The organism is Pseudohongiella nitratireducens (assembly GCF_001642735.1).
GTDB classification, from domain to species: domain Bacteria; phylum Pseudomonadota; class Gammaproteobacteria; order Pseudomonadales; family Pseudohongiellaceae; genus Pseudohongiella; species Pseudohongiella nitratireducens.
On the sequence record NZ_LWHM01000032.1, the window covers coordinates 1 to 175,060 of the forward strand.

General features: G+C 51.4%; 163 protein-coding genes and 1 pseudogene. 90 read left to right on the forward strand and 74 right to left on the reverse strand.

The window, feature by feature from the left end; translation table 11 throughout:
* From PSCS_RS11685 to PSCS_RS11695, 3 genes and pseudogenes are all read right to left on the reverse strand, one after another.
* Positions 1–452, reverse strand: a 452-nt coding sequence (locus tag PSCS_RS11685) for a transposase family protein (RefSeq protein ID WP_198544290.1), incomplete at its 3' end; no start/stop codon positions are given.
* A gap of 21 nt (positions 453–473) precedes the next feature.
* Positions 474–990 (reverse strand): annotated as a pseudogene (lspA, locus tag PSCS_RS11690) (signal peptidase II).
* A 3-nt stretch (positions 991–993) separates the two neighbouring features.
* Positions 994–1,890 (reverse strand): cation transporter, encoded by an 897-nt coding sequence (locus PSCS_RS11695; protein WP_068810633.1) that lies wholly within the window; start codon positions 1,888–1,890, stop codon positions 994–996.
* Positions 1,891–1,985: 95 nt separating this feature from the next.
* Between PSCS_RS11695 and cadR the strand changes: the two genes are divergently transcribed.
* Both cadR and PSCS_RS11705 read left to right on the forward strand, forming a co-directional pair.
* Positions 1,986–2,393, forward strand: a complete 408-nt coding sequence (gene cadR, locus PSCS_RS11700) for a Cd(II)/Pb(II)-responsive transcriptional regulator (protein ID WP_068812297.1) — start codon at positions 1,986–1,988, stop codon at positions 2,391–2,393.
* 202 nt (positions 2,394–2,595) lie between these two features.
* Positions 2,596–2,973 carry a helix-turn-helix domain-containing protein gene (locus PSCS_RS11705; RefSeq protein WP_229694632.1) on the forward strand — a complete coding sequence of 126 codons (378 nt, stop codon included), beginning with the start codon at positions 2,596–2,598 and terminating at the stop codon, positions 2,971–2,973.
* Here PSCS_RS11705 and PSCS_RS11710 read toward each other — a convergent pair.
* From PSCS_RS11710 to rpmH, 6 genes are all read right to left on the reverse strand, one after another.
* Positions 2,963–4,183 (reverse strand): site-specific integrase, encoded by a 1,221-nt coding sequence (locus PSCS_RS11710; protein WP_068812299.1) that lies wholly within the window; start codon positions 4,181–4,183, stop codon positions 2,963–2,965. The genes PSCS_RS11705 and PSCS_RS11710 overlap by 11 nt on opposite strands.
* A gap of 203 nt (positions 4,184–4,386) precedes the next feature.
* The gene (gene mnmE / locus PSCS_RS11715) at positions 4,387–5,778 is read right to left on the reverse strand and encodes a tRNA uridine-5-carboxymethylaminomethyl(34) synthesis GTPase MnmE (RefSeq protein ID WP_106387116.1); all 1,392 of its coding nucleotides are present in this window, start codon (positions 5,776–5,778) and stop codon (positions 4,387–4,389) included.
* A gap of 7 nt (positions 5,779–5,785) precedes the next feature.
* The gene (gene yidC, locus PSCS_RS11720; RefSeq protein ID WP_068812300.1) at positions 5,786–7,510 is read right to left on the reverse strand and encodes a membrane protein insertase YidC; all 1,725 of its coding nucleotides are present in this window, start codon (positions 7,508–7,510) and stop codon (positions 5,786–5,788) included.
* A gap of 9 nt (positions 7,511–7,519) precedes the next feature.
* The gene (yidD, locus tag PSCS_RS11725) at positions 7,520–7,768 is read right to left on the reverse strand and encodes a membrane protein insertion efficiency factor YidD (RefSeq protein WP_068812301.1); all 249 of its coding nucleotides are present in this window, start codon (positions 7,766–7,768) and stop codon (positions 7,520–7,522) included.
* Positions 7,769–7,784: 16 nt separating this feature from the next.
* Positions 7,785–8,156: a ribonuclease P protein component gene (gene rnpA, locus PSCS_RS11730; protein WP_068812302.1), complete on the reverse strand. Its 372-nt coding sequence runs from the start codon at positions 8,154–8,156 to the stop codon at positions 7,785–7,787.
* 26 nt (positions 8,157–8,182) lie between these two features.
* Positions 8,183–8,317: a 50S ribosomal protein L34 gene (gene rpmH, locus PSCS_RS11735; RefSeq protein WP_068812303.1), complete on the reverse strand. Its 135-nt coding sequence runs from the start codon at positions 8,315–8,317 to the stop codon at positions 8,183–8,185.
* Between the two features lie 373 nt (positions 8,318–8,690).
* Between rpmH and dnaA the strand changes: the two genes are divergently transcribed.
* The 4 genes from dnaA to gyrB are packed head-to-tail and all read left to right on the forward strand — an operon-like array spanning position 8,691 to position 14,967.
* Positions 8,691–10,253: a chromosomal replication initiator protein DnaA gene (gene dnaA / locus PSCS_RS11740; protein ID WP_068812304.1), complete on the forward strand. Its 1,563-nt coding sequence runs from the start codon at positions 8,691–8,693 to the stop codon at positions 10,251–10,253.
* Between the two features lie 39 nt (positions 10,254–10,292).
* Positions 10,293–11,399 (forward strand): DNA polymerase III subunit beta, encoded by a 1,107-nt coding sequence (dnaN, locus tag PSCS_RS11745; RefSeq protein ID WP_068812305.1) that lies wholly within the window; start codon positions 10,293–10,295, stop codon positions 11,397–11,399.
* 9 nt (positions 11,400–11,408) lie between these two features.
* Positions 11,409–12,521 (forward strand): DNA replication/repair protein RecF, encoded by a 1,113-nt coding sequence (gene recF / locus PSCS_RS11750; RefSeq protein ID WP_082866651.1) that lies wholly within the window; start codon positions 11,409–11,411, stop codon positions 12,519–12,521.
* A 19-nt stretch (positions 12,522–12,540) separates the two neighbouring features.
* On the forward strand, positions 12,541–14,967 hold the full coding sequence (gene gyrB, locus PSCS_RS11755) for a DNA topoisomerase (ATP-hydrolyzing) subunit B (protein WP_068812307.1): 2,427 nt from the start codon (positions 12,541–12,543) through the stop codon (positions 14,965–14,967).
* A 151-nt stretch (positions 14,968–15,118) separates the two neighbouring features.
* Here the strand turns inward: gyrB and PSCS_RS11760 are convergent, their stop codons facing one another.
* The 4 genes from PSCS_RS11760 to glyQ are packed head-to-tail and all read right to left on the reverse strand — an operon-like array spanning position 15,119 to position 19,479.
* A complete protein-coding gene (locus PSCS_RS11760) occupies positions 15,119–15,829 on the reverse strand; it encodes a lysophospholipid acyltransferase family protein (protein ID WP_068812308.1) in 711 nt (236 codons plus the stop codon).
* Positions 15,829–16,389, reverse strand: a complete 561-nt coding sequence (gmhB, locus tag PSCS_RS11765) for a D-glycero-beta-D-manno-heptose 1,7-bisphosphate 7-phosphatase (protein ID WP_068812309.1) — start codon at positions 16,387–16,389, stop codon at positions 15,829–15,831. The genes PSCS_RS11760 and gmhB overlap by 1 nt, the downstream gene beginning before the upstream one ends.
* Before the next feature lie 36 nt (positions 16,390–16,425).
* Entirely contained in the window at positions 16,426–18,513 is a 2,088-nt protein-coding gene (gene glyS / locus PSCS_RS11770; protein WP_068812310.1) for a glycine--tRNA ligase subunit beta, read from the reverse strand.
* Between the two features lie 21 nt (positions 18,514–18,534).
* Positions 18,535–19,479: a glycine--tRNA ligase subunit alpha gene (gene glyQ / locus PSCS_RS11775; protein ID WP_068812438.1), complete on the reverse strand. Its 945-nt coding sequence runs from the start codon at positions 19,477–19,479 to the stop codon at positions 18,535–18,537.
* 112 nt (positions 19,480–19,591) lie between these two features.
* On the opposite strand from glyQ, the gene PSCS_RS11780 reads away from it, so the two are divergent.
* Complete coding sequence (locus PSCS_RS11780; RefSeq protein WP_267890022.1) at positions 19,592–20,500, forward strand: lysophospholipid acyltransferase family protein; 909 nt, start codon at positions 19,592–19,594, stop codon at positions 20,498–20,500.
* A gap of 81 nt (positions 20,501–20,581) precedes the next feature.
* On the opposite strand, the gene PSCS_RS11785 is transcribed toward PSCS_RS11780, so the two are convergent.
* Genes PSCS_RS11785 through def form a run of 5 tightly spaced genes read right to left on the reverse strand, consistent with a single transcriptional unit; the run spans position 20,582 to position 26,284 of the window.
* Positions 20,582–22,033 carry a TrkH family potassium uptake protein gene (locus tag PSCS_RS11785; RefSeq protein WP_068812312.1) on the reverse strand — a complete coding sequence of 484 codons (1,452 nt, stop codon included), beginning with the start codon at positions 22,031–22,033 and terminating at the stop codon, positions 20,582–20,584.
* A 24-nt stretch (positions 22,034–22,057) separates the two neighbouring features.
* Complete coding sequence (gene trkA / locus PSCS_RS11790) at positions 22,058–23,431, reverse strand: Trk system potassium transporter TrkA (RefSeq protein ID WP_068812313.1); 1,374 nt, start codon at positions 23,429–23,431, stop codon at positions 22,058–22,060.
* A gap of 34 nt (positions 23,432–23,465) precedes the next feature.
* Positions 23,466–24,797, reverse strand: coding sequence for a 16S rRNA (cytosine(967)-C(5))-methyltransferase RsmB (gene rsmB, locus PSCS_RS11795; protein ID WP_068812314.1), 1,332 nt, complete (start codon positions 24,795–24,797; stop codon positions 23,466–23,468).
* Positions 24,794–25,771: a methionyl-tRNA formyltransferase gene (fmt, locus tag PSCS_RS11800; RefSeq protein ID WP_068812315.1), complete on the reverse strand. Its 978-nt coding sequence runs from the start codon at positions 25,769–25,771 to the stop codon at positions 24,794–24,796. The genes rsmB and fmt overlap by 4 nt, the downstream gene beginning before the upstream one ends.
* Positions 25,772–26,284 (reverse strand): peptide deformylase, encoded by a 513-nt coding sequence (gene def, locus PSCS_RS11805; RefSeq protein ID WP_068812316.1) that lies wholly within the window; start codon positions 26,282–26,284, stop codon positions 25,772–25,774.
* A 207-nt stretch (positions 26,285–26,491) separates the two neighbouring features.
* On the opposite strand from def, the gene dprA reads away from it, so the two are divergent.
* Genes dprA through aroE form a run of 4 tightly spaced genes read left to right on the forward strand, consistent with a single transcriptional unit; the run spans position 26,492 to position 30,095 of the window.
* Entirely contained in the window at positions 26,492–27,679 is a 1,188-nt protein-coding gene (gene dprA, locus PSCS_RS11810) for a DNA-processing protein DprA (protein ID WP_158662877.1), read from the forward strand.
* Positions 27,680–27,735: 56 nt separating this feature from the next.
* Entirely contained in the window at positions 27,736–28,305 is a 570-nt protein-coding gene (locus PSCS_RS11815; RefSeq protein ID WP_068812317.1) for an L-threonylcarbamoyladenylate synthase, read from the forward strand.
* A gap of 4 nt (positions 28,306–28,309) precedes the next feature.
* The gene (hemF, locus tag PSCS_RS11820; RefSeq protein WP_068812318.1) at positions 28,310–29,221 is read left to right on the forward strand and encodes an oxygen-dependent coproporphyrinogen oxidase; all 912 of its coding nucleotides are present in this window, start codon (positions 28,310–28,312) and stop codon (positions 29,219–29,221) included.
* 22 nt (positions 29,222–29,243) lie between these two features.
* Entirely contained in the window at positions 29,244–30,095 is an 852-nt protein-coding gene (gene aroE, locus PSCS_RS11825) for a shikimate dehydrogenase (protein WP_068812319.1), read from the forward strand.
* Here aroE and PSCS_RS11830 read toward each other — a convergent pair.
* Positions 30,077–30,610, reverse strand: a complete 534-nt coding sequence (locus tag PSCS_RS11830; protein ID WP_068812320.1) for a gamma carbonic anhydrase family protein — start codon at positions 30,608–30,610, stop codon at positions 30,077–30,079. The two genes, aroE and PSCS_RS11830, sit on opposite strands and share 19 nt — an antisense overlap.
* A gap of 121 nt (positions 30,611–30,731) precedes the next feature.
* Between PSCS_RS11830 and PSCS_RS11835 the strand changes: the two genes are divergently transcribed.
* The 5 genes from PSCS_RS11835 (at position 30,732) to PSCS_RS11855 (ending at position 37,502) form a co-directional block, all read left to right on the forward strand.
* Positions 30,732–32,801 carry a M3 family metallopeptidase gene (locus tag PSCS_RS11835; RefSeq protein ID WP_068812321.1) on the forward strand — a complete coding sequence of 690 codons (2,070 nt, stop codon included), beginning with the start codon at positions 30,732–30,734 and terminating at the stop codon, positions 32,799–32,801.
* Between the two features lie 354 nt (positions 32,802–33,155).
* Positions 33,156–34,304, forward strand: a complete 1,149-nt coding sequence (gene coxB / locus PSCS_RS11840; protein WP_068812322.1) for a cytochrome c oxidase subunit II — start codon at positions 33,156–33,158, stop codon at positions 34,302–34,304.
* A gap of 5 nt (positions 34,305–34,309) precedes the next feature.
* On the forward strand, positions 34,310–35,917 hold the full coding sequence (gene ctaD, locus PSCS_RS11845; protein WP_068812323.1) for a cytochrome c oxidase subunit I: 1,608 nt from the start codon (positions 34,310–34,312) through the stop codon (positions 35,915–35,917).
* A gap of 54 nt (positions 35,918–35,971) precedes the next feature.
* Complete coding sequence (locus tag PSCS_RS11850; protein WP_068812324.1) at positions 35,972–36,541, forward strand: cytochrome c oxidase assembly protein; 570 nt, start codon at positions 35,972–35,974, stop codon at positions 36,539–36,541.
* Positions 36,542–36,575: 34 nt separating this feature from the next.
* A complete protein-coding gene (locus PSCS_RS11855) occupies positions 36,576–37,502 on the forward strand; it encodes a cytochrome c oxidase subunit 3 (protein ID WP_068812325.1) in 927 nt (308 codons plus the stop codon).
* A 112-nt stretch (positions 37,503–37,614) separates the two neighbouring features.
* Here PSCS_RS11855 and PSCS_RS11860 read toward each other — a convergent pair whose 3' ends face one another.
* Positions 37,615–37,824, reverse strand: coding sequence for a DUF2909 domain-containing protein (locus PSCS_RS11860; protein ID WP_068812326.1), 210 nt, complete (start codon positions 37,822–37,824; stop codon positions 37,615–37,617).
* A 76-nt stretch (positions 37,825–37,900) separates the two neighbouring features.
* Here PSCS_RS11860 and PSCS_RS11865 point away from each other — a divergent pair, with 76 nt between their 5' ends.
* Positions 37,901–38,611, forward strand: a complete 711-nt coding sequence (locus tag PSCS_RS11865; RefSeq protein WP_158662878.1) for an SURF1 family protein — start codon at positions 37,901–37,903, stop codon at positions 38,609–38,611.
* The gene (locus PSCS_RS11870) at positions 38,604–39,257 is read left to right on the forward strand and encodes a hypothetical protein (RefSeq protein WP_068812328.1); all 654 of its coding nucleotides are present in this window, start codon (positions 38,604–38,606) and stop codon (positions 39,255–39,257) included. Before PSCS_RS11865 ends, PSCS_RS11870 begins: the two co-directional genes overlap by 8 nt.
* A gap of 81 nt (positions 39,258–39,338) precedes the next feature.
* Here the strand turns inward: PSCS_RS11870 and PSCS_RS11875 are convergent, their stop codons facing one another.
* The 6 genes from PSCS_RS11875 to PSCS_RS11900 form a co-directional block, all read right to left on the reverse strand.
* Positions 39,339–39,692 (reverse strand): cytochrome C oxidase subunit IV family protein, encoded by a 354-nt coding sequence (locus tag PSCS_RS11875; RefSeq protein ID WP_068812329.1) that lies wholly within the window; start codon positions 39,690–39,692, stop codon positions 39,339–39,341.
* Positions 39,693–39,740: 48 nt separating this feature from the next.
* The gene (locus PSCS_RS11880) at positions 39,741–40,427 is read right to left on the reverse strand and encodes a heme-copper oxidase subunit III family protein (RefSeq protein ID WP_068812330.1); all 687 of its coding nucleotides are present in this window, start codon (positions 40,425–40,427) and stop codon (positions 39,741–39,743) included.
* A gap of 60 nt (positions 40,428–40,487) precedes the next feature.
* Positions 40,488–41,114: a cytochrome c oxidase subunit 3 gene (locus PSCS_RS11885; protein WP_068812331.1), complete on the reverse strand. Its 627-nt coding sequence runs from the start codon at positions 41,112–41,114 to the stop codon at positions 40,488–40,490.
* Positions 41,111–42,877 (reverse strand): cytochrome c oxidase subunit I, encoded by a 1,767-nt coding sequence (locus PSCS_RS11890; protein ID WP_068812332.1) that lies wholly within the window; start codon positions 42,875–42,877, stop codon positions 41,111–41,113. Before PSCS_RS11890 ends, PSCS_RS11885 begins: the two co-directional genes overlap by 4 nt.
* A 52-nt stretch (positions 42,878–42,929) precedes the next feature.
* The gene (locus PSCS_RS11895; RefSeq protein ID WP_068812333.1) at positions 42,930–44,297 is read right to left on the reverse strand and encodes a c-type cytochrome; all 1,368 of its coding nucleotides are present in this window, start codon (positions 44,295–44,297) and stop codon (positions 42,930–42,932) included.
* A 347-nt stretch (positions 44,298–44,644) separates the two neighbouring features.
* Positions 44,645–45,184: a hypothetical protein gene (locus tag PSCS_RS11900; RefSeq protein ID WP_068812334.1), complete on the reverse strand. Its 540-nt coding sequence runs from the start codon at positions 45,182–45,184 to the stop codon at positions 44,645–44,647.
* A gap of 349 nt (positions 45,185–45,533) precedes the next feature.
* On the opposite strand from PSCS_RS11900, the gene cyoE reads away from it, so the two are divergent.
* Together cyoE and PSCS_RS11910 are read left to right on the forward strand one after the other, a co-directional pair.
* Entirely contained in the window at positions 45,534–46,421 is an 888-nt protein-coding gene (gene cyoE, locus PSCS_RS11905; RefSeq protein WP_082866654.1) for a heme o synthase, read from the forward strand.
* A gap of 55 nt (positions 46,422–46,476) precedes the next feature.
* Complete coding sequence (locus PSCS_RS11910; RefSeq protein WP_068812335.1) at positions 46,477–47,142, forward strand: SCO family protein; 666 nt, start codon at positions 46,477–46,479, stop codon at positions 47,140–47,142.
* Positions 47,143–47,226: 84 nt separating this feature from the next.
* Here the strand turns inward: PSCS_RS11910 and PSCS_RS11915 are convergent, their stop codons facing one another.
* A complete protein-coding gene (locus PSCS_RS11915) occupies positions 47,227–48,018 on the reverse strand; it encodes a metal ABC transporter permease (protein ID WP_068812336.1) in 792 nt (263 codons plus the stop codon).
* A 2-nt stretch (positions 48,019–48,020) separates the two neighbouring features.
* On the reverse strand, positions 48,021–48,788 hold the full coding sequence (znuC, locus tag PSCS_RS11920) for a zinc ABC transporter ATP-binding protein ZnuC (protein ID WP_068812337.1): 768 nt from the start codon (positions 48,786–48,788) through the stop codon (positions 48,021–48,023).
* A gap of 80 nt (positions 48,789–48,868) precedes the next feature.
* Between znuC and PSCS_RS11925 the strand changes: the two genes are divergently transcribed.
* Both PSCS_RS11925 and polA read left to right on the forward strand, forming a co-directional pair.
* The gene (locus PSCS_RS11925) at positions 48,869–49,816 is read left to right on the forward strand and encodes a zinc ABC transporter substrate-binding protein (protein WP_157885709.1); all 948 of its coding nucleotides are present in this window, start codon (positions 48,869–48,871) and stop codon (positions 49,814–49,816) included.
* Positions 49,817–49,881: 65 nt separating this feature from the next.
* Positions 49,882–52,659 carry a DNA polymerase I gene (gene polA, locus PSCS_RS11930; protein WP_068812339.1) on the forward strand — a complete coding sequence of 926 codons (2,778 nt, stop codon included), beginning with the start codon at positions 49,882–49,884 and terminating at the stop codon, positions 52,657–52,659.
* Here the strand turns inward: polA and yihA are convergent.
* Complete coding sequence (gene yihA / locus PSCS_RS11935; RefSeq protein WP_068812340.1) at positions 52,653–53,264, reverse strand: ribosome biogenesis GTP-binding protein YihA/YsxC; 612 nt, start codon at positions 53,262–53,264, stop codon at positions 52,653–52,655. The genes polA and yihA overlap by 7 nt on opposite strands.
* Before the next feature lie 184 nt (positions 53,265–53,448).
* Between yihA and PSCS_RS11940 the strand changes: the two genes are divergently transcribed.
* The 13 genes from PSCS_RS11940 to PSCS_RS12000 all read left to right on the forward strand — a co-directional run bounded on the left by PSCS_RS11940 (position 53,449) and on the right by PSCS_RS12000 (position 67,018).
* Positions 53,449–54,060 carry a c-type cytochrome gene (locus PSCS_RS11940; RefSeq protein WP_068812341.1) on the forward strand — a complete coding sequence of 204 codons (612 nt, stop codon included), beginning with the start codon at positions 53,449–53,451 and terminating at the stop codon, positions 54,058–54,060.
* A gap of 255 nt (positions 54,061–54,315) precedes the next feature.
* The gene (locus tag PSCS_RS11945) at positions 54,316–54,960 is read left to right on the forward strand and encodes a thiol:disulfide interchange protein DsbA/DsbL (protein WP_068812342.1); all 645 of its coding nucleotides are present in this window, start codon (positions 54,316–54,318) and stop codon (positions 54,958–54,960) included.
* Positions 54,961–55,144: 184 nt separating this feature from the next.
* Positions 55,145–56,995 carry a GGDEF domain-containing protein gene (locus PSCS_RS11950; RefSeq protein ID WP_068812343.1) on the forward strand — a complete coding sequence of 617 codons (1,851 nt, stop codon included), beginning with the start codon at positions 55,145–55,147 and terminating at the stop codon, positions 56,993–56,995.
* Positions 56,996–57,127: 132 nt separating this feature from the next.
* The gene (locus tag PSCS_RS11955; protein ID WP_068812344.1) at positions 57,128–58,462 is read left to right on the forward strand and encodes a hypothetical protein; all 1,335 of its coding nucleotides are present in this window, start codon (positions 57,128–57,130) and stop codon (positions 58,460–58,462) included.
* Position 58,463: 1 nt separating this feature from the next.
* Positions 58,464–59,036, forward strand: a complete 573-nt coding sequence (locus PSCS_RS11960; protein WP_068812345.1) for a GspMb/PilO family protein — start codon at positions 58,464–58,466, stop codon at positions 59,034–59,036.
* The gene (locus PSCS_RS11965; RefSeq protein WP_068812346.1) at positions 59,036–60,505 is read left to right on the forward strand and encodes a GspE/PulE family protein; all 1,470 of its coding nucleotides are present in this window, start codon (positions 59,036–59,038) and stop codon (positions 60,503–60,505) included. The genes PSCS_RS11960 and PSCS_RS11965 overlap by 1 nt, the downstream gene beginning before the upstream one ends.
* Positions 60,502–61,713, forward strand: coding sequence for a type II secretion system F family protein (locus tag PSCS_RS11970; RefSeq protein ID WP_068812347.1), 1,212 nt, complete (start codon positions 60,502–60,504; stop codon positions 61,711–61,713). The genes PSCS_RS11965 and PSCS_RS11970 overlap by 4 nt, the downstream gene beginning before the upstream one ends.
* A 46-nt stretch (positions 61,714–61,759) precedes the next feature.
* Positions 61,760–63,913: a type II secretion system secretin GspD gene (gene gspD, locus PSCS_RS11975; protein ID WP_068812348.1), complete on the forward strand. Its 2,154-nt coding sequence runs from the start codon at positions 61,760–61,762 to the stop codon at positions 63,911–63,913.
* Between the two features lie 20 nt (positions 63,914–63,933).
* Positions 63,934–64,347, forward strand: coding sequence for a type II secretion system major pseudopilin GspG (gspG, locus tag PSCS_RS11980; RefSeq protein WP_068812349.1), 414 nt, complete (start codon positions 63,934–63,936; stop codon positions 64,345–64,347).
* Entirely contained in the window at positions 64,310–64,879 is a 570-nt protein-coding gene (locus tag PSCS_RS11985) for a GspH/FimT family protein (RefSeq protein ID WP_158662879.1), read from the forward strand. The genes gspG and PSCS_RS11985 overlap by 38 nt, the downstream gene beginning before the upstream one ends.
* Positions 64,876–65,307, forward strand: a complete 432-nt coding sequence (locus PSCS_RS11990) for a PilW family protein (RefSeq protein ID WP_068812351.1) — start codon at positions 64,876–64,878, stop codon at positions 65,305–65,307. The genes PSCS_RS11985 and PSCS_RS11990 overlap by 4 nt, the downstream gene beginning before the upstream one ends.
* Complete coding sequence (locus PSCS_RS11995) at positions 65,304–65,948, forward strand: PulJ/GspJ family protein (RefSeq protein WP_068812352.1); 645 nt, start codon at positions 65,304–65,306, stop codon at positions 65,946–65,948. Before PSCS_RS11990 ends, PSCS_RS11995 begins: the two co-directional genes overlap by 4 nt.
* Positions 65,945–67,018 (forward strand): type II secretion system minor pseudopilin, encoded by a 1,074-nt coding sequence (locus PSCS_RS12000; RefSeq protein ID WP_068812353.1) that lies wholly within the window; start codon positions 65,945–65,947, stop codon positions 67,016–67,018. Before PSCS_RS11995 ends, PSCS_RS12000 begins: the two co-directional genes overlap by 4 nt.
* On the opposite strand, the gene PSCS_RS12005 is transcribed toward PSCS_RS12000, so the two are convergent.
* Together PSCS_RS12005 and PSCS_RS12010 are read right to left on the reverse strand one after the other, a co-directional pair.
* Complete coding sequence (locus tag PSCS_RS12005; RefSeq protein ID WP_068812354.1) at positions 67,000–68,262, reverse strand: ABC transporter ATP-binding protein; 1,263 nt, start codon at positions 68,260–68,262, stop codon at positions 67,000–67,002. The two genes, PSCS_RS12000 and PSCS_RS12005, sit on opposite strands and share 19 nt — an antisense overlap.
* On the reverse strand, positions 68,262–69,065 hold the full coding sequence (locus tag PSCS_RS12010) for an ABC transporter permease (protein ID WP_068812355.1): 804 nt from the start codon (positions 69,063–69,065) through the stop codon (positions 68,262–68,264). Before PSCS_RS12010 ends, PSCS_RS12005 begins: the two co-directional genes overlap by 1 nt.
* 45 nt (positions 69,066–69,110) lie before the next feature.
* Here PSCS_RS12010 and PSCS_RS12015 point away from each other — a divergent pair, with 45 nt between their 5' ends.
* From PSCS_RS12015 to PSCS_RS12055, 9 genes are all read left to right on the forward strand, one after another.
* Positions 69,111–69,875 carry a PIG-L deacetylase family protein gene (locus PSCS_RS12015; protein WP_068812356.1) on the forward strand — a complete coding sequence of 255 codons (765 nt, stop codon included), beginning with the start codon at positions 69,111–69,113 and terminating at the stop codon, positions 69,873–69,875.
* 46 nt (positions 69,876–69,921) lie between these two features.
* A complete protein-coding gene (locus tag PSCS_RS12020; protein WP_068812357.1) occupies positions 69,922–70,731 on the forward strand; it encodes a hypothetical protein in 810 nt (269 codons plus the stop codon).
* Positions 70,718–71,623 (forward strand): glycosyltransferase family protein, encoded by a 906-nt coding sequence (locus tag PSCS_RS12025; protein WP_157885710.1) that lies wholly within the window; start codon positions 70,718–70,720, stop codon positions 71,621–71,623. The genes PSCS_RS12020 and PSCS_RS12025 overlap by 14 nt, the downstream gene beginning before the upstream one ends.
* The gene (locus tag PSCS_RS12030; protein WP_068812358.1) at positions 71,620–72,618 is read left to right on the forward strand and encodes an NAD-dependent epimerase/dehydratase family protein; all 999 of its coding nucleotides are present in this window, start codon (positions 71,620–71,622) and stop codon (positions 72,616–72,618) included. The genes PSCS_RS12025 and PSCS_RS12030 overlap by 4 nt, the downstream gene beginning before the upstream one ends.
* A 6-nt stretch (positions 72,619–72,624) precedes the next feature.
* The gene (gene rfbA / locus PSCS_RS12035) at positions 72,625–73,536 is read left to right on the forward strand and encodes a glucose-1-phosphate thymidylyltransferase RfbA (RefSeq protein WP_068812359.1); all 912 of its coding nucleotides are present in this window, start codon (positions 72,625–72,627) and stop codon (positions 73,534–73,536) included.
* A gap of 7 nt (positions 73,537–73,543) precedes the next feature.
* Positions 73,544–74,110 (forward strand): dTDP-4-dehydrorhamnose 3,5-epimerase, encoded by a 567-nt coding sequence (rfbC, locus tag PSCS_RS12040; RefSeq protein WP_068812360.1) that lies wholly within the window; start codon positions 73,544–73,546, stop codon positions 74,108–74,110.
* Positions 74,107–75,045, forward strand: coding sequence for a dTDP-4-dehydrorhamnose reductase (gene rfbD, locus PSCS_RS12045; RefSeq protein WP_082866657.1), 939 nt, complete (start codon positions 74,107–74,109; stop codon positions 75,043–75,045). The genes rfbC and rfbD overlap by 4 nt, the downstream gene beginning before the upstream one ends.
* 67 nt (positions 75,046–75,112) lie before the next feature.
* Complete coding sequence (locus tag PSCS_RS12050; RefSeq protein ID WP_068812361.1) at positions 75,113–75,778, forward strand: hypothetical protein; 666 nt, start codon at positions 75,113–75,115, stop codon at positions 75,776–75,778.
* On the forward strand, positions 75,778–77,313 hold the full coding sequence (locus PSCS_RS12055; protein ID WP_068812362.1) for a matrixin family metalloprotease: 1,536 nt from the start codon (positions 75,778–75,780) through the stop codon (positions 77,311–77,313). Before PSCS_RS12050 ends, PSCS_RS12055 begins: the two co-directional genes overlap by 1 nt.
* Here PSCS_RS12055 and PSCS_RS12060 read toward each other — a convergent pair.
* The 4 genes from PSCS_RS12060 to PSCS_RS12075 form a co-directional block, all read right to left on the reverse strand.
* A complete protein-coding gene (locus PSCS_RS12060; RefSeq protein ID WP_068812363.1) occupies positions 77,294–78,715 on the reverse strand; it encodes a TolC family protein in 1,422 nt (473 codons plus the stop codon). The genes PSCS_RS12055 and PSCS_RS12060 overlap by 20 nt on opposite strands.
* A 6-nt stretch (positions 78,716–78,721) precedes the next feature.
* Positions 78,722–80,098 carry an HlyD family type I secretion periplasmic adaptor subunit gene (locus PSCS_RS12065; protein WP_082866658.1) on the reverse strand — a complete coding sequence of 459 codons (1,377 nt, stop codon included), beginning with the start codon at positions 80,096–80,098 and terminating at the stop codon, positions 78,722–78,724.
* A gap of 13 nt (positions 80,099–80,111) precedes the next feature.
* The gene (locus tag PSCS_RS12070; protein ID WP_068812364.1) at positions 80,112–81,824 is read right to left on the reverse strand and encodes a type I secretion system permease/ATPase; all 1,713 of its coding nucleotides are present in this window, start codon (positions 81,822–81,824) and stop codon (positions 80,112–80,114) included.
* Positions 81,825–82,015: 191 nt separating this feature from the next.
* Positions 82,016–82,732 (reverse strand): Crp/Fnr family transcriptional regulator, encoded by a 717-nt coding sequence (locus tag PSCS_RS12075; protein ID WP_068812365.1) that lies wholly within the window; start codon positions 82,730–82,732, stop codon positions 82,016–82,018.
* A gap of 168 nt (positions 82,733–82,900) precedes the next feature.
* On the opposite strand from PSCS_RS12075, the gene PSCS_RS12080 reads away from it, so the two are divergent.
* The 4 genes from PSCS_RS12080 to PSCS_RS12095 all read left to right on the forward strand — a co-directional run bounded on the left by PSCS_RS12080 (position 82,901) and on the right by PSCS_RS12095 (position 91,052).
* On the forward strand, positions 82,901–84,304 hold the full coding sequence (locus PSCS_RS12080; RefSeq protein WP_068812366.1) for a FecR family protein: 1,404 nt from the start codon (positions 82,901–82,903) through the stop codon (positions 84,302–84,304).
* A gap of 5 nt (positions 84,305–84,309) precedes the next feature.
* On the forward strand, positions 84,310–86,367 hold the full coding sequence (locus PSCS_RS12085; RefSeq protein WP_068812367.1) for a CHASE2 domain-containing protein: 2,058 nt from the start codon (positions 84,310–84,312) through the stop codon (positions 86,365–86,367).
* A gap of 69 nt (positions 86,368–86,436) precedes the next feature.
* On the forward strand, positions 86,437–87,993 hold the full coding sequence (locus tag PSCS_RS12090) for a tetratricopeptide repeat protein (RefSeq protein WP_068812368.1): 1,557 nt from the start codon (positions 86,437–86,439) through the stop codon (positions 87,991–87,993).
* A gap of 362 nt (positions 87,994–88,355) precedes the next feature.
* The gene (locus PSCS_RS12095) at positions 88,356–91,052 is read left to right on the forward strand and encodes a beta strand repeat-containing protein (protein ID WP_068812369.1); all 2,697 of its coding nucleotides are present in this window, start codon (positions 88,356–88,358) and stop codon (positions 91,050–91,052) included.
* A gap of 112 nt (positions 91,053–91,164) precedes the next feature.
* Here the strand turns inward: PSCS_RS12095 and PSCS_RS12100 are convergent, their stop codons facing one another.
* Positions 91,165–91,974: a SapC family protein gene (locus tag PSCS_RS12100; protein WP_068812370.1), complete on the reverse strand. Its 810-nt coding sequence runs from the start codon at positions 91,972–91,974 to the stop codon at positions 91,165–91,167.
* A 237-nt stretch (positions 91,975–92,211) separates the two neighbouring features.
* Between PSCS_RS12100 and PSCS_RS12105 the strand changes: the two genes are divergently transcribed.
* From PSCS_RS12105 to PSCS_RS12125, 5 genes are all read left to right on the forward strand, one after another.
* Positions 92,212–93,747 (forward strand): class I SAM-dependent methyltransferase, encoded by a 1,536-nt coding sequence (locus tag PSCS_RS12105; RefSeq protein ID WP_068812371.1) that lies wholly within the window; start codon positions 92,212–92,214, stop codon positions 93,745–93,747.
* A gap of 9 nt (positions 93,748–93,756) precedes the next feature.
* Positions 93,757–94,578, forward strand: coding sequence for a SapC family protein (locus tag PSCS_RS12110; protein ID WP_082866660.1), 822 nt, complete (start codon positions 93,757–93,759; stop codon positions 94,576–94,578).
* Between the two features lie 41 nt (positions 94,579–94,619).
* Complete coding sequence (locus PSCS_RS12115; RefSeq protein WP_068812373.1) at positions 94,620–95,252, forward strand: hypothetical protein; 633 nt, start codon at positions 94,620–94,622, stop codon at positions 95,250–95,252.
* A gap of 127 nt (positions 95,253–95,379) precedes the next feature.
* Complete coding sequence (locus PSCS_RS12120) at positions 95,380–95,829, forward strand: c-type cytochrome (RefSeq protein ID WP_068812374.1); 450 nt, start codon at positions 95,380–95,382, stop codon at positions 95,827–95,829.
* A gap of 172 nt (positions 95,830–96,001) precedes the next feature.
* Entirely contained in the window at positions 96,002–96,373 is a 372-nt protein-coding gene (locus PSCS_RS12125) for a c-type cytochrome (protein ID WP_068812375.1), read from the forward strand.
* Between the two features lie 297 nt (positions 96,374–96,670).
* Here PSCS_RS12125 and rep read toward each other — a convergent pair whose 3' ends face one another.
* Complete coding sequence (gene rep / locus PSCS_RS12130; protein ID WP_082866661.1) at positions 96,671–98,710, reverse strand: DNA helicase Rep; 2,040 nt, start codon at positions 98,708–98,710, stop codon at positions 96,671–96,673.
* A gap of 239 nt (positions 98,711–98,949) precedes the next feature.
* On the opposite strand from rep, the gene PSCS_RS12135 reads away from it, so the two are divergent.
* The gene (locus PSCS_RS12135; protein WP_157885711.1) at positions 98,950–100,668 is read left to right on the forward strand and encodes a putative bifunctional diguanylate cyclase/phosphodiesterase; all 1,719 of its coding nucleotides are present in this window, start codon (positions 98,950–98,952) and stop codon (positions 100,666–100,668) included.
* 77 nt (positions 100,669–100,745) lie between these two features.
* Positions 100,746–102,305, forward strand: coding sequence for a YifB family Mg chelatase-like AAA ATPase (locus tag PSCS_RS12140; protein WP_068812378.1), 1,560 nt, complete (start codon positions 100,746–100,748; stop codon positions 102,303–102,305).
* Here PSCS_RS12140 and PSCS_RS12145 read toward each other — a convergent pair.
* Positions 102,271–102,516, reverse strand: a complete 246-nt coding sequence (locus tag PSCS_RS12145) for an accessory factor UbiK family protein (protein ID WP_068812379.1) — start codon at positions 102,514–102,516, stop codon at positions 102,271–102,273. The genes PSCS_RS12140 and PSCS_RS12145 overlap by 35 nt on opposite strands.
* 293 nt (positions 102,517–102,809) lie before the next feature.
* Between PSCS_RS12145 and glnK the strand changes: the two genes are divergently transcribed.
* From glnK to PSCS_RS16280, 3 genes are all read left to right on the forward strand, one after another.
* Positions 102,810–103,148 (forward strand): P-II family nitrogen regulator, encoded by a 339-nt coding sequence (gene glnK / locus PSCS_RS12150; protein ID WP_068812380.1) that lies wholly within the window; start codon positions 102,810–102,812, stop codon positions 103,146–103,148.
* A gap of 68 nt (positions 103,149–103,216) precedes the next feature.
* Positions 103,217–104,446, forward strand: coding sequence for an ammonium transporter (locus PSCS_RS12155; protein WP_068812444.1), 1,230 nt, complete (start codon positions 103,217–103,219; stop codon positions 104,444–104,446).
* A 670-nt stretch (positions 104,447–105,116) separates the two neighbouring features.
* Positions 105,117–105,248, forward strand: coding sequence for a hypothetical protein (locus PSCS_RS16280; protein WP_267890021.1), 132 nt, complete (start codon positions 105,117–105,119; stop codon positions 105,246–105,248).
* Between the two features lie 196 nt (positions 105,249–105,444).
* On the opposite strand, the gene PSCS_RS12165 is transcribed toward PSCS_RS16280, so the two are convergent.
* Together PSCS_RS12165 and PSCS_RS12170 are read right to left on the reverse strand one after the other, a co-directional pair.
* A complete protein-coding gene (locus tag PSCS_RS12165) occupies positions 105,445–105,825 on the reverse strand; it encodes a helix-turn-helix domain-containing protein (RefSeq protein WP_068812382.1) in 381 nt (126 codons plus the stop codon).
* A complete protein-coding gene (locus PSCS_RS12170) occupies positions 105,822–107,156 on the reverse strand; it encodes a type II toxin-antitoxin system HipA family toxin (protein ID WP_068812383.1) in 1,335 nt (444 codons plus the stop codon). Before PSCS_RS12170 ends, PSCS_RS12165 begins: the two co-directional genes overlap by 4 nt.
* Before the next feature lie 479 nt (positions 107,157–107,635).
* On the opposite strand from PSCS_RS12170, the gene PSCS_RS12175 reads away from it, so the two are divergent.
* Positions 107,636–107,878 (forward strand): hypothetical protein, encoded by a 243-nt coding sequence (locus PSCS_RS12175; protein ID WP_317621808.1) that lies wholly within the window; start codon positions 107,636–107,638, stop codon positions 107,876–107,878.
* Positions 107,879–107,945: 67 nt separating this feature from the next.
* Entirely contained in the window at positions 107,946–108,266 is a 321-nt protein-coding gene (locus tag PSCS_RS12180; protein WP_068812384.1) for a helix-turn-helix domain-containing protein, read from the forward strand.
* A gap of 103 nt (positions 108,267–108,369) precedes the next feature.
* Here the strand turns inward: PSCS_RS12180 and PSCS_RS12185 are convergent, their stop codons facing one another.
* From PSCS_RS12185 to PSCS_RS12205, 5 genes are all read right to left on the reverse strand, one after another.
* Entirely contained in the window at positions 108,370–109,092 is a 723-nt protein-coding gene (locus PSCS_RS12185; protein WP_068812385.1) for a 16S rRNA (uracil(1498)-N(3))-methyltransferase, read from the reverse strand.
* Between the two features lie 80 nt (positions 109,093–109,172).
* The gene (gene metF, locus PSCS_RS12190) at positions 109,173–110,054 is read right to left on the reverse strand and encodes a methylenetetrahydrofolate reductase [NAD(P)H] (protein WP_068812386.1); all 882 of its coding nucleotides are present in this window, start codon (positions 110,052–110,054) and stop codon (positions 109,173–109,175) included.
* Between the two features lie 56 nt (positions 110,055–110,110).
* Complete coding sequence (locus tag PSCS_RS12195) at positions 110,111–111,490, reverse strand: adenosylhomocysteinase (RefSeq protein WP_068812387.1); 1,380 nt, start codon at positions 111,488–111,490, stop codon at positions 110,111–110,113.
* A 43-nt stretch (positions 111,491–111,533) separates the two neighbouring features.
* On the reverse strand, positions 111,534–112,691 hold the full coding sequence (metK, locus tag PSCS_RS12200) for a methionine adenosyltransferase (protein ID WP_068812388.1): 1,158 nt from the start codon (positions 112,689–112,691) through the stop codon (positions 111,534–111,536).
* Positions 112,692–112,767: 76 nt separating this feature from the next.
* Complete coding sequence (locus PSCS_RS12205; RefSeq protein WP_082866663.1) at positions 112,768–113,808, reverse strand: ArsR/SmtB family transcription factor; 1,041 nt, start codon at positions 113,806–113,808, stop codon at positions 112,768–112,770.
* 205 nt (positions 113,809–114,013) lie between these two features.
* Between PSCS_RS12205 and tkt the strand changes: the two genes are divergently transcribed.
* From tkt to PSCS_RS12230, 6 genes are all read left to right on the forward strand, one after another.
* The gene (gene tkt, locus PSCS_RS12210) at positions 114,014–116,026 is read left to right on the forward strand and encodes a transketolase (protein WP_068812389.1); all 2,013 of its coding nucleotides are present in this window, start codon (positions 114,014–114,016) and stop codon (positions 116,024–116,026) included.
* A complete protein-coding gene (locus tag PSCS_RS12215; protein WP_068812390.1) occupies positions 116,019–117,071 on the forward strand; it encodes a type I glyceraldehyde-3-phosphate dehydrogenase in 1,053 nt (350 codons plus the stop codon). Before tkt ends, PSCS_RS12215 begins: the two co-directional genes overlap by 8 nt.
* Before the next feature lie 94 nt (positions 117,072–117,165).
* Positions 117,166–118,347 (forward strand): phosphoglycerate kinase, encoded by a 1,182-nt coding sequence (locus tag PSCS_RS12220; RefSeq protein ID WP_068812391.1) that lies wholly within the window; start codon positions 117,166–117,168, stop codon positions 118,345–118,347.
* 25 nt (positions 118,348–118,372) lie between these two features.
* The gene (fba, locus tag PSCS_RS12225) at positions 118,373–119,416 is read left to right on the forward strand and encodes a class II fructose-bisphosphate aldolase (protein WP_068812392.1); all 1,044 of its coding nucleotides are present in this window, start codon (positions 118,373–118,375) and stop codon (positions 119,414–119,416) included.
* A gap of 686 nt (positions 119,417–120,102) precedes the next feature.
* Positions 120,103–120,381 (forward strand): type II toxin-antitoxin system RelE/ParE family toxin, encoded by a 279-nt coding sequence (locus PSCS_RS15655; protein ID WP_082866664.1) that lies wholly within the window; start codon positions 120,103–120,105, stop codon positions 120,379–120,381.
* Between the two features lie 12 nt (positions 120,382–120,393).
* Positions 120,394–120,678 (forward strand): HigA family addiction module antitoxin, encoded by a 285-nt coding sequence (locus tag PSCS_RS12230; RefSeq protein ID WP_068812393.1) that lies wholly within the window; start codon positions 120,394–120,396, stop codon positions 120,676–120,678.
* A gap of 773 nt (positions 120,679–121,451) precedes the next feature.
* Here PSCS_RS12230 and PSCS_RS12235 read toward each other — a convergent pair.
* A complete protein-coding gene (locus PSCS_RS12235; RefSeq protein WP_068812394.1) occupies positions 121,452–122,699 on the reverse strand; it encodes a serine hydrolase domain-containing protein in 1,248 nt (415 codons plus the stop codon).
* A 401-nt stretch (positions 122,700–123,100) separates the two neighbouring features.
* Positions 123,101–124,330, reverse strand: coding sequence for a phosphoglycerate dehydrogenase (serA, locus tag PSCS_RS12240; protein WP_068812395.1), 1,230 nt, complete (start codon positions 124,328–124,330; stop codon positions 123,101–123,103).
* A gap of 115 nt (positions 124,331–124,445) precedes the next feature.
* On the opposite strand from serA, the gene PSCS_RS12245 reads away from it, so the two are divergent.
* Positions 124,446–125,858, forward strand: a complete 1,413-nt coding sequence (locus PSCS_RS12245) for an FAD-binding oxidoreductase (protein WP_068812396.1) — start codon at positions 124,446–124,448, stop codon at positions 125,856–125,858.
* Between the two features lie 220 nt (positions 125,859–126,078).
* Positions 126,079–126,288, forward strand: a complete 210-nt coding sequence (locus tag PSCS_RS12250; protein WP_068812397.1) for a cold-shock protein — start codon at positions 126,079–126,081, stop codon at positions 126,286–126,288.
* 140 nt (positions 126,289–126,428) lie between these two features.
* On the opposite strand, the gene rpiA is transcribed toward PSCS_RS12250, so the two are convergent.
* Positions 126,429–127,103: a ribose-5-phosphate isomerase RpiA gene (gene rpiA, locus PSCS_RS12255; protein WP_068812398.1), complete on the reverse strand. Its 675-nt coding sequence runs from the start codon at positions 127,101–127,103 to the stop codon at positions 126,429–126,431.
* 142 nt (positions 127,104–127,245) lie between these two features.
* On the opposite strand from rpiA, the gene ilvA reads away from it, so the two are divergent.
* Entirely contained in the window at positions 127,246–128,766 is a 1,521-nt protein-coding gene (gene ilvA, locus PSCS_RS12260; RefSeq protein WP_068812399.1) for a threonine ammonia-lyase, biosynthetic, read from the forward strand.
* A gap of 25 nt (positions 128,767–128,791) precedes the next feature.
* Here ilvA and ppnP read toward each other — a convergent pair whose 3' ends face one another.
* Positions 128,792–129,106, reverse strand: coding sequence for a pyrimidine/purine nucleoside phosphorylase (gene ppnP / locus PSCS_RS12265; RefSeq protein ID WP_068812400.1), 315 nt, complete (start codon positions 129,104–129,106; stop codon positions 128,792–128,794).
* A gap of 59 nt (positions 129,107–129,165) precedes the next feature.
* Complete coding sequence (asd, locus tag PSCS_RS12270; RefSeq protein WP_068812446.1) at positions 129,166–130,017, reverse strand: archaetidylserine decarboxylase; 852 nt, start codon at positions 130,015–130,017, stop codon at positions 129,166–129,168.
* Positions 130,018–130,188: 171 nt separating this feature from the next.
* Between asd and motA the strand changes: the two genes are divergently transcribed.
* Together motA and motB are read left to right on the forward strand one after the other, a co-directional pair.
* On the forward strand, positions 130,189–131,040 hold the full coding sequence (motA, locus tag PSCS_RS12275) for a flagellar motor stator protein MotA (protein ID WP_068812401.1): 852 nt from the start codon (positions 130,189–130,191) through the stop codon (positions 131,038–131,040).
* Positions 131,041–131,072: 32 nt separating this feature from the next.
* Positions 131,073–132,020, forward strand: a complete 948-nt coding sequence (gene motB / locus PSCS_RS12280) for a flagellar motor protein MotB (protein ID WP_068812402.1) — start codon at positions 131,073–131,075, stop codon at positions 132,018–132,020.
* 40 nt (positions 132,021–132,060) lie between these two features.
* Here motB and rsgA read toward each other — a convergent pair whose 3' ends face one another.
* Complete coding sequence (rsgA, locus tag PSCS_RS12285; RefSeq protein WP_068812403.1) at positions 132,061–133,113, reverse strand: small ribosomal subunit biogenesis GTPase RsgA; 1,053 nt, start codon at positions 133,111–133,113, stop codon at positions 132,061–132,063.
* A 101-nt stretch (positions 133,114–133,214) separates the two neighbouring features.
* Between rsgA and orn the strand changes: the two genes are divergently transcribed.
* Entirely contained in the window at positions 133,215–133,769 is a 555-nt protein-coding gene (orn, locus tag PSCS_RS12290) for an oligoribonuclease (RefSeq protein WP_317621810.1), read from the forward strand.
* Positions 133,770–133,794: 25 nt separating this feature from the next.
* Here orn and queG read toward each other — a convergent pair whose 3' ends face one another.
* Complete coding sequence (gene queG, locus PSCS_RS12295; RefSeq protein ID WP_068812404.1) at positions 133,795–134,871, reverse strand: tRNA epoxyqueuosine(34) reductase QueG; 1,077 nt, start codon at positions 134,869–134,871, stop codon at positions 133,795–133,797.
* Between the two features lie 64 nt (positions 134,872–134,935).
* The gene (locus PSCS_RS12300) at positions 134,936–136,081 is read right to left on the reverse strand and encodes a methionine aminotransferase (protein ID WP_068812448.1); all 1,146 of its coding nucleotides are present in this window, start codon (positions 136,079–136,081) and stop codon (positions 134,936–134,938) included.
* A gap of 129 nt (positions 136,082–136,210) precedes the next feature.
* Between PSCS_RS12300 and ovoA the strand changes: the two genes are divergently transcribed.
* Positions 136,211–138,643: a 5-histidylcysteine sulfoxide synthase gene (ovoA, locus tag PSCS_RS12305; protein ID WP_068812405.1), complete on the forward strand. Its 2,433-nt coding sequence runs from the start codon at positions 136,211–136,213 to the stop codon at positions 138,641–138,643.
* Here ovoA and PSCS_RS12310 read toward each other — a convergent pair.
* Positions 138,609–139,607, reverse strand: coding sequence for an LLM class flavin-dependent oxidoreductase (locus tag PSCS_RS12310; protein WP_082866666.1), 999 nt, complete (start codon positions 139,605–139,607; stop codon positions 138,609–138,611). The genes ovoA and PSCS_RS12310 overlap by 35 nt on opposite strands.
* Positions 139,608–139,763: 156 nt before the next feature.
* Here PSCS_RS12310 and PSCS_RS12315 point away from each other — a divergent pair, with 156 nt between their 5' ends.
* Together PSCS_RS12315 and PSCS_RS12320 are read left to right on the forward strand one after the other, a co-directional pair.
* Entirely contained in the window at positions 139,764–140,795 is a 1,032-nt protein-coding gene (locus PSCS_RS12315) for a hypothetical protein (protein WP_068812406.1), read from the forward strand.
* A gap of 30 nt (positions 140,796–140,825) precedes the next feature.
* Positions 140,826–141,695: a hypothetical protein gene (locus PSCS_RS12320; protein ID WP_229694635.1), complete on the forward strand. Its 870-nt coding sequence runs from the start codon at positions 140,826–140,828 to the stop codon at positions 141,693–141,695.
* Positions 141,696–141,784: 89 nt separating this feature from the next.
* On the opposite strand, the gene PSCS_RS12325 is transcribed toward PSCS_RS12320, so the two are convergent.
* On the reverse strand, positions 141,785–142,471 hold the full coding sequence (locus PSCS_RS12325; protein WP_229694636.1) for an esterase/lipase family protein: 687 nt from the start codon (positions 142,469–142,471) through the stop codon (positions 141,785–141,787).
* 54 nt (positions 142,472–142,525) lie between these two features.
* Here PSCS_RS12325 and PSCS_RS12330 point away from each other — a divergent pair, with 54 nt between their 5' ends.
* Both PSCS_RS12330 and PSCS_RS12335 read left to right on the forward strand, forming a co-directional pair.
* The gene (locus tag PSCS_RS12330) at positions 142,526–143,635 is read left to right on the forward strand and encodes a helix-turn-helix transcriptional regulator (protein ID WP_068812407.1); all 1,110 of its coding nucleotides are present in this window, start codon (positions 142,526–142,528) and stop codon (positions 143,633–143,635) included.
* A 75-nt stretch (positions 143,636–143,710) separates the two neighbouring features.
* Positions 143,711–144,946 (forward strand): serine hydrolase domain-containing protein, encoded by a 1,236-nt coding sequence (locus PSCS_RS12335; RefSeq protein ID WP_068812408.1) that lies wholly within the window; start codon positions 143,711–143,713, stop codon positions 144,944–144,946.
* Positions 144,947–144,966: 20 nt separating this feature from the next.
* Here PSCS_RS12335 and PSCS_RS12340 read toward each other — a convergent pair whose 3' ends face one another.
* Positions 144,967–145,527, reverse strand: coding sequence for a TetR/AcrR family transcriptional regulator (locus PSCS_RS12340; protein ID WP_068893801.1), 561 nt, complete (start codon positions 145,525–145,527; stop codon positions 144,967–144,969).
* Between the two features lie 114 nt (positions 145,528–145,641).
* Between PSCS_RS12340 and PSCS_RS12345 the strand changes: the two genes are divergently transcribed.
* Positions 145,642–146,118, forward strand: a complete 477-nt coding sequence (locus PSCS_RS12345; RefSeq protein ID WP_068812410.1) for a (2Fe-2S)-binding protein — start codon at positions 145,642–145,644, stop codon at positions 146,116–146,118.
* The gene (locus PSCS_RS12350; RefSeq protein ID WP_068812411.1) at positions 146,118–148,286 is read left to right on the forward strand and encodes a xanthine dehydrogenase family protein molybdopterin-binding subunit; all 2,169 of its coding nucleotides are present in this window, start codon (positions 146,118–146,120) and stop codon (positions 148,284–148,286) included. The genes PSCS_RS12345 and PSCS_RS12350 overlap by 1 nt, the downstream gene beginning before the upstream one ends.
* Before the next feature lie 399 nt (positions 148,287–148,685).
* Here the strand turns inward: PSCS_RS12350 and PSCS_RS12355 are convergent, their stop codons facing one another.
* The 8 genes from PSCS_RS12355 to PSCS_RS12390 form a co-directional block, all read right to left on the reverse strand.
* Entirely contained in the window at positions 148,686–149,885 is a 1,200-nt protein-coding gene (locus PSCS_RS12355) for an MFS transporter (RefSeq protein WP_068812412.1), read from the reverse strand.
* Positions 149,886–149,983: 98 nt separating this feature from the next.
* Positions 149,984–150,583: a DJ-1/PfpI family protein gene (locus tag PSCS_RS12360; protein WP_397387424.1), complete on the reverse strand. Its 600-nt coding sequence runs from the start codon at positions 150,581–150,583 to the stop codon at positions 149,984–149,986.
* Positions 150,584–150,589: 6 nt separating this feature from the next.
* On the reverse strand, positions 150,590–150,967 hold the full coding sequence (locus tag PSCS_RS12365) for a DUF2306 domain-containing protein (RefSeq protein ID WP_308426218.1): 378 nt from the start codon (positions 150,965–150,967) through the stop codon (positions 150,590–150,592).
* A 90-nt stretch (positions 150,968–151,057) separates the two neighbouring features.
* On the reverse strand, positions 151,058–151,471 hold the full coding sequence (arfB, locus tag PSCS_RS12370) for an alternative ribosome rescue aminoacyl-tRNA hydrolase ArfB (protein WP_068812415.1): 414 nt from the start codon (positions 151,469–151,471) through the stop codon (positions 151,058–151,060).
* A gap of 5 nt (positions 151,472–151,476) precedes the next feature.
* The gene (locus PSCS_RS12375) at positions 151,477–151,842 is read right to left on the reverse strand and encodes an MmcQ/YjbR family DNA-binding protein (protein ID WP_068812416.1); all 366 of its coding nucleotides are present in this window, start codon (positions 151,840–151,842) and stop codon (positions 151,477–151,479) included.
* Positions 151,843–151,896: 54 nt separating this feature from the next.
* Positions 151,897–152,112 (reverse strand): TIGR02450 family Trp-rich protein, encoded by a 216-nt coding sequence (locus PSCS_RS12380; RefSeq protein ID WP_068812417.1) that lies wholly within the window; start codon positions 152,110–152,112, stop codon positions 151,897–151,899.
* Between the two features lie 102 nt (positions 152,113–152,214).
* The gene (locus tag PSCS_RS12385) at positions 152,215–152,496 is read right to left on the reverse strand and encodes a putative quinol monooxygenase (RefSeq protein WP_068812418.1); all 282 of its coding nucleotides are present in this window, start codon (positions 152,494–152,496) and stop codon (positions 152,215–152,217) included.
* Between the two features lie 52 nt (positions 152,497–152,548).
* The gene (locus PSCS_RS12390; protein ID WP_068812419.1) at positions 152,549–153,232 is read right to left on the reverse strand and encodes a glutathione S-transferase; all 684 of its coding nucleotides are present in this window, start codon (positions 153,230–153,232) and stop codon (positions 152,549–152,551) included.
* Between the two features lie 268 nt (positions 153,233–153,500).
* Here PSCS_RS12390 and PSCS_RS12395 point away from each other — a divergent pair, with 268 nt between their 5' ends.
* From PSCS_RS12395 to PSCS_RS12415, 5 genes are all read left to right on the forward strand, one after another.
* Entirely contained in the window at positions 153,501–153,863 is a 363-nt protein-coding gene (locus tag PSCS_RS12395) for a hypothetical protein (RefSeq protein ID WP_068812420.1), read from the forward strand.
* A complete protein-coding gene (locus PSCS_RS12400; RefSeq protein ID WP_068812421.1) occupies positions 153,844–155,127 on the forward strand; it encodes a methyl-accepting chemotaxis protein in 1,284 nt (427 codons plus the stop codon). Before PSCS_RS12395 ends, PSCS_RS12400 begins: the two co-directional genes overlap by 20 nt.
* 128 nt (positions 155,128–155,255) lie before the next feature.
* Positions 155,256–156,479 carry a BaiN/RdsA family NAD(P)/FAD-dependent oxidoreductase gene (locus PSCS_RS12405; RefSeq protein ID WP_068812422.1) on the forward strand — a complete coding sequence of 408 codons (1,224 nt, stop codon included), beginning with the start codon at positions 155,256–155,258 and terminating at the stop codon, positions 156,477–156,479.
* Positions 156,476–157,039, forward strand: a complete 564-nt coding sequence (locus PSCS_RS12410; protein WP_068812423.1) for a DUF1415 domain-containing protein — start codon at positions 156,476–156,478, stop codon at positions 157,037–157,039. Before PSCS_RS12405 ends, PSCS_RS12410 begins: the two co-directional genes overlap by 4 nt.
* A 64-nt stretch (positions 157,040–157,103) precedes the next feature.
* The gene (locus tag PSCS_RS12415; RefSeq protein WP_068812424.1) at positions 157,104–158,969 is read left to right on the forward strand and encodes a M61 family metallopeptidase; all 1,866 of its coding nucleotides are present in this window, start codon (positions 157,104–157,106) and stop codon (positions 158,967–158,969) included.
* 43 nt (positions 158,970–159,012) lie between these two features.
* Here the strand turns inward: PSCS_RS12415 and PSCS_RS12420 are convergent, their stop codons facing one another.
* Both PSCS_RS12420 and PSCS_RS12425 read right to left on the reverse strand, forming a co-directional pair.
* Positions 159,013–160,338: a type II toxin-antitoxin system HipA family toxin gene (locus PSCS_RS12420; RefSeq protein ID WP_068812425.1), complete on the reverse strand. Its 1,326-nt coding sequence runs from the start codon at positions 160,336–160,338 to the stop codon at positions 159,013–159,015.
* Positions 160,335–160,655: a helix-turn-helix domain-containing protein gene (locus PSCS_RS12425; RefSeq protein WP_068812426.1), complete on the reverse strand. Its 321-nt coding sequence runs from the start codon at positions 160,653–160,655 to the stop codon at positions 160,335–160,337. The genes PSCS_RS12420 and PSCS_RS12425 overlap by 4 nt, the downstream gene beginning before the upstream one ends.
* A 401-nt stretch (positions 160,656–161,056) precedes the next feature.
* Here PSCS_RS12425 and PSCS_RS12430 point away from each other — a divergent pair, with 401 nt between their 5' ends.
* The 4 genes from PSCS_RS12430 (at position 161,057) to PSCS_RS12445 (ending at position 166,001) form a co-directional block, all read left to right on the forward strand.
* A complete protein-coding gene (locus tag PSCS_RS12430) occupies positions 161,057–163,333 on the forward strand; it encodes a TonB-dependent receptor (protein WP_068812427.1) in 2,277 nt (758 codons plus the stop codon).
* A gap of 120 nt (positions 163,334–163,453) precedes the next feature.
* Positions 163,454–164,056 (forward strand): hypothetical protein, encoded by a 603-nt coding sequence (locus tag PSCS_RS12435; RefSeq protein WP_082866668.1) that lies wholly within the window; start codon positions 163,454–163,456, stop codon positions 164,054–164,056.
* Complete coding sequence (locus PSCS_RS12440) at positions 164,046–164,429, forward strand: winged helix-turn-helix domain-containing protein (protein WP_082866669.1); 384 nt, start codon at positions 164,046–164,048, stop codon at positions 164,427–164,429. The genes PSCS_RS12435 and PSCS_RS12440 overlap by 11 nt, the downstream gene beginning before the upstream one ends.
* A gap of 57 nt (positions 164,430–164,486) precedes the next feature.
* Entirely contained in the window at positions 164,487–166,001 is a 1,515-nt protein-coding gene (locus PSCS_RS12445; RefSeq protein WP_068812428.1) for a DUF4153 domain-containing protein, read from the forward strand.
* A gap of 227 nt (positions 166,002–166,228) precedes the next feature.
* Here PSCS_RS12445 and PSCS_RS12450 read toward each other — a convergent pair whose 3' ends face one another.
* The 8 genes from PSCS_RS12450 to PSCS_RS12485 all read right to left on the reverse strand — a co-directional run bounded on the left by PSCS_RS12450 (position 166,229) and on the right by PSCS_RS12485 (position 174,396).
* Positions 166,229–167,032, reverse strand: a complete 804-nt coding sequence (locus tag PSCS_RS12450) for a hypothetical protein (protein ID WP_068812429.1) — start codon at positions 167,030–167,032, stop codon at positions 166,229–166,231.
* A 77-nt stretch (positions 167,033–167,109) separates the two neighbouring features.
* The gene (locus PSCS_RS12455; RefSeq protein WP_068812430.1) at positions 167,110–168,612 is read right to left on the reverse strand and encodes a hypothetical protein; all 1,503 of its coding nucleotides are present in this window, start codon (positions 168,610–168,612) and stop codon (positions 167,110–167,112) included.
* A 217-nt stretch (positions 168,613–168,829) separates the two neighbouring features.
* A complete protein-coding gene (locus tag PSCS_RS12460) occupies positions 168,830–170,104 on the reverse strand; it encodes a tetratricopeptide repeat protein (RefSeq protein WP_068812431.1) in 1,275 nt (424 codons plus the stop codon).
* Between the two features lie 412 nt (positions 170,105–170,516).
* Positions 170,517–170,945 carry an RpiB/LacA/LacB family sugar-phosphate isomerase gene (locus PSCS_RS12465; protein WP_068812432.1) on the reverse strand — a complete coding sequence of 143 codons (429 nt, stop codon included), beginning with the start codon at positions 170,943–170,945 and terminating at the stop codon, positions 170,517–170,519.
* 48 nt (positions 170,946–170,993) lie between these two features.
* Positions 170,994–171,605 (reverse strand): LysE family translocator, encoded by a 612-nt coding sequence (locus PSCS_RS15660; RefSeq protein WP_082866671.1) that lies wholly within the window; start codon positions 171,603–171,605, stop codon positions 170,994–170,996.
* Between the two features lie 106 nt (positions 171,606–171,711).
* Positions 171,712–172,407, reverse strand: coding sequence for a hypothetical protein (locus PSCS_RS12475; protein WP_068812434.1), 696 nt, complete (start codon positions 172,405–172,407; stop codon positions 171,712–171,714).
* A gap of 181 nt (positions 172,408–172,588) precedes the next feature.
* Positions 172,589–173,737, reverse strand: a complete 1,149-nt coding sequence (locus tag PSCS_RS12480) for an SEC-C metal-binding domain-containing protein (RefSeq protein ID WP_068812435.1) — start codon at positions 173,735–173,737, stop codon at positions 172,589–172,591.
* A gap of 110 nt (positions 173,738–173,847) precedes the next feature.
* On the reverse strand, positions 173,848–174,396 hold the full coding sequence (locus tag PSCS_RS12485; protein WP_068812436.1) for a superinfection exclusion B family protein: 549 nt from the start codon (positions 174,394–174,396) through the stop codon (positions 173,848–173,850).
* 103 nt (positions 174,397–174,499) lie between these two features.
* On the opposite strand from PSCS_RS12485, the gene PSCS_RS12490 reads away from it, so the two are divergent.
* A complete protein-coding gene (locus PSCS_RS12490; RefSeq protein ID WP_082866404.1) occupies positions 174,500–174,796 on the forward strand; it encodes an addiction module protein in 297 nt (98 codons plus the stop codon).
* A 2-nt stretch (positions 174,797–174,798) separates the two neighbouring features.
* Positions 174,799–175,060, forward strand: a 262-nt coding sequence (locus tag PSCS_RS12495; protein ID WP_068810602.1) for a hypothetical protein, incomplete at its 3' end; no start/stop codon positions are given.

Consider the following 175,060-nt stretch of genomic DNA (forward strand, 5'->3'; position numbering starts at 1 on the left):
ATGCGGGGCGTCTCGAAGCGGTGCCAGCGCCCCAGGAACTCGGCGCGGGCGTTGAAGATGTCGCGCACCGTCTTCTCGTCCAGGCCGGTCTGTGCCGCCACAAAGGTGTAGGGGTGGTTGAAGGATTCCTTCTCCACGTACTCATGCAGCCGCAGTGTCATACGGAATCCGTCCACCATCTCCGGTAGCTGGGGCCTGAATGTTGTCTTGCAGGCCCGGCAGGTGTATCGGCGGCGGACCACCCAGAGAGTGACCCGCTTGCCGTGGATGGGCAGATCACGATAGGGAACGTCACGCTTGCCGAACCGTACGAACTCACCCTGCACGCCGCATTCCTCGCAGGCGATGGGATCGGGCACGTCCACCTGGAAGTGCATTTCGTCGCCGGCTGATTTGCAGCCCTGTACTTGGTATTGCGGCAGGTGCAGGATGTTGTCGGGAAGTTCGGTCATGGTCTTATATAAGCATAGGTGTCAGTCAGATCCATCCGGCTCGGCATTGGTGTTTGTTTTTTTACCCAACAAGCTGCCGGAACTAAAAGTAAGACACCGAGGACAATTGCAATATCAGCCAGGTTGAAGACCGGCCAATGCCGTTCTCGCAAATAGAAATCAAAGGAATCCACAACATAATCACGAAAGACTCGGTCAATCAGGTTGCCCATGGCGCCACCGAGGATAGGACTGTAAGCGATAGCTTCTCCTTTATGATGATTTTCAAGGATCACCTTGATCAGAAAAATCGAGACCATCACCGCGATTCCGATAAAAAGTTGCGTTGCCAGCCTCCACCATTCGCAAAAAGACTGAATGCGCCACCGGTGTTACATAGGTGCACCAAGTTAAAGAGCGGGGTCACCGAAATATAAATATACTCGCCATAGGCCCTTGATTGCTGCATCAGCCACTTTTCAGCCTGATCAGACGCTGCCCGCAGGCCCGATATGGACAATAAGGCATACGGCGAGAGCTTTCTGCCAATAATGAGCATTATTTAATCTTTCAACGCCAGAATGCGTCTGGCGCCGTTAAGTACAATGACTCCCGCGATGGTGCCGATAATCAGATCCGGATAATTGGAGCCGGTCCACGCGACCAGGGCGCCGGCGGTGATGACCCCCAGGTTGATCACCACGTCGTTGGCCGAGAATATCCAGCTTGCCTTCATGTGCGCCCCGCCTTCCCGATGTTTGGATATGAGCAGCAGACAACTGGTATTGGCAATCAATGCGACGAATGCGATAGCCATCATCACCAGCGATTCAGGCTCACTACCGAATACAAAGCGTCTCACCACCTCTACGAGCACGCCCACAGCCAAGATCAGTTGCAGTACACCAGCAAGATGCGCGGCACGTACCTGCATTTTCACGCTATGTCCAACCGCATAAAGGGCAAGCCCGTACACCGCCGCATCGGCAAAATTGTCCAGGGATTCTCCAATCAGGCCGGTGGACTGGGCGATCAGACCGGCAGTCATTTCCACCACGAACAGAAGTGCATTGATGCCGAGCAACCAGCGCAGGGTCCCGGATTCTTGCTTAGCAGAAGCTGCCGAAAACTCGGCGGCCTTGATGGTCTCCGGATTTGCAGCGACGGTTTCCTGAAGCGAGGCGCCTAGCCCCAAGGTCTTCAGTTTCGAGGTGACGGGCTCGACCTCGCCGTCATGCACGACCTTCAGCCGGCGGTTCGACAAGTCGAAGGACAGCGCCCGAATCTCCTCAAAGCCGTTCAGGGCTAGGCGAATCATTCGTTCTTCTGATGGACAGTCCATCTTCGGCACGGCATAAACACTGACCCATCTCCCTGGCGCCTCGGAGGAGGCCTGTATATCGGTATCCGCTGCGGACGTTGCATCACCGCCACAGGCGCCACCACAGGATTTGCTCATGATACGACTCCACTTGAACAATGTTGTGGTACCATTTAAAACTATAAAGCTACTATAAGGTCAATAGAGTAAAGAATCCGTTGGGGAGGAGGCTGATGCGCATTGGTCAGTTGGCGCAGTTGGTAGGGGTCGAAACACAGACGATCCGCTTCTATGAACAGCAGGGCTTGTTGCCGCCGCCTGATCGGCAGGACAACGGTTACCGTGTCTATACCGAGAAGCATGGTGAGGGGCTGGCCTTCATCCGTCGCTGCAGAATCCTGGGCCTGTCACTGGCTGAGATTCAGGAACTACAGAGCTATCAGGACGACCCTCATCAGCCTTGTACCGCCGTCAACGCCTTGCTCGATGATCACATCTCTCATGTGCGGTCGCAGATAACCGCTCTGCAAGCGCTTGAGAAACAACTCGTTTCACTGAGAGCGAGTTGCAACGATGACCGGGAAGTTGAGGCGTGTGGGGTTCTTGCTGGAATTAGCGAAGGAAACATGCACCAGCAGTAGGTGAAGCATCAACCAGATAATCCGATGAGATGCCGGTCTGTCTCACTCTCATGCAAAGGTAAGATCAACCATTTAATCCGCTTACCCAAAATTTTCTCAATTCCGCTCAAACCGCCCAAAATGGGCAAAAGCAGACCCGTCGTTTCGCACCTCTCTCCTTCATCATAAACCCATCAAAGCGAATCAAAGTCAATGTGGGTGAATGATGTCTGAAACAGAACAGTTATCGTGCGTGATGAATGAATTGGCAGAAATCAAAAAAATCTTGGCTGATTTCGTTTCGGGAACAGCGTCGAACGACACCAGTAACGTGAACCTCCCTCCTTCTGGAAAGGAGTATCTTACTGTCGATGAGGCGGCAGCTTTGATCGGTTCAAAGCGGAGCTATATCTACAAGCTGACTCATGAGAAGCGAATCAGCTTTACAAAGCCGGGGGGGAATCGTGTATTGATTAAACGCTCGGACCTTTTGGATTGGGTTGAGGCCAACCGCATCAAATCTCAGAAGGATGTGCAGAACGACGTTGAGGAGTTTATGAAGAACTCTCGCCGTCCTGGACGTAAAGCGCCTAAGCGATAGCCATGGGGACTGCCTGCCCGCAATGGGAGCATCTGTTATTCTCACTTTCACGCTCTTTGAATATGTCTGGAAAGCTTCTCATGGCCGTTACTCGACGGCTTTCGAGAATATCAGCATAGTCTTCAGTTGTTCTCAGCTCTGAGTGTCCAAGGAGCCGAGAAAGAGAATAAATATCAACACCACGGTTAAGTTGGGCTACGGCGAATGTATGTCTCCCGACGTGAAACGTGACATGCTTTGTTATTCCAGCTCTCATTGCCCACTTCTCTAAAGCCACATTAAAGTAGCTGTTGTATTTTAGGCCGACGAACACTCTGTCTTCTGGTTCGCCCTTTCGATCTATATCCAACAGCTTTACAGCCGAATCTGGAAGGTCCAGATATACAAGGGATTTTCCACCGTTCTTAAGCTTTTTCTGGTCAAAAATGATTCGATAGTGGCCAGGCTCAAACTCTTCGATTTCACTCCATGTGAGTTTATTGATGTCACTCCACCGGAGACCGGTAGTGCAACTGAACAAAAAAGCCCGCTTCAGGACATCGTAGCGACATTCCGCTTTTGTCAACGCTCGAACCTCATCCAGTGAGAGGTAGGTTCGCTTAGTGTTCTCTGGCTTGACACTTTTCACTCGTTGAACCGGATTATCCCTGATGATGCCCTCTCGATATGCTTCATTCAGAGCAGCTCGGATCTTATTGAAGTAGCTCGATGCAGTATTTTTGGCAAGCTTGGTTTTCGATTTGGTGAGCTTCTCCTCCAGTAGGTACTTCCGTAAGCCTTCAAGAAACTGCTTATCAATCTCCTCAAAGGTGAGTTCAGCTCTGCCGTGGTAGTTTCTGAGGTGCTTACCTGCCGAGATCCAGATTGAATAATTAGATGCGCTTCCGGATTCTTTGGTCGAGGTTAATTGGTCGTAGTAGTCGAAGAAGCTTGAGGCCAGTTTCACGCGGTCTTCAAGCTGGAATTTATTGGCATGTGCTTCAACGAGACGTGCAGACCTCGCAGCTTCTGCCTGACGCATCATCTCCTTGTTGTGCTGCCGCTCAGCCTGGGTCTTGGGGTTGTGATACACGTACAGCTCAAGAGGCTCGTAATCCCGCTTAGGCCGCTTTTTTCCGTCCTCCCCTTCGACCACACCGTAGTAGTACACCAGGCGAAGCTGCTGTAGCCCCTTCGAGTTGGGGTTCCTCTTGTTAACAGATACCTTCATGTTTGCTCCAATTTTGATCCCATTGCTCCCGAATTCTAACCTTGGAGCAAATCGGGATCAATTTATAGTGAAACGGAGCAAATTAGAAGAAAACGCGGGAAAAAGGTTTTTGAGGTAAAAGCGAATATTGTCCTTAGAAAACAATAAGTTATTTTGATATGTTTTGATAGGTTTCACGGGGCTTTACCACTTCAGAATGAGGTTCACTTCCCGATACAAAAACTTGAAAATATCCTGCCTAGCAGGTCATCGGCAGTGAATTCACCGGTGATTTCACCCAGGTGTCTGTGAGTTAATCTCAGGTCTTCAGCAACCAGTTCTGCGGCATTGTGTTCTGCCAGTTGGTGTATGGCCAGAGCCAGGCTCTGCTGTGCTCTCTGGAGGGCATCAATGTGTCGTCGCCGGGCGATAAAACCGCTTTCACCATCAGGACGATAGCCCATCAACGCTTTGAGATGGTCTTTCAATAAATTCATCCCCGGGCCGGTTTTGGCGGAGAGCCTAATTGCGGTTACGGGAGGTGTTTCGGAGATGACTTCAATACCGGGTGACTGATCTGACAGGTCGATTTTGTTATAAACGAGCGTCAGACCGGACCGTTTAATCACGTCTCGAATCTGTGAGAAATATGGTGTATCCAGAAATGCATCCAGATTGTCTGGATCGGGAGCATCATTCTGACTGTCGATCATCAGTAATACCTGGTCGGCCTGCCCAATTGCCTGTTGCGCTCGCTTGATCCCCTCTTGCTCAACGATATCATCGCTGTCGCGTAACCCGGCCGTGTCCGTAATATGCAACGGCATGCCATCCAGATTAATCTGTTCGCTCAGAATGTCCCTGGTCGTGCCTTCGATATCGGTAACAATAGCTTTGTCACTGCCTGAGAGCGCATTTAGCAGACTGGATTTGCCCGCGTTAGGCCGGCCAGCAATGACGACTTGCATGCCGTCACGAAGCAGTGCGCCCTGGTGGGCCTGAGCGATAATTGTTTCCAACTCGCCGGCTATTGTTGAAAGCTTTTCAGCAATACGTCCTTCACTGAGGAAATCAATTTCTTCATCGGTAAAATCAATAGCCGCCTCGACATATACCCGAAGCGAAACAATCGACTCTGACAAACCCTCGATCAACCTCGAGAAATCCCCCTGAAGCGTCCGCACAGCGCTTCTGGCAGCTTCTGCCGAGCTGGCGTTGATAAGGTCAGCAATGGCTTCTGCCTGCGCCAGGTCGAGCTTGTCGTTCAGGAAGGCGCGTTCGGAGAATTCGCCGGGCCGTGCCAGTCGACAACCTTGAGCCAGCAGTGTTTGCAGGAGCGTATCGAGAATGAAGGTACCGCCGTGTCCCTGAAGTTCAAAGACATCTTCACCGGTAAATGAGTTCGGGCCCGGAAAGAAAAGCGCAATCCCCTGATCAATAACCTGTTGTTGCTCATCAAGGAAGGGGCAGTAGTGGGCATGGCGTGCTTTGGGCTTGAATCCCAAAACTTTTTCGGCGATCAGACGGCTTTTAGCGCCTGATACCCTGACGATACCTACGCCACTGCGACCACTGGGGGTCGCGATGGCGCAGATTGTGTCCTGATCGCCAGCGATCACGGCATCAGCTCTTCGCGGCTTCCCGAGCGGCGAATTCAGATTCAATCTTGCGGGTCACATAGTATTGCTGGGCAATACCCAACACACTGTTTGCAAGCCAGTACAGTACCAGACCAGCCGGGAACCACAGGAAGAAGATGGTCATACCAATTGGCATGAACTTCATCACTTTGGCCTGCATAGGATCCTGAGGTGTGGGGTTCAGCATGAACTGAACGTACATGGATGCACCCATCAACAAGGGCAGTACAAAGTATGGATCCATGACCGACAAGTCATTGATCCACAGAATCCATGGTGCGTGACGAAGCTCTACGCCTTCCATCAATACCCAGTACAGCGCAATGAAAACAGGCATCTGTACCAGCATGGGCAGACAGCCGCCAAATGGGTTGATTTTCTCTTTTCGGTAAAGCTCCATGGTCTCTTTTTGCAGCTTCATCTTGTCATCGCCATAGCGCTCTTTTAGCTGAGTCATTTTTGGCATGACCCGGCGCATATTCGCCATAGAGCGATAGCTGGTGGCCGACAGTTTGAAAAAGATGGCTTTAACGATCAGGGTAAGGATCAGGATGGACCAGCCGAAGTTACCGACAAAGCTGTTGATAAGTGTCAGCAGCGTATGGATCGGAGAAGCAATAAACCACAGGAAACCGTAGTTGATTGTTCTGTCGAGCCAGGGGGCAATTTCTTTCAGGCGGTCCTGGTCTTTCGGGCCGGCATAGAACTGCATTTGCTGGCTGGATTGTTGCCCGGACTCAACACTGAAAGCAGAGCTGGTAAAACCACCTATGAACTGACCCTGATTGTTCTGACGAAACGTAAAGTTATTCTGGCTATCTGAAGGGGGGACAAAAGCAGACATAAAGTAATGCTGGCTCAGTGCCACCCAGCCACCAGCAATGCTGTGACTTGGGCTGCTTTCTTCAATGTCATCGAATTCAACTTTGCGATAGTTATCATCAGGTGTTGTCGTCGCAAAGCCCAGGTAGCTGGATTTGCCAAATGATGTGCCTGATGTTGGATCCGCATAATTATTGCGTTTGATCTGAGCAAACAGGTTACCCTGCCAGGAGGAACCGCTCTGGTTATCCACATCAAAACCGATATCAATCAGGTAGTCGCCACGACGGAAGGTGAACGTCTTGTTGATGGTTACACCGTTGGCTTGTTCATAGGACAGGACAACGTTTAATGAGTTTTGGTTAGGACCTAGCGTATAGCTGCTTCGCTGGCTGCTGTATAGAGGACGCTGCTCTCCCCCATCAATACCATCACGGCCAATGACGCCGTTTTGTGCAACATAGGTTCGGCCGTTGGTATTTTCTAACAAGACGAAAGGAACTTCAGGTGTTTCCAGCGACGTGGCGTATTCTGGCAGGGAAGTGAAGACGATATCTCCACCCAGTGGATCAATCTGTAAATTGAGTACGTCAGTCGATACCGTAATCAAGCGTTCGCTTGCATCGGTATTACTTTCCTCATCGGTCATTGCTGTTGCTGAACCAACACTGGGAATATCGCTGCTGGTCGCTGCATTGTTTGCCGGTGCGGTAGGCAGATCACTACCACTGGATTCTATGGGTAAATCTGAGGGTAAGGCCGCCGTATTTTCCATCTGGGTTTCAGTTTGACTGGATACAGGTGGATAATCCTCTTGCCAGGCGAGCAATAACAGGTAACTGACTGCTGCCAGGCCGGCAATTAGTACGTACTTGATATAATCCATGGGCGATGACTACTTTTTACAGGTTGTGATTTCAGTATCGTGAGTGCACTTGGGTGCAGGGTCATAACCACCAGCACTCCAGGGGTGACAACGCAGGATTCGCTTGGCACCTAGCAGGCTGCCTTTGAGAATACCGTGTGCGGCAATAGCGTCTTGGGTGTAGTGAGAACAAGAGGGATAAAAACGGCACTGGTTTCCGATGAGCAGGCTCAGCGTACACTGATACAGTGTGATCAGTTTAATCGCGATCTTTGCCATCATGATGCCTTACCCGTCATTGTCTGGCGTTATGATTTCGTCGTTTGCAGAGATCTTGCCAGAGCTGCTCCAGCATATTTGTGACAGCATCATTATCAAGCTTGTCCAATCCCCCGCGAGCCAGCATAACGATATCAAGGCCGTTGAGCAATTGTTGATGGTGTCTGAAAGACTCTCGAGTCAGGCGCTTAAGCCGATTCCTCTGTACAGCCAGACGAACGTGCTTTTTGGCGATGACCAAGCCAATGCGAGTCTTACCGCTGGGGTTTTCATTGGCCAGGATCAGAATCTGGCGCCGTGATACGCGAAAGCTGGCGCCATTAAACACTGATTGATAATCAGTGGCTGTCAGGAGCCGCCGCTCTTTGCCAAAACCCAGTTCTGTCATTGGCGGCTCAGTTACTTGCGATAGAATTAAGCTGACAGCTTAGCACGGCCTCGTGCGCGACGACGCTTGATTACCTGGCGACCACCGCGGGTTGCCATGCGAGCACGAAAACCGTGTGAACGGGCGCGTTTCAATACGCTGGGCTGAAATGTTCTTTTCATAATGGCATATCCGAATAAATGCGTTTCTGAATCAATAGCTAGCATGCTGCTATTGAAAATGAAGAGCGCGGATTTTAGATTGATAACAGCCTAATTGCAAGTATTTTAAGGGTTTTCCTTTATACCCATTTAAGCACAATTTATCCACAGGTTGTTCTATATGGTCATCAGGATTTGCTCATGCTCAAAGAGCATTGTTTTTACTGGTAATTTCTTTTATTGAATATATAAGATACTGATATAAAAAGGAAATGCTTAATACGGCTTTCAAGAAAAATTTGCTATTATTTGTGGATAAGTCTGGTTTGTCTGGGTAGAATCCTAGGCCTTCGCAGAGTTATCAACAATAAAAGACTACAGGGTAGTGAAAGTCGTGCTATTGGCAAATTGGGAACAGTGTGTGGATCACCTGAGGGATGAATTACCATCCCAGCAATTTAATACCTGGATTCGTCCGCTAAAAGCCGAGTCCAGTTCTGAAGGACTTACATTATTAGCACCTAACCGTTTTGTTCAGGATTGGGTCAGGGAAAAATTTCATAACCGTATTTCCGAGCTGATAAACCGTGAGGTTGAATCAGGTCCTGTTGATGTATTCGTTGAAGTGGGTGCCCGTCAGACAATGGCAAAAGGATCTCCACGATCTACCACCCTTGATGTGAACAGAGCATCCGGACATCAGGCATCTAATGATTCGGTTTTATCAGCTTCACCATCTTCTACACAGGCGTTGTCCTCATCAGGTGCAGACCACTTTGAAACCAGATCATCTGGCTCTTCCCGCTCATTTCAGGCGTCACAAAGAAGCGTCGTGGATGCTGAAGCTGTCTTGTCAGACAGCTTGGATATGCCATCTGCGAGTCAGTCGCGCTCTACCCGGAAGATGGAGTCAATCATTGAAGGGAAGCTCCGTCATAAAGGGTCTCTGAATTTTGAGAACACCTTTGATAATTTTATTGAAGGTAAATCCAACCAGTTAGCCAGAGCGGCTGCAATGCAGGTTGCAGACAACCCGGGTGGGGCTTATAACCCGCTTTTTATTTATGGCGGCGTTGGTTTGGGTAAAACTCACTTGATGCATGCTATTGGCAATTACATGCTTGCCAGAAAGCCAAATGCAAAAGTTGTTTATTTGCATTCAGAAACATTCGTCGCAACGATGGTGACAGCGTTACAATTAAATGCGATTAATGAGTTCAAACGCTATTATCGATCTGTAGACGCGCTGTTAATTGACGATATCCAGTTTTTTGCAGGTAAAGAGCGCTCTCAGGAAGAGTTCTTCCACACGTTTAATGCGCTCTTGGAAGGTGGTCAGCAGATTATTCTAACCAGTGATAAATATCATAAAGAAATCAATGGGTTAGAAGAGAGGTTGAAATCCAGATTTGGCTGGGGACTGAGTGTCGCTGTAGAACCACCGGAACTCGAAACCCGCGCTGCCATCCTTATTAATAAGGCAGCACAGAGCCAGGTTGAGTTGCCAGGTGATGCAGCAATGTTTATTGCTCAGCGGCTACGTTCGCATGTCCGTGAGCTTGAAGGCGCGCTGAAGAAGGTTATCATTCATGCAAACTTCGTTGGCCGTAAAATCGATCTCGAGCTTGTAAAAGAAGCATTGCGAGACTTGTTTGCATTACACGATAAACTGGTTTCAATTGATAATATCCAGCGTTCAGTTGCTGAGTATTATAAAATCAAAATGTCAGATATGTTATCCAAGCGCCGCAATCGATCTGTTGCCCGACCTCGACAAGTCGCTATGAGTCTGGCCAAAGAGCTGACCAATCACAGCCTGCCAGAAATTGGCGAAGCTTTTGGTGGTCGTGATCACACCACTGTATTGCATGCTTGTAAACAAGTTAAGAAGTTACGAGACAGTTCACAGGATCTGGCCGAGGACTATAACAACCTGCTCCGGGCACTAACCACATAAGGTTAAGAATTCCAGCTAACTGAAAATAGAGACGGAAATATGCATTTTACAATAACCAGGGAAGCTTTACTTAAACCACTTCAATTGGCAGCGGGCGTTGTCGAACGCCGGCAAACGCTGCCAGTACTTGCTAATGTATTGCTGACACTGAAAGACAATGTATTAGAAATCACTGGTACAGACCTTGAAGTTGAGTTAATAGGCCGGGTTGCTGTCAGTGGTGAGTCTCAGCCAGGTGAAATTACTGTACCGGGTCGAAAGTTATTGGATATCTGTAAAGCCTTACAAGATGATGCTTCACTAGAGTTTAAGGTTAATGATAATAAGTGCCTTGTTAAAGCCGGCAAGAGCCGTTTTAGCCTAACCACCCTGCCCGCTTCTGATTTTCCGGCCACTGTTGATGAGCCAGGCTCTTTCGAGTTTGCAATTAGTCCTGATGAGTTAAAATCACAAATTCATGCCTGCGCATTTGCCATGGCTCAGCAGGATGTCCGATATTATCTAAATGGTATGCTGTTTGAAGTCGGTGAGTCCTGGTTTCGGGTTGTCGCAACTGATGGCCATCGATTGGCAATGCAGACGGTTGGTGTAGCCAGTGATGTGACTGAAACACAACAAATAATTGTACCAAGAAAAGGTGTTCTTGAGCTGTCTCGCCTACTTTCAGAACCCAGCGACGAAAAAATTGCCTTGTTATTTGGTAGTAGCCATATACGGGTCAGGCTGAAAGATTTCACCTTTACTTCCAAGTTAGTTGACGGAAAATTCCCAGATTATATGCGTGTCCTGCCAAAAGGCGGCGACAAGGTTGTTATTGGGGATAAACAAGAACTTAGGCAAGCCTTCAACAGAGCTGCCATTCTTTCTAATGAAAAGTATAGAGGTGTGCATTTGCAGCTGTCACCCTCAGAGATGAAAGTAGTGGCAAATAACCCTGAGCAGGAAGAAGCAGAAGATCAGGTTTCAGTTAACTACGATGGTGATGCTTTAGAAATCGGATTTAATGTTAGCTATCTACTAGATGTATTGAATGTCATAGACAGTGAAGATGTTAAATTTACATTAGCTGACTCCAATAGCAGTGCTTTGGTTGAATCGACTTCACCTGTAGATGCGCTATATGTGGTTATGCCTATGCGGCTGTAACTCTTATATATGTCAGTATTATCTCGAGTTAAAGTCGACCGATTCAGGAACCTGGAGGCGGTCGACATAACTCCATCCCCTTCTTTCAATTTTTTTTATGGCGCTAATGGCAGTGGAAAAACCAGTCTTTTAGAGGCTTTGCACTGTGTTTCTGTTGGCCGTTCTTTCCGAACTCAAAAGATTCGACCTCTTGTTTCTGAGGGTTTCCCCAGTTTTACTGTTTTTTTAGGCATTGATAATCAAATGGCGGCAGGTATTGGGTTGTCTAAATCCAGAGCTGGAAAGACGGAGTTGAACCTGCTGTCAGTGCCACAAGATAATTGGAAAGATGTAGCTGAGCGACTACCTGTGCAGCTTATTAATTCTGAGAGTTTTTTGATTCTTGATGGTGGAGCAAAACCACGTCGTCGTCTTTTAGACTGGGCAATGTTCCACGTGGAACATAGTTCTTTGAACTTGCTGCGTAGATTTAATAGAGCTTTGAAACAGAGAAATTCATTGTTAAAGACACTCCATACCGGAAGTAGGAAAAAAGCATTAGAAGCCCTTTTGCCTTGGGATCGTGAATTCTCTGAATCCGGCACAGCTTTAAATATCAAGAGACAAGAAATAGCAACCAAGCTTGATGATATCCTCCAGGACTATCTAAATAGATTATTACCTTACTTCAGCTTTGAACTGATATATAAGCCAGGCTGGGATGTTTCTACATCACTACTTTCTCAGTTAGAGAGTTCAATTGACAGAGACCTGGCGTCGGGTACGACAAACTTTGGACCTCACCGAGGAGACATAGTGATTTACGCGGGTAAATCTATAGCAAAAGAGACATTAAGTAGAGGGCAAAGCAAGATGTTTGTGTGCTCTCTAAAGCTTGCACTAGGTAAAATGGTTAGTGATCGATATGCTGATTACGGCACTCAATATAGTCCAGTATTCCTATTGGATGACCTTCCTTCTGAATTAGATAATAGGAATCAGGAGCTTGTGTTACATGAGTTGGCCAACCTTAATGTACAATGTTTTATTACCTCAGTAGATAAACCTAAATTTACAAAAGAAAAATTAAAACGAGATGCCCGCATGTTCCACGTGGAACATGGTAAAATAGCGGAAGCATGAAATCTTTTTGGAGATCAGAATGACCGACCAGGAATCAAACTACGATTCATCCAGTATCAAGGTATTGAAAGGCCTGGATGCTGTTAGAAAGCGCCCTGGTATGTATATTGGCGACACAGAAGACGGCACCGGTTTGCATCATATGGTGTTTGAGCTAGTTGATAACTCAATCGATGAGGCACTTGCTGGGCACTGTGATGAAATATGCGTGACAGTACATGTTGGTGAAGCAATATCCGTTACCGATAATGGGCGAGGGATTCCAACAGAAATGCATTCCGAAGGGGTTTCCGCAGCAGAAGTTATCATGACAGTCCTCCATGCTGGTGGTAAATTTGATGACAACAGCTATAAGGTTTCAGGCGGGTTGCACGGCGTTGGTGTATCTGTGGTTAATGCCTTATCTGAAGAATTAAAGCTGACGATTAGACGGGGCGGCGAAGTGCATGAACAGTATTACCAGCACGGTGTACCACAAGCGCCACTTAAAGTTGTTGGTGAGACTGATATTACTGGCACTGAAACATTCTTTAAGCCCTCCCCTGCAACATTTAAAAACATTGAATTTCATTACGACATTCTGGCTAAGAAATTACGAGAGTTGGCCTTCTTGAATGCTGGCGTGGCAATTCGACTGAAAGATGAGCGATCTGGTAAAGAAGATCTCTACAAGTATGATGGTGGTTTGAAAGCCTTTGTTGAGTATCTGAACAAGAACAAATCATGTATCAATAAAATATTCCACTTCCAGTCTGATCGGCCAGAAGACGGTATTTCAGTTGAAATTGCTTTGCAGTGGAATGACACCTATCAAGAAAGCATCTTTCCCTATACCAACAATATCCCGCAAAGGGATGGCGGAACCCATATGGCAGGTTTCCGTAGTGCTTTAACGAGAGTACTTAAAACGTACATCGATAAAGAAGTTGGTAATAAAAAAGGGAAAGAAGTAAATACCAGCGGCGATGATGCTCGGGAAGGCCTGACGGCTATTGTGTCTGTTAAGGTTCCAGATCCAAAATTCTCATCGCAAACAAAAGATAAGCTGGTTTCTTCTGAAGTCAAAAGTGCAGTCGAGCAGGAAATGTTTTCACATTTGACTGACTACTTACTTGAAAACCCGAATGACGCCAAACAAATTGTCAGCAAGATGATTGACGCTGCAAGAGCCAGAGAAGCAGCTCGTAAAGCTCGTGAGATGACACGAAGAAAAGGTGCGTTAGATATGGCCGGCTTGCCAGGTAAGCTGGCTGACTGTCAGGAAAAAGACCCTGCCCTGTCTGAAATCTATATTGTAGAGGGTGACTCAGCGGGTGGTTCTGCCAAGCAAGGTCGTAACAGAAAAAATCAAGCTATTCTCCCTTTGAAAGGTAAAATCCTGAACGTTGAGAAAGCGCGTTTCGACAAAATGCTCAGTTCCGCTGAAATAGGAACGTTGATCAAAGCTCTCGGTTGCGGTATTGGTAAAGAAGAGTTTAATCCGGCCAATCTTCGCTATCACCGCATTATTATCATGACAGACGCCGACGTAGATGGTTCTCACATTCGAACATTATTGTTGACGTTTTTCTTCCGGCAAATGCGTGAGCTGATTGAAAATGGGTATGTCTATATCGCGCAACCACCATTGTATAAAGTCAGGAAAGGCAAACAGGAGCAATACCTGAAAGACGATGATGAGCTGGCAAGATATCAGACGCAAATTGCCCTTGATGGTGCAGCACTTCATGTAAATAAGAGTGCGCCACCGATTTCAGGCGATGCCCTGGAAGTGATGGTAGACCAATACAATAGCACGTATGCCATGATTGCCCGACTGGATCGGAAATACCCCAATGAAATATTGGAGTCTATGGTCTACACAGAAGCCCTGGATCAGTCTCAAACGTTGACTGATGAGGTGTTACAGGACTGGTTAGATAAGTTGATGGCTCAGCTCCAGACATTGCACCCGAAAACCTCTAAGAACTACGTTTTTGAAATATTCAAAGATCCGGAAAAAGACGTACCAGAGCCACGAATCGTTTATACATTGCATGGGCTTCGCCGAGAGTATGTATTCAGTAAAGACTTTTTCGGTTCTTCAGAATACAAGGCGCTGGTCAAACTTGGTCAGATGATAAACAACCTGATTGAAGATGGTGCTTATGTAGTCAGAGGGGAAAAAACACAGGAAATCACTACGTTCAAAGAAGCGCTTCAATGGCTAACAGCTGATGCAATGAAAGGACATTACCTGCAACGCTATAAAGGGTTGGGTGAAATGAACCCCGGACAATTGTGGGAAACTACCATGGACCCGGATGCACGACGTATGTTGAAAGTGACGATTGATGATGCTATTGGTGCGGATCAGTTGTTTACAACATTGATGGGGGATCAGGTGGATCCTCGGAGAGAATTTATTGAAGCCAATGCGCTGGCTGTTCAAAACCTCGATGTGTAGTACGTTGCATTTAAAAATCTAAAACCAGGGGGTGAAACATTTATCCCCTGGTCTTGGCTTTCTAATAGATGTAACTGATTAGAGAGCCTGGCACTTTACTTCTCTAATCCACAGCCTTAAGAAAATGGCTGCACATCCTGGCTAATAGTATTTACTCAATACCCACAGCTGACTTGTTCTCTTCTATCCAGTTCTGAAATTCTGCAGCCAACTCTTTTGAGTGTTTACCAGCCGTAGGCATTGGTTTCCCGATGATAACGGTAATCTTACCCGGTGTTTTGTGCCCTTGCCTGGCAGGCCAGCAATTACCCGCATTGTGTAATATAGGCAGAATATCTGTTTCAGTTGCTGCAGCTAATTGTGCGCCGCCACGAGAAAACTTACCTAGTTTACCAGCTGAGGCTCTGGTGCCTTCTGGGAAAACCAGAATAGAAATCCCTTTGGAAAGTCGGTCAGCACCTTGTAATAGTAAGGACTTACCAGCCTCGCGAGGCTTGCTACGATCAATTGCAATGGGTTTTTGCAAACGAAGTGCCCACCCCCAGAACGGTATGGAAAGAAGTTCTTTTTTCAGAATTGGGCAAACAGGAGTGAGCAATTGATAGAGAAAAATAGTTTCCCAGGTACTTTGGTGGTTACTTAAGGCAATAACAGGCTTGTCAGGAATGTTTTCCAGCCCGATGATTTCGTAGCTGACGCCACAAGTGATTCTCAACCACCAAACAACCAGGCGGCACCATAGCGCGTATAAATAAAAGCGTCTTTTTGCCGGTAGCATCCAGAACAGGAGGATTACCAAGCTTGAAATGATAAAGGTAAGAAAAGCATACCCTACGGAAAATAAAGCAGAACGGATACGCATTAGTGTGCTTCCCTGTCAGCCAGTAAACTATCAGTAAAATCAGATAAAGATACATACACTGGTGTATTTAAAAGTTGCTCAGGAAGGCCGGAAGCAATAGTGCGATTGCCCTTGCCTGTCTTTACCAATACTGGGAGACATCCTGCAGCAGTGGCAGCCTGTAAGTCTCTTAAACTGTCCCCAATGAAATGACAACCCTGGACAGAAAGTGATAACTCACCTTCAGCCCTTGTTAGTAGCCCGGGTAAGGGCTTACGGCAAGTGCAGCCGTCATCTGGTCCGTGAGGGCAGTAGAAGAATGCGGTAATCTCTCCCCCGGCCAACTCAACCTGCTCGGTGATGTATTGATGGATACGAGCAAGAGCAAATTCGTCGAACAAACCCCGAGCCAGGCCGGACTGATTCGTAGCAACGATGACGGTATAACCTGCCTGGCTGAGCCTTGCAATCGCATCCACACTGCCTGGAATCAGGAAGCACTCTTCTACACTTTTGATATATGCATCAGAGTCCTCATTGATGACACCGTCTCTGTCCAGAATGACAAGCTTGTCCGTCATGAAGAATAAGGCCTTACTACAGTTAACCTGGATACTTTAGCTTTGGTGCAGGCTTGAAATGTCAGCACCGCGCAAGAATAACGATCGTAATTCAGACAGCATACTTAATCGGTTTTGGCGGACTTGTTCATTATCAGCCATCACCATGACATTATCGAAGAAAGAGTCTACCTCAGGTCGAAGCACTGCCAGTGACTCCATTGCTGCAGTGTAATTGCGATTTTCGAACAGCGCTGAAGTCTGCTCACGTACTTCGCAGATGCGGTGCCAAAGTGCCTTTTCAGCTTCTTCCTCAAACAGCGAGGTAACAACCGCCGATTGCTCGAAAGCGTCAGCTTTTTGCAATATATTGGACACACGCTTATTAGCAGCGGCAAGCGCCTCACTTTCTGGCAAATTGACGAAACGTTTAACAGCTTCAATGCGCATGGCGAAATCCATTGGACTGCCTGGTTGCAGGAGATAAACCGCTTGAAAGACTTCTGAGGACACCCCTTCTGCCTGATACCAGGCTCTGAAGCGATCGAGCAGGAAACTGAATACTTGTGATGCAGTATCGTCTGTAATTTTTAACCCTTGCTGTTGATACAGTGCCAGGCTGCTATTGATAGCATCGTTGAGGTCAAGATCGAGGTTTTTTTCAACCAGTATTCTTAGAATGCCAAGAGCTGAGCGACGCAGAGCAAATGGGTCCTTGGAGCCGCTGGGAGGCTGACCAATAGCAAACATACCGGTCATGGTATCGAGTTTTTCTGCGACAGCCAGTATGGAACCAGTCAGCGTGTCAGGTAGTGCATCTCCTGAGAAACGAGGCAGGTACTGTTCGTTAATCGCCCTGGCTACTTCATCAGCTTCGCCATCATGGCTGGCATAATAATACCCCATGATTCCCTGTAGCTCTGGAAACTCCGCAACCATGTGAGTGACCAGATCACACTTCGCCAGCAAAGCAGCCCTTTCGCAATTATCACGGTCAGCATTTAGCTTTTCTGCCAGTTTGACTGAAAGCTGTGCAACACGACGAGACTTATCAGCTACCGTGCCTAACTGTTGCTGGAAGACAATCTTTTCGAGTTGCTCAATACGAGATGAGAGTGGTGTCTTGCGATCAGACTCGTAAAAGAAAGCGGCGTCTGCCAGCCGAGGGCGAATCACCCTTTCATTACCAGCGATGACCTGGGCAGGATCCTGGCTTTCGAGGTTGGCTACAGCAACAAAGTACGGCATGAGCTGGCCGTTGTTGTCGGTTATGTAGAACGTCTTTTGGTGACTCTTCATGGAAGAAATGAGAGCTTCAGCCGGAACGTTCAGAAAGTGATCATCAAAGCGCCCGGTCAGCGCCACAGGCCACTCAACCATACTGGTGACTTCATCCAGCAAATCGCTGTCCATAAAGACATTACCAGAAACGGTTTTGCCTTGAGCTTCAACCTGGGATGAGACAACCTCTTTTCTGCGTTGATAGTTAGCGATCACATAGCCTTCGGTTTCCAGCATACGCTCATAATCTGCAGGTGTGGCAATATCCAGCTGCTGGCTGCCATGAAAACGGTGTCCCCAACTGGTTCGTCCACTGCGCACACCGTAGAGTTCGGCGTCAATAACCTGTTGCCCAAATAACATCACCAGCCAGTAGACAGGCCGCACAAACTCGTCACGTGTGCTGCCCCAACGCATTTTGCGGGGAATTGGCAGCTTGTTTAAAGAACTGGCAATGATGTCAGGCAATAACGCCTCTGTATTTGAACCCGGCTGAACACTTTTATAGAACAGCTTCTCTACGCCTTTGTTGTCTGCGCGATCGAGCTCATCTACGGAAACACCACATGACTTGGCAAAGCCATTGGCGGCGGGAGTTGGTTGACCATCGTTATCAAATGCCGCTTTGACCGCAGGTCCCCACCGTTCCTGGTGAATATCGTCCTGCTGAACGTCAAGGCCGGAAATTAAAATGGCCAGGCGGCGTGGGCTGGCGAATGACTGGATTTGTTGATAGGACAGGCCTGCTTTGCCAAGACCGGCTTCAACGCCTGACTGAAACGCCTCAGACAGGGATTTGAGTGCTTTTGGCGGGAGTTCCGCACAACCCAGTTCTACTAAAAAATCTTCGCTATGTTTACTCATGATCGCATTCTTCAATGGAGTTTATTGGCTGTCCAGGACAGCTTTGCGCAGGTCTTCAGGTGCAAGCGGAAAGCCCAGTTTGCGCCGGCTCTCGTAATAAGCCTCGGCCACTTCCCGAGATAGCGTGCGCACACGCAGGATAAATCGCTGACGCTCAGTGACTGATATAGCCTGTCTCGCATCAAGCAGGTTAAAGTAATGAGACGCTTTCAGCACCTGCTCGTAAGCCGGTAAAGCGAGGCCGCTTTCAATAAGTTGATTGCAGGCGCGTTCACACTCATCAAAGCTCAGAAAAAGCGCCTCTGTGTTGGCGTGCTCAAAATTATAGGCCGACATCTCTACTTCATTCTGATGGAACACATCGCCGTAAGTGACAACGCCGTCCGGCCCTTCTGCCCAGATCAGGTCATAAATGCTGTCGACACCCTGCAGGTACATGGCGATACGTTCAAGGCCGTAGGTAATTTCACCGCTGACCGGAAAGCACTCAAGGCCACCAACCTGCTGGAAATAAGTGAACTGAGTGACCTCCATGCCATTGAGCCACACTTCCCAGCCCAGGCCCCAGGCACCCAGCGTTGGGGATTCCCAGTTGTCTTCGACAAAACGGATATCATGAATCTGTGGATCCACGCCCAGATGTTTCAGTGAGTCGATGTACAACTCCTGAATGTTATCCGGGGAAGGCTTCAGTATGACCTGAAACTGGTAGTAGTGCTGCAGCCGGTTCGGGTTTTCGCCATAGCGACCATCAGTCGGACGCCGGCTTGGCTGAACGTAGGCTGTGCGCCATGATTCGGGGCCAATAGCCCTGAGAAAAGTTGCTGGATGAAAAGTACCAGCACCAACCTCCAGGTCCAGCGGCTGTAATACCACACAACCCTGGTCAGCCCAGAAACGCTGCAGTGCCAGAATCAGTCCCTGAAAAGTTTTTACGTCGGCTTTGGCCGAATTTTGCGCGGACACGTTCAACCCCAATGATAGTCACTGAAAAGGCGCAATTATGCGGGATTAGGCAGTCAATATCCACTGCGCTAGAATAGCTGACTGCCACGAAACCAATATCGGAGTACTTGCTATCAATACCGTTAAATCCTGGCTCATCAAATCCTTCCTGAAACTGCTCTCTCTATTGCCGTTAGCAGCTGTGCATAAAATGGCGTCGGCGATCGGTGAGTTATTAAACGTCCTGCCCATTGCAACCAGGAAGGTGACTGAAACCAACTTGCAGCGAGCCATGCCAGAGCTTGATGAGATAACGAGAAAAGAACTGGTAAAAAGCAGCCTGTGTGAAACGATCAAGGCAGGGCTGGAACTGGGACACATGTGGTATGCAAGCCTGGAGAGTGTAACGGGCCGGATTAGAACCGTCCACGGGTTTGAACTGGTTGAAAATGCCAAGGCCTCCGGCAAAGGGATTATCTATGCAGCTCCCCACCTGGGCAGTTGGGAACTGCTGGGTATATACCTGTCGACTTTGGGGCCCATGACGACTCTCTACAAACCAGCAAAAATCGATGGCTTGAATGAGTTGATTGCTCACTCACGTGCCAAAGGTGGTGCGAAGTTAGTACCAACAAATCGGCAAGGTGTTGTAAAGCTGACGAAGGCGTTAAAACAGGGAGAGTCGACCGGTATTCTGCCTGACCAGCAACCAAAGCGGGATGGCGGTGTATTTGCTGACTTTTTTGGTGTGCCAGCGTTTACTATGACACTGTTGCCTAAACTGGCAGCAAGAACGGGTGCGGTGGTTTTATTGGCTTATGCGGAGCGGCTCCCGGGTAACCAGGGTTTTGATGTGCATTTCCGGGAGGCGGATCCGGATGTCTACTCAGAAAATTCAGAAGTTGCTGCAGCTGGACTTAACCGCTCTGTTGAAGCCTGTGTCCGGCAAATCCCGGCGCAATATCAGTGGGAGTATAAGCGTTTTAGAAAGCGCCCTGACAGTGAAGCCCCAGAAGGGAAGTCGCAGCCATTCTATCAATGAGAGCATGGTAAAATTGACGTCAGGCAACGGTGAATGAGTTTCAGCAATGAGATGAAGCTGATGGTTTCAACATGCAGGAAATTATCGGCGCCAGAACATAGGCATCAGCAATACCAGCAGCGTAAAGATTTCCAGCCGACCCAGCAACATGGCGAGACACAATACCCATTTGGCCGGATCTGCCAGGTCTCCATAGTTAGCTGCTACCCCTTCCAGGCCAGGTCCCAGGTTATTCAGGCAGGCACCGACGGCACTAAATGCAGTGACAACATCAATGTCCATCGCTAATAACACGATGAGCAGCGCGAGATACACCAGTACGTAGACAGCAAAGAATCCCCATACAGATTCAATAATCCTGTCTGGCACCAGATCTCTGCCGAGTTTGACGGAAATGATAGCGTTTGGGTGGATCAGACGTTTGACCTCACGAAAGCCCTGCTTGATGATCAGCAGTATGCGGATGACTTTCATGCCGCCACCGGTTGACCCAGCACAGGCACCGATAATGGAAGAGTAGATCAGCAGGTATGGCAGAGCCAGGGGCCAACTATCAAAATTCGCGGTAGCGTAACCCGTCGTGGTTGCCACAGATACAGTTTGGAACAGGCCATGCACGAGCGAGTCCTTGGCATTGTATGTATCTGTGAAATACAGCACCAGGATGGTAAAGGCGGCTACCAGGCCAAGGATGCCCGTATAAAAACGAGTCTCCGGGTCTTTGAGATACTGGATGAAACTGCGCCGCTGCCAGGCAGTAAAGTGCAAAGCAAAGTTGATGCCGGCAACAAACATAAACAACACAGCAATCATGTTGATAACGTCACTATTAAAGTAAGCCATGCTGCTGTCGTGCGTGGAGAATCCACCAATAGCCACCGTAGTGAAGCTATGGCAAATGGCATCAAACAAGCTCATGCCAGCTGCCCAATAGGCAAGTGCACAGGCTACGGTTAATCCAAGATAAATGTACCAGAGCGCTTTAGCGGTTTCTTTCAAGCGTGGAACCAGGTTGTCATTCTTAACTGGACCCGGGCTTTCCGCTCTGTAAAGCTGCATACCACCAATACCCAGCATTGGTAAAACGGCAACGGCTAATGCCACGATACCCATGCCTCCCAGCCACTGTAATTGCTGGCGGTAAAAAAGAATGGATTTAGGCAGATCATCAAGGCCGGTAATAACAGTTGCACCGGTGGTAGTCAGGCCGGAAAAAGATTCAAATATTGCGTCGGTCAGGTCCAGTGGTACATCGGGAGATATCCAAAATGGTAAAGCACCGAAGGTGCTAAGAACTGTCCAGAAAAGCGTAACAATCAGGAACCCATCGCGAGTTCGCATTTCCTTATTGGCCCGGCAGGTCATGAGCCACATGGCGAAACCCACCAGAAAAGTAATCAATCCGGCGTATAGAAAGGAAGTGATCTCTCCGTCCCTGTAGATCCAGGACACCAGAACGGAAGGCAGGTTCGCCAAAATGCTGAATAGCATCAACAATACACCAAGGATTTTGGCGACGACCGGCAAATACATAGTTTCCCCGTTACGAATCCGGCATTAGAAAAAGGTGAGTCCGACCGCGAAAAGCCTTTCAACATCCGCGATACGTTTCTTGTCAGTTAAAAACAGAATGACATGATCTTCGGGTTCGATAACGATATCGTCATGAGCAATCAGGACTTCTTCATTTCGCACAATTGCACCAATGGTTGTACCAGGGGGAAGGTCGATATCTTCTAGTGCACGGCCAACCACTTTTGATGAGTTACTATCACCGTGTGCAATAGCTTCCAGCGACTCTGCTGCACCACGGCGCAGTGAGTGTACATTAACGATATCACCTCGGCGAATATGAGTTAGCAAGCTGCCAATGGAAGCCTGTTGGGGTGAAATGGCGATATCGATTTCGCCGCCCTGAACCAGGTCCACATAGGCAGGGTTATTGATCAGGCACATCACCTTGCGGGCCCCCAGTCGCTTGGCCAGCATGGAAGACATGATGTTTGCTTCGTCATCATTGGTCAGAGCCAGGAATACATCGGTGTCTTCAATACCCTCTTCCAGTAATAACTGTTTGTCGGAAGAAAAACCCTGCAGCACAATCGCGCGGTTAAGAAACTCGGAAAGGAAAGTGCATCGCTCAGCGTTGGCGTCTATGACTTTAACCTGGTACTTCTTTTCCAGTGCGGCTGCCAGACGAACCCCGATATTGCCGCCGCCGGCAATGATGACCCGTTTGTAGGGCTTATCCATCCGACGAAGCTCGCTCATGACAGCGCGGATGTTTTTCGGGGCAGCAATAAAAAAGACCTCATCGTCGGCTTCAATCACGGTTGAGCCTTCAGGAGTAATGGCACGGTTACGTCGAAAAATCGCCGCGACCCGGGCATCAACATTAGGCATATGCTCACGCAGGAAGCGGATTTCCTGACCGACCAGTGGACCTCCATAGTAGGCGCGGACACCGACCAGTTGAGCATTGCCATCAGCAAAGTCCAATACTTGCAAGGAGCCAGGCAACTCAATCAGACGGTGAATATAATTGGAGACCAGTAGCTCGGGACTGATGACGACATCCAGAGGTATCGCTTCCGGGCGAAACAGATCCTCCTGGTTTATATAGGAGGAAGAGCGCAGTCGGCATATTTTCTTCGGGGTTTTGAATACGGAGAATGCAATCTGGCAGGCCATCATGTTGACCTCATCATTCTCGGTAACAGCGATGATCATGTCAGCATCTTCGGCCCCTGCGGCGCGAAGGACATCAGGGTGGGATGGCCAGCCCTGTGCTATACCAATGTCGAGCCGGTCTTTCAGTTCTCGAAGTGCATCGCCGTCAGGGTCAACCAGCGTGATGTCAGTAGCTTCATTGGTCAGGTTCTCAGCAAGAGAAGCACTAACCTGATTACAACCTAGAATGATGATCTTCATTTAGAGCGTCCGGCTCCTCTGCATTTCAGGCAGATTAGAGTGTCGAGTCTGGCTTTTCAAGCACCATGTAATAAAATCCATCACTGCCCTGAGGGTATGGCAGTAGTTGTAACCCGTGAGTACTGGCGATGGCATTATCAGGCTTTAGCAATATCGGTACTGTTTGTGCTTCCGGGTATTCTTGTAAAAACTGCCCAATCAGCCCCGAGTTTTCGGCAGGTAAAATGGAGCATGTGCTATAAACAAGTCGCCCACCGGGTGAGAGAAGTTCCCAGGCAGTGCGCAGTAATCTTAACTGCAAGAGGTTGAGCCGGGTAATATCTTCCGGCTTGCGAAGTATTTTAATATCAGGCTGTCTGCGAATAACCCCGGTGGCTGAGCAAGGTGCGTCCAGCATGATACGGTCGAAGGTCTCACCATCCCACCATTTGTCGATATTGGTAGCGTCACTGCAGTGCAACGTAATGTCGTTAAACGACAGGCGGGCAAGTGTATCCTTTAGTTTAAGTAGGCGCTTACTATCAGACTCAATTGCCACAACCCGGGAAAGCGCTGGCCCCGACTCCAGACAGCTGGCGAGTTTGCCACCAGGTGCTGAACAAAGGTCAAGTAAGCTATCACCTTCTTGTAAGTCGAGCAGTACTGACACCAGCTGGGAAGCCTCATCCTGGACACTGACCATGCCCTCATTAAATCCGGGCAGTGTTTCAACGTCACAGGGTGAATCAAGATAAACACTATAGGGTGTAAACAAGCCGGGCCGGGCAGAAATCTGTGTAGATGCAAGTTTATCCAGATAAGCAGAACGTGATACCTGCTGTGCATTAACACGTAGTGTCATGGCTGCACGTTCATTGCTGTTGATAAAAACTTCCGGGCTATGGCCTGGCCATGACTCTTTAAAAGCGGCAATCATCCATTCGGGAAAACTTTGCACCTGCATTGTCTTTGAGAGCTCAATGCTGGCATTAGCGGAGAGCTGTTCCTGGTACTTACGCAACACGCCATTGATTAAACCTTTAGCCCAGTGTTTTTTCAGCGTTTGGGCAGCGGCGACGGTTTCGTTGATAACCGCATACTCAGCCAGACGCATGAAGCGAAGCTGGTACAAACCTATAATTAACAGGGCGTGAATGTCACGGTCCTTGCGGCGCAGTGGTTTGTCGAGAAGCTCATTCAGCTCCCTGCGCAAATAGTGATACCAACGGGCACTGCCAAAACACAGTTCACGATACAGAGGCAGGGCTTCAATGCTGTTATCGTTGCCCTGATTGCCAGTGTTAATGGCACTGGCAAGCGAGCCTTGTTCGTTCAGCAAAGAGGTTAGTGTATTAGCTGCGCGGGCACGAATCAGCGCCGGGTTCATGCGAGGTTTGAAAACTGTTTGCCAGGTTCAAACGCTTGCTGGCGAGCATTGAGCACATCATGAACAGACATGGCGTTTTTACCGGGTAGCTGCAGTTGTTTAATTCTTAGCAGCCCTTCCCCGCAGGCAACATCAACAGATTCCACTTTTTTCCCGTTTCGGCTGATTGAGATGATGGTGCCTGGTTCAATATTATTTTCAGGCGCGTCTTGTTCACAGACGGCAGCTAGCACTCGAATCCGCAAGTCGTCCATAAACGTATAGGCGGGGTTGCGTCCTATGCTGGCACGGATCTGACGATCAATGATCGCACTGGGGTCAGCCCAGTTAATGGCTGCTTCCTGTTTATCCAGTTTTCGTGCGTATGTGCTGAGTTCGTCATTCTGTTCGCGAGCCTGAGATTTAAGTAAATCCAGGTTTGCCAGTGTGTACAGCAGTGATTCCTGACCCAGGTGCAGAAGTTTGGCTTCGAGTGTTTCACGGTTGTCGTTTGGGGTGATGGGGGTCGCTTTGGTATAGAGCATATCCCCTGTATCAAGACCCGCGTCCATTTGCATGATTGTTACGCCTGACTCTGTATCTCCCGCCAATATGGCCCTTTCAATTGGAGCTGCACCCCGCCAGCGTGGCAATATGGAGGCATGAACGTTGAGGCAGCCCAGGCGTGGTGTGTCGAGTACTGTCTGGGGAAGAATGAGCCCATAAGCAACCACAATCATCAGATCTGCCTGCCACTCACGGAGCCGGGCCAGCTCTGATTCATCCTTTAAGGAAGCTGGCTGACACACTGGCAAGCCATGGCTTTCTGCCACAGCTTTAACCGGCGTGGGCTTGAGTTTTTTGCCGCGGCCGGTAGCTCGGTCAGGTTGTGTATAAACCGCACAGACCTGATGGCCAGCACTGAGCAGTGCTTCCAGATGCTGAGCCGCAAAATCAGGCGTGCCGGCGAAAATAAGTCGGAGCGAATTTGCCATTTAAGCGGTTGCAGCCATTTTTTGAGCTTTAACAAGTTTGCTGCGTATACGCTGGCGCTTGAGGTTGCTTAGATAATCCACAAACAGCTTGCCATCCAGGTGATCTTTTTCATGCTGAATACAGGTGGCCAGCAAATCATCACAGACAAGTTCGAAAGGCTCACCATCACGGTTCAGAGCTTTGACGCGAACCTGGCTGGGACGGCTGACCGTTTCGTAATAACCGGGTACAGACAGGCAGCCTTCATCATATTCAGCTAACTCGGGATCGAGGACTTCAATCTCAGGGTTGATGAAAACCTGCGGTTCATCCTGGTTCTCACTGATGTCAATCACGATGATTTGCTGATGAACATTGACCTGTGTAGCTGCCAGCCCAATACCAGGTGCAGCATACATGGTCTCGAACATGTCATCGATCAGTTCGCGCAATGCATCATCCACCGTTTCAACCGGTTTGGCGACCGTGCGTAAGCGCGGATCTGGGAACTCAAGTATTTCCAATTTCGCCATGAAGGCCTCCAGGTACTTCGTGTCTCGACAAGCCGCTTTTCAGCAAAGCCGACCGGCTTGTGCCATAACTAGCAAAAGCCCCGGTCTGGCGAAGACACTTCCAACTCAGTTTGATGACCGGATTATAGCACAAAGCTTGCGATGTCTTGGCGCAATGCGGTGTTGGCAGAGAACACAAATCAGGATAGCGGATTATCAGGAATGCCAATGAGCGAGATGCAAAAAGCAGACAAACCGTTTGAAACAAATACCCCACTCACAAAAGATGTGTTGAGAAATTGGTTATGGCCACTGCTTTGCCCTGGTGTAAGTTATCGTCAGTACTGGAAATTACTGTGCCAGCTGGGTTCTCCTGATTTTTTGCAAGACTTGCAAAAAGAAGATGCCGAGAGAATGCAAATTGATGCAGAAATCGTGGCGAGTTTACAGCCTGAAGCAGCGGTGCGTAATGAGCTGGAAGCGGAAATAGAGACGTCATATCGATGGCTGGCCTCTGCCAGCCATCATCATGTGATTCTTGCCGGGGATAACCATTACCCCGAGCTGTTGCGTGAAATAGCAGATCCTCCTCCCCTGTTATTTGCTGCTGGAAATTTATCGGCGCTGAACATGCCTTCTGTTGCCTTGGTCGGAAGTCGGGGCTGCACACCCTACGGGTCAAAAATAACACGCCGACTGGCAATGGAAATCTCTGATGCGGGTTTTGTCATCACCAGTGGCCTGGCTCTTGGTGTTGACTCGGTCGCGCACCGAAGTTGTGTCGATCGAAACAGGCCCACAATTGCTATTCTGGGTAGCGGCCTGGCGAACATTTATCCGGCAGCGAATTTTACCCTGGCAAAACATATCATCGATAAAGGGGGGCTGGTGCTGTCGGAGTTTCCGTTATCGGCCGGTCCGGCAAAATACCGCTTTCCTCAGCGCAATCGCCTCATCAGTGGTTTGAGTCTGGCAACCTGTGTGGTTGAAGCCAGCTTGAGAAGTGGCTCATTAATCACAGCCCGGCTGGCGCTGGAGCAAAACCGTCTGGTGTTTGCTGTGCCGGGTTCTGTTGATAGTCAAAACAGCCGTGGATGTCATCGGCTCTTGCGTGAAGGTGCTGCTGTAGCGGAAAATGCCGCCGACATTAAGGAACCGTTGGCGCCCTTGATCCAGGGCCAGCTCGATTTGTTGCATGATAAACAGCAGGAAAATGAAACAGTACACACCAGTGCAGCCAAGCTGAATGCGCAAGAGGATGAGATAATGCATTGCGTAGAAGCGGGGCCAATAGATACAGATTCGCTGTTGCGAAGTACCGGGCTAACGGTGTCAAAGCTTCAGCAAAACCTGGCCAGGCTGGAACTGAAAGGACTTTTGATTCTTCACAATGGACAATGGTTTCGTCGTGATTGACAGCGAGCCACTGAGCAACGCGGAAGCCGCGGCTCCGGGGAAACTGAGATAGAGAAATGGATAGGTTTAAGGTAAAAAAAGCAGCCCGCGCCATTCGCAGTGGAGGTGTTATTGCCTACCCCACTGAGGCCGTTTGGGGCCTTGGCTGTGACCCCTGGAACGAACAAGCCTGTTCAGATCTGATGCAGGTCAAACAACGTCCATCAGAAAAAGGTATGATCCTGATTGCTGGTTCTATGGCTCAGTTTGGTTCGTTACTGACAACCTTGACGCCGGAAACACAGCAACTGCTCCAGCAGGGGTGGGCCAATAGTAAACAGCAAGGTGCCGTGACTTACCTGGTGCCCGATGAACACAACCTGGTACCTGAATGGATTAAGGGCAGTCATCAACAGGTTGCGATTAGAGTTAGTCATCACTATCTGGTTAAGCGGCTATGTGAAGCGCTTAACATGCCGATCGTGTCGACTTCTGCCAACCTGGCAGGACGCCCGGCGGCTCGATCCAGGTTGCAGGTTGAAAAACACCTGGGCCAGAACATTGATTATATTTTGCCTGGCCGCTTGGGTGGCGCCAGGCAACCATCACGTATTATTGACTTGTTAAGTGGGCTGGTCAGGAGGTAAAAGCATGGCGAACGTGGACGCAAACGCCGTCAAAGAGTATTTGCTCGATCTGCAGAACCGGATCTGCGAGGGGCTGCAAAGAGTGGACGGAAGTGGTGACTTTCACGAAGACGCCTGGCAGCGCGAGCGTGGTGGCAGCGGTATCAGTCGAGTGCTTAGCGACGGTGCCGTGATAGAAAAAGGCGGCGTTAATTTTTCACATGTGTTTGGTGATCAGTTACCCCCGTCTGCCTCAGCCAGCCGGCCAGAGCTGGCAGGGCGCCGCTTTCAGGCCATGGGGGTGTCTCTGGTTATTCATCCGGACAACCCTTTTGCTCCTACCTCACATGCGAATTTCCGCTTCTTTATTGCCGAGTCAGACACAGAGGCGCCGGTCTGGTGGTTTGGTGGTGGCTATGATTTAACCCCCTACTATGGCAATGACGAGGATTGTCGTCACTGGCACCAAACCGCTAAAGCCGCCTGTGATGGCCACGATGCCAGCCTCTATCCGAAGTTCAAAAAAGCCTGTGATGACTATTTTTATTTACCACACCGGAAAGAACCTCGGGGTATCGGCGGGCTTTTCTTCGATGATTTTAATGAGCTGCCTTTTGCAGACAGTTTTGCTTTGGTGCGTGATATTGCGGATAGCTACCTGGATGCCTACATACCGATTCTTCAGGCGAGAAAGGAAGAAAGTTTCACTGAGGCGCAGAAAAAGTTTCAACGTTATCGGCGTGGTCGATATGTCGAATTCAATCTGGTTTATGACCGGGGCACCCTGTTTGGCCTGCAGTCGGGGCTGGGCCGCATCGAGTCCATCCTGATGTCGCTACCGCCTGAAGTGCGCTGGGAATATGACTGGCAACCTGAACCGGGCACTGAGGAAGCGAAGCTCTATGAACATTACCTGGCTGCCAGAGACTGGGTTTAGATTTAATTAGAGGTTCCTCACTATGCACAAAGACCGTTATGCAGTGACTGGCTATCCGGTATCACACAGCCAGTCGCCAATGATTCATGGTCATTTTGCCAGTCAAACCGGAGAAGCGGTTGATTACCAGAAACTGCCTTTGCATCCGGATGAATTTGAGAGTGGGGTAAAGCAATTCTTTAGCCAGGGTGGCAAAGGGTTGAATGTCACGGTGCCGCACAAAGAGTCGGCCTGGCAAATGGCAGCCATCCATGCACCTGCTGCCGAACGTGCTGGCGCAGTGAACACGCTCTATCTCAACCAGGAAGGAGAACTGGTCGGTGACAATACCGATGGCGTTGGGATGGTCAGAGACATAGAGCACAATCATGGCGGTAACCTGAAAGGTGCCAACCTGTTAGTGCTGGGCGCTGGCGGTGCGGTGCGCGGTGTTTTGCCGGTACTGATCGCGGCTCAACCTGCCAGCATTGTTATCGCTAACCGAACGCTGGCACGAGCGGAAGCACTGGCTGAGCTTTTTGCAGACCTCTTCCCCATCACTGTGCTGAGTTACCAGCAACTGGATTCCGCATTCTCGCGTGCACCGGAGTGGATCATAAACGGAACAGCAGCAGGGCTGTCCGGTGAGATGCCTGAGTTGCCAGATACGCTGGTTGATCAGCACACCGCCTGTTATGACATGGTGTATGCACCCGGGGGAACAGTCTTTCAGCGCTGGGCGGAGAGTCTGGGCGCGAACAAATCACTGGACGGCACTGGGATGCTGGTCGAACAGGCTGCTGAATCTTTTCGTATCTGGCGCGGCAAGATGCCGGACACAAAGCCGGTTATTGCCGAACTCCAGAAGGCACTATTTCAGTCCTCCGCTAAATAACGATCTTTCAGCTCCCGGTACTTGTTAGCTGTATAAGCGAAGAACTGCTTCTCTTCATCGCTCAGTTCACGGATCTGTTTTACCGGGGAGCCCATGTACAGGTAACCACTTTGCAGCCGCTTGCCGGGTGGTACCAGGCTGCCACCACCGATAACCACCTCTGATTCGACCACTGCCCCGTCCATAATGGTGCTGCCCATGCCAACCAGTACCCGGTCGTGGACAGTGCAGCCGTGAAGCATCACTTTGTGACCCACCGTGACATCATCGCCGATCAGGCAGGGAAATCCGCCGGGGTTAAATGGCCCGTCGTGGGTGACGTGAAGCACGGAACCGTCCTGAATATTGGTTCTGGCGCCGATACGTATGCGGTGAATGTCACCTCGTATGACCGTTAACGGCCAGACTGAGGCATCTTCTCCCAGAGTCACATCGCCAATAACCACTGCGGTACTGTCAACAAATACACGTTGAGCAATTTTCGGTGATATGTCGCCAAATGGTCTGATATTCATAAATATTTATCTCTTGTTTAGATAACGTCTTCTGTCTTCAATGCTCAGGGCACATTTAGCGGCAGCGCTAAGCAGTGCTATGATGACTGTCTTTGAGCCAGGTTCATGACAGGAGTCAATCATGACGCAGAACGCCAGCAACCCTTTACTACAGTTTGATCGATTACCGGACTTCGGGGCAATACGTGCTGAACATATTCAACCGGCAATTACAGAGGTGTTGGCTGACAACAACGCGCAATTGGACAAGCTTATTGCAGACCTGAATGGCAAATCGCCGGATTGGGAAAACCTCATGGACGGGCTTGATGATATGGAAGACCGCCTGAGCAAAGTGTGGTCTACCGCAAGTCATCTTAATGGTGTCTGCAATACACCGGAAATTCGTGATGCCTATAATGGCTGCCAGCCAATGATTACGGAATATTATGCCGGGTTGGGTCAGAATCGCGCGCTCTTCGAATTGGTCACTCAGTTGTCTGAGCGTGCGGATGAATTGGCGTTGACGCGTTCGCAACGAAAAATTTTGCGGGACATGCTGCTTGAGTTCGAGCTGGCCGGCGTTAGTCTGAGTGCAGAGCAGCAGCCCCGATTCACTGAAATTCAGACCCGCCTGAGCGATCTGTCGAACCGTTTTGGTAATAATGTTCTGGATGCAACAACAGGCTGGTCACACCTTATTAAGAGCGAAGATGAGCTGGCCGGCGTGCCGGCTCTGACGATTCAGGCTGCCAAGGAGGCTGCAGAACGTAAATCTCAGCAGGGCTATTTGTTGACCCTGGATTTCCCCTGTTATTTTGCGGTCATGAGCTATGCCGATAATGCTGCACTGCGGGAAACGATGTATCGGGCATTTACCAGTCGTGCCGCCAATACGGAAGATAGCGCAAAAGATAACTCCGGCATTATTAAAGAAATTCTGGCACTGCGGGAAGAGATGGCTGACATCCTTGGTTACCCGAATTACGCAGCCGTTTCGGTGGCCACTAAAATGGCCAGATCTGTGGCCGACGTGAACCACTTCCTGGATGACCTGATCAAACACAGCCGCCCCGCTGCCGAGAAAGAATTTGCTGAGCTCCAGGCATTTGCCCGGGATGTTCATGCTGTCAGTTCGATTCAGGCCTGGGATGTGCCCTATTACAGTGAAAAACTGAGGAAGCAGGACTTTGACCTGTCGCAGGAAGAGTTGAGGCCCTGGTTTCCCCTGGCCAAGGTACAGCAGGGAATGTTCGCGATTGTCGAGACTTTGTATGGTATTTCCATCGAACGGGATCGGACAGCGTCGGTCTGGCATGAAGATGTCGAGTTCTACAATATTCGCCGTGATGGAGAACTGGTAGCGCGTTTTTACCTGGATCTGTTTACCCGGGAAGGAAAGCGAGGGGGTGCCTGGATGGCAGATTGCCGCAGTCGTCGATTGACAACGACTAACGGACAACCTGTCAGTCAGCAAATTCCGGTGGCTTATCTGGTTTGCAACTTTGCACCCCCGACCAGCGATAAACCTGCCCTGCTGACTCATAATGATGTCACGACGCTGTTTCATGAGTTTGGTCATGGTCTGCACCACATGCTGACTCAGGAGAACTACCTGCGCTGTTCAGGCATTGCCGGTGTAGCCTGGGATGCCGTGGAGCTACCCAGTCAGTTGATGGAAAACTGGTGCTGGGACAATGAGTCGCTGGGTCTGATATCAGGGCACTACGAGACGGGTGAACCATTACCACAGACATTACTGGATAAAATGCAGGCAGCCAAAAACTTCCAGGCCGGCATGAAAAGTGTTCGCCAACTGGAGTTCGCACTGTTTGACTTCCAATTGCACCAAACACAGATTGCTGACAGCCAGCAAGATGTTGTCAGATCCGTCATGCAGGGGGCGAGAGATAAGGCTGCTGTTTACCCGGTGCCGGATGAGAACCGTTTCGAGAACAGCTTTTCGCACATTTTTGCGGGTGGTTATGCGGCAGGTTATTACAGTTATAAGTGGGCAGAAGTGCTTTCGGCAGATGTGTTCAGCCAGTTTCAGGCAAATGGAGTGCTTGATTCAGGCACGGGCCAGGCGTTTCTTGACAAAATATTGTCAAAAGGTGGCGGTGAAGACGCGCTGACACTCTTTGTTGATTTTATGGGTCGCGAGCCTGATATGACTGCATTGCTGCGACAAGACGGTTTGGAAAAGCACTGAAACTAAAGTAAAAATTGATTTATCGCAGAAAATTGCTGATCGGTTAACAGTAGACTGGCAGCGAGCTAGAGGTCCGGTCTGGTGTTTCTCTGAATATCAGGGAGCCAAATAAGGCCGGATTTCATGGTAATTTAATAAAATATTTTTTATAATGCCCGGCGCTTTACATTGCATCCGAAAGTCCTGCCCCAACAAAACCAGCCTTGGTCAGATGCCATCTAAGGGCAGATGGTGAAACTGACAACTTCGGGCTGCGGGTCAATCATATCGCGAGTAATTAAAGCGTCTCATAACAAAAATATAACTCAAACGTTGTAAAAACAGCCTTTTCTTATTATTACGGAGACACGGCGAATGTTGTCCAAAGCAAAGCTGTGGTTAAGCCTTGCCGTCGGCACTCTACTTATGTGGAGCACTGGCGCGCATGCAGCCTGGGAATTGAACATGCCCAGGGGCGTAACCCAAATCAGTCGAGACACCTACGACCTGCATATGACAATTTTCTGGTGGATGATTGCCATCGGAGTAGTTGTATTCGGTGTTCTGTTATGGTCTATCATTAATCATCGCAAATCCAAGGGAGCCAAACCGGCCTCTTTCCACGAAAGCACAAAAGTGGAAATAGTCTGGACACTGATTCCTTTCCTCATTCTGATTGCGATGGCGGTTCCTGCGACCCGCGTTTTGACCGCAGCCTACGATGCTTCTGCATCAGATCTGGACATTCAGATTACGGGTTATCAGTGGCGCTGGGAATATAGTTACCTCCCACAAAGCGCAGATGAAGAAGAAGTCTCCTTCTTCAGCACACTGGCAACCTCCCGTGAAGAAATCAGCAACAGCATGGAAAAAGGTGAAAACTACCTGCTGGAAGTTGATAACCCTCTCGTTATTCCTACCGACCGTAAAGTCCGTTTCCTGATGACCTCAGCGGATGTACTGCACGCCTGGTGGGTGCCTGAATTCGCCGTCAAGAAAGACAACGTACCGGGTTTCATCAACGAATCCTGGGTGATTGTTGAAGAGCCTGGCGTTTACCGCGGCCAATGTGCCGAGCTGTGTGGTATGGACCACGGCTTTATGCCAATTGAAGTTCATGCTTTGGAACCAGCTGAGTACGATGAGTGGTATGCCGAGCAGCAACAGCTGGCACTTGCCGAGCAAGAGCTGGCAAACGCTGAACTGAGCATGGATGATGCCATGGCTCAGGGTGAAGAAATTTACACGGCTAGCTGTATTGCCTGCCACCAGGCTGGTGGCGCCGGTATGCCGCCGGTCTTCCCTGCCCTGGCAGGTAGCGAAAAAGCAACTGGCGATGTCCAGGTCACCATCGACACACTGGTCAATGGGGTTCCGGGCACGGCAATGGCAGCATTTGGCCGCCAATTCAATGCCGTTGAGCTTGCATCCATTATTACTTATGTCCGAAATGCGTTTGGCAATGAAACAGGTGATCTGGTGCAACCCGCTGATGTCAACGCAATCATTGAAGGGGGACAGTAACCGTCATGAGTACGAGCAGCGCTGCACTCGACCATTCACACGATGATCACCATCACGGACCAGCTAAAGGCTTTTCCCGTTGGTTGTTCACGACCAACCACAAAGACATCGGTTCGATGTACCTGTGGTTCAGTTTTGCCATGTTCCTGCTGGGCGGTACCTTCGCTCTGGTAATTCGTGCAGAACTATTCCAGCCAGGCCTGCAGTTTGTAGAGCCTAACTTCTTCAACCAGATGACCACCATGCACGGCTTGGTGATGGTCTTTGGTGCGGTGATGCCAGCCTTTGTCGGTCTGGCTAACTGGATGATTCCATTGATGATCGGCGCGCCGGATATGGCCCTGCCACGTATGAACAACTGGAGCTTCTGGATTCTGCCATTTGCATTCGCATTGATGGTTTCCACTCTGTTCATGGAAGGTGGCGGTCCCAACTTCGGTTGGACATTCTACGCGCCGCTGTCGACAACCTATGCGCCGTCGTCAGTGACTTACTTTATCTTTGCTGTCCATATCATGGGTGCGTCTTCCATTATGGGTGCGATCAACGTTATCGCAACCATTCTGAACATGCGTGCACCGGGTATGACACTGATGAAAATGCCACTGTTCGTCTGGACATGGTTGATCACAGCTTACCTGCTGATCGCGGTGATGCCAGTACTGGCAGGCGTGGTTACCATGATGCTGTTCGACATCCACTTCGGTACCAGCTTCTTTAATGCTGCTGGTGGTGGTGACCCGGTTCTGTTCCAGCACTTGTTCTGGTTCTTCGGTCACCCGGAAGTTTACATCATGATCCTGCCAGCATTTGGTGTGGTTTCTGCGATCATCCCTACATTCGCACGCAAGCGTCTGTTCGGTTATGACTCCATGGTGTATGCAACCGCATCTATCGCATTCCTGTCGTTCATCGTATGGGCGCACCACATGTTTACCGTTGGTATGCCACTGGCTGGCCAGCTGTTCTTCATGTACGCAACCATGCTGATCGCTGTACCAACAGGTGTGAAGGTATTTAACTGGGTTGCCACCATGTTCCGCGGTGCGATGACCTTTGAAACGCCAATGCTGTTCGCCATTGCGTTCGTTGTTCTGTTCACTATTGGTGGCTTCACTGGCGTTATGCTGGCGATGACACCAGTAGACTTCCAGTATCACGATACTTACTTTGTTGTAGCTCACTTCCACTACGTACTGGTGCCAGGCGCTGTCTTCTCTTTGATGGCTGCTGCCTACTACTGGCTGCCTAAGTGGACTGGTTACATGTACGACGAAAACCTGGGCAAACTGCACTTCTGGATGTCCTTTGTTGGCGTCAACCTGCTGTTCTTCCCGCAGCACTTCCTGGGTCTGGCTGGTATGCCTCGCCGTATCCCGGATTACGCGCTGCAGTTCGCTAACTTCAACTGGATTTCCAGTGTTGGTGCATTCCTGTTCGGCTTCTCGCAGTTGATCCTGCTGGTTGTTGTTATCAAATGTATCCGTGGTGGTAAGAAAGCGACTGACCAGGTTTGGGAAGGTGCGGAAGGTCTGGAGTGGACGGTTCCATCGCCGGCGCCATACCATACCTTTGAAACGCCTCCTGATCCCAGCCTGATCAAGGATCAATAAAAGCGGGTCACCGATACGTTGAAGTAAAGAGATTGGTACCAGAGGAGTAAACATATGAGTGACAAGTCTGTACAGAATGGCACAAAGAAACTGGCTGTTAAGCTGGGGTTTGCAGTCGTGGGGATGTTTGCATTCGGGTTTGCGCTGGTACCGCTCTATGACGTGATCTGTGACATTACCGGCCTGAACGGTAAAACCGGTGAGCGCGTCGAAGCCGTGCAAGCCGGTATGCTGGTAGACGAGCAACGTGAAGTCACTATCCAGTTCACGACACGACAAAATGACGTGGATGGGGTGTTCAAAGCTGAGGTGCCGCAAATGACACTGAAGCCTGGTGAAATGAAATTAACCAGTTACAGAGTCAGCAACCCCAGTGATGAAGTTCGTGTTGTTCAGGCAATCCCCAGTGTTGCTCCCAATGCGGCAGCACTGCACTTGAATAAAGTGGAGTGCTTCTGTTTCCAGGAGCAGATTCTGGAACCAGGTCAGACAGTTGATATGCCACTGCGTTTCTTTATCGATCCGAAGATACCAGAGCAGATCAGCAAGCTGACCCTGTCTTACACACTGTATGACATAACAGAAAAACACCAGCAGGCAGCAAACAAAATAGCAAGCCGGTAACAAAGAACAGTATTGTTAATTCTGGAGATTAAAAATGGCCAGCGAAAGCTCCCATAGCGTCTATTATGTACCGGAACAAACCAAGTTTCCGTTTTTCGCGTCGATTGGTTTGTTCTTTATGGTATTCGGTCTTGGCAGTGTCTTAAATGACATTTCTGCCAGTGAAAGTGCGACTGGATCCACCTGGATTGCACTGGCAGGTTTTACCCTGCTGTCTTTCATCATTTTCCAGTGGTTTGCTACGGTTATCCGTGAAAATCACGCCGGCTTAAACAATGAACAGCTGAAGCGCTCATATGTCTGGGGCATGCTTTGGTTCATCTTCTCTGAAGTGATGTTCTTCGCCGCGTTCTTTGGCGCCCTCTTCTATGTCCGTAATCTGTCTGTGCCATGGCTGGGCGGTGAAGGTGAGAAAGGTGTTGCTGGTGAGTTCCTCTGGCCTGAATTCCAGGCAGCCTGGCCGCTGATCAACAACCCGGATTCGTCTATTTTCACAAACCCTCATGAGGCGCTGAACGTACACGAATGGAGCTTGAGCTTCTTCGCTGGCTACCTGCCTTTCTGGAATACGGTTATTCTGATTACATCGTCAGTGACGTTGCACTACGCACACCATGCGCTGAAGCATGAAAACCGTAAACGCCTGATTCAGTGGATGTTTGTCACTGTGGGTCTGGGTATCATCTTTCTGGGGCTGCAGGCACTGGAATATGTTGAAGCGTATGGTCACTACGGGCTGACGCTGGATTCCGGTATTTACGGTTCAACCTTCTTCCTGCTGACCGGTTTCCACGGCTTCCACGTAACACTGGGTACGTTTATCTTGATTGTTATGTTACTGCGTTGTCTGAAAGGTCATTTCAAGCCAGATGATCATTTTGGCTTCGAAGCAGCGGCCTGGTACTGGCACTTCGTTGACGTGGTTTGGGTGATGCTGTTCTTCTTCGTTTACTTGCTGTAATTGACGAAAGCAGTGCGCTTGGGGAGATAGTCTGGCTGTCTTCCCTCCCATGGACGGCTCGCATTAGCGGGCCGTCTTTGTGTCAGGGGTAGGTTATAAGGAAGTTATTTGTTCAGGGGTTCCAGGGCGTACTGAGATTAAATTCGCCTGTGTAGAGTCCGTAAGAAACGACTAGTATAAGGATGAAAGCCAGAGTGACCCGCGTACCAAGTGCATACATGACCCGCTTGCTTCTGCCACGGTCCTGGTAGAAGAAAATAAAGCCTGCGGCCAGGGTGATCAGAATAGCCACCAGAAGGATGATTACAATGGTCTGCAACATGTTAATTCCGTGTGTTAGTTCGGTAGTTAATTCAAGAATTCAGATATTAATGATACCAGCATAAAAAGGCATTCGCTTGTTCCGCTTCGATTGGAAAATGACATTGTTTGTTCTGCTGTTGCTGCCGGTCCTGATCAGGCTCGGCTACTGGCAGTTGGAAAGAGAAGCTGAAAAACGTGATCTGCAGCAGTTGTACGAAGAGCGACAGTCTTCAGCACCGTTGCCGATCTCTGGTGTTGACTGGAGTGATAAGGATATTGGCTGGAGCCGAATTCAGGCGGAAGGCTATTATGAAACAGAATATAATTTTCTGTTAGATAACCGCATACAATCAGGTCAGGTCGGTTATGAGGTATTAACACCATTTCGAACAGATTATGGTGTTTTATTGATTAATCGTGGATGGATTGCAGCAGGCCCAAGACGTGAAATACTGCCTTCTATTGAAACACCAGAAGATAAGGCAGTGATTGAAGCGACAATCTACATACCTGATGGTGAGTTGATGATGTTTGGTGAAGAGACTCTTTCCGGTGAACAGTGGCCAAAGCGCATACAGCAGGTTCACCTGGCAAGAATGTCGGAAGCCCTCGGAGAGAAACTGATTCCTGCCCGACTGCGGCTCTCAGCAGGATCAGCGGGTGAGTTATCCATAGACTGGCAAACGGTTAATATGCAGCCAGAAGTGCATCGGGGCTATGCGATTCAATGGTTCCTGATGGCAGCTGCACTGGTAGTGTTATTTGTATTTTTTAGTTTCCGAAGAAAGGAGAAACCCAATGAGTGAGACCAGAACCACAAAGATGAAGCTGGCTTTCCTCTTGCTGATTGCTTTCGTTCCGATTACGTTAGCGTCATTCGCGTATCGGGCCGCCACTGATGCCGGAATGTTTAGCGGTGAGACAGTGAACAATGGCATCTTGATTAACCCTCCGGTTGATATCAGTGAACTTGCACTTGAAGATGAGCAGAATGATGAAGTTTTCCTCACCTTTGATGAACGCATCGCCGATATTCCTGACCCTGATGATTATGAAACAGCACCTTGGCTGATTCTTTATGTGAATAACGGCAGCTGTGGTGACTCTTGCCGGGAACGGGTGCATTTGCTCAGACAAATGCATGTGACATTGAACAAAAATATGCCACGCGTTAGACGCTATTATGTGCAAAGCAACATGAATGCTGTTGATGAAGCATTAGCGACGCATTTTCGAGAAGAGTTCCCAAGCATGGGAATCGTCCAGGGCGAAGCCGATAAAATAGCAGCAGCGTTAGCTCCCAGACAGATCAACCTCGACCCAGACGTTCAGGATATTGTTTTCTTTGTGGATCCTGTTGGTAACGTCATGATGTACTACACAGATGAACATGAAGTTGCTGACATCAAGGAAGACCTTGTTCGTTTGCTGCGTCTATCCAGCCTGGGTTAAGTTCAACAGCGATAACACCTGACAGAACAGATACAAAAAGGGGCTGCCAACTGGCAGCCCCTTTTTTATACGCTTGTAATGTCAGTGATGCACAACATGCTCGGGTTCCTGGTTAGCATCCTGACCAAAATATTCAACCCGGGCGCTTTCGGTATAATTACCCTCAACCGCCATGAAGAATATTAATAAAAGCAGAACAGAGGGAGGGCCGAGGATAGTGAGTGCCAGAGCCATGCGCTCCCATTTAACATGCATAAAAATTGCCATGATGAAGCCTGCTTTCAACGCCATGAACAACAGAACAAGTGTCCAGCGCAGCGAGCCTTGCACATGAAGGTAGTCCACCATGTAACTGAACAGGCTTAGAACAAATAAAAGAACCCAGATCTTCAGATATATCCCCAGAGGGTGCTGTTGTCCTTCTGCTGATGCCATCGTTAAATCTCCAAACTGAAATAGGAAGTAATCAGAAAACTGTTTGCGCTATAGCAAATAGAAAAATGCAAAAATAAAGACCCAAACCAGGTCAACAAAGTGCCAATAGAGACCGGTGATTTCGACAATCTCGAAGCCCTTCTTATCGTAGTGACCTTTGGAAACCTTTCGGGCGATGATCAAAAGATAGATGACACCCCCGGTAACGTGCAGACCGTGAAAACCAGTGACCATAAAAAACACAGAGCCGAATTGAGGTGCACCCCAGGGGTTACCCCAGGGCCGGACCCCTTCACTGATCAACTTGGTCCACTCGAAGGCCTGCATGCAAACAAAAGAAGCACCTAATGCCGCTGTAGCCAGCATCAGCATGACAGTTTTCTTTTTGTCTTTGCGGTACCCGTAATTAACAGCCAGTGCCATCGTGCCGCTACTGGTAATCAGGATAAACGTCATTATCGCGATGAGGACCAACGGAATGGGATCACTGCCGAAAATTGATAATGCAAAAACTTCAGTCGCTAATGGCCATGGCTCAGTTGTGGTAATCCTGACCGTCATATAACCGACGAGAAAGCAGGAAAAGATGAAGGTGTCACTGACGAGGAAAATCCACATCATGGCCTTACCCCAGGGGACCTGATAGGTCTGCTTGTCTGCAGACCAGTCCTGGATGAAACCAGTCACACCCTTGGCGGTTGGGCTACTACTCGATAGCGATTCATTGTGACTCATGTGTCTGTCCTTATTATTCAAAAACTGCCATCAGTCGGTCAATTTCAATAATGCTGGGAATCAGTTGGTTGCGACCAGATAAAAAAGGGCGAACCAGACAATCAGCAGAAAGTGCCAATACCAGGCGCAGAGCTCGATACTCTTGCTTATGTCATGTGAAGCGTCTTTCCTGACCTGGCGAAGCAGGGCGCGACTCCAGACCCATAAGCCGCCCACCAGGTGTAATATGTGCACGCCTGTTAAAACATAGAAAAAAGAATTAGCGGGATTGCTTTGAAGAATATAACCCTGAGATGTTAACTGTTGCCATACAGTGAACTGACCAATGATGAACCCAAGCGTCAAGACGCCGCCAACTAAAAACCACGGGCTTTTACTCTTGTCTCCATGACCCTGCTTTCGCGAAGATACAACAGCGACTTGCATGGCGACACTGGCTGCGACCAGGGCGCCAGTATTCACCCAAAGCATGCTGGGTAGCGCGATAGGCAACCAGTCACCGCCACCAAACCACATACGAATGAAATACGACACGCAAAGCAGTGAGAACAGCACAGATGCAACAATGACAAAAACAACAAGTGCCAGTTTTTCATTGGAAACATTGAACGTAGGTTTTGGATCTATGCCATCAGGTAGTCCAACAGTGTTCCAGGGCTTGCGGGTTACATCCTGATATAGGCTCACGACTCCCCTCCTTTATGGTGGAACGTTTTTTCGTATTCCTCGCCAGGTTCGTTTTGTGGGATAAAGTCCTTTTCCGCACCAGGCACACTGTAGTCATATGCCCAGCGATACACAGCAGGTAATTCTTCGCCCCAGTTGCCGTGCTTGGGTGGCGTATCCGGTGTTTGCCATTCAAGTGTGGTTGCTCCCCATGGGTTACCACCGGATGGTTTGCCGCTCTTCAGACTCCAGAAAATATTGATGAAGAAAAGTAGCTGCGCAATAGCAACAAAGATAGCAGCAATTGTGATGTTGGCATTGAGTGCCTGGGCTGAGGCCGGGATAAAATCCGTGTTGCCCATTTCATAATAGCGACGAGGAACGCCCAGGAAACCCAGGTAATGCATAGGCAGATAGATGGCATAAGTGCCCAGGAAGGTACACCAGAAATGTATCTTGCCAAGAGTCTCATTGAACATCTTGCCCGTCATTTTCGGATACCAGTGATACAGTGCGGCATAGAGCACCAAGACGGGTGATACACCCATAACCATATGGAAGTGGGCAACCACAAAGTAGGTATCGGCCAGAGGAACATCAATAATGACATTGCCCAGAAATAACCCTGTCAGGCCACCGTGAACAAAGGTAAAGATAAAGCCGATGGCAAACAGCATGGGCGTATTGAGACGAATATTGCCCTGCCATAACGTCAGTACCCAGTTATAGACTTTTAGCGCTGTCGGTACGGCAATAATCAACGTGGTAGTCGCGAAGAAGAATCCGAAGTAAGGGTTCATGCCGCTGACGTACATATGATGAGCCCAGACCAGGAAGCTCAAGCCACCAATGGCAATGATTGCCCAGACCATCATGCGGTAACCGAAAATGTTCTTACGGGCATGAGTGGATAAGACATCAGAAACCAGGCCGAATGCTGGCAAGGCTACGATGTATACCTCCGGGTGTCCAAAGAACCAGAACAGGTGCTGGAACAGGATCGGGCTGCCGCCATCATGTTCCAGGGTCTCACCCATATGGATCATGGAAGGTACGAAGAAGCTGGTGCCTAGCATTAGATCAAACGTCAGCATGATGGCGCTAACTAACAAGGCGGGGAAGGCGAAAAGGCCCAGTACTGTTGCCGTAAAAATGCCCCAGATGGAAAGCGGCAGGCGCATCAGAGTCAAACCGCGTGTTCTTGCCTGCAGAATCGTGGTGACATAATTCAGGCCACCCATGGTAAAGGCAATGATGAACACCCCGAGAGAGACCAGCATGAGCAGGATGCCGTAGCCGGAACCAGGCGTCCCGGGTGTAATTGATTGGGGCGCATATAAGGTCCATCCTGCCCCGGTCGGCCCGCCTGGGACAAAGAAACTTGCCAGAAGAATCAGTACTGACAGCAAATAGACCCAGACACTGAGCATATTGAGAAATGGAAACACCATATCCCTTGTGCCGCACATCAGTGGGATAAGGTAGTTACCGAAGCCACCCAGGAACAGTGCCGTCAGCAGGTATACCACCATAATCATGCCGTGCATGGTCACAGCCTGATAGTAAAAAGCAGGATCAATCCAGCTGATAGTATCCGGGAAGCCAAGCTGCAGGCGCATCAGAATTGACAGGCCCAGTGCAATCAAGCCGACAAAGATGGCAATGCCGCCATACTGAATGGCAATGACTTTGTGATCCTGGCTCCATACATATTTGGTGATGAAACTGTCAGGATCGTGCAGCGCGTGCGCGTCATCCTGGTCGGCGAGTGGAACGTATGCCATGTAAACTACCTCCGGATCAAAAGCTGCTATCTCGTTATTATTGGTAAACCCATTAGCGCAATGTGTTGATATAGGCGATCACATCGTTTTGCTGTGCTTCCGTGCGCATGGCTTTCACCATGGATGTCATCTGATAACCATAGTGATCACCGTCTTCACCACCCCGGATGCCATCGCGGTAATTATTCAGTTGTCTGGCAAGATACCAGTCGCTCATCCCTGCCAGAGCGGGTGCATCTGTTGACCAGCTGCCTTGTGCTTCTGCGCCATGACAGGCTGCACAGTTAGCGCTGTAAATTCGCATGCCGCGCTCTGCATCACCCTCGACTGTGGCAGGGGCAGGTTCGTCGGGAAGGCTTTCAATATAGGCAGCAACGTTGAGTCTGGCTTCCTCTGAGTTAACCATGGCAGCCATCGGAGCCATCATCTGCCCGGCGCTGTCGTCAGGGTTGGCACCCCGGACACCTTCGCTGTAATAGCGTAATTGTCGGGCGATGTACCAGTCTTGAAGTCCGGCAAGTTTGGGGGCGTTCATGGCCTGGTTACCCTCGCCGTTCTGACCATGACAGCTTGCACAAGTGGCGTACGCCTGGCGCCCGGCAGAGACACTGCCTTCGGGCAGGCTCTGGGTTTCTGCAAAGGTCATTTGCTGATCCAGCCACTGCTCATAGTCAGCTGGCTCCATGACCTCAATCTGAGCGCGCATGATATGGTGACCCAGGCCGCAGTATTGTTCGCACAACACATCAAACACACCGGTACGCGTCGGCTCTATCCACATGTAAGAAACCATACCTGGCACCATATCCATCTTGGCGCGGAACTGCGGTACGGTGTAGTTGTGGAGAACGTCGCGTGAGCGCAATAACGCTTTTACAGGCTGATCGACAGGTAAGGCCATATAAGGGGCTTTGACAACCAGGTCATCCTGTCCGGCCGGGTCTGCCGGATTAATACCCCAGGGGTTGGTTTCAGAAATATGGGAAATGTCAGCAGTGCCCATGACGCCATCGTCGCCCGGGTAGCGGAAAGCCCATTGCCATTGTGAGCCAAAGGCTTCGAATTCAGTCGCGTCTTCCGGCACAGTGACGAACTGTGCCCAGACAAACAACCCAGGAGCCAGCATGGCCGCAACACCGAGCGCGGTCAGTATGGTGAGGCCGGTTTCCAATCTTGCATTCTCAGGTTCATAAACAGCCTTGTTGTCCGGGGTATCCTTGCTTTGACGATAGCGATAGACGCTATACGCGAGGAACAGGTTAACCGCAATAAAGACAAACCCGGTGACCCAGAATGTCAGGTTGACCGTGAAATCAATGTTCGCCCAGTGGGACGCTATGTCTGTAAACCACCACGGACTGACGAGGTGGAATATGATGGAGCCGACAACCAGTAGGACGAGAACAACTGCAATAGCCATACGCGAAATATCCTTGTGAATGTGCGAGCACGGACAACAGTGGATAAAGCAACTGTATAGCGAAAGATAAACAGGGGGCGCAGACCAGAATCAGAATGGCCTGTAAAAAGGATTGATTTGTAAATACTGCGGTTGACGACGAACGCTACAACTATCCCGTTCACAACGTCGTTCCCTCCCTTTATTCCTTGTTGTTATCTTTCGGACGGGGTACTCAACGTGTTACTTCGATCGTTACAACAAACTGTCTCGCGGTGTTCGCTGAAAGAGAAACCAGCAAACGAACTTCTTCGATCCTATAGCAATGCCTGAGGGAGTGCAATACTCCCCCAGACAACTTAATAAGATTATGCCCGGACCATTTTCAGGTCGGCAAATGGGTTCAGGAAGTGTGGGTCGATAGCCGCAAGGGTGGCTTCCTGATGTTGCTGACTCATCATTTGCTGAATCTTTTCTACCTGACTTTCTTTAGCATAAATCAACACCAGGTATTTGCCCGCTGCAATGTCATCGTGAAAGTTGGCAATTTTCTTGTTTTCCCGGGCAACGCCGCTCAGGCCGCCGACCCAGGCGCCAAAACAAGTGATCAGGCATATGATAGCGGCGTAGGCATACCAAGGTATGGCTGTGCCAAAGGGGTCTGCGACTGCTGCGATTCCAGCCATGCCCAGGCCCGCCAGGAAACCGATGCCGGCACCGATGAAACCCTCTCGGATGAAGTCCAGGGTTTCCAGGTAATTACTCGAATGCAAATGTTCTTTGACCAGGCCGCTCTCGTTCTTGCTGTGGATATGCAAGAACCAGTCATCAACACCAATGTTGTGCAGGTCGTCGGAGATCTGCTGTGTGCTTTTTAAGGTGGGTGACAGATAATAGATACATCTCATTGAGCTTCTCCTTCTATTATTTAGGGTCGCTTTATTCGTACATCTCTATCAGTCTAAATACATCCGCTCCACGAAATCAGATGACTTCAATTTAGAAGACAGACTCGATTCCCTGATGGAAGCAGACCCGTCTCCTGAGTTAATCTCAGGCTTTTAGCCTAACATAGCCTCTCAAAAAGAATAGACCATGTTTGATTACAATTTACTCCGGAAATTTTAAATTGTCCTCTTTTTTTTCGTATCTCGATCCTGATATCGAATTACGGTACAATATGCCACCCCCGATTCATTCATCCAGTCTGCATGCACCTCCGACGTTACGAGGCAGTGTCTGGCAAGAGGATATCCCGTGACAGAGCTTAGCCAAAAGCAAACAGCCAGCTGGCGCGACTACTACGAAATGTGCAAACCCCGTGTCGTGATGTTGATGATACTCACGTCCATGGTCGGAATGTTTCTTGCCGTGCCGGGTATGGTGCCCTTCGATATTCTGATTCTCGGTAACCTGGGTATTGCGCTGGTAGCCGGTTCCGGTGCTGTCGTGAATCACCTGATTGACCGAAAAATCGACGCGGTGATGAGGCGAACCAGCAACCGGCCGATGCCACAGGGACGAGTCGCGCCAAAACAGGCCGCCTTGTTTGCCGCCATGATTGGTGTGCTGGGCATGGCGATCATGCTGATTTGGGTCAACGCACTAAGTGCCTGGCTGACGCTGGCTTCTTTTATCGGGTATGCGTTTATTTACACAGGTTACCTGAAGCGGGCTACACCACAGAATATTGTGATTGGTGGTTTGTCCGGTGCTATGCCGCCGCTGCTGGGTTGGGCTGCCGTGACGGGCACCATTGAGCCAGGCGCATTAATTCTGGTGCTGATTATTTTCGCCTGGACGCCACCGCACTTTTGGGCACTGGCTATACATCGCAAGGAAGAATACGCGAAAACCGGTATTCCCATGTTGCCGGTGACTCACGGTGAGCAGCTCACCAAGATCCATATTATTCTCTATACTGTTATTCTGCTGCTGGTCAGCGTTATGCCATGGCTGATTGGCATGAGTGGCCTGCTGTATCTGATGGCTGCTGTGGTGCTCGGTGCAGGGTTTCTGGCCTGGTCACTGGTGTTGCTGTTCAAGCCGGGCCGAAACACTGCCATGGATACATTTAAATACTCCATCATCTATTTGATGGTGCTGTTTCCGGTACTGATGGTCGACCATTACTTCATGTTCTGAGTGGATGCGTAAATAGATACGTGCTTGCGCTCCTGAGTTACAGGCGAGAGTTTTCATGAAAAAAAATATCCGCATTACAGTGATCGTATGTCTGGTCTGGGTGGCGATTGTGCTGTACCTGACCTTCAACCGTTATGCAGACAACAATGATGCAGCGACAGTTTCGCCGGAAGAGCTGCGCGAAATCGGCGCGATGGTTTATGACGAGCCTGTGCCTGTCTCAGACTTTGAGCTGGTCGATCATACCGGAGAGGCATTTAACAATGGCTCATTTGATGGCAAGTGGAGCATGCTGTTCTTTGGTTTCACCAACTGCCCGGACATTTGCCCGCTGACCATGCACGAGTTGACGGGGTTTTATCAGGATCTTGAGCAAGGCCCTTATCAGCAGGATACACAGGTTGTGATGATCAGCGTTGATCCGTTTCGGGATGATCAGCAGCAGATTGCTGAATTCATGGCTGGCTATGATGACAGCTTCCTGGGTGTGAACGGCGATTTTGATGTGATTTCCCGTCTGGCCAGCGAACTGTTTGTGGCACATGGCATCATGCCCGTGCCGGCGCCTGATGGTGGCACCCCCAAAAACTTCCTGGTCAATCACAGCGGCAATATCCTGCTGATTGATCCACAAGGCCAGTACCGTGGTTTCCTTGAGCCCAATATCAAGCGCCCCAATATCCTCGAAGCTTACCAGCTGATCCGGCAAGGCAATAGCTGAGTCCGGCACACGCTTCTTACCTGCTCTTATTGCTATTCCACTGCTGCTCTCTCAGATTCGAATGAGAGACCAGTCAGTGTGGAATCAATTCCTGATGACTTTGGCGCTTGCGGATACCAGTATGAACAAGGCACAGGCGCTGACGACAATTGACGGCCCGGCGGGTGTGTCCCACTGATAGGACATCGCAATCCCGCTCAGGACAGAGAGACAGCCAGCTATCGCCGCACCGATCGCCATTTGCTCAGGTGTGCTGACCAGCTTGCGTACAGCGGCAGCAGGAATGATCAGTAAGGCTGTGATCAGCAACACACCAATAATTTTCATCGCCACAGCAATCAGCAGTGCAATCATCATCACCAGTAGCGTGTAATAGCGGCCTACTGCATGCCCTTCTACCTGGGCCAGTTCCTGATGCACAGTCAGAGACAGGAAATAGGACCAGTAACGCAGCAGCAGCACACTGATCAACAGACAGGCGCCGGCAATCCAGTAAAGGTCGGTCTGCGAGACAGTGAGCAGGTCACCAAACAGGAAGGCCATCAGGTTAAGCTGGACATTGCCTGACAGTGATAATACCAGCAGCGCCACCGCCAGTGTGCCGTGGGCAATCAGTCCCAGCAAAGTATCCGTAGACAGCGCCTGTCGTTTTTCCAGCCATAACAGCACCCCGGCAAACAGCAGGCATGCAATGATAATGGCCAGCTGAAGGTGCACATTAAACAAGATCGCCATGGCAACCCCCAGCAAAGCAGCGTGGGCTAGCGTATCACCAAAATACGACATACGTCGCCAGACCACAAAGCAGCCCAGCGGACCGGCGACGACAGCAATCAGCAAACCGGCAATCAGTGCGTAAATAATAAAATCCATCATGATCAGTGCTCGTGCTGACAGTTATCTTCGACCACATCACCGTCAATGCCGTGCACGTGATTATGGTGGTGGGTATAAACGGCAAGTGCTTCGGCTTCTTTACGCCCGAACAGAGCCAGATAAGCTGGGTCGGTGCTGACCTGCTCCGGTTTGCCATGACAGCAAATATGCTGGTTCAGACAAAGCACCTCGTCAGTTGTCGCCATCACCAGGTGTAAATCGTGGGAAACCATAAGGATGCCGCAACCATGGCGCTCCCGGATGGTGTTGATCAGGTCATACAGTTCAGCCTGGCCGTTAACATCTACGCCTTGTGCTGGTTCATCCAGCACCAGTAAGTGCGGAGAGCGGCAAAGCGCGCGAGCCAGCAAAACACGCTGCATTTCGCCTCCGGAAAGCGCTGAAACGGGCTGGTCAAGCAGGTGTACGACGTTAACCTCAGCCAGTGTGGCTTCGGCAACGGTGACAGGCTGGCTGATGCCGGTCAGGCCCAGTGAGAGGAATCGTCGGACTGTCAGCGGCAGCGTCGGTTCAATATAGAGTTTCTGAGGCATGTAGCCAATACGCAGGCCCTGCTGGCGCCGAAGCTTGCCCTGGTAACCCGTCATCAGCCCCAAGACAATGCGTACCAGCGTGGTCTTGCCAGCGCCGTTGGGACCGATCAATGTGACCAGTTGTCCGCGTTGTAATTCAAAACTGATGTCTTGCAATATCGGGCGTCCACCCAGTTTTACTCCGACATTTTCGGCTTTAACCAACCAGTCTGACATGTCTACCCCTTTTCATCCGGATGGCATCATAGCAGAAAATGGTATATCATAACATTTTAGATCCAATGCCCGGTTTTCCCATGCTTTCTCGGAATATTACACGTATTGCTGCCATTTTGGTGGCAGTTCTCTTCTCGACCCTGCCTGTTTCTGCTTCGGCGGCACCTGTTGTGGCGGCGACGATAAAGCCTCTCCAGTTTATCGCGGCTGCGATTACCGACGGTGTGACTGAGCCCAGGGTGCTGGTTCCGGAAAGCCAGTCCTATCATCACTTTATTGTCCGCCCTTCCACAGTCAGGCTTTTGCGTGAGGCTGACCTGGTGTTATGGGTAGGGCCGGAACTGGAAACGTACCTGGCCGATTCCATCAACGACTTCGCGAATGCAACGGTTCAGGCATTGGCCGTGTCCGGGCTGGCTGTGCACTATCTACCTGATATAGAAACAACGGGAGAAACCAATGTGCCAGAAAGTGGGCAGCATGCCGGCCACCAGCACCATGGTGTGAGTGGTATTGATCCTCACATCTGGCTGAATACTCAAAATGCAGAGCAGGTTGCCACTGTCCTGGCTGAGCAGTTATCTGCTATTGATCCCGCTAATGAAGCTCGGTATTTGCAAAACCTGGCGACCTTCCGGGTAGAGTTGCAGTTGATCAGGGAAAGTGTCGTACAGCGTTTGCAGCCCTATCTGGACCGACCTTATGCGGTATACCACGATGCGTTTCAGTATTTTGAACAGGAGTTCGGCCTTTCCCACCAGCTGGTGATTGCCAACAGTGATGAGATTCAGCCTGGCGTTCGCAAACTGATGTCCTTGCGGGATGCATTCGCAAGCCAGGAGTTATCCTGTTTGATGGAGGATGTGACCAGCCAGGAGTCCACGATTAATACGGCGCTGGGTCGTGTTCAGCTCAACCGGATCAAAGCCGATACCACTGGCCAGAACCTGACATCTTCGCCTCGCGCTTACATTCAGTTGATCAATGATTTGGGGCTGGCATTTGCACAGTGTTTTAGTGATCATTAGAGGGGCTGACGTCCTGGCGCCGCATTCTCGACATTCGATACACTAAGACTTTCAGGCGAAACACTATGGCATCCCCCAATCCGTTGATTCTGGTAGACGGTTCCTCTTATCTTTTCCGCGCATTTCATGCATTGCCTCCCCTGGTCAACAGCAAGGGGCAGCCGACCGGCGCTGTAAAAGGCGTGATCAGCATGATCCGCAGCTTGCAGAAAAACTATCCTGACAGCCCTGTCGCCATCGTTTTTGATGCCAAAGGCACGACATTTCGTAACGAGATCTACCAGGATTACAAGGCGCACCGGCCCCCGATGCCGGATGATCTGCGCAGTCAGATAGAGCCGATTCATCAGATTGTGAAGGCAATGGGTCTGCCCTTGCTGGTTATTCCAGGTGTGGAGGCGGATGATGTGATTGGTACGCTGGCCTGCCAGGCGACCAGGGACAAGCGTGACACGCTGGTTTCAACAGGTGATAAAGACCTTTCCCAGTTAGTGAGTGATCACGTCACTCTGATTAATACGATGACAGACGAGCGCCTGGATCGTGAGGGTGTACTTAATAAATTTGGCCTGCCGCCGGAACGAATTATCGATTTTCTGGCACTGACGGGCGACAAGGTTGACAACATTCCCGGTATTCCGGGATGTGGGCCCAAGACAGCGATCAAGTGGCTTCAGCAATACGACTCGGTTCAGGGGGTGATTGAAAATGCTGCCGAGGTAGGTGGCAAGATTGGTGAAAAGTTACGAGCCAATATTGAACAGCTAGAGCTGTCTTATGAGCTGGCCACCATCAAACTGGATGTACAACTGGACCTCTCCTTATCTGAGCTCGTACCGACTGAGTCAGATCAGGAACAGTTGCTGGCGCTCTTTACTCAGATGGAGTTTCGAACCTGGATAAAAGAGTTACAAGACCAGGGCGTTGAGTTGTCAAAAGAGACGCTGCAGGATGTCCAGGATGAACTGGGCGTGGTAGCCGATGTTGCTGAGCAGGGTGAGGATGCGCCGGATATGTCAGCGCTGCAATCGGCGAAAGGCGACTATCAGCTGATCGAAGATGAAGCGGCGCTGAAAACTGCCTTGTCAGCGTTAAGGAAAGCCGGTCATTTTGCGCTGGAAGTCTTTGATGATGATGCGCCATACATGGAAGCGCGCATTATCGGTTTGGCATTTAGCGATCAGCCAGGTCAGGCATTTTACGTCCCCCTGGCTCATGACAGCCTGGAATCAGCCTCCGAACTGGATGGCAAAGCAGCACTGGCACTGATCAAGCCGTTACTGGAAGACCCGGATCTCGGCAAATTCTGCCATGACTGCAAACACGTCATCCATGTGTTGGAAAATGCCAATATTCAGTTGCGCGGCTGGCGCTTTGATAGTCACCTGGCCTCGTATGTGTGGAATTCTGTTGCCAGTAATCACCAGCTGGAAAAAGTGGCACAAGAGCATCTGTCGCTTTCACTTGAAAGTAAGGATTCACTGACGGGGAAAGGCAGGAAAAAGTTAGCTGTCAGTCAGCTCAGCCCTCAAGATGCGACAGCGTGGGCAGGTCTCAGGGCGGATGCTGTGCTACGCCTGGAGCAACTACTGACTTATGAGCTGAAGCAGGACGATAAACGCTGGGGCATCTATCACTATTATGAGCTGCCCCTCTGTGGTGTCCTGCAGCGCATGGAGCGCCAGGGTGTCGTCGTGGATGCAGCCAGCCTCGCGGGGCAATCTAAAGACCTGGCTAATCGTTTGGCAGAAATTGAAAAGGCGGTCTATGACCAGGCTGGCGAAGAATTTAATCTGGGCTCGCCCAAACAGTTACAGGCAATCCTGTTTGAAAAACTCGAGCTGCCGGTCATCAAGAAAACCCCGAAAGGTCAGCCTTCTACCGCAGAGGCAGTGTTGCAGGAACTGGCACTGGATTACGAACTGCCCAGCCTGATCATGGAACACCGGGGCATGAGCAAGTTGAAATCAACTTATACCGATAAACTCCCAGCTCAGATTAACCCTGTCACCGGCCGGATTCATTCCCGTTTTCAGCAAGCAGTCGCCGCCACCGGGCGACTGTCGTCAACCGATCCAAACCTTCAGAACATCCCAATCCGCAGTGAAGCCGGTCGCAAGATCCGCCAGGCATTTGTGGCGGAGAAAGGCTATAAGCTGCTGGCAGCTGACTATTCCCAGGTTGAACTGCGCATCATGGCACATTTGTCGGGCGATAAAGGATTGCTTGATGCCTTCGCGAATGCCCAGGACGTTCACAAGGCGACGGCGGCGGAGGTTTTCGGGGTGGAACTGGAAGAAGTCAGTGCAGAGCAGCGCCGGCGAGCCAAAGCCATTAACTTTGGTCTGATTTACGGGATGTCGGCCTTTGGGCTGGCCAAGCAGCTGAAGATAGATCGCCATGACGCCCAGCATTATGTCGACAAATATTTTGAGCGCTATCCTGGTGTCAGTGATTACATGGAGAGAACCCGGGAGCAGGCGGAAGAGCAAGGTTATGTGGAAACATTATTTGGGCGGCGACTGTACTTGCCGGATATCAAAGCCGGTAATGGCATGCTGCGCAAGGCCGCTCAGCGCACGGCGATAAATGCGCCTATGCAAGGCACAGCGGCTGATATTATCAAGCAGGCCATGGTCGATATCGATCAGTGGTTAAAAACCGGTGTGCTCGATGCCAGCATGGTGCTGCAAGTCCATGACGAACTGATTTTTGAAGTCGCCGAAGCCGACATTGAACTGCTGAGCGAAGGGGTGCGGTTTCGCATGGCGACGGCTGCGGCACTGGATGTGCCGCTAGTGGTTGATATTGGTACCGGTGATAACTGGGATGAGGCTCACTGATCCGGTGCTGGCATATCCGCGGCAGCGACAAACCAGCTGTCCAGTTTATTGGCGAGCACATCAACGCCCTGGCGTTTGAGTGAGGAGAAAGCCTGCACGCTGGCATCCATCCCTTCGACCTGACGACGCGCCTTGCTCAGTGCATCATTGATGCCGCCTCGCTTGAGCTTGTCAGATTTGGTCAGCAGGATATGCAAGGGGAGTTCGTTGGCGCGTGCCCATTCGATCATCATCTGATCAAATTCCTTGAACACGTGGCGAATGTCTGTGACCAGAACAAGTCCTGCCAGCGGTTCGCGTACATTAAGGTACTGTTCCAGGTGTATCTGCCAGTTGTTCTTCATCTTCATAGGGACTTTGGCATAACCATAGCCCGGCAAGTCCACCAGGTATTGCTGCTCGGCAATCTGGAAAAAGTTGATCAACTGGGTGCGGCCAGGCGTTTTACTGGTTCTGGCCAACTGCCCCTGTCGGGTCAGCGTATTGATGGCACTGGACTTGCCAGCATTGGATCGACCCGCAAAAGCAACTTCACAGACACTGTCCGCAGGACAGTCCTTGAGCTTGGCGGCACTGATGATAAATTCGGCGGATTGATAATTCATGGGGTGGCATTTTACCTGTGGCTTCTGTCTGCAAGCCAGAAAAAGTTGTGAAAGTTGGATTAAAGTTTGGACACCCGGGATTTACTGTCTTTATATCCACCATACAAATGATGGTGAGCTGTGGTATACTCTGCGCCCGCACGACCCATCCGATTTCTTATTAGTTCAGGAACTTCGATAATCCATGAAAAGATTAGTACTCTCCCTGGCCTCACTCGTATTGGCAGTCTCCAGCATTAGCGCTCAAGCCGCTGGCGATGCGGCCGCTGGTGAGGGCAAGTCTGCCGTTTGTGCGGCCTGTCATGGCGCTGACGGTAACAGTGAACTGGGTAGCAACCCGAAACTGGCTGGACAGAATGCCCGTTACTTGCTCAAGCAGATGACAGACATCAAGGAAGGTAATCGCACGGTTGCCCTGATGACTGGTTTGCTCGACAACATGAGTGAGCAGGATCTGGAAGATATTGCTGCATTCTACGCTGAGCAGGAACATACCATTCAGGGCGCTGATCCTGAACTGGTTGAACTGGGCTCCTCGATTTACCGTGGTGGTATAGCTGACCTGGGTGTTGCAGCCTGCACAGCCTGCCATGGTCCTGCCGGAAATGGCGTTGCTCAGGCTGGTTTCCCGTCAGTCAGTGGTCAGCATGCTGAGTACACCGCGACGCAACTGAAAGCATTCCGTGCCGGTGAACGCACCAACGATGGTGATTCAGCGCCGATGCGCACAGTGACTGAGCGTTTGACTGATCGCGAAATCGAAGCGCTTGCCAGTTACATGGCTGGCCTGAACTAATCTGCCGGGCCTCTGTCTGATAGCTGACGCAACCTGTCATTTCATGGCATGATTGTGTCTTCTCAAGACAGGGGCCTGTTTGCATATTTAGTGTCAGTAAATCGCCTGTTAGTCTGTAAAAATGGGTGGACTGCTGACTGCGATACAGATTCAGGCTGATATTCAGCAAGGATTCAGGCAAACTGCGGTCTACTCAATAGTCATTAGCCCCTGGCAATAATAAAGCAAATGCGCGATGCATGATGGAGTAGCACTATGATCAAGCAGTTATACAAATTTGGCGGTCTGGCACTGTTGCTGAGCCTGCTGTCCCTCCCCGCTTCTGCACAACCAAGCCGGTTTGTTGCAGGCACTCACTATACAGAACTTCCCCAGGCTGTCAGAACCAATGACGCCAGCAAAGTCGAAGTGCTGGAAGTTTTCTGGTACGGCTGCGGTCACTGCTTCCGTTTTCAGCCAATCGTTGATGCCTGGGCAGAAGACCTGCCTGATTATGTCGATTACCAGCGCTTTCCTGCGATCTGGAATGACCTGATGGCAGTTCACGCACAGGCATTTTACACTGCAGAAAATCTCGGTGTGGTCGATAAAGTACATGCGCCTATCTTTGATGCGATTAATGTACAGCGCAACAGACTGCAGAATGAGCGCCAACTGGCAACACTGTTTGCTCAGCACGGTGTCTCAGAAGAAGACTTTTCAACCGCGTTTAACTCGTTCCAGGTTAAAACGCAGGTCAATCAGGCGCAGCGTAAAATGCAGGACTACCAGATTCGCAGCACACCAAACGTGATTGTGAATGGTAAGTACCTGATTGCAACAAATGAAGCGGTTCAGACCCAGGAGCAGATGCTGGAAGTCGTCGATTTTCTGGTTGCCCGTGAACAAGCTGCCCTTTGAGGGTTAATAACGAAAGCTCTGCTTTCGGTTATTAAGACAACCCACCACTTTGGCAGCCTTTGACCGGTAACCGAAGTGGTGGAGTTGGGTGCCTCAGCCTGAAGTACCCCCCCTCCCCTTCAGACCTCTCTCTGCATACCCTGTCAGCTGACCTTAATACAATTGTAGAACAGGCCATCCCGTTATGGTGAGTCGGGTCGATGACAGTGAAGAAGCTCTGCGCTGGAAGCGTAAATTCCTGGATGCCCTGGAAGATCAGGAGCGCCGGGAAGCCCAGCTCGACCATAGAATTCGTCTGCTGCGTCGTGGTCTGCTTGGTGTCAGCCTGGCTGGTGATGGCCAGGATCCTGTGCTGGACAAGCAACTGGAAGAGCTGCGAAAGAATTTACGCAAAGATGATCGTGAAACCGGCCTGGAGCGCCTGCTAGAGAAAATCGAAGCCTCTGTCCTGCGGCTGGACAATGAAAAACAGGACAGCTACCTGGCACTAAAGCACGCCTTTGATGAATCCATCAAAGAAATTCAGCACCTGCCTATGCCTGGCGCCTTGCAGCGTCGCATCCGTAAATTTCATCGGCAAATGTCTGCCCGCCTGGGTGATGCGCAACTACACCAAAGCCTGATCACGCAATTTATGAGCCTGCTGACGGAAGTCAGCCAGCATTTGCTGGCAAAAGAGGCTGAGGCAACGGCTGACCATGCCGCCAACCGCCCCGGTTTGTTTGGTCGCCTGTTTGGTACTGAATCAACAACGCCAGATGCTTCGCCAGTGTCTCCAACATTTAACACGTCAGCAAATTACGCCGAGGCGGAGGCTGCCAGCGCGCAGGCGATGGCAGACCCTGAAGAAGAGACTGTAGTCGACGATCATGTTGAAGTGATAGTTGAGGAAGAAGCGGTTTCGCTTGAGGGTGAGATTGTCCGCGATGCTTCCGGTTTATCAGAGCCCGGGTTTTCCTATATTGCTGGTCATGTTGAACCGTTGTTGTTGAGAATCCTTGAATGCATTCATGTCAGTGAAGCTTCGTTTACGCTGGCAGATTCTGTCCGCAACACGGTTGTAAAAGGGTTGAACTGGTACGATTTTGTTGCTGTGCTGGAGCAGATTCTGCAGCTGCTTCGTCAAAGTACGCTGGATCAGCGTGGTGAATACGAACGTTTCATTGGTGAAGTTACCGAAAGTCTTGTCCAGGTTCAGCAGTTTGTTACCCAGGCTCAACATCACAATGAAGCTGTGCGTGATAGTGAGCAGGCACTGACTGACAAGGTCAGCCAGGACGTGAAGCACATTGCCGAGACCTTCGCGAATGAAGAGCTGGATATTCAGACTATTCGAGCAACTGTCCAGGCCCAGATTCATTCAATTCTAAGCTCTATGGAAGGTTTTCGCAGTCAGCGACAGCAGCAGGACGAATCCATGGGACAGGACATGGAAGAGTTGCTGGAGCGAATTGCAGTACTTGAAGATGAGTCACGACAGCTTCGCGAGCACCTGGCACGCCAGGAAGAGCTGGCCAGCACTGATCCGTTGACAGAATTACCGAATCGAGAGAGCTACCGATATCGCATAGAGTCGGTCATCATGCAGTGGCAGGGAACGCTGCATGATGAACATGCCGAACCAGACCCCGCTGATCCGACACTCTGTCTTGCTGTTATTGATGTTGATCATTTCAAGCGGATCAATGATAACTGGGGGCACCTGGCAGGTGATAAAGTGTTAAAGATTGTTGCCCGTGAAATGCGCACTGCCCTGAAAGACAGCGATTTCCTGGCCCGGTACGGGGGCGAGGAGTTCGTTGTCATCCTGCCCGATAGCCGGCCAGCAGATGCAGAGGGTCGTTTAAACAAACTTCGCCAGGCTATCGAATCTATCCCCTTCCATTTCAAGGAAGAGCGCATAGTGGTCACGGTATCCTGTGGTGTCGTTGCCATGAAAGTAGGCGAAAGTGCGGACCGGCTGTTTGAGCGTGCCGATAAAATGCTCTACCAGGCCAAACAAGAGGGTCGAAATCTCGTCATACGTCAGCGATAATGCCTGACAAACCAATCTTTGCTGGTATTCATTGCGGATAGCGGCAAACTTTCCGACTCACAGTTACGTCAAAGGATATTATGGCGCTGACTGAGCGTAAATGGGTCACTTTGCGAATGACGAGAGACGTGCATGAAGTTCAATGACATTCTGGCCAGGATGCCGGGAAAACAAGAGCAGACGCCCGGCCAGCAAGGCGAAGCGTTTCTCCGTCGCATCACGCGTATTTTCCTGCTTTTCGATCAGGCTCTGGTTGATCTCGATTCCGGTGAGCAAATTGAGCTGTCAGAAGGGCTTCATTCAGATGCCATAGCCAGTGCTGCACGGACGCTGATGAATAGCGGCCCGGATGCAAACCAAGAGCAAACAGGCCAGGAAAGTGTTCTGCTGGCAATTCCACCACAATGGACTTTGTCACAGCCAGTGGACATGCCGGGTGTGAAGCCGGAAGACCGCTATGCAGCCCTGCGTCTGCAAGCAGACAGCTTGTTACCAGCTTATGATGAACCGCTGATGCTGGCCATGGATGAGCAACATCGGCAAATGTCGCTATGGTTACCTCTGGGACAGGTAAATCGTCTTTTCAACGCATTTTCCCAGCAAGGTATTTTTCTGGCAGGGCTGTTACCCAGGCCTCTGCTCGGGGTGGTTGCGACAGCCGATAGCAGTAACCCGGTCACATTTGAAGAGCGACTGATCATTGACCACGATCAGCAAGGGCTCAGTGGTTATGTACTCAATGCCGAAGGCGCTGTTATGGACAGCCGTCATATCAGTCAGGCTGACCTGCAGGAAGAAGTCCTGGCGCAGGAGTGGCAAGCGCACTGGCAGTCTTTTGAACAGGCAGCCAGTAAACAGCTGAGTTCGGCGGCAGACTATCAACGCTGGTTCCGGCAGCAGGGAGGTATCCCGGGAATGCAGCAGGTAGCTGATCTTCTGGCGCCCTTATGTTTCTTCCCGGAAGATGCCCTCAAAGCACGCTATCGCCTCTATCGAAATCGGATAAAAAGCTGGGCGCTGGGTGGTGCTGCAGCAATCGTTGTGCTTGCTGCCCTGCCCTTTCTTTGGCAAGTCTGGCAAAAGAATCGTTTGCAATCAGAATTGGCGTCGCTACAGGATGAGGCAGCACCTGCCCGGGAAGCACAACAGGAAATACGTGCTTTTGAAGCTGAATGGGGTGTGCTGGGTGAGTTTCCCCGGCAACATCTGGATGACACACTGCTTACGCTTCAGTCAGTGTTGGCGCCAAGTACATTAAGTCGGATCGACATTGAAGAAGGCTTTATCAGCATCGAAGGGCTCAGCGACGATCCGCAGAATTTGCTGGAAGAACTGGAGCAGAACCCGTTGTTTACAGCCGTCGATTTTTCGCGTGCCAGCAGCAACGGGCGCTATTACATAGATTTGCGTCTGGCCACAGTCAATTTCCCAGCATACCAGGAATGGTATTTCGGGGAGGAAGATTGAGATGAAGTGGTATAACAAGCTCTCCCGACGCGAACAAAATATTATGAAAGTGGCAGCGTTGGTCGCCATACTTTTTCTGTTAAGCCAGGGTGTACCGGGACTTCGCCAGTACTATTCTGAGGGCCAACGTGAGATTTCACAGTTACGCGATGCGATAGCCCGGGAAACCCGGCTGATTGAAGAAACGGATCGCTGGCTGGGTCGCCAGCAAGAGCTGAATACGATTCGTCCCACCATGGATGATCAGATATTCAGTGGTGATAATGCACCACTGATTGCAGCAGCGATTCAACGGCAGGTTCGAGAAATTGCCAGTGAATACGGTATCAATATCACTGCAAATCGTCTGGCCGAAGCGGAACAAGGTGCGGGCTGGTTACGTGTTAACCAGGGCCTGTCGTTCTCGCTCACTGACCAGAATGCCTTATTACCCTTTTTCGAAGCGCTCGAAGCCGGCTCACCTTATCTGGGGGTATCGGCGTTCAGTTTGCGTCGCACACGAAACCAGTACACGGGTGAAATGACAGTGGTTGGTTTTAGTCCTATGGATAACATGGACGAGGAGCAAAGCTGATGCCTGCCACATTAACATTGCCCGTATTCAGTCAATTACTGGAACCGGAAAACATCGTGCCTGCTCACGACTTCAGCGATAGCGCCAGGCTGCTCTGCGAATCGTTTCCGGATATGAATACACGCGCGCGAATCCGTTTTGTCATGCAGGAACCGGTCGTATTTCAGATAGCCGGTGCCCAGGACATACAGCGGTTAATCAAGCACTGGCGTGCGACGTTGTCACCTACCATTGAATCCGGTCCGGACGATCTGTTAATGGATGGCCTGGAAGACGAAGATGATCTGCGTGATCTGGCATCAGAAGCGCCCATTATTCGTCTGGTCAATCACCTGTTCGCCCGGGCGCTGGATCTAAGCGCCAGTGATATCCACTTTGAACCCAGCGAAGACCACCTGGATGTTCGCTGCCGAGTGGATGGCATCATGCATCGGATTGAGCGGTTGCCGGTACGCATCAGCACAGCAGTAGCATCTCGCCTGAAGCTGATGGCGCGTCTGGATATTGGTGAGAAACGTCTGCCACAGGATGGCCGTATTGATTACAAACTGGGGCATAAGCAGCTCGATATGCGGGTCTCCACCCTGCCCGGTGTTCATGGCGAATCGATTGTCTTGCGTATTCTGGACAGAGGCGACACCACGGTTGGATTGCAGCAACTGGGCATGCCGGACAATGTCTTGCATCACTATCAGCGCCTGATTAAACAGCCGCACGGCATGATGCTGATTACCGGCCCAACCGGTAGCGGCAAAACAACCACGCTGTATGCGACGTTGGAAAAGATCAACAACCATTCGCAAAAAATCATCACTGTAGAAGACCCGGTTGAGTATCAACTGAGCGGCATTACACAGATACAGGCCAATGCAGCGATTGGTTTGAATTTCGCTGCGGGCTTGCGCTCGATTGTCCGACAGGACCCGGATGTCATCATGGTGGGTGAAATACGCGACCATGAGACGGCAGAAATCGCCATTGAATCGGCATTAACAGGTCACCTGGTATTTTCCACCCTGCATACCAATGACGCAGCTGGCGCTATCACGCGTTTACAGGACATGGGTGTGGAATCCTACCTGATCAGTTCCAGTTTGCTTGGTGTTCAGGCGCAACGCCTGGTTCGGCGGGTTTGTGAGAACTGCGCACAGCCTGTGCCATTGAGTGAAGATGAAGCACGGGTTCTCGATGTCGATCGACATTTATTCCCCAATACCCGTAAAGGGAAAGGCTGTGAAAACTGTGGTGAAACCGGATACCGAGGCCGTATCGGTTTGTATGAATTGCTGGTCATGAGCGATGCGGTCAGGCATGAAATTGCCAGCGGTGCCGATGCCAATGTCATCCGTGACCAGGCGATAAAAGAAGGAATGAAAACCCTGCGTCAGGATGGTCTGGAGAAACTGGCCGATGGTCTGACGACGCCGGAAGAACTGGTCAGAGTGACATTAAGCGGAGCCGCTTCATGAGCCTGTTGCAGTTTGACTGGAAAGCTTATGATCGACATGGCACCTTAAAAGATGGCCGATTGTCAGCAGAGTCTGAACGGGAAGCGTTACAGTCGCTGAAAAACCGGCATCTGACACCGATCAAGCTGGAAGCCGTAAGCGAGAGCGCAGCCAAGCGGCGTAACGCTGGCAAGAAAATTCGCAGTCAGGATATTCTCGAATTCACTAAAGGGTTGCGCACACTGGTGGAAGCGCGTGTACCTTTAGACAAGGCGTTGCGATTGCTGGAAGGTATTACTGAATCTTCGGCCATGCGCGCCATGGTTGCGGCGATGCGCCGAGATGTAAAAGAAGGGAAGAGTCTCGCCGATGCGATGGAGCAGCGTCCGGATACCTTCTCACGGATGTATATCAATATAGTCCGTGCCGGTGAAGAAGGCGGTATCCTCCATCAGTTATTGCCGGGGTTGACTGAGTTTCTGGAGACCAGTGCAAAGAATCGGCAGGCACTGGTTTCAGCCATGATATATCCAATGGTTTTGCTTGTGACCGGTGTGCTTTCGGTGGTGCTTCTGCTGGTTTTTGTGATTCCACAGTTTGCCATCATGTTTGAAGATGCCGGCAGTGAAATTCCGGCGTCAGCGGCATTCCTGCTGGGCTTGAGTGACGCGATTAAATCCTGGGGCTGGCTGTTTGTCGTCAGCGTCGCGGCTGTCATCATCTGGTGGCGCTGGCAGCGATCGGATCCGGACTGGCAGTTGCGGGCAGATCGCACAATGCTGAACACACCCCTGTTGGGACATTTGCTACGCTATCGTGAAAGCGCGGTTTTTGCCCGAACACTTGGCGCGCTGCTGGGTGCGGGCATTCCATTAATACGCGCCTTGCGTGTCGCCAGAGAAGTGGTGTCGAACCGTGTGCTGGCCAATGTCCTGTCCAGTGTTGAAGAGGACGTCCGTGGAGGTACCGCCCTGGGCATTGCCATGGAAAAAACAGCCGCGTTTCCCAACCTCCTCCATCAACTTGTGACAGTGGGTGAAGAGTCGGGGCGCACCGCACAGATTCTGATCAAGACGGCTGATACCTTTGATCAGCAAGTTAAAAACCAGATGGACAAGTTGGTATCGGCATTACAGCCGGGTCTGATTCTGGTACTGGGGATAGCGGTCGGGGGCATTACCATTACGATGCTTTCGGCCGTATTCAGTATGAATTCCGTACAGTTTTAATGACAGGTTCTGTTATACAAAAGCAGAACAGAAGGAGAAGAACACGGTGAACACGGTTAACCAAAAACTGATGTTGCTTACCATTGCCATCAGCCTGAGTTACTGCACGGCCAGTCAGCCACCGGCGTCTGGGCCGTCAGTGTTCAGCAACCCTTCCTCCGCCAATGCTGCAGAAGAGCGTGCTCGCAGCGTGGCTTTTGATAACGAGGCAAACGAAGCGGCTTTGCAGCAGGCAGCTGAAGAGCGGCAACGACTGGTTGATGAAATCAACCGGGATGGCCGCACCATTTCGCTGGGTAACTACACGGAACAGGCGCCTGAACCGACTGATGTACCAAACCCGGATGTGGTGTCACTGAACTACGAGCAGGCGGATCTGCGTAGTGTGTTGGCGGAACTGGCTGATGCACTCGATATCTCGATGGTAATTGACCCTACCATTGCTGACCAGGTCAGCTTGCGTACAGCAGCGAATCGTCCATTACAGTATGATGATATCTGGCCCCTTGTTCGCACTTTGAGTCGGGCACACGGTGTGACTATCGAGCAGGCCGGGGATATCTGGTATGCCAGAAAAAGTGAAAGCAACCTGCCTGTCGAAATAGCTTCGCCGGATACATTGGATGAGACGCTTTCCAGTGAAGTCATGCTGCTGGCACCGCTGACCTATGTGTCGGTAACTGCTGCCATCGAAATGCTGACGCCGGTCCTGGAGCCTGATGGTCAACTTATGCGCATGGGCAACAGCAATGCGGTCGCTATTCTGGCGAATACCGATAAGCTGGAGCGAGTATCAGCAATTCTGGAGGTACTTGATGACGACCCCTTCAGCAATCAGGGAATTCAACTCTACCCATTAATGAACGCCAGCGCAGCTGAGGTCGCCCAGGAATTAACCGATATTCTTGGTGTTATCGAAGGTGCTTCGCCCTCGTATCAGATTCAGGGGCTGGAGCGCATTAATGCAATTCTGGTGACTGCACCGGCAGCGCGCGGGTTTGATGAAATTTCCCGCTGGGTAGCGATACTGGATGCTGATCGTCAGGAACAAAATGAACAGTTGTTCCGCTACCGTGTCAAAAACCTCAACGCAGTAGAGCTGGCAACAACGCTAACGGATGTTTTCAGGATTGATGAAAACAATAATGATGACGATGAGGTTCAGCCCGCCCGAAATATAACACCGCGCGAGATCTTTCGTGACCGTTTTGGCGATGATGCAGCTGGCGAAGCAGCCGAAACGGTCATCGGGATTGAACCTCAGAATAATGGCGTTGAGACTTCAGTCTCCGCCAACCTTCGGGTAAGCATTGTTGCGGATGAGCCAACAAACAGTTTGCTGATTCGGGCGAACCCCAGGGATTATCGTCAACTGTTGACCACTATCAACCAACTGGACACTGCCCCATTGCAGGTGATGATCAATGCTGTCATCGCGCAGGTGATTTTGACTGACGACAAATCGTTTGGTGTTGACTGGTCGCGAGTGCTGGAAGATGCAGACGGGAGCGTGACGCGATTAGGGACCAGTTTCTTACCCACCGCTGGAGAAGACGGTAGCTCACTGGGGGGCTTGTTGTTCAACCGTGCCTTCCTGGACGGGGCTGCTCGGGTAGAAGCCACCCTGGAAGCGATTGCGATTAATAATGACGTACGCTTGCTGGCGCGCCCTTCCTTGTCGGTCATCAATAATCAGGAAGGCCTGATTCGTATCGGTGCGGAAGTGCCGGTGCAATTAGGTGAGACTGTCGGCGTGGGTGGTACCGCCACCACCAATATACAGTATCGCCCGACGGGTATTGAGTTACAGATTACACCGCGTATCAATGATGATGGTGTGGTTAACCTGACAATCCGTCAGGAGTTGTCTTCCGTGTCCGGGACTGCGGGTGTTAACCAGAACCCGATATTTCAGAATCAGGAAATTGAAACGACGGTGATTGTTCGAGACGGTGAAAATGTTGTCCTGGGCGGTTTGATTCAGGAATCAAATGACCGTTTAAATTCGGGGGTACCTTTCTTGAATCAGGTTCCGGTGCTGGGTAAGCTGTTCAGTTATCAGCAGGACAATAACGAACGAACGGAACTGTTTATCGTACTACGACCGGAAATTATCAATGTGAACCAGCAAGCGACAGGCAGTTACCAGAATATGATTAATCAGTTTGAGCTGGTAGCAGAACTATTAAACGAGCTGTAAGCCGAACCACGGGTGAAAGTATGGAAAAAGTGAATTCAAACCGAAGAACAATGCAGGGCTTTACGATCATCGAGTTGCTGATCGTTATGGCGATTCTTGGCATGCTTGCTGTGATGGTGGCACCGAACCTGTTTAACCAGGCGGCCGGTGCGCGACAGGATGCAGCACGCTCCCAGATGTCGTCGCTGGGCAGTGCCCTGGACGCTTATCGGCTGGATATGGGTCAGTACCCTGATGAGCTGGAGGGTCTGGTAGACAATGACAACAACCGTGATGCCTGGAATGGCCCCTACCTGCGTGGCGATGTCCCTCTGGATCCCTGGGGCAATGAATACCAGTATGAATCTTCGGGTCGTAACTACAGCCTGATGTCTTACGGCGCAGATGGCTCGGAAGGTGGAGAAGATACAGACGCCGATATTCGGGCTCAGTAAGTCTGCCATGCCGGTGAAGTGTCAGCTGTCACAGCAGCAGTATGGCTTCACCTTGCTGGAGTTATTACTGGTATTGAGCATTCTGGCCATGGCTGCCAGTTTGCTGGTGCCCGTGCTCAGTACCCTGGAAGGCCCCAGCTTCAATGCGCAGGTCCGAGAAGCCAATAACCTGCTCAATTTTGCCCGCCGTAGTGCAGTCGTATCGGGTCAAGTCGCCGGTATTGAGTTTGCAGTGACTGAGCATTCCGGTACAGAGAATAACGACAGCCGCCGGAGCAGTACTGCTGGCGGTGACGATGATACCCAAACACCATCAGAGTCTGGCATGACAATACTGCGTCGCTGGCAGGGTCACGAGATTGAGCTCTGGTATGAAAGTGACAGCAGCAGTTTGCGAGAAATTGCCGATACGCTGTTAATTGAGTTCTACCCTGAAGGTGGCAGCACCGGTGGCGACCTTACATTTCGACAGGGCAACCGGGAGACGCTGATTCAGATTGACCCGTTTTCCGGACGCGTTACCGTGCCATGAAGCATTCCTTTTGCAAAAAAAACAGTTTTCCTTTCAGCAGCTCTTGCCATCGTCGTCAGCAGCACGGTTTCACATTGCTGGAAGTGCTGGTTGCACTGACGATCACATCGCTGGTGCTGGGCGGAATTTTCACTCTGGCCGCAGGTAGCAAACGGCTTGCCGTGTCAACGCAAGACAGTGTCCGGGACAGCGCAGCTATTCGTGCAAAAATTAATCTGGCATTAATAGACAATCAGTTCCGGGACTTACAGTTACCGCAATCGATGGCAGACAATGCGTATTTGATTGAGACCGGGGAACGCCCGGAAGATCCGATCAGGCGCACAGAACCCATGCGTGATCTGTTGCAGTACTACCACATCGAATATCCCGACCAGGAAACATCTCTGACCGGTACTCGCTGGATTCGTCTGGAGTTGCCGGAATGAAGCAGCGCCAGCAGACAGGCTTTACCCTGATGGAAATTATCATCGCGCTGTCCCTGACGGCGATGCTGCTGACCATGCTGACCGCTGGAATGTTCGGGGTTGTCAGGGACTGGGATGATGACGCCTCCGCATTGGAGGACAGTATGGATCAGGCGATCACCGTGTTGCAGTTGGAAAGAGCCTTGTCAGGTGCCTTTCCGCACAGCTACCGCAACCAGGAAACGCTGGCACGTGAGATTTATTTCAAGGGAGAAGAAGATTCACTGGCCTGGGTGTCTGAAGTATCCCCGGGTCGTCAGGGCAATCGAACTGCCTGGCAATTGGTCAACGATAGTGAAGGTGTCATGGCGTACCTGGCACCGGCGATGTCTGATAACCCGGATGAGCGTCTGGCGGAGGTTGAACCCCGACTGTTGTTTCCAGGCTACCAAGCCAGTTTCGAGTACCTCTATGAAGACCTGGAGTTTGCGCGCCTGTGGCGGGATAGCTGGCCAGGCGCTGACGTCAATATACTCCCTCTGGCGGTGCATGTGCATCTAAGGCCAGACGATGACATGGTCAGTCAGCCAATTGATATCATTGCAGCCATGCCAGCCCGCCAGCACCGTGCCATACGTCCCAACCTGGAGCTAATACAATGAAGCGCCAGCAGGGAGCCGTTTTAATCATGGTGTTGTGGCTGGCCATTGTCATGACGGTGCTGGTCACGGTGATGGCTGCCAATATCCGGTTGTCGGCAACCACGGCATTTCATCACCAGGAAGGGGTGCGTGAGTACGCGGATATGATCTCGGCACTGAATCGTGCCGAAATGGAATTGATCCTGGAGCGTATGCCTGTTCCGGCTGACCAGCCTATGGAGTTGAATGAGTTTGGCGAGCAACCGGAACCGCTGAACCGTTACAATGGGCAAGCACTGACATTGCACTATCCTGCGCCAGAAAATACCGAGATACGTATTATTGACCATGCCGGGAAAATAAACCTGAACCGTATAAATGCCAATAATCTGCGCTTACTGATTGAAAACCGCCTGGGGCCGGGGTTTGATCCCCGGGAAGTGCAGGCCTATATGGCGGCATGGTCAGACTGGGTCGATCTGAACAGCCTGGTGACACCGGGCGGTGGTGCTGAGGATGACTATTACCTTGAGCAAGACCCACCCTATCGCGCTCGTAACAACCCGGACCTGGAAAGTGTGGATGAAATCCTGCTGATTCGCGGCTTTGCAGAGCTGTTTGCCGGCGTCAATCTGGATGCGGCGTTTACCGTTTACGGCAACAGTCGCAATGGTGCTGTTAACCCCAACCTGGCAACACGTGAAGCGCTGGCACTTTTACCCGGTATGGATGCAGAGCTGATAGAAGAAATACTGGCCTATCGCCAAACACGGGATATCCGCAACATACCGCAGATAGGAGAAATCATACCGCTGGAGCAACTGGAAGAAGTGTCTCCGTGGCTGGAGATAGGGTGGTCTTCCACTTTCAGTGTTTACGTATACCCCAAAGAGGCATCATTGAGCGAGGGTGAGGAGACAGAAGTTGACGCTGAAAGTGAAAACCTCAGCACCACATCCGGTACAGTGCCCGGCACAGCATTTCATCAAATTATTGAGGTCGACCGGGGAACAGCGAGGGGGCGTGTGTTCAAAGCTGACCCTTACGCCCCGCTACCCGATCTGAGGCCACCTCAACTCGAAGACGACTGATCCTCAGTGTTTGACATATCCCGCACCACATCCCAGGTTGACGGCATGACATATGGCCCCAGACCTTTGTTGGGTTTGATGGTAATTTCCTTGCTAAGCCGGGTTTCATACCAGAGCAAACCGGAATCATCAGCGACACCGCCCAGCACATGGAACTTGCCAACACGAAGTGTCATGGCGCTGAGCCGCACCTGTACCGTGATGATTTCTCCTTTCTTGAAAGGTCCGTTCTCCACATCAGGGCGATCCGTTGCCAGGTAAGAGGAAACGATCTCCTCCAGGTCCTGCATCAGTGCAAAACCGAAGTAGCAATGCGCCGCATCGTTCTGCACTTCGGCCTTGAGCTCCAGAATCACTTCCTGCAGCGGCTCCACTTCCCGGATTTCATTGCCATCCACATCACGCATGACGGTATGAATGATGCGGCAGTCTTTAACGGCAGGTGCTTCCGCTGCATCGCCCGCAAGGACTTTGTCATTGGCATGCTCATTGGCGTGTGCTTCACCAGTGGTATAAACACGGCGGCTATTACAGTAGTCCTCATAACGGGCCACGATATCTTCACTGGGACCGATTTCGCGGATGCGCCCTTTCTCCAGCCACAGCGCCGTATCGCATAGTTCCTGGACGTGATACATGGAGTGGCTACAGAACACCATCGACTTTTGCTGTTTACGAAATTCGTTCATGCGCTGCACGCATTTCTTCTGAAAAGCGATATCCCCGACAGCCAGCGCCTCATCAATGACCAGCACATCCGGTCGCACCATCGTGGCGATAGAAAAAGCCAGCCTGACATACATGCCGGATGAGTAGGTTTTCACTGGCTGGTCGATAAAGTCCTCCAGTTCGGAGAAGGCGATAATGTCATTTTCCAGCGCTTCAATGTCATCATCGGGAACACCGAGCAGTGATGCATTCAGGTAAATATTGCGTCTGCCGCTGAACTCCGGATGGAAACCGGCGCCCAGCTCCAGCAAAGCGGCGACCTGCCCACGAATATCCACGCTGCCACGGGTCGGCTGCAGCGTGCCCACCAGCAATTTCATCAATGTGGATTTTCCGGCCCCGTTATCACCGATGATACCCAGGCTTTTACCTTCCAGGACGTTAAAGGAAATATCCTGCAGTACATGGAAGTCACGGTGCCGTGGTTTGCGTAACAGCAACTCCAGTAGCCGGTCCTGGGGGCGGGCATAAATGCGGAAATCTTTAAATACGTTTTCGACGGCAATACTGTGCATCAGAGAACGTCTCCGAAAGCATGTTTAATTCGCATGAACAGCCAGCCACCGATAAAGAAACTGATCAGGGCTGACACGGTCATGATTTCAAAATGTGGCAGGGAAAACTCCCCCAGCAAAATGGCTTCCCGATAGAACTGCACAAAGCTGTGCATGGGATTCATCAACATAAACGGACGAACAGCTTCAGGTAGCAGTGACAGTGGGTAAATAATGGGCGTCATAAAGAACCAGGCGGTCAGCATCAGGGCAACGAGTTGCTGGATGTCGCGAAGAAAGACACAAAACGCAGACAGGATGGCAACCAGGCCCATAGTAAACAGAAACTGCAGCCCCAGCGCGACTGGCAACCAGAGCCAGGTGACTTGCACATAACCGTTAAAAGCCAGATACACCAGGAACACGAAAAAGGCGATGCCGTGAACCAGATAAGGAACCAGCGTGCCAACCATGGGTATCAGTTGCACAGGAAACTTCACCTTGGTGATCAGAGGGGCTTTTTCCAGCAGTAAGCCACTGGCCCGTCCCATGGCATCAGCAAAAGCAAACCAGGGCAAGTAGCCAATCATCAGGAAAATGACAAAAGACACATCACCAAAGTTTTCCGGTATCGGTGCCCGGAAGACGACACTGAAAACAAAGGAGTAAATAATGATATTGACGATGGGAGTAACAAACAGCCACAGAAAACCACCCAGTGAACCGGCGAACTGACCACTGAACTCCTGGCGGACAAACTGATAAAACAGGCGGAAATGCCGGACTGGTGACAAAGCCCACTGGCTAAGTAAATTGAGCTGCATAAGAAATCGCTAAAAATAACTCGAAAAAAGTCCTACAATTCTATCATGACTCCTGAACATGTACTTGTCCCCTATCAATGCAGTCCACTCCCGCCTGGGCCCTGGCTGATATTTGCACCCCATGCTGATGATGAAACCTTTGGTATGGGGGGCAGTCTGTACCTGGCAGCACGGCAAGGTATAGAAACCGTCGTTGTGGTGATGTCAGACGGGGCTCTGGGTGGTGAAGCGGACGATCTGGTCGAGCGCCGGCAGAGCGAAGTCCGTGCGGCCGCCAGCCTGCTGGGTGTAAATACCCTGCATTTGTGGGACTTTCCGGATCGTGGTCTGAGCACGGGCGCCGTTGCTGATGCTGCCATCGCCAAGGCGGCAGCCTGTATTGCTGATTGCCAGCCAGGCACAGTATTTATGCCTGGCATGCTGGAGCTGCACCCGGATCATAGAGCGACTGCAAATGTCGTCTGGTCTGCCCTTCAGCAACTGCATGAGCGGCCCTGGCGTGGGTTACGCCCGGCAAGCTGGTTTTATGAAATCAGCGTGCAGAGTCCGGTGAATCACCTGGTCGATATCTCTGCTGCCGTGGATGTAAAGAAACAGGCCATGGAAATTTACGCCAGCCAGAACAGTGAGAACAACTACCCGGAGCTGATACTGGCCCTGAACAAGGCAAGAACTTTTTCCATGCCCCCTGAGGTTAGTCATGTTGAGGCTTATTTTCAGGTGCCAGAGACCCAGTGGGGCTGGAGTTTGCAAAAAATCTGTCAGACAGCCATTGATCGCTATTTTGAAGCCGGGGAAACTAAAGAGTAAGATGCTGCGTCTAACAGGAAATAAATTTGCGGGAAATAACTCAGCCATGGAGCACACAGTGCCCGGATTGATCAGCCATTCTGGCAAGTCAGGTATCCAGATCACAAACCAGCGCGGCCAGTGCCTGGCTGCGATCTTGATGGCCGCCGTCTTTATGATGAGTGATGCGGTAGCGCAAAACCCTTTTGCTGCTGCGACATCAACTAATAATGCGCTGCCTGATCGCCTCTCGCTGTTTGAGCCGCTGGAAGACACCGATGCCGGCTCCTCTTCGGGTACCAGTACGCCGACGGCACCAACGGTTGGTTTCAGTGGCCCTCGCTTTACACTGGTGGGTGTCAGCCAGTTTGGCTCGCGTCGTCAGGCCCGGCTTCGTGACCAGTCCGGTGAGGAACTGGCCGTCGAACTGGCTGATCAGGCTGTTGGTATTCCTGGTTACCCTGGCTTTCGCCTGGAATCAGATGAATCCCGTTCATTGCTGCTGCATTTGCCGTCCAGTGAAAACTGTATTGCCAGCGAGGACCGCGGGGTGGACTGTGTGGGTGCGCAACTGGCCAGGTTGGAGCTGACCACGCTGGCGCCATTAGCGCCGGCGCCCGTACCCGCAAGTGATGAAGAAAACGCTGACAATGATGGTGAAGGTGACGATGAAGGTCGCCGCCGCCGTGGTCGTGACAACCCCTTTGCTGCGGCATTGCGCGCCGCGCGTGAGCGAGGCGAAAATGTTGATCCTGCCGTGATGCGGGCCGAAGCACAACGTTTTCAGCCCAGACGAATCAACCCTGAGGATGTACCGGAAGGTGCCCGCTTGATCCGCACGCCTTTTGGTGACCGAATCGTACGTGAAGAACCTTGATATCCCAATTATTCCTGACGTAGCAACCAGCACCTCAACTGTCCTGACAGTGTCAGTTGTGGTTTATCAGCTGGATGAGCCGGTCCTGCAGGAAACGCTGACTTCCCTGTTGGAGGCTGCTTATGTGGCTTTTCAGCAATCACAGCTGGCGCATTTGCGCTTGTATCTGGTGGATAACGAGCCCAGTGGGGCCAATCGCCCCGTGCTGGAGAAATTGCTGTCGCGTTGCCAGCGGCAGATCAGCGGGTTGCCGCTGAATACGCATTTGCTGTCCGGTCATGGCAATATCGGTTATGGGCGGGGACATAACCTGGCATTGCAACATTGCGAGGCGCTTGAAGGCGCAGGCAATCAGGCTGCTTTTCTGATTCTCAATCCGGATGTCACACTGGAACCTGAAAGCTTGCTGGAAGGATTGCGCTGGTTGCTCGGTCATGCGGAAACCGTCGCTGTTGCCCCGGCCATAGAGGAGCGTGACGGCCATCTGGCTTCTGCCTGTAAGCGATACCCCAGCATGCTGGATTTCTTCCTGCGAGGCTTCGCCCCGACCCGCATCAAACAGCGGTTTGCTGATCGGCTGGCGCACTATGACATGCATGATCTGCCCGAAGACAAGCCCAGTGATAATATTCCGATCATCAGTGGCTGTTTTATGTTGTTTCGCCAGTCGACCCTCTCTGCCTTGAAAGGGTTCGATCCGGACTACTTTCTCTATTTCGAAGACTTTGACTTATCCATGCGGGCGCGCCGTTTTGGCTCTTTGACCTATTTGCCGCAGATGCGTATCCATCATCTGGGAGGCAACAGCGCTCGCAAAGGGCTGCGGCATATCGCCATGTTCGGGCGCTCCGCTTTGCGCTTCTTCACTACACATGGCTGGCGCTGGTCATGAACTGGGCCGGCCGAAAAGTGCTGGTGACCGGCAGCCGTGGGTTTGTCGGCCAACACCTGAAGCGTCATCTTGAAAGGGTTGGTGCCGATGTCGTCGAATTGCAGCGTCCAGCACAGGATCTTACACAGCCAGAAACGCTCAAGGGCTGTTGTGACGGCGTTTATGCAGTGATACATGCAGCAGGTTCAGCGCATGTGAATCACATTAATGCAGAGCAGGTCAAAGCCGTCAATGTTAGTGGCACTGCCAATATACTGGCCCAGGCCCGGCAAAGTGGCGTAAAAAAGTTCGTCTTAGTGAGTAGCATTCTGGCTGATCCTGCTTATGACACACCGCGATCAAGCTATGGCCAGAGCAAAGCGGATGCGGAAGCCCTGGTCATAGAGGCCTGTCGAGCTGCAGCGACTGGATCAGCAACAGCGATGTCAGCAGCAATCGCCCGGCCAGCCAATGTTTATGGTCCGGGTATGCGCGGTAATTTGCTGACGTTGCTGCGACTCATTCAAAAGCGGCGTCTGCCTCCACTACCTCGCCTGAAAAGCCGTTTATCACTGGTGGGGGTTGATGATCTCTGTCTGGCCCTGGTAGCGATGGCAGCTACAACTCCCTCCCTGGACAACACAGCGAGGCCATCAACAGACGTGCCAATCTACCCGGTCACGGATGGGCAGCCATATCGGCTCAAGGAGATTGAGCTGGGTATTCGTCAGGCCTGCCGCCAGGAAATACCCAAATGGTCAGTTCCTGTCCCTGTGTGTTACGTCTCAGCATTGTTGGCGGAAGTTCTGGGTCGCCTGTTACCCTGGAAAAATGTACCTGGCCTTCGCACCTGGCGAACCATGACGCGGGATCAGCCAGTTGATGATTCGATAACCCGTCGTGAACTAAGCTATAATCCGCGCAGCAATTTTTATGATGCATTGCCGTCCATTATTGCGCATCAACAGGCCAGCGACGGCCGGCATTCGCCAAGTGACGCAACGCAAAGGAAGTGACGCCACATGAGCCAAACAGATCAGACCACCCGGACAAGCAAGGCACAGACGACAAAAGGCATTATTCTCGCGGGTGGCACAGGCACTCGCCTTCACCCGATGACCATCTCGGTCAGTAAGCAGTTGATGCCGGTTTATGATAAACCGATGATTTACTATCCGCTTTGCACCTTGATGCAGGCGGGTATTCGCGAAATCCTTATTATTACCACACCGGGTGATTTACCTTTATACAGGCATCTGCTGGGTGATGGCAGCCAATGGGGAATTTCGCTGCAATATGCCGAGCAACCCAGCCCTGACGGGTTGGCGCAGGCCTTCCTGATCGGCGAGTCTTTCATCGGTGATGACAGTGTCTGCCTGATACTGGGTGACAATATCTTTTATGGCAACTCACTGGAAGACAAGCTACAGCGTGCGCTGCAGCAGGAAAAGGGAGCCACTGTTTTTGCCTATTATGTGCAGGATCCGGAGCGTTACGGTGTTGTGGATCTGGATGAAAACAATACGGCCATCGACCTGGAAGAAAAACCGGCCCAGCCCAAATCCAATTACGCGGTGACCGGTCTCTATCTCTACGACAATGATGTCATAGACATTGCCAAGACCATCAAGCCGTCTGCGCGTGGTGAGCTGGAAATTACCGACGTTAATAAAACCTATCTGGAGCGTGGTGAGTTACAGGTTGAGCTGTTCAACCGGGGCACTGCCTGGCTGGACACGGGTACTGTGCAGTCCTTGCTGGATGCAGCGAATTTTATCCGGGTACTGGAAGAACGCCAGGGTCTGAAGATTGCCTGCCCGGAAGAAATTGCCTATCACAGTGGATTTATTGATGCAGCAGCCCTGCGCAAGCAGGCTGCACCGCTGGCGAAAAGCGGATACGGTCAGTATCTGTTGAACCTGATCAAGGAGTAAATGCTGGATGAAAGTCACCCCGACCGCTATCGCTGATGTATGGCTGATCGAGCCTGCAGTATTCGGTGATCATCGAGGTTTTTTCATGGAAACCTTTCGGCAATCCATGTTTGAAGAGCGCTGGCCCGGTATTCGCTTTGTTCAGGATAACCATAGCAAATCCAGTCAGGGCATCCTGCGCGGGCTGCATTATCAGTTAAAGCAGCCGCAGGGCAAACTGGTGCGTGTCGTCTCAGGTGAGATTTATGATATCGCCGTTGATATGCGCCGCGACTCACCGACCTTCGGCCAGCATGTCGGGGCGGTGCTGTCAGCCGAGAACAAGCACCAGCTCTGGGTGCCGCCAGGTTTCGCACACGGTTTTTATGTGATGAGCGAATCAGCTGAGATGGTGTACAAATGCACGGATTATTATGCACCGGATGATGAATACAGCCTGTTGTGGAACGACCCTGAACTGGGCATTGAATGGCCGTTGATCGATAGTACGGACGGTCCTGTGTTGTCTGACAAAGACCGGGCTGCCAGCCCGTTTTCTGCTGTGCCTACCTATGAAGTGACGCCAAAAATATGAGTGATAACATCACACCTTCTGATTCGAAATTACGACAAAATGCAGACAATGACCGCGAAAAGTTATTGTTAGTTGGTGCCGCTGGTCAGCTTGGGCAGACGTTGCTGCAAACCCTGGATCGTGATCGCTACGAGGTACTGACGCTGACCCGGCAAGACGTGGATATTTCGGATGAGAGCGCTATTGTTGCCAGGCTCAATGCGCTCAGCCCCTCGGTTATTATCAATGCGGCAGCCTATACTGCCGTGGATAAAGCAGAAACAGAAGACCTCGAAGCACGCGCTGCCAATGCCACCGGCCCAAAGTTCCTGGCACGCTGGGCGGCAGCCAATGATGCCTGGCTACTACAAGTATCCACAGATTTTGTCTTTAATGGCCACCAGCACCGCCCCTATACACCGGATGATCAAACCGATCCGCCGGGCATTTACGGCCGTACTAAGTTAGAAGGCGAATTGCATGTTGGTTACCTGGCACCCAAACATAGTCTGATTTTACGGACATCATGGGTGTATTCGGAATTTGGGCATAACTTCGTCAAAACCATGCTGAAGTTGATGCAAAGTAAAGACAAGCTCGGTGTTGTGGCAGATCAGATTGGCACGCCAAGTTCGACCTGGGAGATTGCACGTTGCATCAATCACGTTCTGGATGTGCGACCTACCGGCATTATGCACTGGAGTGATGCGGGCGTTGCCAGCTGGTATGACTTTGCTGTTGCGATTCAGGAAGAAGCCATACAGGCGGGGCTGCTGGAAACAGAAATTCCGGTTAATGCCATTACCACAAGGGATTATCCGACACCGGCGAAACGGCCACCCTATAGTGTGCTGGATAAGTCCGCCACGATTGAAGCGCTGGCGTGTCAGCCCATTCACTGGCGCCGGGCGCTCCGTCAGGTAATCAGACGATTGGGTGATAGCCAGACTTCCTGATCTCTGCGAGATTGCAGGTTTGCTCTTGCGCTTCCGCTGATGAACAACGACTGAGGAGCTGCTGAAAATGCGAGACTCAAGCTTGCGATCGATTGCCCTGAGGATGGTGTTATTACTAACCCTGCCCTTCTTTTCCTGTTTGGTTCAGGCGACAACCATCACCGAATTGCATTTCTCAGAGGTCGTTGCCAAAGCGCAACTCGTGTTTGAGGGGCGCGTGACGGATGTCCAGGCTCAGCAGACCGGTCCTCGAATGATCAACACCCTGGTGACTTTCAAGGTGATTGATGTCATCAAAGGGCAGGTCGAAGAAACCACCATCACATTACACTATACCGGGGGCCGGGTCGGTCAACGGCAATTGATGATTGCTGACATGCAGATACCTGAGGTAGGTGAAACAGGTGTGTATTTTGTGTCCAGTCTGCAGAACAATCTGGTGCACCCACTGGTGGGTTGGTCCCAGGGACATTTTCGGGTTGATGAGCAGAGCCAAAGCGGCAACGTGCCCCCTGAAAATCGACGCATCATGACGGCCAGTGGGCGGCCGGTGAGTAGCCTGCCAACTACGCGACCTGATGTCGACAACACTGCGCCCCTACCCTTGCTTGCACCTGGTGCTGCAGCAAGAGGGGTGCAGGTTCTGGGCGCCAGTCAGCCAGAACAGGCCCTGACAGTAGAAGCGTTCAAATCCGGCGTTCGTCAGATGCTACGTGAACAGGAGGGGTCGTAATGAGAGTGTTGCAATCCTTCGTTAATATCATGCCCTTTGTATTAGCCAGATTAGCCAGATTAGCCAGTCTGCGCGCGGTTGTCGTTGTTGGGGTGGCGCTACTTGCTCCGATGACAATTCAGGCATATGAGCTGGGCGATTTTGGCCAGAAATGGCCGGGTGCCAGAACCACATTCTATATTGGAATGCCAGGGACATCGGGCAGCGGTATTTCCTGGTCGCAGGCGTTTCGTGAAGCGGCTGAAGAATGGAATGCATCAACGCGGTTCACCTTTGACCTGAGTCCGGAGTACCGTGACCCTTGCGTGGGTTATGACGGCACCGAATCGCCTGATTTTGCCAATGCAGTGGATTTCCGCTCCCAGGTTTGTGGTCAGGATTTTGCTGAGGGCACCTTGGCTGTCACGGCTTTTTTTACGGAATTCAATACCCTGGGTGGCCTGGAACTGGTTGAGACGGATATCATCTTCAACCAGGGTCGTTTGTTTGATGTTTACGATGGTCCGCTGAGAAGAGCACCTTCCGGTGCTTTTGAGTTTGATTTCCGGCGGGTGGCGCTGCATGAGCTGGGTCATGCGCTGGGTTTGCAGCATGAAGATGATGGTCAGCCATCCATCATGACCAGCCGAATCGGTAACCTCGACTCCTTGCAGGAAGATGATATCGCCGCCGTCGAGTTTCTCTACGGTGGTATTGAGCGTTGTATGGCCAAGCCGGCCGGTTTCGGCTGGCATAACGACGCCCTTGATGACAGTGACTGTCAGATACTGGAGCTGATGGCAGGTGGCAGTGATGACAGCGCGGTAGATGTCTGGGTGCTGGATGTGCCATCCACGCTCGACGTCACCCTGGATACGATCACTTCAGGAGGGCTGGACAGTGTGCTGCTGGTCATGGATGAGGGGCTGGGCATCATATCTCAGGATGAAGACAGTGCTGGCGATTGTCGCCCCCGTATAAACCAGCAATTGGATGCAGGCCGCTACTATGTGCTGGTGAATACCTTTAGCAGCGATACCCTGCTGAATTGTGGCAGCGCTAAAGAAGGCCCTTACCGGCTCAGTATCCGCTACGAACACGATGATTTAATCCCCTTGCTGGGCCATGTCAGTTTTCAGGGTAATAATGCCGGTCAGGCCGCCTTTTATGGTGGCGTAACAGCGGATGGCGGGCAGACTTACCTCAACAGCGTCAGGCCGGACCAGGTGATTGATGTGCGTGCTAAAATCGATATCGATCCGAAACACCAGGGGCAACCCGGTTTTGTAGCAGCCGCTGTGTTGTTGCCTGATGGAGAGATCCTGGTGAAAAACCCGGCGGGTGACATGGTTCCTTATCAGCCAGATGCTGGCGTGCCAATCTACCAGCGGCGTACCTTGAGCGCCGAGGAATCAATCAATGTGCTGGATCAGCTGCGGCCCTCCGATATCGGCATTACGTCAATCGAAGCAGATTTTCTGGTCGGCTATGGTGTCGACAGTCAGCCAGGTGAGCTGCATTTTCACCAGCAGCCCATTAACCTGATTGTTGAGTAAGGTCAGGGTCTTCCAGGCGCTCACTGATATCAACCAGGTCTTCCGCATCGAGGGTGCCGGCATCGCGCTGCAGTTGCAGGCTCAGGCGCAAATAATCGTAGCGCACCTGCTGAAGATCGCGCTCGGCAATGAACTCATCGCGCACTGCATCCAGAACATCCACGCTGGTGACCGTGCCCAGCTCGAACCCACGCTGACGGGCCTGGGTGGAAATGCGTCGCGATTCCAGTAGTGATTCTGCTGCCACCACTTGTCGTTCCGCCGCCTGCAGACGCAGATAAGCGTTGCGGGTCTGGTCTTCTACATCCAGGTTGGTCTGACGAAGTTCATGCTGGGCAATGCTGTGTTGGCTGACTGCTTCTTTGACAGCGGCCCTGTTGCTGCCACCGGCAAAAAGCGGAACAGATACGTTCAGGCCTACATAGCCGGTATCTGTGCGGTCGATACCGGTGTTATCAAAGCCCAGGTCAGAGCGTTGTTGCTGCAAGACCAGGCTGACCTGGGGCATGTAACGACCCCGTTGTTCCGAGATACGGTCATCAGCCATGTTGACGGCAAGGCGCCGAGACTGAATGACATGGTTGTTCTCGCGCGCCCGCTGAATCCACTCTTCCAGCGTGCCATCGATCGGCGGCAGTTCTGCCTCATCACCCAAGGTATAGAGGTCGCCCAGTGCCAGGCCGGAGGCGGCTCGTAATGCCTCTTTGGCCAGCGTCAGCTCACTTTGCAGCAGCACCTGCTCTGCCTCAACGGCAGATTTGCGGGCCTGAGCTTCGTACAAATCGGTAATCTGTACCAGTTGCATGTCATGCATGCGCTCAATTTGTTGTAGCTGAGTACTGACCGCATCCAGCTCAGACTGACTGGAGTTCAGTGCGTCCTGAGCCTGTAAAACATCCAGGTAGAGAATGGACACTTCAGCCAGCAACGCGGCCAGTTCCGCATAATATTCGGCTTCGTACTGATTTTCCTGGTGGTACGCCTGACTGCGGCGTTTAAATGTGCCCCAGTCAAAAAGGATTTGCTGGATTTGCAGAGACATGCGCTGGCCATGGTACTCATTAGTGCCAATCGCTTGTTGTTGCCGGTTGCCCGAGATGGAAGCGTTGGCATTGACCTGTGGCAATAGTTGGCCATTAACCGCTTCGCGTTGAGCCTCGCCAATGTTCATGCGCTCAGCGGCAATTTGCAGACGAGGGCTGTAATCCAGGGAGGCAAGGAAAAAGTCCTCAAGCGTGCGGCCAATGCCATCATGACGCTCAGCCAGAGAGCCACTGGTCACCGCATTGGATGCCGCGTTTCCAGTGGCAGGAGTCTCACCTGTTTCCGGCTGGGCAAAAGCGGTGCCCGTACTCAGTTGCGCTACCAGCAAGGCCAGCGTCAGTCGCGATTTGCAATTCATAAGCAATCAGTCTTCTCTAAAGCTTCGTGCCAGGGCGTTTGAGATGGGTTTCATCAGGTATTGCAAGAAAGTGCGTGAGCCTGTGGCAATAAACACTTCGGCCGGCATGCCGGGGATCAGTGTCAGGTTGCCCAGCTCTTCCATACCTTCGGGTGTTACTTCAACGCGAGCGGTGTAGTAGGACGCCCCGCTATTTTCGTCGACAAAACTGTCAGCAGAAATATGAATGACACGACCAAAGATGGCCGGCACTGAATTATTAAAGCTGGAAAAGCGAATGGTAGCTTCCTGATCCACAGCAACCCGGTCAATGTCGATGGGTTGGACACGGGCCTCCACCACAAGTTCATCAGACTGGGGGACGACCTCTGCCAATGGTGTTCCGGGGGAAATAACGGCGCCGACCGTATGAACCTGCATACCGTTAACAACACCCGTGACAGGAGATTTGACGGTAGTGCGGGTCAGGACATCACGTAACGCGGTCATGCGTTCACGGACATCTTTCAGGTTCGTTTGTGTTTCAGCCAATTGGCTGGCGACATCGTTCTGGAATTCGCGTTGCTGCTGCAGGATCTCCAGGCGTGTTTCACCGACCTGAATTTCAGTAGAGGAGATATTGGCCGTCATTTCGGCCGCCTCGCCACGCAGGCGTGAGGCATTACGCTCCAGTTCGCGCAGACGGGTCTTATCCGAAAAGCCTTCTTCTAACAGGGAGCGAACTTCGCCCAGTTCTTCCGAATAGGACGCGGCCAGCTCTTCGCGGCTTTCCTGCTGGGCGCGCATGCCCTCAAGGCGCGATCGCAGTTGTCCGATGCGCTGCTCCAGCACTTCCACACTGCCCTCGAGAGAAGCCTTGCGGGTGCGGAAAAGCTGCAGCTGGCCATTCATTTCCATTTGCGCGTTCAGATCACCGTTGGTCAGTTCCTCAGGGAACTCAATGGATTCTAGTCCGTCCCGCTCAGCGATCAGCCTGGCTTCCAGTGCGCGCAGGGCAGTGTACTGGCCGCTGGCAATTTCGAGCTGTGCCAGGGGCTGGGTATCGTCAAGAATCAGTAAGGGATCCCCTGCTGCAACACGGTCACCATTCTGGGCTACAATTTCGTTAACAATGCCGCCCTCAAGGTGCTGAACGACCTGTTTGTTAGAGCGCACGATGACTGTGCCCGGTGCATGGGCGGCCCCTTCAATCGGTGCCAGCACAGACCAGAGCCCAAAAACGCCGAACACCAGAGCGAAGATCAGCAGGCCAATGCGCTTGGGCATTTCCATGCTGGTCTCCACCTGAACGGCGGCTGTTGAGTCAGGCTCGAATGTCTGTAACTGCTTGCCCTGGTTGTTGGGCTTAGTGGGCAGGTCTTGTTTGGGTGTTAGATTGCTCATATTAGTTTGCCACTCAGTTTGCTGCACGCTGGGCGCCGGATGGCGCCATCAGGCTGGCCAGAATCTGGTCCTTGGGTCCGAAGCTGACCGGCGCGCCCTCTTTCATAACCAGTAACTTATCCATGCTGTGCAGGATCATGGTGCGGTGAGAGATCACGATAACAGTGCATCCAGCCTGTTTGATGCGTTGCATGGCAGACACCAGTTCGCGTTCCCCCTGGTCATCCAGATTGGAATTGGGTTCGTCCAGTACCAGCAGTCGGGGATTGTTATATACAGCACGGGCGAGGCCGATTCGCTGGCGTTGGCCACCGGAGAGAATGCCGCCGCTGCCACCGATAATGGTGTCGTAACCATTGGGCAGGTGCAGAATCAGTTCGTGAACGCCAGCCAGTTTGGCAGCGGTGACAATCTTGTCAGGGTCAATGTCGCCGAAACGGCAGATATTTTCCGAGATACTGCCACTAAAAAGCTCGATATCCTGTGGCAGGTAGCCAATGTAAGGGCCTAGTTCTTCCCGATTCCAGGCACTGACATCCGCGCCGTCGAGTCGCACTTTGCCAGCGGCGCTGGGCCAAATGCCGAGAATCGCGCGTGCCAGTGAAGATTTACCCGATGCACTTGGGCCAACGATACCCAATGCTTCACCGGAGGTCAGGTCCAGGCTCACACCTCTAACCACTGGCGTTCTGGAGCCTGGTGGAACAACTGTCACCTGCTCCAGGCTGACCTGGCCGGTTGGTGCCGGCAGGCTCATGGATTCGGGGGCTGGGGGAACATTGTTGAGCAACTCGCCCAGGCGCTCGTATTGGGCGCGGGCGACCGAGAAGCCTTTCCAGGTACCAACCAGCAGGTCAATTGGCGCTAACGCCCGGCCCAGCAACAGGGAACCGGCGATCATCATGCCGGGTGAGATTTCCTGGCGCAATGCCAGAAAGGCACCCAGGCCCAGAATCAGTGACTGAACGACCAGGCGGAACGTTTTCGAGGCACTGGTCAGTGCGCCCGCCCATCGACTGGCATCAGTTTGCATGATAAGGACTTCGTCGGACTGCGCTTCCTGGCGCTGACGAATATTCTCTGACATACCCATGGCAGCAATGACTTCAGCATTACGTATACTGCCGTTTACTTGTGCATTCAGGTGACTGGACTGGGTATTGGCATCTTTCAGTTTGCGAGTGGTCACTTTCTCGTTAATGATTGCCAGTACTACCATGACGATGCCGGCGAAAATGGCAACGATGCCAAACCAGGGGTGGAACAGAAACATGATGCCAACATAAATCGGAAACCACGGGGCATCAAAGAAAGCAAACAGGCCATTGCCAGTCAGAAACTGACGCAGTGAGGTCAGGTCGGATAAGGGTTGAGAGCTACCAGTGCCGCCGCTTAAGAGCGCATGCTTGAATGTGGCGTTGAATACCCGTTTGCGTAAATCCTTGTCAATTCGGTTACTGGCGCTGATCAGGATCATGGAGCGAACCCACTCAAAACCGCCCATGGCCATCATCATGGCTACCATCAGCAAGGTCAGCATGGTCAGTGTCGACAGGCTGCCTGAGGAAACGACGCGGTCATAGACCTGAAGCATGTAAAGAACGGGCGTCAGCATGAGAATGTTGACAGCGGCGCTGAACAGGCCAGCATAAATAAAGTAATGCTTAATGCCTTTAAAGGCTTCGGCAAGTTCAGGATATTGGGCTGTGTTTTTGCTGTTTTTCATGAAAACGACTTACATGGTTGAATTTGAGTGACGTCGCCATATTTACGGGCAGTGACGCATGTATGTTCAGCAGTATGTGGGGCTGGACCTGTGTTATTCAAGCCTGATGCCGCAAAACAGGCCAGATCCTGTCAGATCTGTTGCGCGGCGATTATAACCAGCACCCTGACAATTGACCATGAGCGCGCTCCTTAAAGCTCCTCCTTTCCTTCAGCCAGTCGCTGCAGGCAGGCTGCATCCAGGATAATTAATTTGCCAGGACCATCTCGTCTAACAATCTGCCGGGTTTGCAGTACCTGGAATACCCGGCTGACACTTTCGCGGCTCAGACTCAGCATGATGGCGATTTCCATATGCGTAGGCGGGTTGACTATTGCGACCTCTCCACTGCTGGGCTCTTTTGGGCCGGAATCGGTGTTGCCCGCCAGCAAAAACCAAAGCTGGCAGCAGACACGCTGGCTGATATTTGGCAGCCCCAGCAAAGATCGTTGCCGGGTCATCTGCCTGACTCGTGAGGCCAGTCGCTTGCCCAGTGCCTGCAGTAAGACCGGGTGCTCCAACGTGACCTCTCTTAATACTGACAGCGGGATAAATACCACCATTGCTGCCGTCAGCGCGATGACGTGCTCCGGTTGCGGGCCATCGTCAAACATGCCAAGTTCGCCGCAAAAGTCGCCCGGTTCGACAAAATAAAGCCCAACTTCCCGGCCATCAATGGTAAAATCGACACCCTGAAGTCTGCCTTCGAATAAAAAGCAGATGGCATCTTCCTGCTCTCCCGCGCTTAGCACAACGCCGCGACGGGCAAAGCGTTTGACTGCAGCCTGTTGAGCCAGTTGCGATAGCGTTTGCGCAGGTAAAGGCTTCAGACTGGGAAAAGCGCTCAATAATTCTGGTGTAACCAGCATGAAATTATCCCGGGGTTGCTTGCGCTGGTGCTAGTGGTTCCGTCCAGTCAGCGCTACCGGGGCATTATAGTAACCCCACATCGAATAGCAAACGTGTGACCCCAATCACTTATTCCTGATCCAGGTTACGGTACGCTATATGGCAAGCTTGAATGAGGTCTGTCCTCCATGAAAATCAAACAACTGAAATTAGCCTTGGTACTGGCCGCGTCTACCCTGGGTACTGTCGCTGCAATGACTGCCACACCTGCGTTGGCGGAGTCAGCTCAGCCAATGCCTGCAGTGGGCGAAGTCAGCCTGGTGCTGGGTGAAGCGGTAGTTATCCATGCTGATGGCAGTCAGTCCCCGGTCAGTCAGGGTATGAGCATCAAGGCATCTGACAATGTGCAGACGGCCAGTAATGGCCACGTCCATATTCATTTTGTTGATGATGCGCTTGTCAGTATCCGCCCGGACAGCCGTTTGCGAATCACGCAATACGATTACGATGCGTCGCAGCCAGAAGCTTCAACCATTCGTTTGAATCTCGATGAGGGCATCACCCGCGCCATTTCCGGTAACGGGGCACGTTCTGCCAAAGAGCGCTTTCGCCTGAATACACCGATTGCAGCGATTGGTGTGCGAGGCACTGATTTCGTGGTTAGTGCCCGTGATGAAGATTTACGTGCCCGCGTTAATGAAGGTGCCATTATTGTTGCGCCTTTCTCGGCCGATTGCAGTGCTGATGCGCTTGGCCCCTGTTCCGTCAACGGAGTTGAATTATCCGAGAGTAACTTGCAGATGGTAGCGATGAGCGGTCGAACAAGCTCGCCACAACTGCTGCCAGCGACGGTCGAACGTGACCCGGAGATGATTGAGGATGAAGCCAGCGTGATGGTGGCAGATGCCGATACGGGTGCGGAAGAAAAAGCAGCCGGTGTTGATGTTTATCTGGAGAATGTGACTGCGCAACGTGTTCAGGATGAAGCGGACAACATTACTAGCAGCGTTACACCTGAACCACCGCCAACGATTGCAGAAGTGGATTTCACGCCAGAAGTGGCGTTGACTGCCAAAGATTTGGCTGACAACCAGCTTGTCTGGGGCCGTTGGGGCGTTGCTAATGGGGATCTCGAGCGCATGACACTGGCAAAGGAAGAGGCCTGGCCAGATCGTGACCTGGGCAATATTGCTATTACTGACAGAAATACAGAGTATGTATTGATCCGTGATGCAGACGGGCGTCAGCGTGTGGACGCTGGTCTGGGGCAGATTGATTTCACCCTGAGCAGTGCGCAGGCGTTTTATCATGGCGAAGCTGGCGTGTCTGCCATGGCAGTTCGTGATGGCGCGCTGTCCGTGGATTTCAACGGCCGGTCATTCAGTACGTCACTGGATCTGGATCATGATGTGACGGGTGACATTCAGTTCACGGCCACAGGTAATGTTGACGAGCAGGGCTTTTTACGTGCCAATTCACAAACCGGTAAAGTGTTAGGTGCGACCAGTATCGACGGAAGTGAGGCTGGTTACATGTTTGAACAACAACTGGAAGCCGGTGGCATCCAGGGCCTGACACTCTGGGGTCAGTAGGTATCATGACGAACTTTCAGCAATTCATCAGTCGGGTTAATCCCCTGCGTCTGGTTTTAGGCCTGACGCCTTCGGCCGCGCGTGGTATCACGCTGGCGGTTGCGGCTGTGCTGACATTGCTGATTGTCTCCCTGTTTTCTTCAAACCTGGTGACGCTGGAAGAGCGCCTGGGTGCTCAGGGCTGGGTGATGTCAGCCGATCAGACGCCCGAAGAGCGTGTCACCATCGTTGCGATTGATGAACGCAGTCTGGCAGAAGTCGGTCCCTGGCCGTGGTCGCGCGAGGACATGGCGCGTCTGGTTGATGCATTGAATCAGGCGGGTGCCCGTCTGCAGATTCACGATATCACTTACCCTGAGCCCAGAGCCGGAGATGCGGCGTTGATCGCAGCGTTGAACAATGCGCCCGGCGCTGTTCTTGGTCAGGTGCCTGTATTATCAGGTAATGGTGCCGGTTATGTTGCAGGTCATGGCGTTAGCGCTGCAGGCACTGGCGGCTCGCTGAGCCAGGACGTTCGCACCGGACAAATGACCCACCCGGTTGCTGGTGGCGTATCCTGTGCAGCGGACAACACTTCAGGCAGTTATGTGGCTAACCATGCGGGGTTGGCAGGATTCGCTGCCGGCCATATCACGCCTCGTGTTGATGCGGACGGTGCCGTGCGACGTGTGCCTGCCGTGGTTTGTGTCGATGGGCAGGCTTATCCCACCCTGGCAATTGCTTCGTTACTGACGGCGACCCAGGCAGATAACTGGCAGGCCAGTATTCAGTCAGGCGAAGGCTGGCTGGCACCCGAGCAGGAAATGCACCTGGCGTCTTATCCGGGGCTGTCAATTCCACTGGACAGTAACGGCGATCTGAGAATTTCTTACCAGGCAGCCCCGGAAAGCTTCCGTGCAGTTTCTGCCATTGATGTGATCAATGGCGATATTCCTGATGGCATGCTGAGCAATGGCTGGGCGTTGGTCGGTGCGACAGCGTTTGGCATGGGTGACATTGTCCCGACACCTTACAACGGCTCCGTTCCCGGTGTTGAGCTACAAGCCCGTCTGATCAGCAGTCTGCTGGACGCCAACATGCCTTATACTCCAGCTGGCGCCACCATCCTGTTAATAATGTTTAGCCTGGTTGCTGCCGTGCTGTTGTTTGCCCTGGCCGCTTCGCGACGCGAATCCCTGACTGCCTACGGTTTGCCAGTCGCCGCAATACTATTGCCAGTGGCCGCCTTGCTGGTGCATTGGCAACTGCTGAGCTACAGCAGCATCTGGCTGGGCTGGATGTCGCCAGCCATTTTCACCCTGCTGGCAGCTACCTTGCTGTTGTTACTGGAACAAGGTCGCATCCGTGCAGAGCGCACACGCGTCTTTGGTAACCTGACCAGTTACCTGCCCAGCAATGTGGCCCGGGACATTGCTTTCAGCCTGCCGAGTTCGGCAATCAACGCACAGCGTTGTGATGTGACCTTGCTGAGTGCCGACTTGCGTAATTTTTCAGCTTTCGGTGAGGCGCGTCCACCGGAAGAGTCAGCGGCATTACTGCATTATTTCTTTACCCGGGCGGCAGAGATCATTGCCAGGCATGGTGGCCATATCCACGAATTCAAAGGCGATGGTCTGCTGGCAGTCTGGGAAGGGCAATCCAGTGCTGCCGCCAATGCGGCGTTCCACGCTGCCCAGGAAATGCAGGACAACATTCATAAAGAAATGCCACAGCAACCACCTGCAGGTCTTGAGCCGCTGGCACTGGGTATTGGTATTGAGCAAGGGCCGGCATTGCGCGGCTCCATCGGTCCTGCGCATCGCCGAACGCATACCTTGTTGGGCGACAGTGTCACTATTACCATGCGAATTCAGGAAATGACGGCAGAACTGGCCCAACCAATTCTGCTTGGTGAATGCATTGCTCGTCAGCTTTCCGGTCATCAGCTGGAATCCCAGGGTAGCTATTTGCTCAATGGCCTGCGTATCCCGCATGTGCTTTTTGCCCCGGCAACCGATAGTGCCGCGCTGCGACGGGCCCGTCAGGACCAGTTGAACCTGAAAGTCGTTTCCGGCGGCCGATAAACATCAAAGAAATGCAAGTTAGCCACGAGTCTTATTGCCTCAACGCAGGTGATTCAAGATAATGGCCGGATGTTTAAATTTCCCTGCCAATTCATTCAGCTTTTGTCCTCGGTATTCCGGAGCCGACAGACAACCACCTTGGCAGGTTTGCCTCTTCTTGCTTCGCTGACCTGTGCCGTCTCGCTGCTTCCGCATTCAGCACTGGCACAGCCACAAGAGCAACCCGGCTTGCCTTCTCAGGCACCGTTTCAGGCGCCATTGGCAGCAGAATCAAGTCAGGCCTGCCCTGACCTGACTCACTGGATCCGTCAGACAACATCCGTTAACTGGACAGTTGAAGATTGGGCAGCACTTGAGCCGCAACTGCGTTCTTTGCAAAGCCGATGTTTGCGCAACGTTGAATACTATGCCTTGCTGGGTGCAGCACAGCTCAATAGTGGCCGTCTGGTGTTAGCGCTGGAGTCGCTGGAGCGTGCATTACTGCTGGATCCACAGCATGGCGGCGCACAAATTGATTATGCCCAGGCGCTGTTTCGGCGCGGGGAGCTCTTTTCCGCCTTGTCGATGAACCAGCGGATCATAGACAGAGAGGATTTGCCGACAACACTCAGGCCGATGCTGACAGAGCGTCAGCGGCAATGGCGTTCCCTGACCAAACAGCGCACGCTGCGGGCCGAAGTCCAGGCAGGCTATGACAATAACCTCAATGGTGCGCCAACACCCAGCGAAATTACCTTGACGCTGTCCGGCGAGGATGTGTTGCTGGTATTGGATGAAAGCTATCAGGCCATTTCTGGGCCTTATATGAATGCTAGGTTAAGCAGTGCCTACCGGGAAATGGCACCCAGCAGCCAGCAAAACTGGATGTTTGATGTGCGTGGCCGGATTAGTGAAGACGAAGCATCAGACCTGGTGCAGCTGGACGGACGTTATGCCTATATCCGGCCCTCCCGGGAGCGAAGCTGGCAGGTTAGCGGCGGGCTCAGTCACTTGATGTTCGGTGGCAAGCCCTTGTATACGGCAGCGGAAGCCAGTGCACAGATCGCCAGTCAACGGGTACTGTCTTCCTGTACACCGTTTGCTGGAGTCGCTTCCCAGTATCAGCTGTTTCACAATCTAAACACTTTCAACGCCATTGAAAGCAAAATCACTGTGGGTGTGAACTGTCAAAGTGCAAGTGGTCTTAATGCACAGAGAAATGGCGGATTATTAGGTGGCGGGCAACCTCAGTCGAGTGAACCTTCAGACCGTCAATGGTGGCAGCGCATGCAATGGACACCGACAGTGAACATCCTGCACAGCGAACCTATCAAGAACAACCGACCCGGGAACCGGCGCACAGGCTGGCAAATTAGCCTGGACTGGCGGCTGCCGATCTGGTCAGGGACATTGAATGCACAATTCAGCCATACCGAAATGGATGACAGTGATGGCTACAACCCTTCGCTGGCAAACAATGCTGAGCGGGAAATTGATCGCAGTTATGCGTTGATTCAGTACCGATTACCAGTGACCTCGCAAACCACATTGCAGTGGAATGCTTTCTGGCAACGCCAGCACAGCAACCTGGATTTGTTCAAAAGTCGCGACCGCACACTGGAGTTTGGCGTGCAATATCGATTTTAGACGTGACCTGGATAACAATACCTGAATAAAAATAGCTGCTTAGCGCGGAAAGTTAAGAAAAAATCACTCATTGGGCGTTGCCTTCAATGTAGACACAAGGTAATATCCCTGCGCAAGTCCTCTTATATAAGGAAGAACTCTATATAAGTGTGATCTGCCAGGGTGCATGAATTAGCGTAAATACTAGTAAAACGCTGATAATTGCTGGAATGCGCAAGTCGATTTTCAGCTGTGTGACGACAGTCACAAGCATTTTATATTGACTTGAGTATCCTTGGCATAACCGAATTGGGGTCATCTGCTGATGTCGGCGTGTCGCAATCGGATAAAACAATCTGGAATTAAAACCAAAGGAGTTACAAATGGCGATTTCAATCGAAGCTCGTGAAGATCTCGTCACCCTGGTAGTAGGTATGTTTGATGCCGCCCCGGGTGCAGCAGTACTGACTGATTTAACAGTAGCCTATGAAGCTGGCATCGCTGGCGGCGCTAGCTCAGCTGACGTGATGGCCAACATCGCAACAAGCCTGGCTTCTTCTGATTTTTACAAATCAATTTACCCAGAGTTCCTGACTAACTCTGAGTTCGTTACTAAACTGGTTGGCAACCTGGCTGGCGACACGCTGGACGGAACAACTAAAGCCGATGCAAGCGCTCTGCTGCTGGCTCAGCTGAACGGCATGGACACGTCTACTGCTGCTTCTAAAGCTGCTGCACGTGCCGCTGTAACAATGACTGCTATCGCTGCCATCGAATCAGCTGCTGCAGACGACGAAACTTTCGGCGATCTGAAAACTCAGTTCACTAACAAAGTGGAAGTTGCTACTTTCTATTCTGTTGATCAACAGCAGAACATCTCTGATCTGGCAGACGCTCAAGACGTGATCAAGAACGTTGATGAGACTGATGCAAGTGTTGATACTGCAAAATCGGATATTACTGGTGAAACTAACTCAGGTGAGACCTATTCACTGACTGGTGGTGTTGACTCATTAACTGGTACTAACTTCAATGACACCTTTACTGCATTGTCAGTACAAGGCAGCACTAGCACTGCTACTACAACTTTCAGCAGCTTTGACGCTATTGATGGTGGTGACGGTGAAGATACATTGAACATCTACACCACTGGTGCAGACAACAAATCATTCCCAGCTAATGCAACGGTTAAAAACGTTGAAATCATCAATGTTCATAACAATGCAGCAGCTGCCGCCCTCGCTGACGCATCCAAGTTCACTGGTGTTGAACAGCTGTGGCAGATCGGCAACAACGCTGCGAACGTCACTAACCTGACAGCAGCAACTACTGCTGGTTTCAAAAACTCAGCTGCAGGTACTGCGTTCAGCGTAACGCCTACTACTTCAGCTGCTACTGCAACCGTAGCCTTTGACGGCGCAAGCAACGTTGGTGACACTAGTTCACTGACAGTTGGTGCAGCTGGCGGTGCAAGCACGGCTCTGGCTGAAGTTAGCATCTCTGGTACTTTGGCAACTGGCTCAGCTGACCTGGATACTACTATCAACACAGGTTCCAAGCAGACTACACTGACACTGAACGCTGGCACAGATGTTGACCTGACTATCGGTACTGCAGCAACTGTTAACTTGGACGCTTCAGGAAGCACTGCCAGCATCGAGTACACTGGTGGTAACAGCACTCGCAGCATCAAGTCTGGTTCAGGCGCTGACGTTATCGGTACAACTACTGCGACTTCAGCTACTGTTGCTTCTACTGTTGAAACTGGCGCTGGCAAAGACAGCATCACTATCAACAACACTGGTTCAGGTACAACTACTGTAGAAGCTGGTGAAGGTAACGACACTGTTACTGTTACTGCTGTAGGTTCTGGTAAGACAACCATCAATGCAGGTGCTGGTGATGACACTGTATCTGTTGCTGGTGGTGTTGATTCCATCAAGACAACTGATGCTTACGACGGTGGCGAAGGTACTGACGTACTGAGCGTTGCTGGTAAAACGTTCGACGCAGAAGACTACATCATCCTGACTGACGTTGTGACTGGTTTTGAGTCGCTGAAAGTGACTGGCGGTACTGCTGCTGTCGTCAATGCGTCCAAGCTGACTGGTTACACTACGTTTGATGTTGCAACGACTACATCTTCTACACTGACAAAAGTTGCTGCAAGCCAATCTGTAACTGTCTCTGACGGTGGTGCTACAGTTTCTGCTAGCGGTTATGTTGCTCCTTCTAAAGGCGTGAATGTTGGCACACTGGCTGGCACATTAAACGTGACTTCTACTGATTCAGGTAACACCATCACGGCTAACGCTGAAACTGTTAACCTGACTGTTGCTCCTGCAAGCAGCAACAACGACGGTAAAACAGACACGCTGACCACTACGCTGACTGGTGATGCAAAAACAGCTAACGTAACCCTGACTGCCAAAACAGATAACGCTGGTACAGCGACTGTAACAACAGACGACGTTTACGAAGCTTCTAACGTGGCTATCACAACGTCTAACGCTGCTGGCGGTATGGACGGACTGACTAGCGTTACACTGAGTGGTAACGGTACAGCCACTATCACTAACGCTGCTAGCACTGCGCTGGCAACTGTTGATGCAAGTGGTCTGGCTTCTGTTACAACTGCTGGTGCAGCATCAGCTGGTCTGACTTACGATACAGCTAACGGTTCAGTTGCTGAGACAGTCACGCTGGGCTCTGCACTGGATGACATCACTGTTGAAAACTCAACTCAACTGACCACTGACACAATTAATGGTCTGAGTCTGGTAGCACAGGCTGGTAGCACAACGAAAGTTGATACTGCCAAGTCTGACGACCTGACAGTTGAGAATGCTGGCGTAGCGATCACTACTTTCGCTAAGACAACTACTACACAGACCAGCCTGAACCTGGCTCTGGTTGATCTGGCAGCTGCAGCTGCAGATAACGTTGTCTTCCAGTTGGGTGGTGACACATACGTTTACTCTGATGTAAACACAGACAACATCCTGAACGACAGCGACATCGTTGTTAAACTGTCAGGTACTGTTGATCTGGATCTGCTGATCGATGCTCTGAACACATAAGTTCTGAGTTAAATCGAGCAATAAAAAACCCCGCGAAAGCGGGGTTTTTTTTATGCCTGAGAGAGGTGCTTAAACCTAAATCAGCAATGGCAACACATGAAGTTATTGGTGCCTATAAATTATCAAAATTCAGACTGTCATCATTACTGGCACCCAGTTTCAAGTCAGTGATGCCTGCTGCGTTTTCTGAACCTGCCATTTCAGCTTTCATTCGTTTCAGGTATGAGAGATGGTTCATGGAAATCATTTGGCAATAAGCTAAAGCAAGCCCCCCCTTATCACGAAGATTGACGAGTTGATTAGCTGACAGCTCGGCTATTTTTTGTTCGTTTATTCGGTAAAAACCTTGAACGCGTACCCCTTCACCTTGTATTTCCATGGTGATATCCCAAGGGACAATCAAGCCCAGTTCATCTAATAGCTTCGCTATGGATTGTGCCTGTTTTAGCCCGTTCCAACGTTCAACAAGGCCATCGAAAACTTGTTTTATTAATGGTGATAACTCGTTTTGATCAGAAAAGAAAGGCTCGGCGCTACTGTCTTCTTTAATCTGGTTGTGTGAATTATTAAAACAGAGAATTAACTGATCCTGTTCATTTTGTACCAGTACAAAAGGATGGAAGCGATAATTGGCTGGAACATAATTGGAATGCCACTGACCGTCAGCTGAGACCAGAACGTTTTCCTGAGGTTGAAAGCCTTGAACAGACACGAGTGTGAAATCGCCTTTATCATTTCGCATAAAAGCCATTGGCAAATTGGCTGCGGCTTTTGATGCTTCACTCAAACTGAGTTCGCAGGCTGTGTCAGCGGCAGCAAACCAGAAACTGCCAATCTTGCTCCAGGTTTTACCTGTCACTGTTTCAGGTGCTATCGGTATTATGCCAGTTGGTGTCTCAGCTTGATTATTTTCATCACTCATTGCTTTATAGATTCCTGTTTTGATCATATTGCACTAAATATCAAAAGACCTTAATGCAAAAACCAGCTTATCTACAAGCTTGTTGATGTGTTCTTTGCATTAGCTGACTGGAATATAACTCTCACAGAAAAAAAAGAGATTTCTATAGAGACTGGGCGCCATAATTACTACAATCTTTGGATTGATATAGCAAAGTCACCTCGTAATGGACAGAAATAAAAGGATCTGGAGAACATCATGAAAAACTGGACATCAGGCTACATGGCCGATATTGCATATACATACGGCTATTATACTGAATTAAACCCATTACGAATCAAACTGGCATTTCTAAGCCAGGGCCTGGAATACCCGGAAGTTGGGACTGCCTGCGAATTAGGTTTTGGTCAGGGTGTCAGTACTAACCTGCACGCTGCCGCTTCGGTAGTAAGCTGGTCAGGTACGGATTTCCATCCCGGCCAGGCTGCCTGTGCCCAGGAGTTTGCAGATGTATCTGGCAGTAAAGCCAAATTATATGATGACAGTTTTGAAGAGCTTGCCGCGCGTGAAGATTTGCCTGAGTTTGACTATATCGCCATGCATGGTATCTGGAGCTGGATTTCCGACCATAATCGTTCTGTGATTGTTGATTTCATTAAGCGCAAATTAAAAGTGGGTGGGGTTCTTTACATAAGCTATAACACGCTCCCAGGCTGGGCGCCGTTTGCACCGATGCGTCATTTGATGACCAAGCATGCTGATATTATAGGTGCTGATGGTAGCGGCATTGTTTCAAATATCGGCGGTGCAATTGAATTCGCTGAAAAACTGCTGGATACCAACCCGGGTTATGCCAGGGCGAATCCGCAAATTGGTGAACGTCTGAAGTCGCTTAAAACTCAAAACCCACATTATCTGGCGCACGAGTATTTCAATAGCGACTGGCACCCCATGCATTTCACCACCATGGCTGACTGGCTGGAGTCGGCCAAGCTGACATTCGCAGGTTCAGCTCACTTTCTAGATCATGTGGATGCCTTGAACTTGACGAAAGAGCAACAGGAATTTCTTAACGAAATTCCCGACATCATGTTCCGTGAAGCGGTTAGGGATTTCATGATCAATCAGCAGTTTCGACGGGATTACTGGGTCAAGGGTGCGAGACAATTGTCGAAACTGGAGCAGGCAGAACGCATTAGAGAGTTACGTTTTATTCTTGCCGTACCAAGGGACGATGTCCCGATGAAAGTGAAAGGTTCGCTGGGTGAAGCGAATATGACAGAAAACATATACACACCTATTCTGGATGCAATGGAGAGCAACAGGATTCATACCCTGGGTGAGTTGGAACAGGCAGTAGAAGCCAGCCGGGTAACATTTGCACAATTGTTGCAGGCGATCTTGGTGCTAAGTAGTCAGGGCTCCGTGGCAATCGTGAATGAAGAGAATGTCATTAAACAATCGGTGAAACAGTCACAAAATATTAACCGCTACCTGATTAACAAAGCACGTAGCAATGGTGATATTGGCTTTCTTGCCAGTCCTGTCACTGGAGGAGGCATCTCTGTAGGTCGGTTCAATCAATTGTTCCTGCTAGGCGTCTTACAAGGCAAGAAAGAACCCGCCGAACTGGCAGAAACGGCTTGGCAAATACTAGCCATGCAAGGACAAAAAATAGTGTCCGAAGGCAAAGCGATTGAAAGCCCTGAAGATAACCTGGCTGAACTGACTCGCCAGGCTACTGTGTTTAAAGACAAAATGTTGCCTGTAATCCGAGCCTTAAAGATTTTCTGATCCAATTTCATGACAGACTGGACCCCCCTAAACCGTCAGCGCCATCAAACGATGCGCTGGCGGCCTCGTCGCGACTATCTGCATTCCTCAGGCCAATCACTGGTTCCTGTTCTGCTGGGGGAGCTGGGTCAGTTGATGTCAGCGTATACCTTGGCGTTTTCTGAGCAAGGCGGTGAATTTGCTACTGTTGCCATACTGGGGCTGGGACAGGCAGAGCATTTCTATATGGGCCCGAACGGGCAGTGGCTGGCTGATTATGTGCCGGCGACACTTCGTGCCTACCCTTTTCAGCTGCTTGGTGCAGGTGAGAACAAACATGCGTTGTGTATCGATTCAACGCAGCTCAATGAAGATGAGGCCATGCCTGCGATTTTTGCGGGTGATGGTACGATGGCAGAGCCAGTCCAGGAGATGCTGACGTTTCTGCAGCACTGTGAACAACAGCGCATAGCAACCGCACGGGCTTGTGCCGCATTGGCTAAACAGGCGTTAATCGAGCCCTGGCCAGTAACCCTGGCTAATGATGAAACTGTTGAATCTGTTGGTAAAAAAACTGTCCAAGGGTTGTATCGCATCAATGAAAGCGCATTGAATGCACTGAATGGTGATGTGTTGGCTGAGTTAAGAAAAAGAGGTGCGTTGGCATTGGCTTATGCACAACTGCTTTCCACGCCTCAGCTACAGCAATTACCCAAAAGAGCGCAATGGCAGGCGAAGCTGCAAGCGCATGCGGCACAGGTAAAAGGGGCTACCGCGCAGTCCGCTGGTGATTCCGGCCTGACAGAGTTGTTCAGCGAGTCAGATGGTTCGTTGAATTTTGATGACCTGTAGTTTATTCACGTAAGTGAGATGATGAAGTAAAAGGGCCTGTAATGAGTCGAGTGACCTATCCGATCAGCCAGCAAATCAAAATCAGCTTCAGTGCCTTTGAAGATCGGCTGATCGTGCGAGCCAATCGCATGGAGGCGGAGCCAGCAACGATACTGTTGTCACGCCGCATGACACTGTTGATTCTGCAACAATTGCTTAAACAGCTCACCGAGATGTCCGAATTGGGTAAAACCCCGCGTGAATACTGGCACGATGTTCTGCAAATGAGTCATCAGCATGCCATGCAGGCAAAACACGAGCAGGATAAGGCCCAGGCGGAAGCCGCACAAAATGGCACTAATGAAGACGGCAGCAGCCAGGAAGCATTGTCTGTCAGTGAACAGTCCATACAGGATAGCACCCTGTATCTAGCGACAGAGTTAACGGTACAGCCTCGTGACAAAGAGCTGATGCTTGCCCTGAAGGGCTTGCCTATGCCTGCTGCCATGACTGAGCGAACGACGCATGAACCCATTCTGGCTATTCCTCTGCAGAAAGAAAATGTGCACCAAATGATTGAGTTACTGATGACGCGGGCTGCGGATGCGAAATGGGATTTGCCGCTGGAATTGCCCTGGCAGGACGCAACAGATCAGCAAGGTGGCAGCAGTGTTGGCGCTAGACTGGACAACTGAGTTATAATCGGTGGCTGAATTGTGTCTGCAGCGTTAATGCAACGACAATCGCGCAGCAGCAATCTCACCGAATGAGCCATATTTTTTGCAAGCTAATAGCAAGCAACACCCAAGTTAGGAGTTAACCATGTTGAAGTTGGGCCTGAAATCCCGCGCCGTCAAATTAGTGCTGATTGCCCTGGGTTTTTCCATTGCCGGTGCCGTTGTGGCACAGACGCGTGACGAAGTTATTGCCGAGCGTATTGCGCCAGTTGGTCAGGTTTGCCTGCTGGGTGAAGAATGTGCACAGGGCCAGGCTGCTGCATCAAGTGGTGGCGCAGCTGCCGGCGGTGAGTTTGACGTCACTGCAACATTTGATCAGAACTGTGCAATGTGCCATAACACTGGCATGGCGGGCGCTCCCCGTCGTGACGATACGGCCCACTGGGAAGCACGTCTGGCCGATGCTGGTTTTGACACCATGGTAACGAACGCCATCAACGGTGTGAATGCCATGCCACCACGTGGTATGTGTACAACCTGTAGCGATGAGAACATCGCTGAGCTGGTGCGCTACCTAAGTGGTACCGAAGAATAAAACTGAATCCTGTTCATCCTGGATTCAGGCTTTGCCGGTTACGCTGTCAGTCTGTCATGTTTAAAGCTATCGCTTTAAGCACTGAAGACACTGCAGTAGTAAGCCAACGCCAATGTCGGCGATTTTAGCCAGGTCACACAAGGGTGACCAAGCAACTGGGGGTGATAGTAAGATGAAGGCAGTACAACTTGTTAAATCCGCAATCGCAATGTCTGGCCTGACACTGGCCATCGTGGCCGCTAGCAGTGCTTCTGCAGAAGCACCTCTGACATTGGCTCAGGTTTCTGATGGTTTTGATCCGGCAGCTACCTATGCCCGATCATGCGGCGCATGCCACAACAGCGGCGCAGCAGGCGCACCTCGCCTGAGTGACACAGAAGAATGGCAAGCTCGCCTGGAAGAAAAAGGCAAAGATCAGTTGCTGACGCATCTTATCGAAGGGTACAACAACATCATGCCAGCCAAAGGCATGTGCTTCACTTGTACCAATGAAGAACTGGCAGTCGTACTTGACTATGTACTGACTGAGAGCGGCGCTGAATAATCCATCTTGCTTTTAAAGTGAGCTGAGTTCAGCAAAAAAACCGGCGATGCCTCAGGCTTCCGCCGGTTTTTTTATGTCTGGTGTTTGCCCAAAAACCCGGAGTGGTAGCACAAGGTCAGGGCATCATATATCCGAGGACAGACAGTAAGGCCACGCTTAGCGCATCAGGCATCGCTCGGAACAGCGGGCGGACTGTTTGAAGCCGTCAGGCTGAGTTTCCGCCCGCCGAGCGATGCCTGATGTGCTGTGGCCGTCTGCCCTCGGATATATGATGCCCTGACCGCTGCTTATCAAGAATCAGGAACCCAGCAACGACCGCAAACCAGCCAGCGCCTCCTCCCCTTTCTGCTGCTTCTGTTCTGGCGTGCTGGGATTTCTTCCTTCCCACTGGAGTTGCTCGGCAGGCAGCTCATCCAGAAAACGGCTGGGTGTGGTCGGCACAATTTCGCCGTACTGCTTGCGCTTGCGCGTCAGCGTGAATATCAGCCCTTGCCTGGCGCGGGTGATACCCACGTAAGCCAGTCGACGCTCTTCTTCAATATCGTCTGACTCAATACTGTTGCGGTGGGGCAGCAACTCTTCTTCCATGCCCATGATGAAGACCCAGGGGAACTCAAGACCTTTGGCGGCATGCAGTGTCATCAGCTGAACCTGGTCAGTGATCGCTTCCTCTTCCTGGCGTTCCAGCAAATCGCGAAGAATCAGCTTGTTGATCGCTTTCTCGATAACGGAATCCGTATCATCTCCCGCTTCATTATCCTCTTCAGCCTGCTTGATGCCTCTGGCCAGTGACTCCAGCAGCAACTCGACATTGCCAACCGCGCGTTCGGCTGCTGCCGGTGTGGCAGCGTTTTGTTGCAGCCAGCCGTCGTAATCCATGTCATGCAGCATATTACGGATGACTTTAATGGGATCGGAACGGTGGCAGCGTTGATGGATGTCTTCCAGCCAGCGTTTGAACTGCTGCAGTTTTTCGACCTTCTTGGCGCCGAGAATTTCCTGAATGCCCATTTCATCGCAAGCGGCCATCATGCTGATGCCTCGATCATTGGAGTAGCTGCCCAGGCCTTCCAGAATGGCAGGTCCGATTTTGCGACGCGGTGTATTGATAATGCGCAGGAAGGCATTGTCGTCATCCGGATTCACCAGCAAACGAAGGTAGGCCATCAGATCCTTGATTTCGCTGCGGGCAAAAAAGGAGGTGCCACCGCTGATCTGGTAAGGAATCTGGTGACTTTGTAATTTGATTTCCAGCAGGCGTGCCTGGTGATTGCCGCGATAGAGCACGGCGATATCCCCGAAATCAAGCCGCTTCTGAACACGCAGGGTGAGGATTTCGGTGGCAATGCGCTCTGCCTCGGCTTCCTGGTCAGTCAGCACTAACGCACGCATCGGCTCACCCATGCCCAGCTCACTCCACAGTGATTTTTCATACACGTGAGGGTTGTTGCCAATCAGCGTGTTAGCCGCGTTCAGGATGGTATTGCTGGAGCGGTAATTCTGCTCCAGTTTAATGAGCTTCAGCGTTGGATAATCTTCCTGCAACAACAGCATGTTTTCCGGCCGGGCACCACGCCAGGCGTAGATAGACTGGTCGTCATCACCGACCACGGTGAGACCGTTGCGGATGCCAACCAGCAGTTTAACCAGTAAGTACTGACTGGTGTTGGTGTCCTGGTACTCATCAACCAGCATGTAATGCACGCGCCGCTGCCAGCGCTCCAGCACATCGTTATTGGTCTGGAACAGATGCACGGGCAATAGAATCAGGTCATCAAAATCGACCGCATTAAAGGCACGTAAATGTCGTTGATAGGACGCATAAACTCGCGCTGCAAAGATGGCATCCGGCTCAGTCGCCTGCGCCATGGCATCTTCTGGCATCAGCAGATCATTTTTCCATTCCGATATCTGCCACTGCAGCAAGCGAAGTTGGTCATCACTGACATCGGCTTCCTTGAGCATCAGGCTTTTCAGCAGGGACTGGGCATCCTGAGCATCAAAGATGGAAAAGCCGTTTTTCAGGCCGAGATGATGACGCTCGTGGCGGATGATAGTCAGCCCAAGATGGTGGAAAGTGGCAATGGTCAGCCCGCGGGTATTGCCCCCGCCATTGCTGCGCACCAGGCGCCCTACTCGCTCCCCCATTTCCTTGGCGGCTTTATTGGTAAAGGTCACGGCGACAATGCGATTGGCGGGAGTGCCACACTCATTAATCAGGTATGAGATTTTCTGCGTGATCACACTGGTTTTGCCGCTGCCGGCACCGGCAAGCACTAGCAAGGGGCTGCTGATGTAGCGCACCGCTTCCTTTTGTCGAACGTTTAGTTTATTCACAACTTTCCAGATACAATAGTGCGGGATGAATCAATCGGGGCTGGAAATCAGCATCATTATTATACATGATGCGCCCCCTGTATTTTTCATTCTGTGAGCCAGTTCAAGTTAAATAGTCGGATCCGGTTGAAGATTACCTCTGAGTGGTCGATAGCAAGATACGAGGTCTCCGGCTTCAGGCCAGAGGCTGGGGGAAATTTAATGGATTCCAAGGAGGGACCCGTTCAGGGCGTGACGTGGTGCGCATACTTTTAATATCCGAACAGCCATCTGATTTTGGGCTGGTCGATCGCAGTTTACAGGGTATCGCTGACATTCCGAGCGAGCTACTCAGCTGCCCGCCCGATCCTGCCGAACTGGCTGCTGTGGATCTGAGTCGCATCACACTGATGATCTGGGGTCGAATCTCCGATGTACAAATAGCTGCCCAGCTGTTGGTAACCCTGAGCCAGCAGCAGCGTAAGGTGCCGTTACTGGTGCTCAGTGACAAGGCGCAACCTGAATCCGGCAACCAACAGGATTTTGGTGTTCTCCCCCGGCAATCATTAAGCGCTGCCATGTTACGTGGTGCTCTGACCCACTATGGCACGAAACGCCGTGAAGCAACGGTGACTATCAGCCAGTCAGTGGATCCCCTCACAGGTTTAAGTAATCGGCACCATACTCGCGAGCTGTTGAGTGAATGTCTGTCCAGTCATGAATCCGAAGGCACCGTTGCGTTACTGCTGATTGATGTTGATCACTTCAAGAAAGTGAATGTTTCCTATGGCCAGGGGGCTGGTGATGCCCTGATTCAGCTAATGGCTGAGCGCATCAAAGGTGCTATTTTGCCAAACCATAAACTGGCCCGTATTGGTGGCAATGAGTTTGCCGTTATTTTCCGTCGTGATGATGGCCAGTCGGTGGCGCGTGAGGCCATGCAATGCAGTGATGAAATTATGCTCGCTATGGGGAGGCCTTTTCCATTGGCCCGTCATGCCGTTCGAATGGCTGTAAGCATGGGTCTGACTATTAAAGACCATGGTTTTGTAACGGCGGATGCCTTGTACAGCCAGGCCGACATTGCCATGCGTCGTGCCAAGCAGGATCGTGGCAATGCGCTGCAGCACTACACCAAAGACATGACGCACTCAGCTGAGAAAGAGCTGAAACTTGAAGCCGAAATTCGTCGCTCGTTGCGCAAAGAAGAATTCGTCCTGCACTTCCAGCCTCGCATCGACATGGGCAGTGGTCGCATCGTCGGTGCAGAGGCTTTGATCCGATGGCAGCATCCAACCCAGGGGCTGCTTTCACCGGCGGCGTTTATCCGGGTGGCAGAAGACAGTGGTCTGATCGTGCCTCTGGGTTACTGGATTATCGATGCCGCCTGTCGCTACCTCACGGAGCTGACAGCGCAAGGTTACGGAGAAGTCCAGATTGCAGTGAACGTCGCCTTTAAGCAGTTCCAGGACAAAAATTTTGTCCAGACGGTTGCCAATATCATTAAAAAACATGGTATCCGGCCGGGCCGTCTGGAAATTGAATTAACCGAAACGACCATGATGATCGAAGGTAATTCTGTGGATCACAGCCTTCGTGAATTGAACAATCTCGGAATTGCCATTTCACTGGATGATTTCGGTACCGGGTACTCTTCCTTTGCACACATCCAGCGACTGCCCATTTCTGCACTGAAAATTGACCGTTCTTTTGTGGGTGGCGTCAATGCCAGCCATGATGACTCCACCATTGTAAAAGCGATGATCAGTCTGGCCCACAGCCTGGAAATGCAGGTGATTGCCGAAGGTGCCGAAACAGCTGATCAGGTGGAGTTCCTGCGCGAACACCAATGTGACCAGGTACAGGGTTACTTCTTCAGCCGTCCGGTCAGCTCAGATGACCTGATGGTGCTGCTGCACCGAGAGGCCACAACCGGCCTGATTGCTGCTGACAATATCGCCTCATTTTCCACTCACTGATTCTCTGCCAGGCAGGCAGCCGGTTCCGGTATCAGCTACAACAGTATCAGTAGCTATGAAAGAATCGGGAGCGCCTCATGAGCAGCGCCACATCTCTGTCGTTGGTATACAGTCGTGCCAATCAGGGCGTTAATGCGCCGCTGGTCACAGTAGAGTGTCACCTCTCTAACGGTTTGCCAGCACTGTCTTTGGTCGGCCTGCCAGAAACCGCTGTCAAAGAAAGTCGTGAGCGGGTCAGAAGTGCCATCATCAATGCTGGTTTTGCTTTTCCGGAAAGGCGCATCACGATTAATCTGGCGCCAGCGGGTATTCCTAAAAGTGGCGGTCGCTACGATCTGGCTATTGCCCTGGGTTTGCTGGCAGCAGATGGTCAGATTGATCCCGCAGTGCTGCTGGATTACGAGATTCTGGGCGAGCTGTCATTAAGTGGTGGTATTCGATCTGTTACCGGTGTGGTGCCAGCTTTGCTGGCTGCCCGGGATCATGGGCGGCAGCTGATATTGCCGGCAGCGAACCAGGCAGAGGCACGGCTGGTTCGCGGTGCCGTCAGCTATAGTGCTGAGACCTTAGGACAGGCGCTGTCTCACTTTAAACGCACTGGCACTGGCATCTCGGCTAATACCTTTGAACGTCCCGACAAGGCTCAGCGATCACTTGCAAGTCTGACATCGGTCCGGGGTCAGGAGGCTGCAAAATGGGCATTAACTCTGGCTGCTGCAGGTGGGCACAATCTGCTTTTCTGTGGTTCGCCTGGTTCTGGAAAAACATTGCTGGCGCAATCACTGCCTGAACTGTTGCCAGATCTCAGTGAGCAGGAAACATTGTTACTAGCCTCCATTCGCTCTGTCAGTAGCAAGGTTGCACCTGATACCTTTTGGCAAAGTCCTCCTTTTCGGGCACCGCATCACAGCAGCACCGGGGTGTCACTGATCGGAGGAGGCAAACAGTTCAAACCGGGTGAGATCAGCCTGGCGCACGGTGGTGTGCTGTTTCTGGATGAGCTGCCGGAGTTTTCTCATCAGGTACTGGAGAACCTCAGGGAGCCACTGGAGTCAGGAACGGTCAGTATCAGCCGCGCTGATTATCGCGTGCAGTTTCCGGCTGCTTTTCAGCTTGTGGCGGCCATGAATCCCTGTCCTTGCGGGTACTACAAAGACGAGAATCGAGCCTGTTGCTGCCCGCCCGATCGGGTAAGGCGCTATCAGGCCTGTGTTTCAGGTCCATTGCTGGACAGAATTGATTTGCATGTCCGGGTCCAGCGGCCGGCCCTTGAGGCGTTGTTTCCTGGTGATAACAATACCGGTTTTACTGAGCCGGACTGGCAGCGGGTCAAACAACACGTGGCGCAGTGCCGGGCGCGGCAGATGAGCCGTAACCAATGTTTGAATGCCCGGATGTCGGTGCAGCAGGTGCATCGCTTTTGTGTGCTGAGTAAACCCCAGCAGCAGTTAATCAAGGAGATTGCCGGCAAGTGGCAGTTGACAGCGCGAGGTTGTCACCGGCTGCTGAAAATAGCCAGAACGCTGGCGGACTGGTCAGGGATGGAAAATATCGCTGACGAGCATCTGATAGAAGCTAGCCAGTATCGTCAAAACCTGGCGGTCACTGAGGGAGTAACTGATCCTCCAGTTGTTTGAGGACTATCTCCAGTTCTGAAATCCGCTGCTCGGCTTTTTCCAGTGCACGTTGCTGGGCATCAAATTCTTCCCTGCTGACCAAATCCATCGATTGCAGTGCGCGCTGGGCGGCCATCTTGGCCGACTGCCTGGCCTCCTCTCCCATTGCCTGGGCTCGGGGCAGTGCCTGATTTATTTGCTCGACTAAATCATCAAGAAGGGACGGTTTCATGCTTTGCTCTCAGAAGGCTTCAAATTAAACACAATTCTATTCTCACACAGCCCACAGGAATGATAAATACAATAACTGTGTTCAAAAATGGTGCGCACAGGTTTTTGCTGTGCACGCAATTGGTGCACGTGAGCTGTCTGACAAGAATGTGCTGCCTTATTTCTGTGCGTCTATATGGTTATGTGATTGATATAAAAGAATATTAATTATCTGGCACGGCGCATGCATAGTAGAGAGGCAGGTGTATCTGCACTGAATAGGCGGCGCAGGTATTAACAATAAAGGAGCAACTCATGAAGTTAGTAACGGCGATTATCAAGCCTTTCAAACTGGACGATGCCCGCGAAGCATTGTCTGAGATTGGCGTGCAGGGCATTACGGTAACGGAAGTAAAAGGGTTTGGTCGACAGAAAGGCCACACTGAACTGTATCGTGGTGCTGAATACGTGGTGGATTTCCTCCCGAAAGTGAAGATCGAAGTCGCAATCGGAGATGATCTGTTGGATCAGACACTGGATGCGATTACCAAGGCTGCCAACACGGGCAAGATCGGTGACGGCAAAATCTTTGTTTCGGATCTGGCGCAGGTTATTCGAATCAGAACAGGTGAAACAGGAGAAGCCGCCGTATAACACGGTGAGACTATCCAATAGCGGAGGATATAAAGGTGGAGAACCAAATTTTTGAACTGCAATACGCCATGGACACCTTCTATTTCTTGGTGTGTGGTGCATTGGTAATGTGGATGGCGGCTGGTTTCGCCATGCTGGAAGCGGGTCTGGTCCGCTCTAAAAATACAACTGAGATTCTGACCAAGAACGTCGCGCTGTTTGCGATCTCTTGTACGATGTATCTGATTTGTGGCTACGCCATTATGTACGGCGGCAGCTACTTCCTGTCAGGCATTGCGGGCGGTGAAACGCTGGTTGCTGATGCCCTGGCCTCTAAAGCTGAGGAAGGTTTTGGTGGTGGATCGGTTTACTCCGACGCATCTGATTTCTTCTTCCAGGTAGTTTTCGTAGCAACGGCAATGTCAATTGTCTCTGGTGCGGTTGCTGAGCGTATGAAGCTGTGGGCTTTCCTGGCATTTGCTGTAGTCATGACTGGCGTTATCTATCCGATGGAAGGTGCATGGACATGGGGCGGTGCTTCTGTGTTCGGTATGTTCACTCTGGGTGATCTGGGTTTCTCTGACTTTGCTGGTTCCGGTATCGTACACATGGCGGGTGCAGCCGCTGCACTGGCGGGTGTTCTGATCTTGGGTTCACGTAAAGGTAAATATGGCCCTGACGGTTCTATCAAAGCGATTCCGGGTGCTAACCTGCCGCTGGCTACACTGGGTACATTCATCCTGTGGATGGGCTGGTTCGGTTTCAACGGCGGTTCAGTATTGAAGTTGGCTGATGTGAGCAACGCTAACGCCGTCGCGATGGTATTTCTGAACACCAACGCTGCAGCAGCAGGCGGCTTGATTGCTGCGCTGATTACTGCACGTGCCCTGTTCGGCAAAGCCGATCTGACAATGGCACTGAACGGTGCGCTGGCTGGTCTGGTTGCGATTACAGCTGAGCCTTCTACACCTTCTGCCCTGCAAGCGACTCTGTTCGGTGCAATCGGCGGTGTGCTGGTGGTCTTCAGCATCGTCGGCCTGGATAAACTGAAAATCGACGATCCGGTCGGTGCGATCTCAGTACACGGTACTTGTGGTCTGCTGGGTCTGTTGCTGGTACCGCTGACTAACAGTGGTTCATCTTTCAGCGGCCAGTTGATCGGCGCACTGACAATCTTCGTCTGGGTCTTCGTAACAAGCGTGATCGTCTGGATAGCACTTAAAGCTATCATCGGTCTGCGAGTGAGCGAAGAGGAAGAAGACAACGGTGTGGACCTCTCGGAGTGTGGCCTGGAAGCCTATCCAGAGTTCACCAAGTAAGAGCTCCGCTCCCCCTGATACTGCTGCTGCCACCCCCGGCAGCAGCAGTTGTCAAAACGATCGGTTGGCCTACTCTCCCAACTCAGCTTACCGATCGTCCCTTACAAACCCCGGCTCTGCCGGGGTTTTTTTATGACCGCCATCCCTGGCGGTCACTCTTACGGGCGGTCGTTAACGCGACGTGAAAAATCGCTACCGGCTATCTTTTATGACACGGAAAAGGTCAGCGCATCCTGTTACGTATCTCAGCCGACCACTGCCTGACACGCCTGACCCGTGGTCTGATTGGCTGCGATACGAAACAGGATGTGCTGATCGCTGACCGCTGACCGTAGATTTGATCTGCTATATAACAGTTGTGCGTTGAAAAAAGTATAGGGTTGGCTTGCTGGCTCTTGCAAAACTGGATAACGGTGATCATTTTATGAGTGACAGGCAGAAGGCTCCAGAGCCTAAACGGAATTTCGGGTACAATCTAAAAATAAACCGTGAACACCTTCAGGAAGACGGGCGAAAGTTGGCTGTTAGTGCAATGACAGCCGGTTTGGTGGGGTTGATTTTACGGAGCGATCTTTTGTATCACAGGGATGCTTTAGTGCTTTCTGTATTAAGTGTGGTAGTCTGGCTTCTGGTATATATAGAGCCTGCGGGCTTGAAGGAGGATGAATAAATGGGTGAATATCAAAACACCATATCACTGATAGTAGTGGGTTTAATTATTATCAGCATTCTCTACATTGGTCTGCACACTGACCTGGTACAGGATGTCAGTGGCCGTAGGAAACGCAAAAAAAAGAGCTGATAGAATAGCTCTTAGAACCCCCAAAAGGAGCTTCGGCTCCTTTTTTATTGATCTTATCGGGTGACCAAAACACAGCAGGCACGGCACAAGGGAAGGGCATCATGTTATGTGTCACAGCCAATCAGACCAGGCAGTGGTCGGATGCGATACATAACATGATGTCCTGACCACTGACCTGTAGTCGTCGCCCCTTGACCTATGATGCCCTGACCGCACCCTGCTTTGCTTCCTTAAATCGCCGTATTTGGTAAGGTAATTCCTCCTCAGCCTGAAAATCGGAAAAAAGCAGCTTGGTTAATTCAGCATTCATGGGTAGCAAACCAAGGCGAATGCCAAAGATGCCAAATGCAGCATTTAGCGTAGCAGATGTGGCTGGGCCCCGATCATTTTCCAGGTCAGATAATGAGCGGCGAGCGATACCGGCGATTTTGGCAAATTCACTTTGGTTCAAACCCAGAATGCCCTTACGAAGTCGTCTCAGCAACTCCCCTTCGCTTATTCTGCCTGTTAAGGTTTGCAGCAACTGTTGCCTTAGAAAATCTTCACGTTCCGTCGCACTAAGTGCAGCCCTTTTCATGTTAGCAATTGCCATCGTTTGAGTTTTTCATCCAGCCTGGAAAAGCCAAAGGTTGGCATGTTAATAATGTTTGAGCTGACGCCTCTGTTTCTTAATCTTTGCCCTAATCCTGAAAGTGCACTGGCTTGTGCTTTCAAGGTATTCAGGATCTGTGCCGGATCGGCAATATCTGACAGTTCACTGCAGATATTAATCCAGTTGAAATTTCCGCCTTCTTCAAAGGGTATGCCCCACTTGGTTGTACGTGTAATCCCCTCCGGATCGGCCTTCATTGGCGCAAAGTCATAAACTGGAGCCAGATCGATATGGTGAGGCCTTTTAAGTAAAGCACTGTTTCGTCCATGGTTGTCTGAGTTGCCAAAGGCAACATTGAGTAAGTCTCTGCGTACCCACTCCGCAACAAATGTTGAACTGTCAAATTTATGATTGCATTCGTGAAGCACTTCAACCAGTTTTCTCAGCACATCAAAGTGGTTCAGAAAACTGCCTGGCTCCTGCTCCATGACTGAATAAATGGATTCAAGTCCAAACCGCTGTTCCCGGCCGGTTTCATAGCTGACATCAAAACGAGGTATCCACAAAGAGGGGTAGGTTGAACCTTCCAGTAGCCTGAGTTTGCTAACATCAACCGTTTCCACTCCCAGTGCGTCCAGCTCCAGGTAGTAGTGGTACTCTGCACGCAGGATATCGCAGTCAATCTCGCTACGGTTATTGCGTGGAAATTTAACCAGATAATGCTGATCCAGATTACAGGCATCATCCTGCCAGGTATCAATCCAAACCTCGCCTTTGCTGGATCGCCTTAAAAGCAGTTTCGGGGCTTCACCGCCTGCGCCCGTTGCACCACCGCTGGCAGCTCCGATTTCTTGCGCATATTCAAGAAAATCAGTTTGTCGTTCACAGACATCCTCGTCATTGAAGCGGTATTGACGTAATTGTGAACCAGAAACCTTTTCAGGCAGGGCCTCTTTAATGCGGAGATTGCCAATAGGCGCAATAGTGCCTTTTGATAACAACTCGCTATCTTGAGCAGGTCCGGATTGACCTGAGAGCCCCAGTAATTGCACCCAATAGCGTCGGGCTGCCCCGGAAGGAATAATATCGTTCAGAAAGGTGAACCAGGTGGGGCGTCGATAGGTTTCGGCAATGGCGACTGGCAAATTAATGCTGCAGGCAGGTGTATCTCGTCTATCAAGATATTCCAGGGTGTATTCGATTGAAGAGTAAGCCAGCTTTGACGTGCCATAACGTCCCTTCTCCGGGTCACTCAAGGTTAACTCGGCAATGTCCACCCAGCCACCGTCCAGCAAAGCCTGGATCGTGAGATTCATAGCACATCCCTAATAAACTATATGCATTATAGTGCTCATTAATAGATATAAAGTCAAGATATGAATATTATAGCGCTCATTTATGTCAATGAGATTCATATTTTGAGCATAATAATGCCCATTATATGAATGTCTATAAAGTGTGCATTAGTCGCCAATACAGCAGGCACGGCACAAGGGAAGGGCATCATGTTATGTATCGCAGCCAATCAGACCACGCATTGCCTGGCGTTCCTGACCCGAAAACGCAGCCGAACTGTCTGAACCGTAAGGTGAGTTTTCGGCTGCGATACATAACATGATGCCCTGACCGCCCCCGGTTGGCGCTGCGATGATGAGGAAATTGGTCTATAAACAGTGTGAGGTGAACAAAACGATATCCAGGCTTTCAACAGCGTTGGTGGGATAGTCCGAACTATTGCGCGAGAAAGCTATCGATTGTTTTTGTAGTTTGCCTTTTATACCCGAACGGATATAATATGGCAAAGAAACGGAAGATACTGTACTGGGAAGGATCTTCGAAGAAGGATTTCAAGGCATTCCCTATCGACGTGCAGAAAGACATGGGCGTTGCGTTATTCATTGCCCAGTTGGGTGGTACACCGGATTCAGCCAAGACCTGGAAGGGACTGGGTTCCGAAGTGTACGAATTGGAGATGCTGTACATGTGTTACATGCGTTCCAGAAGAAGTCCAAGTCTGGCATGGCTACGCCGAGTTTAGGCGTGGATTTGATTGAGAAACGGCTTAAATCAGTGCTCGCCCGTTACAGGATGGACAGGAGAAAACGATGAACCGCAAAGATCATCCTCAAGGCACCGAAGATGTGTTGCTTGATCTGGGGTTTGACGACGCAGAGGAATTGTCTGCCAAGGCAGCGCTAGCGCTCAAGCTGAATGAACTGATCAATCAACGTGGCCTGAGTCAGACAGAAGCAGCGGTGATTACCGGTATGACTCAACCCAAAGTATCCCAGGTACGCCGCTATAAACTTCAGAATATTTCTCTGGAACGCTTGATGCAAGCACTGGTGTCACTGGATCAACATGTAGAGATAAGCGTTCAACCGGCGAGAAAGGCATATGCGCCAGGCATCATCGTTGCGGCCTAGTCGCTATTGAGGATTCCCGGCTCTGTTACGAGATAACTGGCATTGCAGCAGATGTGGCACAAGGGAAGGGCATCTGAGCTATGATGCCCTGACCGCACCCAAACTAAAAATCACCCCAGACCATCTGAATAGCAGTCAACGCAACGACAGGAGCCGTTTCAGTTCTCAATACCCTGGGCCCTAAACGGATTGATTGTAAACCTGCCTGAGTGGCCGCCGCTTTCTCTGTTTCACTGATACCCCCTTCCGGCCCAATCAGCAGAAAAGCTGCAGCAGGGCGATCGGTGTTAAAGCCAGTGAGGCCCTGGTGATCCAGCATAAACCCCTGCCCTGCAGGTACAGTATCTAACCAGGCGCCAAGCACAACAGGTGGATGTATCGTAGGGATGGTGCAACGCCCGCTTTGTTCGCAGGCGTTGATGGCGATCTTCTGCCAGTGCAGTCTGCGTTTCTCTGCGCGCTCTTCGTTGAGTTTGACTTCACTATGTTCAGTAAAAAGCGGTGTTATTGCCGTGACGCCAAGCTCCGTTGCCTTTTGCACGGCAAAGTCCATGCGTTCGCCTTTGGAAAGGCCAAGGCCGATATGGACAGGGTAAAGCGATTCCGGTTGCGCAGACGGTTTTTCGGCGAGCTGGATTTGAACACTGCGTTTGTCGACAGCAATCACTTCGCCCTGATATTCACCGTCATCACCGTTGAACAGTGCGACAACCTGGCCGACTTTGGCACGCAACACCCGGCCAAGGTAATGAGCCTGCTCGTCAGTCAGTGCGATTGTCGCAAGACTCTGTAAGTGTGTCTCAGTGTAAAGACGGGAAACTCTCAACTGAACCTCCCAGGTTTCCGTATGGTCCGCGCATAATCTTTAGTATACAACTCAGCATACATGACATGATGTCGAGCGTTTTAGCTGCGACGACTCAGGTCAAGATTCGTCCAGATCTGGCGAACCGGCTCGGTCTGATTCATGCTGTAGAAATGCAATCCAGGAGCCCCGCCCTCCAGTAATTTCTCGCACAGTGATGTCACCATATCAGCGCCAAATTGACGGATACTGTCAGTGTCATCTCCGTACGACGTCAATCGCTGACGAATCCAGCGTGGGATTTCAGCACCACAGTTATTGCTGAAGCGTTGCAGGTTGGCGTAATTGGTTATTGGCATGATGCCGGGCACGATCGGAATATCGATTCCGGCTGCCTGACAGGCATCACGAAAATAAAAATAAGCGTCGACATTAAAAAAGTACTGAGTGATTGCGCTATTTGCACCTGCTTCCACTTTCTTTTTGAAGAAATACAGATCACTTTCGTAGCTGTCAGACTGAGGATGAATCTCCGGATAACAGGCCACTTCTATATGAAAGTGGTCGCCTGTGGTTTTACGAACATGCTCAATTAACTCGTTGGCATAGTAATAACGAGATACGGCACCGGTACCCGAGGGGATATCCCCCCGGAGCGCAACCAGACGATTGATACCCTGCTCTATATAGTGTTGTAGCAACGCATCAATCTCATGTTGAGGCGAGCCGCCAAAAGACAGGTGGGGTGCCACATCAGAGCCTTTTTCGCGAATGGCATTAACGGTCTGGCGGGTACCATCTTTGGTAGAGCCGCCAGCGCCATAGGTGACAGAGAAAAAGTCGGGGCTCAACTCGGCCAACTCGCCATGAACTCGCATCAGTTTCTCAGCGCCAACTTCCGTACGCGGAGGAAAGAACTCAAAACTGAAGCGCGCATCCTGTTGCGCGGGTTGTCCGGATTGGTTTTTGCTGCCCTGTGTCATTTCTTCGTCTTCCTGATATTAATTGATTATCTGCCGTTATCGCTAAATCTAACGGCTTAGTATTTGTAGCTGTCTGGCTTGAACGGGCCTTCTACGTTGACGCCAATGTAGCTTGCCTGGTTCGGCGTCATTTTGGTGATAACGCCACCAAAGCCCTGCACCATTAATGCGGCCACTTCTTCGTCCAGTTTTTTCGGCAACACTTCGACGCGTAACAGTTCCTGTTGCTCTGCCTCAGCCTTGTCAGCAAAAGCCTGCTTGTACAGGTGAATCTGAGCCAGTACCTGGTTGGCAAAAGAGCCATCCATGATGCGTGACGGATGACCTGTTGCATTGCCCAGATTTACCAGGCGACCTTCAGATAACAGCAGCAGATAATCTTCCGGATTGCTGTCCGGGTTGCCACGATAGATTTTGTCGACCTGTGGTTTTACATTCTCCCAGGTCCAGTTGTCACGCATATACTGGGTGTCAATTTCATTGTCAAAATGACCAATATTACAAACCACAGCGCCTGCTTTGAGTGACTGCAGCATGTACTTGTCGCAGACATTCACATTACCGGTTGTTGTAACAATAAGGTCTGTCTTGGCCAGCAGCTCTTTGTTGATGCCGTCCAGTGACTCTGTGTTATCCCCGTTTTTAAATGGTGAGACAAGTTCAAAGCCGTCCATGCAAGCCTGCATGGCACAGATTGGATCGATCTCGGTCACCTTAACAATCATGCCTTCCTGGCGCAGGCTTTGTGCAGAGCCTTTACCCACATCACCATAACCCACTACCAGTGCGTGACGACCAGAGAGCAGCATGTCTGTGCCGCGTTTGATTGCGTCATTCAGGCTGTGGCGGCAGCCGTACTTGTTATCGTTCTTGGATTTCGTGACGGAGTCGTTAACATTGATCGCGGGTACTTTCAGGGTGCCCTGTTTCAGCATCTCGATCAGGCGATGTACGCCAGTCGTTGTCTCTTCAGTCACACCGTGGATCTTTTTCAGCATATCTGGATACTTGTCGTGCACCATGGCCGTCAGGTCGCCGCCGTCGTCCAGCAGCATGTTGGCATCCCAGGGAGTGCCATCTTTGAGGATAGTCTGCTCGATACACCAGTCCCCTTCCTGAACCGTCTGCCCTTTCCAGGCATAAACAGCGACACCTTTGCTGGCGATATAGGCGGCAGCGTGATCCTGTGTAGAGAAAATGTTGCATGACGACCAACGCACTTCGGCGCCCAGTTCAACCAGCGTTTCGATCAGGACGGCTGTCTGAATGGTCATGTGAATGCAGCCGATGATTTTAGCGTTTGCCAATGGCTGAGCGTCGCGATATTGCTCACGCAATGCCATCAACGCAGGCATTTCAGCCTGTGCCAGCAAGACTTCATGACGGCCGTATTCTGCCAGTGACATATCGGCAACTTTGTAATCATTCTGACTCATGGTAATTCCTGTATGTTAAGTTAAAAATAATAAAGAGTTGCTGTTAAAGACCGGCAGCGTCGCGCAAGGCGTCGGCTTTATCGGTTCTTTCCCAGGTGAATTCGGGTTCTTCACGACCAAAGTGTCCGTATGCCGCTGTTGGCAAGTAAATAGGACGAATCAGGTCCAACATTTTAATCAGGCCTTTCGGTCGCAGTTCAAAATGTTCGCGAACCAGTTCAACAATGCGTGCGTCACTGATCTTGCCGGTACCGAATGTGTCGACACTGATTGAAGTCGGCTCGGCAACACCAATGGCGTAGGAAACCTGAACTTCGCAACGATCGGCAATGCCGGCGGCAACAATGTTTTTGGCGACATAGCGCGCCGCATAAGCGGCAGAGCGGTCAACTTTTGATGGGTCTTTGCCGGAGAAAGCACCGCCGCCATGGCGCGCCATACCGCCATAAGTATCAACAATAATTTTTCGACCGGTCAGTCCGCAATCGCCATAAGGGCCGCCAATCACGAAGCGGCCGGTCGGGTTGATGAAGTATTTGGTATCAGCGCTCAGCCACTCGGCTGGCAGAACCGGTTTGATGATTTCTTCCATCACCGCTTCTTGCAGATCCTTTTGGGCAATTTCCGGGTCGTGTTGCGTGGACAGAACCACGGCATCGATTCCGGCAGGTTTGCCGTCTTCATAACGGAACGTGATCTGACTCTTGGCGTCAGGACGCAACCAGGGCAACACACCGTTCTTACGAATTTCTGCCTGGCGTTTAACAAGACGGTGAGAGTACGTGATTGGTGCGGGCATCAGCACATCTGTTTCATTGCTGGCATAACCGAACATCAGGCCCTGGTCACCGGCACCCTGTTCATGGTCTTCCGTTTCATCCACACCCATGGCAATTTCCGGAGACTGCTTGCCGATGCCGTTGAGGACTGCGCATGAGTGGCCGTCAAACCCTTTGTCTGAATGGTCGTAGCCAATGTCGATAACCACTTTTCGTGCGATATCTTCCAGATCAACATAAGCTTCGGTCGTTACCTCACCGGCAACCACTACCATGCCGGTTTTAACCAGCGTTTCGCAGGCGACGCGTGCAGCGGGATCCTGGCGCAGCAAGGCATCAAGAATGGCATCTGAAATCTGGTCAGCAATTTTGTCCGGGTGTCCTTCTGATACAGACTCGGAAGTAAACAAGTGTGAGCTCATAGTGTGTAGTTCCTGTATGTCTGGGCTATCGATCGTTGTTGACTATTCAACGCGGAAAAGCCCGGTGTTAAATCCATCATTGATTAATAAATACGCGTATTTGTACCTGGAAACCATTTTTAAGCCCGAGATAGACGCGCTGACTGCAATGCAGCCCGGCGGCCTCTGCCCATCCATCAAGGTCAGAATCGGCAAAGCCTAACCAAAGGTCGCCACAGGACGCTTTAACCCAGTCCTGGTCATGGTGGCTCAGGTCGATCAGTATTAACGTGCCACCGGATGCGAGTAATTGCGCGCAGTCTTTAAACGTGGTTTGTGGTGATGGAATATGGTGAAGCACCATATTGAATACCATCAGGTCGTAGCGTGCCAGGTTTTGACTGTCTGCCAGTAATGCTGTGGTGTCGCCATGAACAAAATCGACGTTGCCAGCAAGCTTGGGTGCCAGTTGCTGTAACTGTTTTTCTGCGCGAGTCAGCATTTCCCGGGAATTATCCAGTGCCGATAAGTTGGGGAAACGTTCAGCCAACTCACTCAGTAACGGGCTTTCCCCGGGGCCGACTTCGATAGCAGAGCTGTTCTCGGGTAGCCGAAGTCCCGCCAGCAGGTCATGCAGCGTTTCCCGATACTGGGCATATTCTGCAATCAGGTCCTGCTTTTCTATAAAGCGGTCAGCGTGCCGCTCGAAGAACAGCAAGGATTGCTCCGAGCGTTCATCATTGATTTGCTGCGCCCCTGCCGCCAATTCTTCCCGCAGCTGTTGTGCGTCCAGTGCCGCGAAAGCAGCGCGTTTAATTTCGGCTGCGGGGTCGTCATCTAGCACCAGCGCGCGGCGATAAAAAATGCTGTTACCTTCGCGCCGGGTTGAAACCAGGTCAGCCTGGGCCAGTATTTTCAGGTGGTGGCTGAGTGCCGACTGGCGTACATCGACGATACGGCACAGTTCCAGGACGCCATACGAATCAGTGCGCAACAGGTGCAAAATATCCAGGCGCAACCCATCCGACAATGCTTTAAACAAGCGTGTCAGTTCATCCGGCGCAACACCTGCCTGCACGATGTGCGCAGCGATAGTGTCGTCACTCTGAGTTGTCGGTTGAGCGGCAGCGGTGGTCATGGTGGCGAACTATAGCAGCAACCCGGTTCTTTATCAAAATATTTTGATATAGATATGGGTGCCAACCGCCGGCAACGGCTTGAGGAAAAGAGAATTCGCACGATCTATCCGTGTTTTGTCTGGAAAATTAAGCCGATCTGCGGGAAAATACGCCTTTTATTACCACCTGCGACGATTGAACTACGCGAACAGGAGTCTCCCACCTATGTCGACCCGACAGACCACGCGGCGTGAACGCGCCAATGCGATCCGCGCCCTGAGCATGGATGCAGTCCAAAAAGCTAATTCCGGACACCCCGGCGCCCCGATGGGGATGGCCGATATTGCTGAAGTTCTATGGAATGACTACCTGTCCCATAACCCGGTAAATCCACAGTGGATTAACCGTGACCGCTTTATTTTGTCAAATGGTCACGGGTCCATGCTGGTTTACTCGCTGCTGCACCTGAGCGGTTATGATCTGCCGATCTCGGAACTGCAAAATTTCCGACAGCTGCATTCACGTACACCGGGTCACCCGGAGTATGGCTATACCCCCGGTGTTGAAACCACCACAGGCCCACTGGGGCAGGGGTTGGCTAATGGTGTTGGCATGGCGATCGCAGAGAAAACACTGGCCGCACAGTTCAACCGTCCTGACCACGATATTATTGATCACTTCACCTACGTCTTTGCTGGCGACGGCTGCCTGATGGAAGGCGTATCGCACGAAGTAAGCTCACTGGCCGGCACATTAGGTCTGGGTAAACTGGTGGTTTTCTACGACGATAACGGTATCTCCATTGATGGTGAGGTACAGGGCTGGTTCACAGACGACACCACCAAGCGCTTCGAGTCCTACGGTTGGCAAGTGCTGGCAGTAGATGGTCATGATGCAGAGCAAATCAACGAGGCGATTAAATCGGCACGTGCTGAAACGTCCCGGCCGACGCTGATCCGCTGTAAAACAGTGATCGGTTTTGGTTCACCGGGCAAGTCGGGTACTTCCGGTATCCATGGTGCCCCGCTCGGTGCTGAGGAAATTGAAGCGACGCGTAAAGAGCTCGGTTGGGAGCACGCGCCATTTGAAGTGCCAGAGGCGATTCAGAATGACTGGGACGCGCGTGAGCGTGGTTTCCAGGCTGAGTCGAGCTGGAAAGAGCGCATGACCCGCTACGAAGAAGCTTACCCGGAACTGGCTGTCGAACTGGTGCGCCGCCTTAAAGGTGAGCTGCCCGGTGATTTTGCCGCCAAGGCTGATGAAGTTGTGGCGAAGTTCAATGCTGCTGAAGAAAGCCTGGCAACTCGTAAGGCGTCACAGAATGCCATCGCCGCATTCAATGAAGTATTGCCCGAGCTGCTGGGCGGCTCGGCCGATCTGACCGGTTCCAATTTGACCATGTGGTCAGGCAGTCAGCCAGTGTCCGCCGACAAAGCCGATGGCAACTACATTTATTACGGTGTTCGCGAATTCGGTATGTCAGCCATCATGAATGGCATTGCCCTGCATGGTGGTTTCATCCCTTACGGCGGTACTTTTCTGATTTTCATGGAATATGCACGCAATGCTGTCCGTATGGGAGCATTAATGAAGCAACAAGTGATCAACGTGTATACCCATGATTCCATTGGCCAGGGTGAAGACGGCCCAACGCACCAGCCAGTAGAGCAACTGAGCAATCTGCGCACGACGCCGAACATGGCGGTCTGGCGTCCCAGCGATGCGGTTGAGACGGCTGTGGCCTGGAAGCATGCCCTGCTGCGTTCTGATGGCCCGACCTCTCTGGTGTTCTCGCGCCAGGGGCTGCCTCACCAGGGGCGCAACGCGGAACAACTGCAGAATATTGAACGTGGTGGCTATGTGCTGGAAGACTGTGAAGGCACGCCGGACATTATCGTTCTTGCCACCGGTTCTGAAGTCAGCATTGCCCGGGATGCAGTAAAGACGCTACACCAGGACGGCGTTGCGGCGCGACTGGTTGCCATGCCATCGGTTGAGTACTTCCTGGCTCAGGATGCTGATTACCGCGAGCAGGTGCTGCCGGCCCAGGTGCGTCGTCGCCTGGCAGTTGAAGCTGGTGCCGCGGATTACTGGTACAAATTCGTTGGCCTGGATGGCGATGTGATCGGTATGACCACGTTCGGTGAATCTGCCCCAGGCAGTGCCCTGATGAAAGAGTTCGGGTTTACACCGGAAAATATTGTGAACCGGGCAAAAGCATTGCTGTCCAATGGCTGATACCTCGCGACTGGCGATTAATGGTTACGGCAGAATAGGACGCTGTGTGCTGCGGGCACTGCACGAGCGTGATGACCTGTCGTCATTGAATGTGGTCGCCATCAATGACCTGACAGATGCGCGCACGCTGGCGCACCTGACACGGTATGACAGTACGCATGGGCGATTTCCGGGCAACGTGAGTTTGCAAAGTGACAATGTGCTGCAGGTCAACGGCAGTCACGTCAAGATTTTGCAAACCCCTGGTGTGGATGATTTGCCCTGGCAGGCAATGGACATTGATCTGGTACTGGAATGCAGTGGCCAATTAAGTGACCGTGCTGCAGGTGAGCGCCACCTTTCTGCTGGCGCCAGGCGCATGCTGTTTTCGCAACCGGCCAGTCATGATGTGGATGCCACTATTGTTTATGGTATCAACGATGGTGATTTGCAGGCATCGCACCGCATCATCTCCGCCGCCTCCTGCACCACCAATTGTGTGGTGCCGGTGATTAAATGCCTGGATGATGCGTTTGGGCTGGAGTACGGTGTGATTACCACCATTCACTCGGCAATGAATGACCAGCCGGTGATTGATGCATATCACCATCAGGATTTGCGCAAGACACGTAGTGCCGTGCAGTCCATTATTCCAGTGGATACAGGCCTGGCCAAGGGCATTGGTCGCATATTGCCACACCTGGACGGGCGCTTTTCCGCACAGGCAATGCGTGTGCCGACAGTGAATGTGTCCGCGATTGATTTGACAGTGACGGTTCGCGAAGGCGTAACCGCTGACATCGTAAATCAGGCGATCAGAGCAGCTGCCGCGCAATCTGCGCCGGATGTGCTTGCCTGTACTGATGAGCCGCTGGCATCTTGTGACTTTAATCATGATCCGCGGTCTGCCATTGTGGATTTAAGTCAGACGCGTGTCAGTGGCAAAAACCTTGTAAAAGTGCTGGCCTGGTTTGATAACGAATGGGCCTATGCCAATCGAATGCTGGATGTGGCGCAATTGATTTGCCAGCTGGATTCAACAAGCGGTGCAGGAACCAAACGATAAATTTTGTTAGGCAGATAAGACGTTTTAGGCCGCCAAGAAGTTTAGAGAGACCCCGTCGCATAGGGATACATGGCAAAGGAGAGTAGGACTGGCTATGACTAGCTCAAAGACAATCAAACGAATGCAGGAACTGAACCTTGAGGGTAAGCGGGTTTTGATTCGCGAAGACCTGAATGTGCCAGTAAAAGACGGCAAGGTTGGTAATGACACACGGATTGTCGCCGCATTGCCAACGATCAAGCAGGCAATGGAGGCCGGTGCCCGCGTGATTGTGATGTCTCACCTGGGACGGCCAGAAGAGGGCAAGGCAATTGCGGAACAGCCAGAATCATCCTTGCAGCCAGTCGCTGCCCACCTGCAGTCCCTGCTCGGTAGCCCGGTCAGACTGGTGGCTGATTATATCGGTAACCCTGACTCAGCCACGCCAGCAGATGGTGAGGTGGTTCTGCTCGAAAACGTAAGGGTTAACGTTGGCGAGAAAAAAGATGATGAAACACTGGCAAAACAGTATGCCGCGCTTTGTGATGTGTTTGTCATGGATGCGTTTGGTACAGCTCACCGTGCCCAGGCCAGCACGCATGGTGTGGCTAAATTTGCCGGCCAGGCGTGTGCCGGTCCGTTGTTGTCAGCAGAACTGGATGCGCTGGACAAAGCATTGCAGGCACCCGAGCGTCCCATGCTGGCAATAGTGGGTGGCGCCAAGGTGTCCAGCAAGCTGGAAGTGCTGGAAAGTCTGGCTGAGAAAACAGATCAGTTGATCGTGGGTGGCGGCATTGCCAATACCTTCCTGCTGGCAGCCGGTTATTCTGTTGGTAACTCCCTGGTAGAAAAAGACCTGGTACCTACGGCTAAAGCGCTGATGGAGAAGACCAGCATTCCCCTGCCAGTAGATGTCATTGTTGCCAAAGAATTTTCGGCAGATGCTGAGGCCACGGTTAAGAATGTGGCAGACATCGCTGATGATGACATGATCCTGGATATTGGTCCGGCAACTGCCGCCCGATTGTCAGAAATCATTGCTGGCATGAAAACCATTATCTGGAATGGTCCGGTTGGGGTGTTTGAATTTGATGCTTTTGCAACGGGTACTGAGGCCATTGCGCGGGCAATCGCTGAGAACGACGGTTTCTCTATTGCCGGTGGTGGCGAAACCATCCAGGCAATCGATAAGTTTGGCATTACCGATAAAGTTTCTTATATCTCGACAGGCGGCGGTGCATTTTTGGAGTTTGTGCAAGGCGAGACATTGCCAGCCGTTGCAATTTTGGAACAGTAATTAACGAAAACAAAGAGGATTAGTTATGGCACTGATGAGCATGCGACAGCTGCTGGATCACGCTGCGGAAAATGGATACGGAGTTCCGGCGTTTAACGTCAACAACCTGGAACAGGTTCGCGCGATCATGGAAGCGGCCAATGAAGTGAATAGTCCTGTGATTCTTCAGGCGTCTGCTGGCGCCAGAAAATACGCCGGGTCTAATTTTTTGCGTCATTTGATTCTGGCGGCTATCGAAGAGTTCCCTCATATTCCTATCGTGATGCACCAGGATCACGGTGTCACGCCTGCGGTTTGTCAGCGTTCGATTCAACTGGGTTTCTCCTCCGTGATGATGGATGGTTCACTGGGTCCAGATGGTAAAACACCGACAGACTACGAATACAATGTCGATGTAACGCGCACCGTTGTGCAGATGGCGCACGCCTGCGGTGTATCAGTGGAAGGTGAAATCGGTTGCCTGGGGTCACTGGAAACCGGTATGGCCGGAGAAGAAGATGGCATCGGCGCAGAAGGTAAACTGAGCCATGACCAGATGCTGACTTCTCCGGAAGAAGCCGAATCTTTTGTTAATGATACCGGTGTTGATGCCCTGGCTATCGCTGTCGGTACCAGCCACGGCGCTTACAAGTTTACACGTCCACCAACCGGTGACATCCTGGCTGTCAGCCGTATCAAGGAAATTCACAAGCGTATTCCTAACACTCACCTGGTTATGCACGGCTCCTCTTCTGTGCCGCAGGAGTGGCTGGCAATCATCAACGAGTTTGGTGGTGAAATCCCTGAAACGTATGGCGTACCTGTCGAAGAAATTCAGGAAGGTATCAAGCATGGCGTTCGCAAGGTCAACATTGATACGGATCTGCGTCTGGCGTCTACTGGTGCGGTGCGCAAATTCCTGGCGGAGAACAAATCAGAGTTTGATCCGCGTAAATTCCTGATACCAACCACGCAAGCGATGAAGGGCATTGTTAAAGATCGTCTGGAAGCGTTTGGTACGGCGGGTCAGGCGAGCAAGCTGGGCAAGATCTACAGCCTGGAGGAAATGGCTGAGAAGTACGGGCTGTAACGCTTGGGCTTAGTTTAAGAAACACTTCGTAGTGAGTGCGGTCATGCTGTTGCATTCGCCCGGCTGCGCGGTCACTTCCCTCCTCCCTGACCCGGACGCTGCGGAACTCGTTTGCGTGGCAAACTCAGACAGTCCTCGCGTTTGATCCGGGCCAGTGAGGAGGGAAATACGTGACCTGATTGCTTCGCCGGGTGAATGCAACAGCATGACCTTGGTGCCACTTGTGGGCGGGGTTGCGGAGCTTGCTCACAAACTCAGATAGTTCCACGCGCTTTTTCCGGTCAGCCCCTGGCGGAGAAAGCGTGCTCTGATGGCTCGGATCCCTAAGCCAATCGCCTTTCTTTTTTTCACCGCTTCTCGGCACTAGCTCATACAGTCCTCGGTTTGGTTCGGTCGTTTCATTGCCTCCACCCGGCTGCGCGGTCACTTCCCTCATGCCCTGCCCGGACGCTGCGGAACTCGTTTGCGTGGCAAACTCAGACAGTCCTCGCGTTTGATCCGGGCCAGTGAGGAGGGAAATACGTGACCTGATTGCTTCGCCGGGTGGAGGCAATGAAACGACCTTGGTGCCGGGCTGGGGGTTGTGCGCTATAAATGGATAGGCGTTTAATTCTTGTTGTGTTTCACGGGAGTGAGTGGGGAATGTGTGGTTTGTGGAATGTATCGTATAGCGATACAATTATGTATTGATCATTAGTTTCCGGCATAAAGGGCTTGAGGCTTTTTATCGAACGGGGACTACGCGCGGGATTCAGGCGGCTCATGCTAAAAAGCTTCGGCGTATTCTGGGTTTGCTGGATGTGGCTACAGGCCATGTGGATCTAGATCTTCCCGCGTTCAGGCTACATCCGTTAAAAGGAGATTTGGCAGGATATTGGTCGATTCATGTTAATGGGAATTGGCGGGTAATGTTTCGTTTTAAGGGACAGGATGTCGAGCTTGTTAATTATCTTGATTATCACTAAGCAGGGTTAACTATGATGAAGAATCCTCCGCACCCGGGTGAGTTGATCAGAGAAGATGTGATTGAAGAGTTGGGTCTGTCTGTGACAGAGGCTGCAGAGAGTCTGAGAATGTCGCGGGTTGCGTTATCGCGTGTGCTGAATTGTCGTGCAGCGATTAGTTCTGATCTTGCATTAAGGCTTGAGCTGGCGGGCGTTGGCTCGGCGAGTGCCTGGTTGGCTATGCAGGTTAATTACGATTTAGCTCAAGCCAGATTGCTTCCGCAGCCATCTGTTCGGGCTTTGCGGTCAGCTTCTTAATTCAAGCTAAGGCAGTCCTCGGTTTGGTTCGGTCGTTTCATTGCATCCACCCGGCTACGCGGTCACTCCCCTCATGCCCTGCCCGGACGCTGCGGAACTCACTTGCACCGCTTCGCGGCACAAGCTCAAACAGTCCTCGGTTTGGGGCGGTCAGATCGTTGCATTCAACCCGCTACGCGGTCACTCCCCTCATGCCCTGCCCGGACGCTGCGGAACTCACTTGCACCGCTTCGCGGCACAAGCTCATACAGTCCTCGGTTTGGTTCGGTCGTTTCATTGCACCCACCCGGCTACGCGGCCACTTCCCTGTCACCTGCTCCGGACGCTGCGGAACTCACTTGCACCGCTTTGCGGTACAAGCTCAAACAGTCCTCGCGTTTGATCCGGAACAGGTAACAGGGAAAGGCGTGGCCTGATTGCTTCGCCGGGTGGGTGCAATGAAACGACCTTGGTGCCGGGTTTAAGGTGTGTGGCTTTATTTTCTGGACTATGTGGGTTTGTAGTTTTTTCAGAGTTTCAGGGCGGTTTAATGGAATGGCAAAGGATTGTGGCACCAAGGCCGTCGTACTTATATCGTCGCTCATTCCAATAGGGCCGCGCTTTTTTCTTCTCTGGATGTTCGATAAAGTGCGAGCACTGTCCGAATCCCGAGCGGCTTTGCCGCGAGGATGAGTTGCGCAGCACCGAACATCCAGAGAAGAAGGTGGCTGGAATGAGCGACGATATAAGTACGGCGGCCGTTGCTAAGTAAATGGGTGAATTGCTGCAAAAGATCAGTCCAGGAGCGCCTCATAAACCCGATTCTTGAAATCCTCCCGAAACCCATTCCCGCCCGAAGGTGAAACCTGAGCCATGATCACAGTTACCATATTGTTGACCGGATCAATCCAGAAACGCGTGCCAGCCGAACCGTCCCACCAGACTTCGCCCTGGCTCACGGTGTGATCGTAGTTCTCTGGATGAAGTGCGTATGCGAATCCGCCCAGCGTCCAGCCCGATGCCGCCATGTAGCCGCCTCGGCCAATGGGTAACAGTTCGTCGGCTATGCTGTTCTCCATCATGAGTTCAACCGTTTCCGGCTTGAGTATGCGAGTGCCGTCGATCTCGCCACCGTTGAGGAAGAGCTGGGAGAAGCGTGCGAAATCAAGCGTAGTTGATAACAGCCCGACGCCACCTTCTACTAAAGGAACCTGTTCAGTAAATGGGATGTCTTCCATCTGATGAACCTGCAAGGTGCCATTGGCATCTGGACGGTAGACGGTTGCCAGGCGGTCAATGCGTGACGGATCTGCCCAGAACACCGTGTCGGTCATGCCCAGTGGTCCGAATACCCGTTCTTCAAGAAACTGGTCGTAAGGCTGGTCTGACCAGATTTCAACTAACCGTCCCAGAATGGTGGCGGAAATACCATAGCGGAAGCGCGTACCGGGATCATCGAAAAGCGGAACGCGAGCAGCATTATCTGTCATCTGTGCCAGCGTGATAGATCGCAGGCGAACCTGTTCCTGTACATAAATATCTGAACTGCGACTACCTAACCCAGACGTATGGCGCATCAGATCGGCAACAGTGATGTCACCTTGTCGGGGGCGGGTTTCATCCATGTTGGGTGAAGCAGCGTCTTGAAAGACCTGCTGGTCTGCAAACTGTGGGAGATACTGGCTGATCGGGTCGTCCAGTTGGAACCTGCCTTCCTCCCAGAGGATCATGGCAGCCAGACTGCTGACCGGACGCGTCATGGAGTAAATACGAAATAGCGCATCTTCCGGCATCGGCGTATCTGAGGCGATATCCTGCTGCCCCAGTGCTTCCCGATAAACCAGCTTGCCATCTTTCAAAACAGCCGCCACAACACCGGCAATATGCTTCTGCTCAATATGCGCCTGAAGACTTTCAGTAGCGCGCTCAAGACCGGCGGAAGAAACCCCGACACTCTCAGGCGAAACAGCCTCAAAAGACTGTGAAACAGCAGCATGGGACAACAGACCGAACGCGAACAAACCAAAAGCCAGCTTCTTCATACACCATCACCTGAAACGTTATACGTTGTTATTACCCCTCAATATATCCCACCTGCGACACCACGAAAAGAACAGAACGGCACCACAGCCAAAATCATGCTACTAAGGGCGTTGTATGACCTCCTCAGGGTAAACCAGTAAAGCCACGTGTTCATCCGCACAGCATGTTCGGAAATGAGCGAGCACTGTCCGAATCCCGAGCGGCAAAGCCGCGAGGTTGAGTTGCGCAGCGCCGAACATGCTGTGCGGATGGTGGCGGTTTACCCTGAGGAGGTCATACAGCGCCCGTGCAATCGAGGGTGAGTTGCGCAGCACCGAACACCTTCAGTGAAAGGTGGCCGGGCTGTCTGGATTGATGGTGTGACGCCCGTGCAACTCGAGGTTGAGTTGCGCAGCGCCGCCTACCAAAGCACCCGGCACTTGATGGTCCCATCAACACTGTTCAGCTTATCCAGCGCAATGTCACTGTGCTCTTCATCAATATCCATCACCACATAACCAATTTTGTCATTGGTCTGCAGATACTGTGAGCGGATATTGATGCCATTGTCCGAGAACAGGCTGTTGATCTGGCTAAGTACACCTGGCACGTTTTCATGAATGTGCAGCAGACGGTGCATGTTCGGATGAGACGGAAGTGCCACTTCAGGGAAGTTGACTGACGCCTGGGTCGAGCCATTGTCGCAGTAGCGTGTCAGTTTCTCTGCCACTTCCAGACCGATATTTTCTTGAGCCTCCATGGTGCTGCCACCAATGTGCGGGGTCAGGATGCAATTGTCATACTTGCGCAATGGTGAAATGAATTCGTCATCGTTGGAACGTGGCTCTACCGGGAATACATCGATGGCAGCGCCAGCGATCTGGTTGCGTTCCAGGGAGTCAGCCAGTGCGTCTATGTCGACGACTGTGCCGCGTGAGGCATTAATCAGAATACTGCCCTGCTTCATCCAGCTAATTTCAGTGGCGCCGATCATGTTGGCTGTCTGCGCCGTTTCGGGAACATGCAGGCTAATGATGTCGCAGGTTTCCATCAGCTCTTTGAGGCTGCCAACCTGTATGGCATTGCCAAGTGGTAATTTGGTGATAATGTCGTATAGGTAGACTTTCATCCCCATGGATTCAGCCAGCACACTCAACTGAGAGCCAATATTACCGTAGCCGACAATGCCGAGTTTTTTGCCACGGGTTTCAAATGAACCCTTGGCATGCTTTTGCCATTCGCCACGATGAGCAGCAGCGTTCTTTTGAGGGATGCCACGTAGCAACAGGATGATCTGGCCAATGACCAGTTCAGCAACACTGCGAGTATTGGAATAAGGCGCGTTGAATACTGGAACACCCTTTACCAGTGCCGCATTGAGGTCCACCTGGTTGGTGCCAATGCAGAAACAGCCAACAGCCAGCAGTTTTCTCGCGGATGCAAAGACCTTCTCGTTTAGTTGGGTCCGGGAACGAATGCCTACGAAGTGAGCATCCTTGATCTTCTCAATCAGTTCGTCTTCGGACAAGGAAGTCTTGAGGTACTCGATATTGGTATAGCCAGCAGCATTGAGGCTATCAATGGCGCTTTGGTGTACGCCTTCGAGCAGCAAAAAGCGGATTTTGCTTTTATCCAGTGAAGTCGGTTTCATAGTGGGGCCGTATCTCTTGAGTGTTGCGAATCGGTTTGGATGCGCCAGTTTTCAGGCGCGCTATGTTAACATATCCCGTTTTCTACGTCCGCAGCTTGCAAAGGTATTCCTGGTAATGAGCATTATGCAACAGTCATTGTTGGTCGCCCTGGCCGAAATTGTTGGTGCCGACAGAGTGTTAACTGACGCTGAGTCGTTAGCGCATTACGGTAAAGACTGGACTCGGATGATCGAGCCAGCTCCTTCGGCGATCGTTTTTCCTGGCAGTGCCGAAGAAGTCCAGGCCCTGGTTAAACTGGCAAACGAGCATAAGTTTGCGGTGGTGCCTTCCGGTGGCCGGACCGGATTAAGCGGCGGTGCGGTAGCCAGTCAGGGCGAGGTGGTCATCGCCTTTGATCGCATGAACCAGATTCTGGACTTTAGTGCGGTTGATCGTCAGGTGGTTTGTCAGCCAGGTGTGGTCACTGAGCAATTACAGCAGTTTGCTGAAGATAAAGGGCTGTTCTACCCAGTCGACTTTGCTTCATCTGGTTCCAGCCAGCTCGGTGGTAATGTGGCCACCAATGCTGGTGGCATTAAAGTGATTCGCTATGGTCTGACCCGGGACTGGGTGATGGGTATGAAAGTCGTCACTGGTACTGGCGAAATGCTGACGTTGAACCAGGGGCTGGTGAAAAATGCCACGGGTTACGATCTGCGTCACCTCTTTATTGGTTCTGAAGGCACTTTGGGGATGATCGTGGAACTGACCATGGGGCTGGCAGCAGCACCCAAGGACCCCACTGTGCTGGTGCTGGGCCTTGAGAGTATGGAAGCGTCAATGTCAGTCCTGCAGACATTCCAGGACAATATGCCGATTACGGCGTTTGAATTCTTCTCAGAAAAAGCGCTCGGTCATGTCATGGAAGAAAAAGGCCTGCCGCGTCCGTTTGAGACGGCAACCGACTACTATGCGCTGATTGAGTTTGAGAATACCGGAGAAGCCGCCATGGATGCCGCCATGGCGGTGTTTGAGAAATGCATGGAAGAAGGCTGGGTGCTGGATGGCACCATGAGCCAGAGCACGTCCCAGGCGGAGAACTTGTGGCGTCTGCGTGAAGATATCTCGGAAACCATCTCCAAATTCACACCTTACAAGAATGATATTTCTGTTCAGGTGTCTCAGGTGCCGGCTTTCCTGAAAGAAGTGGATGAAGTGGTCTCCGCCCAGTATCCCGATTTCGAGATCATCTGGTTTGGCCATATTGGTGACGGTAATGTGCACCTGAATATACTGAAGCCCGATGATCTGGATAAAGACACGTTCTTTAAACAGTGCAATGAGGTCAGCAAAGACGTTTTTGCCGCCGTTAAGCGCTTCAAGGGCAGTGTGTCAGCTGAACACGGCGTTGGTTTGCTGAAAAAACCTTATCTGGCTTATAGCCGAAGTGAGGCGGAAATCGCCTGCATGAAGCAATTAAAGCAGGTGTTTGATCCCGCTAACGTCCTGAATCCGGGGAAAATATTCGATCAGGACCAGAAAATGTGATCGCCGTCACGTTTTGCTGTGAAAAAATCACAAAAAACCGACCAAAAAGTGGCATTTTTGCTTGCATTGTATTCCCAGCGACAAATTTAGGCGGTACACTGCTTTGAGAAGTCGATGTTGACTTCAGCGGTTGTAGCCGGAAAGCGCGGCCGGGTAATTAAAACAGAAATGGGGGCGCCAGCTTTCTGGCCCAACCCCTTAGAAAGAGCAAGAGAGCAATATGTCACAGCAAGTAGAAGGTACCGTTAAGTGGTTCAATGATGAAAAAGGCTTCGGCTTCATTGAACAGGAAGGTGGGAAGGACGTATTCGTCCATTTTAGTGCCATTAACGGTACTGGAAGAAGAACGCTGCTTGAAGGCCAAAAAGTTACGATGGAAGTAACTCAAGGCCAAAAAGGCCCCCAGGCGGAGAACGTTACTCCTCTGTAATACAAAGAACGCAGGGCGTCAAACCCCTGCGTTTTTTTATTCCGGTGCAGTAACCCGGTAAACATCGGACACTTCAGAGATACTGGCTGACAAGTGCAGGTAAGATTTGCTGTCTGAAAAATCAGGCAAATAATCCCTTCTTACTTGGCAGTAAGCGTCTTGATGCCGCCTTTTGTCCCGAGAATCAGCTGATCAGCAGGCCTGATGGCAAACAGACCATTGGTAACCACGCCGGTTATCTGGTTCAGTTTTGTTTCAAGTTCTCTTGGGTCAACGATACTCATGTGATGAATATCGAGAATGATATTGCCGTTGTCCGTGACAAAACCGTCCCGGTAGACCGGGTCCCCACCCAACTTGACGATCTCCCGGCCAACATGACTGCGAGCCATTGGAATCACTTCCACGGGTAGCGGGAATTCGCCCAGGATATCCACCTGCTTACTTTCATCTGCGATACAGACAAATTCCCTGGCGACTGCGGCGATGATTTTTTCCCGTGTCAGTGCGCCGCCACCGCCCTTGATCAGATGCAGGTAGGGATTGGTTTCATCAGCACCGTCCACATAAATACTGACTTCGCTGGCTGCATTCAGATCAATAACCTCGATGTTCAGGGCTTTTAATCGACGGGCAGTTTCTTCGGAGCTGGCAACAGTGGCCGGAATGTCATCACGAAACTCACCCAGGTACTCGATGAAGTAGTTGGCGGTTGAACCAGTGCCGACGCCGATCACAGAGTCGCTGTGCAGTCGCTCCTTAACGTAGTCTGCGGCGGCCTTGGCAACTGCTTTCTTCAATTCGTTCTGATCCATAATAGAGGCCTGTGGCTGGGTCATTGGATTTAGTGTCTTTGGATTTAGCGAGTGCTGAACGCTATCATGGTGGCAATGATAGCCTCCGTCATCGTGGAATGCCAAACACAATGCACGGTGTCAGGCTTAACATGTTGGGAGAATTATGGAAAAAGTCATCAAAGCGATCCTGTCAGCCAATGTCTACGACGTGGCAATTCAGACGCCGCTGCAACACGCCCAATCACTGAGTCGGCGCTTGCAAAACGACATTTTGCTTAAACGGGAAGATTTACAACCCGTGTTCAGCTTTAAGCTGCGTGGGGCCTACAATCGAATGGCTGCGCTAAGTCCGGAAGCCGCGCAACGTGGTGTGATTGCGGCCAGTGCTGGCAATCACGCCCAGGGTGTGGCGCTGGCAGGCAAGACGCTGGGCATCAAGACAGTGATTGTGATGCCGGTTACCACGCCGGCGATTAAAGTGAATGCCGTCAGGCAGCGCGGTGGTGAGGTTAAGCTTCATGGAGATACCTATAATGATGCCGCAGCCTTTGCCAAACAGCTGGTGAATGAAAAGGGCTATACCTTCGTACATGCCTTTGATGACCCGTTGGTTATTGCTGGGCAGGGCACTGTCGGGGTGGAAATGCTGCGACAGCACAGTGGAAAAATGGACGCCATTTTTGTTCCTGTCGGTGGTGGTGGTCTTATGGCCGGGATGGCAGCCTACATTAAGTATTTGCGGCCAGAGATAAAAATGATCGCTGTGGAGGCAGAAGATTCGGCCTGTCTGCAACTGGCAATGCAGGACGGTCGGCGCAGTAAATTAAAACAGGTAGGTCTGTTCGCCGATGGTGTGGCAGTTAACCAGATCGGGCAACATACGTTCCGGATTCTCAAATCTTGCGTTGACGATGTCATTACCGTGACCACGGATGAAATTTGTGCAGCGGTCAAGGATATCTTTGATGATACCCGCGCCGTCACAGAACCGGCTGGTGCATTGGCACTTGCTGGTATCAAGAAGTATGTACGCACTTCGGGTGTAAAAGGTCAGATGTTGGCTGCGGTGGTGTCTGGCGCCAATGTTAACTTTGACCGGCTGAGTCACATTGCTGAACGGGCTGAGTTGGGTGAATCCCGTGAAGCTGTACTGGCGGTGACGATTCCGGAACAGCCGGGTAGCTTTCGGGCATTTTCACAGCTGTTGGGGCGGCGCAACGTGACGGAATTCAATTATCGCTTCGGTGATAGTGATGAGGCGAAAATTTTTGTCGGCGTTGAAGTGCCTGATGGCTTGGCCGGACGGCAGGCGCTGCTCAAAGAGTTAGCCGATAATGGCCTGCAGGCTCATGATATGACAGACAATGAAGTGGCCAAAGGGCATATTCGTCATATGGTGGGTGGGCCCAGTCACAGAGCAATTCATGAGCGGGTATTTCGCTTTGAATTTCCCGAAAGACCCGGCGCTTTGAGTAATTTTCTGAATCTGCTGGGCAGCCGCTGGAACATCTCCATGTTCCACTATCGCAACCATGGTGCAGCCTACGGGCGTGTGCTGGCAGGTATTCAAGTGCCTGGGAGTGATAGCAAAGCGTTTGATCAGTTCTTGCGGGAGATTGGTTATCCCTGCCAGGAAGAGACGCAGAATGTTGCCTATCAAACATTCCTGGCAGGGGCGTAGAGTCCGCTGATTGGATCAGCCAACATTAGCCAAGGTAAGAGCAACAGTAGTCGACAACGGTTTTGATTTTGATATCAAAACCGGAGTTGGCGGGTACTTCAAAGCTGTCGCCACCGGTGATTTTGCGCCAGATATCTTCTCCTGGCAGTAAGATTTCCAGGTCACCGGCCAGAATTTCCATGATTTCCTTCTTCTCGGTGCCGAAATGGTATTCACCCGGCATCATGATGCCCAGCGTTTTGATGTCGCCATTGGCGAACTCGACAACACGGCTGGTCACTTTGCCGTCATAGTAGATGTTGGCTGCTTTGACGACAGTCACGTTTTCAAATTTACTCATTGTAAAGTTCCGTTAAGTTAGGTTCCGTTAATTTGCATTTTTTGCATGGCAAATGCTTGTTAGTAGGTGCCAAAGTACTGCCCCATTTGTACCGGTTGCCCGGCTCGCATATCAGCAGAAATCTGGCCAGTGTTGGGGCCAAGCAGCACAATGACTGTCGAGCCCAGAAGAAAGCGGCCCATTTCTTCGCCGCGAAGGAGTTGTCGCTCAGTGCCATCGGCACTGTGATCCTGCTTTTGTGGCTGATTGCCTGCAGGTGCGCTGATGCCTGGCCAGGCCGTTTCTATACCCGCCACAATCATGGCGCCAACCAGCACCAGCGACATCGGGCCTGACGGCGTTTCGAAATGGCAGATCAGTCTTTCATTGCGAGCAAACAAACGGTCCACTCCGGCTGCTGTAGCCTGATTGACCGAGAATAATTTGCCAGGAATGTAGTGAGTCTTCACTAGCCTTCCGTCGCACGGCATGTGGACACGATGATAGTCTTTGGGAGAAAGATAAACCGTTGCAAACTGGCCGTCGATATAGCGCTCTGCCCAGTCTCTGTCTTCACCAAGCAGTGCCTGGATCGAATAATGCCGACCTTTCGCCTGCAGGATGGCCCTGCCTTCAATGCGTCCCGCCTGACTGATTTCACCATCAGCCGGACATACCAGGCTATGTGGTTTCTGGCTAAGCGGGCGTGCATCTGCCTTGAGTGCACGGGTAAAGAAATCATTAAAGCTTGCGTAAGCGTTGGGGTCAGGCTGGGCCGCCTCAGCCATGTTCACCTGATAACGATTGGCAAACCAGCCAATAAAGCTGTTTTTTACCCAGCTGACCCGGCTGCTGGCCAGCAGGCCAACGCAACGGGACAGCAGGTGCTGGGGCGTTACATGTTGCAACGCAATAAATGCTTTTTCCGTCAAAGTAGGCACGGGTGATCCTGGATTGAAATGGGCAGACAAGCTTAGACGAGTCACTTTGGAGTGACAAGTTTGTGATGTCCGTTCGGTATTTAGGGCTAATGATATAGCGGAATTGTCCGATGTAATAGGAACAGTAGCAAAGCCTTTTGATGTTGGAGGTATGGCGGCAGTATGTTGTTTGTAATCGGAGCCCTGGTCGTATTCGGCAGTGTGGCAGGTGGCTACATCATGCACGGTGGTGTACTGGGTGTACTTTGGCAGCCGTCAGAATTTATTATTATTCTGGGTGCCGCCTTTGGTGCTTTTCTCATCTCTAACAGCATGCATGTTGTCAAAGAGACGGGTAGCCACATACCCAAGGCGATTCTGGGTCAAAGTGCCACTCAGGCAACCTATCTTGACTTGCTGAGCCTGCTTTATGACCTGTTCAATAAAGCGCGCCGTGAAGGCATGATGTCGATTGAGGCAGATATTGAAGTGCCCGCGGAAAGCGGTGTCTTCACCCAGTATCCCTCATTGTTGAAAAACTCACGCATCATCGAGTTTCTCACCGATAACCTGCGCATTATGACCACCAGTAATCTCGCCCCGCATGAAGTGGAAGCGATGATTGATAATGAGATCGAAACCCAGTTGCACGAATTAAGTGAACCTTCACATGCCATGCACCGCATAGCTGATGGCTTGCCGGGTTTTGGTATCGTGGCGGCGATTCTGGGTATTGTGATTACTATGCAGAAGCTCGGTGGTCCGCCGGAAGCGCTGGGGCAAAGTGTTGCTGCTGCACTGGTAGGTACCTTCATCGGTATCTTTGTTGCCTATGGTTTTGTTGGCCCTATCAGTAACCGCTTGCAAGAAGTCGCTGATGCGGAAATTAAAATGTTTGAGTGCATCAAAGCTGCCATTGTTGCTACATCCAACGGGTTGCCACCTCAACTGGCTATCGAGTTTGCCCGCAAGACACTGTATTCCGGTGAGCGTCCCAGCTTTACTGAGCTGGATGAACACATTCGCAGCCGTTAACACTAACGGCCCGATCTGACGAGCTTTCGTTCATGGAAAACAAAGAACAAACCATTGTTATCCGCCGCATCAAAAAAAGCGGCGGTGGTCATCACGGTGGTTCCTGGAAAATCGCATTCGCTGACTTTGCCTTGGCGCTGATGGCCTTCTTTTTGGTGCTGTGGTTGATTGAAAGCACCACTGAACTGGAGAAGATGGTGATAGCCGGCTATTTCTCCGATCCGCGCAGCCTGGCCAACGAAGGCGATGGGGGTACTCCTTATGTTGTCGACCTCGGTGGTCGCCCCCTGTCTGTTGCCAACCAGGGGTTGAACCTGGCGCTGGTGCAGGAAGACCAGGAACAGTTCGTTGAAGACTCCCAGGAGTTGGAAAACCGGGAGCTGATTGAGCTGGCGCGCCTACGGCAGATTGAGATGCTGCAAAGCCTGAAAGGTCAGGTCGAGGAGATGGTAGCCGGCAACAATGAGTTTGAATGGTTCAATGATGCACTGGAAATTGAACTGACCGAAGAAGGCCTGGCGATTCAGATTACTGACCGAGAAAATCGGCCTATCTTTGATCTAGGCTCAGAACAATTACGTCCTTATGCGCGACAGGTGTTGTGGGCGCTGTCAGATATCCTGATGGATGTGCCTAATAAAGTGAGCATATACGGTCACACCGATAGTGTGCCTTATTCTGCAGCGAATGATGACTATACCAACTGGGAGCTCTCTGCCGACCGGGCAAATTCCGCACGCCGAGCGCTGGTGGAAGGTGGTATGACCTATGGGCGTTTTTCACAGATTATTGGCATGGGTTCATCGTTGCCCCTGATGCCGGAAGCGCCGCTGGATCAGGCTAACCGACGTATTGTGATCATGGTGCTGAACGAAAAAATTGATGAGCAGGTGCTGGAAGAAACCCGTAATGCCGAGCTGCGAGGTCGCCAGCCACCCGAGAGCGCATTACCTGACCAGCCGGCACCAGAGATCTTCTGATCTTCTTTGCTTTATGCATGGCAGCGCAAGCCAGAGGCGCTTAACGGGCGCCCTGGCTTTGCAGAATCAGCTGATAACTGTGTAATCGCTCGGCATTGATGGCACCTTCTGCCACTGCATTGAGAATGGCGCAGCCCGGTTCGTTGACGTGTTTGCAATCGCGGAAACGGCAATATCCCAGATAAGGGCGAAACTCCCGAAAACCGTGAATCAGGTCTGTTGCTTCCACATGATCAAGTCCGAATTCACGTATGCCCGGTGAGTCAATCAGATCGCCACTGCCAGGCATGTGGTAGAGGCGAGTTGCTGTGGTGGTATGCGTACCTTTTGCCAGGCCCACTGACAACTCCCCAACGTCCGCATATTCGGCTTCTTCACTGTTTTCCATATCACGCAGGGCATTAATGACAGATGATTTGCCAACGCCAGATTGGCCAACGAACACCATGGTGCGTTCCGATAGGGTCTCGCGCAAGGCAGATACACCATCTTCGGTTTTGGTAGAGGTAGTGAGTGTCTGGTAACCAATGCTTTCATAGCGTGCCAGCAACGTGGCAATCTCACTGTCTTGTCCGGTGTGAGCCGGATGATCCAGCAAGTCCGCTTTATTTAGCAGGATGATGGCTTCTAGCGACAGGTTTTCAATGGTGACCAGATAGCGGTCGATCAGGTTGGCAAATGGCTCTGGCTCTGGTGCAATGACGACGACAACCGTGTCAATATTGGCTGCCACCGGACGCAGTGTGCCACGACTGTTTGGGCGACTGATCAAGGACTTGCGATCCAACTGGGCGACAACCACACCGCTGTTTTCGTCATCGGCCTGCCAGATTACATGGTCGCCAGTGACCAGAGGTGGCAGGTTACTGCGTTGATAACAGCGGAAACGCTCGCCCAGGTGTTCACCCGTCAGTGCTTCGATTTCCAGTTGCTGGCCAAAATGACAGACTACCAGCCCCGTTTGTTCGGGGCCGAGTTGGCGTGAGTGGTCAGTACTGTCTGCCTTGCTGTCAGTGACAGTGCTGGCAGTACGCGATTGTTGCTGGCGCTGAATCCGCCGTACCTGATGTTTATTAAGTCTTCGTTTGGCCATGGTCTGCCATTCTATTACAATGCGAGGGTGCTGAAACCCTGATTTTCCATCAGGACAGTATTTTGATGATAATAAATGGCTAGGGAGTCATTCTGGTGAGCATAGACAAGCAGCAAACCCTGATTTGGATTGATATGGAGATGACAGGGCTGGAACCCGAGCATGACCGTATCATTGAGGTCGCAACGCTGATCACGGATGGAGACCTGAATGTACTGGCCGAAGGCCCGGTACTGGCTGTTCACCAAAGTGATGAAGTGCTGGCCGGTATGGATGAGTGGAACCAGCGCACACATGGTGAATCCGGCCTGGTTGAACGTGTGCGTCAAAGCAAGTTAAACGAAGCGGATGTGGAAGCGCAGACAATCGCTTTCCTGCAACGTTATGCAGAGCGTGGCAGTTCGCCCATGTGTGGTAACAGTGTGCACCAGGATCGCCGTTTCATGGTCAAATACATGTCATCACTGGCCGATTTCTTTCATTACCGAAACCTGGATGTCAGTACGGTGAAAGAGCTTGCCAAACGCTGGCGCCCGGATGTGGCGAGTGGTTACAAAAAGCAGAGCACTCACCAGGCGATGGATGATATCCGGGACTCGGTGGATGAGCTGAAGCACTATCGTGAGCACTTCTTTAAACTGGATCAGCCTTCCTGATATTGCTGGCTCTGGCAGCAGTACCCTATTCCTGGGGCTGGGGCTGGGGCTGGGGCTGGTGCTGGTGCAGTGCCCATTGCACATGCTCACGCACCAGCGGCGATTCATGGTTGACCCGGCTCTTTAAGGCTTCAATCACTGGAATCGTACTGGGGGCATTGCCCAGCCCGACTGCGATGTTCCTCAGCCAGCCTTCATAGCCGGTTCGGCGAATGGCGGAACCGGCTGTACGATCCAGAAACTCCTGCTCGGTCCAACTGAATAATGTTGCCAGTGAGCTGTTATCCAGCCCATGCCGGGGTGCGAAATCTGTCTCTTTACTTAAGTGTGTGAACTTGTTCCAGGGGCAGATCAACTGGCAGTCATCACAACCAAATACGCGATTGCCGATCATGGGGCGCAGTTCTTGCGGAATGCTGCCCTGCAATTCAATGGTCAGATAGGAAATGCAGCGTCGGGCATCCAGCTGGTTGGGGCCACGAAATGCCTGGGTCGGACAGATGTCCAGACAGGCAGAACAGCTGCCGCAATGGGCACTGTCAGGCGGGTCGACCGGTAAAGGCAAGTCCGTAAACAACTCGCCCAGAAAGAACCAGGAACCGGCTTTTTTGTTGAGCAGCATGGTGTTCTTGCCAATCCAGCCCATCCCGGACTTTTCAGCCAGTGCACGCTCCATGACCGGTGCACTGTCGACAAAGGCGCGATAGCCAAATTCACCGATATGTTCACTGATACGTGTTGCCAGTTGCTGAAGTCGTTTGCGAATCAGTTTGTGGTAGTCCCGTCCTCTTGCATAGCGGGAAATATACGCATTCTCTCTGTCGAGCACCGGTTTCAGCGACTGGTCTTCCAGCAGGCTGTAATCCATGCGCACACACAGCGCGCGTAGCGAACCCGGGTGCAGTTCAGCTGGTTTAACCCGGAGATCACGATGACGTGCCATGTATTCCATTTCACCATGATCGCCGCGTGCCAGCCAGTCATCCAGGTGATCGGCGTAGTCCTGCATGTCCAGGTCAGACACGGTAAGCTGCTGAAACCCCAGTTCTCTCGCCCATTCACGAATCTGTGTCAGTAACTGATGAAGTTCGGTGTCATTCATGATTGTGGTGTCAATGATTGATGCATGGCGATTTAAAAGCGTATTAAGTTTGGTATTGGCCGTGTTACAGCTGACAAATAATATCAGCCGCCTGTTTCAGCGTGCTGTCATCCTTGCAGAAGCAAAAACGAATCATCCGGCTATCAGCTGGCGCATTTTCATAAAATGGCGAGAGCGGGATGGCAGCCAGTTTCTTTTCCTGGCACAGCCAGTCTACGAATTCACGGTCAGGCAGATCACTGACCTCACTGTAGTCAACACACTGAAAATACGTACCCGCTGATGGCGTAAATGTCAGTCGGGAAGCGCTGATCAACTCATTGAATGTGTCACGTTTCTTCTGATAGAAAGCCGGTAAATCTTCGTGGTGTTCCGGGCAGTCCCGCATGAAATCCGCAATGGCATACTGGATAAAACTGGTTGATGTGAACGTAACAAACTGGTGTATTTTTCTGAACTCGCTCATGATGTTTTCAGGTGCCACACAATAGGCCGCTTTCCATCCAGTGGCATGATAAGTCTTGCCGAAGGAGAAAACGGCAATGCTTTTTTCCCTGAGTTCAGCATGGCGCAAGACGCTTTGGTGGATGCCACCATCGAAGACCATATGCTCATAGACTTCATCGGACAGCACAATAATTTTCCGGTCACGTATCAGTTCGGCCAATTGATCCAGGTCCGCTGAAGTGAGCACGCTGCCGCAAGGGTTGTGCGGTGAGTTGATAATAATCATACGGGTTTTGTCACTGATGGAGTCCTGCAGTAACTGCCAGTCAATACAATAATCCGGTCGCGTCAATGGCAAATGCACGGGGATACCACCCGCTAGCCGCACGGACGGGTCATAGGAATCATACGCCGGGTCAAACATGATGACTTCATCACCATCACTCACAAAGGCCTGTATGGCATCATATAGGGCCTCGGTGGCACCGGAGGTCACAGTAATCTCCTGATCCATGTCAACCTGGCAGTGATACAGGGTGTTAACCTTGTTGGCAATTTCGGCGCGAAGTTGATCCACACCGGTCATTGGTGCGTATTGGTTTTTACGGTTATTCAGGTGATGGACCACCCGCTCACGCAAGTATGCCGGGCAATCAAAGTCGGGAAACCCCTGTGACAGGTTGATGGCACCGTGCTGCTGTGCCATTCTCGTCATGACGGTAAAAATGGTGGTGCCCACATGCGGGAGTTTGCTTTGCACAATAAATCCTCGTTCTGACCAGTCGTTATCTGTCACGCAGTCTACACGATCTGTGTGTATAGCCGTACTGCAGTAAAATCTGGAATATCTAAATTATAGCTATACGGAAAGGGTTACAGGGAGCCAGGCAACATGAGCCAAGCCTATTCAGAAACAAAGCGCAGCAAGCGCCTGCCACAAGCCCTGGCCTCGGCAGTGCCAGGTCAGCCACCGCAAACTGAACCTGCCTGGGCCGGCAATGCGGCATACAGTCTGCCCCTGGTGGACGCCGGGGCTGGTCGGGATGCATTGCTGGCTTATTTTCACAATACCTGGGCATTGACTGAGACACTGTTTTCAGCGCTGGTCAGCGAAGAGGCTTATTATGTCCGCCCTTATCACAAGACCCGCCATCCCCTGATCTTTTACTATGTGCATCCGGTCAGTTTTTATGTGAATAAACTGCTGGTTGCAGGGCTGATCAGTGAACCAATCAACAAAGAATTTGAAGCCCTGTTTGAAACGGGTGTTGATGAGATGAGTTGGGATGACCTGCATGAAGGTGAGCAGGAAGTCTGGCCCAGTGTGGCGGAAGCTCAAATTTATCGTCAGCAGGTATATACCATGGTCTGCGAATTGATTGAGACGCACCCTGCTTTTGATACCCCGATTACGATGGAGGACCCTGGCTGGGCGCTGATCATGTGTTTTGAGCATGAGCGCATCCACCTGGAAACCTCATCAGTGCTGATCCGTGAACTGCCGCTGAAGTATTTACGTGTGCCGAATCAGTGGCCATCTTTTGCCAGTCACCAAACGGCGTCAGCCGTGCGTACCAGTTCAGCCGCCAGCGGAGTTGCAGAGACACGCTTTGTAAGCCCGGTAAAAGGACTGCACTATCCTGATGACAACCCCATGATTGCGGTTGCTGCAACCGAGGTGCAACTGGGCAAACCCAGGCATTGGCCCAGTTATGGCTGGGACAACGAGTATGGCAGCGAGCGTCGTGATGTGCCGGCTTTTCAGGCCTCTGAGCGTCTGATCAGTAACGGGGAGTTTTACGAGTTTGTCAGCTGCGGCGCATACCTGGAAGAAAAGTACTGGAGTGAGGCCGGTTGGCAGTGGCGCCGATTCCGTAATACCCGCTGGCCAACGTTCTGGGTCCAGGACGGTCCGGTCGGCTCCCACCAGTACCGCCTGAGAACGCTGTTTGAAGAAATCCCCATGCAATGGGACTGGCCGGCGATCGTGAATTTCTATGAAGCCAAAGCGTATTGCAGTTGGCTGACGGAACAACAGTCAGCGAATCAGCGCCCTTATCGTTTGCTGTTGGAAAAAGAACATGTTGCCATGCGTGACGCTGCTCAGCAGCAATTGGTCAACTGGCAGCCAAGAGGGGGTGATAGGCAGGATGATCTTCTGACCCTGGATCCCGTGATGGCGGATAGCGCCTTGTCGAACCGTGGCCATAACCTGAATCTGCGTTTTGGCAGTGAGGGGCCGGTTGAGGCGGATGAGCCGAATGAAGCGGGTTTCCGTGATGTCTTTGGCAACGTCTGGCAATGGTGTGAAGATGCGTTCCATCCATTGCAGGATTTCGAAATCCATCCTTATTACGTCGATTTCAGCATGCCTTGCTTTGACGGTGAACACCAGATGATTCTGGGCGGCTCTTTCATCAGCACGGGTGATGAAGCCAGCGTCTGGGCCCGCTTCCATTTCCGCCCGCACTTTTTCCAGCATGCCGGTTTTCGCGTGGTTCAAGGTGAAGCATTGCTGCCTGATACTGGCAAGTTGCGTTATGAAAGCGATGTGCTGTTGAATCAATACCTGCTCTTCCACTATGGCAGTGCCATGGAACAGCGCGATGAGTCGATTAGTCAGAGCGCCGGGCATCCGGCCACGCCTCCTTTCATGGAAACCATGGCCTCGCTGGTAGTGTCCCATGCTTCCCGGCCAGGTTCCGTCCTCGATTTGGGCTGTGCTGTAGGTCGTGCCAGTTTTGAACTGGCCAGGCACTTTGAGGACGTTGTTGCGGTGGATTATAGCGATTCATTCATCGCGGCAGCACAGCACCTGCAGCAACATGGTCAGCTGGACTACGAGCGATTGGAGTCCGGGCGACATACCACGACATTACAGGCCCGGGTAGAAAACCCGGCAGGGCCGGATCGGCTGCAGTTCATGCAAGGTGATGCAGGTAATTTACAGGGCAGTTCACTCAGTCAGCCCCTCAGCCAACCCCCCAATGAGGCCGGACGATTCGATGCGGTATTGATGAGTAACCTGTTATGCCGTTTGCCGGACCCTGCTGCCTGCCTGGCACAGTTTGTGGGCGACGCTTCACCGCTGGCAGAGGGTGGCATCCTGGTGCTGGCATCGCCTAACACCTGGATGGAGCAATACACACCCGCCGAGAAGTTTCTGGATGCGCCAGACAGTGACGGTGCCGTCGAGGTGCTGGCGTCATTGTTGCCAGGTTTTGAGTTGCTGCATCAACAGGATCTGCCATTCATGATTCGCGAACATCGTCGAAAATACGAATATGTGGTCAGTCACGTGACGATATGGCGCCGCAAGCTTTAGCCGCGAAACGCAAACAGTCAAGCCGGCTTTGGTGGTCAAAGATGTGGGCGCTGAACATGATCTCATCGACGCCGGTTCGCTCTACAAAAGCAGAGATACCCTGCGCTACCTGATCGGGATCACCAATGATGGCCTCGCGTAACGCGTGCCGGGCGGCGCCCAGTTCGGCTTCGCTGGCGATACGGTGAATATCGTCCACCGGTGGTTTCAGCGGCCCCGGGGTGCCTCGCCGCAAGGCAATGAATTGTTGCTGCACGGAGGTAAACAGGTGTTGTGCCTGTGATTCGCTGGCTGCGGCATACATCGGTACAGCCGCCATGCAGTAGGGTTCAGCCAATTGCTCGGACGGGCGGAATCGTTCCCGGTAGAGGTCGAGTGCCTGCATCAGGTGATCTGGTGCGAAATGGGACGCGAAAGCAAACGGTAAACCCAGTGCCGCCGCCAGCTGCGCGCTGAACAGGCTGGAACCAAGCAGCCAGATGGGCACCCTGAGCCCCTCGCCAGGCACCGCGCGAACCGGCTGGTTTTCACTGGCGGGCGCGAAATAGTGTTGCAGTTCCTGAACATCCCTGGGAAATTGGTCGACAGAGTCGTGATAACGCCGTAACGCTTGCAATGTCGCCCCATCAGTCCCTGGTGCTCGCCCGAGGCCCAGATCGATCCTGTCCGGGTACAGGCTGGCCAGTGTGCCAAACTGCTCTGCCACCATCAGCGGAGCGTGATTGGGCAGCATGATACCGCCCGAGCCTACGCGTATTTTATCGGTGCCTTCAGCCACATAGCCAATGGCGACGGCAGTTGCCGCGCTGGCAATCCCGGTCATGTTATGGTGTTCGGCCAGCCAGAAGCGGTGATAACCACATCGTTCAGCCTCTTGAGCCAGGCTTCTGGAGTTGCGTAACGCCTGACCAGCGTTGCTGCCTTGGACGATTGGGGCCAGATCAAGTACAGAGTAGCGAATCATATTATTCCTCTTGGTCAGGCGTTAATTTAACACAGCCTGACGCCGTTTTCTGTCAGTATGTCGTTACCATCGAACGGTCGCTTGAAACTTGCCAAAGTGTAAACTAATCTGGATTTCTACTGAATTTCGTCACTTTGACTCTCCGAGGAGACTACCGTGAAAAAGAGAAATGTATTGTCTGCCGCAATTGCCGGTACGATATTGGCTTCTGCCGCCATGACATTGCATGTCGCCAGTGCTGCAGAAGACTATGAAGTACCACTGAATGAATGGGGCCAGCCCGATTTGAGAGGTGTCTACAACTTCAGTTCCAACACACCCATGCAGCGCCCGCGTGAACTGGGTACTCAGGAGTTTTTGACGGCGGAAGAGGTGCACGCTCGTGATGCACAGGTTGCCGCTGATGCCGCCGCCAGAGATGGTAACTCATCGCAAGGTGGCGTGGGTGGTTACAACCAGTTTTGGGTGGAAGGCGCGCCGGAAGAAGCCAACCTGCGCTCTTCGATTATCATCTATCCGGAAAACGGCCGTTTGCCTTCGCGTGTAGAAGGTGCACCAATCGCTTTTGGTGGTTTGGGCCCGGATTATGATGGCGAGCGTCCGGTTCGCGTCACGGTAGGCGGTATCGCCAAAGATGGCCCGGAAGACCGGGGACTGTCAGAACGTTGTCTGCTGGGTTTTAACTCGGTACCTCCGTTCACCCCCAGTATGTACAACAACAATGTGCAGTTGTTCCAGAACAAAGATTACGCAGTTATCTACAATGAGATGATCCACGAGTCGCGAATTGTCCGTTTACATGACAAAGAGCATATCCCCGACGATATCCGGCAATGGACGGGTGATTCCATTGGCTGGTACGAAGGCAACAGCCTGGTTGTTGAAACCAAGAATTTCAACAACAAAACACAAACGTTTTATGGCACTGGTACGGCTGGGGAAAGCAAGACCTTGATCGAGAAATTTACCCGTCGCTCTGATGCCGTGGTGGATTATGAGTTTACCGTCATCGATCCGGAAGCTTATCAGGACAAGCTGGTAGGCACCTTCCCGTTGATTGCGACCAATGATCAGATTTTTGAGTATGCCTGTCACGAAGGTAACTACGGTATGTACAACATTCTGCAGGGACAGCGTGTTGAGGATGGAACCTGGGATCGCGAAAATAATCGCGTCATTGGACAGTAACAGTATCACAGCAAGGAAATTGGGATATTCATGAAAACGCAACTAAAAACAATATTGGCAGTGACTGCAACTGCCATCGCTGTGAGTGCCTTGTGGAACGTGAATCAGGGGCCAGCAGAAGCACAACAGAGTCAGGGTGGAAGTGATATACCGCGAACGCCAACCGGTAAACCGGATTTCAATGGTATCTGGCAGGCAATGACCTCCGCTTATTGGGACCTTGAACCGCACGAGGCGCGACATGGTCCTACGCTGGCGCTTGAGGCTGGTGCATTCATGGCAGTGCCTCCGGGCATGGGTGTCGTTGAAGGAGGCGAAATTCCTTATAAGGATGGCATGCGTGCCCGCCAGGTAGAAAACAAGCAAAACTGGCTGGAACGAGATCCGGTCCGCGAATGCAAGTTGCCAGGTGTGCCACGTGCCACTTATATGCCTTATCCCTTCCAGATTTTTCAGGCGCCTGATGCCACATTAATAACCTATCAGTTTGCCGGTGCTGACCGTATTGTGCATATGGATGCTGATGTAGAAGCTCAGGTCGATACCTGGATGGGCACCAATAATGGCAGCTGGGATGGTGATACGCTGGTGATCGATGTGACTGGCCAGATTGCTGATACCTGGTTTGACCGTTCGGGTAACTACCACAGTGGTTGGGAAATGCATGTACAGGAACGCTACACAATGATCGATGCCAATACCATCGACTATTCCGCAACGATCAATGATCCGCTCACTTTTGAGCGCCCCTGGACGATTAACATGAAACTGTACCGTCACCAGGATGAAAATATGGAATTGCTTGAATTCAAGTGCGTCGAGTTCGTTGAAGAATTGCGCTATGGCGACTTGCGAGCGCCTGGGTCAGAAAGAGGTGATGGCGTAACGCCAATCTTCTGATAGCACACTACGCCAGATGAAAGCCCGGTATTTTCAGGTTCCGACCTGCAAGTGCCGGGTTTTTTTCGTTATCAGTTTTAAATGGCTCTTCAGCGCATGAATTCGCCATGATCCAGGTAGTGAATCACTTGGTCGATGACATCATTATTATTCATCATCAGGGGGTGGGTAGTCGGCATCACGATATGATCATTCATGCCAGCCAATTTGCTGCGTTCGATGGACACCTTGCCATCATCGTCGCCGGGTATCAGTAATGAAAGTATCCAGTTAATACTTTTACTACCTGCAATGATGCCGACATCAAAATTCGCTGGGCCTAACTGCTGGGGAACACTTCCTGTTTCAGTGCCCAGCTCCAGGCCGGCATCGCCGTTGAGCCAGTGAAAGCCAGGAACGTCGCGCAGCTTATCAACCACCTCGCTGCCCTGATTAGGTGGGCCAAGCATGACGACGCGATGCAAACCGTCAATGTCATGCGCTTGCAGATATTGTCTCACCAGTATGCCGCCGAGAGAGTGAGTCACAAAACTGATTTCGGTGTCTGTAGCGCACTGCTCCAGGGCAGGAGGAATGGCTTTTTCCGTTAGAGTTTCGATGGCAAAATCTCGCGAGGGGTAGCCAAGATTGACAGTGGTATAACCTGCAGTGGTCAATTTCTCAGCCATTTCATTCATTGAGTCAGCAGATCTTGCCAGGCCGTGCAGTAGAATCACACAAGAGGCTTCCGCCATAGGGCAGAACAGAGAAAAGATGAGCATTAGCGTGGTTTTCATGACGTCCAATCTATAATATCTTTGCTCATGATGTCACCTGATACTGCTTAAACCATGATGCCCATTGAGTCACTTAGCCAGCTCGATTTATTAATCCGCATGATGGTACTCGGCCAATTACTGCTATTAGGTGGTTTGGTGTTGCGCGAGCCGGCGTCGCGACTGCGGTTGCTGTTGCTAGCCTGTGGTTTGAGTGTCGCTGGCCTTGTGATGTTAACCGCACCCATACCGGATGAACAGTATGGTTTGCTACGCAATGTTCTGTTGATTCTGACAGACGCCTTTGCCTTCATTTTCTGGCTACTGATCTGCCATCTCTTTGAAGATGATTTCAACCCAGGGAAATGGCCAACACCGGTTAAATGGCTGCTTGGGCTATTCGGATTGGTGTATCTCTATGCATTGGGCATTCAGGCTGGTGGCAGCATTTTACACGATCTCATTCATGCCATTAGTCTGGGCTTGGTTCTTCATGCCGCGTACATTGCCTGGCGCGGCTTCAAAGCAGATTTGCTGGATACACGGCGCCGCGCCAGAGTCATGGTGGTGCTAGGTATTACGCTATACAGCACGATATTAGTGATATTTGAGTTTGCAGACGAGCGTTATCGCAATGCCGCGGTGTTCGGTTTGTTTAATGCGACGTTCTTGTTATTGATTACAACGATTGCAGTGGCTCGTACCTTTCGTTTGCAATATGAGCCTGGCAAACCGGCAGCAGAAATTGCTGCGACAGAGCGGCAGGAAATAGCCAGGCCCCAACCCGGTGATAGTCAGCCAACCCTGGTTCGCCATCAATCAGAATGGTCGCCCGCAGATGCGCGCCTGTCAAAAGCACTGGATTCTTTCATTGCCGAATGTGGATATCACCAGCATGGTTTGACGATTTCAGGACTGGCCAGCCAGTTAAACTGTCCGGAACATCGCTTACGCCGACTTATCAATCAGACCCGCGGTTACCGCAATTTCAACAGCATGTTAAATGACCTGCGAGTGGCAGATGCTCGCGAGCGTCTGGTTGATCCGGCCTATGATGACAAGCCGATACTGAGTATCGCGCTCGATTTAGGTTACGATTCCATCGGCCCTTTTAATCGGGCTTTTAAAGCAAAAACCGAGCAGACACCGAGTGAATTTCGGGGTGATATTCAAAATCGGCGCTAACTTTTCATAATCGGCAAGATCCCTGAACAGTTGCCAGGCAGACTTCAGACAGAGATGAATAAAGGAGAGTTTCTCATGTCTGTTAGAAAGCTTGTTGCAACACTGGGCCTTATGGTCATGTTGATCCTGGTTTACCTGCTGTGGCCGGTGTATGGGTTTATTGGGGAGGACACAGCCTGGATGCGTAAGCCCTGGGCATGGCAAACGGTCCCTGCTGCACAAAACTGTCTGTCTGGAAGTGAGAACACCGCCCTGTCACAGCTGTCTGATCAAGCATGCTCTATGCTGATAACACATCAGGCAAATATCCATGCGCCTTCTCTTTCCGCTGCCATTGCGATTGAAGGTGAGCTGGTCTGGAGTGCTGCGGCCGGGTGGTCAGACCTGGCTTCAGGCGAAAGGGCAACGCCACAAACGCTATACCGCATTGGTTCGACTTCAAAGCCAGTGACAGGGACATTGCTGGCGCGAATGGTGAGCAATAAGAGAGTCGATCTGGATGAGCCAATTGGCAGTTATGATGATGCATTGCCAAACCCCGACTGGGCGCAACTGACATTACGCCAACTGGCATCACATATGGCGGGGATGCCCGAGTACAAAACCAACCAAGACTGGCTCGGTGTGTATCATTCCATTGCATTGCGCAGGCATCATTCAAATGTCAGGCAAGGACTCGAACTGTTTGATGGCAGTCCGTTACGTTACCCGCCAGGCAGCCAGTTTGAATATTCATCATTCGACACCTTGTTGATTGCCTCGATCTTGCAGCGTGCCGGCAGGCAATCTTTTGATGAACTGGTACAGCAACAAGTCACCGGACCTTTAGGGTTATCTTCCCCTGTGCCGGATGCGGACGTACCTGAGCGAGCTACGTTCTACCAACTGGATGGCAACCGGGTTCAGCCATGGCGCAGTGTTGATCTCAGCAATAAGCTGCCCGGTGGTGGGTTTATGGCCAGACCGGCAGATCTGGTCATGTTAGGTGCAGCATGGCTGGATAATGACTTCATTCCCAAAGCAACACGAGACACATTTTGGACGCCACAAAGGATCAACAGTGGCGAGATAAACGAGCAATCATATGCCCTCACCTGGCGCTGGCGCGATGAAGGCAGTTTTGCGCACCATGGCGGTGTATCCAAAGGTTCGATGGCCTGGCTGGCCGTTTATCCGAAGCAGTCGCTGGTGATTGCCATGACCATGAATGCAACCTTGCCGGTGTTTACAGATTTTTCATCCTTGCAAACTGAATTAGTGGAGTTATTTTCCAAGGCTAATGAGGTGCAGGCTCAAGTTGTTGAGAACTGACTGAAAAGATCGAGTTTTCTTCAGGGAGCTAATAGCTGTAACAACACTGTGCGCTGGGTTTTCCATAGCTCACGTAAGTGTGCTTCATCTTTTGCTTCGTATTTCAGCGCTTTGGTTGTGCGCTGAATGTTCTCAGCCAGCGCTGTCATATCAATGCCCGCACGGGTAATGGCAGGTTCATATTCCTGTAACGCTTCCGCAATAAGGTGCTGATAACGCTCTGCTGCGTCCGCTAATTCATGCCGGCAAGCGGTATTGAAGCCGCTGATCACATCGTCAGCATCAGGCGAGCTGCACAACAGGGCAAAGTGCTTGCCTGCGATGCTTTCAAAGATGACATCCAGTTTCTGTTCCGCACTGTCGGCAGTAGCAAAGCCATTGATAAGATCAGCGACCGTCTGGTCAGCCAGGTGGCGTGTGGCAGCACGAAGCAACTCTTCTTTATTGGCAAAAGCAGCGTACACAGATTGCCTGGACAGTCCCGCTTCACGGGCGATGTCATTCATTGTCGTACGGGCCATGCCGTATCGAAAAAACAGCTTAAGTGCTGCGGATATAATCTGGACGTCTCGAGTGCTCATTCTTACATCTTTACAAATATTGACATATTGTCAAGACGGCATGCTAATATACTGGATAACAACGTCTTGAAACATCAGATTGTACCACCTTGATCCCCAGCCACGGGAGGCAACATGGCCTATACATTACTCATTAACGGTGAATCTCACGAGCTGGATGTCGATGGCGACATGCCGCTGCTGTGGGCGGTTCGCGATCATCTGAACTATACCGGCAGCAAATTTGGTTGCGGTATGGCCCAGTGCGGTGCCTGTACCATGCAGATTGACGGACAGGCGACACGAACCTGTGTGTTGACGGTAGCAGCTGCTGAGGGCCGAAATATCACGACGATAGAAGGGTTACAGTCCCCGCAAGGCCAGGCCCTTCAGAAAGCCTGGGTAGAGTTGCAGGTGCCTCAGTGCGGCTATTGTCAGTCTGGACAGATCATGTCAGCAACCGCTTTACTCGAGCAGAATCCCAGCCCCAGTGATGCGGACATTGATACAGCCATGTCTGGCAACATTTGCCGGTGCGGTACTTATTCCCGTATCAAGCAGGGCATCAAGCTTGCTGCCAATGCCGTTCGTGACAATGAAGGAGCTGCGTAATGAAAGCGTCCAGATTCCAATCACAGGATCATATCGACACAGGTCGACGTCAGTTTCTCAAGCTGTCTGCGGCGACAGGTGCTGGTCTGACTCTCGGGCTTAACCTCACAACCAGGGCATCAGCACAAGCTGCCGACTCACCAGCTCTGCAGTTTAACGCCTTTGTGAATATCAGCCCGGACAATACCGTGAATGTTTATATCAAGCACCTGGAAATGGGTCAGGGTGTGTATACCGGTCTGGCCACCTGTGTTGCTGAAGAACTTGATGCCGCCTGGTCCCAGGTCAAATGCGAACATGCACCGGTGGATACCGAAAAGTATGCCAACCTGTTCATGGGGCAGCAGGCCACGGGTGGCAGCACAGCTATTGCCAACAGCTTTACCCAGATGCGTCAGGCGGGTGCCACAGCACGCGCCATGCTCGTGGCTGCTGCTGCCCAGCGCTGGGGAGTGCCTGCGTCAGAGATTTCAGTGTCTGAGGGGCAAGTCTCTCATGGCAGCCACCAGGCCAGTTTTGGTGAGTTGGCAGTGGAGGCCGCTGCTCAAAATGCACCTGCCCCCGAAGCGGTCAGCCTGAAAGACCCTGCCGATTTCACACTGATTGGCAGAGAAGACCTGGTTAGAAAAGATGAAGGCAAGCAGAACGGAACGGCTGTTTATACCCAGGACGTGCAGCTACCAGGTATGCTGACTGCAGTCGTGGCACATTCTCCCAGGTTTGGTGGTCGCGTCAAAAGTTTTGATGCCAGCAAGGCACTGCAACGCAATGGCGTTGAGCAGGTTTTCGAAATTGAGAACGGTGTTGCTGTACTGGCGAAGGATTACTGGACTGCCATCAAAGGGCGCGAGCTGCTGGAAATTGAGTGGGATGACAGTGCAGCGGAAACACGTAGCAGTGGCACAATCCTGTCTCAGTACCGGGAGTTGGTAGATGAGCCTGGTATCGTTGCCGAGCGCGAAGGCGATGTCGCCTCACAGCTTAATCAAGGTGACAGTGTTGAAGCCGTGTTTGAGTTCCCTTACCTGGCGCATGCACAAATGGAGCCTATGAACTGTGTCGCCAAAGTGGATGGTCAGCGCGCCGAACTGTGGTATGGCTGTCAGGGAGCCACCAGTGACCAGATGGCGATTGCGCAGTTGCTGGGCGGAAAGATTGAAGATGTCAAAATTCACACGGTATTTGCCGGTGGTGGATTTGGCCGCCGCGCCAACCCTTTCTCCGATTATGTTCTGGAAGCTGTCAGAGTGGCACGTGGAGCACAGGGTAAACCAGTGAAACTGGTCTGGAGCCGGGAAGATGACATGCAGGCAGGTTTTTACCGCCCGGCATTTGTCCACAAGCTTTCTGCTGCTGTCGATGACCAGGGAATGCCAACAGCATTTCAGGCCCGTCTTGCCGGGCAGTCCATTATGATGGGAACCAACATGGAGTCCATGAGTGTTGTCGACGGAGTTGATAATGCATCCGTGGAGGGCCTTGTTCACCTGCCCTACCAGGTACCGAATCGCCAGGTGGAAGTTCACAATACTCAAGCCGGTGTGCCAGTACAGTGGTGGCGTTCAGTGGGCAATACGCACACCGCTTTCAGTAAAGAAGTTTTTATTGATTCGCTGGCAAGAAAAGCTGGTCAGGATCCGGTTGAGTACCGCCTGTCACTCTTAAAGCATAATCCGCGTGAAACAGCTGTGTTAAAACTGGCAGCGGAAAAAGCGGAATGGGGATCGCGGAAATTGCCTGAAGGCTGGGGGCGCGGCGTTGCTGTCCACACCTCATTTGGCAGTACCGTTGCAGAGATTGTCGATGTTTCTGTTCAGGGAACAGAATTCAAGGTTGAGCGTGTTGTCGCTGCAGTTGACTGTGGCATCGCCGTGAATCCAAACATTATACGCGCCCAGATCGAAGGTGGTATTGCCTATGGCCTTTCCGCAGCCCTGGCCGATGAAGTCACATTGACTGATGGTAATGTGGATCAGACCAACTTCCATAATTATCGAGTACTGCGCATGAACGACATGCCGGAAGTGGAAGTGCATATCCTGCCATCCGGCAACGCACCCAGTGGCGTTGGTGAGCCAGGTACACCACCAGTTGCCCCCGCAGTCGCCAATGCCCTGGCAGCTGCCACCGGCCAAACACTGACCCGGCTACCCTTACGCTTAACCTGAACCAATCGGTTTATAGCCATTCAAAAAAACGGCCGCCTGGAGCGGCCGTTTTTTTATTTGTCCGGAAGCATCCAAAACACAGCAGATACGGCACAAGGTCAGGACATCATAGCTCAGACGGCAGACAGTAAGACCACGTTTAGCACATCACTTGTCGCTCGAAAAAGCGGGCGGATTGTCTGAAGCCGACAGGCTGAGTTTCCGCCCGTCGAGCAACAAGAGATGTGCTGTGGTCGTCTACCGTCTGAGCTATGATGTTCTGACCGCCCTTCAGTCGAAAACTCGCCTGACGGCTCATACAATTCGGCTGCGTTTTCGGGTGAGAAGCGCTAGGCAAAGCGTGGTCTGACTGGCTGCAACAGGTGGAGAGATAACCTGCCCGTCGCTCCGCAGTGCCCCCTAACCGCTCTGCCTGGCCCTCTCAGCAACAGCCGTACTGCTGTAACTGACAATCGCCCCGATTAACATCAACGATGCACTTAGCGCGAACGTTAAACGGAAGTCCTGCTGCCAGTCTATCAGCAGACCTGCCAATGCAGGGCCAACCAGTTGCCCCAGTGCAAAGAAAACCGTGACAAAACTGACAGCCATGGCCGCATGCTGAGGCTTGACCGTACTGGTCGCAGCAGCCAGCACAGATGTAAACAGTCCGGTCACAGAAAGTCCAACCATCACAAAATGAATCGTGAAAGCCAGTGTCGTCGGCCAAAGCACGGGTATCAGCGTTGCGCACATGGCGACGATCATGCAAAAAGTTAATGCCCTGCCGTGTCCCAGTTTGTCAGCCAGCCAGCCCCAGATGGGACCGGAGAAAATAGAAACAAAACCCATGATTGAGACCAGGCGTCCGGCATAAGCGGCAGGTATATCTGAATCCAGTGCAAAGCTGTACATGAACAGTACCTGGACAATGTAAGTCAGGCCGACTACGCCATAGACCATTGCCATTCGTACCACATGAGGGTTGCGGTAGGCCGTGGCCAGCCCCTGCTTCATCGTGATGCTTTCTTCATGGCGGGGAGGGTCACGCAAAAACACCAGCACCAGTACTGTCACAGTTGCTGCAATGCCGGCAAATGTTGCCCAAATCATTCGCCAGGACGATTCATCGCCTGATTGTGTAATCATTGGTATGAATATGCCGGTCAGTAAAATACCGGTACCCACACCGCTGCCGGAAAAACCGATTACCATGCCGCGCCGTTCCGGGTACCAGGCGCCAAGCAATGATACCAGCGGTGTAAACGTGAAGGCGGTACCAAATCCCATCAGCACCATGCAAAGCATCAGCAGCGGGTAAGCAGAAAAAAAGCTTAAACCAGTGTAACCAAGCACACCCAGAGAAAGGCCCAGCAGGATAGCTTTCTTACCACCATAACGACCGGCAAATATGCCTGCGTACAGCAACAAGCTCAGATAACCCAGTGCGGTCAGCGTCCCCAGGTTGGCGGCCTGTGAGTAGCTCAGGCCCAGCGTCTCGCGCATGACCGGCAAGATAAGCCCATACGAAAGCCGCCCGAATACCACGGCACTCAAGGTACAGAGCATACTGATGGGAATCAGCAGATAAATTGGCGGGCGATTAGCGGGTGTCGACATGAATCTGGGCCTTGTGGAAAGCCCGAAATTCTAACACAGATAATGGCCTGGAGGCTTGCGACGCAGCCCTGACATACTGCACTTAATATAGTGGTGCATTAATCAGCGTTATTGTCATTCCAGTCATACTCCATTTGCCTGGCTGTTTTTTGAGCAAGCTCCATGCTGGCCAGTTTGGACACTAGATGCAGGCTCATATCAATACCTGCTGAAATACCGCCAGAAGTGACCAATTTGCCTTGGTCGACCCAACGCTGTGCGGTTAACACTGTCAGAGCCGGATAGGATGCGCGCAAGTCTTCAATATCTTCCCAGTGCGTTGTCACGGTACGCCCAGACAATAGCCCGGCTTCGGCAAGCAGAAACGCACCGGTGCATACAGAAGCAACAGACGTTGCGCTTTCAGCCGTACTGGCAACCCATTCGATAATATGTGGTTTCTTTATTTCCCCAGTGTGAACGCCACCCGATACAATTAAAACGTCAATGGCAGGGTGGTCGCTGATACTATAGTGAGGTGTGATCAGGAAATTTCCTCGGGCGTGAACCGGTTCTCTGTTTTCTGCGATTAAAAAAACGTTAAACAGATTTTCAGGACAGGATAATCGGCTGGCAGTTGAAAAGACTTCAAATGGACCGGAGAAGTCCAGCACTTCAGCATTGTCGTAAATGTAAATGCCGATATTCATTTTATACATCCTGTATCAGCCAAATAACCAGCCGTGAATCAACCGGCCTGGTGATAGTGTAAACACTCCAGCGACCAATATTCCGCCAACGTAGAGGCCTACCATGTTTTTCCTGTGGGTTTTAATGTCACCTTGTCTGGCGGCATATAAAGCTCTACCGACTGAAAAGAAAACAACAAAACTAAGAATATGGATGATACCAAAGTGATTGAACAGCTGTGGCCCGACATAAGCGGGCATAAAAAGTGTAACCCCCGCAGTGATTACCATTAGGCTCATGTAGAGCTTGCCGATGGCCCGATGCTTGCCTGTGCCTTTTGACTGAGACAGCAGGTAAGCCCCGAGGAATATGGCAGGTATTATTGTCGCCAGGTGTACAGTCACCAGTTGCATGTAAGTCATAGCAGCATGAATATGTTATGAGTCATGGTTCTCCCCAGTTTACGTTCCGCCATGAACCTGACTCCCAGCGCGTTTAATCAATCAGTCGATGGGTTTGCTGCGCAATGACTTGACCTTGCCGCGATGTGTTTTGTTATCAACCCGGCGCCTCTTCGCTGCACGGGGTGGTCGGGTAGGTCTGCGCACCTTTTTGGGCTTTGTAGCAACTTTTATGAGCTCGACCAGCCGAGCGAGTGCATCAGCGCGGTTTTTCTCCTGGGTGCGGAAATTCTGCGCTTTAATGATGACCACACCCTCTTGCGTGATGCGCTGATCATTCATGGCCAGGAGCTTTTCCTTACACCAGTCGGGCAAAGAGGATGACTGGATATCAAATCTCAGGTGGATAGCTGAGGAGACTTTATTGACATTTTGCCCACCGGAGCCTTGTGCCCGGATGGCAGACAGGTCGATCTCGTCATCTGGAATTGCAATAGTCTCTGAGATAGTCAGCATTGCGATTAATCCTGGTTGAGTCCAAGTTCCTTTTGCTTCTTCTTTGTCAGCCCTAAGGAAACCAGGTAGTGAGATTGTGTCAGGTAATACCTTAACGGTTCGTCATTCATACTGAAGTTATCGTATTTCTGGATCCATTTAAAGCCGCGGGATGCCAGGTAGGGTGCTGGCCGGTAACCGGGTTCGTCTTTAAGGAAATGATAATTTTGCTCAGAGACTTTAAAGCTATAGGCAGGTTGCCTGGATTTTGACCATCCAGCGATGGCAAACACTTTGCCGCCGACTTTCCAGACATCAGCTCCTCCCCACTGAACGACATGGGTCGTTGCAGGTAATGAGGCACAAAATATATTGTACTCATCGCGGGTCATGATGAATATCCTGAGCCTGATTTTGTTTCCTGAATGGATAAACTTCTTGTATCGTTACTTCCAGCCTTGTCGCCAAGTCTCCTCATTCTGTAACTCTCGCCAATCTATTGAACGATCTCGTTTGGACATAATGGCTTCAATCAGACAGTAAATCACATTTCCATCTTCATCGAATTCGACTTCAGTGATGATGAAGTGTTTCTCTTTGTTGACTGGTTTTACTGCTGTCCATTTACTGTTGAGTAATTTTCTGGGGTTAATTTGATTCACTGACCGTTGACCTCCATTAATTGAGATAATGACTAGAGACCGCCTTAATGGGAGACATTTGTTTGTGGCTGTGCCTGAAGCATGAGTAAAATATCGCGTTGGCTAATTAACTTCTTGTATTTCGTAGTGACGCTCTACATTATTTGTCAGTTTACCCCAGTGTGAGCTTTTGACACGTTGTTGATGCGCGTCAAAAGACGCTCTGTCTATGAACTCCTCATAAACATCAAATCTAAGCGGGTTGTCTGCATTTTGATTGACTGCGAAAACGAGACAGCCGGGCTCTTCCAGGGTCAGTCTTATATGTTGGTTCAATTCGTTTTTTACAGCCATAAGGTCTGACTCAGTAACCAGAATGAACCCTTTTAGAATCAGCCTGGACATGAGTTATCCTCCAACCGTAGCTCTATGAATTGTCGCTACCGCGGCGGCTGAATTATTCATGGCTTTTTCGTTCCTTGGCATCTTGGCTATCATGAGGAAAATAAACTGCTTTAGCACGTTCATGCCATTGAGGGTATTTTTGCATAATACCTTTGAATATATCGGACATCAGCCAGTCGTCCAGCCATTGCGCTAATGGCTGGTATGAGCTTGCATCAAACCACTTTTTGTCGACATGAGCGAACTGCCTTATAAAGGGAAAGATCGCTAAATCGGCCAGTGTTGGACCCTCTCCCATTAAATAACGACTGGTTTCCAGGCGAGCATTGAGCTGGGACAGGAAAATCTCTCCTTTTTCGCGATAATACATTTGGCTTTCTTCATAGCGATCTGAGTACTTATAGCGGTCCAGCGCCCATTTAAAGTCACCATCATTTTGCTCAATTAGATGAAATATATCGTTTTTTAATGCGTCAGGGAGCAATGCTTGCCCCCGCTCTTTATGTTGAGAGAGCGCAAACAGCATGATCTCCAGGCTTTCTTCCAGTACCTCACCGTTAGCAAGTTGCACTACAGGTACTGTCGCTTTGGGGCTGATTTTAATTAACGCACCGGGCTTATCTCGCAGTACCACTTCCCGCAACTCAAAGTAGTGATCAGGTAAACAGTATGCAATAGCCAGGCGAGCCCGCATGGCATAGGGGCAGCGCCTGAAGGTATATAGAATGGCAGACATATTATTCGGGTAAAGTTTTAGCGACTAAAGCCGATACTGAAACATATAGTCATGCAGAGCAATGAATTTTTCGCCCAGACAATAAATTATTGATGGTGGCGGAGGAATAACAGCAATAGACCGAAGAAAGCGTTTGCAGTCCAATCTTGTAGCCAGCTATTTGCCGATTCTCTCACCCCGAGTCCCAGATTCAAGATTTCAATGAGCGAGTGCTATTGCGCTGGCAGGTGATCAAGCAGTTTGATCATTGTATTAATGGAGTTACGTCATGCAAATGTTTCACAACCTGTCTTTTAAGTGGAAAATCAGCATACCCTTGTTGCTGATTGTGTTGATTTTCATTATCAGCTCAACGATGGGTATTACCTCCTCACGTCAGATAGCTGACGATGCAGATAAGGTTGGCAACGTTTTCTTACAGCAAATCGTTCTGCTGCTGGAGGCTGACCGAGATCTTCATCAGGTGTTGATTGCTGAACGTTCTCTGGTCCATGAAGAGGGTGCCAGTACCGAGCAGCGCCAGGTTTATGAAGAAAACAGTGCACAGTTCAAAGAGCGGGTAGACAGCGCGCTTGCGCTTGGCGAACTGGAAAACCTGGACTCTCATCGAAGTGAGTACGGCGCTTTATAATCGCTGGTCTGAGGTCAGTAGTCGCGTCATTACCTTGATGGAAAATGGTCAGATTGAACTGGCGGCCAGACTCAGTCAAACGGACAGCAGTCAGGCCTTTGACGAGCTGCGCAACCTGATAGATGTTATTCAGGGGGAACAGATTGCACAGTCCGACTTCTACACTGCGCAGGCAATGAGTCGCAGCACTGATGCAGTTGTCAGACTGGTGATGGCTACTATCGTAGGTATGATTATTTCTGTTTTGATGGTGGTGTTTGTGCCGCCACTGATCACAAAACCTTTGTTGATCATTCGCAAAAATGTCGAAGGCATTGCTTCAGGCAATGGCGATTTGACGGCGCGAATTGCCGTTAGCAGTAAAGATGAAGTGGGAGACCTGGGTGAAAAGTTTAATCTTTTCCTCGACAAGTTGCATACCATGGTCAGTCAGATCAAAAACTGTGCGCTGCAAGTGTCGGACTCCTCCACAGGTCTGGCCGAAATCTCCAGCATCAATCGCAATGCCCTCAATACACAGAACCAGGCACTCGATACCGTCGTGAGCGCAGTTCATGAAATGTCCAAGGCGATTGGTGAAGTCGCACACAACACCACACTGACAGCAGAAAAAGCCCAAAACGCGCAGGTTCTTAGCAGTAACGGCCTGGACACTGTTAACAAAGCTGTCACTCAGATCCAGGAAGTGTCTGCGCAAGTGGAAGGTGTTTCCGAACTGGTTGCCGGAGTCGAGGCGCAGGTTATCAACGTCACATCAGTGTTGGATGTTATCAAGGGAATCGCGGAACAAACCAACCTGCTCGCCCTGAATGCCGCAATTGAGGCAGCAAGGGCCGGTGAGCAGGGCCGCGGCTTTGCCGTGGTCGCCGACGAAGTGCGGACTCTGGCTAACCGCTCACAAGAGTCGACTACCGATATTCAGGCGATGCTGGAAAAACTGCAGTCAGGGGTGTCGAATACTGTGGTTGCGATGCGCACCAGCGCAGGTGCAGCACTGGACTCGGTGAATACCGCCAATGAGGGCGGCAAGGCACTAAGCGAAATTAACGACTCCGTGGTATCAATAGCCGATATGACCGTGCACGTTGCCGCTGCGGTTGAAGAGCAAAGCGTGGTGATCGAAGAGATCAACCAGAACCTGGCCTCGATCAGTGAGCAATCTGTTACAACTTCTGATAGCGCGACGAAAACAGATCAGTCCAGCCAGGATTTGGGCGTGGCGTCCAGCGAGCTGATGGCCAACGTAGGCAACTTTAAACTGTGAGTTATTCCACATAAGCTGGGCTGCGTAGCATCGCTACACGCGACTTTCCCCGCTTCCAGGCCGTATCGCCAGGAATCGATAGCCACATTTCAAGCGCCCAGCCCAGGGAACGTGTAGAATGCTCGCCTATGACAGTGACAACCCCGGAAAATCGAGAATTCGATGTAGTGATCATCGGCGCCGGTGCTGCCGGGCTGATGTGTGCGGCGGTGGCAGGTGCGCGCGGTCGACGTGTGCTGTTACTGGACAGTGCCAACAAAGTGGGCAAAAAGATTCTCATGTCGGGTGGCGGTCGCTGTAACTTTACCAACATGCACTCGACGTCGGACAATTTTATTTCCGCCAACCCCCATTTCGCGAAATCGGCCCTCAGCCGCTATACCCCCTGGGATTTTATCGCGCTGGTGGAAAAGCACGGGGTACCCTACCACGAAAAAAAACTGGGCCAATTGTTCTGTGATCGCTCGTCCAAGGATATCGTTCGTTTGTTGCTGGACGAGTGCGATGCGATGGGTGTTCAGGTGCTCACCCACTCGCCCGCCAGCAATATTCAACTGGGCGCTCCACTGTCTCAAGCCGCGTCACGCTCCCCGCATCGCCTGCAAACACCCCGGTTCTCAGTCAGCTGCGAATCCCTGGTGATTGCCAGTGGTGGTTATTCGATTCCTACCTTGGGGTCCACCGGTTTTGGCTTTGATTTTGCCCGCTCGCTCGGTATTCCCGTATTGCCTACGCGAGCCGGGCTGGTGCCGGTTACGCTGGAACCAAAGCAGCTCAGGAAGTTACAAGGTCTTGCAGGGGTATCCGTGGATACGGTAACCGCTGCCAGTGGAGCGGCATTTCGCGAGAATATTCTATTTACTCACAAGGGGCTAAGTGGACCGGCCATATTACAAGCCTCTTCTTACTGGCAGCCCGGTGAAGCGCTGGAGATCGATCTGTTTCCGGGCCTGGATCTGGCCGAACACATTCACACAATGCAGCACCAGCGTCCCAAACTGGAACTGAAGAACCTGCTCGGCGAACAGCTCACCAAACGGGTGGCCCAGCGCTGGTGTGATCTCTGGCTGGAGAGTAAGCCACTGGAGCAGCTGGGCAAGGACGATATCCAGCGTGTGGTGTCAGCCTGTAAACCCTGGAAAGTCTGGCCTGCAGGCACGGAGGGGTACCGCACAGCCGAAGTGACACTCGGGGGCGTGGACACCAACGCGCTATCTTCCAAAACCATGGAAGCACGCAATCATCCCGGTTTGTATTTTATCGGCGAAGTCGTGGATGTGACGGGACACCTGGGTGGTCATAATTTCCAGTGGGCCTGGGCGTCAGGCCAGGCTGCAGGAGAGCGGGCATGAGCGAACACACCGAAATCGAAGCCCAGGTGCGTGCATGGATTGACCGCTTCGTTGTGGGGCTGGGTCTCTGTCCCTTTGCTCGCCAGCCGGTTGAAGGGGAGCAGGTGAAAATCGTGGTAAGCCCAGCCCATGATAGTGAGGCCTTACTGGAAGAGTTGCAGCAGCAATTATTATGGCTCGATGCACAGCCGCCCAGGGCGACGGAAACCACGTTGATTGTGGTCAAAGAAATGCTCGGTGATTTTCTCGATTACAACGATTTTCTGGATCTGGCTGACGCTCTGCTGATTAACCTCGGCTGGGACGGGCGATTTCAGTTTGCCAGCTTCCACCCCGACTATCAGTTCGCCGGCACTGATCCTGATGATGCGGAGAATTATACTAACCGTGCACCCTGGCCGATTTTGCAACTGTTACGCGAAGACAGCCTGGAGACGGTGCTGGCCAGCTACCCGAACCCAGGACAGATTCCCGAACGCAACATAGCCGCCATGAACCGTCTGGGGTCAACGGCGCTGGCAGAATTGCTTCAAAAATGTCGCGAGGCGAAGCCTAAATAAGGTGCCGGGATAGCCACCTGTTGCTTCAGCGTTGATCCACTTCAGAGACTTCGGAGGATAGTTTATGAGAGTTAAGCAAGCACCAGTAAACCATGGTCGCAAAAACCTTGCCGCGGCCATGCTATCAATCGTACTGGTCTGTCTGAGCTGGACAGTCAGCGCCGCTGAAACCCGCTATCAGGTGGACTTGTCCGAACGCAATATGCAACAAGTGACCATTGAGGCGCGATTCACTGAGGTGACCGGAGACACGCTGGATTTTCACCTGCCCGTGTGGCGTTCCGGTCTGTATCTGGTGCTGGACTTCGTCGGCACTGTCTCGGGCCTGGAGGTCAGCGATGAAAATGGTGAGCCGCTTGCCTTCGAGCAGACCGCCAAGTCTTCCTGGCGAGTCAGCAGGCCCGATGCCGGCAGCGGGGATGTCGTGGTTCGATACCGTGTTTATGCGGACAGCCTCACTGACCGCACACGCCACGTCAATGCGGACCATGCCTTTCTGAATCCGGCCGCGGTGTTTGTTTATGCTGATCAGTTTCGCGACCTGCCTGTCGACTTGACCCTGGACCTGCCAGAGGGCTGGCAGGCGGCCAGCGGCATGGAGCAACCTGATCCGGGTCGCTTTGTGGCGCCACATTATGACCGCCTGGTGGATTCACCGATTGAGGCAGGTACCTTCGATCTGGTTTCATTTGAAGCAGCGGGCATGAACATCGATTTTCTGATTGATGGTATCTGGGATGGCGATGAAGAGCGGCTCATCGAGGATATGAGTGCGCTCGTAACAGCCACAGCCGAGGTGTTTGCTGACGCCAATCGTGGCTTGCCGACGGATTATTACCTGTTCATGCTGCACAGCGGAGATGGCCTTGGCGGGGGTACCGAGTACTACAACAGCACGGTGGTCCACACCGACCCGCGCGCATTCTGGGACGATGATCGCTGGCAGGGCTTTCTGGGGCTCATGGCCCATGAGTTTTTTCACACCTGGAACGTCAAGCGCTTCCGGCCAGCGTCAATTGACCGGTATGACTACCAGAATATCAATTACACGGAACTGCTCTGGGTCGCCGAGGGCCTGACCAGTTATTACGATCAGCTGTTGCCGGTCCGTGCGGGTCTGATACCGGTGGGCGAATATCGCGAGCAGCTTGCCGGTGCCATCAGCAGTGTGGTGGATGCGCCCGGCTACAGTCAGGACACGCTGGCGCGAGCCAGTCTTGAGGCCTGGACCAAGGGCTATCACCGCGGCGCTGACCGCGCAGCAGACAAGCGCAACCGCACGATATCATTTTACAGCCAGGGCGGACTGCTGGGACTGGTGCTGGATATGGAGATTCGCCGGACAAGTAACGGTGACCGCAGCCTGGATACCGTCATGACTTCACTGTATGACGATTTCCCGCTAGGCAGTGGCGGCTTTACCTATGCCGATTTTCGTGAGCGCCTGGCAGCCGCCGGCGATGATGCACTGGCCGAGCAACTGGACGGCTGGGTATACGACACCCAGCCACTGCCTCTGGCTGACGCGCTGCAATCGGTAGGCTGGGTGCTGGACCGTGAGGATACCAGCGAGAACCCGGTGCAAGTGTCACTGGATGTATCGTTGCGTGGCAATCCCCCGGTCGTTTTTTCGCCCCGTCTGGATGGCGCCGCATGGCAGGCGGGCATAAATGCCGGTGATGAACTGATAGCACTTAACGGGGTTCGCATTGGCAGTAACCTGGATGCCTTGCTCCGCCGTTATAGCCCAGGCGATGAAGTTGAGTTCTCACTGTTCCGCGACGGCCAGTTAAAAACGGTGCCGGTGACACTGAATCGGGTGCGTGCCGATCATGAGCTTGAGGTGGATGAGGACGCCAGTGAGGAGGCGCGTGGTGTACGTGCTGACTGGCTTGGTGGAATGGAGGAGGAAGAAGAGAGCGACGAGTGAAGTTTGAATGCATGAATCGATGGTTTGTTAGGGCCAGTGTTTCTCAGACAAAGTCTTTGAGCTTAATATGACTGTCGATTGAGTCAGCAAGCGCTTTTGGCACCTCATGCTCAGTGGCTAATTTCCGCCACTGAGAAACCGCATCGATCACACTATCAATCACTGCATCGATTTCTTTGCGCTCTACCCGTGGAAGCTGAACGTCCGCAAGCGCGTAAAAGTCAGCGCGGGTATGGCCGCTGCGCTTGCCATTTAAAGACATCCAGTGCTGTTCTACCCAGGGGTTTCCGGGTTTATAACTAAAGGCAACGTCATAGGCCGGGCTCAGTCGCCATTGCTTGTCCTCCAGCATAAAACCAAAGTTCTTGGAGTGATCATCGTGGTTCGTTGCTACGTGGTTAAATACCATACGTCGGAACAGGTCTATCGCGTCTGTCCGCGGCAACCTGAGCTGGCGGGCAACCTGAAACAGCTCTTCATAAGAAAACGCACCAATGTCGTGATAATTGACGTGTTTAATAGCGGTAAGCGTTTGAATGTGTTTTTTCTCATTGCCTGTTCTGTCAAAGCGCTTGGTCAAAAAATGGCGTCGGTTGCCTTCTTCAAGTAAATGACACGGCATCATATGAATGCCGGCTTGCGTGGCCATGAAGTAATAAACGTACTCCATCGTCCCGTAACCTAGCGGATCGCCAAAAGTTTGCTGGGAAGGATCACGCTCTTTGACTCCATCAAATTTCAGCAGGTAATGCTCAAACCCGGCAGGCACGGGTCCCTGACCGGAGCGAACCTGGCTAAAATCCTGGTTAAAAGCCAGAATTGCTTTTGGTCTTGCGCCCCCGGCGCTAGTGCCAACCGCTAATAAATTCTGCATCATTTCTTTATCTGCCGAATCATCAAAATGCGTGTGCTGACGAAAGCCTTTTCGTGTATCGAGCACTTCCTGCGCTAACGTCATCAAACTCTCAAGTTCGATGTCTTGGTTGCTGGCAGTGGTTTGCTTCTTCTGCGCAGGGTGATATTCAAGCGCTCCCATTCCCCGTTCGCCGGTATACTGAAGCCGCTCAAGCGGGCTCAGGGGTTCTGTTCGACCTGGCTGCTGCGCAACCCATTGGTTCAGAACTGCATTACCAAAATCGTCAGGCAAGGAGTCTGCGAGCATGCCTGGCAGTCCCCTGAACGTGTCCCAGTTTAAGCCCGGAAAAGAGTAAATCCTTCCCTTCTCGGCAGGCATTGTCAGAGGAGCAAGCGGAATGTTTCTTTCGACAAACTCAGAGAAGTACTCGAACCGCGCCGCCGTGTCGCCTTTGTTATAACTTAAGGCACCTGCAGGTTCTCCTTTGTAGCGAACTTCAATGGTATTGATCACCAGTCCAGCTCCCCAATGTCGGCAGGTTGCACGCGCGTTTTACCGCTCGCTCGTTGCTTCTGTTTGGTACTGCTTTTGAGTAGTTGCACAGGCGAAACGCCCTCGTCCGGGAATGCCGCAAGTAAGTTGTCGATATGCCCCAAAGCCTGAAGGATCGCGGCATAAGTCGGTAACGTGCTTTTACCGCCCTCGGCGGATTTAACCGCATTCAGTGAGACGTTCGCCAGGGTAGCCAGGTCCTCCTGCGTCAAATCCTGATTCAACCGATATTGCCTGATTCGCTGACCAATGACTGCGGGGACACGATCAGAATTCATATAAAGAACCTTAAATAGACTTTTAATGCAGAATTATAGTGTAGCAGACTATTCAAGGAATGTAATAATATTTTATATAAAAATCCTTTAAAGAGCTTTATAGGCAGTTATTAAGGTTAAAGAACTATATAGAGTCTGTTAAATACGGCATATAGACAGACGTTAATGCGGCGTACCAGAGAGCGAGCGTATCAGCTAAAAATTTGCCGAGGTTGACGGCGAAAAATGACGCCGAACGATTGTTCGGTCGTCTGTCTCACCTGACCCGACGTCTATGGACTGTAACTGGAAATCCGCAATGCAGGGACGTATGGTCGGTTTGACCATCCACTTCGCAGTCAGGAAACAATCGAGGACTATGTTTCCTGCGTAGAGAATCCAGTACACGGAAGGAGACAATAATGAACCTGACAGGCAATCGTGCCACCTCAACTAACTCTGCCTCCGCGGCCAACGGGCCAAATCACCCGCGCGCGCCCCTCAAAAAATCCCTGCTTGCCCTGGCGGTAGCCTCCGCTGCCGTTAGCGCACAGGCGCAGCAATCGGTCATAGAGGAAGTAACCGTCACAGCGCAGAAACGCGAACAGAACATGCAGGATGTCTCTGTTGCGGTCAGTGCTTTCTCTGGAGACGCCATTGACCGGATGGGTTTCGAGGAAGGGCTCGATATCACCCAGCAGGTACCCAACATGAGTTTCTTCGCCATTTTTGGTGAAGCCTCCAGTCCATCAGTCAGCCTGCGTGGTATCAGTCTGGTGAATTTCTCCGACTCCTGGGAGTCGCCGGTTTCGATCTATGTCGATGATGTCTATCGTGGCAACCCGGCTGGCTCGGCCATCCAGTTGTTCGACCTTGAGCGGGTCGAAGTGTTGCGCGGGCCACAGGGCACGATTTACGGACGCAACACCACAGGGGGCCTGGTGCATTATGTGTCACGCAAGCCCACCGAGACCTTCGAGGGCAAATTCAGCGCCAGTGTGGGCAACTACGGTGAGACCATTGCCCAGGGTGCTGTCAGCGGGCCGCTGGTCGATGGCGTACGTGGCCGCCTGGCTGTGAAGCGCACCAAGAATGATGGCTGGCAGACCAATCCCGTGGATGGTCGCAAACTGAACGAGACCGACAGTATGGGCTACCGTGGTCAGCTGGAGTTCGATGTCGGCCGCACTGGTATGTTCCTGCTGAATGTTCATGGCAGCGAGGCTGATCAGGCATCGGTAGGTTTCTCCCATATGGGGTACCTGGACCCTGATGATCTGAGCCAGACCTGCTCGGTGAGCCGAATCCAGAATGGCGAATGCAGCAGTAACACCTTTGGATTCACCGGCGCAGAGGCGGTGAATGGTCAATATGATCCAGAGCATGTGGCCACTGGCGCCAGTGAAGGCCTGAATACCACGATTGATACGTTCGGTGTCTCCGGCCGCTACACGATGGACCTGAGCGACGATATTACGTTTACATCGGTAACTGCCTACGAAGAGCTCGACAAATTCCTGCAGGACGATGGCGATGGCACCGAGGTGGTATGGTTTGATGAGCAGTACGCTGTTGATGCCGAACAGTACACCCAGGAACTGCGACTCAACGGCAGCGGCCTGGACAGTAACTGGGTCACGGGCCTGTACCTGTACAAGGACGATCGCGGACTGATTACCCAGGCGCCGACTACCGCTGACGCGGGTGTTTTCGGTGGCTATTTCCACGAAGAATACGTGTCACTGAAAAGTGAGTCCTGGGCCCTGTTCGGTCAGTATGAATATGACCTCACCCCGCAGTTGACGGGTATCTTTGGGGCTCGCTATACCGAAGAGGAGCGAGACTTCTCGCAGCGCTCTCCCGTCAGCTTCTACACACCCCGGGTCGAAGGCACGGGTGATCTGTCCGAAAGCGCATTGACCGGGCGCATCGGCCTGGACTGGCGCCCACGCGAAGGCACGCTGGTGTATGCCAACATCTCCACCGGCTTCAAGAGTGGTGGCTTCTCTGGCAGCTACAATGCGTCAGAGGCGGCCCTGGCGCCGGTGACATCAGAAGACGCCATCAACTACGAAGTCGGCCTGAAAACCGCGTGGGCAGATGGACGCTTCCGTCTGAACGCGTCGGCCTATCGCTACGATATTGAAGACTACCAGGCACAGGTGTTCCTGACTGTGGAAACTGGCAGTGTGATTACCAATGCTGGTGATGTGACTGGTGTGGGCGCGGAACTGGAATTCACGGCGCGGGTGACTGACAACTTCGAACTTATCGCCGGACTGGGTCTGCTCGATACCGAATTCAGCTCCAGTCAGGTGTTCAACGTTGCCGGTGATACCTACACCCTGGATGGTAATGAACTGCCCTCAGCACCGTCTACTAACACCAACCTGGTGGCGCGCTACTACATCGGTCTCGGCGATGCCGGTGAGCTGGCCTTGCAGGCCGACTACACCTGGCAGGGGGATCACTTCCTGCAGATCGAAAATGATCCCTACTCGAAGCAGGACGCGTATGGCCTGGGCAATGCCAAGGTCAGCTGGCATTCGATGACTGGCGACTATGTGGTAGAGGCCTTCGTCAGAAACCTTGCCGATAAAGAGTACTACACCTACCAGAATACTCTGGGCAGTGACTGGGGCTATGGTGTCTGGGGCATGCCACGTACTTACGGTGCCAAGTTCAGCTGGAACATGTAACTGTCTGACCGTCGTGACACAGGCCCCTCGGGAGGGGCCTGTGCAAATGAACCTTTATATGCTTTACTTTTTAACGCAAAGTACTTGACGGGAATGTTCGTTTGTCAGATGCTATGCATCATGATGAACCAATCCAAGTCAGCCTCGACACCTGCCTTCTTGCATGAGCATGCAGAAGATAACCTGCGTTTTATCCGCACAACCATGGAAAGTGCGACTACCTATACAGGTGTCTCCGGGCTTGGCTATGTTATTGCGGGCTCGACGGCATTTTTGGCCTCATGGTTAGCCTCGAAGCAAGCGAATGAAGCGAGTTGGCTGGCGATCTGGATGCTTGAACTGGTGGTGGCGGGCGTCATTGCCTTTGGTCTTAGTGCTTTCAAAGGCGTTAAGCAAGGCACCTCTTTTCTATCGCCAAGTGGCCGCAAACTCTTGTTCGTGTTCATCCCGACAATGCTGGCAGGCGGGCTGATAACCGTGTCATTTCTGCTCCAGGGTCATGTTTCATTACTGCCCGGGATCTGGCTTAGCATTTATGGCGCAGCTGTCATGACCGCAGGCTTGCGCTCAGTTGCCATTCTGCCGGTGATGGGAGCACTGTTCCTGCTGCTAGGGGCGATCACATTATTAACACCAGTGTCGGGTGATCTCATGCTGGCTCTTGGCATGGGCGCACTACACCTGGTTTTTGGCATTATTATTTGGAGGTACCATGGCGGCTAATGCGGCATCGTCCAAGGCTTCTGCGGACACTTCCTCGGTGAACACCAAGCGCGCAAAAGCGTCCAAGCAAGTAGATTCAGCCACCGACCTGGATAAACTGATTCACGAGCGGACCCGTCTTGCTTTGGTTAGCACCCTGGCAGCGCACCCCAGGTTAACGTTCAATGACCTGAAGTCCCTGTTATCGATCTCTGACGGAAATCTCAGTGCTCATGCCCGGAAGCTCGAAGATGCCGGATATATAGTTTGCAGTAAAAGTTTTGAGGGCCGCCTGCCGCGTACGGATTATAGCCTGACAGAGGCAGGCCGCGCCGCGTTAGACAAATATATCAAACACATGGAAGCGCTTATAGCAGCCATGAAAGCGCCTTGATATTTTTTTGCACATTCACTTTGTAACGCAAAGTGCTTTTCTGTAAAAGGACCCATTATGCACCTGAAAACAAACATGATGTTAACGATCGTTGCAGTTGCCCTCATTCTGGGGAGTGTGGGAGATTTTCTTTTCTCCCCTGAAGGCCCGTGGAATGTATCGGGAAGTATCTGGGTTGCACTGCTGAGCTTGTTTGCTCTCTTCATCAATCGCCACGGTGGGCGTGTCTGGCTAAGAAAACTTCTCACTTGGTCAGGTATCGCCTTCGCGGTTTCTTTGCTGCTTACTATTCGTGATGCAGAAGCACTGATCCCTCTTGTCCTGCTGGTGCAGGTAGCCTGCGCTAGCGCCGTTCTTATGCAGGCCAACAAAAAAACATTAATTGCTGCCCGGGTAGAAGAATTTCTAATCGCCTTGTTTGCCTTGCCTGTGCAAATGGTGACGCGATTTTTCAGGCTGATTGGGGATTTGCCATTTTTTGAAATGGCTCATAGTCCCCGGCTGAAGGGGGTATTAAGAGGCTTGCTCATTGTGGCGCCATTGTTGGTTGTGTTTACGTTGCTGTTTTCATCTGCCGATGCAAACTTTGAGCGCTATACCCTGGCGTTAGGTGATCTGATATCAGTCGAGCTCCCGCAACATGTACTGAGTATCGTATTGATGAGTGTTTTCTCCGCCGGATTACTGCTGTGCACCATGCCCGAGCTGTCAAATCAATCCGGGCTGCAATCACGGCCTCTGAAAAATAGAATGAATTTTCTTAGGTCGCTGGGTGATGAAGAGATTGCCGTCATCATGGGGTCACTTGTTATATTATTTTTGGTTTTTGTCTTGTTGCAATTTGGCTATCTGTTTGGCGGTCGAGAGACGATTGAACAAGTCGATGGTCTGACTCTGGCGACTTATGCCAGGCGAGGATTTTTTGAACTCATTGCGGTGTCACTTCTCACCCTGGTAGTGCTGCTGTGGATGTCCTCGACGCAGTGCAATCAACGGATATTTCGTCCGATGGCGGTCGTACTGGTTGTTTGTGTCCTATTCATTATGGCTTCGGCAGCGCAACGTTTGTACCTGTACAGCGAAACATTTGGATTGACATTAAGCAGAGTATTGGCCGCAGCCATTATGCTATGGCTGGCAGGTAATCTAGTCTCTTTTATCGCGACGCTCTTGCGATCAGGGGGAATCGGGTTTGCTTTTGGTATGTTCGCCTCTGGCATCGCCACCGTGATCCTGTTGGGGCTGGCAAACCCGGCGGCAATAGTGACGCGTGTTAACTTGAGTAAAGCCATCACAAGTAGCCAGGAACAATCCATCGACATCAGGTATTTAACAAGGCTTGGCGCCGATGCGGTCCCTCCTCTACTTGAGCGAATTCATCACTTACCTTCATATCAGCAATTCATCGTGGCGTATGAGTTAATCACCCGTTACGGTGGTGAGAGAATAGAAGATGAAAAAAATGACTGGCGCACATGGAATGCCAGTCGAAGCAAGGCTAAAGCGCTTGTGGCCGAGCATTATAATGAGCTGGTACGTTTGGCAGAACAGATACGTTTTGTCCCCAAATAGGCCGAAATAGCTAATTCGGGGTGAAATGGTTTCTTACCCACTTGCATCGCAGCTATGGCTATATTGACGCTGGCGAGGCATTGACTAAACGTGTACGTGGCAGGTTTTGTCGTTATCTATCCAACCGATAACACAGTTCAGCTGGAACATGTAAGCGTTATCTGTAACCGTGATATTAGGTAAGAGAGTGGCCCCGACGACATCGGTTCGTCGGGGCTTGCTCACACTTACGGAATAAATATCTCACGGTTATACCAAGGGGTCGACGTGACCCCGGTAAGCACTTCGGTGCCATCGAAAATGGCAGAGAACAGCGGCCCTTCGGCAGTGAACGATACGGATTCGATGCGGCTGTCGGGGCTACCGGGAATGCCCAGGCGATCGGATGCCTGGTCTATGTGGTAGGTGCGTGTGAAGTCGGGTCGCAGCCCGGAGCGGATGACGATGGAAGTTTGTCTGCGTACCGGAGGCGCTGAGCGATAGCGCAGATTCAGCAGCACTCTGTCTCCGCTTTCAGCAGCAAACTCCCAGGTCTCGGCGCTGCTTGCACTCTCTTCACCCAACCCTGAATGGGAACGCTCTGTTCGGGCAATCAATGCGGGCTGATATACCTCGTATGCGCCAGTACCTTCAGGCGAAATGCCGTTGATAATCATCACACCAGACAGTCCGCTCTCTTCGTTGCTCGCTTGTGTGGATATCACCATATAACGACTGGCGCCCGTGCGAACTTGTTCGCCTTGTGCGTCGAGAATCAGATAGCGGTCCATGAATGTCAGCGAAATATTCACCTTGCCCGGCGCATCGGCAATGGGCCTGACGCTCCAACCTGGCGGTAGCAAAGGAAGGATGGCCGCTTCACTGACACGAAAGCTCAACGAGGTCCGCACCTCAGCGCTCCACTCTTCATAGTCCTGTGCCGTTGCGGGGGAGGAGCCGATAAGTAGCGCACACGCCAATATCATCAAGTGTAGTGACTTGGCTCTGACATCACGAGCAATCGCGAAGGTCTTTGACTGTAATCGGTTCATTTTAGATATCCAGGGTTCAGATGAGTGAGTAGATGGCAGATCGCACCCAAATGGATACATTAATACCGTACCGCCCGCTATTCAAAACTGATCAGTTCGAAAGCGGGTGGCTCCGTCTGCGGCATCAGGCGAAATATTGCGCTGGCAGTCGATTCAGTACCGTCAGCCTGCATCAATACGAGGTCAGGTAATGTCAGCAGCCCGCTGCTTTCGTCGAAGAATGATGGGGCACTCATCACCTGCGTACCGTCAATTGCTGGGAGTTCGGTCAGGCTGGTCGCCCGGAACATGCCCAGCCGACTGTCTACATTGACGAGTACGGCGCGATAGTGACTGTCACCGATCTTCAATGCCGGGACGACCAGTTTGTCGTCCAGATAGCTGGCCCTGTCTTCGGCCCGTTGCAGCTCTGGCGCGCCGCGTACCAACCAGAAGCCGGGCATCTCCATCGCGCCGCCTTCGTTATCAACCACAGGATATCTGCCTTTTGAAAAACCGGTGCTTTGTTTGAATGTGCCGGTCTGCGGCGGCCCTTCATATCCGTAGACTCTGGCTGAGCCAACCGCTGGCAAGTTGGTGTCCCAGGTGTAAGGCTCATCGGCCGTGACACCCCGCATGGCCAGTATTGTATCTGTAATGCCGGGAGACAGTAACCGCACAAACTCGGCAAGCGGCGCGCCAAACTCATGATCCGCAGCAGGTCCGCGAACGCTCAGCGCTTGAGCCGCCTGTCCCTGTGCGTGCAGGTAGTTCAGCAACAATTGTTCGACCTGGGATGCTCGTGCCAGCTGGAATCCCTGCAGATAATCCTCGGTTGCCAGCGCATGCAATGCGTCTTCCAGGCGCAGGCCGGCGCTCACATGCAGGCGTATCCAGTCATAGCCGGTATTGGGATCGCGCACAAGCAGTTGATCCTCAGGTTCGCGCAGATCCGCCAGGACCAGCGGCTGGCGTTCCGGCACCGGGAAGAGCGCCGCATTGGGCGCAGGAAGATCTGATGGGTTATTGACGGCAACGGAAACACTATCCAAAGCTCTGTTTGGCGTAGGCAGCTTGACTCCCTTATCCGTTGGCATCACGGAGAGCACAGGCTCTATCGTCACACTGGGCATGTGCTTCAGCGTTGCATCGGCGTAGTACATCTGGCCAACCGTGATGTAGCGCGACTGCCCGGGCGCAATCGTTTGCGTGCCGCAGGCAATGTGGCAGCGCTGCAGGGCATAGACATCAGTGTCGTTCTGCCGCTCGCCTATACTCACTCGTACACTCTGGTCATTGCCATTGTGCACATGGGCATGAAGAACAAAGGTCTGTCCCGCCTCAATGGTCTCGGGGTAAATCAGTTGCACCGACATTCCCTGTAACCAATGTTCAATCTGCTCAGGGGGAACAGTATCAGATTCGAACTGCGCCAATGCCTGCATGGGGAGGATAGAGAGTGTGGACAGAAAAGAGAAGCTGAGCACACAGGCCAGCAAGGATTTGATGCTGCGTTTTAGTCCGGCGCTTGTCTGGACGTATTTGGCAGCCGTGTGACGTGTTGAAATCTGTACTTGTGTTGTTGTCACGCGATCCGTCATAGGTAATCTCCTTGAGTACGCCAAGCATGGGCAAGAACTAATGAGGTGAAAGTCCTCTGCAGGGAGATCACCGTCGAAAACCATGTTGTGATTAGACGATAGCTACTAGCGAATGGCAAGGGCAGTTCCGCGAGTGGCTGTCTGAAGGGGTCGAAGCGCAGCGGAGACCACGCACGCAGTGCGAGTGACCGGAAGGGAGCGTGCGTCCCTGGTAGCGTTAATTCGCGGCAAGATCGCGCAATGCTTGCAGTTTCCCGCTGAATCTGGAGCGGTCTTCGCCACGTGAATGGCGCCTGGCCTTGACCAGATTTTCCATCACCTGCTCGGCGTTGCCCAAGCGTTGATGGGCAATCGCTAACTTGTGATAAAACAAGAATTCATTGTGCTTCAGCGCTACGGCGTCTTCGAGATGCCCAATAGCCTGCTCGATGTCTCCGGCGTCCATGTCGGTGTCAGCTAACAGCTGGTGATAATAAGGGTTCTGGGCCTTGAGCTCGGCGACGCTGGCTTCCAGTGTCGCGGCTTCTTCCGTTCTTCCCTGACGATGATAGATACTGGCCAGATTACTTTGGGCCGAGTGAGCATCGCCATCCAGAAGTAAGGCGTTGTTATAGGCTTCTTCTGCCAATTTCAACTGCCCCTTTCGAGAATAAACCACACCCAGGTTAGTCCATGCCACGACAGAATCTGCATCTGTGCGCAGCGCTTCGCGCGTATAGGCATACGTTAAATTCAGGTCGTCATCCAGCAGCGCTTGAATCGCCTTGTTACTGTAGTACAAAGATAATACCTGGTAGTCATCAAGCCTGTCGTGGCGAGACTGAGAGCTGATGACGGCAGGACTAATATCCATCGTATAACGGCGCGTCGCTGAAGGCTTTTCAGCAGTACCTGCAGTCACACCACCTAACTGGTTCACAGTACCCAAGCTACTATCGAAGAAGGAGATGCTCGATTGTGGTGCCCCGTAACCGACAGTTGAGGGATCAATCTCAATAATGCCAGTGACATTGATGTGCTGATTATTAATCCAGGTACTGTTCGCGCTATCCCAGTAGGGCGGCGCCGATACAAGTTGAAATTTTGCATCAACTTGTGCGTAACGGGCGGCAGCAACGAACATGGTTGAAAAAGAAAGGCAGTTGATTTTTCGATTGGCCGAGAGATCACTTATTGAGTAGGTTTCAGACACATCGAACTCGAATTCTTCAAATTGTCGATACATCCAGCGGCGCAAGCGGCGGTAGCGTTCAAACTCGTCTTCGATAGGCAATACCAGCCGATCCAACTCGGCGCGGTATTCGGCGGGTAATTGCAGAAAATCTTCCGGGGCGTATTCAATGCGCTTGTCGTCAAGCGGAAAGAGCTCGTCTCTTAACAAAAGGTCGAGTTGCGTTTGGGTGATGGTGGGAGCCGGATCTACAGCTGTACAGGCACTGATTACCAGCGCCGAGAGTGGCAGCGTGCGCGTGATAATTGTCAATAAACCCATGTCCGATACCCTCTTATTAGTTTTATATTTGAATTCTTCGGGACACTCACAACGTAACAACTTAATAGTGTCAGAAGTGTATGTGCGAAACAACCAAGTTGTGAGTGTCCCCTTTGGTCTTCCCATTATCCCATAACATTAACCACAGCATCCTGTCTTGCACTCAGATTTGCTCGATCAGATTTTCTCTGAACGTAACCCAAGGTTCAGGGCCATGAGTTACTTTAATTGTACCGTCCGTTTCCAGGGCAGAAAGGTTCTCGCCCCGTAGGGGGGAGAGAGTACTTGACCAGCTTGATAGCATCCAGCTCGCCAGAACTACGGGGGTTAGATGTCTACTATATAGGGTGAAGTTTCGTCCGGGCGCATAGCGCCGAACTGCTTGCGATTGTTATGAAGTCCCCGGATTTTTCTAACCATCTATCTTGTCAATCCTTCTTTGATGCCTGCCGCCTTTAAACTCAGAAGAGAGCCAAGTATCAACGACTGCAATGGCTTTAGCTTCAGACATCATCCGTTGGCCAATAGCAATCATATTGCAATTACCATGCTCTTTTGAAAGCTGAGCCGTATTTATGTTCCAGACTACTGCACATCGGATTCCGGGTAGCCGATTGGCAACAATCGCTTCATTCCCACTTCCTCCAAGAATAATGCCGAGCAAACATTGACCATTAGCAACTGCCTGCGCAGCCCCCTTAACGAAATCAGGGTAGTCTACGGGGTCTGTCGAGTAGGTACCAAAATCTTCAACATGAATCCCTTTGGTTTCTAGATGAGACTTGATGGCTTCTTTATACTCAAAGCCCGCATGGTCACTCGCTAACGAAATGCTAGTCATAGGCTCCTGCTTTATAACGCTTCCCTTGCTTGCACTTGTTACGAAAATTTACCTGCTCGAAGAGGCTAAACCAATACCAAAACTAACGAACACTACCCCACTAACTTTATTTAAAGCCACACTACCTCTTGAAGAGGAAAGTTTGGATCTAGCAAAAGAGGAAAAAAGTGCATAGGCTGTATGAATAACTATTACTAGCACGCTAAAAGTCACCGCCAATAAAATAAATTGTGAATTATACTCTTGAGATAAGTCAATAAATTGGGGAAATATAGACATAAAGAAAATGATGCCTTTTGGATTTGAAATTGAAACTAGAAAACCCTCAATGAAGCATTTTAAAAAAGAGACTTCCCGAAGACTAGAGCGTGCTCCGCTAGCCTCTTTTGTACGCCACATTTTTATACCGAGGTATATTAAATATACAGCACCAATTATTTTCACTACTGTGAAAGCCATTATGGAGCTTGCCAAAATAATACCTAAACTTGTAGCGGAAATAACTGCTACAAGCAATATTGCTAATGCTATACCAAATATCCCAGAAAGTGACTTAAACAACCCTCTCTGAATAGAATTGTTTATAGTTAACATAACTGCGGGTCCAGGCAATAGAATTGTCGCTATTGCTACGCCCACATATATTAAATAGTTATCCATTTACCCCTCTCATAACGCCCGTATTCACGCGCCAGCTCTGCTGGTCGCGTGCAATTGATTGTTATGCACGGCCTATCCTTTGGATGATGCATACAGGCACCCATAATTAAGCAGTCACCACTTCCTTCCGACCTAGAGAGCAATATCTAATCTCACCGGAAGGGCTTGTAAGTTTCAGCGAGGCGGCTTCAAGGAGCATTTTACCAAGCCCTTTCAGCTGAAGCGTTTTGGACTCGATTTCATCTTTACGACACTCTCCGACATAGAATCGAAACTCTTTCTGATAGGAAAAACTAATATCCTTAACCGTAAGCGAACGATCCAATGGGTTGCTAGAATACTGAACAAATCCATAACGAACCTGAGAATCGCTAGCCTTGCTCAACAATTTTACGTACGCACGGATTTTCTTTGCAGGCAAGAGCACAAAGTAAGTACCGAATTCCTCCAACATTCGCTCCAGTGACTGTTCAAAACAATTGTGAGGCCCTAACACGGACCAAGATTGCAACCATGCGTCTTTTTGCTCATGCGCTGGGTATATCAGAATGCTTTCCGAATCCTTGGAATCAATCCGCTGACCATCAACTTCAATGGTAGGCATTGTGTCCCCTAGCCCCTTGTCCCAGTAACCCACGCACGATTCGTTTTTATCACCCCTTCCAATATCTTCATGCTTTCGATAGAAATGTGGCGTCCTTAGTAAAGAGCAGCCCCTTTTGAATGACAAATAGTGTTCTTCCTCGCTGAAAAACTTAATCAGGGCTATCGCTTGCTTTGAACTGTCAGGTTTCTGCTTCATTAAACTTGAATCTTGATTCCTACGACATCAACAGGGTGAGTAGTGCATAACGCCCATGTTCAAGTGTTAAAGTACACTGGCTTGGCTTTTGCGTTTTTTTGCAAAAGGTATGACGGTGTACTTTGGTCACCTTGGAACTGTTTGTTAGGCCTTTGTTTGAAAAAGCAAGCATTCTTGGATGTCATGTGAAATTCCAGCCAACAAGCCTTTTCTTGTTTGCAGTAAAAGCGCCGCCTTCATAATAGAGGGCACGAGCATAGCTTGTAATTTGCGCTCTCTGCTTCGGATTTAAGCTTTCCCACCAGCTTGCAGAGAAATAGGTGTTCTCACAGTTTACAAAGCAGTACTGAACAAATACATCACCCTTCTCATCATCAGGGATGTTTCTAAAGCTCTCAACTACTCTTTTGGCATGAGTACCACCCTTCTGCCAGACGAAAACTATCGCCCCTCCGTTCTCAGTGTTGACGATGCTGTGTGACAGTAGCTCGGCATCGATACTCAAGTCCCACATATCGACTAGTTTGTTTCCTTCAAAATCAAACTCGCACTGAAACACGCTGGAACTTACAACAGATATATCACCCTCAAACATAAAGCAGGCGCTCTCAAAAGCGTCGTAATTACCGTCAACAATGCCTCTTTCAATGTAAGCTCTCAAGCTCTCGGTCTCTGCTAGAGACTTGCTATGCGCCTTAATATTCGCATTACAACTGTATTGGATATCTATCTGGCGATCTAAATCTCGTCCTCGGTCAAGTATACCCTTTTGGAAACGTAGGGATTCAATAAGAGCCTGTTTTCTATAGATTTCATTGCATACATTCCTGAAGGCATGCAATACACTGTGCTCATGCTGTCCATCAAATGCCATCCTTTCAATCGGACCGACTAGCTCGGAATCATGGCGGCTACAGTATCCGGGAAAAGTAGATGCCTTTCTCCATCCGATGCTTTGAGCCTCTAGTCCTGGACTGTCACTGCTTGACTCGAAGTGCATTACATGACCTGCTTCATCGACGATTTTTGATAAAGGCCCTTTCCGCTGAATCGTGTGAGAATCAATGATTTTTCCGTTACAAGCTGACGGTGACGATTTGGGGTACATGCAACCGCGTTTGCGCCAGAAAACGTCTCTTTGAAGCTTTCTAAGTTTTCCTAAAGTAAAGGGTTTTTCTTGCTCCCTATGCATGTGGCACTTCTTGTATTTCTTGCCTGATCCACACCAACACGGATCATAGTGTTTATGTTTTTTTAACGCATTCACTACAAAGGGATCATTTTCATCAATCTCTGATACTCGAAATGGATGTTGTGGGACGTTTATCATCTGAACTCGGCTTCTGACTGCCTAACACTCGGCTAAACGGCGCGAACGCAGTGAACGTCCGGCGGAGTGAAACGGAGCGAATTTGAGCCGCTTGTTAGCTGCCTTTGGAATTACCAAAACCTATCTCTCTTATCTGTACGGTAAGTATTTGTTGAACCTTGAAGGACAGATGGGTTTAAGTGGATATAATCCCATGCAAAATCACTAATATTGTGAGAGAAACCTTCCAGCATATTTCCAATCTGGGCAGACCTGTAAATAATTCTACAGGCAACTAATTCTTGTACCACACCGTCATCGACTTTGAGAGTGTTGGACCTAGTCCCTATCGCAAAGTAATACCGCAGTATCTGCTTTTCATCTTCCGTAAGGTTGTTAAGTTTATCTATTACAAAACGTTGAATACGACGCCGCCGAAAAATATTTAAAACCCGATTAATAATCCACGATGCTATGGCGACAATACAGATACCAGCAGAAACTAGAAATGCCAACCCAAACCAAGCTCTATATTGAGTTGATATATCCTGTAAACCCAATAACTGAAGCCAACTTTCAGGAAGAAATATTAACGCTCCAGCAATCAAAGCCACAGCCACCAAATATTTTGGAGCAAGCTTCAAAACTTCAATTAATGATCTTACGGCCTCTGTCAACATTTCATTCCTTCCGGAGCTCGAACAGCTAACGCCGCCAACACGCGCAGCTTTGTAGTGGAGGTGAAGCCGCAGCGAAAAAGCTGTCGCTGTGCTTGGCCTTGTTATGGGATGTATTTTGCTGCATCATTTAACCATTACCGCTTTGTTATTTTTGGTAAATACGATGGATACAGCCCAACTTGAAAGTATTACAAACGCCGCTATGACACTGTCTGAGCGAGAGCGAGCCAAACTTGCGCATGATTTGGTAGCAAGTTTGGATGGCCCTGCCGATATTAGCGTCGCAGAGGCCTGGGATTCTGAAATTTGCCGTAGAATCAATGACATTGAATCTGGCAAAACAGAACTCATGGATGCAGATGAAGCCATTGCACGTGCTAGGGCTCGGATAAGGAGCTGATTTTGAAGGTAAAGGTTAGCACGGAAGCTACCGAAGAGTTGATCGAAGCCGTTGCGTGGTACGAATTGGAAGTCCCCGGCCTTGGAGGCCAACTGATCGATACGTTTGAGCAGGCTACAACCAGGCTCAGTAAACCAAACCCTCCGCTTATACCCATGGTTGGTGAAGCTTCCAAGCTGGGAGCTAAAAGACTTATTCTTCAACGATTTCCTTTCTCCCTTGTGACGATAGTCGATAACCAAACGATCACTGTTGTCGCTTTTG

Coding starts and splice junctions, on each gene's coding strand:
- PSCS_RS12055 (WP_068812362.1), top strand. CDS start 75,778: ATGAGAGTGTTGCAATCCTTCGTTAATATCATGCCCTTTGTATTAGCC.
- PSCS_RS12085 (WP_068812367.1), top strand. CDS start 84,310: ATGACGAACTTTCAGCAATTCATCAGTCGGGTTAATCCCCTGCGTCTG.
- PSCS_RS12115 (WP_068812373.1), top strand. CDS start 94,620: ATGAGTCGAGTGACCTATCCGATCAGCCAGCAAATCAAAATCAGCTTC.
- yidD (WP_068812301.1), bottom strand. CDS start 7,768: ATGGCAAAGATCGCGATTAAACTGATCACACTGTATCAGTGTACGCTG.
- PSCS_RS12445 (WP_068812428.1), top strand. CDS start 164,487: ATGCACCTGAAAACAAACATGATGTTAACGATCGTTGCAGTTGCCCTC.
- PSCS_RS12460 (WP_068812431.1), bottom strand. CDS start 170,104: ATGGGTTTATTGACAATTATCACGCGCACGCTGCCACTCTCGGCGCTG.
- PSCS_RS12165 (WP_068812382.1), bottom strand. CDS start 105,825: ATGAAAAGGGCTGCACTTAGTGCGACGGAACGTGAAGATTTTCTAAGG.
- PSCS_RS12485 (WP_068812436.1), bottom strand. CDS start 174,396: ATGTTGACAGAGGCCGTAAGATCATTAATTGAAGTTTTGAAGCTTGCT.
- PSCS_RS12090 (WP_068812368.1), top strand. CDS start 86,437: ATGTTTAAATTTCCCTGCCAATTCATTCAGCTTTTGTCCTCGGTATTC.
- PSCS_RS12365 (WP_308426218.1), bottom strand. CDS start 150,967: ATGCAACTGGTGACTGTACACCTGGCGACAATAATACCTGCCATATTC.
- PSCS_RS12175 (WP_317621808.1), top strand. CDS start 107,636: ATGGCAAAGAAACGGAAGATACTGTACTGGGAAGGATCTTCGAAGAAG.
- PSCS_RS12355 (WP_068812412.1), bottom strand. CDS start 149,885: ATGTCGACACCCGCTAATCGCCCGCCAATTTATCTGCTGATTCCCATC.
- PSCS_RS11870 (WP_068812328.1), top strand. CDS start 38,604: ATGAGTGAGACCAGAACCACAAAGATGAAGCTGGCTTTCCTCTTGCTG.
- PSCS_RS11925 (WP_157885709.1), top strand. CDS start 48,869: ATGCTTTCTCGGAATATTACACGTATTGCTGCCATTTTGGTGGCAGTT.
- aroE (WP_068812319.1), top strand. CDS start 29,244: ATGCACAAAGACCGTTATGCAGTGACTGGCTATCCGGTATCACACAGC.
- PSCS_RS12350 (WP_068812411.1), top strand. CDS start 146,118: ATGAAAGCGTCCAGATTCCAATCACAGGATCATATCGACACAGGTCGA.
- PSCS_RS12425 (WP_068812426.1), bottom strand. CDS start 160,655: ATGAATTCTGATCGTGTCCCCGCAGTCATTGGTCAGCGAATCAGGCAA.
- PSCS_RS12330 (WP_068812407.1), top strand. CDS start 142,526: ATGATGCCCATTGAGTCACTTAGCCAGCTCGATTTATTAATCCGCATG.
- PSCS_RS12335 (WP_068812408.1), top strand. CDS start 143,711: ATGTCTGTTAGAAAGCTTGTTGCAACACTGGGCCTTATGGTCATGTTG.
- PSCS_RS12325 (WP_229694636.1), bottom strand. CDS start 142,471: ATGAAAACCACGCTAATGCTCATCTTTTCTCTGTTCTGCCCTATGGCG.
- PSCS_RS11850 (WP_068812324.1), top strand. CDS start 35,972: ATGAGTGACAAGTCTGTACAGAATGGCACAAAGAAACTGGCTGTTAAG.
- PSCS_RS12095 (WP_068812369.1), top strand. CDS start 88,356: ATGGCGATTTCAATCGAAGCTCGTGAAGATCTCGTCACCCTGGTAGTA.
- PSCS_RS12080 (WP_068812366.1), top strand. CDS start 82,901: ATGAAAATCAAACAACTGAAATTAGCCTTGGTACTGGCCGCGTCTACC.
- rpmH (WP_068812303.1), bottom strand. CDS start 8,317: ATGAAAAGAACATTTCAGCCCAGCGTATTGAAACGCGCCCGTTCACAC.
- PSCS_RS11910 (WP_068812335.1), top strand. CDS start 46,477: ATGAAAAAAAATATCCGCATTACAGTGATCGTATGTCTGGTCTGGGTG.
- PSCS_RS12195 (WP_068812387.1), bottom strand. CDS start 111,490: ATGAGTCAGAATGATTACAAAGTTGCCGATATGTCACTGGCAGAATAC.
- queG (WP_068812404.1), bottom strand. CDS start 134,871: ATGAATGACACCGAACTTCATCAGTTACTGACACAGATTCGTGAATGG.
- PSCS_RS12020 (WP_068812357.1), top strand. CDS start 69,922: ATGGAGCACACAGTGCCCGGATTGATCAGCCATTCTGGCAAGTCAGGT.
- PSCS_RS11890 (WP_068812332.1), bottom strand. CDS start 42,877: ATGGCATACGTTCCACTCGCCGACCAGGATGACGCGCACGCGCTGCAC.
- PSCS_RS12100 (WP_068812370.1), bottom strand. CDS start 91,974: ATGAGTGATGAAAATAATCAAGCTGAGACACCAACTGGCATAATACCG.
- PSCS_RS11830 (WP_068812320.1), bottom strand. CDS start 30,610: ATGAATATCAGACCATTTGGCGACATATCACCGAAAATTGCTCAACGT.
- PSCS_RS12235 (WP_068812394.1), bottom strand. CDS start 122,699: ATGAAGAAGCTGGCTTTTGGTTTGTTCGCGTTCGGTCTGTTGTCCCAT.
- PSCS_RS12010 (WP_068812355.1), bottom strand. CDS start 69,065: ATGCAGCTCAATTTACTTAGCCAGTGGGCTTTGTCACCAGTCCGGCAT.
- PSCS_RS12110 (WP_082866660.1), top strand. CDS start 93,757: ATGACAGACTGGACCCCCCTAAACCGTCAGCGCCATCAAACGATGCGC.
- PSCS_RS12220 (WP_068812391.1), top strand. CDS start 117,166: ATGACTAGCTCAAAGACAATCAAACGAATGCAGGAACTGAACCTTGAG.
- PSCS_RS11695 (WP_068810633.1), bottom strand. CDS start 1,890: ATGAGCAAATCCTGTGGTGGCGCCTGTGGCGGTGATGCAACGTCCGCA.
- PSCS_RS12430 (WP_068812427.1), top strand. CDS start 161,057: ATGAACCTGACAGGCAATCGTGCCACCTCAACTAACTCTGCCTCCGCG.
- ctaD (WP_068812323.1), top strand. CDS start 34,310: ATGAGTACGAGCAGCGCTGCACTCGACCATTCACACGATGATCACCAT.
- PSCS_RS12440 (WP_082866669.1), top strand. CDS start 164,046: ATGGCGGCTAATGCGGCATCGTCCAAGGCTTCTGCGGACACTTCCTCG.
- PSCS_RS12140 (WP_068812378.1), top strand. CDS start 100,746: ATGAGCAGCGCCACATCTCTGTCGTTGGTATACAGTCGTGCCAATCAG.
- PSCS_RS12410 (WP_068812423.1), top strand. CDS start 156,476: ATGAGCGAACACACCGAAATCGAAGCCCAGGTGCGTGCATGGATTGAC.
- motB (WP_068812402.1), top strand. CDS start 131,073: ATGGAAAACAAAGAACAAACCATTGTTATCCGCCGCATCAAAAAAAGC.
- PSCS_RS12395 (WP_068812420.1), top strand. CDS start 153,501: ATGCAAATGTTTCACAACCTGTCTTTTAAGTGGAAAATCAGCATACCC.
- PSCS_RS12490 (WP_082866404.1), top strand. CDS start 174,500: ATGGGATGTATTTTGCTGCATCATTTAACCATTACCGCTTTGTTATTT.
- recF (WP_082866651.1), top strand. CDS start 11,409: ATGTCAGTATTATCTCGAGTTAAAGTCGACCGATTCAGGAACCTGGAG.
- PSCS_RS11705 (WP_229694632.1), top strand. CDS start 2,596: ATGATGTCTGAAACAGAACAGTTATCGTGCGTGATGAATGAATTGGCA.
- rpiA (WP_068812398.1), bottom strand. CDS start 127,103: ATGGATCAGAACGAATTGAAGAAAGCAGTTGCCAAGGCCGCCGCAGAC.
- PSCS_RS12435 (WP_082866668.1), top strand. CDS start 163,454: ATGATGAACCAATCCAAGTCAGCCTCGACACCTGCCTTCTTGCATGAG.
- rfbC (WP_068812360.1), top strand. CDS start 73,544: ATGAAAGTCACCCCGACCGCTATCGCTGATGTATGGCTGATCGAGCCT.
- PSCS_RS12215 (WP_068812390.1), top strand. CDS start 116,019: ATGGCTGATACCTCGCGACTGGCGATTAATGGTTACGGCAGAATAGGA.
- PSCS_RS12345 (WP_068812410.1), top strand. CDS start 145,642: ATGGCCTATACATTACTCATTAACGGTGAATCTCACGAGCTGGATGTC.
- PSCS_RS12250 (WP_068812397.1), top strand. CDS start 126,079: ATGTCACAGCAAGTAGAAGGTACCGTTAAGTGGTTCAATGATGAAAAA.
- PSCS_RS11855 (WP_068812325.1), top strand. CDS start 36,576: ATGGCCAGCGAAAGCTCCCATAGCGTCTATTATGTACCGGAACAAACC.
- glnK (WP_068812380.1), top strand. CDS start 102,810: ATGAAGTTAGTAACGGCGATTATCAAGCCTTTCAAACTGGACGATGCC.
- dnaN (WP_068812305.1), top strand. CDS start 10,293: ATGCATTTTACAATAACCAGGGAAGCTTTACTTAAACCACTTCAATTG.
- hemF (WP_068812318.1), top strand. CDS start 28,310: ATGGCGAACGTGGACGCAAACGCCGTCAAAGAGTATTTGCTCGATCTG.
- coxB (WP_068812322.1), top strand. CDS start 33,156: ATGTTGTCCAAAGCAAAGCTGTGGTTAAGCCTTGCCGTCGGCACTCTA.
- PSCS_RS11990 (WP_068812351.1), top strand. CDS start 64,876: ATGAAGCATTCCTTTTGCAAAAAAAACAGTTTTCCTTTCAGCAGCTCT.
- PSCS_RS12405 (WP_068812422.1), top strand. CDS start 155,256: ATGACAGTGACAACCCCGGAAAATCGAGAATTCGATGTAGTGATCATC.
- gyrB (WP_068812307.1), top strand. CDS start 12,541: ATGACCGACCAGGAATCAAACTACGATTCATCCAGTATCAAGGTATTG.
- rnpA (WP_068812302.1), bottom strand. CDS start 8,156: ATGACAGAACTGGGTTTTGGCAAAGAGCGGCGGCTCCTGACAGCCACT.
- PSCS_RS12050 (WP_068812361.1), top strand. CDS start 75,113: ATGCGAGACTCAAGCTTGCGATCGATTGCCCTGAGGATGGTGTTATTA.
- PSCS_RS12415 (WP_068812424.1), top strand. CDS start 157,104: ATGAGAGTTAAGCAAGCACCAGTAAACCATGGTCGCAAAAACCTTGCC.
- PSCS_RS12230 (WP_068812393.1), top strand. CDS start 120,394: ATGATGAAGAATCCTCCGCACCCGGGTGAGTTGATCAGAGAAGATGTG.
- PSCS_RS11950 (WP_068812343.1), top strand. CDS start 55,145: ATGGTGAGTCGGGTCGATGACAGTGAAGAAGCTCTGCGCTGGAAGCGT.
- PSCS_RS11710 (WP_068812299.1), bottom strand. CDS start 4,183: ATGAAGGTATCTGTTAACAAGAGGAACCCCAACTCGAAGGGGCTACAG.
- PSCS_RS11960 (WP_068812345.1), top strand. CDS start 58,464: ATGAAGTGGTATAACAAGCTCTCCCGACGCGAACAAAATATTATGAAA.
- yihA (WP_068812340.1), bottom strand. CDS start 53,264: ATGAATTATCAATCCGCCGAATTTATCATCAGTGCCGCCAAGCTCAAG.
- metK (WP_068812388.1), bottom strand. CDS start 112,691: ATGAGCTCACACTTGTTTACTTCCGAGTCTGTATCAGAAGGACACCCG.
- cadR (WP_068812297.1), top strand. CDS start 1,986: ATGCGCATTGGTCAGTTGGCGCAGTTGGTAGGGGTCGAAACACAGACG.
- PSCS_RS12360 (WP_397387424.1), bottom strand. CDS start 150,583: ATGTATAAAATGAATATCGGCATTTACATTTACGACAATGCTGAAGTG.
- PSCS_RS12450 (WP_068812429.1), bottom strand. CDS start 167,032: ATGAACCGATTACAGTCAAAGACCTTCGCGATTGCTCGTGATGTCAGA.
- PSCS_RS12465 (WP_068812432.1), bottom strand. CDS start 170,945: ATGACTAGCATTTCGTTAGCGAGTGACCATGCGGGCTTTGAGTATAAA.
- PSCS_RS12340 (WP_068893801.1), bottom strand. CDS start 145,527: ATGAGCACTCGAGACGTCCAGATTATATCCGCAGCACTTAAGCTGTTT.
- PSCS_RS15660 (WP_082866671.1), bottom strand. CDS start 171,605: ATGGATAACTATTTAATATATGTGGGCGTAGCAATAGCGACAATTCTA.
- PSCS_RS12170 (WP_068812383.1), bottom strand. CDS start 107,156: ATGAATCTCACGATCCAGGCTTTGCTGGACGGTGGCTGGGTGGACATT.
- PSCS_RS12070 (WP_068812364.1), bottom strand. CDS start 81,824: ATGAAAAACAGCAAAAACACAGCCCAATATCCTGAACTTGCCGAAGCC.
- PSCS_RS11860 (WP_068812326.1), bottom strand. CDS start 37,824: ATGTTGCAGACCATTGTAATCATCCTTCTGGTGGCTATTCTGATCACC.
- PSCS_RS12125 (WP_068812375.1), top strand. CDS start 96,002: ATGAAGGCAGTACAACTTGTTAAATCCGCAATCGCAATGTCTGGCCTG.
- PSCS_RS16280 (WP_267890021.1), top strand. CDS start 105,117: ATGGGTGAATATCAAAACACCATATCACTGATAGTAGTGGGTTTAATT.
- PSCS_RS12155 (WP_068812444.1), top strand. CDS start 103,217: ATGGACACCTTCTATTTCTTGGTGTGTGGTGCATTGGTAATGTGGATG.
- metF (WP_068812386.1), bottom strand. CDS start 110,054: ATGACACAGGGCAGCAAAAACCAATCCGGACAACCCGCGCAACAGGAT.
- PSCS_RS11815 (WP_068812317.1), top strand. CDS start 27,736: ATGGATAGGTTTAAGGTAAAAAAAGCAGCCCGCGCCATTCGCAGTGGA.
- PSCS_RS12060 (WP_068812363.1), bottom strand. CDS start 78,715: ATGAATTGCAAATCGCGACTGACGCTGGCCTTGCTGGTAGCGCAACTG.
- yidC (WP_068812300.1), bottom strand. CDS start 7,510: ATGGATTATATCAAGTACGTACTAATTGCCGGCCTGGCAGCAGTCAGT.
- PSCS_RS12145 (WP_068812379.1), bottom strand. CDS start 102,516: ATGAAACCGTCCCTTCTTGATGATTTAGTCGAGCAAATAAATCAGGCA.
- trkA (WP_068812313.1), bottom strand. CDS start 23,431: ATGAAGATCATCATTCTAGGTTGTAATCAGGTTAGTGCTTCTCTTGCT.
- PSCS_RS12310 (WP_082866666.1), bottom strand. CDS start 139,607: ATGATTCGCTACTCTGTACTTGATCTGGCCCCAATCGTCCAAGGCAGC.
- PSCS_RS12205 (WP_082866663.1), bottom strand. CDS start 113,808: ATGACCACCGCTGCCGCTCAACCGACAACTCAGAGTGACGACACTATC.
- PSCS_RS11965 (WP_068812346.1), top strand. CDS start 59,036: ATGCCTGCCACATTAACATTGCCCGTATTCAGTCAATTACTGGAACCG.
- PSCS_RS12245 (WP_068812396.1), top strand. CDS start 124,446: ATGAGCATTATGCAACAGTCATTGTTGGTCGCCCTGGCCGAAATTGTT.
- znuC (WP_068812337.1), bottom strand. CDS start 48,788: ATGTCAGACTGGTTGGTTAAAGCCGAAAATGTCGGAGTAAAACTGGGT.
- PSCS_RS12075 (WP_068812365.1), bottom strand. CDS start 82,732: ATGCTGGTTACACCAGAATTATTGAGCGCTTTTCCCAGTCTGAAGCCT.
- motA (WP_068812401.1), top strand. CDS start 130,189: ATGTTGTTTGTAATCGGAGCCCTGGTCGTATTCGGCAGTGTGGCAGGT.
- PSCS_RS12480 (WP_068812435.1), bottom strand. CDS start 173,737: ATGATAAACGTCCCACAACATCCATTTCGAGTATCAGAGATTGATGAA.
- PSCS_RS11955 (WP_068812344.1), top strand. CDS start 57,128: ATGAAGTTCAATGACATTCTGGCCAGGATGCCGGGAAAACAAGAGCAG.
- PSCS_RS11880 (WP_068812330.1), bottom strand. CDS start 40,427: ATGAGTCACAATGAATCGCTATCGAGTAGTAGCCCAACCGCCAAGGGT.
- PSCS_RS11945 (WP_068812342.1), top strand. CDS start 54,316: ATGATCAAGCAGTTATACAAATTTGGCGGTCTGGCACTGTTGCTGAGC.
- PSCS_RS12320 (WP_229694635.1), top strand. CDS start 140,826: ATGAAAACGCAACTAAAAACAATATTGGCAGTGACTGCAACTGCCATC.
- PSCS_RS12390 (WP_068812419.1), bottom strand. CDS start 153,232: ATGTCTGCCATTCTATATACCTTCAGGCGCTGCCCCTATGCCATGCGG.
- PSCS_RS12015 (WP_068812356.1), top strand. CDS start 69,111: ATGACTCCTGAACATGTACTTGTCCCCTATCAATGCAGTCCACTCCCG.
- PSCS_RS12120 (WP_068812374.1), top strand. CDS start 95,380: ATGTTGAAGTTGGGCCTGAAATCCCGCGCCGTCAAATTAGTGCTGATT.
- PSCS_RS12475 (WP_068812434.1), bottom strand. CDS start 172,407: ATGAAGCAGAAACCTGACAGTTCAAAGCAAGCGATAGCCCTGATTAAG.
- PSCS_RS12455 (WP_068812430.1), bottom strand. CDS start 168,612: ATGACGGATCGCGTGACAACAACACAAGTACAGATTTCAACACGTCAC.
- def (WP_068812316.1), bottom strand. CDS start 26,284: ATGGCGAAATTGGAAATACTTGAGTTCCCAGATCCGCGCTTACGCACG.
- PSCS_RS12375 (WP_068812416.1), bottom strand. CDS start 151,842: ATGACCCGCGATGAGTACAATATATTTTGTGCCTCATTACCTGCAACG.
- rfbA (WP_068812359.1), top strand. CDS start 72,625: ATGAGCCAAACAGATCAGACCACCCGGACAAGCAAGGCACAGACGACA.
- fmt (WP_068812315.1), bottom strand. CDS start 25,771: ATGGCAAATTCGCTCCGACTTATTTTCGCCGGCACGCCTGATTTTGCG.
- PSCS_RS12385 (WP_068812418.1), bottom strand. CDS start 152,496: ATGTCCAGGCTGATTCTAAAAGGGTTCATTCTGGTTACTGAGTCAGAC.
- gspG (WP_068812349.1), top strand. CDS start 63,934: ATGGAAAAAGTGAATTCAAACCGAAGAACAATGCAGGGCTTTACGATC.
- PSCS_RS12105 (WP_068812371.1), top strand. CDS start 92,212: ATGAAAAACTGGACATCAGGCTACATGGCCGATATTGCATATACATAC.
- arfB (WP_068812415.1), bottom strand. CDS start 151,471: ATGCTGACTATCTCAGAGACTATTGCAATTCCAGATGACGAGATCGAC.
- tkt (WP_068812389.1), top strand. CDS start 114,014: ATGTCGACCCGACAGACCACGCGGCGTGAACGCGCCAATGCGATCCGC.
- dprA (WP_158662877.1), top strand. CDS start 26,492: ATGAGCGAGATGCAAAAAGCAGACAAACCGTTTGAAACAAATACCCCA.
- serA (WP_068812395.1), bottom strand. CDS start 124,330: ATGAAACCGACTTCACTGGATAAAAGCAAAATCCGCTTTTTGCTGCTC.
- polA (WP_068812339.1), top strand. CDS start 49,882: ATGGCATCCCCCAATCCGTTGATTCTGGTAGACGGTTCCTCTTATCTT.
- rfbD (WP_082866657.1), top strand. CDS start 74,107: ATGAGTGATAACATCACACCTTCTGATTCGAAATTACGACAAAATGCA.
- PSCS_RS11900 (WP_068812334.1), bottom strand. CDS start 45,184: ATGAGATGTATCTATTATCTGTCACCCACCTTAAAAAGCACACAGCAG.
- ovoA (WP_068812405.1), top strand. CDS start 136,211: ATGAGCCAAGCCTATTCAGAAACAAAGCGCAGCAAGCGCCTGCCACAA.
- fba (WP_068812392.1), top strand. CDS start 118,373: ATGGCACTGATGAGCATGCGACAGCTGCTGGATCACGCTGCGGAAAAT.
- PSCS_RS11785 (WP_068812312.1), bottom strand. CDS start 22,033: ATGTATTTGCCGGTCGTCGCCAAAATCCTTGGTGTATTGTTGATGCTA.
- PSCS_RS11875 (WP_068812329.1), bottom strand. CDS start 39,692: ATGGCATCAGCAGAAGGACAACAGCACCCTCTGGGGATATATCTGAAG.
- PSCS_RS11995 (WP_068812352.1), top strand. CDS start 65,304: ATGAAGCAGCGCCAGCAGACAGGCTTTACCCTGATGGAAATTATCATC.
- PSCS_RS11970 (WP_068812347.1), top strand. CDS start 60,502: ATGAGCCTGTTGCAGTTTGACTGGAAAGCTTATGATCGACATGGCACC.
- PSCS_RS11760 (WP_068812308.1), bottom strand. CDS start 15,829: ATGCGTATCCGTTCTGCTTTATTTTCCGTAGGGTATGCTTTTCTTACC.
- PSCS_RS11915 (WP_068812336.1), bottom strand. CDS start 48,018: ATGATGGATTTTATTATTTACGCACTGATTGCCGGTTTGCTGATTGCT.
- PSCS_RS12000 (WP_068812353.1), top strand. CDS start 65,945: ATGAAGCGCCAGCAGGGAGCCGTTTTAATCATGGTGTTGTGGCTGGCC.
- PSCS_RS12065 (WP_082866658.1), bottom strand. CDS start 80,098: ATGAGCAATCTAACACCCAAACAAGACCTGCCCACTAAGCCCAACAAC.
- PSCS_RS11835 (WP_068812321.1), top strand. CDS start 30,732: ATGACGCAGAACGCCAGCAACCCTTTACTACAGTTTGATCGATTACCG.
- PSCS_RS11940 (WP_068812341.1), top strand. CDS start 53,449: ATGAAAAGATTAGTACTCTCCCTGGCCTCACTCGTATTGGCAGTCTCC.
- rsmB (WP_068812314.1), bottom strand. CDS start 24,797: ATGAACCCGGCGCTGATTCGTGCCCGCGCAGCTAATACACTAACCTCT.
- gmhB (WP_068812309.1), bottom strand. CDS start 16,389: ATGACGGACAAGCTTGTCATTCTGGACAGAGACGGTGTCATCAATGAG.
- rsgA (WP_068812403.1), bottom strand. CDS start 133,113: ATGGCCAAACGAAGACTTAATAAACATCAGGTACGGCGGATTCAGCGC.
- PSCS_RS11895 (WP_068812333.1), bottom strand. CDS start 44,297: ATGGCTATTGCAGTTGTTCTCGTCCTACTGGTTGTCGGCTCCATCATA.
- PSCS_RS12030 (WP_068812358.1), top strand. CDS start 71,620: ATGAACTGGGCCGGCCGAAAAGTGCTGGTGACCGGCAGCCGTGGGTTT.
- glyS (WP_068812310.1), bottom strand. CDS start 18,513: ATGAGTAAACATAGCGAAGATTTTTTAGTAGAACTGGGTTGTGCGGAA.
- PSCS_RS12180 (WP_068812384.1), top strand. CDS start 107,946: ATGAACCGCAAAGATCATCCTCAAGGCACCGAAGATGTGTTGCTTGAT.
- PSCS_RS12005 (WP_068812354.1), bottom strand. CDS start 68,262: ATGCACAGTATTGCCGTCGAAAACGTATTTAAAGATTTCCGCATTTAT.
- ppnP (WP_068812400.1), bottom strand. CDS start 129,106: ATGAGTAAATTTGAAAACGTGACTGTCGTCAAAGCAGCCAACATCTAC.